The sequence below is a fragment of the Flavobacteriaceae bacterium HL-DH10 genome (assembly GCA_031826515.1).
GTDB lineage: Bacteria > Bacteroidota > Bacteroidia > Flavobacteriales > Flavobacteriaceae > Thalassobellus > Thalassobellus suaedae.
On the sequence record CP134536.1, the window covers coordinates 3342916 to 3573601 of the forward strand.

At 31.7% G+C, this 230686-nt stretch carries 188 protein-coding genes, 3 tRNA genes, 1 other RNA gene and 4 pseudogenes (1 of these 196 cut by a window edge); 110 read left to right on the forward strand and 86 right to left on the reverse strand.

The window, feature by feature from the left end:
- Both RHP49_14150 and RHP49_14155 read right to left on the reverse strand, forming a co-directional pair.
- On the reverse strand, window positions 1-474 hold the 5' portion of the coding sequence (locus RHP49_14150; protein WNH12028.1) for a ZIP family metal transporter. 201 nt of this gene lie to the left of the window's left edge; only the first 474 of its 675 coding nucleotides appear in the window; the start codon lies at window positions 472-474; its stop codon lies beyond the left edge, outside the window.
- A gap of 50 nt (window positions 475-524) precedes the next feature.
- Complete coding sequence (locus RHP49_14155; GenBank protein WNH12029.1) at window positions 525-1256, reverse strand: class I SAM-dependent methyltransferase; 732 nt, start codon at window positions 1254-1256, stop codon at window positions 525-527.
- 176 nt (window positions 1257-1432) lie between these two features.
- Between RHP49_14155 and RHP49_14160 the strand changes: the two genes are divergently transcribed.
- Window positions 1433-2596: a THUMP domain-containing protein gene (locus tag RHP49_14160; GenBank protein WNH12030.1), complete on the forward strand. Its 1164-nt coding sequence runs from the start codon at window positions 1433-1435 to the stop codon at window positions 2594-2596.
- Between the two features lie 216 nt (window positions 2597-2812).
- On the opposite strand, the gene RHP49_14165 is transcribed toward RHP49_14160, so the two are convergent.
- The 7 genes from RHP49_14165 to rlmD all read right to left on the reverse strand — a co-directional run bounded on the left by RHP49_14165 (window position 2813) and on the right by rlmD (window position 10055).
- Entirely contained in the window at window positions 2813-3325 is a 513-nt protein-coding gene (locus RHP49_14165) for a 3'-5' exonuclease (protein WNH12031.1), read from the reverse strand.
- Between the two features lie 185 nt (window positions 3326-3510).
- The gene (locus RHP49_14170; GenBank protein WNH12032.1) at window positions 3511-5355 is read right to left on the reverse strand and encodes a hypothetical protein; all 1845 of its coding nucleotides are present in this window, start codon (window positions 5353-5355) and stop codon (window positions 3511-3513) included.
- 231 nt (window positions 5356-5586) lie between these two features.
- Window positions 5587-6897, reverse strand: coding sequence for a type II toxin-antitoxin system HipA family toxin (locus RHP49_14175; GenBank protein ID WNH12033.1), 1311 nt, complete (start codon window positions 6895-6897; stop codon window positions 5587-5589).
- On the reverse strand, window positions 6891-7235 hold the full coding sequence (locus RHP49_14180) for a helix-turn-helix transcriptional regulator (protein ID WNH12034.1): 345 nt from the start codon (window positions 7233-7235) through the stop codon (window positions 6891-6893). Before RHP49_14180 ends, RHP49_14175 begins: the two co-directional genes overlap by 7 nt.
- A 168-nt stretch (window positions 7236-7403) precedes the next feature.
- Complete coding sequence (locus RHP49_14185; GenBank protein ID WNH12035.1) at window positions 7404-8135, reverse strand: DUF6048 family protein; 732 nt, start codon at window positions 8133-8135, stop codon at window positions 7404-7406.
- Complete coding sequence (locus RHP49_14190; protein ID WNH12036.1) at window positions 8101-8634, reverse strand: DUF6452 family protein; 534 nt, start codon at window positions 8632-8634, stop codon at window positions 8101-8103. The genes RHP49_14185 and RHP49_14190 overlap by 35 nt, the downstream gene beginning before the upstream one ends.
- A gap of 8 nt (window positions 8635-8642) precedes the next feature.
- Window positions 8643-10055 (reverse strand): 23S rRNA (uracil(1939)-C(5))-methyltransferase RlmD, encoded by a 1413-nt coding sequence (rlmD, locus tag RHP49_14195; protein WNH12037.1) that lies wholly within the window; start codon window positions 10053-10055, stop codon window positions 8643-8645.
- Between the two features lie 223 nt (window positions 10056-10278).
- Here rlmD and rocD point away from each other — a divergent pair, with 223 nt between their 5' ends.
- Window positions 10279-11523, forward strand: a complete 1245-nt coding sequence (gene rocD / locus RHP49_14200; GenBank protein WNH12038.1) for an ornithine--oxo-acid transaminase — start codon at window positions 10279-10281, stop codon at window positions 11521-11523.
- A 74-nt stretch (window positions 11524-11597) separates the two neighbouring features.
- On the opposite strand, the pseudogene RHP49_14205 reads toward rocD, so the two are convergent.
- A pseudogene (locus RHP49_14205) lies at window positions 11598-11898 on the reverse strand (CCC motif membrane protein).
- 43 nt (window positions 11899-11941) lie between these two features.
- The gene (locus RHP49_14210; GenBank protein ID WNH12039.1) at window positions 11942-12232 is read right to left on the reverse strand and encodes a DUF2752 domain-containing protein; all 291 of its coding nucleotides are present in this window, start codon (window positions 12230-12232) and stop codon (window positions 11942-11944) included.
- 156 nt (window positions 12233-12388) lie between these two features.
- Here RHP49_14210 and RHP49_14215 point away from each other — a divergent pair, with 156 nt between their 5' ends.
- Window positions 12389-12586 carry a hypothetical protein gene (locus RHP49_14215; GenBank protein ID WNH12040.1) on the forward strand — a complete coding sequence of 66 codons (198 nt, stop codon included), beginning with the start codon at window positions 12389-12391 and terminating at the stop codon, window positions 12584-12586.
- Between the two features lie 2 nt (window positions 12587-12588).
- Window positions 12589-13131 (forward strand): DNA mismatch repair protein MutS, encoded by a 543-nt coding sequence (locus RHP49_14220; GenBank protein ID WNH12041.1) that lies wholly within the window; start codon window positions 12589-12591, stop codon window positions 13129-13131.
- Window positions 13132-13140: 9 nt separating this feature from the next.
- Here RHP49_14220 and RHP49_14225 read toward each other — a convergent pair whose 3' ends face one another.
- Window positions 13141-14064 carry a hypothetical protein gene (locus tag RHP49_14225; GenBank protein WNH12042.1) on the reverse strand — a complete coding sequence of 308 codons (924 nt, stop codon included), beginning with the start codon at window positions 14062-14064 and terminating at the stop codon, window positions 13141-13143.
- A 101-nt stretch (window positions 14065-14165) separates the two neighbouring features.
- On the opposite strand from RHP49_14225, the gene RHP49_14230 reads away from it, so the two are divergent.
- Window positions 14166-15305 carry a cysteine desulfurase family protein gene (locus RHP49_14230; protein ID WNH12043.1) on the forward strand — a complete coding sequence of 380 codons (1140 nt, stop codon included), beginning with the start codon at window positions 14166-14168 and terminating at the stop codon, window positions 15303-15305.
- A gap of 3 nt (window positions 15306-15308) precedes the next feature.
- Here RHP49_14230 and RHP49_14235 read toward each other — a convergent pair whose 3' ends face one another.
- Both RHP49_14235 and RHP49_14240 read right to left on the reverse strand, forming a co-directional pair.
- Entirely contained in the window at window positions 15309-17771 is a 2463-nt protein-coding gene (locus RHP49_14235) for a TonB-dependent receptor plug domain-containing protein (protein ID WNH12044.1), read from the reverse strand.
- A 12-nt stretch (window positions 17772-17783) separates the two neighbouring features.
- Entirely contained in the window at window positions 17784-19472 is a 1689-nt protein-coding gene (locus tag RHP49_14240; GenBank protein ID WNH12045.1) for a M23 family metallopeptidase, read from the reverse strand.
- 176 nt (window positions 19473-19648) lie between these two features.
- Here RHP49_14240 and RHP49_14245 point away from each other — a divergent pair, with 176 nt between their 5' ends.
- From RHP49_14245 to rny, 4 genes are all read left to right on the forward strand, one after another.
- Window positions 19649-19939: a hypothetical protein gene (locus RHP49_14245; protein ID WNH12046.1), complete on the forward strand. Its 291-nt coding sequence runs from the start codon at window positions 19649-19651 to the stop codon at window positions 19937-19939.
- Between the two features lie 15 nt (window positions 19940-19954).
- The gene (locus RHP49_14250; protein WNH12047.1) at window positions 19955-20248 is read left to right on the forward strand and encodes a cell division protein ZapA; all 294 of its coding nucleotides are present in this window, start codon (window positions 19955-19957) and stop codon (window positions 20246-20248) included.
- Between the two features lie 57 nt (window positions 20249-20305).
- A non-coding RNA gene (ssrS, locus tag RHP49_14255) (6S RNA) lies at window positions 20306-20412 on the forward strand.
- A gap of 56 nt (window positions 20413-20468) precedes the next feature.
- Window positions 20469-22043: a ribonuclease Y gene (gene rny, locus RHP49_14260; GenBank protein ID WNH12048.1), complete on the forward strand. Its 1575-nt coding sequence runs from the start codon at window positions 20469-20471 to the stop codon at window positions 22041-22043.
- A gap of 147 nt (window positions 22044-22190) precedes the next feature.
- Here the strand turns inward: rny and xerD are convergent, their stop codons facing one another.
- Window positions 22191-23087: a site-specific tyrosine recombinase XerD gene (gene xerD / locus RHP49_14265; GenBank protein ID WNH12049.1), complete on the reverse strand. Its 897-nt coding sequence runs from the start codon at window positions 23085-23087 to the stop codon at window positions 22191-22193.
- A 174-nt stretch (window positions 23088-23261) separates the two neighbouring features.
- Between xerD and RHP49_14270 the strand changes: the two genes are divergently transcribed.
- The 3 genes from RHP49_14270 (at window position 23262) to RHP49_14280 (ending at window position 25218) form a co-directional block, all read left to right on the forward strand.
- A complete protein-coding gene (locus tag RHP49_14270; protein ID WNH12050.1) occupies window positions 23262-23882 on the forward strand; it encodes a porin family protein in 621 nt (206 codons plus the stop codon).
- 187 nt (window positions 23883-24069) lie between these two features.
- Window positions 24070-24495, forward strand: coding sequence for a type II 3-dehydroquinate dehydratase (gene aroQ, locus RHP49_14275; protein WNH12051.1), 426 nt, complete (start codon window positions 24070-24072; stop codon window positions 24493-24495).
- Window positions 24496-24729: 234 nt separating this feature from the next.
- Window positions 24730-25218: a hypothetical protein gene (locus RHP49_14280; protein ID WNH12052.1), complete on the forward strand. Its 489-nt coding sequence runs from the start codon at window positions 24730-24732 to the stop codon at window positions 25216-25218.
- A gap of 75 nt (window positions 25219-25293) precedes the next feature.
- On the opposite strand, the gene lpdA is transcribed toward RHP49_14280, so the two are convergent.
- On the reverse strand, window positions 25294-26670 hold the full coding sequence (gene lpdA, locus RHP49_14285; GenBank protein WNH12053.1) for a dihydrolipoyl dehydrogenase: 1377 nt from the start codon (window positions 26668-26670) through the stop codon (window positions 25294-25296).
- Window positions 26671-26775: 105 nt separating this feature from the next.
- Here lpdA and RHP49_14290 point away from each other — a divergent pair, with 105 nt between their 5' ends.
- Window positions 26776-28062, forward strand: a complete 1287-nt coding sequence (locus RHP49_14290) for an NAD(P)/FAD-dependent oxidoreductase (protein WNH12054.1) — start codon at window positions 26776-26778, stop codon at window positions 28060-28062.
- Window positions 28063-28160: 98 nt separating this feature from the next.
- Window positions 28161-29096, forward strand: coding sequence for a nuclear transport factor 2 family protein (locus tag RHP49_14295; protein WNH12055.1), 936 nt, complete (start codon window positions 28161-28163; stop codon window positions 29094-29096).
- Between the two features lie 54 nt (window positions 29097-29150).
- On the opposite strand, the gene RHP49_14300 is transcribed toward RHP49_14295, so the two are convergent.
- Complete coding sequence (locus RHP49_14300; protein ID WNH12056.1) at window positions 29151-29702, reverse strand: DUF1572 family protein; 552 nt, start codon at window positions 29700-29702, stop codon at window positions 29151-29153.
- 15 nt (window positions 29703-29717) lie between these two features.
- On the reverse strand, window positions 29718-30200 hold the full coding sequence (gene msrB / locus RHP49_14305) for a peptide-methionine (R)-S-oxide reductase MsrB (GenBank protein WNH12057.1): 483 nt from the start codon (window positions 30198-30200) through the stop codon (window positions 29718-29720).
- A 157-nt stretch (window positions 30201-30357) separates the two neighbouring features.
- Here msrB and RHP49_14310 point away from each other — a divergent pair, with 157 nt between their 5' ends.
- Both RHP49_14310 and RHP49_14315 read left to right on the forward strand, forming a co-directional pair.
- Complete coding sequence (locus tag RHP49_14310) at window positions 30358-31173, forward strand: M48 family metallopeptidase (GenBank protein ID WNH12058.1); 816 nt, start codon at window positions 30358-30360, stop codon at window positions 31171-31173.
- A 72-nt stretch (window positions 31174-31245) separates the two neighbouring features.
- Window positions 31246-32574 carry an MFS transporter gene (locus RHP49_14315; GenBank protein ID WNH12059.1) on the forward strand — a complete coding sequence of 443 codons (1329 nt, stop codon included), beginning with the start codon at window positions 31246-31248 and terminating at the stop codon, window positions 32572-32574.
- Window positions 32575-32624: 50 nt separating this feature from the next.
- Here the strand turns inward: RHP49_14315 and RHP49_14320 are convergent, their stop codons facing one another.
- The gene (locus RHP49_14320; protein WNH12060.1) at window positions 32625-33017 is read right to left on the reverse strand and encodes a hypothetical protein; all 393 of its coding nucleotides are present in this window, start codon (window positions 33015-33017) and stop codon (window positions 32625-32627) included.
- 33 nt (window positions 33018-33050) lie between these two features.
- Here RHP49_14320 and RHP49_14325 point away from each other — a divergent pair.
- Window positions 33051-33299 (forward strand): annotated as a pseudogene (locus RHP49_14325) (MFS transporter).
- A gap of 68 nt (window positions 33300-33367) precedes the next feature.
- Here RHP49_14325 and metE read toward each other — a convergent pair.
- Entirely contained in the window at window positions 33368-35662 is a 2295-nt protein-coding gene (gene metE / locus RHP49_14330) for a 5-methyltetrahydropteroyltriglutamate--homocysteine S-methyltransferase (protein WNH12061.1), read from the reverse strand.
- 132 nt (window positions 35663-35794) lie between these two features.
- Here metE and RHP49_14335 point away from each other — a divergent pair, with 132 nt between their 5' ends.
- Complete coding sequence (locus RHP49_14335) at window positions 35795-36280, forward strand: Lrp/AsnC family transcriptional regulator (GenBank protein ID WNH12062.1); 486 nt, start codon at window positions 35795-35797, stop codon at window positions 36278-36280.
- 70 nt (window positions 36281-36350) lie between these two features.
- Here RHP49_14335 and RHP49_14340 read toward each other — a convergent pair whose 3' ends face one another.
- Entirely contained in the window at window positions 36351-38900 is a 2550-nt protein-coding gene (locus RHP49_14340; protein ID WNH12063.1) for an ATP-dependent Clp protease ATP-binding subunit, read from the reverse strand.
- A gap of 263 nt (window positions 38901-39163) precedes the next feature.
- Between RHP49_14340 and gyrA the strand changes: the two genes are divergently transcribed.
- Window positions 39164-41710, forward strand: coding sequence for a DNA gyrase subunit A (gyrA, locus tag RHP49_14345; protein WNH12064.1), 2547 nt, complete (start codon window positions 39164-39166; stop codon window positions 41708-41710).
- A gap of 16 nt (window positions 41711-41726) precedes the next feature.
- Window positions 41727-42974, forward strand: coding sequence for a tetratricopeptide repeat protein (locus RHP49_14350; protein WNH12065.1), 1248 nt, complete (start codon window positions 41727-41729; stop codon window positions 42972-42974).
- Window positions 42975-43027: 53 nt separating this feature from the next.
- Here the strand turns inward: RHP49_14350 and RHP49_14355 are convergent, their stop codons facing one another.
- Both RHP49_14355 and RHP49_14360 read right to left on the reverse strand, forming a co-directional pair.
- Window positions 43028-43777 carry a C40 family peptidase gene (locus tag RHP49_14355; GenBank protein ID WNH12066.1) on the reverse strand — a complete coding sequence of 250 codons (750 nt, stop codon included), beginning with the start codon at window positions 43775-43777 and terminating at the stop codon, window positions 43028-43030.
- Window positions 43778-43786: 9 nt separating this feature from the next.
- Window positions 43787-44965 carry an acetyl-CoA C-acyltransferase gene (locus RHP49_14360; protein ID WNH12067.1) on the reverse strand — a complete coding sequence of 393 codons (1179 nt, stop codon included), beginning with the start codon at window positions 44963-44965 and terminating at the stop codon, window positions 43787-43789.
- Window positions 44966-45155: 190 nt separating this feature from the next.
- Between RHP49_14360 and RHP49_14365 the strand changes: the two genes are divergently transcribed.
- The 4 genes from RHP49_14365 (at window position 45156) to RHP49_14380 (ending at window position 47630) form a co-directional block, all read left to right on the forward strand.
- Window positions 45156-47204: an HDIG domain-containing protein gene (locus RHP49_14365; GenBank protein WNH12068.1), complete on the forward strand. Its 2049-nt coding sequence runs from the start codon at window positions 45156-45158 to the stop codon at window positions 47202-47204.
- A gap of 106 nt (window positions 47205-47310) precedes the next feature.
- A tRNA-Ser gene (locus tag RHP49_14370) sits at window positions 47311-47399 on the forward strand.
- Between the two features lie 53 nt (window positions 47400-47452).
- Window positions 47453-47527: transfer RNA gene (locus RHP49_14375), tRNA-Pro, on the forward strand.
- Window positions 47528-47556: 29 nt separating this feature from the next.
- A tRNA-Arg gene (locus RHP49_14380) sits at window positions 47557-47630 on the forward strand.
- Window positions 47631-47664: 34 nt separating this feature from the next.
- On the opposite strand, the gene RHP49_14385 is transcribed toward RHP49_14380, so the two are convergent.
- The 8 genes from RHP49_14385 to tsaD all read right to left on the reverse strand — a co-directional run bounded on the left by RHP49_14385 (window position 47665) and on the right by tsaD (window position 54090).
- Window positions 47665-48846, reverse strand: coding sequence for a class I SAM-dependent methyltransferase (locus tag RHP49_14385; GenBank protein ID WNH12069.1), 1182 nt, complete (start codon window positions 48844-48846; stop codon window positions 47665-47667).
- A 6-nt stretch (window positions 48847-48852) separates the two neighbouring features.
- A complete protein-coding gene (locus tag RHP49_14390) occupies window positions 48853-49941 on the reverse strand; it encodes an AI-2E family transporter (protein WNH12070.1) in 1089 nt (362 codons plus the stop codon).
- Window positions 49942-50085: 144 nt separating this feature from the next.
- Window positions 50086-50586 (reverse strand): TrmH family RNA methyltransferase, encoded by a 501-nt coding sequence (locus RHP49_14395; protein WNH12071.1) that lies wholly within the window; start codon window positions 50584-50586, stop codon window positions 50086-50088.
- Window positions 50587-50625: 39 nt separating this feature from the next.
- Complete coding sequence (locus RHP49_14400; protein ID WNH12072.1) at window positions 50626-50964, reverse strand: hypothetical protein; 339 nt, start codon at window positions 50962-50964, stop codon at window positions 50626-50628.
- Between the two features lie 8 nt (window positions 50965-50972).
- On the reverse strand, window positions 50973-51614 hold the full coding sequence (locus RHP49_14405) for a DUF4159 domain-containing protein (GenBank protein ID WNH12073.1): 642 nt from the start codon (window positions 51612-51614) through the stop codon (window positions 50973-50975).
- A 6-nt stretch (window positions 51615-51620) separates the two neighbouring features.
- Window positions 51621-52325 carry a 16S rRNA (uracil(1498)-N(3))-methyltransferase gene (locus RHP49_14410; GenBank protein WNH12074.1) on the reverse strand — a complete coding sequence of 235 codons (705 nt, stop codon included), beginning with the start codon at window positions 52323-52325 and terminating at the stop codon, window positions 51621-51623.
- A complete protein-coding gene (locus RHP49_14415) occupies window positions 52325-52963 on the reverse strand; it encodes a peptidylprolyl isomerase (GenBank protein WNH12075.1) in 639 nt (212 codons plus the stop codon). Before RHP49_14415 ends, RHP49_14410 begins: the two co-directional genes overlap by 1 nt.
- Window positions 52964-53067: 104 nt before the next feature.
- Window positions 53068-54090, reverse strand: coding sequence for a tRNA (adenosine(37)-N6)-threonylcarbamoyltransferase complex transferase subunit TsaD (tsaD, locus tag RHP49_14420; protein ID WNH12076.1), 1023 nt, complete (start codon window positions 54088-54090; stop codon window positions 53068-53070).
- Window positions 54091-54341: 251 nt separating this feature from the next.
- Here tsaD and RHP49_14425 point away from each other — a divergent pair, with 251 nt between their 5' ends.
- The 7 genes from RHP49_14425 to RHP49_14455 all read left to right on the forward strand — a co-directional run bounded on the left by RHP49_14425 (window position 54342) and on the right by RHP49_14455 (window position 65673).
- On the forward strand, window positions 54342-58697 hold the full coding sequence (locus tag RHP49_14425) for a translocation/assembly module TamB domain-containing protein (GenBank protein ID WNH12077.1): 4356 nt from the start codon (window positions 54342-54344) through the stop codon (window positions 58695-58697).
- 191 nt (window positions 58698-58888) lie between these two features.
- Window positions 58889-59875: a 6-phosphofructokinase gene (gene pfkA / locus RHP49_14430; GenBank protein ID WNH12078.1), complete on the forward strand. Its 987-nt coding sequence runs from the start codon at window positions 58889-58891 to the stop codon at window positions 59873-59875.
- A 17-nt stretch (window positions 59876-59892) separates the two neighbouring features.
- Complete coding sequence (gap, locus tag RHP49_14435) at window positions 59893-60894, forward strand: type I glyceraldehyde-3-phosphate dehydrogenase (protein WNH12079.1); 1002 nt, start codon at window positions 59893-59895, stop codon at window positions 60892-60894.
- A gap of 75 nt (window positions 60895-60969) precedes the next feature.
- Window positions 60970-61830, forward strand: coding sequence for an N-acetylglucosamine kinase (locus RHP49_14440; protein ID WNH12080.1), 861 nt, complete (start codon window positions 60970-60972; stop codon window positions 61828-61830).
- 202 nt (window positions 61831-62032) lie between these two features.
- Window positions 62033-63256 carry an ATP-binding cassette domain-containing protein gene (locus RHP49_14445; GenBank protein WNH12081.1) on the forward strand — a complete coding sequence of 408 codons (1224 nt, stop codon included), beginning with the start codon at window positions 62033-62035 and terminating at the stop codon, window positions 63254-63256.
- Window positions 63257-63411: 155 nt separating this feature from the next.
- On the forward strand, window positions 63412-65151 hold the full coding sequence (locus RHP49_14450; GenBank protein ID WNH12082.1) for an AAA family ATPase: 1740 nt from the start codon (window positions 63412-63414) through the stop codon (window positions 65149-65151).
- 144 nt (window positions 65152-65295) lie between these two features.
- Complete coding sequence (locus RHP49_14455) at window positions 65296-65673, forward strand: hypothetical protein (protein WNH12083.1); 378 nt, start codon at window positions 65296-65298, stop codon at window positions 65671-65673.
- Between the two features lie 73 nt (window positions 65674-65746).
- Here RHP49_14455 and RHP49_14460 read toward each other — a convergent pair whose 3' ends face one another.
- The 4 genes from RHP49_14460 to RHP49_14475 form a co-directional block, all read right to left on the reverse strand.
- Window positions 65747-66643 (reverse strand): transglutaminase family protein, encoded by an 897-nt coding sequence (locus tag RHP49_14460; GenBank protein ID WNH12084.1) that lies wholly within the window; start codon window positions 66641-66643, stop codon window positions 65747-65749.
- A 1-nt stretch (window position 66644) separates the two neighbouring features.
- On the reverse strand, window positions 66645-69200 hold the full coding sequence (locus RHP49_14465) for a circularly permuted type 2 ATP-grasp protein (protein ID WNH12085.1): 2556 nt from the start codon (window positions 69198-69200) through the stop codon (window positions 66645-66647).
- A 17-nt stretch (window positions 69201-69217) separates the two neighbouring features.
- On the reverse strand, window positions 69218-72547 hold the full coding sequence (locus RHP49_14470) for a transglutaminase family protein (GenBank protein WNH12086.1): 3330 nt from the start codon (window positions 72545-72547) through the stop codon (window positions 69218-69220).
- A 222-nt stretch (window positions 72548-72769) separates the two neighbouring features.
- Window positions 72770-73810, reverse strand: coding sequence for a GMP reductase (locus RHP49_14475; protein WNH12087.1), 1041 nt, complete (start codon window positions 73808-73810; stop codon window positions 72770-72772).
- Window positions 73811-73958: 148 nt separating this feature from the next.
- Here RHP49_14475 and RHP49_14480 point away from each other — a divergent pair, with 148 nt between their 5' ends.
- Window positions 73959-75380, forward strand: coding sequence for a response regulator (locus tag RHP49_14480; GenBank protein ID WNH12088.1), 1422 nt, complete (start codon window positions 73959-73961; stop codon window positions 75378-75380).
- 2 nt (window positions 75381-75382) lie between these two features.
- Here RHP49_14480 and RHP49_14485 read toward each other — a convergent pair whose 3' ends face one another.
- Window positions 75383-75763, reverse strand: coding sequence for a RidA family protein (locus RHP49_14485; protein WNH12089.1), 381 nt, complete (start codon window positions 75761-75763; stop codon window positions 75383-75385).
- A 111-nt stretch (window positions 75764-75874) separates the two neighbouring features.
- The gene (locus RHP49_14490; GenBank protein ID WNH12090.1) at window positions 75875-78634 is read right to left on the reverse strand and encodes a putative LPS assembly protein LptD; all 2760 of its coding nucleotides are present in this window, start codon (window positions 78632-78634) and stop codon (window positions 75875-75877) included.
- Between the two features lie 175 nt (window positions 78635-78809).
- On the opposite strand from RHP49_14490, the gene RHP49_14495 reads away from it, so the two are divergent.
- The 8 genes from RHP49_14495 to bshA all read left to right on the forward strand — a co-directional run bounded on the left by RHP49_14495 (window position 78810) and on the right by bshA (window position 88246).
- Window positions 78810-79919, forward strand: coding sequence for an N-acetylmuramoyl-L-alanine amidase (locus tag RHP49_14495; protein WNH12091.1), 1110 nt, complete (start codon window positions 78810-78812; stop codon window positions 79917-79919).
- A gap of 51 nt (window positions 79920-79970) precedes the next feature.
- Complete coding sequence (locus RHP49_14500; protein WNH12092.1) at window positions 79971-80903, forward strand: MlaD family protein; 933 nt, start codon at window positions 79971-79973, stop codon at window positions 80901-80903.
- A gap of 7 nt (window positions 80904-80910) precedes the next feature.
- Window positions 80911-82224 (forward strand): (Fe-S)-binding protein, encoded by a 1314-nt coding sequence (locus RHP49_14505; GenBank protein WNH12093.1) that lies wholly within the window; start codon window positions 80911-80913, stop codon window positions 82222-82224.
- 122 nt (window positions 82225-82346) lie between these two features.
- Window positions 82347-83141, forward strand: a complete 795-nt coding sequence (locus RHP49_14510) for a (Fe-S)-binding protein (GenBank protein ID WNH12094.1) — start codon at window positions 82347-82349, stop codon at window positions 83139-83141.
- Between the two features lie 51 nt (window positions 83142-83192).
- The gene (locus RHP49_14515; GenBank protein WNH12095.1) at window positions 83193-83681 is read left to right on the forward strand and encodes an ABC transporter ATPase; all 489 of its coding nucleotides are present in this window, start codon (window positions 83193-83195) and stop codon (window positions 83679-83681) included.
- Window positions 83682-83880: 199 nt separating this feature from the next.
- Window positions 83881-84060, forward strand: coding sequence for a hypothetical protein (locus RHP49_14520; protein ID WNH12096.1), 180 nt, complete (start codon window positions 83881-83883; stop codon window positions 84058-84060).
- Between the two features lie 125 nt (window positions 84061-84185).
- Window positions 84186-87104 carry a glycoside hydrolase family 3 N-terminal domain-containing protein gene (locus RHP49_14525; protein ID WNH12097.1) on the forward strand — a complete coding sequence of 973 codons (2919 nt, stop codon included), beginning with the start codon at window positions 84186-84188 and terminating at the stop codon, window positions 87102-87104.
- A gap of 5 nt (window positions 87105-87109) precedes the next feature.
- Complete coding sequence (bshA, locus tag RHP49_14530; protein WNH12098.1) at window positions 87110-88246, forward strand: N-acetyl-alpha-D-glucosaminyl L-malate synthase BshA; 1137 nt, start codon at window positions 87110-87112, stop codon at window positions 88244-88246.
- A 16-nt stretch (window positions 88247-88262) separates the two neighbouring features.
- Here the strand turns inward: bshA and RHP49_14535 are convergent, their stop codons facing one another.
- From RHP49_14535 to RHP49_14545, 3 genes are all read right to left on the reverse strand, one after another.
- A complete protein-coding gene (locus RHP49_14535) occupies window positions 88263-89531 on the reverse strand; it encodes a carboxypeptidase-like regulatory domain-containing protein (GenBank protein ID WNH12099.1) in 1269 nt (422 codons plus the stop codon).
- Between the two features lie 110 nt (window positions 89532-89641).
- Window positions 89642-91450, reverse strand: coding sequence for a cytochrome c peroxidase (locus RHP49_14540; protein ID WNH12100.1), 1809 nt, complete (start codon window positions 91448-91450; stop codon window positions 89642-89644).
- Window positions 91451-91456: 6 nt separating this feature from the next.
- Complete coding sequence (locus RHP49_14545; protein ID WNH12101.1) at window positions 91457-92986, reverse strand: phosphatase; 1530 nt, start codon at window positions 92984-92986, stop codon at window positions 91457-91459.
- Window positions 92987-93256: 270 nt separating this feature from the next.
- Here RHP49_14545 and bshC point away from each other — a divergent pair, with 270 nt between their 5' ends.
- The 5 genes from bshC (at window position 93257) to RHP49_14570 (ending at window position 100311) form a co-directional block, all read left to right on the forward strand.
- Window positions 93257-94861: a bacillithiol biosynthesis cysteine-adding enzyme BshC gene (bshC, locus tag RHP49_14550; protein WNH12102.1), complete on the forward strand. Its 1605-nt coding sequence runs from the start codon at window positions 93257-93259 to the stop codon at window positions 94859-94861.
- A gap of 3 nt (window positions 94862-94864) precedes the next feature.
- Complete coding sequence (locus tag RHP49_14555) at window positions 94865-96238, forward strand: aminotransferase class V-fold PLP-dependent enzyme (protein ID WNH12103.1); 1374 nt, start codon at window positions 94865-94867, stop codon at window positions 96236-96238.
- Between the two features lie 62 nt (window positions 96239-96300).
- Window positions 96301-97836, forward strand: coding sequence for a glutamine-hydrolyzing GMP synthase (gene guaA / locus RHP49_14560; protein WNH12104.1), 1536 nt, complete (start codon window positions 96301-96303; stop codon window positions 97834-97836).
- 306 nt (window positions 97837-98142) lie between these two features.
- On the forward strand, window positions 98143-100080 hold the full coding sequence (locus RHP49_14565; GenBank protein WNH12105.1) for a LysM peptidoglycan-binding domain-containing protein: 1938 nt from the start codon (window positions 98143-98145) through the stop codon (window positions 100078-100080).
- A 3-nt stretch (window positions 100081-100083) separates the two neighbouring features.
- Complete coding sequence (locus RHP49_14570; protein ID WNH12106.1) at window positions 100084-100311, forward strand: DUF3820 family protein; 228 nt, start codon at window positions 100084-100086, stop codon at window positions 100309-100311.
- On the opposite strand, the gene RHP49_14575 is transcribed toward RHP49_14570, so the two are convergent.
- Both RHP49_14575 and RHP49_14580 read right to left on the reverse strand, forming a co-directional pair.
- Window positions 100312-101097, reverse strand: a complete 786-nt coding sequence (locus RHP49_14575; protein ID WNH12107.1) for a DUF1796 family putative cysteine peptidase — start codon at window positions 101095-101097, stop codon at window positions 100312-100314.
- 162 nt (window positions 101098-101259) lie between these two features.
- Window positions 101260-101685 (reverse strand): HIT family protein, encoded by a 426-nt coding sequence (locus RHP49_14580; GenBank protein WNH12108.1) that lies wholly within the window; start codon window positions 101683-101685, stop codon window positions 101260-101262.
- A 253-nt stretch (window positions 101686-101938) separates the two neighbouring features.
- Between RHP49_14580 and RHP49_14585 the strand changes: the two genes are divergently transcribed.
- The 3 genes and pseudogenes from RHP49_14585 (at window position 101939) to RHP49_14595 (ending at window position 106397) form a co-directional block, all read left to right on the forward strand.
- On the forward strand, window positions 101939-103579 hold the full coding sequence (locus RHP49_14585) for a CTP synthase (protein WNH12109.1): 1641 nt from the start codon (window positions 101939-101941) through the stop codon (window positions 103577-103579).
- 92 nt (window positions 103580-103671) lie between these two features.
- A pseudogene (gene yidC, locus RHP49_14590) lies at window positions 103672-105563 on the forward strand (membrane protein insertase YidC).
- 132 nt (window positions 105564-105695) lie between these two features.
- Window positions 105696-106397 carry a toxin-antitoxin system YwqK family antitoxin gene (locus tag RHP49_14595; GenBank protein ID WNH12110.1) on the forward strand — a complete coding sequence of 234 codons (702 nt, stop codon included), beginning with the start codon at window positions 105696-105698 and terminating at the stop codon, window positions 106395-106397.
- Between the two features lie 106 nt (window positions 106398-106503).
- Here RHP49_14595 and RHP49_14600 read toward each other — a convergent pair whose 3' ends face one another.
- Window positions 106504-107880, reverse strand: a complete 1377-nt coding sequence (locus RHP49_14600; protein ID WNH12111.1) for a fasciclin domain-containing protein — start codon at window positions 107878-107880, stop codon at window positions 106504-106506.
- Window positions 107881-108064: 184 nt separating this feature from the next.
- Between RHP49_14600 and mnmA the strand changes: the two genes are divergently transcribed.
- From mnmA to RHP49_14635, 7 genes are all read left to right on the forward strand, one after another.
- Window positions 108065-109252, forward strand: a complete 1188-nt coding sequence (gene mnmA, locus RHP49_14605; protein ID WNH12112.1) for a tRNA 2-thiouridine(34) synthase MnmA — start codon at window positions 108065-108067, stop codon at window positions 109250-109252.
- A gap of 89 nt (window positions 109253-109341) precedes the next feature.
- The gene (locus RHP49_14610; protein WNH12113.1) at window positions 109342-110220 is read left to right on the forward strand and encodes a S8 family serine peptidase; all 879 of its coding nucleotides are present in this window, start codon (window positions 109342-109344) and stop codon (window positions 110218-110220) included.
- A complete protein-coding gene (locus RHP49_14615; protein ID WNH12114.1) occupies window positions 110207-110974 on the forward strand; it encodes a S8 family peptidase in 768 nt (255 codons plus the stop codon). The genes RHP49_14610 and RHP49_14615 overlap by 14 nt, the downstream gene beginning before the upstream one ends.
- Window positions 110975-111916, forward strand: a complete 942-nt coding sequence (locus RHP49_14620) for a nitronate monooxygenase (GenBank protein ID WNH12115.1) — start codon at window positions 110975-110977, stop codon at window positions 111914-111916.
- 287 nt (window positions 111917-112203) lie between these two features.
- Window positions 112204-113583: an MATE family efflux transporter gene (locus RHP49_14625; protein WNH12116.1), complete on the forward strand. Its 1380-nt coding sequence runs from the start codon at window positions 112204-112206 to the stop codon at window positions 113581-113583.
- A gap of 33 nt (window positions 113584-113616) precedes the next feature.
- Window positions 113617-113844: a hypothetical protein gene (locus tag RHP49_14630; protein ID WNH12117.1), complete on the forward strand. Its 228-nt coding sequence runs from the start codon at window positions 113617-113619 to the stop codon at window positions 113842-113844.
- Between the two features lie 176 nt (window positions 113845-114020).
- Window positions 114021-114590, forward strand: a complete 570-nt coding sequence (locus RHP49_14635) for a phosphatase PAP2 family protein (protein WNH12118.1) — start codon at window positions 114021-114023, stop codon at window positions 114588-114590.
- A 361-nt stretch (window positions 114591-114951) separates the two neighbouring features.
- Here the strand turns inward: RHP49_14635 and RHP49_14640 are convergent, their stop codons facing one another.
- Window positions 114952-115506, reverse strand: a complete 555-nt coding sequence (locus RHP49_14640) for a DUF2911 domain-containing protein (GenBank protein ID WNH12119.1) — start codon at window positions 115504-115506, stop codon at window positions 114952-114954.
- A 176-nt stretch (window positions 115507-115682) separates the two neighbouring features.
- Here RHP49_14640 and RHP49_14645 point away from each other — a divergent pair, with 176 nt between their 5' ends.
- The 3 genes from RHP49_14645 to RHP49_14655 are packed head-to-tail and all read left to right on the forward strand — an operon-like array spanning window position 115683 to window position 118243.
- A complete protein-coding gene (locus RHP49_14645; protein ID WNH12120.1) occupies window positions 115683-116231 on the forward strand; it encodes an RNA polymerase sigma factor in 549 nt (182 codons plus the stop codon).
- Window positions 116215-116793: a hypothetical protein gene (locus RHP49_14650; GenBank protein WNH12121.1), complete on the forward strand. Its 579-nt coding sequence runs from the start codon at window positions 116215-116217 to the stop codon at window positions 116791-116793. The genes RHP49_14645 and RHP49_14650 overlap by 17 nt, the downstream gene beginning before the upstream one ends.
- Window positions 116794-116803: 10 nt before the next feature.
- Window positions 116804-118243: a hypothetical protein gene (locus RHP49_14655; GenBank protein WNH12122.1), complete on the forward strand. Its 1440-nt coding sequence runs from the start codon at window positions 116804-116806 to the stop codon at window positions 118241-118243.
- 92 nt (window positions 118244-118335) lie between these two features.
- Here the strand turns inward: RHP49_14655 and RHP49_14660 are convergent, their stop codons facing one another.
- Window positions 118336-118830, reverse strand: coding sequence for a hypothetical protein (locus RHP49_14660; protein WNH12123.1), 495 nt, complete (start codon window positions 118828-118830; stop codon window positions 118336-118338).
- A gap of 148 nt (window positions 118831-118978) precedes the next feature.
- Between RHP49_14660 and RHP49_14665 the strand changes: the two genes are divergently transcribed.
- Entirely contained in the window at window positions 118979-121900 is a 2922-nt protein-coding gene (locus RHP49_14665) for an FAD-linked oxidase C-terminal domain-containing protein (protein ID WNH12124.1), read from the forward strand.
- 104 nt (window positions 121901-122004) lie between these two features.
- On the opposite strand, the gene RHP49_14670 is transcribed toward RHP49_14665, so the two are convergent.
- Window positions 122005-122844, reverse strand: a complete 840-nt coding sequence (locus RHP49_14670; protein ID WNH12125.1) for a UDP-2,3-diacylglucosamine diphosphatase — start codon at window positions 122842-122844, stop codon at window positions 122005-122007.
- 380 nt (window positions 122845-123224) lie between these two features.
- On the opposite strand from RHP49_14670, the gene aroC reads away from it, so the two are divergent.
- From aroC to RHP49_14685, 3 genes are all read left to right on the forward strand, one after another.
- Entirely contained in the window at window positions 123225-124286 is a 1062-nt protein-coding gene (gene aroC / locus RHP49_14675) for a chorismate synthase (GenBank protein WNH12126.1), read from the forward strand.
- Between the two features lie 481 nt (window positions 124287-124767).
- The gene (locus RHP49_14680) at window positions 124768-126093 is read left to right on the forward strand and encodes a dicarboxylate/amino acid:cation symporter (GenBank protein ID WNH12127.1); all 1326 of its coding nucleotides are present in this window, start codon (window positions 124768-124770) and stop codon (window positions 126091-126093) included.
- 6 nt (window positions 126094-126099) lie between these two features.
- A complete protein-coding gene (locus RHP49_14685) occupies window positions 126100-126921 on the forward strand; it encodes a sulfurtransferase (GenBank protein WNH12128.1) in 822 nt (273 codons plus the stop codon).
- 218 nt (window positions 126922-127139) lie between these two features.
- Here the strand turns inward: RHP49_14685 and RHP49_14690 are convergent, their stop codons facing one another.
- The 8 genes from RHP49_14690 to RHP49_14725 form a co-directional block, all read right to left on the reverse strand.
- On the reverse strand, window positions 127140-127436 hold the full coding sequence (locus tag RHP49_14690) for a hypothetical protein (GenBank protein WNH12129.1): 297 nt from the start codon (window positions 127434-127436) through the stop codon (window positions 127140-127142).
- The gene (locus RHP49_14695) at window positions 127417-128220 is read right to left on the reverse strand and encodes an AbiH family protein (GenBank protein WNH12130.1); all 804 of its coding nucleotides are present in this window, start codon (window positions 128218-128220) and stop codon (window positions 127417-127419) included. The genes RHP49_14690 and RHP49_14695 overlap by 20 nt, the downstream gene beginning before the upstream one ends.
- A gap of 196 nt (window positions 128221-128416) precedes the next feature.
- Entirely contained in the window at window positions 128417-130321 is a 1905-nt protein-coding gene (locus RHP49_14700; protein ID WNH12131.1) for a mucoidy inhibitor MuiA family protein, read from the reverse strand.
- Between the two features lie 235 nt (window positions 130322-130556).
- The gene (locus RHP49_14705; GenBank protein ID WNH12132.1) at window positions 130557-130988 is read right to left on the reverse strand and encodes a hypothetical protein; all 432 of its coding nucleotides are present in this window, start codon (window positions 130986-130988) and stop codon (window positions 130557-130559) included.
- An 86-nt stretch (window positions 130989-131074) separates the two neighbouring features.
- Window positions 131075-131494, reverse strand: coding sequence for a DCC1-like thiol-disulfide oxidoreductase family protein (locus tag RHP49_14710; GenBank protein WNH12133.1), 420 nt, complete (start codon window positions 131492-131494; stop codon window positions 131075-131077).
- Window positions 131495-131527: 33 nt separating this feature from the next.
- Window positions 131528-133696, reverse strand: a complete 2169-nt coding sequence (locus tag RHP49_14715) for a DNA mismatch repair protein MutS (GenBank protein ID WNH12134.1) — start codon at window positions 133694-133696, stop codon at window positions 131528-131530.
- A gap of 240 nt (window positions 133697-133936) precedes the next feature.
- Window positions 133937-134518: a tRNA-(ms[2]io[6]A)-hydroxylase gene (locus tag RHP49_14720; GenBank protein ID WNH12135.1), complete on the reverse strand. Its 582-nt coding sequence runs from the start codon at window positions 134516-134518 to the stop codon at window positions 133937-133939.
- Between the two features lie 64 nt (window positions 134519-134582).
- Window positions 134583-137120 (reverse strand): DUF559 domain-containing protein, encoded by a 2538-nt coding sequence (locus RHP49_14725; GenBank protein WNH12136.1) that lies wholly within the window; start codon window positions 137118-137120, stop codon window positions 134583-134585.
- Window positions 137121-137341: 221 nt separating this feature from the next.
- On the opposite strand from RHP49_14725, the gene RHP49_14730 reads away from it, so the two are divergent.
- Window positions 137342-139030: a histidinol-phosphatase HisJ family protein gene (locus tag RHP49_14730; protein WNH12137.1), complete on the forward strand. Its 1689-nt coding sequence runs from the start codon at window positions 137342-137344 to the stop codon at window positions 139028-139030.
- Window positions 139031-139158: 128 nt separating this feature from the next.
- Window positions 139159-141156 (forward strand): M1 family metallopeptidase, encoded by a 1998-nt coding sequence (locus tag RHP49_14735; GenBank protein ID WNH12138.1) that lies wholly within the window; start codon window positions 139159-139161, stop codon window positions 141154-141156.
- Window positions 141157-141322: 166 nt separating this feature from the next.
- Here RHP49_14735 and RHP49_14740 read toward each other — a convergent pair whose 3' ends face one another.
- On the reverse strand, window positions 141323-142318 hold the full coding sequence (locus RHP49_14740) for a PorP/SprF family type IX secretion system membrane protein (GenBank protein WNH12139.1): 996 nt from the start codon (window positions 142316-142318) through the stop codon (window positions 141323-141325).
- A 14-nt stretch (window positions 142319-142332) separates the two neighbouring features.
- A complete protein-coding gene (locus tag RHP49_14745; protein ID WNH12140.1) occupies window positions 142333-148236 on the reverse strand; it encodes a PKD domain-containing protein in 5904 nt (1967 codons plus the stop codon).
- Window positions 148237-148441: 205 nt separating this feature from the next.
- Here RHP49_14745 and RHP49_14750 point away from each other — a divergent pair, with 205 nt between their 5' ends.
- Window positions 148442-149344, forward strand: coding sequence for a patatin-like phospholipase family protein (locus RHP49_14750; GenBank protein WNH12141.1), 903 nt, complete (start codon window positions 148442-148444; stop codon window positions 149342-149344).
- Window positions 149345-149347: 3 nt separating this feature from the next.
- Window positions 149348-150259 carry a patatin-like phospholipase family protein gene (locus RHP49_14755; GenBank protein WNH12142.1) on the forward strand — a complete coding sequence of 304 codons (912 nt, stop codon included), beginning with the start codon at window positions 149348-149350 and terminating at the stop codon, window positions 150257-150259.
- Between the two features lies 1 nt (window position 150260).
- Here the strand turns inward: RHP49_14755 and RHP49_14760 are convergent, their stop codons facing one another.
- Window positions 150261-150782 carry a hypothetical protein gene (locus RHP49_14760; protein ID WNH12143.1) on the reverse strand — a complete coding sequence of 174 codons (522 nt, stop codon included), beginning with the start codon at window positions 150780-150782 and terminating at the stop codon, window positions 150261-150263.
- A gap of 99 nt (window positions 150783-150881) precedes the next feature.
- Window positions 150882-152429 (reverse strand): FMN-binding glutamate synthase family protein, encoded by a 1548-nt coding sequence (locus tag RHP49_14765; protein WNH12144.1) that lies wholly within the window; start codon window positions 152427-152429, stop codon window positions 150882-150884.
- A gap of 150 nt (window positions 152430-152579) precedes the next feature.
- Between RHP49_14765 and RHP49_14770 the strand changes: the two genes are divergently transcribed.
- On the forward strand, window positions 152580-154922 hold the full coding sequence (locus RHP49_14770; protein WNH12145.1) for a 3'-5' exonuclease: 2343 nt from the start codon (window positions 152580-152582) through the stop codon (window positions 154920-154922).
- A gap of 23 nt (window positions 154923-154945) precedes the next feature.
- A complete protein-coding gene (locus RHP49_14775; GenBank protein ID WNH12146.1) occupies window positions 154946-155566 on the forward strand; it encodes an L-threonylcarbamoyladenylate synthase in 621 nt (206 codons plus the stop codon).
- 323 nt (window positions 155567-155889) lie between these two features.
- Here the strand turns inward: RHP49_14775 and RHP49_14780 are convergent, their stop codons facing one another.
- From RHP49_14780 to RHP49_14795, 4 genes are all read right to left on the reverse strand, one after another.
- Window positions 155890-157239 (reverse strand): hypothetical protein, encoded by a 1350-nt coding sequence (locus RHP49_14780; GenBank protein WNH12147.1) that lies wholly within the window; start codon window positions 157237-157239, stop codon window positions 155890-155892.
- A 426-nt stretch (window positions 157240-157665) separates the two neighbouring features.
- Entirely contained in the window at window positions 157666-158505 is an 840-nt protein-coding gene (locus tag RHP49_14785) for an OmpA family protein (GenBank protein ID WNH12148.1), read from the reverse strand.
- Between the two features lie 93 nt (window positions 158506-158598).
- A complete protein-coding gene (locus RHP49_14790; GenBank protein WNH12149.1) occupies window positions 158599-159588 on the reverse strand; it encodes a glycosyltransferase family 2 protein in 990 nt (329 codons plus the stop codon).
- Window positions 159588-160031, reverse strand: coding sequence for a type I restriction enzyme HsdR N-terminal domain-containing protein (locus tag RHP49_14795; GenBank protein ID WNH14435.1), 444 nt, complete (start codon window positions 160029-160031; stop codon window positions 159588-159590). Before RHP49_14795 ends, RHP49_14790 begins: the two co-directional genes overlap by 1 nt.
- Before the next feature lie 106 nt (window positions 160032-160137).
- Here RHP49_14795 and holA point away from each other — a divergent pair, with 106 nt between their 5' ends.
- A complete protein-coding gene (gene holA / locus RHP49_14800) occupies window positions 160138-161142 on the forward strand; it encodes a DNA polymerase III subunit delta (protein ID WNH12150.1) in 1005 nt (334 codons plus the stop codon).
- A gap of 92 nt (window positions 161143-161234) precedes the next feature.
- Here holA and RHP49_14805 read toward each other — a convergent pair whose 3' ends face one another.
- Window positions 161235-162728 carry a YfcC family protein gene (locus RHP49_14805; protein WNH12151.1) on the reverse strand — a complete coding sequence of 498 codons (1494 nt, stop codon included), beginning with the start codon at window positions 162726-162728 and terminating at the stop codon, window positions 161235-161237.
- Window positions 162729-162790: 62 nt separating this feature from the next.
- On the opposite strand from RHP49_14805, the gene RHP49_14810 reads away from it, so the two are divergent.
- Complete coding sequence (locus RHP49_14810; protein WNH12152.1) at window positions 162791-163456, forward strand: uracil-DNA glycosylase; 666 nt, start codon at window positions 162791-162793, stop codon at window positions 163454-163456.
- Window positions 163457-163617: 161 nt separating this feature from the next.
- On the opposite strand, the gene RHP49_14815 is transcribed toward RHP49_14810, so the two are convergent.
- Both RHP49_14815 and RHP49_14820 read right to left on the reverse strand, forming a co-directional pair.
- Window positions 163618-163791, reverse strand: a complete 174-nt coding sequence (locus RHP49_14815) for a hypothetical protein (protein ID WNH12153.1) — start codon at window positions 163789-163791, stop codon at window positions 163618-163620.
- Between the two features lie 159 nt (window positions 163792-163950).
- Window positions 163951-165120, reverse strand: a complete 1170-nt coding sequence (locus RHP49_14820; protein ID WNH12154.1) for a C1 family peptidase — start codon at window positions 165118-165120, stop codon at window positions 163951-163953.
- A 119-nt stretch (window positions 165121-165239) separates the two neighbouring features.
- Here RHP49_14820 and RHP49_14825 point away from each other — a divergent pair, with 119 nt between their 5' ends.
- The 7 genes from RHP49_14825 (at window position 165240) to sppA (ending at window position 172716) form a co-directional block, all read left to right on the forward strand.
- Window positions 165240-166079 carry a 1,4-dihydroxy-2-naphthoyl-CoA synthase gene (locus tag RHP49_14825; GenBank protein ID WNH12155.1) on the forward strand — a complete coding sequence of 280 codons (840 nt, stop codon included), beginning with the start codon at window positions 165240-165242 and terminating at the stop codon, window positions 166077-166079.
- Window positions 166080-166173: 94 nt separating this feature from the next.
- On the forward strand, window positions 166174-167076 hold the full coding sequence (menA, locus tag RHP49_14830; protein ID WNH12156.1) for a 1,4-dihydroxy-2-naphthoate octaprenyltransferase: 903 nt from the start codon (window positions 166174-166176) through the stop codon (window positions 167074-167076).
- Between the two features lie 42 nt (window positions 167077-167118).
- Complete coding sequence (locus RHP49_14835) at window positions 167119-167796, forward strand: metal-dependent hydrolase (GenBank protein WNH12157.1); 678 nt, start codon at window positions 167119-167121, stop codon at window positions 167794-167796.
- Window positions 167797-168834 (forward strand): o-succinylbenzoate synthase, encoded by a 1038-nt coding sequence (locus RHP49_14840; protein ID WNH12158.1) that lies wholly within the window; start codon window positions 167797-167799, stop codon window positions 168832-168834. It begins immediately after the preceding gene.
- Window positions 168835-168837: 3 nt separating this feature from the next.
- Window positions 168838-169812 carry a CPBP family intramembrane glutamic endopeptidase gene (locus RHP49_14845; GenBank protein WNH12159.1) on the forward strand — a complete coding sequence of 325 codons (975 nt, stop codon included), beginning with the start codon at window positions 168838-168840 and terminating at the stop codon, window positions 169810-169812.
- A 12-nt stretch (window positions 169813-169824) separates the two neighbouring features.
- Window positions 169825-170901 carry an AMP-binding protein gene (locus tag RHP49_14850; GenBank protein ID WNH12160.1) on the forward strand — a complete coding sequence of 359 codons (1077 nt, stop codon included), beginning with the start codon at window positions 169825-169827 and terminating at the stop codon, window positions 170899-170901.
- Between the two features lie 51 nt (window positions 170902-170952).
- Complete coding sequence (gene sppA, locus RHP49_14855; GenBank protein ID WNH12161.1) at window positions 170953-172716, forward strand: signal peptide peptidase SppA; 1764 nt, start codon at window positions 170953-170955, stop codon at window positions 172714-172716.
- A 422-nt stretch (window positions 172717-173138) separates the two neighbouring features.
- Here sppA and RHP49_14860 read toward each other — a convergent pair whose 3' ends face one another.
- Window positions 173139-173561, reverse strand: a complete 423-nt coding sequence (locus RHP49_14860) for a DoxX family protein (protein ID WNH12162.1) — start codon at window positions 173559-173561, stop codon at window positions 173139-173141.
- 58 nt (window positions 173562-173619) lie between these two features.
- Window positions 173620-175248: a carboxyl transferase domain-containing protein gene (locus RHP49_14865; protein ID WNH12163.1), complete on the reverse strand. Its 1629-nt coding sequence runs from the start codon at window positions 175246-175248 to the stop codon at window positions 173620-173622.
- Between the two features lie 155 nt (window positions 175249-175403).
- Here RHP49_14865 and RHP49_14870 point away from each other — a divergent pair, with 155 nt between their 5' ends.
- From RHP49_14870 to RHP49_14880, 3 genes are read left to right on the forward strand one after another with little or no spacing between them, the layout of a single operon-like run.
- Window positions 175404-175949, forward strand: a complete 546-nt coding sequence (locus RHP49_14870) for an NAD(P)H-dependent oxidoreductase (protein WNH12164.1) — start codon at window positions 175404-175406, stop codon at window positions 175947-175949.
- A gap of 24 nt (window positions 175950-175973) precedes the next feature.
- Window positions 175974-176411, forward strand: a complete 438-nt coding sequence (locus tag RHP49_14875; GenBank protein ID WNH12165.1) for a MarR family transcriptional regulator — start codon at window positions 175974-175976, stop codon at window positions 176409-176411.
- 12 nt (window positions 176412-176423) lie between these two features.
- The gene (locus tag RHP49_14880; GenBank protein WNH12166.1) at window positions 176424-177146 is read left to right on the forward strand and encodes a pirin family protein; all 723 of its coding nucleotides are present in this window, start codon (window positions 176424-176426) and stop codon (window positions 177144-177146) included.
- A gap of 70 nt (window positions 177147-177216) precedes the next feature.
- Here the strand turns inward: RHP49_14880 and RHP49_14885 are convergent, their stop codons facing one another.
- Window positions 177217-178401, reverse strand: a complete 1185-nt coding sequence (locus RHP49_14885) for an MFS transporter (protein WNH12167.1) — start codon at window positions 178399-178401, stop codon at window positions 177217-177219.
- Between the two features lie 450 nt (window positions 178402-178851).
- On the opposite strand from RHP49_14885, the gene RHP49_14890 reads away from it, so the two are divergent.
- Together RHP49_14890 and ettA are read left to right on the forward strand one after the other, a co-directional pair.
- Window positions 178852-179034 carry a CAL67264 family membrane protein gene (locus RHP49_14890; protein WNH12168.1) on the forward strand — a complete coding sequence of 61 codons (183 nt, stop codon included), beginning with the start codon at window positions 178852-178854 and terminating at the stop codon, window positions 179032-179034.
- The gene (gene ettA, locus RHP49_14895; protein ID WNH12169.1) at window positions 179034-180725 is read left to right on the forward strand and encodes an energy-dependent translational throttle protein EttA; all 1692 of its coding nucleotides are present in this window, start codon (window positions 179034-179036) and stop codon (window positions 180723-180725) included. The genes RHP49_14890 and ettA overlap by 1 nt, the downstream gene beginning before the upstream one ends.
- 62 nt (window positions 180726-180787) lie before the next feature.
- Here the strand turns inward: ettA and RHP49_14900 are convergent, their stop codons facing one another.
- Complete coding sequence (locus RHP49_14900) at window positions 180788-181018, reverse strand: hypothetical protein (protein ID WNH12170.1); 231 nt, start codon at window positions 181016-181018, stop codon at window positions 180788-180790.
- A gap of 291 nt (window positions 181019-181309) precedes the next feature.
- Between RHP49_14900 and RHP49_14905 the strand changes: the two genes are divergently transcribed.
- The 8 genes from RHP49_14905 (at window position 181310) to RHP49_14940 (ending at window position 190714) form a co-directional block, all read left to right on the forward strand.
- Window positions 181310-182653, forward strand: coding sequence for a microtubule-binding protein (locus tag RHP49_14905; protein ID WNH12171.1), 1344 nt, complete (start codon window positions 181310-181312; stop codon window positions 182651-182653).
- Window positions 182654-182836: 183 nt separating this feature from the next.
- Window positions 182837-183916, forward strand: a complete 1080-nt coding sequence (locus tag RHP49_14910) for a hypothetical protein (GenBank protein WNH12172.1) — start codon at window positions 182837-182839, stop codon at window positions 183914-183916.
- Window positions 183917-183970: 54 nt separating this feature from the next.
- Window positions 183971-185929 carry an AAA family ATPase gene (locus tag RHP49_14915; GenBank protein ID WNH12173.1) on the forward strand — a complete coding sequence of 653 codons (1959 nt, stop codon included), beginning with the start codon at window positions 183971-183973 and terminating at the stop codon, window positions 185927-185929.
- 2 nt (window positions 185930-185931) lie between these two features.
- Window positions 185932-186207, forward strand: a complete 276-nt coding sequence (locus RHP49_14920; GenBank protein WNH12174.1) for a hypothetical protein — start codon at window positions 185932-185934, stop codon at window positions 186205-186207.
- A gap of 52 nt (window positions 186208-186259) precedes the next feature.
- A complete protein-coding gene (locus tag RHP49_14925; protein ID WNH12175.1) occupies window positions 186260-186847 on the forward strand; it encodes an NUDIX domain-containing protein in 588 nt (195 codons plus the stop codon).
- Between the two features lie 161 nt (window positions 186848-187008).
- Window positions 187009-188244, forward strand: a complete 1236-nt coding sequence (locus RHP49_14930) for a hypothetical protein (protein WNH12176.1) — start codon at window positions 187009-187011, stop codon at window positions 188242-188244.
- A 185-nt stretch (window positions 188245-188429) separates the two neighbouring features.
- Window positions 188430-188954, forward strand: coding sequence for a hypothetical protein (locus RHP49_14935; GenBank protein WNH12177.1), 525 nt, complete (start codon window positions 188430-188432; stop codon window positions 188952-188954).
- A gap of 68 nt (window positions 188955-189022) precedes the next feature.
- Complete coding sequence (locus tag RHP49_14940) at window positions 189023-190714, forward strand: hypothetical protein (protein ID WNH12178.1); 1692 nt, start codon at window positions 189023-189025, stop codon at window positions 190712-190714.
- A gap of 192 nt (window positions 190715-190906) precedes the next feature.
- Here the strand turns inward: RHP49_14940 and RHP49_14945 are convergent, their stop codons facing one another.
- Window positions 190907-191926 carry a formimidoylglutamase gene (locus tag RHP49_14945; protein ID WNH12179.1) on the reverse strand — a complete coding sequence of 340 codons (1020 nt, stop codon included), beginning with the start codon at window positions 191924-191926 and terminating at the stop codon, window positions 190907-190909.
- 108 nt (window positions 191927-192034) lie between these two features.
- Here RHP49_14945 and RHP49_14950 point away from each other — a divergent pair, with 108 nt between their 5' ends.
- Both RHP49_14950 and RHP49_14955 read left to right on the forward strand, forming a co-directional pair.
- Entirely contained in the window at window positions 192035-192919 is an 885-nt protein-coding gene (locus RHP49_14950; GenBank protein WNH12180.1) for a chromosome partitioning protein ParA, read from the forward strand.
- A gap of 294 nt (window positions 192920-193213) precedes the next feature.
- Window positions 193214-193798, forward strand: a complete 585-nt coding sequence (locus RHP49_14955; protein ID WNH12181.1) for a Crp/Fnr family transcriptional regulator — start codon at window positions 193214-193216, stop codon at window positions 193796-193798.
- 134 nt (window positions 193799-193932) lie between these two features.
- On the opposite strand, the gene fumC is transcribed toward RHP49_14955, so the two are convergent.
- A complete protein-coding gene (gene fumC / locus RHP49_14960) occupies window positions 193933-195330 on the reverse strand; it encodes a class II fumarate hydratase (GenBank protein WNH12182.1) in 1398 nt (465 codons plus the stop codon).
- 235 nt (window positions 195331-195565) lie between these two features.
- Here fumC and RHP49_14965 point away from each other — a divergent pair, with 235 nt between their 5' ends.
- Window positions 195566-195739 carry a hypothetical protein gene (locus RHP49_14965; GenBank protein ID WNH12183.1) on the forward strand — a complete coding sequence of 58 codons (174 nt, stop codon included), beginning with the start codon at window positions 195566-195568 and terminating at the stop codon, window positions 195737-195739.
- A gap of 74 nt (window positions 195740-195813) precedes the next feature.
- Here the strand turns inward: RHP49_14965 and RHP49_14970 are convergent, their stop codons facing one another.
- The 4 genes from RHP49_14970 to prfB all read right to left on the reverse strand — a co-directional run bounded on the left by RHP49_14970 (window position 195814) and on the right by prfB (window position 200560).
- Window positions 195814-198348, reverse strand: coding sequence for a TonB-dependent receptor (locus RHP49_14970; protein ID WNH12184.1), 2535 nt, complete (start codon window positions 198346-198348; stop codon window positions 195814-195816).
- Window positions 198349-198494: 146 nt separating this feature from the next.
- Window positions 198495-198836, reverse strand: a complete 342-nt coding sequence (arsC, locus tag RHP49_14975; protein ID WNH12185.1) for an arsenate reductase (glutaredoxin) — start codon at window positions 198834-198836, stop codon at window positions 198495-198497.
- On the reverse strand, window positions 198833-199453 hold the full coding sequence (locus RHP49_14980) for an HAD family phosphatase (GenBank protein ID WNH12186.1): 621 nt from the start codon (window positions 199451-199453) through the stop codon (window positions 198833-198835). The genes arsC and RHP49_14980 overlap by 4 nt, the downstream gene beginning before the upstream one ends.
- Window positions 199450-200560 (reverse strand): peptide chain release factor 2 gene (gene prfB / locus RHP49_14985; GenBank protein WNH12187.1). Its coding sequence is split into 2 segments (ribosomal slippage): window positions 199450-200496 and window positions 200498-200560, totalling 1110 coding nucleotides; the frame shifts between segments, so codons are not numbered across the junction. The genes RHP49_14980 and prfB overlap by 4 nt, the downstream gene beginning before the upstream one ends.
- 173 nt (window positions 200561-200733) lie before the next feature.
- Here prfB and RHP49_14990 point away from each other — a divergent pair.
- Entirely contained in the window at window positions 200734-201858 is a 1125-nt protein-coding gene (locus RHP49_14990; protein ID WNH12188.1) for an ATP-grasp domain-containing protein, read from the forward strand.
- Between the two features lie 183 nt (window positions 201859-202041).
- On the opposite strand, the gene RHP49_14995 is transcribed toward RHP49_14990, so the two are convergent.
- Window positions 202042-202707: a hypothetical protein gene (locus tag RHP49_14995; protein ID WNH12189.1), complete on the reverse strand. Its 666-nt coding sequence runs from the start codon at window positions 202705-202707 to the stop codon at window positions 202042-202044.
- A 142-nt stretch (window positions 202708-202849) separates the two neighbouring features.
- Here RHP49_14995 and RHP49_15000 point away from each other — a divergent pair, with 142 nt between their 5' ends.
- Complete coding sequence (locus RHP49_15000) at window positions 202850-203866, forward strand: GntG family PLP-dependent aldolase (protein WNH12190.1); 1017 nt, start codon at window positions 202850-202852, stop codon at window positions 203864-203866.
- Window positions 203867-203878: 12 nt separating this feature from the next.
- Here RHP49_15000 and RHP49_15005 read toward each other — a convergent pair.
- A pseudogene (locus tag RHP49_15005) lies at window positions 203879-204201 on the reverse strand (YbaB/EbfC family nucleoid-associated protein).
- A gap of 51 nt (window positions 204202-204252) precedes the next feature.
- Between RHP49_15005 and RHP49_15010 the strand changes: the two are divergent.
- The 3 genes from RHP49_15010 to RHP49_15020 all read left to right on the forward strand — a co-directional run bounded on the left by RHP49_15010 (window position 204253) and on the right by RHP49_15020 (window position 209038).
- Entirely contained in the window at window positions 204253-206391 is a 2139-nt protein-coding gene (locus tag RHP49_15010) for a S9 family peptidase (protein WNH12191.1), read from the forward strand.
- A gap of 82 nt (window positions 206392-206473) precedes the next feature.
- Window positions 206474-207511, forward strand: a complete 1038-nt coding sequence (locus RHP49_15015; GenBank protein ID WNH12192.1) for a cysteine synthase family protein — start codon at window positions 206474-206476, stop codon at window positions 207509-207511.
- A gap of 267 nt (window positions 207512-207778) precedes the next feature.
- The gene (locus RHP49_15020) at window positions 207779-209038 is read left to right on the forward strand and encodes an aminotransferase class I/II-fold pyridoxal phosphate-dependent enzyme (GenBank protein ID WNH12193.1); all 1260 of its coding nucleotides are present in this window, start codon (window positions 207779-207781) and stop codon (window positions 209036-209038) included.
- Between the two features lie 51 nt (window positions 209039-209089).
- Here RHP49_15020 and RHP49_15025 read toward each other — a convergent pair whose 3' ends face one another.
- A complete protein-coding gene (locus RHP49_15025; protein WNH12194.1) occupies window positions 209090-210211 on the reverse strand; it encodes a GNAT family N-acetyltransferase in 1122 nt (373 codons plus the stop codon).
- Between the two features lie 23 nt (window positions 210212-210234).
- Window positions 210235-211254 (reverse strand): transporter, encoded by a 1020-nt coding sequence (locus tag RHP49_15030; protein WNH12195.1) that lies wholly within the window; start codon window positions 211252-211254, stop codon window positions 210235-210237.
- A gap of 169 nt (window positions 211255-211423) precedes the next feature.
- Between RHP49_15030 and RHP49_15035 the strand changes: the two genes are divergently transcribed.
- From RHP49_15035 to RHP49_15050, 4 genes are all read left to right on the forward strand, one after another.
- Window positions 211424-211687 (forward strand): DUF4834 family protein, encoded by a 264-nt coding sequence (locus tag RHP49_15035; GenBank protein ID WNH12196.1) that lies wholly within the window; start codon window positions 211424-211426, stop codon window positions 211685-211687.
- Window positions 211688-211804: 117 nt separating this feature from the next.
- Window positions 211805-214243 (forward strand): YfhO family protein, encoded by a 2439-nt coding sequence (locus RHP49_15040; GenBank protein WNH12197.1) that lies wholly within the window; start codon window positions 211805-211807, stop codon window positions 214241-214243.
- 41 nt (window positions 214244-214284) lie between these two features.
- Complete coding sequence (locus tag RHP49_15045; protein WNH12198.1) at window positions 214285-215565, forward strand: glycosyl transferase family 1; 1281 nt, start codon at window positions 214285-214287, stop codon at window positions 215563-215565.
- Window positions 215565-217022, forward strand: coding sequence for a polysaccharide biosynthesis C-terminal domain-containing protein (locus RHP49_15050; protein ID WNH12199.1), 1458 nt, complete (start codon window positions 215565-215567; stop codon window positions 217020-217022). The genes RHP49_15045 and RHP49_15050 overlap by 1 nt, the downstream gene beginning before the upstream one ends.
- 81 nt (window positions 217023-217103) lie before the next feature.
- Here the strand turns inward: RHP49_15050 and RHP49_15055 are convergent, their stop codons facing one another.
- Complete coding sequence (locus RHP49_15055; protein WNH12200.1) at window positions 217104-218363, reverse strand: hypothetical protein; 1260 nt, start codon at window positions 218361-218363, stop codon at window positions 217104-217106.
- Window positions 218364-218654: 291 nt separating this feature from the next.
- Entirely contained in the window at window positions 218655-219329 is a 675-nt protein-coding gene (locus RHP49_15060) for a hypothetical protein (protein WNH12201.1), read from the reverse strand.
- Window positions 219330-219588: 259 nt separating this feature from the next.
- Between RHP49_15060 and RHP49_15065 the strand changes: the two genes are divergently transcribed.
- On the forward strand, window positions 219589-219768 hold the full coding sequence (locus tag RHP49_15065; GenBank protein ID WNH14436.1) for a DUF3667 domain-containing protein: 180 nt from the start codon (window positions 219589-219591) through the stop codon (window positions 219766-219768).
- A 112-nt stretch (window positions 219769-219880) separates the two neighbouring features.
- A complete protein-coding gene (locus RHP49_15070) occupies window positions 219881-220132 on the forward strand; it encodes a hypothetical protein (GenBank protein WNH12202.1) in 252 nt (83 codons plus the stop codon).
- Between the two features lie 204 nt (window positions 220133-220336).
- Here the strand turns inward: RHP49_15070 and uvrA are convergent, their stop codons facing one another.
- Window positions 220337-223120, reverse strand: coding sequence for an excinuclease ABC subunit UvrA (uvrA, locus tag RHP49_15075; GenBank protein ID WNH12203.1), 2784 nt, complete (start codon window positions 223118-223120; stop codon window positions 220337-220339).
- Window positions 223121-223354: 234 nt separating this feature from the next.
- Between uvrA and RHP49_15080 the strand changes: the two genes are divergently transcribed.
- Entirely contained in the window at window positions 223355-223939 is a 585-nt protein-coding gene (locus tag RHP49_15080; GenBank protein WNH12204.1) for a sigma-70 family RNA polymerase sigma factor, read from the forward strand.
- 57 nt (window positions 223940-223996) lie between these two features.
- A complete protein-coding gene (locus RHP49_15085) occupies window positions 223997-224140 on the forward strand; it encodes a hypothetical protein (protein WNH12205.1) in 144 nt (47 codons plus the stop codon).
- Between the two features lie 27 nt (window positions 224141-224167).
- Here RHP49_15085 and nth read toward each other — a convergent pair whose 3' ends face one another.
- Window positions 224168-224827, reverse strand: coding sequence for an endonuclease III (gene nth, locus RHP49_15090; protein WNH12206.1), 660 nt, complete (start codon window positions 224825-224827; stop codon window positions 224168-224170).
- A gap of 124 nt (window positions 224828-224951) precedes the next feature.
- On the opposite strand from nth, the gene bcp reads away from it, so the two are divergent.
- Window positions 224952-225404, forward strand: a complete 453-nt coding sequence (gene bcp / locus RHP49_15095; GenBank protein ID WNH12207.1) for a thioredoxin-dependent thiol peroxidase — start codon at window positions 224952-224954, stop codon at window positions 225402-225404.
- Window positions 225405-225455: 51 nt separating this feature from the next.
- On the opposite strand, the gene RHP49_15100 is transcribed toward bcp, so the two are convergent.
- Window positions 225456-226919, reverse strand: a complete 1464-nt coding sequence (locus RHP49_15100; protein WNH12208.1) for a TonB-dependent receptor — start codon at window positions 226917-226919, stop codon at window positions 225456-225458.
- A gap of 248 nt (window positions 226920-227167) precedes the next feature.
- Between RHP49_15100 and RHP49_15105 the strand changes: the two genes are divergently transcribed.
- Together RHP49_15105 and RHP49_15110 are read left to right on the forward strand one after the other, a co-directional pair.
- Window positions 227168-227929 carry an MBL fold metallo-hydrolase gene (locus RHP49_15105; protein WNH12209.1) on the forward strand — a complete coding sequence of 254 codons (762 nt, stop codon included), beginning with the start codon at window positions 227168-227170 and terminating at the stop codon, window positions 227927-227929.
- Between the two features lie 12 nt (window positions 227930-227941).
- Window positions 227942-228445 (forward strand): hydrolase, encoded by a 504-nt coding sequence (locus tag RHP49_15110; GenBank protein ID WNH12210.1) that lies wholly within the window; start codon window positions 227942-227944, stop codon window positions 228443-228445.
- Between the two features lie 3 nt (window positions 228446-228448).
- Here RHP49_15110 and RHP49_15115 read toward each other — a convergent pair whose 3' ends face one another.
- Complete coding sequence (locus tag RHP49_15115; protein WNH12211.1) at window positions 228449-228817, reverse strand: DNA topoisomerase IV; 369 nt, start codon at window positions 228815-228817, stop codon at window positions 228449-228451.
- Window positions 228818-228855: 38 nt separating this feature from the next.
- The gene (locus RHP49_15120) at window positions 228856-229233 is read right to left on the reverse strand and encodes a helix-turn-helix transcriptional regulator (GenBank protein WNH14437.1); all 378 of its coding nucleotides are present in this window, start codon (window positions 229231-229233) and stop codon (window positions 228856-228858) included.
- Between the two features lie 292 nt (window positions 229234-229525).
- Here RHP49_15120 and RHP49_15125 point away from each other — a divergent pair, with 292 nt between their 5' ends.
- Window positions 229526-230677 (forward strand): M14 family metallopeptidase, encoded by a 1152-nt coding sequence (locus RHP49_15125; protein ID WNH12212.1) that lies wholly within the window; start codon window positions 229526-229528, stop codon window positions 230675-230677.
- Window positions 230678-230686 lie beyond the last annotated feature (9 nt).

The following is a 230686-nucleotide window of genomic DNA, read 5'->3' on the forward strand; positions in this document are numbered from 1 at the left end:
AGCAAAAACTACTAAAAAGGCTGTAACTTGTAATTTGCTAAAATTCGACTGAAATAAAAACATACTTACTAAAGTAGCAATAGGCACTTTATGTACCAATACACCATAAACCATATCATTATGTTCATGTATTGGAAAGCCTTCTAAAAAACTATGAATACACAAACTAATAAACAATAGCCACGGAAAAGCCGTTTCGTTTTTGTGTATGTGTACATGGCCATGTTCGGCGCCTTTAGAGAATAACTCTAAAACTATTTGCAACATAATACCGCACATAATAAAAAGTCCGGTAAGTTTGGTGTCTAAGTGTTCGTAAACTTCGGGTAGTAATTCAAAAAGGGTTAAAGCCAGTAAAAAAGCACCACTAAAAGAGAGTAATAGCTTAGTATTCCAAGATTTTTTGTTATTAGTTACCGTTGCAATAACAACTCCTAAAATAACCGCTAGAATAGGGAAAATAAATTTATTCATTTAAAAAAATAAAGCCCACAAGTGTGAGTATAATTTATTGTAAATTATTACTATTTAAAAATCATGACTAATCTGTCGGATGTTTTGGTGTTAAACTTACGTAATTTATAATCGCCAAAAACATCCAATAAAAACACACCAGCTTTTTCAAAAAGCGCTTCAAAATCGGCTAAAGTAAAGGCTCTTACACGTTCCTGAAAATTATATAAAATCCCATCAACCGTAAAATTAATATCTTTTACAATATAACCGTTTTCTACATAACGCTTTAAATGAAATTCAATTCCATCAACCGTTTTAATCTCTTCAGGCACTAAGTTATCAATAACAAATTCGCTATTCATAAAATCAATCACCCCAAAACCAAATTCGTTAAGGTCTTCTTTTATAGCTTTAATCGTGCTTAGGTTGTCTTCATCTTTTTCAAAATACCCAAAACTAGTAAACAAATTAAAAACGGCATCAAACTTTTTGTGGTACGGATTACACATATTATGCACATCAAAATGCAACGAATGGTTTTCAAACTGCTTCGCGTAATCAATACTGTTTTCACTTAAGTCTACACCCGTAACATGGTAGCCTATTTTGTTTAAATATAAAGCATGTCGCCCTTTGCCACAAGCCAAATCTAAAATAGTACCACCTTCCGGAATATTTAAATAATCGGTAAGTGTGTCCATAAAAGCATGTGCTTCCGTATCGTCTCTATCTTTGTATAAAGTATGGTAAAATGGCGTATCAAACCACGAGGTAAACCATTTTTTAGTGTCTTTGGTCATAGTTGTTTTTTTGGGTTACCTTATGTTGTTTTTACAACATAAGGTCAGGCTTTCCGCTATATCTTTTTCTCGTACCTCAAAAAAGGATGCCGCATCAATCCTTAACCCGAATTATCAATAAACTTTAACGTTTGCCGCAAAATTACGTTATTTTTGCAAGGTATTTGATAAGAAAAATGGAAGAAAATTTTACAATGGTAGCCAAAACCCTTTTTGGCTTTGAAGAATTATTAGAAAAAGAACTCACCCAACTAGGGGCGCAACACATTAAAAAAGGTACGCGTAACGTCTCTTTTACAGGCGATAAAGGGTTTATGTATAAAGCTAATTTAGCGCTGCGTACCGCTGTTAAAATATTAAAACCGATACATAGCTTTACTGTAAATAGTGAAAAAGATTTGTATGATAAAATTTATGCTATGGATTGGTCACTGTATTTAAAAGAAACAGGAACCTTGGCTGTAGATGCGACTATTCATTCCGATTTGTTTTCACATTCGCTTTACATAGCACAAAAAACAAAAGATGCTATTGTAGATAAATTTAGAGATACCACGGGCGAACGCCCCAATGTCGATTTAAAATTTCCAGACCTTAAAATAAATGTGCATATCGATAGACGTCAATGTACTATTTCGCTAGATTCTTCTGGCGATTCCTTACACAAACGTGGTTATAAAACAGCTACTAATATTGCACCTATAAACGAAGTTTTGGCTGCAGGACTTATTATGTTATCGGGATGGGATGGACAAACCGATTTTATGGATCCCATGTGTGGTTCGGGAACCATGCTTATTGAAGCTGCCATGATAGCCTGTAATATACCCCCAAACCTCATGCGTAAAGAATTTGCTTTCGAACGTTGGAGCGATTGGGATGTCGATTTATTCGAGAAAATAGAAGAATCATTATTGGGGAAAACCCGCGATTTTCATCATAAAATTATTGGTTACGATAAAGCACCAAGTGCGGTGACCAAAGCTAAAGAAAATGTGAAAAATGCCCAATTAGAAGATTTTATAGAAGTAAAACACGAAGATTTCTTTAAAACTCAAAAAGGAGGCGACGAGAAACTACACATGGTGTTTAACCCACCATACGGTGAGCGTTTAAATATCGATATGGAAGAATTCTATAAAAGTATTGGCGATACCCTAAAACAGAATTACCCAGGTACCGATGCATGGTTTATTACATCTAATTTAGATGCTTTAAAACATGTAGGGTTACGACCTTCTAGAAAAATACATTTATTTAATGCAAAACTTGAATCGCGTTTAGTTAAATATGTTATGTATGAAGGGAGTAAGAAAGGCAAGTATATGGATAGAGACTAGATTTTTAAGAATCTTGATAGCTAAGGGGAAGTTATCTTAATAAAGTTAGCTACTAAGTTTAAAATAATCGATTTGTCATTTCGACGCAAGGAGAAATCACAGTCTCTGTGTTAAACATTTTTATGCGATTTCTCCTCGCGTCGAAATGACTAAGGAACGCAAAACAAGTCTAGTGTTAACTTTGACTATCAGTAAGTAATAATGTTTTTTATACCTCTAAAACAAAGGTAAACGCTCAAACTGAGCAATTAAAAACAACTTGCCACAGGCACGTGCATCAGACAACGCATCATGATGTTTCAAAGCAATATTGTGCACTTTACAGCACGCATCTAATTTTGCAGGTTTATAGCCTTTTTTGCGGTAAATTTTAAGTGTACATTCCCAACGGTCTTTCATAATTAAATCGGATTGCGGAATGTTATAATCCTTCATCGTTTTTAGTAAAACAGTTCTGTCAAAAGACTCGTTGTGGGCCACGGTAACAATGCCAGAAATTCGTTTTTTAATTTCAGGATATACAGCATTAAATTTCGGCGCAAACCTAGTGTCATCTTCTGTAATACCATGCACTTGTTGGTTGTGCCAATTATAGTCGTTGTTTGGTGGTTGTATTAACGCATGAAACTCGTCTATAATAACACCATCTTTAAACGTTACAATACCAACAGAGCAAATGTGATGTCCTTTTGCGGTTTCAAAATCTATTGCAGCGAAAGTGGTTGCCATGGTTTGGTTTTGGAAGTAAAGTTACTGTTTTATGTTTGGAAATGGAATTGAAAATTCCTGAGGAGGCAGGAATCTCATAAATAATTGTAACTTAGCTCATGCTTTTTTCTAGTTTCTCTATGTGATTTCTCCTCGCGTCGAAATGACTTTGGTGATGCTTTTATATTTATGAGTTTAGTATGATATTATTTACTTATTGCTTTTAATATTCTTTCTTCGTTAATTACAATATCTCTAAATAGTACATGTGGGAATTCTGAATATTTTGATGTTTTAAAAGCCTCAAAGATATTCGATAGAGTAGAAGCTGTAATTAAAGACAAGTTCATTTCTGTATCCATTTCACAATCTGTCACAAAATCATCACTAAATTCTGGTGCTATAAGTAAAATTTTTACAATTCTTAAATCGTTTTTTAATGCTAAATTTTGATAGGACTTTAATTGTCTTGAAACAGAACTAAATTTATTATAACCTCTTTCTTTACTCGTTTTACATTCTACAATAATAATTTCTTGATTACCTAAATTCAAAAGAATATCCATCATATCCTTTTTGGTATTTAGTTGATTTTTAAAGGTGTCATCAACATTAAAACCAAGTCCATTAAAAATCACACAAGTAAGTTCCTCAAACTTTAATCCTAATTCGCTTTCTTTTATTATGATTCCGTTTTCTTTAAGTAGGTTTAGATTTCTATATGCTACGTTTTCATAGTTTTCTAAATATAAGTTTTCGACATCTTTATAGTGCTCGAGAATATTTAAAATATCATCTCCTCTTTGTTTTACCCCGTTATCTTTAATGAATTTTGTTCTGTCGACTTTTGTTATTAAGTCTAAAATATCTCTTGGTTTTATATTGTAATCCAGTAGAAAGTCTGCTTTTAAAACAAATTCGTCTTGAAGTTCAAACTGTTCTTTTATCTGTTTATTTAATTTAGGTAAAGATGTATTCAATTCTGATAGAAGTTTATCAAAACCATCAACAGAAATGCCAACTTTTTCATCACGTTCTATATTATCAAAATAAGTAATTAAACTACTGATTTTATCATCTAATGTGCTTCCTTTTAGATTTTTAATATTAAGTCCTTTTTCGCAAAGTTCATTTAAAGTTTTTTTCTTTTCAGTTAAGGTGCTTCCTGCTTTATAGATATCTGACAATAATAAATCGGTAAACGAAATGCCTTCTTTAATTATTTCCTCAATTTTTTGGGAATAAGTCAGTTTTCTGTCAATATTGTGGTCTTTTGAGATTTGATTTATAATTGGTTCTCTCAAAAGTTTTAAAGTTCTACGATAGAATTTTTCTGCAATTTCTTTTTTGCGAATTTTTCGTAAAAGCCTAACCATTTCATCTGCAACATAAATTGTGTTTTCCTTTGTAGAATAAAATATTACACCAATATTTTTAAGCCCTTTTATAACATCTTGAATATCTAATTTTTTGATTGGTAATATGGAATAATTAATTAGTTTAATTTCTTCTTGCGAAAGTCCAAGCTGCTTAGAAAGTGTAAGAATTATTGAAAGTTCGTCAGGTGAGATTTTAGCTTCGCGATTGTTTTCTTCATCGTTATAATATGCTGTATCCAAGCATGATTTATAAATTTTGTAATCTCTTTTTCTTGTTTCACTTAATTCTGATTTTTCGTTCTCAAAATCTGTATTTAAGGCTTTTATTTTGTTTTTTAGTTGTTTTATTTCGGTTTCGTACAATCTTGAAAACCAATCTTGTTTCATTATGCAATTTCCATCGCGAATTATAATGTCTATTAAAATATCAAGTTGTGAAGTGATTTCTTGAAACTCACACTTTGTGTGTTCTAGAAATTCGTTTGAAGTTAAAGCGAAAATTTTACTTATATTTTGATTGTCAACCGATTTTAGTCCTTTATCAGAAGAGCTCAATATTTTGTTGATTTCTTTGCTGTTTTTCGGGTTTTTTGAAATGATATTGTCAATGATTTTTATAAACGAGTTTTTTTCTAATGATCCAAGTTTGTCTAATATCTTTTCTAATTTCATAGTTTTTTCTTGTTATGTTATTCCCTTGTGTTTAACGCGGTAATATGATTTCGTTAGAATGTATAAATTAAACGATATGCTAAGGTAGTTTTTTCTTATAATATTATCAGTAAGTATGTACGCTTATTGTTAATAGCTTATTGTTAATATTTTTGTTGTAAATAAGGTTTTGAGACGGCACCATAAGATTGCTTCATCATTCATGCCTCATTTCTCGCATTGATATGTATTTTACAGCAACAGCAAATTATTTGCAATATTATCTCGTAATTCAGGTTTTGCATTAACGTCTTCCGCGTAAGCGTTCCAATTAGAGACGACTTGATTTATTTCAGTAATAATGTTGTCTGCTTTTTTAATATTCATGCTTTTGGCTACCGATAATAAATCGTGACGTGTAAAATCTTTTCGTTTACCATTGATGCTTAAAGCGTGCTGACTTACCCAAAAGCTATCTGGTCTGTATGCATAGCAAATATCGTAAGCGGGAGCAAGCTCCCAAGGTTGACCTTGTTTTAGTCTGAAAGCGAAATTTTTGGTGTGGTCGTCACAATTCTTTGCAATAACGTTAAAAGCCATTCTTCGAAACATTTGCTCGGCCTGCGGATAGGGGAGTTTTAATATTCTCATGGTTTGAAAGAGTTGCTCGTAACTAAAGCTTTGCATGTCGTTAAAATCGAAATGCTGGATGGCACAAAAAGTTTGTATGTGGTGTTTTGTATCGTTTGCTTCTCTGTCAAAACGTTTGGTCATAAAGTGTGCGCGACCTTTTTCTTCTAGTAAAATAGAGTCCATCATATCAATACCGCAGTCTTTTGCCATATTATAATACGCCATTTCTATTCTGCCGTAGCCTTTACTTTTTCCAAATTGTGCATCACTTACACCGTCTAATTTTATAAGCCAATGTTCAAAACCTTTAGGTGCGTTTGTTTGTCCAGATCGTACTTGTCCTGTTTTTTTATTATAAGCAATAATGGCTTTTGGTCGAGCACCACCTGCAGAGGTTCCTATTTTTAGAATATCTAACATGGCTTGCTGTTCGTCTTTATTTATATTGGTTTCAAATCCTTCACGTTTACTAAGCATGCGTTGCGCGATTTCAACCAAACTGTGTATTTCTACTTTAAAGGTTCGTTTATTGGGTTTTAACTGTGTGGGTTCAAATTCTAAAGCTCCCATGCCGCGGGTACCTATAAAGCATAGTTGTTCAATAGGGTTCATGCTGTTTTCTGGACGTCCTTGTTGTGCTAACCAGCTATTTATAAGTTGATTTCCATATTTATCTGGTAACACATCGGCTAATAATCCTGGTAAGCCTTTAAACGTATCATAACCACCATTCCTTAACATGCGTAATTCGGGAAATGAAAATATTTGTGTTCCAGAGTGAATGGGCATTTTAATAGGCGCTAAATCGATATTTGTTGCTTTAAATTTGGGTTCGTATTCAAAACTGGCAATACCTGTGGTTTCATCCCAGGAAACAGCACCAACTATTTGATTCCATATTTTAACAAAGGCAGTTTTAGTGTTTACCATTCTGGTTCGGTTTGATTGTTTTTGTCCTTACTTCTGGCACGTTGCCGTTTTTGTTTTTCGAGTTTAGCCAGCTCTAACGGACTTATTTGAGTTTCTATTTTGAAGGTATCGAAAACATGAAGTAAATCGAGTGCGCGAAGTATTTGTATCAGCGAAGTTAATGAGATAGCTTCTCCGTTTTCAATTTGACTAATAGTCCAGCGGTTAACGCCCGCATGTTCTGCTATTTGTGCCTGGGTTTTATTTTGATTTAAGCGCTGTTGCTTAATATAGTTTCCTATAGTCTCAATGATGGATTTATCACTCATTGAAACCCAATTAATGTTAGTATTTACCATAATTAACATGTTTAAATACTTTTAATGTTAGTATTTACTTATGCAATTTACTAAAAATATTTTGAATCGAAATATGAAAGAATTGTTATTGATGGTAAAAACCGTCAATAATGCTTAAAAAAGTGATTAGTGTTTGTTTTTACTAACTTTATTTAGATGATGAAAAGATTATTTATCTTTTTTGTAAAGCGGAATGCGATACGAAAGGGTATAGCTGTAACCAACGCCTATACCACTGCTGTCAAACGTTTTGTTAAATCCAGGAATATATACATTTTGAAAGTTTTCTGGTTCTGTTTCGCTAGCTAAAACTTTGAGTTGTACATTAAGTCCGAGATATAAATTATTGAATAATTCAGCTTTCATACCTAGTATAAGTTCTACCCAAACAGCTGTTAAATCGTTAAACTCAATTAAATCACTTGAAGTGAACTGAGGTTCCCAATATTGGTTGGTATTATAAATATTATAGCTGTTAAGGTCTTGACTAAAGGAGCTCGCTCCTGCTCGAAACCCAGTATATATCATATTATCCATGTCTAACCAGTTTACATACATATTATAGTCAATACCTGCTTTAATATAGCTTCCTTTAGTAGTAATATCTAGATAATCGGTTATGGTATTTTTTTCTTCGGTACCAATTTCACCAGCAATGTATAAACGCTTTTTTAATCTGTAATCTGCAGCAATCTCAAAACCAGTATAGTCATCATCTACAAAAGTGCGTACTAATTTGCTAATATCTGCTCCAACCCGAAGTCCGTATTTTTCTTTAATTATAATAGAATCCGTTTCTGTACTAGCTATACTATCATTTTGTGCGGTTGCAGAAGCGCAAAAAAGAAGTAGAAGTACAAGGCTACTAATAAAATATGATATAATGTGCTTCTTCTTCATCTTCTACAGATTGGTTATCGTTTGTGGGTTGACTTGATTCTATCCAGTTATCGGTATCTGGTTCAATATTAAATGTTACATTTTTAAAAACGGTTTTGTAACCACAAGCACGAGATACATATACGTCTTCTCTGGTATAATTTATAGTTATGATATCTTGATTGCCTTCAGCATAATCGTCGCTAGGATCATCTGGTGTGCCATTATTATTTACTTTATAGTTGTTATGAAGTATGTATTGCGTAGTATCTTCATTCGTATTTAGAGGCAATACAATATTATTTGTAGATGTATATATGCCTAAGGCTTCCTCGTTATTAACTCCAATTATGAGTAAGTTGGTCGCATTTTTTTTGTTTTCTATATTTTCAGCATTATAAATATTAACAATTAAATTAGGTGTTGTTGGTGTGTTTTCCGGACAAATATCATCACGTTCGCAACTTATATAGGCGATTGTTGTTATTATAATGATGACAAGTAGGCTTATTTTTTTCATTAAAATTTTTATCGTTTTTCCAAAAGTACAACATTTTCCACATGGAATGTTTGCGGAAACATATCGACAGCTTGGGTTTTTGCTACTTTATATTGCGTATCCATTAAAGCTAAATCTCTGGCTTGCGTTGCGCTGTTACAACTTACGTAAACCACTTTTTTAGGGGCTATATTTAATATTTGTTGCACCACATCTTTATGCATGCCATCACGTGGAGGGTCGGTAATAATAACATCGGGCTCTCCGTGTGTGTTTATAAAATCGGCATTAAATACATTTTTCATATCGCCAACAAAGAATTCAACGTTATTAATGTTGTTTAATTGTGCATTTTCTTTGGCAGCTATGATAGCATCTGGTACAGCTTCAACACCAATAACTTTACTAGCTTGTTTTGCAACAAATTGTGCAATGGTTCCAGTACCTGTATATAAATCGTAAACGAGTTCGTTTCCTGTTAAACCTGCAAAATCACGCGTTATTTTATATAACTCAAAAGCTTGATCGGAGTTTGTTTGATAAAATGATTTGGCATTAATTTTAAATTTTAAGCCTTCCATTTCTTCAAATATGTGGTCGTTTCCTTTATAGCAAATAACTTCTTGATCGTAAATGGTATCGTTTGCTTTTCCGTTAATGACATATTGTAACGATGTTATTACAGGAAAAGTTTCAGCAATAAAATCTAATAGCAATTCACGCTTGGTTTGATCCTCTTTAAAAAACTGAAGCATCACCATAATATCGCCTGTACTTGAGGTGCGAATCATCATGGTACGTAATAACCCAGTTTGATTTCGCGTATTGAAAAATTCTAATTCATTTTCAATAGCAAATTGTTTTACAGCATTTCTTATCGCGTTTGATGGATCTGCTTGTAAGTGGCATTTATTTAAGTCTAAAATTTTATCCCACATACCAGGAATATGAAAACCTAAAGCATTTCTATCTCCTAAATCGTCATCAGATTGAATTTCTTCTAAGGTTAACCAACGGCTATCGCTAAATGAAAATTCCATTTTATTTCTGTAGAAATATTGATTAGCAGAACCTAAAATAGGTGTTACTTCAGGAAGTTCTATGTGTCCAATGCGGGTTAAGTTATTAGTAACTTCTTTTTGTTTGTAAAATAGCTGATGTTCGTATGCCATATCTTGCCATTTGCAACCACCACAAACTCCAAAATGCTCGCAAGCAGGTTGCGTTCTTTTATCAGAAAGTGTATGAAAAACTGTTGCCTTTCCTTCGTAATAGGCTTTTCGCTTTTTAAAAGTCTGTACATCGACTATATCACCAGGTACAGCGTTTGGTAAAAAAATTACTTTTCCGTCTGGTGCTTTGGCTATGGTTTTTCCTTTAGCTCCTGCATCAATGACTTCTACGTTTTCAAAAACTTGTTTTCTTGCTTTTCTTCTAGACATGCTGCAAAAGTAATGAAAGGAATTACGATTATCGAATATGATTTATGAATTTTTGATTCAATTTTTTAAAAGCAATAGCTTGTTTAAATATTTTTTGAAGCAACTAATATTTGTTAACTTGCAAGCCCTAGGGATGATTTCTCTCCCACGCTGCTTTTTCGGATCTTCGGAAGAATAAAGGTACAGAAGGAATGGTTATTTTATTAATTAAAAATAAATAAAAATGGCTGTTTTAGAAAAATTAGATTCTCAGCAATTAATTGAATTAGAAAACAAGTATGGAGCTCATAACTATCATCCACTTCCAGTGGTTTTAAACCGGGGAGAAGGTGTGTATGTTTGGGATGTAGATGGTAAGCAATATTATGATTTTTTATCGGCTTATTCTGCTGTAAATCAAGGGCATTGTCATCCAAAAATTGTTAATGCTATGGTGGAACAAGCACAAACATTAACATTAACCTCTAGAGCTTTTTATAATGATATACTTGGTAAATACGAGAAATTTGCTTGCGAGTTTTTTGGATTTGATAAGTTGTTACCTATGAATACAGGGGCAGAGGCTGTAGAAACCGCTTTGAAACTTTGTAGAAAATGGGCTTATGAAGTAAAAGGTATTGATGAAAATAAAGCTGAAATTATTGTTTGTGAAAACAATTTTCACGGACGAACAACAACCATTATTTCTTTTAGTAATGATCCTGTGGCTCGTAAAAATTTCGGCCCATTTACTAGCGGATTTATTAAAATTGAATACAATGATTTAGAAGCTTTAAAAGAAGCTTTAGAAAGCAATCCAAATGTATCAGGATTTTTAGTAGAGCCTATACAAGGGGAAGCGGGTGTTTATGTGCCAAGTGAAAATTATTTAGTAAAAGCCAAAGCACTTTGCGAACAATTTAATGTGTTGTTTATTGCAGATGAGGTACAGACTGGTATTGCTAGAACAGGAAAGTTATTAGCGGTAGATCATGAAAATGTAAAACCAGATATTTTAATACTTGGTAAAGCCATAAGTGGAGGAGTCTATCCTGTAAGTGCTGTTTTAGCAAATAATAACGTTATGCAAGTTATTAAACCAGGAAATCATGGTAGTACTTTTGGTGGTAATCCTGTTGCTGCAGCTGTTGCTATTGCGGCTTTAGAAGTTGTAAGAGATGAGAAGTTAGCAGAAAACGCCGAGTTACTTGGTGAGTTATTCAGAAGTGAATTAAATAGTTATATAGAAACAAGTAATATTGCTAAATTAGTTAGAGGCAAAGGGTTGCTTAATGCTATTGTTATTAATGATTCAGAAGATAGTGATACGGCTTGGAATATATGTTTAGCCTTGCGAGATAATGGTTTGTTAGCGAAACCAACGCATGGTAATATTATTCGATTTGCACCACCTTTAGTAATGACTAAAAAACAATTATTAGATTGTGTTAGTATTATTATAAATACATTGAAACAATTTGAAGAGTAGAATGTTTTCTTAGTATAGAATAACAAAGCGACCACTTGGTCGCTTTGTTTATTTATAAGTAATCGAAAATCGGATTATTGTCCAATAAATTCTCTCATTCTTTCTTGCAACAATTCTTGGTCTTGTAATGCTTCAAATCCAAACATCGCAATCATTGCAATAACAAATATGATGTATAATAGACTTAAAACAATGCCAATTATAGCTAATATTTTACCTGTTTTTACATTTTGGATTCCAGTATATAATTCTGGGTTTTCAGCATAAATTTGTGTCGCTTTTTTTAGCTAAAACGATAGCTACTATACCAAGTGCCAACCCTATAATACCATAGCAACAACAAGTAACTATTGATAATATTCCGAAAACTAAAATAAGTGTTGCATTAGGTAATTTTTGTTGTTACATATTTGTGTTATTAATTGATTAAAAATGTTTTTATTATAAAACTCCCTATTATTATAACAGCATTTAATACCGCCAAAATAAGAATTGTTTTATGACCATATTTATAATTTTTAAAAGTATTTAGGGCAATAAATCCAAATAGAAGTATTAAAGTATAAATAGCAGGGTACATATAAAATGCGTCAACAAACTCGCCTTTAATCACTAAAAGTCCAGATCGTTGCATGCCACACCCCATGCATTCTATTCCAAAAAATTTTTTATTTAAGCAAGGTAGCATGTATTCTTCTGGAGATTGCAATTGTAATAGTTATTAGTTTCAACAAATTTAAAAAATAAACATAAGTCAAAACCTACTATTGGTTTTTTATTTTAAACCATACCCTTCTTTAATTTACAGTTAGTTTATTTTGATTTATTTAGTTTAATTTAGCAGTCTAAATTATAAATATAACTCATGAAATATTTAAACTATTTATTAATAATTATTGGGGCATTTGTAGCCATGTATGGTAAAAGTGGTTTAGAACAAAATCAGTATGTTTTAATAGGTGGTATTGTTTTGCTTATGATTGGTGTTTATAGATTGTCAAAAACGATTCCAAGTAAAAATGATGAAGATGAAGATGCTGTTGATGATGGTAAAAATAATTAGTTATGGTTTTTAAAATAGGAGATCATGTGATGGTTTTAGATGAGAACATGTCTGGTGTGGTTAAGAACATTGTTGGAACTTCTATTTCTATAGAAACTGAAGATGGTTTCTTGTTGGATTTTAAAAGTGATGAACTTATAAAGGATACTTCAAAAAGTATTTTGAAGAAAGCGAGGATATCTAATACTGCTATTTCAGAAAAAGAGCAGCCAACTAGAAAGCAACAAAAACGTATAAAAGCTAAAGATAGGTTTGAACCTACTATGGAAGTAGATTTACATATTAATCAGTTGGTAAAATCATCAAGAGGCATGTCTAATCATGATATGTTAACCCTTCAATTAGATACAGCAAGACACAAGCTAGATTGGGCAATATCTAAACGTATTCAGAAAATTGTTTTTATTCACGGCGTAGGTGAAGGTGTTCTTAAAATTGAGTTAGAATATTTGTTTGGACGTTATAATAACATAAAATTTTATGATGCCAACTACCAAAAATATGGTTTAGGAGCTACCGAAGTTTATGTTTACCAAAATGTTTAATTGAGAATACTATTTGGTAATAGTTCTAGAGTATGTACCAAAATCAAGAAAATCGCTTTGTATAGTGCCTAGATCAAAATCTAATAACGTTATAGAAACTGTTATCGTTCTTTTGTAGGAGTTAGAAAGTAGCGATCCACTAGGAAATGAATCTTTAGCGTCTTTATCTAAATATCTAGCAATTTGAACTGGTAAAGTTTCATCAGTATCGTTAAGTAGATTGGAATCTCCATTTTCATCTTCATTTATGGTATTTACACCATCTCCATCATCGTCAACATCTAAATAATTAGGGATACCATCACCATCAGTATCTAAGGCGTCATCAATATTACCATCACCATTTTCATCTGGTTTTTCTAAAGATGTTTTTACATTGTCGTTATCATCATCTTCATCAAGATAATCAGGAATGCCATCACCATCAGTATCTTGCGCATCTGAAAAATCACCATCACCATTAGGGTCTTGATTTTCTAGTTCACTAGAAACACCATCACCATCATCATCAGTAAAAGTTGATAAAAAATTAACTTTAGCACCAGAAGCGGCATTATAATCATTTGTAATATTAGTTTCTGAACCTGGAATGTCCTGGCAAATTAAATCGCTAGGATCTCCGTCATAAGTTCTGTAGTTAAAAACAATACTAGAACCATTTACTACAAGTGTTTTTTCAGTATTAGCTACTGTTGGATTAAATATGTCACTATTATTTGCAAATGGAAATAATAGAATAAGCGATTCATATGGGTCTTTGTGTGTATCATATAAAACATAGTTATCTCCATTAACAAATTTGTCAATATTTCCTTCTCGACATAACTCTAAGGTTTTGTCAAAATCAAATTCAACTGTAATAATATCGCCATCATCACAAGTGTAAAAACTTAATAAACTTAAAGGAAGAAGGATATAAAATAACTTACGCATTTGTATTCGGGTTTTAGGCAAAAATAAAGGAATTGTTATTTATAACGTACTATATTAATAATAATTTTATTTCAAGTATTTTTGTGCTTTAAAACAAAGAGATGAATCAAGTGTATTTTGATAATGCTGCTACTACTCAGATACGAGATGAGGTGATTACTGCTATGACAGAAGTTATGAAAAATTACTATGGTAATGCTTCTTCTTCACATAGTTTTGGTAGGTCGTCAAAAGTTCTAATTGAAAAATCAAGAAAGCTTATTGCGAGTTGTTTAAATGTTTCGGCAGGTGAAATATTTTTTACTGGAGGTGGTACAGAAGCTGATAATTTAATATTAAATAGTGCTGTTAGAGATTTGGGTGTTCAACACATTATAATTTCAAAAATCGAGCATCATGCTGTTCTACATACTGTCGATCAATTGCAGAAGGAATATGATATAGATGTTAGCTATGTAAATTTAGATAAAAAAGGTGATGTAGATTATTTGCATTTGGAGACTTTGTTGCAAAAAGAAGAGAAAACATTGGTTAGCTTAATGCATATAAATAATGAAATAGGAAATGTATTAGATATAAAACGTGTTGGTGATTTGTGTCAAGCGAATAATGCTTTATTTCATAGCGATGCAGTGCAGTCTGTTGGGCATTATAAAATAGATTTACAAGAGGTGCAAGTTGATTTTTTAGCAGCATCAGCACATAAATTTCATGGGCCAAAAGGCGTTGGTTTTGCTTTTGTTAGAAAAAACACAGGTTTAAAACCTTTAATTTTTGGAGGCGAGCAGGAGCGTGGACTTCGTGCTGGTACAGAAAGTGTGCATAATATAGTTGGACTTGAAATTGCTTTGAAAATTGCCAATAATAATTTTGAAGAAGAAGAGGCGTACGTAAAAAGCATAAAACAATATTTTATAGATTCTGTAACTAAACATATTCCTGAAGCAACATTTAATGGGCAATCGGACGATTTAGAAAAGAGTAGTTATGCCTTGGTAAATATTTGTTTGCCTGTGCCTCCTAAGAAATCTGCAATGTTATTATTTCAATTAGATTTGAAAGGAATAGCATGTTCAAAAGGAAGTGCTTGTCAAAGCGGGAGCTCTCAAAACTCGCATGTATTAGCTGAAATCTTAACGGATGAAGATTTAGAAAAACCATCTGTCAGGTTTTCATTTAGTATTTATAATACTAAAGAAGAAGTTGATTATGTTATAAGAGTATTAAAGGAATTTATTTAATAATTAAAACTTCATAGTCGTTCTTATATTAAAAACACGAGGCGTTAAATAATTGGGTATGGCGTATTGACGTTTGCTATAAACATCTCTAACCCAAGTGTTGGTAATGGAGTTTTGTGCATCAAACATATTGAATATTTCAAATCCAAAGGATAGTGCTTTAAATGGTTTTTTCCAACCGCTTTTAAATTGTTTTTTATCATCTACAATTACAAACTGTAACCCTAAATCGGCTCTTTTGTAGTCTGGTAATCTGTTTTGATAGTCGTAAGGGTCCACATAGCTAGGAGAGCCTCCAGGTAGCCCTGTGTTATAAACCAAATTCAAATACATTTTCATGTTTGGAACACTAGGTACATAATCTTGAAATAAGGCCGCAAACTTTAAACGTTGATCTGTTGGTCTAGCGATATAACCTCTGTTGTCAATATTTTCTTCATTTTTTAAATACCCAAAACTAAACCAGGATTCTGTGCCTGGAACAAATTCGCCATTCAATCTCATATCTAAGCCATAGGCACGAGCTTCTGCATTATTATTGGCACTGTACCGAATACGAACATTTTCAAGTGTATATGGATTTACATCAGTTAAACCTTTATAATAAAGTTCGGTTGTTAGCTTAAATGGTCTATCCCACATTTTAAAACTGTAATCGTTTCCTAATACAATATGAAACGATTTTTGAGCTTTGACATTGGGTTGTACTATACCATTAGCATCACGTAATTCTCTGTAAAAAGGAGGTTGATAGTATAAGCCTGTTGAAATTCGAAACAGCATATCTTTTTCCCAATAAGGTTTTATTGTGAATTGTGCACGCGGACTAAAAACAGTTTGGTTTGATGACGCAATGCCATCGCCGGTAACAGACCAATTGTGTACTCTAACACCTGCATTATACCAAACATCACTTGTGCCTAAAGTTGATCGTTTACTCCATTGCGCGTAAGCTTGTAATCGGTTTATTTGGGTATTGTTTGTTGTACGAACATTATTAAACGCTTCTAAAGGACCGCTATATGGTGTGTACGGCTGCTCGTTTGTAAGGACTGTTTTTGGTGGTCTGATTGAAAATCCAGCCGAATCAATAACTTCCCATTCAACTAAGCGGTCGCGAATATCTTCATTAGTATATTTTACAGACCATTCAATACGGTTATCATCAATTTTTAAATGGCCTTTGTGCTCAATATTAGTTATAAGTGCATCTAAGTCGTTACGTCCATGATTTAATTGGCTGCCAACGCCTTCACTAAATTCAACTTCACCTAAATTTTCTTCACCAATATTAGTGTTTACTTCTCCAAGTCTGTATTGAGCTAAAATATCAAAATACTCTTCTTCTGTAGTGTGATATGTTGATGTAATTAAATCAAGCGATAAATTGTCATTAGCAAAATAGGAGCCTTTAAAAGCTCCAAATAAAGTTTGGTATTGGTCTTTTTCTTGTCCTTCGTAAAAAATAAGCAGTGCAATAGGTTCGCTAAGTGTTCCAAAATTGGTTTGTCTTGTTTGTGGCTGGTAATTATATTTATTGAAGGACGCATTTCCTAAAAAACTTAAATGAAATTTATTTGAAAATTTATACGTGAAATACCCTTGAGCATCAGCAAACGATGGGGTGAAATTGGTTTCTGTTTCTTTAGCATTAACCAGTAGGCTATTATCTCGGTAACGAACACCAACGATTCCTGAAAATTTTGAATCTTTACTTATGTTTTCTACAGAAAGACTACCTCCTAATAAACTTAAATCGGCATTGACTTCAAACTTATAAGGTGTTTTATAAGTGATATCTAAAACCGAAGATAACTTATCGCCATATTTAGCTTGAAATCCACCTGCTGAAAAGTCGACGTTTTGAACCAAATTTGTATTTACAAAACTCAATCCTTCTTGCTGACCCGAACGCACTAAAAACGGACGATACACTTCTATATCGTTTACATACACTAGATTTTCATCATAATTTCCCCCACGAACATTGTATTGTGTACTTAACTCATTATTGTTACTAACTCCGGGAAGTGTTAATAATAAGTTTTCAACACCTGCGTTAGCGCCAGGTATTTTTCTTATGGTTTCAGGCTTTAATGTAATAACGCCTTCAACATCTTTTCTTCGGTTGCTATTTACAATTACGGTTGCTATTTGCTCAATAGATGTACTCATTACTGGGTTGAACTCTATGGTTTCCCCATTTTTTAAATGAAAAGTGCTTATAATTTTTTTAAATGATATATGCGTGAATTCAACGGTGATATCCTGATTTGCCGGAATAGTAATAATGTAAAATCCATTGCTATTGGTTTTTGTGCCATCAGCTCCAGCTTTTATATTTATATTAGAAATCGGGAAGTTATCGGCATCTAAAATAATACCCTGGATGGTACCAGTTTGAGAATAACCTATATAAAATATTGATAAAAATAATACAGTGAAAAGTGAGAATTTTGTTTTCAAATGGTTTGTGCTTTATTTTCTGTAAAATAACGTTTCAAAAGTAGAATTATTTCCAACATTATCAGTAACAATTACCTTTAAATTATTCTTGGTGTCGGTTATAAGGCCATCATTAAAATCGTGAGTCAGTGTTTTTGTTTTGTAATCATATTCCATTAAAATCCATTTTCCATTAACAGTAGCCCTGTAATTAGAAATCCCCGAATCTTTATCGTCAATTTTAATTTTTAAATAGCGATACTTACTAAGCCATTGGCCATTCTTAAAATTAATAGGCAAAATAGTTGGTTTTATATTATCAGTAGCGAGTGTGTATGTTCCAAGTATTTTTGTGTTAGTTGTTAAAAGATTTCCTTTTCTTTTTGTATTAGAATAGATAGGGTATTTATTATAGCCTATTAAACGAGCGATATATAATTTTTGCTTGTCTTCATCATTATATTTACTAATATCAAAAGCTATATTAAAACTTTTTTTAGCTGCTATGGTGTTTTTATGAAGTGTTAAGGTGTCATTTTTTACTTCAAAATCTAAATAGAAATCATCATAAAAAGTGTCTTTATAAAAATTGACAGCAATATTTTCTTTTTTTAAGTTAACGGTTTGGTCCGTTTTTATAAAATATGGCGTTGTTTCTTTATGTTCTATAGTTTCAATAATGCTATTTTTTGTGCCTTTTATATTAATGGTAACCCAAGATTCATTGTTTTTATAATCGGCTACTCTAATTTTATAAACGGAATAAGTACTGTCTTCAATATTTAAGAACCCATTATTTAAAACAGGCTTAAGTAGGCTTAACGGATTATTCTTTTTAAATAATTTTTGGATACGTTGTTTTTTAGTGGTGTAAATTTCGTAATCAATTAATTGATTAATATGTTTTGTTTCATCAAAAGAAAATCTTTTAAAATCTATCTCAAAATTTTTGTTTCCATTTACTAAGGTTTGAATATTATAAACACCATTAGAATTTGCCGCTAGGTCTTGCCTGTCGTTTGTTTCAACTCCAAATCCAATATGCCCATAAGCTTCCATGTTTTTAATTACATAATTACCATTTTCAATAGGAATTAAGTTTAGTTTTTGTTTGGTGTTCGATTTGTTTACAAAAGAATTGGCATCAATAGGGTAAGCATAAATAGATTTAATAATTGGAGCTATATTATCTTCTACGTTAATTCCAAATAGCATGGGATTCATAGGGCGTTCAGCCTTGTCTCTAATCTCAAAGTGTAAATGTGGTCCGCCAGATCCTCCAGAGTTTCCGCTATACGCAATTAAGCTGTCTTTTGTAATAGGTAATGTTGCTGAAGAAGGAAATAATTCTATTTGATAGGATTCTTTTTCATATTGATGCTTTTTAATATAAGCTTCAATTTCAGGAGAAAATTTTTGTAAATGACCGTAAACACTTGTGTAACCATTAGGATGGGTTATATATAATGCTTTTCCATAGCCAAAATGAGATATTTTTATTCGGCTAACATAGCCATTTGCAATAGCTTTCACTTTTAAACCAACGCGTTGTTGTGTTTTTATATCTAATCCAGAATGAAAATGGTTAGAGCGTAATTCAGCAAATGTACCAGAAAGTATAAGCGGAACCTCTAATGGGCTGCTAAAGTAATCTTGTGGATAATTATTTTGAGCACCTAAAAGTGATGAGGAAATAAAAAGAACAAAAAGGATTAATCGCATAAGTAAGTATAAGTGCTAAAATATTAATTTGATATGAGAACGCAAAGAATAAAACAAAAATCAAGCCATTGTATTGAGTATGAGGAATAATACTTTAATTTGAAATTTTATGAAAAAACAATTGTAATTTATCTTTAGGTATGTTAACTTTGTGAGATAAGTATTGAAATTTGTAAATGAGTAATATTGAAGATATTGTAGATTCATTAGAAAACAAAATTAGCAAAGTATTACACAAACTAGAGCTTTTAAAGCAAGCTAATCTTAAATTAAGTGAAGAATTAGAAGTTTCAAAGAAAGAAATTCAGAACCAAAAATCGCATATAGCAACTTGGGAAGAAAAGTATGAAGCTCTAAAAATTGCAAATTCAATACTGGGTAGTGACGATAATAAAAGAGATACTAAGCTTAAAATAAATGCATTAATTAGAGATATAGATCATTGTATTGGTCAACTTTCTGAATAAGGCAACAAAAATTCAATGTCAGAAAAGCTTAAAATAAAGTTGTCTATAGGTAATAGGGTATATCCATTAACTATTGAAGCGAGTCAAGAAGAAGGACTCCGTAAAGCGGCCAAAAACATTGAAGTTATGATTAAACAATTTGAGCAAAGTTATTCTGTTCGAGATAAACAAGATGTATTAGCCATGTGTGCTTTACAATTTGCATCTCAAGTAGAGCAGAAGTCTATAGATAAAGAAAATGTAAATGAGCATGTTGAAGAAAAGCTAAATGCTTTAAATGATTTGTTACATTCTTATTTAGTCTCTTAATACGTTCTTTAAAATAAACTAAAAGTTACTGCCTACATTGGTTATTTTTTTTGATAAACTCAACGTTAATTCTTTAAAAAGGGTGAGTTTAAGTTGTAAAAGCAGGCTGCCTTGAGCAGATCCTTGATCAGCTTGTTAGCCCTAAACTTGTTTTTAAGGAGTTTATACAAAACTTTATACTGGTGTAGGCTTTTTTATATATACAAATCAACAAAACTCGATGGATAACTCAATTATATTTGCAGTAGGCGGTGTCATTTTAGGATTAATTATTGGCTTTATTATAGCTAAAACACTTGAAAAGAATAATGCTTCAAAACTTGTAAAAGAAGCAAAAAAAAATGCAGCTTTAGTACTTAAAGAAGCTAATAGCGAAGGTGAATCAATTAAAAAAGATAAGATACTTCAGGCTAAAGAAAAGTTTTTAGAACTTAAATCGGAACACGAAAAAGTGATTCTTTCTCGTGATAAAAAAATGGCTGAAGCCGAAAAGCGTACTCGTGATAAAGAATCACAAGTTTCTAGTGAACTTTCAAAAACAACGAGACTCAATCAAAGTTTAGATAGTAAAATTAAGGACTATGATCATAGAATTGATGTCCTTGAAAAGAAGCAAGAAGAGATAGATAAGCTTCATAAAAATCAAGTGCAACAGTTAGAGGTTATTTCAAGTCTTTCTGCAGAAGAAGCCAAAGAACAATTAGTAGAATCTTTAAAAGGTGAAGCTAAAAATGATGCGATGGCATTTATTCAAAGTGCTGCAGAAGAAGCTAAATTAACAGCAGAACAAGATGCTAAGAAAATTATTATTAATACGATTCAGCGTATAGGAACAGAAGAAGCGGTAGATAACTGTGTATCTGTTTTTAATATTGAATCGGATGATGTAAAAGGTCGTATTATAGGTCGTGAAGGACGAAATATTCGTGCTATTGAAGCGGCTACCGGTGTTGAGATTATTGTTGATGATACACCAGAAGCTATTATCTTGTCGTGTTTTGATTCTGTGCGTAGAGAAATTGCTCGTTTGTCATTACACAAATTAGTAACTGATGGTAGAATTCACCCTGCGAGAATTGAAGAGGTTGTTAAAAAGACTCAAAAACAAATAGAGCAGGAGATTATTGAAGTAGGTAAACGTACCGTTATAGATTTAGGAATTCATAATTTACATCCCGAACTTATAAAGATGGTTGGCCGCATGAAGTATCGTTCTTCTTACGGACAAAACTTATTACAACACTCACGTGAAGTAGCTAAACTTTGTGGCGTTATGGCAGCCGAATTAGGTTTAAATCCAAAATTAGCAAAACGAGCTGGTTTGTTACATGATATAGGAAAAGTACCAGATGCGGAAGCCGATATGGAAACACCTCACGCTATTTTAGGAATGCAGTGGGCTGAGAAATACGGTGAAAAAGATGAAGTATGTAATGCTATTGGAGCTCACCATGATGAAGTTGAAATGAAATTTTTAATTTCTCCAGTTATTCAAGTTTGTGATGCTATTTCTGGTGCACGTCCAGGAGCTCGTCGTCAAGTTTTAGATAGTTATATTCAACGTTTAAAAGACTTAGAAGATATTGCTTTTGGATTTACAGGCGTTAAAAAAGCATATGCTATTCAAGCGGGTAGAGAACTACGTGTTATTGTTGAAAGTGAAAAAGTAGACGACCAAAAAGCAGCCGATTTATCATTTAGTATATCTCAAAAAGTACAGACAGACATGACTTATCCAGGTCAGGTTAAAGTAACTGTTATTAGAGAGACAAGAGCAGTTAATATAGCTAAATAATTATTATTCCTGCTACAGGAGGAATCTCATAAATATAAAAATCCAGCGTCAGCTGGATTTTTTAGTTTTGCTAACTGCTAACTGCTAACTGCTAACTGCTAACTGCTAACTGCTAACTGCTAACTGCTAACTGCTAACTGCTAACTGTTATTTCCTAGGATGAAATTTTTCAACAACTTTAGTCAAATGACTTTTATCTAAATGCACGTATATTTCGGTTGTGGTAATGCTTTCATGTCCGAGCATGAGTTGAATAGAGCGTAAATCGGCATCGTTTTGTAATAAATGTGTAGCAAAGGAATGCCGGAAAGTGTGAGGAGAAATGCTCTTTTTTAGTCCGATTTTTTCTGCTAATTGTTTGATGATAGTAAAAATCATGGCTCTGGTTAATTGTTTGCCACGGCGGTTCAAAAATAAAGTATCTTCAAATCCAGCTTGAATATTTATATGATTGCGAATCTCAGTTCTATATATGTTTATGAATTTTTGAGTAATTTCAACAATAGGTACAAATCGTTGTTTATCTCCTTTTCCAGTGACTTTAATAAAACCTTCGTCAAAAAATAAATCAGATAGTTTTAAATTTATTAATTCGCTAACACGTAAACCACATCCATATAAGGTTTCAAGTATAGCACGATTACGTTCACCTTCAGGTTTACTTAAATCGATAGCGCAAATAAGGCTATCAATTTCTTCTTCAGATAGGGTATCTGGGAGTTTTCTACCTATTTTAGGAGATTCTATTAATTCTAAAGGATTTGATGCTCTGTAATCTTCGAAAACTAGATAGCTAAAAAAACTGCGTAATCCAGAAATTAAACGAGATTGAGAACGTGCATTTACATTTTTAGCGACTTCATAAATAAACTGCTGGATGATATCTGGTGTTATTTTAATAGGAGATATGCTCATGTTATTAATTTCTAAATAGGAAATTAATTTTTTTACATCGAGAGCATAATTCTCAATGGAATTTTTAGATAGTCCACGTTCTATCTTTAAATATAATTGATAGTCCTTAAGTGCATTTTGCCAATTCATGAAAGTAAAAGTAGGGTAAATTCAGATAACCTCTATAATATACATAAAGCATTTTTTGTATAAAAATGAATTGCCAATACTAAAAATGAAACTGATAATTATCATTTACTGCGTTCTAATTAAATGTTAAAATTGTATAGAGCATAATATTAACTAGTTAAAAACCATTTAATTATGAAAAAAATTATTCTTATTGCAATTTTGATTGTTTACAGTTTTACAGTCAGTGCACAAAATAAATTAGAAAACTCAACAGGTGTCATTTTTGGAGTTAAAGCAGGTGTGAACTTTGCAACTATAACAGGAGATGATACAGAAGATGTTGATACTCGAACTTCATTTCACGTAGGAGTTGTTGTGGAAATGGAGATTTTTGATAAATTTTCATTTCAACCAGAAATATTATACTCTTCACAAGGCGCTAAGGGTTCTTCTGATGGTATGGATATGGAAATCAAATATGACTATTTAAATATTCCTTTATTGGTTAAATATTATTTAGCGGAAGGTTTTAGTATAGAAGGAGGGCCACAAGTCGGAATTTTATTATCAGCAGATGGTAAAGCTTCAGGAATATCTGTTGATATAAAAGATATAACTAAAGATATTGATTTTAGTTTAGATCTTGGTTTAGGCTATATTCTTGAAAATGGTTTAAATTTTGCAGCTCGATATAATTTTGGAATTTCAAATATTAACGATAATAATGGGACAATAATGGGTACTGAATTCGATTTTGGAGATGTGAAAAATTATAATGGGGTATTCCAGCTATCAGTCGGATATATGTTTTAAATTAAATTGATATTTAAAATGGAAAGGGAAGCACTAAGTGTTTCCTTTTTTTAGTTATGGTCATTATCTTTATAGGGTATTTTGTTTTTTTAAATTTTTTAATTTAAAAATAATCAGACACCTATAACAGTTATCTTAAAGAATGTTAATTAGAACGTTTCATTGTGTTTTTTTATATATTTACACAATGAAAAAACTAATCATAATCAACGGCCCCAACCTAAATTTATTAGGAAAAAGAGAACCAAATATTTACGGAAGTTTATCTTTTACAGAGTTTTTAGATGAAGTAGTTGGAAAATACCCAGATGCAGATATAGATTATTTTCAATCTAATATAGAAGGAGAACTTATTGATAAGTTACATGAAGTAGGATTTAGTTATGATGGTATTATATTAAATGCTGCAGCTTATACGCATACTTCTATAGGTATTGGAGATGCTGTTAAAGCTATTGAAACCCCTGTTGTAGAGGTACATATTTCTAATACGTTTAATAGAGAAGAATTTAGACATCAATCATTTATTTCACCAAATGCTAAAGGTGTTATATTAGGTTTTGGTTTACAAAGTTATGAGTTGGCCATTCAAAGTTTTATATGCCGCACTTAGCCTCATCAAAAGGGAGGGAGTTTTACTCATGTGAAAATAAAGTGCGCTTAAAGTTATTTTAAATTATATATAAAAAATGCGATTCAAATATTTGAATCGCATTTTTTATAATTAAGATTTTTCACATAAAATTAACTTATTGTTTTGTTTAATTTATAATTTACTTGTGAGAATTTTAAGAAGACTTTCGTTTAGATTTGTTTTGTATTAATCAATAAAACGAAACCTATAGTGATGAATAAAATTACTTTTATACTTTTTTTTATAAGTTCTTGTATTGTTTTTTCACAAGAAAAAAGAGAAACAAACTCTTTTGGTGTAACTGACGATGTTAATATATTAAATACGTCACAGTTTTATAGAAATTATTTTTCTGAGTATCATTTGAATGAAAATTGGTTTTTTAGAATGGAAATGCTAGAAAGAAGTAATAATAACTTACTTGGAGGCTATACACTTATAGAGCACCCCTTATTGGTTAAATATAAAATTAGTAATAAATTTAGTGTTTTATTTGGTACTAAAGTAGACGTGTTAAAAACAGATGGCAAGATTGAAGATGTGTCTTTGTATTCTACTTTTGGTATTCAGTATGATGTTTCCAAAAGCACACTCTTAGAAGCTAGATTTAATTATAGATTATCAAATGGATCATCTATAATTCCAGATTATACTTTCGGAACTAAAACGTCATTTACAGTAGGTTCGAAAATTAAATTTTAAAAAATTATAATTTCATTTAAAAACAAAAAGTTCCGATAAAATCGGAACTTTTTTATATCTAAAATTTATAAGTATCTATAAATGTATCACTTCATCATAAGCATCAGCTACAGCTTCCATAACTGCTTCACTCATAGTTGGGTGAGGGTGCACTGTTTTTAATACTTCATGTCCTGTAGTTTCAAGTTTTCTGCCTAAAACAGCTTCAGCAATCATATCGGTTACACCAGCTCCAATCATGTGACAACCTAACCATTCGCCATATTTAGCATCAAAAATAACTTTTACAAAACCATCTTTATTTCCACCAGCACTCGCTTTACCAGAAGCAGAGAAAGGGAATTTACCAACTTTAATATCGATACCTTTTTCTTTAGCTTGTTTTTCAGTCAACCCTACAGAAGCAATTTCTGGAGAACAATACGTACAACCAGGAATATTGCCATAATCTAAAGCTTCTACATGTTGTCCAGCAAGTTTTTCAACACAAAGAATACCTTCAGCAGAAGCAACGTGAGCTAATGCTTGACCAGGAGTAACATCTCCAATAGCATAGTATCCAGGAATGTTTGTTTGGTAAAAATCGTTTACTAATATTTTATCTCTATCTACTACAATACCAACATCTTCTAATCCAATATTTTCGATGTTAGTTTTAATACCAACAGCAGAAAGGATAATGTCAGCTTCTAAAACTTCTTCTCCTTTACTTGTTTTTACGGTAGCTTTAACACCTTTTCCTGAAGTGTCAACTTTAGTAACTTCAGCAGAAGTCATTATTTTTATACCACTCTTTTTAAATGAGCGTTCTAATTGTTTTGATACGTCTTCATCTTCAACAGGTACCACGTTTGGTAAATATTCAACAATAGTAACTTCTGTTCCCATTGAATTGTAGAAATAAGCAAATTCAACACCAATAGCTCCAGAACCAACCACAATCATTTTTTTTGGTTGTTTAGGTAAGGTCATCGCTTCTCTATAACCAATTACTTTTTTACCATCTTGAGGTAAGTTTGGTAATTCGCGAGAACGTGCACCTGTAGCAATTATAATGTTATTAGCACTGTATTCTGTGCCGTCAACGTCAATTTTCTTGCCTGGTTTTAATTTTCCATAACCAGAAATAACGTCAATTTTATTTTTTTTCATTAAAAATTCAATACCCTTGCTCATACCATCGGCAACACCACGGCTACGTTTAACAACAGCATCAAAATCTTTGTCAAAATCTTTAACAGACAACCCATAATCACCTGCATGTTTTAAATATTCAAAAACTTGAGCAGATTTTAATAAGGCTTTTGTAGGGATACAACCCCAATTTAGACAAACTCCACCAAGACTTTCTTTTTCAACAATAGCAGTTTTAAAACCTAATTGTGAAGCTCTAATAGCTGTAACATATCCACCAGGTCCACTTCCAAGAACAATAATATCGTATTTACTCATGTGTTATTTTTTAGGCTACGAATTTACGAAATCGAATTTGAATAATAAATTTTAGAAACCTATAAATTTATATCTTTTACTACCTTTGTTTTGCAATATCATTATATGAATATATCAAGAACGAGTTTTCCTAGAGTTGTTATTATTGGTGGTGGTTTTTCAGGAATAGCACTAGCAAAAAAATTATCTAAACAAGAGGTTCAAGTTGTTTTATTAGATAAAAATAATTATCATAACTTTCAACCACTTCTTTATCAAGTGTCTACAGGTGGCTTAGAACCTGATTCTATTGCATATCCTATCAGGAAAATTCTTAAAGACTTTCCTAATTTTAGTTTTCGCTTAGCTGAAGTGAATGAAATTGATAGCGTAAATAACCTTGTTAAAACAGATATAGGGGAATTAAAATTCGATTATTTGGTCGTTGCTTCGGGTTCTAAAACAAATTATTTTGGAAATTCTGAAATTGAAAAGTATAGTATGGCAATGAAAACCATACCACAATCTTTAAATCTTAGAAGTTTAATACTTGAAAATTTTGAAGAAGCTTTGTTAACTTCCGATTTAAACGAACGCAATGCATTAATGAATTTTGTGATTGTAGGAGGCGGACCAACAGGCGTTGAACTTGCTGGTGCTTTGGCTGAAATTAAAAAAGGTATTTTACCAAAAGATTATCCCGATTTAGATACACGATTAGCTCAAATACATATTATACAATCAAGTGATTGTATTTTAAAAGGAATGAGTGATAAAGCTTCTGCTAAAGCTGAAGATTTTTTAGAGAAACTTGGAGTCAATATTTGGAAAAATGTTCGAGTTACTAATTATGATGGGAAAACGGTTACTACAAATACCGATTTAACTTTTGAAACAGCAACTTTAGTCTGGGCAGCTGGCGTAAAAGGAGCTACTATAAAAGGCTTAGAGGCAGAAGAGTTAATAACTAGAGGCAACAGGCTTTTAGTAAACGAATTTAATCAGGTTAAAGGATATAATCACATTTTTGCTATTGGTGATATTGCTTCAATGATAACTGATGAGTTTCCTAATGGATTTCCTATGATGGCACAACCTGCCATTCAACAAGGCAGTCAATTAGGTGACAATATTTTAAAACTGATAGAGCAGAAGCCTATGGTGCCTTTTGTTTATAAAGATAAAGGAGTGATGGCTACTATAGGTAGAAATAAAGCAGTAGTAGATTTGCCTAAATTTAAATTCCAAGGTGTTTTTGCTTGGTATGTTTGGATGTTTGTACACCTCTTTTTCTTAATTGGTTTTAGAAACCGAATGGTGGTTTTTATAAACTGGGTTTATAATTATGTTCGTTTTGATAGAGAAGCACGTTTAATTATTCGTCCGTTTAAAAAGAAATTAAATACAAAATAAAAGTGTTCTAGGTATTAAATAAAGAGTTATAAATCGTTGTTATTCAGTTATTTTGGTTAAATTTAAAGATATTAATTAACCATTAAAATTTTTTAACAATGAAAAAACATGTCATTATTGTCATGATGATGCTCTCTATCGTCATGTATTCCCAAAAGAAAAAAAATGGAAAAATTTACAGTGAACACCCTGCAATAGGAGTCGTTGAGGCTATGCAACAAGCTTTGATAAAGGGCGATACCATAGCGCTTTCGAATGCTTTACACGATGATTTCAAAGCATTTAATGGTATGAATGATAATCCAGATTCAAAAGGGGTTTCAAAAGAAGATATGTTAAGGCAATCTGCTTTTTGGGTAAACAATGCTTCTTATTTGAGTGTTAAAAGGTCAAAAGGCGCTTATCCAGACGCTTTAGAATATGATGAGAGCGGTGTTTGGGTTCAAACCTGGGACCAGCTAAAAGGCGTTCATAATAAAACAGGCGTAAAGTTAAATATGCCAATTCATAGACTATTTAAAGTTGATGATGATAACAAGATATTAACCATGATAACTTATGATGATGGGACGGTTTTTCAAACTTTAAGACAAGGGTTCTCTACAAGAACAAACGGCAAGCTTTATGACCAGCACGAAAACATTAATACGGTTCGTAAAATGGTTGCTGCATTAGAATATGGCGATGTAGAAAAAGCGTTTAGTCATGATTATTTTACAGAAGATGTAAGGTTTACTAATCTTGATATGAAGTCTGACGAATTTAATACTTTGGAAGATGAAAAGTCAAATTTTATAAAAATGTTGGAAAAATGGGATATTGAAGCTATCGATGTTCGAGGGTACCCTGATTATTTAGAATATGAAAGAGGTAACAGTAAATTAGTGCAGTCCTGGTGGAATTTTAGAGTAAAAAGGAAGTCTGATGACAAAAAAATAACTATTCCTGTAATGCTAGTTCATGGTTTTAATGATGATGGTAAGATTATTTATGAAACAGGTTACTATACAGCTGCTCAGATGATGAAGAAATAAAACAAATTGTAATTATAAAAAAAGGACTTCAAAAATATTTTTGAAGTCCTTTTTTTATAAATCATCAGTAAAATGACGTCTACCTTTTTCTTTGCTAAATTTGTTAGTATTATATTTCGAAGAATCTCCTTTCGGGATTGATAAGGATTCCCAATCTTTCCCCTTTAAAAGTTTTCCTAAAAATACCATTTGACCTATATGATAGGAATAATGTGCTAATTGTCGGTTAATGGCCTCGGTAACGGTGTGACTTTGGTTTCTAATGTAAATAATACGTTCTAAATCGACAGTTTCTAAAGGAGTAATAGCTTTAAATAAACACGACCAGCCACTTTCCCAGGAAGCGATAATTTCTTCTTTGGTATTATAGCTATTTATAAATTCATCATCACGGTTTCTCCATTCTTTTTCACCATCTTCATTTAAAAAGTTAGTCCACCTACTAAGCATATTGCCAACAATATGTTTTGCAATTATTGATATATTGTTTGAGTCTTCATCACTTTGCCATTGCATTTCTTCAAACGAAAGCTGAGCAAAAGTTTTATCGCCTAAACTTTTATAATATTCAAATTGTTTAATAATACTTCCTAAATAGCTATTCATTTAACAAAGATAATTTTATTTTTCTGGTATAAATCTTAAAGCAACCCCATTTATACAATGTCGTTTACCAGTTGTTTTTCTTGGCCCGTCATTAAAAACATGACCTAAATGTCCGCCACAAGTAGCACAGTGCTCTTCGGTTCTTGTATAGCCTAAATTATTTTCGGTAGAAAAATCAACATGTCCTTTAATTTCTCTATCAAAACTAGGCCAGCCACTGCCAGAATCAAATTTATGTTCACTTTTAAATAACGGTGTATTACAAGCTTTACAAACATAAACACCTTTTTCGTAGTTTTTATTTAAAGCACTAGAAAAAGCAGGCTCTGTTCCAGATTTTCTAAGCACATAATATTCCATTTCTGTTAATTGTGCTTTCCATTCGCTATCAGTTTTGTTGACTTTGTAGGTTTTTGTTTCTTTTTGATTTTGCTTTTGTGCAGAACTATTGCAGCTTAAAATAAAAAATGATATTACTAGAACTATTAATTTTTTCATTACAAGAGGTTTTTATATTCTGTCGAGAATATCTGTAAAACATAACGTTTTATTAAAAATGAATTTTTTATTTAGTGATCAATAAAAAAAATCTGTGTCTAAAAAATATTAAAGAGAACAATTATTGTATTTTTATAACTTAAATAAACAAATAACAATGAAAATTAAAAATATATTTATTCTATTAGGAGTTGCTGCTATAATGTTTTCTTGTGCAGAAAACCCGTTTACAGGAAAAAAAACAATGGCTTTAGTGCCTAATTCTCAGTTGTTTCCAACGGCTTTTGCACAATACGACCAGTTTTTAACAGATAATAAAGTTGTAATAGGGACTAAAGATGCTGCTATGGTTACTAGAGTAGGACAGCGTATTGCAGTAGCTGCTGAACGTTGGCTAAGTGCTAATGGACATCAAGGGTATTTAAAAGATTATAAATGGGAATATAATTTAGTTGATGATGAAACTGTAAATGCCTGGTGTATGCCAGGAGGTAAAATTGTTGTTTATACGGGTATTTTGCCCATAGCAAAAAGCGAGACAGGATTGGCAGCTATTATGGGGCATGAAGTAGCGCATGCACTTGCAAATCATGGGCAACAGCGTATGAGTGCAGGTATGGTGCAACAAGGATTAGCAGTTGCAGGAAATATTGCCATTAAGGATGAACAATCTAGAAATGCTTTTAATCAATATTATGGTATAGGATCTCAAGTTGGAGTTATGTTGCCTTTTAGTAGGAGTCATGAAACTGAAGCTGATAAAATCGGTTTATATTTAATGGCTATAGCTGGTTACAACCCTGCTGAAGCTGCTAACTTATGGAAACGTATGAAAGCTAATAGTGGAGGACAAGCACCGCCAGAAATATTAAGTACACACCCTTCAAATGATTCAAGAATTGCAAATCTTACAGCTTTGGCACCAAAAGCTAAAGAAGAGGCGGCTAAGTTTGGTGTAACAACATTTAGATAATAATATAATATTATTCAAATAGAAATATTTGTTTACTTTCGAAGCTGCTCATAAAAGAGCAGTTTTTTTATTATGGCAGTATTAGAAAAAGGAAGTAAAAAACTTCTTAATGCTTGGGCGTTTTACGATTGGGCAAATTCAGTTTATAGCTTGGTTATCGCATCTGCAATTTTTCCTATTTTTTATGGAGCACTTTTTAGGATTGCAGAAATAGAAAAAGTGACCGTTTTTGGAGGCGATATTGCAAGGGCACCATTAATAAGTTATACAACTTCTATGGCTTTTGTATTTATAGCTATAATAACACCATTAATTTCTGGTGTAGCTGATTATTTAGGGAATAAAAAAATGTTTATGAAGTTTTTCTGTTATTTAGGAGGGGTTTCATGTATAGGATTGTATTGGTTTTCTTTAGAGCATATTTATTTTAGTCTTGCGTGTTATTTTTTTGGATTAGTTGGGTTTTGGGTAAGTTTCGCAATTAATAATTCTTATTTGCCAGATGTAGCATTTCCAGAACAGCAAGATAGCATTAGTGCTAAAGGGTTTTCTTTAGGGTATGTAGGGAGTGTAATTCTTTTGTTATTTAATTTAGCAATGGTAATGAAGCCTGATTTTTTTGGAATTACTACAGATGTTGATGGTGTAGCAGAAATTAAGGCTATGAAATATTCTTTCGTTTCTGTTGGTGTATGGTGGATAGTTTTTAGTCAATACACTTTTTTTTATTTACCTAAAGGTATTAAGAAAGAGAATCCTAAAAAGCATATTATTCTTAATGGTTTTAAAGAGTTAAAATTAGTTTGGAATCAATTGGGAGAAAATGTAAAGCTAAAACGTTATTTAGGAGCCTTTTTTGTCTATAGCATGGCGGTACAAACAGTTATGCTAATAGCAACTTACTTTGGTGAAGAAGAAATAGATTGGGGAACAGATGCAGATCGTACAATGGGACTTATTGTTAGTATATTAGTTATTCAAGTCATTGCTATTATGGGTGCTATGGTTACTGCTAGAGTTTCTAGAGTTTTTGGAAATATAAAAACACTTATAGTTATAAATATATTTTGGGCAATTATTTGTGTGTATGCTTATTTTGTAATTACTCCTTTGGATTTTTATATAGCTGCTGGTTTAGTGGGAATTGTTATGGGAGGAATTCAGGCATTGTCAAGATCTACATATTCTAAGTTTTTACCAGAAACAACAGATACTGCTTCATTTTTTAGTTTTTATGATGTTGCTGAAAAAATAGGTATTGTAATTGGGACTTTTCTTTACGGTTTTGTAGCGCAAATTACCGGCAGCATGCGAAATGCGATTTTGTTTTTATTTGTTTTCTTTTTAGTGGGTATTGTTTTACTGTTGAGAGTGCCTAAGGAAGGTTTAGAACATAAGTAGAAAATATAACACTTTACGATTCTATTTAGTAAAAAAATATCGATTATAGTTTATGGGTTTTTTATATCTATATTATTCTGCTTAAGAATAGATTGCCCCCATTCTATGGCTTTATTAAGTTTTGTAAAGGACTCAAAAGGTTTGTTTAAGAATAATTTTTCTATATCAGCATTACTTAATGCTATGTTGTTTGTTGCAACTACGGCAAATCCTGCTAAATTTTCTATCAGTGATGTTTTTCTATATATAGCAGGATCGACTGCATAGGAGTTAACGCGATGCGTTATATATATAAATTTTTTAGTATTAAAATAAGTGATAGCAATATTCTCAAGGATTTTATTGTTTTCTGTAGTAATGGTTTCTCCTTCATTAATTTCGACTATCAAATAATTGTCGTAAATATAAAAAGTGCCTAATGGTAATGTTAAGGTTTTTCTCATAAGTCTAAGATAATAATTATTAATAAAAACTATCAGAATTTAAGATTAAAACGTTTTTTAAATGCCTTTTTTGTTTATAGTATGACCGTTCAAACGATTATGTTGGTAGCTATATATTTTGATGTTTCAGAAAAAATAAGGATTGTTATAGGTATGATTATTTATGGTATTATAGATCGAATTACTGGCATCATGCGAAATGCGATCTTCTTCTTATTTGTTTTCTTTTTAATGGATATTGTTTTACTGTTGAGAGTATCCAAAGAAACAAAGGAAGCCTAAACCCTGAGTAAAAATGAATCAGAATTTAGGCAGTTTTCAATTTAAATAATCACTTTAAGATGAGTTAATTATATTTCAAGTTTTCTTAAGTTCCTAGCTGCTTGCACTATATTTTCTAAAGCTTTTTTTGTTTCTGGCCAATCTCTGGTTTTTAAACCACAATCTGGGTTAACCCAAATATGCTCTACAGGTAAAACCTTTTTTGCTTTTAAAAGTAAATTCTCGATTTCTTCAAGAGAGGGTACACGTGGTGAATGGATATCGTAAACACCAGGACCTATTTCATTAGGGTATTCAAAATCCACAAAGGCATTAAGAAGCTCCATTTCAGAGCGTGAGGTTTCAATGGTAATCACGTCGGCATCCATGTTGGCAATACTCGCTATAATATCATTAAATTCGGAATAGCACATATGGGTATGAATTTGGGTATCGTCTTGTACACCACTTGCTGAAATTCTAAAGGCTTTTACTGCCCAGTTTAGATATTTGGTCCATTCTTCTTTTCTTAATGGCAATCCTTCTCTAATGGCTGGTTCATCAATTTGAACAACTTTTAAACCGTTTTTTTCAAGATCAACTACTTCATCTCTAATCGCTAGGGCTATTTGATTACATGTGGTTTCTCGAGGTTGATCGTTTCTAACAAAGGACCATTGAAGAATAGTAACAGGTCCAGTTAGCATGCCTTTTAAAGGTCGTTTTGTTAACGATTGTGCGTAGGTAGACCATTTAACCGTCATAGGGTTGTCTCGGGATACATCTCCAAATAAGATAGGGGGTTTTACACAACGGCTGCCGTAGCTTTGTACCCATCCGAAATCGCTAAATGCAAAACCATTAAGCTTTTCACCAAAGTATTCAACCATATCGTTACGTTCAAATTCGCCATGCACAATCACGTCTAAGCCAATGCTTTCTTGAAAGGAAATAGAGTATTTAATCTCTTTTGCAATTAGAATATCGTATTCTTCTTGTGATAAAAGCCCTTTTTTTAACTTTAACCGCCAACTTCTAACTTCTTTAGTTTGGGGGAACGACCCAATTGTAGTTGTAGGAAACAGGGGTAAATTGAGGGCTTGTTTTTGCTTAGACTGTCTTACGGTAAAGTTGTTTTTGCGATGACTATCTAATTCTTTAAGTCCAGAAACACGCTCCTTAACCACTTTATTGTGAATTAACTTAGAATTACTACGGTTAATATTGGCTAGTTTGTTTTCTTCATAAAGAGATAAGTAAGGTTCGTTTTCTGGTAAAGAGAGGTTTTTTAATGTGCTGATTTCCTCTAATTTTTGTTTGGCAAAAGCTAGCCATTGCTTGATTTCAGGTTGTAGATTAGTTTCTAAATCTAAATCGTATGGGGTGTGTAATAAAGAACATGAAGAAGAAATCCATAAATTATCAGAAGACACTTTTGTTAAAGCCTTCTCAATGGTTTTTAATGAAGCTTCAAAATCATTTTTCCAGATATTTCTTCCATCAACAAGACCTAAAGAAAGTTTAATGCTCGGGTTAAAATGCTCGGATTCTAAAATATCACTTAGTTGCATAGAACATCTTGTCAAATCTAAATGTAAGGTATCTATAGGCAATTGGAGTACGGTAGTTAAGTTCTTGTCGTAGCAATCGAAATAGTTAGCCAGATATATTTTTAACTTGGGAAACTTAGTGTTTATTGTTGTGTAAGTTAATTTAATGGCTTGACGCTCCTTGTCGGTAAGGTTTAATGCTAAGCAGGGTTCATCAAACTGTATGTATTCAACGTCTAAGTTGGTTAATTCTTGAATAATTTCAAGGTAAACAGGCAATAGTTTGTCTAAAAGATCTAATCTGTGGAACCCAGTTTCTTTTTCTTTTCCTAATAAAAGAAAGGTAACGGGACCAATTAAAACGGGTTTTGTTTTAATGCCTAATTCTAATGCTTCCTTATATTCATTAATGATTTTTTTAGAAAAGAATTTGAAAGTTTGTTCTTTTTCAAACTCTGGTACGATGTAATGATAGTTTGTGTCAAACCATTTGGTCATTTCCATAGCTGTTACATCAATGTTTTTGTTTTGTAAACCACGAGCCATAGAAAAGTACAACTCTAAAGCATTATTTTTGTTGATGTTTTTGTAGCGAACAGGAATACATCCTAGTGTTAAACAGGTGTCTAAAACTTGATCATAGAGCGAAAAATCATTTGATGGGATTAAATCGATGCCCAATTCGTTTTGCTGCAGCCAGTTTTGTCTTTTTATGTTAGCGGCTATTTTTAACAAGCTTTTCTCTTCAATTTTTCCTGACCAAAACGCTTCGCAGGCTTTTTTTAATTCTCGTTGAGCGCCAATTCTTGGATAACCTAAAATGGTAGTTTTCATAAATGTTTTTGTTTTTTATTCTGTTCAAAACTATATATATAGAATATAAAAACATAAAAACTATTATATTTTGGTTGTATTAACTACTTTTGAATGATAATTAAGATTATTAATCTTTTATCTGAATAAAAAATGAGTTTAATAGAAAATAATTCCCCAATCCAACTTGATGAGATTGATAATAGAATTTTAAAGTTGTTGCAAGCCAAGTCTAATCTAACCACAAAAGAATTGGCGGTTAAAGTTAATTTATCGACCACACCTGTTTTTGAACGTGTAAAAAAGTTGGAAAGAGCGGGGTACATAAAACGCTATATAGCCGTTTTGGATGCTGTAAAACTAAATAAAGGTTTGATGGTGTTTTGTAATGTTACCTTAAAGGAGCATACGCGGGATATAGGAAACCAGTTCGTGAAAGATATTTTGTCTTTAAAACAAGTGGTGGAGTGTTACAACATTTCAGGTGATTATGATTTCTTTCTAAAAATATTAGTGAGCGATATGAAAGAATATCAGAATTTTGTTTTAGACTATTTGGGGAATATAAAAAACATTGGAAGTACGCATAGTACCTTTGTAATGGGTGAGATTAAGAATTCGTACGCGGTTCCAATTTAATAAGGGGATTATGAGCATAAAAAAGCCCGAAATAACTTTCGGGCTTTTGATTAATATAAACTATCAGAATTTAAGACTCTGTTGGTTTTTCAGATTTATCAATGGTAATTTTTAATTCTTCAGATTCTTTATCTAAATCAATTTTTATATTATCGCCTTCTTGAAGATTGGATGCTACAATTTCTTCAGCTAAAGCATCTTCAACATATTTTTGAATGGCTCTTTTTAAAGGACGCGCTCCATACTGTTTGTCGAAACCTTTGTCGGCAATATAATCTTTAGCACTTTCTGTAATTGTTAAGTTGTAGCCTAAAAGTTTAATTCTAAGAAGAAGTTTTTCTAATTCGATATCGATAATTTTATTGATATCTTCTTTTTCTAATGCGTTAAACACAACAACGTCATCAATTCTATTTAAGAATTCAGGAGCAAACGATTTTTTTAGAGCATTTTCAATAATACTTCTAGTATTAGCGTCTTCTTGGGCTTTTTGTGAAGCAGTTCCAAAACCAATACCAGTACCAAAATCTTTAATTTTACGAGCTCCAATATTAGAAGTCATAATGATAATAGTATTTCTAAAATCTATTTTTCTACCTAAACTATCTGTTAAGTAACCGTCGTCTAGTACCTGTAAGAGCATGTTAAAAACATCTGGATGTGCTTTTTCAATTTCATCTAATAGAATGACAGCATAAGGTTTGCGTCTTACTTTTTCGGTAAGTTGTCCTCCTTCTTCGTATCCTACATATCCTGGAGGTGCGCCAATTAATCTAGAAATAGCGAATTTCTCCATGTATTCACTCATGTCTATTCGAACAAGTGAATCTTCACTATCAAATAACTCACGAGATAATACCTTAGCTAACTGTGTTTTACCTACACCTGTTTGTCCTAAAAATATAAATGATCCAATTGGCTTATTAGGATCTTTAAGTCCGGCACGATTACGCTGAATGGCTTTAACTACTTTAGCAACGGCTTCATCTTGACCAATTACTTTACCTTTTATAAGATTTGGAAGTTCAGCCAATTTATTAATTTCCGTTTGAGCAATTCTGTTTACTGGTACACCAGTCATCATAGAAACGACATCAGCAACATTATCTTCCGTTACTATTTCGCGATGTTGCTTCGTGTCTTCTTCCCATTTTTCTTGCGCAATGGCAAGTTCTTTTTCTATTCGTTTTTCATCATCTCTAAGCTTTGCAGCTTCTTCATATTTTTGTTTTTTAACAACCGAGTTTTTAGTTTCTTTAACCGTTTCAAGTTGTTTTTCTAATTCAATAATTTGTTTAGGCACTTCAATATTAGTAATATGAACCCGTGATCCTGCTTCATCTAAAGCATCAATAGCTTTATCTGGAAGAAAGCGTTCGGTCATATAACGATTTGTTAACTTTACACAGGCTTCAATAGCTTCAGGTGTGTAATCAACATTATGATGCTCTTCGTATTTTCCTTTTATATTATTAAGAATCTCTATTGTTTCTTCTACTGTTGTAGGTTCAACAATCACTTTTTGAAAACGACGTTCTAAAGCACCATCCTTTTCAATGTATTGTCTGTATTCATCTAAGGTTGTTGCACCAATACATTGTATTTCACCTCTAGCTAAAGCAGGTTTAAACATGTTTGAAGCATCTAAACTTCCTGTTGCTCCTCCAGCACCAACAATGGTATGAATTTCATCAATAAACAGAATAACATCGTCATTTTTTTCAAGCTCGTTCATTACGGCTTTCATACGCTCTTCAAATTGTCCACGATATTTGGTTCCAGCAACTAAACTTGCTAAATCTAAAGTAACTACGCGTTTATTAAAAAGGATTCTAGATACTTTTCTTTTTACAATTCTAAGCGCTAATCCTTCGGCAATAGCAGATTTACCAACACCTGGCTCTCCAATTAAAAGCGGATTGTTTTTCTTTCGCCTACTTAAAACTTGAGATACACGTTGTATTTCTTTTTCACGACCAACAACAGGGTCTAACTTACCTTCTTCAGCCATAGCTGTTAAATCACGTCCAAAATTATCTAAAACAGGTGTTTTAGACTTCTTATTAGTTTTACCTGCAGGCGCATTAAATATATTGTCTTTTGAAGCGTCTCCTTCAGTAGCCGCATCATCATCTTGAAAAGATTCTGCTTTGGGCTCTATATAGTTATTGTCGTTTGTGATCATAAATTTAAATTGTTCTTTAACATTATCGTAATCAACTTTTAGCTTATTTAAAAGCTTGGTAGTGGGGTCGTTTTCATTTCTTAAAATACAAAGCAGTAAATGCGCTGTATTTATTGATGTACTTTGAAATAATTTAGCTTCTAAAAAAGTTGTTTTTAAAGCCCGTTCTGCTTGTCTAGTAAGGTGTAAATTCTTTTTCTGATTAGAAGTTGTCGTTACATTAGGGTTTGCAGGACTTAGTATTTCTACTTTACGTCTTAAATGATTTAAATCAATATCTAGGGCATTTAATATACTAATAGCTTTGCCGTCTCCATCACGTAAAAGCCCTAGCATCAAATGCTCGGTACCAATAAAGTCATGACCTAATCGCAAAGCTTCTTCTTTGCTATAGGCAATTACATCTTTTACTCTTGGGGAAAAATTATCATCCATAATAGGGTTCCTTTCTGCATTAAAAATACTAAAACATTTTACTTAAGGCAAAAACTATACCTTAAATTAATGTGAAAGTTGCTAATTGACGAAAAAAACTTTAAAAAATCAAAATTTTACTAGGCATACTTATCAACGAAAAAGCATAGTTGAATTGTTAATAAAAAGTACCAAAAAAACAAACATTTGTCATCTATTCTCACTCATGAAATTAGTATATTAGCACGTTTTGAAATATTGATAAAAACTTAATTAAATTATATATGGCAGAAGGAGAAAAATTGATCCCTATTAATATTGAAGATGAGATGAAATCGGCTTACATTGATTATTCAATGTCGGTCATTGTGTCACGTGCTTTACCAGATGTAAGAGATGGTTTAAAACCTGTTCACAGACGTGTACTTTATGGTATGCACGAACTAGGTGTTAGAGCAAATACGGCGCATAAAAAGTCGGCAAGAATAGTTGGAGAGGTTTTAGGTAAGTATCACCCTCACGGCGATACATCGGTATATGATGCTATGGTGCGTATGGCTCAAGAATGGAGTTTACGTTATATGTTGGTTGATGGACAAGGGAACTTTGGTTCAATAGATGGAGATAGTCCAGCAGCAATGCGTTATACTGAAGCACGTATGCGTAAAATATCTGAAGACATGTTGGCAGATATTGATAAAGAAACTGTAGATCATAAATTAAATTTTGATGATACTTTACAAGAACCAACTGTTTTACCAACTCGTATTCCTGGACTTTTAGTTAATGGAGCCTCAGGTATTGCAGTAGGTATGGCAACTAATATGCCTCCTCATAATTTAACAGAGGTTGTTAATGGAACCATTGCCTATATAGAAAATAATGATATTGAAATTGATGAGTTAATAACACATGTTAAAGCTCCAGATTTTCCAACAGGAGGAACTATTTATGGTTATGATGGTGTAAAGGAAGCTTTTCATACTGGTAGAGGACGTATTGTTATGCGTGCAAAAGCCAATATAGAAGAGGTTAATGGACGCGAGTGTATTATCGTTGATGAGATTCCATACCAAGTTAATAAAGCAGATATGATTAAGAAAACTGCTGATTTGGTTAATGAAAAAAAGATGGATGGTATTGCTACCATTCGTGATGAATCTGATAGAAATGGTATGCGTATAGTGTACGTTTTAAAGCGCGATGCTATTCCAAATATCGTGTTAAATAAATTATATAAATACACGGCGTTACAATCCTCATTTAGTGTGAATAACATCGCATTGGTTAATGGACGACCGCAGTTGTTAAACTTAAAAGAATTAATACATTATTTTGTTGAGCATAGACATGAAGTTGTTGTAAGAAGAACAACTTACGAATTGCGTAAAGCGGAAGAACGTGCTCATATTTTAGAAGGATTAATTATTGCTTCAGATAATATAGATGAAGTTATTAAAATAATTAGAGCTTCTTCAAATGCTGATGAAGCTAGAAATAATTTAATTGAACGTTTTAAGCTATCTGAAATACAAGCAAAAGCTATAGTTGAGATGCGTCTGCGTCAATTAACAGGCTTAGAGCAAGATAAATTGCGTTCTGAGTATGATGAGATCATGAAAACCATTATCGACTTAAAAGATATCTTAGACAGGAAGGATCGTCGTATGGATATTATTAAAGGCGAATTAGAAGTCGTTAGAGAAAAGTATGGTGATGAGCGTCGTTCAATTATTGAGTATGCTGGTGGAGATTTAAGTATTGAAGATATGATTCCTGATGAAAAAGTGGTTATTACTATTTCACATGCGGGTTACATTAAACGTACTTCACTTACAGAATATAAAACACAAAACAGAGGAGGTGTTGGACAAAAAGCATCAACAACTCGTAATGAAGATTTCCTAGAGCATTTATTTGTTGGTACAAACCATCAGTATATGTTGTTCTTTACTCAAAAAGGAAAATGTTTCTGGATGCGTGTTTATGAAATTCCAGAAGGTAGTAAAACATCAAAAGGAAGAGCTATTCAAAACCTTATAAATATTGAACAAGATGATAAAGTGATGGCTTTCATTTGTACTCAAGATTTAAAAGATGAAGCGTATATTAATAGTCATTATGTAATCATGGCGACTAAAAAAGGTCAGGTTAAGAAAACATCACTTGAACAATATTCTCGCCCAAGAACAAATGGTATTAACGCCATTACAATTAAAGATGATGATGTTTTATTAGAAGCTAAGTTAACCACTGGAGAAAGTCAAGTGATGTTAGCATTAAAATCTGGTAAAGCTATTCGTTTTGAAGAAGCTAAAACACGACCTATGGGACGTAGTGCTTCAGGAGTAAGAGGTATTCGTTTACAAGATGAGGAAACTGATGAAGTTGTTGGAATGATTGCTGTTGATGATATGGAAAGCGATGTGCTTGTGGTTTCTGAAAACGGTTATGGAAAACGTTCTAGCTTAGAGGATTATAGAATTACTAATCGTGGAGGAAAAGGAGTGAAAACCATTTCTATTACTGAAAAAACTGGAAATCTAGTATCTATTAAAAATGTTACTGACGAAGACGATTTAATGATAATTAATAAGTCAGGAATTGCTATACGTATGGCGGTTCAAGATTTAAGAGTTATGGGTAGAGCAACACAAGGTGTTAAATTAATAAACCTTAAAGGTAATGATTCTATAGCAGCGGTTGCAAAAGTAATGCATGATGAAGATGAAGTTGAAGCCGTTGAACCTATTGAGAACACTGGAGATGTAGAAGGTGGCACAACTCTTGATAATAATCAAGAAGAAGAAGATATTAACACTGAAAATTAAATTAAATATTATTAAAATGAAAAAACAAATTATTATAGCTTTAGCATTTTCAATAAGTGCATTTTCATTTGCGCAAAAAAAAGAATTGAAGGCGGTTGAAAAAGCTATTAAAGGAAGCAACTATGCAGAAGCTAAAGCAGCTTTAAAACAAGCTGAAGGCTTAATGTCTGAAATGGACGAGAAAAGTAAGACAAAGTATTATTATTTATTGGGGCAAGCTCTTTATGCAGGCGGTGCAGGATCAATGGAGGATGTAGATGGTGCCTTAGAAAGCTTAGAAAAAGCAAAAGGAGCTTATGGTTCAGAGATTGCTACTTTAAAGCAAGAGATGGTAAATGGAATGTTGACTAAGGGGAATGAGTCTTATGAGAAAAAAGAATACTCTTTAGCGTCTAAGTATTTTGAAAAATCATATAGATTAAGTCAAAAAGATACTTTATTTCTTTATTATGCAGCAGCAACAGCTGTTAATGTTCAAGAATTTGATAGAGCTTTAGGTTTATATGAAGAATTAAAAAACTTAGGTTATACAGGTGTTAAAAAAGAATATTTTGCAACAAATAATGAAACTGGAGAAGAAGAAGTTTTAGAAAAATCAACACGAGATCTTTATGTTAAAGCAAAAAGTCATATTAATCCAGGAGAACGTTTAACAGAGTCTAAAAAACCAGAAATTGTTAAAAATGTAGCACTTATTTATGTTAGTCAAGGTAATAATGAAAAAGCTATTGAAGCAATGAAAGCTGCAAGAGCAGAAAGTCCTGATGATATTAACTTAATTCTTAGTGAAGCGAATGTTCATTATAAAATGGGAAATATGGATGAGTTTAAAAAGCTTTTAGAAAAAGCGACTCAAATGGATCCTGGAAATGCAGAGCTTCAGTATAACTTAGGTGTTGTATCTGCCGAAGCTAATCATATAGAAGAGGCTAAAGGATACTATGAAAAAACTATCGAATTAGATCCTAATTATATTAACGCATACATAAATTTATCTGCTCTAGTATTAGCCGGAGAGGAGCCTCTTATTAAAGAGATGAATGGTTTAGGAACTTCAAAAGCAGATGATAAAAGATATGATGAGTTAAGAGATCAGCGTCAAAATATTTATAGAGAAGCAATTCCTTATTTAGCAAAAGCGATAGAAATTGATGCTAAAAACCTTAGTGCGTCAAAAACATTGATGAATATTTATAGCATCTTAGGAGAAACAGATAAATATAAGAGTCTTAAAGAGACCGTTGATGCTTTAGAAGCAAACTAATCTTTATTTCTTATTTGTAGATATAAAAAAAAGCCGCAATTAGCGGCTTTTTTTTATATCACTTTTTTAATAACACGTAATTTATGTGTGTGCATTTTTTTATCTACATTGTATATGCCTGAGTGGTCTAATCTGTCAATTCTAACTTTGCCATGAGCATGTATTATGTAGTTGTCTTTCATGATAATGCCAACATGGGTTATAACACCTTCGTTATTATCAAAAAAAGCTAAATCTCCAGGTTCACTTTCTTCAATAAAACTTAAGGCTTCTCCTTGAGTAGCTTGTTGTGACGCATCACGTAATAGTTTATAGCCATTAAGTTTATATACCATTTGTGTAAAACCAGAACAATCAATTCCGAAAGGCGTTTTCCCACCCCATAAATAAGGCGCGTTTAAATATAAAAAAGCTGATTGTATTATATTTTCTTTTGGCGCTTTTCCTTCAACAATATTACCATCATGTGAATGGTTTAAAATAGATAAAGCATTTAGTGTAGACCCTAATACAATAGGGTGTAATTGCTGGTTAGTGTCTTGTATAAATTCAACTAAATCAATACAAAGTTTCGGAGTTTCTTTATGTAAATATTTGTATTGTTCTTCTGTAGTTTCTAAGTATTGTTTATTATCTATCCAGCCTTCATAAGAATCGAAAGCAAGTCTTATTTTACTCCAATTTTTACGTTGTTCTAAAATTTTAAAAATGTCGCCATATAACACTTGAGATACAAGTTCACTGGTGTCAGTGGCTTCTTTTCTAAGAGGAACAATGCTTAAATTACAAATACCGTACTGCATTAAATAAGCTTAATTACGTTCTATAACAATTGCTGATGCACCACCTCCGCCATTACAAATAGCAGCTGCACCAATTTTACCATTATTCTGATCTAAAACATTTAATAAAGTAATTAAAATTCTAACACCAGAACAACCTAGTGGATGTCCTAATGATACGGCTCCTCCATTAACATTTACATTAGTGTCATTTAAGCCAAGAATTTTCATGTTAGCTAGACCAACCACTGAAAACGCCTCGTTAAATTCAAAAAAATCAACATCTTCTATCTTTATTCCTGCTTTATCTAACGCTTTGGGTAATGCTTTGGAAGGAGCAGTTGTAAACCATTCTGGTTCATGAGCAGCATCCGCATAACTTTTAATAGTGGCTAAAATCTGTAATCCTAACTCATTAGCTTTCTCTTTACTCATTAATATCATGGCACCTGCACCATCATTAATTGTTGAGGCATTAGCAGCGGTTACCGTGCCATCTTTTGTGAAAGCAGGTCGTAATTGCGGAATTTTATCCATCTTCACATTTGTGAACTCTTCATCTTTTGCAACTATAATAGGTTCTCCTCGTCTTTGAGGAACTTCAACAGGTACAACTTCATTATCAAATTTTCCGGCTTCCCATGCTTCAGAAGACCTCGTATATGATTGTATGGCGTAAGCATCTTGGTCTTCGCGAGAAAACTCATATTCATTAGCACATGCATCAGCACAAACTCCCATAGCATTTTGGTCGTAAGCATCAACTAGTCCATCTTTTTGCATGCCATCAATTAAAGTTGTTGGTCCAAATTTAGTGCCTGTTCTCGCATATAAATAATGCGGAATTAAACTCATATTCTCCATACCTCCAGCAACTATAATGTTAGCATCGCCTAAAGCTATGGCTTGAGCTGCTTGCATAACAGCTTTCATGCCGGAAGCACATACTTTATTTATAGTGGTACAAGGAACCGTATTAGGTATTCCTGCATATATAGCTGCTTGTCTTGCTGGCGCTTGTCCTGTACCAGCTTGAACTACATTGCCCATTATTACTTCTTCAACTAATTCTGGTTTTAAATTTATTCTATCAAGCGCTCCTTTTATAGCTACTGCACCTAGTCTTGGAGCTGAAATAGTAGACAAGTTACCCATAAAACTACCAATTGGAGTTCTTGCAGCAGCAACGATAACAACTTCTTTATTCATAATTAAACCAATTCGTTTAGTAAAGCGAAAATAATGATTTTTTAATAGAAATTTGAAAGATTCACCCATTATAAAAAATGGTTGGAGCTTATAATTTTATTACATTTGAAATTAGTATTATGAATAATAGTGTGTAAACATTTGTGATTGAAAACGAGTTTGGTAATACTTAAGAAATAAAAACATGTAGATGAAAGACTTTATAAACAACCTATATAGAAATCATTCTTTAATTTATAAAGGACTTTTGTTTGTGAGTACCACTATTTTAATAGTGTATTTGTTTCCAAAAAGCGGAAAATTCAAGTATAACTTTGAGAAAGGAAAGCCTTGGCAGTCTGAAAATTTATATGCTCCCTTTGATTTTGCGATAAAAAAAACAGCAGAGGAAATTAGTGCTGAAAAAAAGGTTATCACAGATAACTCAGTTTTATATTTTAATGTTGATGAGACTGTTGTAGAAAAGGTTAGGGAGGCGTATAAAAATGAATTTAGAGAAGTATTTCATGATTCCATTTTTAAAAAAGAATTGCCTAAAATATATGATCTAGGTGAGCTTATAATTAATGAATTATATGCTTTTGGCGTTTTAAATGAAAATTATGATGTCTCTGAAGAGAGTTCGGTTGTTATTTTAGATGGTCGAGTTGAAAAACAAAAGACCGTTTTTTCTAATTTAATAAAACAGGATGCTGTTAAAGAAACTATTGATAAACTATTAATTGATAATAATTTAGAAAACTTAAAAACAGATTTTGTTTCTTTATTTTTTGATTTAGTAGAACCTAATTTAATATTTGATAAATCATTCACAGAAAGAGCTTTAAAAGAGGAGCTTGACAAGATTTCTTATGCAAGAGGAAGTATAGAAAAGGGGACTTTAATTGTGTCAAAAGGAGAAGTTGTTGAGGGTGATAAGTTTCAAAAATTAAACTCGCTTAAGTCCGAATACGAATCTCAAGTTTGGAGTAAATCCAATTATATTTGGGTTTTATTTGCTTATACATTATTAGTAGCATTAGCATTATTAATGTTATTGCTTTTTTTAAGAAAATATAGAGTTACCGTATTTGAAAATAATACAAAAGTTACTTTTATATTTTTCAATATATTTTTAATGATATTAATTACAACCTTAGTAATTAATTATAATGCTAAATATATTTATGTAGTGCCTATTTGTATCCTGCCATTAGTTTTTAAAGCCTTTTTCGACGCGAGATTAGGTTTGTTTGCTCATGTCATTACAGTGTTGCTATTAGGTTTTATAGTGCCTAATAGTTATGAGTATATGTTTCTTCAAATTATTGCAGGTATTGTAACAATATTAACGGTTTCAGAGCTTTATAAACGCGCTAATTTGTTTATTTCAGTAGGTCAGATAACTTTGATATATATAGTCGCTTATTTTGCCTTTTTTGTAATTCATGAAGGTACTATTGAAACTATAAAATGGGAGACGTTTATTTGGTTTGTTTTGTGCGGATTGGCAACGTTGTTTGTCCAACCATTAATTTATATTTATGAAAAGCTTTTCGGTTTAGTGTCTGATGTATCACTTTTAGAATTGTCAGATACCAATTCAAAATTACTAAAAGAACTTTCTAATAAAGCACCAGGAACATTTCATCATTCATTAAATGTGGCTAATCTTGCAGAATCGTCAGCAAATGAGATAGGTGCAAATGCGATGTTGGTTAGGGTAGGAGCATTATATCATGATATTGGTAAAATGAAAAATCCAACTTATTTTACAGAGAATCAATCAACAGGTATTAATCCGCATGATGAATTATCTTCAAAAGAAAGCGCAAGAATTATTACAGATCATGTTATTAATGGTATTGAAATAGCTAAAAAGCATAATTTACCCGATAGGGTTATTGATTTTATTAGAACACATCATGGCACAAGTGTCGTTTATTATTTTTACATGAAAGAGAAAAATGATTATGAAGACGTAGATAAACTTGAATTTAGTTACCCTGGACCAAAACCCTTTAGTAAAGAGACCGCTATTTTAATGATGTGTGATAGTATTGAAGCGGCTTCAAAGAGTTTAAAAGAACCAACATCTACTAAAATTGATGCATTTGTAGAAAATATTATAGATAAGCAAATAGAAGAAGGTCAGTTTTTAAATGCTAATATAACATTTAAAGAAATCCAGTCTATAAAAAAAGTTTTAAAGCATAAGTTGGCTAATATCTATCACTTACGTATAGAATATCCAGAATAATAAAAAAAGTCAAAAAAAAGTAAAAAAAATGTTTGTGTCATACAGGAGTAAAAGTTACATTTGCATCCGCATTTAAGACAAAGTGCGTAGTTCATTAAAAATTAACGGAGAGGTGCCTGAGTGGCCGAAAGGAGCGGTTTGCTAAATCGTCGTAGGTGGAAACACTTACCCAGGGTTCGAATCCCTGTCTCTCCGCAAGTTTAAAAGTAGAATTGAATTCCCAATATTATGTTCATTCTATTTCAATTCGGGGTGTAGCGTAGCCCGGTTATCGCGCCGCGTTTGGGACGCGGAGGTCGCAGGTTCGAATCCTGCCACCCCGACACTGTTTTCGTAGAAACATAAAAACTACGGGCTCTTAGCTCAGCTGGATAGAGCACCTCCCTTCTAAGGAGGCGGTCGAAGGTTCGAATCCTTCAGGGCTCACTTAAAGCTTCACAGAAATGTGAGGCTTTTTTGTTTAATATAGTTTTGTGGTAATGATAACAATCTTTTCATTGTCAATATTTGTAGTGAAAAAGATAAAGGAATCTCCACCATCTTTAATATTGAATTTTTTGCGAATTTGCTGAACAGTTTCAGGAAAATTTCTGGTTGTGATATTCGCTTTAGTTATGTTTAGTTTTTTTAACGCTTTTTTGTTGTAGTTTATAATGTTTTCAATTTTAAAAGCTCTGCCGGGGAAATCTATTTCTGTTTTATTGGTATATAAATGAGAGTGTTTATGAAGCTTAAAAACATCTAATTGCTTTGTAATGGAATGAAATCCACCAGCTTTTAAAATAGCGCTATTGGGTTCGTATAAATAAGCAAGCGGTTGGTTATATATAGAATCTATCAATTTTTCGTTTTCTAACGAAAAATTAAAATAGTCATTTTGGTCTTTTTTGATGTTTACCGTTTCAATAGAAATATCTCCTTCAAAACCATCTTCTAAAACCCAAAGTAATTCTTTAACCTCATTATTTATAGCTACTACGTGTATAGTTTTAACATGTGTTAATTCGCTAATACCAACCGATAAATCGAGTAGGGGCGATGTTTTAATTAGAATGTTTTTAGAGTGTTTGAAAAGTATTTCTAAATGTTGTGGCACATTAGGTAAACAATCGTTTAAAAAGAAGACTTTTCCTTTGCTATCATGTCGCCTTGAAGGGTCTATGTAAATCCAATCAAAATTTTGATTAGTACTTTTTAAATAGTCAATACCATCGGCATGAATGGTTTTAATATTATTAGCTTCTAGTTGTTTATAATTATGATTAACAATATTAGAAAGACTTTCATTTATTTCGCAATGTTCAACCGTTTTAAAGCGTTTTGAAAAGAAAAAGCAGTCGACTCCAAAACCACCTGTTAAGTCTATTATTGAATCTCCTTTAATTAAATCGGATTTGTATTTGGCAGAAACTTCAGAGGACGTTTGTTCAATATTTAATTTATTAGGGTAATATATGTTTTTGCAATGAAACCAAGTTGGTAATTTCTTTTCGCAACGTTTTTTCGCTTCAATTTGTTCAATAATAGCTTTGGTTTCAACCGAATAAAAATTCGTGCCTTTTAATAGTACCGATGAAATGTCTGAATTTAAGTTCTTTTTAATAAAGTCCTGTATTTCAGTATTTAAAATTAATGTGTTCAAGTGAAACTATAAGTTTTTGGTAAGTTTTTTAACAATTTTGTTCTCAGATAAAAATTCTTTTAAAATAACTTTTATAGAGGTATAGACAGGTATAGCAAGAATAAGTCCGATAATACCAAATAAAATACCCGTTATTAATATTACTAGAAAAATTTCTAAAGGATGCGATTTTACGCTTTTAGAAAATATGATGGGTTGGCTACCAAAATTATCAACCAGTTGTCCAATCATAAATACAACAAATACCCAGAGTGTTTTTGGTAAAATAACATGACTAAAACTATCGCCAAGGTTACTGGTCATTGTAAGTGTAAGCATTAAAAAGGCTCCAATTAACGGACCAACATAAGGTACCAGATTTAGCAATGCACACAAAAAAGCGATTACAATGGGGTTTTCTACACCAATTATAAGTAAGCCAATGGTGTAAATAATAAAAAGGATGAGTATTTGAAAAATTAAGCCGACAAAATATCTTGATAATAAGTCTTTAATTTTTTCTGAAGAGTTTTTCCAACGAGATTCTTTATTATCGGGTATAAAAGTCATAATACCACTTTCAAAGAGTCTGCTGTCTTTTAAAAAGAAAAAGGATATAAAAAGTACCGAAAACAACCCAATACTAAAGCTTCCAAGTCCACTAATAATCGAGTTTAAAAAGTCTGGAATTAATGAATAATCTATTTTAGCTAAGAGATTCGATTCTTTTAAAGACTGTTCAATATCAATTTGATGAATATTAAAATATTCAATAATTTTAATATATAAATTTTCAATATTACTTTGTAATTCATTAATATTTAACAGCGATAAATTATGACCTTGCTTTACCACTAAAGGAATAAATAAACCTACTAAGCCAAAGAATATACCTAGTAAGATAACCATGGTAACAATTACTGCAATGGTGTTTTTAAATTTCAATCTGCGTTCTAAAAAAAGCACAATGGGTCTGCCAATTAATGATATAACAGCAGCAATAGCAATATAGCCTATAACCGACTGTATTTGATATAAAAAGTAAAGCAATAAGGCAATGCCTAAAATAATACTGACTGCTCTTAAAATACCGTTTGAAATTGATTTAGAATTCATTTAGTAAATATAATAATTTGTCTGTAATGAGGCTAAATAAGTTGTAGGGTCATTTCGAACTGAAGAAAGCCATATAGTATAAAAATTAAATTGGGTTTGTTATGATTGTTGAGGAGCTTCAATCGTTACTTATTTCTGCATGACTTAAAGGAATTGCTTTGTTATTTCATATAAAGCAATGTTGGTAGCTTGAACCACATTCATACTGCTATTTTGTCCAAACATATCAATATGAATTATGGTATCTGAAATGTTTAGAATGCTTTCTGATACACCAAAATTTTCATCACCAATAACTAACGCTATCGGTTTTTCTGTTGAAAACTGAACCGTATGTATAGGTTTGCTTTCACTTGTTATTTCTAAAGAAATGATTTGATAACCCTTAGTTTTTAAATCATTAATAACTTTTGAAGCTGATTCGTTTATTTCATAATTAACCACTTTTTCAGTAGCTCTGGAGGTTTTTGTGATTTTTCGTCCAATAGTTATTTGTTCACCACAAAGAATAAGTTTTTCAATGCCAAAGGCATCGGCAATTCTAAATAAACTACCAATATTGGGAGCATTAGTAACGTTGTCGCAAACTAATGTTATTGGAAATTTACGTTTGTTAAAGTTTGTATTGTAATGTGTGAGTTGCAAGTTAGGTTTATGCGTTTATTTGTTTGTCTCGTAAAATTACTAATCTCTAATCAATACTTTATTAAAATTACTAGCTTTCTTGTTTTCACTCATCCATATAGCAATAGGGACTGTGCCGCTTAAAGTAGTAAGGAATCCTAAATCCCAAAATAAAACCGAAAATAAAATTGCAGCAATAACACCCGCAATTATTATAAAATTATTAGGTTCTGCATGTAATCTATTTATATGTCTTTTAGTATGGTTTCCACAATGTTTACACCTTTCATTTATTTCAATACCAATTTCGCATTTTAAATCATATCTATTATTAGATTTAACTTTAATTGAATTTGTTTTTTTACAAGATTGAGAACTACAATAATAATAAAGCGTCATAATTATTTTTAATTTTCAAAAACATACTTAATAATGTTAGCTCCCATATTTAAAGCTTTTTCTCTAACATTTTCAGGGTCGTTATGCACTTCGGAATCTTCCCATCCATCACCTAAATCACTTTCAAAAGTAAATAGTAAAACAAGTCTGTTTTCATTGAAAACTCCAAAAGCTTGTGGGCGCTTGCCATCGTGTTCATGAATTTTAGGTAAGCCATTCGGGAATTTATATACTATGTTGAAAATGGCGTGATTTGCTGGTAATTCTACTAAATCTTTATTTGGAAATACTTTTTTTAGTTCTTTGGTGATATAAGGCTTTAAACCATAATTATCATCAATATGTAAAAATCCACCCGAAATCAGGTAATTACGAAGGTTTTCGGCATCAGTTTCACTAAAAAAAACATTACCATGGCCAGTCATGTGAATAAACGGAAATTGAAAAATATCGCTACTTCCTGTTTCGACGGTTTCAGGTTTTGTACTTATTTTAGTATCAATATTTTCATTGCAAAACCTAATTAAATTTTTTAAAGATGTTGGGTTTGCGTACCAATCGCCACCACCTTGATATTTTAATAGGGCTATTTCTTGAGAAAAACCACCAATAGATATAAGTGAAAAAATAAAAATAAAAAATAACTTCATATAAAATTATTCGTTTATAAATGCAGCGCTATGGCACGCTACAATAGCAGCCGTTTCTGTGCGTAATCTAGTGTCTCCCAAAGTTACAGGAATAAAGTTGTTTTTGAGTGCTAATTCTATTTCTTTAACAGAAAAATCACCTTCTGGTCCAATCAAAATAGTGATATCTGTTTTAGGTTTTAGTTCGTTTTTTAACGATTTTCTATGGGTTTCTTCACAATGCGCAATAAATAAATCGCCATTAAAATCCTGTTTTATAAAGTCTTTAAAAGCAATAGCGTCATTAAGTTTTGGCATGTAACAGCTTAAAGATTGCTTTGTTGCCGATTGCAAGATTTTTTCAAAACGTTCTGTTTTGATTATTTTACGTTCGCTATGATCGCAAATAATAGGCGTGATGCTATCAATGCCAATTTCGGTAGCTTTTTCTAAAAACCATTCGTAGCGGTCGTTCATTTTTGTGGGTGCTACGGCAAGGTGTAAATTATAATCTCGTTTAGGTTGTAATGATTTAGAAACAATGGTAACCATGCATTTTTTTATATCTGGAACAGTTACTTCGGCATTAAATAACCACCCTTTTCCATTTGTAATATGCAAGGTGTCTCCAATGGTTTTACGTAACACTTTTACAATATGTCTGCTTTCTTCTTTATCAAAAGTAAATTGAGAAGTGCTTTCGGTTATGTTTGGATTGTAAAAAAGTTGCATTAATTTACCTGTTCTATGATTTTTAAAACTTCAATTTCAGAAATTTCTTTTGGTTCGTATGTTTTTAAAATGACGTAATACCATTTTTTAGATGGAATATCTATCGTAAAAATATCATGTATTTCATGGGAGTCTTTTATTATACTATTTTCAAAGTCAGGGTGCATATCTCCTTTTAAAAACCACCCAGAATCACCGCCTTTATTAGCGTTGTCATCCATTGAGTATTGTTTTGCTAAGAAATCAAAAGAGGCTCCATTTTTAAATTTATTAATAATTAAGTTTCTTAAATTAGTGATTTTTTCAAGTTTGTATTTGGTGCCATCTAAATAAATATAAGACACTCTATAATAGATTTTTTTTGTTTTATCGGCTATTTTATAATAGGTTTTTTCAAATTCATTTTCACTTATTTTTGTGCCACCAACATGCATTTTAAAAAGTTCTTTTGTTAGTCGTGTTTTATGTTTTTCTTCATTAAAAGTAATTAATTTATTCTTTTTAGAATTTTTAGTTTCTAAATAGCTTTTAATTTGTTCTGGAGTTTCAATGGTTTCTAATTCTTTTTCTGTGGTATTTTGAGCTTTTAAAATGGCTGAGCAGCTAATAAATAATAAAATAAGTAATTGTTTAAACATAAAGTAGGTTTTGAATTTGGTTTTAAATTTAATGGGATTACGGTAATATGCAGATATTAGAAAAATAAGTTTTAAGAAACGGGTGTTTATAACTTCGTTTGATGTTAAATTTTTAACCTAGCAGAAGCCATCACATCTTGCTCAGCAAAATCATTTTCTAAATATTTTAAATAACCAACAATGGCAATCATAGCAGCATTATCGGTAGTGAATTCAAATTTAGGAACATAGGTGGTCCATCCAAATTTTTGTTCGCCATCTTTCAATGCTTGTCTAATACCTGAATTTGCAGAAACACCACCACCAATTGCAATATGATTAATACCTGTTTGTTTTGAAGCTAGTTTTAGTTTATCTATTAAAATCCCAATAATTGTATACTGTATAGACGCACAAATATCATTCAGGTGGTCTTCAATAAAATTAGGATTTGCTTTTACTTCACGTTGAATAAAATAAAGAATAGCCGTTTTTAATCCAGAAAAGCTAAAGTTTAAACCATCTACTTTAGGTTTCGTAAATTGAAAAGCTTTTGGGTTTCCTAATTTGGCACGTCTATCAATTTCGGGACCTGCAGGGTAACCTAAGCCTAAAATTTTTCCACTTTTATCGAAAGCTTCACCAACGGCATCATCAATGGTTTCGCCAATGACTTCCATATTAAAATAGCTTACAACTTTCACAATTTGTGTGTGACCTCCAGAAATAGTCATCGCTAAAAAAGGAAATGGAGGTTTTTCAAAACCTTCTTCATCTATAAAATGGGCTAAAATATGCCCTTGCATGTGGTTTACATCTATTAACGGAATGTTTAATCCGTAAGCCAGTGATTTTGCAAAAGATGTTCCAACCAATAAAGATCCCATTAAACCTGGACCTCGTGTAAATGCAATGGCATGTAACTCTTCTTTAGTAATATTTGCTTTTTTAAGTGCTTGGTGTACTACAGGAACAATGTTTTGTTGATGCGCCCTAGAAGCTAATTCTGGTACAACACCACCAAACTCTTCATGTATTTTTTGATTAGCTACAACATTGCTTAAAATTTTACCGTTGTGTATTACAGAAGCGGCTGTGTCGTCGCATGACGACTCAATTCCTAGTATATAAATATTTTGTGAACCCATTAATGAAAATTAGGCATAATAATTGTTAATTTTGAAAACGAAAGAACATCTATTAATGCTCTTTATCTGTAATTACAAAACTACTCATTTATTTTTGTAATGAAATATAAATAGTTTAAGTAGTTTGCCTTAGATAAAAGTTTTTAAAATATGCAATTACTAAGGAAACCTAGTTTATTCTTAATAAAATTATAACTTTAGAAAGTATCAAAAAAATCTTAAAAATAGCATCAAAAATAGTAGGCATTTTATTGCTGCTTTTCATCATTTTGGTGTTGGTGCTTTCTATTCCTTTTGTTCAAACAAGTTTGGGGAATTATGCTACTAAGCGTCTTAACGATGAGTTTAAAACCAATATAAATATCGATAAAGTGAGCTTGCAATTTAACGGCGATGTAGAACTTAAAAATATTTATATAGAAGATTATAAGCAGGATACACTTATAAATATAGCCGAATTAAATACATCGATAATAAATGTTTCTAATTTAATAAATGGCAAATTAACTTTTGGTGATATTGATATTATAGATTTAGTTTTTAATATAAAAACCTATAAAGACTCAAGAGAAACTAATTTAGATGTTTTTGTTAATCGATTTGAAGATGATAATCCTAGAACAGGAAAGAGTAGTTTTCTGCTATCATCTAGCGATGTCTCTATTTATAATGGAATATTTAGGCTTTTAGATGAAAATAGAGAAACAACCAAGCTATTAGAATTTAAAAATTTAAATATTAATGCTACCAATTTTTTAATTAATGGTAGCGATGTAAGTACGCGAATAAATACGTTAGCTTTTAAAGATAGTAGAGGGTTGGTTATGAAAAATTTAATGACTAATTTTTCATATACACCTTCAGGTATGACGTTTGATAATCTGGAAATAAAAACGCCAAAGTCAGTTTTAAAAGGTGATTTAAGCTTTTTTTATAAGCGAGAAGATTTACAGTTTTTTACAGATAAGGTTATAGTTGCAGCTAATTTTAAAGACTCTAGTGTTCAATTAGATGAATTGAATACGTTTTATAATGAGTTTGGAATCAACCAAAAAGCAAATTTTAGTGCTAATCTATCAGGAGCTTTAAATGATTTGCGAGTAAATAGTTTAAAGTTAAATACAAGTAGAAATACAAAGGTTTACGGTAATATTAATTTTAAAAATTTATTTAACAAAGAAGAAAATAATTTTTATATGAATGGCGATTTTAATAATCTAACCTCTACATATAAAGATTTAACAGCGTTGTTGCCAAATGTTTTAGGTGAAGCGATACCTACATCATTTGATAGGTTAGGACGGTTTACTATTAAAGGGAATTCGCAAGTAACATCATCAAAAGTTATTGCAGATATTGAAATTGATACCGATTTAGGTTTTGTTATTTCCAATCTAGAAATAGATAAAATAAATGATATAGATAATGCCAAGTATGAGGGTAAAGTTATATTTGAAAAGTTTGATTTTGGTACCTTTTTAAATGCTCCAGATGTAGGGCTTGCATCTTTAAATTTTGATGTGAAAGGAAACGGCTTTTTAACAGAGAATATTAATACTCAGGTTAAAGGCGATGTGTTTGAAATAGAGTTTAATAATTATAATTACAAGCGTATTAAAGTTGCAGGAAATGTGCGTAACAACATATTTGATGGCAATTTAACTACAAATGATACAAATTTAAAGTTGAATTTTAATGGCTTGGTAGATTTTTCAGAACAAGTAAATAAATATGATTTTGAAGCCCAAGTTGATTATGCCAATTTAAATGTACTAAACTTTGTTAAAAAAGATAGTATTTCTGTTTTAAAGAGTATTGTTAAAATGAATATGAATGCCAGCAGCTATGATGATGCTTATGGTAAAATTTCATTCAGAAAAACATCTTATAAAAATGAAAATGATACATACTACTTCAATGAATTTGATATTTCTTCAAGGTTTAGTGAAGGTTTAAGGTTTATAGAAATTAATTCTCCAGACATTATAGAAGGCGATTTAAAAGGACGATTTCGTTTTAAAGATTTAAAGAAACTTTTTGAAAATTCATTAGGGCATATTTATACAAATTATGTACCTCACGAGGTTGAAACTAATCAAAGTTTCGATTTTAATTTCAAAATATATAATAAAATTATTGAAGTTATTTACCCAGAAATTCAATTAGGGAAAAATACATTTATCCGTGGTAGAGTAGAGAGCGATGAGACAAAGTTTAGACTTACATTTAAATCTCCAGAAATTAAGTTAGCAAACAATTTTGCTAATAATATAGAACTCCAAGTAGATAATAGTAATCCGCTTTTTAACACCTATGTAGAAATAGATAGTTTAAATACTAAATATTATGATGTTTCCAAGTTTAATTTAATAAATGTAACCGTAAATGACACCTTATTTATAAGGACTGAGTTTAATGGGGGTAAACTTAATAATGATAGTTTTAATTTGAGTTTTTATCATACCATTAATGAAGATAATGAATCTGTAATAGGTTTTAAAAAATCGGATGTTACAATAAAAGATAATAAGTGGTATATTAATGAAGATAAAGATAGATTTAATAAGGTATCTTTCGATAAAGCATTAACCTCATTCAAAATAGATGGTTTTAAAGTAAATCATAACAACGAAGAAATTAAGCTTTCTGGGTTTATAAAGGATTCCACTCAAAAGGATTTAAAACTTAATTTTAAAAATGTAGATCTTGCTAAAATAACGCCAGATATAGATAGTTTATCCTTAGCAGGAAATGTTAATGGTAAATTAAATATATTACAGCAAAACGGAAGTTATTTACCTAATTCTACTATTGTTATTAACGATTTGGAAGTGAATAATTTCCCGTTAGGTTCGTTTGATGCTACAATAACTGGTAATAAAACACTAACTAATTATAATGTAAATGCTAATATAAAAAACGATGCTTTAAAATCCTTTACGGCCAAAGGAGATATTAGTATTATTGGTAAGCAAGCGAATATTGATGTCGATTTAGAATTTAACGAGTTTAATTTATATCCATTAAACCCTTTGTTAGAGGATGTGTTATCAAATATTAGGGGTGTTATTACAGGGGAAGTTAACGTAATAGGGAGTCTTAAGCGTCCAGAAATGAACGGAGATCTTATTTTGAATAAATCGGGACTAGGAATCCCGTATTTAAATGTAGATTATGATTTTGCAGATAACGCCTCAGTAACACTTAAAAATCAAAGTTTTATATTTAATAAAATACAATTAACAGATACTAAGTATAAATCTAAGGGAGAATTAAAAGGGGCATTAAGTCATATAAACTTTTCTAATTGGAGTTTAGGATTAGATTTAAATACACCAAGACTATTGGTTTTAGATACTAAAGAAGCAGAAGACGCCTTATATTATGGGACTGGTTTTATTGGTGGTAGAGCTAGTATTTTTGGACCCACAGATCAATTAGTAATCAGTGTCGCAGGAGAGACAAAAGCAGGTACAGTTTTTAAAATACCTTTAAATGATGCAGAATCTTTTGGAGATAATACGTTTATTAACTTTCTTACCAAGGAGCAGAAAGAAGCTAGAGAAAATGGGACTGATTTTGTAATAAATGAAATAAGAGGTTTAGAATTAGATTTTGATTTAGACGTAACAGAAGATGCCGAAGTAGAAATTATTATAGACAAAAGTACAGGACATTCTTTAAAAGGTCGTGGTGTTGGAGGATTGTTAGTAGAAATAAACACGAATGGAAAATTTAATATGTGGGGCGATTTTTCTGTTTTTGAAGGCGTTTATAATTTTGCCTATGGCGGATTGGTTCAAAAGGAATTTATAGTACAACCAGGTGGTACAATTGCTTGGGAAGGAGATCCGTTAAAGGCACAAATAGATATGTTAGCTATTTTAAAAGAACAAACGAATCCATCACCATTATTAGATAACCCAATAAACAGAAGTATTTCTGTAGAATTAAATATAGCTTTAACAGGCGATTTAGAACAGCCTAACCCTGAGTTTAGTTTTGAGTTTCCTAATGTGAATTCAACCATAAAATCAGAGCTTCAATATCGCCTTGAGTCACCTGATGACAGACAAAACCAAGCACTTTATTTATTATCTACGGGGTCTTTTTCAAGAGGATTAAATGAATTAAATTTTTCTGGTACCATTGCAGATAGACTTAATGGTATCATAAATGGGATTTTTACAAATGGTGATGGGAAATTTAATGTTGGTATTAACTATGAAGCCGGACAAAACAGACCCGATTATCAAACAGATGATAGGGTTGGTGTAACCTTGCAAACCCGAATAAGTGACCGTGTAATTATAAATGGAAAAGTAGGTGTGCCTGTAAGTGGTGCCAGTGAAACAGTTGTTGCTGGTGATGTTGAAATAGATTTCTTATTAAATGAAGAAGGAACATTAACTGCAAAAGTTTTTAATAGAGAAAATAGCATAAGAAATTTTGGTGAGGCTATAGGGTATACGCAAGGTGTTGGACTTTCATATAATGTAGATTTCGATACTTTTAAAGAATTACTTCAAAGGTTTTTTAAAAAATCTAAAAAAAGAAGTCATTATTCAAGAAAAAAATACAGAAGAAAACGAAAGTGCCTTACCTGAATTTATAACTTTAAAAACAACATCAGAAAAATAATTCATTATTTTGAACCTTAATTTTATATCAATTCTTCAATAATTCATTTTTTTTATTAACTAAAACGTTATAGTTTTGCATGTCATATTAAAATATCATAATTGCTATCGTTTTATAGTTTTTGTTTAGTAATTTTACCTCAAAATTTAGAAACTTAATGCCAAAAACAATAAAAAAACTTGCTGTTTTAACATCTGGAGGAGATTCTCCAGGAATGAATGCAGCCATAAGATCTGTAGTTAGAGCATGTGCATATCATAATGTTGAATGTATTGCTGTTTACAGAGGATATGAAGGCCTAATGGAAGGGGATTTTAAAGCTATGGATGCTCGTAGTGTAAGGGGTATTATTAATAAAGGTGGTACGATTTTAAAATCTGCACGCTCTAAAGCTTTTAGAACTAAAGAAGGCAGACAACAAGCCTTTGAAAAACTAGTAGCGGCAGAAATAGACGGATTAGTAGTTATTGGTGGTGATGGAACTTTTACCGGAGCCATGATTTTTAATCAAGAATTTGATTTTCCAGTGATGGGAATCCCTGGTACTATTGATAATGATATTGTAGGAACCTCTCATACACTTGGCTTTGATACTGCTTTAAATACGGTAGTAGATGCTATTGATAAAATACGTGATACTGCAAGTTCACATAATAGACTATTTTTTATCGAAGTAATGGGACGCGATGTTGGACATATTGCTCTTAACGTAGGTATTGCTGGTGGTGCTGAAGAAATTCTAATTCCAGAAGAAGATTTAGGTTTAGATAGACTTGTAGATTCTTTAAATAGAAGTAGAAAATCGGGTAAATCATCGAGTATAGTGGTGGTTGCTGAAGGTGATAAAATAGGTAAAAATATTTTTGAACTTAAAGATTATGTGGATGAAAACATGGAAGGCTATGATGTTAGAGTGTCTGTACTTGGGCACATGCAACGTGGTGGTGCACCGTCATGCTTTGATCGTGTTTTAGCCAGTAGAATGGGTGTAAAGGCAGTCGAGTCTTTATTAGAAGGTAAAACCACTTATATGGTTGGACTTATAAATAACAAAATGGAACTAACACCCTTAGATAGTGCTATCAAAGGAAAAACAAAAATAAACTTAGAATTATTGCGTGTCTCAGATATTATGAGCACTTAACATTTATAAACAAGAATATGTCAAAATTAAAAATTGGAATTAACGGATTTGGAAGAATAGGTAGAATTGCTTTTAGAGTAGCAGCTTCTAGACCAGATATTGAAGTAGTTGGAATTAACGATTTGTTAGATGTTGATCATTTAGCTTATTTATTAAAATATGATTCTGTTCACGGACAATTTGATGGAACCATTTCTACAAATAATGGTAACTTAGTAGTTAACGGAAATGAAATTAGAATTACAGCAGAACGTAACCCAGAAGATTTAAAATGGGATGCTGTTGGAGCTGATGTTGTTTTAGATTGTACAGGTATCTTTACAACTTTAGAAGGTGCTCAAAAACACATTACTGCTGGCGCTAAAAAAGTAGCAATTTCTGCACCATCTGCTGATGCACCTATGTTTGTTATGGGGGTTAACCATAAAGATATTACTGCTGCTGATACTATTGTATCTAATGCATCTTGTACAACTAACTGTTTAGCACCACTTGCAAAAGTAATTCACGATAAATTTGGTATTGTTGAAGGATTAATGACTACAGTTCACGCTGCAACTGCAACTCAATTTACAGTTGATGGACCATCAAGAAAAGATTATAGATTAGGTCGTGCATCTTTAAACAACATCGTTCCTGCTTCAACTGGAGCAGCTAAAGCTGTTGGAAAAGTAATTCCTGAATTAAACGGAAAATTAACTGGTATGGCTTTTAGAGTTCCTACTGTTGATGTATCTGTTGTAGATTTAACATGTCGTTTAGAAAAAAGCGCATCTTGGGATGAAGTTAAAGCTGCTTTAAAAGAAGCTTCTGAAGGTGAGTTAAAAGGTATTTTAGGATACACTGAAGAAGGTGTTGTATCTCAAGATTTTGTATCTGAGCCTAAAACAAGTACGTTTGATGTTAACGCAAGTATGGCATTAAATGACAACTTTGTAAAATTAGTATCTTGGTATGATAATGAGTTTGGTTATTCAACTAAATTAATTGATTTAGCTCAACATATCGGTTCTATCTAATATATTATTAATTTAAAACTCCACAAAAAGTACATTAAACTGTATGTTTGTGGGGTTTTTTTTATTTTCAAGCTTATGATTTTAATTGTTGATAGTGGTTCTACAAAATCTGATTGGATCGCCGTAGATAATAATGGAAACCAATTATTAGAAAAAATGCGCACAAAGGGACTTAACCCTGCCATTTTAACGGAAAAGAAACTTCATAAAATAATTAAAAGTGACGAGCATTTAAAGAGTAATAGAAAGATTGTTTCTCACGTCTTTTTTTATGGTGCAGGTTGTGGTACAGAAAAACCTAGAGAGCTATTAAAAGAGGTGTTACAAGAAATATTTGTTAATGCTCATGTAGAAGTTAACGAAGATACTTTGGCTGCTGTGTATTCAACAATTAATCATCCAAAGGAAGCTGCTGTTGTTTGTATTTTAGGAACAGGCTCTAATTGTAGCTATTATGATGGCGAAGTGTTACATCAACGTGTAAACTCTTTAGGCTATACACTTATGGATGACGCTTCTGGTAACTATTACGGTAAGCAACTTATTAGAGATTATTATTTCAATATGATGCCAGAAGATGTGAAAATAGCTTTTGGAAGTAAGTTTAATATGGAACCTGATTATATAAAGTATAATTTATATAAACAACCCAATCCTAATGCTTATTTAGCAAATTTTGCTGAATTTATGTTTTTGCATAAGGATTCAGAATATACTATCGAACTTATAAAAAAGGGTATTCGTTTATTTGCAAATACTATGATTTTTCAATACAAAGAAGAATTAAAAAATGTTCCTGTACATTTTGCAGGCTCTATAGCTTATTTTGCTCAAGATGAAATTAAACAAGTTGCAGAAGAAATGGGCTTTACTGTCGGTAATTTTGAACGTAGACCTATTGAAGGTTTAGTAGGGTTTCATACAAAAGACCTATAATAACTTTAGATTAATAAAAAGAAAAAAACCTTTAAGCATGAAATATGTTTAAAGGTTTTTTTCTTTACTTCCTTCCGTAATCTTGCTATACAACTCAAAAGAGTCTTCAACAGAGTACAAAATGATTAATTTTCGCTTCAATCAAAAAAGTTTGAACGAGTTCTTTTGTAAATTTGAGTCTAAATAAAAAGTTTAAAAATTTTTGGAGACACATATAGCCATTTACATTTCTAATAACGACGATAAGCATAAACTTCTTGAAAGCATTCAAACAAAAGCTCTAGTAGGCAATTTAACAAATTTGAAAGGCGCACTGTTTTCAGAAATAGCTTTAAATAAATTTATTTTAGAGGAAACGCGTCACGGACATTTTGATGTAACCACACAGACTAAAAACAGTTTAAAAAATTCGTCTCAAGGCGAGCGAAAAAAGGCCTTATTAAACCATATTATAGCGAAAAATCCAGAATACATTATTGTTGACAATGTTTTTGACAGTCTGGATGTAAACGCTCAACAAACCATTCAAAACACTTTAGAACATTTAAGTAAGTCTACATTAATTATCCAGATTACCAATAGAAAACGCGATCTTTTACCGTTTATAAATACTATCTATCACTGGAAAGAAGGGAAACTGGAATTGCTTAACACAATGGATGTTTCTAAGCAAAAAAAGATATTTATAGAAGATTTACCACCACCATACAATCCTATTGATACTAACGTAGAAAACTTAGTAAAGCTTAACAATGTAACAGTAACTTATGGCGAACGTGTTATAGTCAATGCTATTTGTTGGGAAATTAAACCAGGAGAGTTCTGGCAATTAATTGGTCCTAACGGATCGGGTAAAAGCACATTGATAACGCTTATAACTGGCGATAACCCCAAAGGGTATTTACAAGACATGGTGTTGTTTGGGATGCAAAAGGGGAGTGGCGAAAGTGTTTGGGAAATAAAAAGAAACATCGGTTATTTTTCTTCCGAAATGTTACGAGGTTTTATGCGTTCAGATTCTATTGAAAATATGATTATTTCTGGATTTCTGGATTCTATAGGATTGTATAAATTTCCGTCGGACAGACAAATTTTAATAGCGCATCAATGGTTACGCATTTTAAATATGTATGAAATAAAAGATAAGAGTTTTCAGTTTTTATCTGACGGGCATAAACGCTTGGTATTAATTGCAAGAGCCATGGTAAAACAACCGCCATTACTTATTTTAGACGAACCTACTAACGGACTAGATGATGCTGATGCCGAAATATTCGCAGAATTGGTCAATAAAATAGCCACCGAAAGCACCACAGCCATTTTGTATGTATCCCACAGAAACGAAGAAAAGCTTCTTAAGCCAGATTTTATTTATGAGTTAGAACCAGAACAAACGGGTTCTGTTGGAAAGTTAATAACTGTTTAATGTTTTTTTGTAATAAAAAACGTGGTTTATTGTAAAGTTTTATCTTTACAGTATAACAGTAACAAAAACTTACTATATCCTGACTTATTTAGGGGATATGAGTAATAAAAGTTACTATATAACAAGTTAGCCACCATTTGACAATCAACCTAGATATGGAAATAAATTTTCAAGGAAAATACAAATCAATTACAAGCTTTAATTGGACTGAAATTCCAAATTTTGTAGTTATAACTGGTCCTAATGGAACAGGTAAATCTCAATTACTAGATTTAATACATAACACGATTATCAATAAAAATAGAACTACTGAAAGAGTTTCAATAATTGGAAAATCTATAAAACCTAATGAAGTAACCTTTCTTAAAGGCGAATGGCAATTACAAAATACCTCTCACGTAAATCTCTCCAACATTCAGCAACAAATGGATGCTCATTATAATAATTTTAAAGGAGGTAATTATCGTCAAATTCAACCTAATCAGATACATATTTTTTCAGCTTGTCAAGAAATTATACGGAAAACAGGCAAACAATTTAATCAAATATCAAAAGAAGAATTCTATGAAAATTTTCCAGAAATATTAATTGAACAAGAAAGTCAATTAAGTCAAAAAATTGGAGAGGTCTTTTATAATTACCGCTTATCAGAAATAGAACTATTAGCAAACAAAAAAAAAGAAGAAAATATTAAGCTTGAGATTGGAGAAAAACCTTGGGTTGTTCTTCGTGAAATAATTAGAGAATCTAAACTCCCTTTTGAAATTAATGACCCTTCAACAAATGGCTTTAGAGATGGCTTTCAATTAAAACTTACCCATCAAATTTTAAATGAGGAAGTTAATTTTAATGACTTATCTTCAGGAGAAAAAGTACTAATTTCTCTAGTCTTTTATTTGTACAATTCCCAAGAGAAAAAGCTTTTTCCAAAATTACTATTACTTGATGAGCCTGATGCTCACTTACACCCTTCAATGTCACAGCAGTTTTTAAACGTTGTTAAGAATGTTTTAGTAGATAAGTTTGGAGTTCAGGTTATTATGACTACTCACTCTCCTTCAACAGTTATGCTTGCTCCAAATGATTCTGTTTTTGAAATGTCCAGAGTTGAACCAAGAATAGCCAAATCTCCATCTAAAAATCATTCAGTTTCTTTATTAACAGCAGGATTGGTTTATGTTGGAGAAGGAACTAAATATTTTTTAGTCGAAGATAGCGATGATGTTTCGTTTTATTCTTTTGTTTATAATCAATTAACCTTGGAAAATATAATTAATGCAGATATTCCCTTGGTGTTTATTTCTGCTTCTACTAAAGACAAATCAGGGGGAAAAGATGCTGTACAAAATTGGGTTACAAAACTTCAAGAGTCTGGAATAGTAAACATTATTCACGGTCTAATTGATGCTGATAGTGGAAACATAACATCTGATGGTGTATATAAAATAGATAGATATAGTATTGAAAATTACTTGACTGACCCAATAATTGTATATGCAGCTCTTATAGATAAAGAAGTGAATCCTATAATTGATGATGTTAACTTTTCTGTTGGAGAAGAATACAAACTTAAATCCTTATCAGCAGAAATTTTGCAAAAAGTTGCAGATTCAATTATTTCAGACATAGAGCCTGATTTGGTCAATATTTTTACTGATTTTAATCAAAATACAGAGACAGAAAGAATTGAAATTGAGTATTCCAATGGAATTAAATTGAGTTATCCGAAATGGTTATTTACAAGGCGCGGTAAAACAATTTTGAATGAGGCTTATAATAGGAAATATACTAGTCGAGTGATAAATTTCACGACATTATTTAAAGCATTAAGAAAACTAAATTTGTTTCCTAAAGACCTAATTGACAAATTGAATGAAATAAAAAACGGTTGCTAACATTGTATAAAAATAATGCTTAAGTTTAATCCTAAATCAAAAGGTTAGTGCGTATTTGGTCACTCTGATTTTCCTTCGGAAAATCCTCGGACACAAAACCGCACTATTCTTATACGAGACATAAATCATAAAATTGGATAAGAAATGAGTCAATCAGCAAAAAGTGTTTTCATTTATGCTATCTATTTGTCGCTTATTGGATTAATGCTATTATTTGTACCTAATGTGTTACTTAACTTATTTGGTATCGAACCTACTAGTGAAGTTTGGATTAGATTTGAGGGGATTTTATTAATGGCAACTGCCATCTTCTATTTCATTGGTGCCAAATATGAGCTTATTTTGATTTTGAAGACAACTGCTTTTATTCGATTTACAGTAATTGTTTTCTTTACTGCATTTGTGATGCTAGAATTAGTATCTTCTAGAATAATAATAATCTCTGTAATAGACTTTTTAGGAGGTGCTTGGACCTATTTAATGTTAAAAAAAGAAGGACATTTTGCCCGAAATAAAAAATAAACTATCCTGACATTGAAATGAAAAAATAATTGCTAATCCAACATGCGTATTATAACAAATAGAAAAGTATTTTTTAAATATCAGTGGCAGGTCTAATATCTACTGCCACATGCATTTTGTTTTTACCGGTACTGTAAATAACGCCTTTAAGTGGTGGTACATCGTAATAATCGCGTCCGTAAGACACGGTAATATGTTGGTTTTTTGGTATTTGGTTGTTGGTAGGGTCGAAGTCAACCCATCCAAAGCTTGGTATGTATAATGAAAACCATGCATGAGACGCATCGGTGCCCACTAATTTTTCTTTTCCAGGAGGCGGTAAGGTTTCAATATAACCACTTACATATCTGGCAGGCAACCCAACCGAACGCACACAGGCAATAGCAATTTGAGCAAAATCTTGACACACACCTTTTTTATCTTGTATAACATCATGTATGGGTGTGGCAACATTGGTCACTTGGGTATTAAACTCAAATTCGGTATAAATACGTTGCATAAGCTCGTATGCAGCTTCAAAAATAGAACGTTCTGGTTTAAACGATACTTCGGCATAGGCTCTAATTTCTGGTGTAATTTTAGCCACTAGAATAGATTCTAAAATAAATTGCTTGATATCTAATAATTCTGGGTCAGCTTTTTTTAAACTTTCTAATGCTTCGTTTAAAGTAAGGCTTTTACCTGTTTCAGAATCGTTTATATTAGGTTCTAAAGTGTAGTCTCTTTCAATTTTACTAAAAGCAGTTACTTCTAGTTTTTTATGATGTTGTTGTATAGAAAACCGTGTCACAGTATTACCAAAAAAGTCTAATTTCTCTGAAAATTCGGTAGGTGTAGGGCTTATTTCTAAACGGTAGTCTAAAACCTTTTGTCCAAGCATATGCTTAGGCTTTAAAGTGGCTATGTTGTGACAAAATGTAACGCCACTTTCATAATTATAACTTGTTGTATGTGATATTTGAAAGGTCATTTTACGAAAGTGGGAAATTTTGATTTACCAATTGTTTTTGTTGATAAGCGTGATTGAAATACGTATCGGAAACCGCTAAAGAGGTTTCGTGTAATAAGTCACTTAATTCTGCTAATACATCATCAAGATTTTGTCTTAAAGTTCTATCATGATTCAATTCTAAAAGCGAAATGACATTTAAATTTTGAATTTTAGTATTGGCCTCAGAAATATGTTTTTTACATATAGAAATACTTTCAGAGTTTTCAGAATTTGGTAATCGGTCTATATCTTTTTGTATACGTCTAATTTGATAAGTTAAAGATTTTGCATACTCTTTATCTAGTAAAATTAAATTAATAACATTTTCTATATTTAAGTAAGACCGGTAACTGTATCTATAAATATTTAGACTTTCATGACTTGTAAGTAAGGATTCTAAAATGTCGTATTGTACCTGTTCATCTAGGTTAAAAACAAGTAAAGAACGGCATTTAGCAACGTTCATCATGGCTTGTTCAGATTGTAAACCAATAAAATACAGTAACAATCCTTGGCTTACTAAAATGCTTTCTTCAATAAGTCCCATAAAGGCAATTAAACGCGTAATAATGCGGTCTAGTAATTTTGAAAGATCGGCGATAGTGTATTTGTCGTCTTCTATAAATTTTCGCCATTGCTTTTTTATGCCATCAAAAACACGCCACATATCTTTAGACCATAAGCTTCGTAAGGAATAATAAGCATTGTTAAAGCTTGATAAGGTTTGAGCAAAGCTTCCAGGTCTGTTTTCGTCCATTATTAAAGAAATAATTTCTTTAAGCGGATTTTTTAGAACGTCTTCGGAACCTTTTCCAACAAAACCAGGAAATGTTGAAGTAATATGTGTTATTGATTGATATAGAAAAACTAAACTTTCGGATTCATTACGTTCATTATATTCTACATTATTCATTCTATTAAGCACCATGCGTAAATACCTAGCAGTAACAAGAGCTCTACCTAAATAGCGTCCCGACCAATATAAATTTTCGGCGGTATTACTAGGTAAATCATTGATATCTGAAATGGAAATTCTACAAGAACTATCCCATGAATAATTTTGAATATTGGTTTGTGTATCGTCTGAAACCACCCAAAAATCCTTACTTATACCACCACGTTGATTAGATACAAATAAGTTTTCGCGTTCGGCAGCAACACGTACTAATCCACCAGGCATTACACTATAACTGTCATTTTTAGCGATAGCAAAGGTTCTGCACATAATTTTTCTAGGCTCTAAAATATCTTCTACAAGATTTGGTGCCGTAGAAAATGATATTTTTTCTTGAGCTACAAATTGGTAAGGCGCTAAGAGAATTTCTTTTTTTAATGCGTTTAATGCTTTTTTATCTAGAAATTCACAGAAAAAAATGTTTTCTCTATTCGATCGATCGATACGTTTAACTACTAATTCTTTTAAATGGTTTAGTACATAATCACGTTCTTTCTTTTGTCCGCACCACCAAGAGGCTATTTGAGGCAATATTAAATCTTCTTTAAAGAAATATTTGCAAATAACATTCATAAAAGGAATGAGTCCAGAATTTTCTAAAATACCACTTCCTACAGGGTTTACTATGGCTACTTTTTGTTCTCTAACAACATCTAATAAGCCAGCAACACCCAAATAAGAATCTTCTCGAAGTTCTAACGGATCCATAAAAACATCATCTACACGTCTTAAAATCACATCAACTTGTTTAAGTTGTTTTAAGGTTTTCATCCAGAGTTTACCATTTCTAACCACTAAATCGTTGCCCGTAACTAATGGATATCCTAAAAACGATGCCATATAAGCATGTTCAAAATAGGTTTCATTATGCGGTCCTGGTGTTAAAATAACAATGTTAGGATTCTCTTTATTTTGTGGAGCCGCTTCAATAAGCATTTGATTAAACTCATAAAAAAACTGAGAGGGTTGCTTCACATTAATATCTTGAAAAATATTAGGCACCACTCTACTTAAGGAGTATCTGTTTTCTAAAGCATAGCCCATACCAGAAGGGGCTTGCGTTCTATCGCTTACAACCCACATCCGACCATCTGGTCCTCTAGCTAAATCTGCCGAATAAATCAGTAGATTTTTAGACGTTTTATATTGAATTTGATCACATTGCCTTAAAAATCCGCGATGTGCAAAAATAACTTCTTGTGGAATGATACCGTTTTTTATAAGCTCACGCTTACCGTAAATATCTTTTAAAATTAAGTTTATTAATTCGGCCCGTTGGGTAATGCCTTTTTCTATAGTTTTCCATTCATCTTGGTGTACAAGAAATGGCACAATGTTTAGATTCCAGGTACGTTGCATCCCTTTGGGGTCGTTATAAACATTATATGTAACCCCATTTTCGTCCATTAACCAATTAATTTCGTCTTGCTTAGCTAATAAATTTTCTTTTCCAATTTGGGTAAGATTACTAAGTAACTTTTCCCAATTGGAATTAATAGACATATCAGATTTCAATACTTCATCATACTTTTTGGCATTAGAAAAATAATTTCGAAATAATATATTACGATCTATAATCATGTATTAATAAAGGTATGCTATTTTTTTCTTAAATCGAGTGTATATGGGAATTCAAAATTTATTGGAAGTTCTTTATAACTGAACTTTTTAGAACTACCTTGTTTTTTTACTGTTTTTGAACCCGAATTATCTTGATTTATTATTTCTTTTTCTGCAATATCACCTTGGGTATGACCAAATTCCCAAAAACGATTGATTCTTCTTGATTCTGCTTCAAAACTGTTTATTGGATAGCTTTCGTATGATCGTCCACCTGGATGAGCAACATAATAAGTACAGCCGCCAATAGAGCGCTTATTCCATGTATCAATTATATCGAACACTAAAGGGGTGTCTGGCTCAATCGTTGGATGTAAAGAAGAATATGGATTCCAAGCTTTATATCGCACTCCTGCAACATATTCACCTTTAACTCCTGTATTATTTAATTGTACTTTAACCCCATTACAGGTTAGTACAAAACGTTCTTCAATAAAATGATTCACCTTTACTTGTATACGTTCTACAGAAGAATCTACATATCTGGCAGTACCACCACCTGTCATTTCTTCTCCTAAAACATTCCAAGGTTCTATGGCAGCCCGTAATTCTAAATGGATGTTGTTAATTTCAACCATACCATGGAGCGGGAATCTAAATTCAAAGAACGGATTAAACCAATCTTCTTTAAACGGATAACCTGCTCGATTTAGTTGGTCTACAATATCTTTAATATCTTCTCTTACATAATGTTCTATTAAAAATTTATCATGTAATTCTGTGCCCCAACGAACCAAATCATGCTCGTAAGGTTTGTTCCAGAACCATGCTACCAACGTTCTAACTAAAAGATTTTGCATCAAACTCATTTGTGGATGCGGAGGCATATCAAACGCACGAAGTTCTAAAATACCTAACCTTCCTGAGGATGAATCTGGAGAGTATAATTTATCGATACAGAATTCAGCACGATGTGTATTTCCTGTTAAATCTGTTAATAAATGACGAAATAATCGATCGGTTAACCAAAAAGGCACTTCGCCATTTTTAGGAATTTGACTGAAAGCAATTTCTAGTTCGTATAGGTTTTCCATACGAGCTTCGTCAATTCTAGGTGCTTGACTGGTAGCTCCAATAAACGCTCCAGAAAACAAATAAGAAAGTCCCGGATGATGTTGCCAAAAGGTAAGCAAACTTCTTAATAGGCTAGGTCTACGAAGTAGCGGACTATCGGCAGGGGTTAAGCCTCCTAGTGTTACGTGGTTTCCTCCACCTGTACCTGTATGTTTTCCGTCTAGCATGAATTTCTCTGTTCCTAGACGTGATTTTTTAGCGTGTTCGTATAAAGTTAACGTATTATGCGTAAGCTCTTCCCAGTTTTTTGCTGGATGTACATTAATTTCAATAACACCCGGGTCTGGTGTTATTTTCATAGACTCCAACCTATGGTCTTTAGGTGGATCATAACCTTCTAAAACAATGGGGATATTAAGTTCTTTAGCAGTAGCTTCAATTGAAGCGATTAAGTCTAAAAATATTTCAGCAGAATCTAAAGGTGGTAAAAACAAGTATAGTTTCCCATCTCTAATTTCTGAACATAATGCAGTTCGTATGAAAAACATATTTTGGCTTTCTTTAGGACCATTCGTTTCAATGTCTTCATAGCGTGTTTTAGCTACTTTTTTAAAGCTAGGTAGCCTTCCTTTTGTTGAAAAATTATCAGGATCGTATTTTGGAAACTCTCCATGTTCTGGTTTTTTAATCAAGGAATCTAGAGGTAATCGTAAACCAATAGGGGAGTTCCCTGGAATTAAAAACAAATGATTTCTTCTAAAACTCCAGTCGCAGGTATACCAAGTGCCCATAGAGTTGTTTAATGGTAAAACATAACCAACCGTTTTAGATTTGCCATCATTTAAAATCTCCTTTAACTTATTTTTTACTAATAAGGCACCATCATCTTTTGTTGGGTCAATGTCTACGGGTAATTTACCTTCTTCCCACATAAAATAAAAGGCATCTTCATAGGTGGGAACTAAATGTTTGTCGGAAATGCCTAAATACTTTGTTAGTGTTTCTAAGAATTTTTTATCGGCATCTTCTGGAATCTCAGTGTTTTCAGAGAATAAAGAGAATAGGTTTTTATTATGCCAAATGTTTCTACCATCTTTTCTCCAGCATATTTCAATAGACCAACGTGGTAAAGGCTCTCCTGGATACCATTTACCTTGAGCTTGATGTAGAATACCTCCTTTACCAAATTCATCATACAATCTAGTTGACAAATCTTTAGCCAAGGCTCTTTTGTGTGGACCGTCGGCATCGGTATTCCATTCGGGAGCCTCCATATCGTCAATAGAAACAAAGGTTGGCTCTCCACCCATGGTAAGACGGACATCGCCTTTTTCTAGTTGTTTTTCAACTTTAAAACCTAGTTTATATATAGCATTCCATTGTTCCTCTGTATACGGTTTTGTAACTCTTGGTGATTCGAAAATTCGTTTTACAGAATTCTCAAATTCGAATTCTGTTTCACAAACATCTGTGGCACCAGAAACAGGTGCTGCACTTTCAAATGAAGGTGTGCAGGCTAGAGGAATATGACCTTCGCCAGCTAATAAACCAGACGTGGCATCAAAACCTATCCATCCAGCACCAGGCAAATATACTTCTGCCCAAGCATGTAAATCGGTGAAATCTTCTTCAGGACCAGAAGGACCGTCTAAAGACTTTTCATCAGATTTTAATTGTACTAAATAACCAGATACGAAACGAGCTCCAAATCCTAAATGGCGTAATGTTTGAACAAATAACCAAGCATAGTCTCTACAAGAACCGTTTTTTTGACCTAAGGTTTCTTCGCAAGTCTGCACCCCAGGATCCATTCTAATGTTATAATTTAAATATTCATATATTTTTCTATTGATATCTATTAAAAAGTAAATGGTTTTTCTAGGCGTATAATCAATAGTTTTAATAAAATCCTCTAACAACGTACCTTTATCGGTAATTTCAAGATAGGGTAATAATTCTTTTTTAGTGGTTTCTTTGTATGTAAACGGATATTCTTCAGCATATTCTTCAACAAAAAAATCAAAAGGATTAATGGTTTTTAAATCGGCTATAATTTCAACATCAATAGATAATTCTGTTGTTTTTTCAGGAAAAATTAATCGTGCCAAATAATTTCCGAAAGGATCCTGTTGCCAATTAAAAAATTGATTCTCTGGCGTAATTTTAATTGAATAAGCTTCAATAGGTGTTCTACTGTGTGGTGCAGGTCGTAATCTAAATATATGTGGTGAAAGTGATACAGGTCTATCGTATTTGTATGTTGTTTTATGAGAAATTACAATTTTTAACGCCATAAATTGTGTGATTTAGATTAAATTGAGCAAAATATATTAACATAAAAATAAACTAATTTTATGTTTTAAAGCTTTTTAACTTTAAAAGAGAATACTCTGTTTAAAATATTTACAAGATTTTAAATATTGCTTGTGTAAAATGATGATTTAATGATTTTAGGCTTATGAATTTTAATATTAACAAAAGCATTCTTGTTAGAACAAATCACATTTACGAGTATACTATTTGCTGTATACTCTATTTTCTTGCTCATTAACTCTAATAAAAGTTGTCCGCTTGGTAAGTTCCTTTAAACGAGCTGCACCAACATAGGTACATGTACTTCTTAATCCGCCTAAAATATCTTGTAGTGTATTTTCAACAGAGCCTTTGTATGGAACTTCAACGGTTTTACCTTCGCTAGCTCTATAATCGGCAACGCCACCAACATGTTTTTCCATAGCTGTAGACGAGCTCATACCATAAAATTTACGATAAGAATTTCCATTACGTTCTATAATTTCACCACCACTTTCATCATGTCCGGCAAGCATACCACCAAGCATAACAAAATCTGCACCTGCACCAAAAGCCTTCGCTATATCGCCAGGAGATGAGCAACCACCATCACTAATTATTTGTCCGCCTAAACCATGAGCTGCATCAGCACATTCTATGATGGCAGAGAGTTGCGGATAGCCAACACCCGTTTTCACCCGAGTCGTACAAACTGATCCTGGTCCAATACCGACTTTAACAATATCGGCACCAGAAAGAAGAAGTTCTTCTACCATTTCACCAGTAACAACATTCCCTGCAATGATAACTTTGTCAGGATAAAGTTCTCGTGTTTGTTTTACAAAGTTTGAAAAATGTTCAGAATAGCCATTGGCTACATCAATACATATAAATTTTAATTGAGGATTTGCAGTAATTATGGCTGCTAGTTTTATAGAATCTTGCTCACTTATACCAGTGCTTACTGCAATATAATTTAAGGTGTTTTCAGAGGAATTAGAAATAAATTCAGTCCATTCATTTTCTGAATAATGTTTGTGTATGGCTGTAAATAGATTTTTTTCAGATAAGGCTTTAGCTATTTCAAAAGTGCCAACAGTATCCATATTTGCTGCCATAATTGGAATGCCAGACCAAGTTAACGGACTATGTAGAAATTTGAAATCACGTTCTAAACTAACCTCCGATCTGCTTTTTAATGTAGACCGTTTAGGTCGAATCATTACATCCTTAAATCCTAATTTTATATCGTATTCTATTCGCATATGTATTTTAGGTTATCTTTATTTTAGTAATATGACATTTGAATTTGAAAATTAATAAATTTCAAATAACTATTGCCTATAAATACATATAATAGTTTTGTTAATTAGAATATTTATAAATAAGTTTGTTTTAAACCTAATCAAATAAATGAAATTTCTCCCAGAGTCCATTAAATCTATAAAAAAAAGAAGACTCTTATCCATACTTCTTTTTATGTCAATAGCTAGTATTCTTTTATTAGGATATAGTTTTATTGAAAATATAATTGATCTGGAAATCATTGTACTGTTTCTATTTATTATCGTTATCGGACAAGTTTTAACGTTACAATATTTTTTTAAAAATCAAATAAAAAATGATTACATAGTTTCTAGTCTGAATAATCAAATAGAGGATCTTGAACAAAGTGTTAATAAAGCTAATGAATTAGCCGATCATAAATCTATTTATTTGGCTAATATGAGTTATGAAATACGTACGCCACTTAATACGGTTTTAGGAATGTTAAAAATGTTGAAACAAACCGAATTAGGAGATGATCAAAAAGCACAAGTTGAAATTGCTGAATATTCTTCAAGGCATTTATTGCAACTAGTAAATATGGTTACAGATAATGCAGATGTTGATTCTGGTAATTTTAAATTGAATTTATTAGCGATGGATTTAAAATCTAGTCTATCCTATATTTTTAAAGTTTTTGAATACCAAGCATGGGAAAAGGGATTAGAATTTGAATATAAATTTTTATTTGAAGAAAAGAATAGTAAGTTTTCACTTTTAGGAGATAGTGTGAGAATTCAACAGGTTATCATTAATTTAATTAATAACGCGATTAAGTTTACAAACTCTGGAAAAATATCAATTATTATAGATCAAACAGTTGGTATAGATAATGATCAAATTGTAACCTTTTATATTAAAGATACAGGCGTTGGTATGCATGTTAACGAAGTAAAACACTTTTTAAATACCTCTACAGCTCTCAATCCATATGTAATTAAAGATTATAAAGGCGGCGGTTTGGGATTGTCTATTTCTCGTCAACTTGTTAGTTTAATGGGAGGCGAATTAAAACTTGAAAGTAAAGAAAATGAAGGGTCTACATTTTATTTTAGTTTACAACTAAAAAAGACACTTAATGTAAAAACAGAGGATGAAGCATTTGTTCCAATATTGCAAGAAAAGTTTAGTGTTTTAGTAGCTGAAGACAATAGAATGAATCAAAAAGTGATTAAGTTTTTATTAGAAAAACAAGGAGCCGATTGTACGCTTGTGAAAAATGGTTTTGAAGCTGTAGAGCTATATAAAATCTTAGATTTCGATATGATATTTATGGATATTTATATGCCAGATATGGATGGTTATCAAGCAACAAAAGCGATTAAGGATACTGAAAAATACAGAGTGACTAATACGCCTATAATTGCGGTGTCTGCCAGTGCTTTTGAGGAAGATATTGCCAATGCAAAACGTGCTGGAATTGATGAGTTTTTAGCAAAACCAATAGAGCTTGATAAGCTTAAAGAATTATTGGTTAAATATGCCGATAAAAAAGATGCTTCTGCTTAAAATTATTTTACAGCAATCATACTTATTTCTACATTCACATCTTTAGGTAATCTGGCTACCTGTACTGTTTCACGAGCTGGTGCTGTAGCGTCGTTAAAATAGCTTCCGTAAACATCATTAATTTTTGAAAAGTCATCCATATTACTAATAAAAATAGATGATTTAATCACGTTTTCAAAAGTCATATCTGCTGCTTCTAAAACGGCTTTTAAGTTATTCATAACTTGTGCTGTTTCAGATTTTATATCGTCTAAAACTAATACACCTGTTTCTGGGTTAAAAGCTATTTGTCCAGAGGTGTATAAGGTGTTTCCGCTAAGTACAGCTTGATTATAAGGTCCAATAGGAGCGGGAGCTTTTGGTGTTGTAATAATTTTTTTCATGTGTTTATAATAATTGTTTTTTATTAGTCACATATAACATTAATTTAATCATTTCCTAGAATATGTATAATTTAGGTATGAATGTATCATGATGTATCCTTTTATTAACTCTTAAAGTTGAATATCTGGTTGTCTGCGCTTCTCGTATTTTAAGTCTTGCAAAATACTAGATTTTATACCAATAAAGAAATTCCAAGACGCTCGTGTGCTAAATGGTATCCAGCTAAAATTCATACGCCAACTCATTAAATCACGTTCAAAACGCAATTGGGTATAGGTAAACCCTGCATTTTTTAAATCGTATCCAGAAGAAGCGCCTATTTTCCATTTTTCTCCTAAACTAATATCTCCAGAAAACATAAGTGAATGAGAAGATATTTCATTTTGCCGTCTGGAGTTCGAGTAGTTTACGGCATAGGCAACACGTAAACTCCAAGGCACCTGATAATTATAAAATTCACTTGGGGTTTCATTTTCATCATTTTTATCATTAATTTGCTGATTTGCAAAATCTTCGCCTACTCCAAACATATCATCACCACGACCACCGCTCCGTAAGTTTTCTTGAATACCACTTTCTGTTGAGTCTTTTTTATCCTTTTTGCCTCCTTTTTTACTAGAAAAAGAATAGCTTGTTGTTAGGTTGGCACTTGTTAATCTAAAGAGGCTACCTCCATTTTCAATATTAAACTTATCAATTTTATTATTGTTGTTGTCTAATGCGTATGGATCTAAAGTGGCACCAAAATTAATGCTCATTTTGTTATTTAGAATTTGGGTACTACCACTCATTCTAACAGGACTCCATTGAAGCGAATCCCCTGCAACGTTATAAGCTGTAGAAAAGTTTAAATTGTTTAAAAGTATCATCTTTTTAGCTTCTGTAGCGGTACTATCTTTATCTCGAACTTTAGCTTCTATATTGTTTGAAACAGACATACCAATGGAACTTGAGAAGTTTTTTCCTGGAACACCAAAAACACCTTGTTCAAAACGGGAGTAATCTACATCATTTGTAGTTAGTCCATCGGCACTAACAACTTCATAAGTGTCATAATATTTATCAAAAGCAGGATTAATATTGTAACTAATTGAAGGACGAATAACATGTCTTATTGCCTTTATCTTTCGATCTTCACCTTCTTTTTCGAAGTTAAACATACCGTAAACGGTAGTTCCTAAACTCGTGCTAAAATTATACGTTCTATAGGAATCAAAACCATTTATAGTTTCAGTAACAGCTTTTCTTTCTATAGGGTCAAATGTTTTGTTGATAGTTTTAAACGTCCAAACTTCATTAAAATTAGTGCTTGCGCTTAAACTAAAATATTTAAACACTTTAAAATTGGTGCTTAATGGTATGGTATGTTGAAAACCAGTTTTTGCATCATCAAACATTTCTTTTTTAAAGAAAAGTGAATCGGTAGTTTGTATTCTGTTTTCTCCTCTTATGTTATACTGTAAGTTTATATTTTGTATAATCCCTTTCTTAGAACCAGTTTTTGATGCAAATGGATACATCCTGCCTACACTTCCTTGAAAAGTAGGGAGTGTCATGTTTATTTGCTGTGTGTTGGTGTTTTGTGAATGAGTAGCGGTAAGGCTAAAATTAACCTGAGGTTCGCCTTGAAAAGTTTTTGAATATGAAACTGATGATGATAAGGTGTTATTTAAAAAAGCACCCGAATTTATTTGATTAATGGAGTTTCTATAATATTTACTACTCCCTAAGTTAACAGAAGCAGAAAAACGAGAGTTTGGATTTGCTTTAGAATCTTGACTATGAGACCACCGTAAATTGTAAATCGTGTTTTTTGCATAATTAGGAAAACCTCGCTCGCTTGTTATTAAGCTTTCATATCTAAAACCCAAATTACCTCTGAATTTATAGCGTTTTGTATAAGTGCTTTCTGTTCGCAGTCCGTAACTTCCATTTGTGTAGTAGTCTCCAACAACAGCTAAATCTACATGGTCATTTATGGCAAAATAATAACCACCATTTTGTAAAAAGAAACCACGTTCGTTTTGTTCTCCAAAACTAGGCATTAAAATACCTGAGGTGTGTTTTTCAGATTGCGGAAAAAAGCTAAAAGGTAGCCAAATAGGCGTTGGTATATCATAAATATACAATCCAGCTGGACCTGTTATAATTTTTTTACCAGGAACAATTTTAGCTTTAAGAAGTCTGATGTAGTATTCTGGATCTTCTTGGTCTTCGGCAGTTGTATATTTTGCGTTTCTTAAAAAATAAACAGAATCATTTTCTTTTTTTGTAATAGAAGCTATAACGTGTCCTTCACCTTGCTCGGTTTTAGAATTATAGATAAGTGCTTTTTTAGTTTCCGTATTAAAAATTATTGAATCTGGTTCTACAACATTATTTCCTTGGGTAAATACAGGTTTTTGTGTGTAACCTTCAGTCGAATCAATAATCCCTTTAGCATAAACGGTGTTTTTAGTATAATCAATAATTATACTTCCCGCTGTAATGTTCATGTCACCATAATCTATTATGGCTTCATTGTATAAAAATAATTTCTGCTTTTTTCTGTTAAACTTTGTAGTGTCTTTGGCGTGATAATCTACAATATACTCTAAAAGATCTTTTTTAGGTTTTATAGAGTCTGTTTGAGTAGAATCTTGACTTTTCTCAGAAATAAGAGGGGCGATAAGGCTATCTGAAGTTTTTAGAATAACAGTCTCCTTAAGGCTAGGTTTTATAGGTTCCTTTGGTTCTGGGATATCTTGGGCGAAGCTTAACGTGTTAATAAACACTGTAAAACTTAATGCAAAAAGTATTTTAAAGTTGTTTGTATGCAACGCTTTTAAATGTATTTTTGTAAAAGTATGGCTCGGTTTTTGAAAAGCCAAAATTACATATATTTTTCTGTGATTGATTTATTATTCAGTTAAAAATTTAAAATTAAAATAAACCGAGTTTTTTGGTCGTTAAAACACTAATACTTCATCAGTTTTATAATTTCAAGCAAAGTAAAATTATATTTGATGTTGCATAATTTCGATTAAACACAATATTTATACCAAGATGAAAACGAATACAGTATTACTTTTCGTATCCTTTATAATAGTATTAACATTTTCTTCATTTGTAAATGAGGCTGGTGATGTTACCAGAGATAAATTTGTTGTTGTTTTAGATGCGGGTCACGGTGGAAGAGACCCAGGAAATCTTGGGAACGGTTACAAAGAAAAAGATATTGCTTTGAAGATTGTTTTGGCTATAGGTAAGGAACTTGAGAAAAATTCTAACATAAAAGTTGTTTATACGCGTAAGACAGACGTTTTTATAGAACTCTATGAAAGACCTAAAATAGCAAATAAAGTTAATGCAGACTTGTTTGTTTCTATTCATTGTGATTCTCATCATACATCAGCTTATGGAGCTGGCACTTTTGTTATGGCTATAAAAAAGATGTCACAAAACCTTAGTGTTGCTAAAAAAGAGAATGCCGTTATTTTACTTGAAGATAATTACGAAGAAAAATATGGTGGGTTCGACCCTAATTCTCCAGAATCTTTAATTGGTTCATCTTTAATTGTAGAAGAATATTTAGATCAAAGTATAATGGCAGCAAGTCTTATACAAAAGAATTTAGTTACTAATTTAAAGCGTAAAGATAGAAATGTAAAGCAAGATGTTTTTTGGGTACTCCATGCTACATTTATGCCAAGTGTTTTAGTTGAGACAGGTTTTTTAACTAATAAAAAAGAAGGTGCTTATTTAAATTCTAATAAAGGTCAAATAGAAATAGCTAAGCAAATTGCAGATGGGGTTTTTAAATATAAAAAAACAGTAGAGAGCAATATAGGTGGTTTTGTTTATGAAGATAATCATGAAGAGTCTAATATTGAGCCTGAACGCATTTTTAACGACATTACATTCAAAATTCAAATAGCAGCCAGTTCAAAAAAACTAGAAACTGAATCGTATAATTTCAAAGGTTTGAGCAATATATCTAGAGTTAAAGAAGGAAGCTTATATAAGTATTTTTATGGAAGTACTTCAAATTATAATGAAACAAAAAAATTAGCTGATGATGCTAAAAATAAAGGCTATGCTACTTGCTTTATTGTTGCTTTTAAAGATGATAAAAAAGTATCACTAACCGATGCTTTAAAAACAACTAGTAATTAAGCAAGTTCTTTTTAAATTTATTTTAAATTTGTACATCTAAAAACACATAGTTTGAAAATATCAAAAGAAGTTAAAGTTGCTTTATTAGTTATTTCGGGAATAATCCTTTTTATTTTTGGATTTAATTATTTAAAAGGTAGAAATTTATTAGAATCAACCAATGTTTATTATACAGAGTTTGATTATAATGCATTATCTAAGTCATCAATTGTAACTGTTAAAGGTAATTCGGTAGGTAAAATTCAAGACATAGAATACGATTATAAAACAGGTAAAACGCGTGTTACTTTTTTTGTAAATGAAGCATTGAAGTTTTCAAAAAACAGTATTGTTAGAATGTATGAAACGGGTTTAATGGGTGGTAACGGACTTGCATTAATTATTCGTAACGACGGCGAACCAGCAAAGCCAGGAGACATGTTAAAATCTACGGTTGAAGTAGGGCTTATATCAAGTCTTTCAAAAAACTTCTCTGGATTAAGTACCGATTTAAATGCGACCTTAAAATCTACAGATACACTTATGACAAGTTTAAATGAATTTGTTACAGATGAATCTGATAGTGGATTAAAACAAATGGTTTCAGAATTAAATGAAACTTTAAAATCGTTTAAAAACACGTCGAATTCTATTAATGGGTTTATTTCGAGTAACGATGGAAATATTACTGCTATTCTAGAAAAATTTAAAACATCAAGTGAAAACTTAGCCGCTTTAACATCAGAATTAAAAGCAGCCAATGTTGGTAATACAGTTGCATCTTTAAACAAAACATTAGATAACTTAAATAATGTACTCACTAAAATAGATAATGGCGATGGTTCTTTAGGAAAACTACTAAAAGATGAAGCTTTATATAACAATATAGAAGGCGCTACCAAAGAAATGGAAGAACTGCTTAGAGATATAAAATTACACCCGAAACGCTATTTTAGAATTTTATCTAAAAAAGAAATTCCTTACCAAGACGAAGAAACTAATTAATAACTAAATGGATTATTTGCCAAACATTATTTTTGCAATTATACTAATTCTAGGAATTGGATATTTTGCTAAAAATGTAAAGTCGCTCATTCGTAACATTAAGTTAGGGCAAGATGTAGATGTAAGTGATCATAAATCGCAACGTTGGAAAAACATGGCGATGATTGCGCTTGGACAAAGTAAAATGGTACGTCGTCCCATTGCAGGATTCTTGCACGTTGTAGTTTATGTAGGTTTTATAATTATAAATATTGAAGTTTTAGAAATAATTATAGATGGTTTATTTGGCACGCACAGAATTGGTTTAAAAATATTACCAGAATCTGTTTACGGATTTTTAATTGGTTCTTTCGAAATATTAGCCGTTTTAGTATTTGTTTCTGTTACTCTTTTTTGGATTCGTAGAAATGTTATAAAGCTAAAACGCTTTTGGAAAAGTGAAATGACCAGTTGGCCAAAAAACGATGCAAATTTTATTTTGTACTTCGAAATGGTTTTAATGACCTTGTTTTTGGTCATGAATGCTACAGATGTTCATTTTCAACACCTAAATTCAGGAAATGTAATCAGTCAATTTATAGCACCTTGGTTTGGTAATTTATCAGAAGGTGTACTTCATTTAATAGAACGAACAGCATGGTGGTGGCATATAATAGGTATTTTGATTTTTTTAAATTACCTGTATTTTTCAAAACACCTTCATATACTATTGGCATTTCCAAATACTTATTATGGTAAGATAGCTCCAAAAGGTCAGCTTAATAATTTAGAAGCAGTTACCAAAGAAGTGAAAATGATGATGGATCCAAATATTGATCCATTTGCAGCACCAGCCGAAGGAGCCGAAGCAGAAATACCTGCGAAATTTGGAGCCAGCGATGTACAAGACCTAAGCTGGGTACAATTACTTAATGCTTATACCTGTACCGAGTGCGGACGTTGTACAAGCGAATGTCCAGCAAATTTAACAGGTAAAAAGCTATCGCCACGAAAAATAATGATGGATACCCGCGATCGTTTAGAGGAAGTAGGTAAAAACATCGATGCTAATAAAGGCGAGTTTAAAGATGATAATAAGCAATTATTAGGCGATTATATTACCACCGAAGAACTTTGGGCATGTACAACCTGTAATGCATGTACAGAAGCCTGCCCTGTTAGTATTGATCCTTTATCTATTATTTTAGAAATGCGCCGTTATTTGGTTATGGAACAAAGTGCAGCACCAACAGAGTTAAACAACATGATGTCTAACATAGAAAACAATGGCGCACCTTGGCCATATAATCAAATGGACAGATTAAACTGGAAAGACGAATAATTAAATAATTAGGGCGTTACCCATAAAGGGTCGGGCTTTCGCAAGTCGCTCTCAAAAAAAGAGGAGCTCCAACAATTGCTTAATCCCTAACGCACAGTACAACAATTTAATATATTAAGAACATGAGCGAAGCTTTAAAAGTGCCAACCATGGCAGAATGTATGGCAGAAGGCAGACAACCAGAAATTTTATTTTGGGTCGGTTCAGCGGGAAGTTACGACGATAGAGCTAAAAAAATAACAAGAGCTTTTGTGAAAATACTAAACAACGCTAATGTAGATTTTGCCGTTTTAGGAACCGAAGAAAGTTGTACTGGTGATGTTGCTAAACGTGCAGGAAACGAGTTTTTGTTTCAAATGCAAGCCGTTACAAATATAGAAGTTTTAAATGCTTACGGTGTGAAGCGTATAGTTACTGCGTGTCCACACTCTTATAATACACTTAAAAATGAGTATCCACAATTAGGTGGAAATTATCAAGTACAACATCATACACAGTTTATTGAAGAATTAATTAATGCAGGTCGCTTAATTATAGAAAAAGAAAATAGTTTTAAAGGTAAACGTATCACATTTCACGATCCCTGTTATTTAGGGCGTGGAAACAGTGTTTACGAAGCTCCAAGAGCATTGTTAAAAGCAATGCATGTAGAATTGGTTGAAATGAAGCGTAATAAAAAAACGGCATTATGTTGTGGTGCTGGTGGCGCTCAAATGTTTAAAGAACCAGAAAAAGGAGATAAAGATATTAATGTTTTAAGAACCGAAGATGCTCTAGAAACAAAACCAAGTGTAATCGCTACAGGTTGTCCGTATTGCAACACCATGATGACCGATGGTGTAAAATTTAAAGAAAAAGAAGCAGAAGTAACCGTTTTAGATGTTGCTGAATTAATTGCTAATGCTCAAAATTTATAGTTTTTGTCTTTTCTTTAAAGGCAGGAATCCACTTTTATACAATTTATTAAAATGTTAGTAGACTTTAATACATTACCAGAAGAATCTCGTGTTTGGATATACCAAGCAAACCGTTCGCTTACCGAACAAGAAATTGAAGAAATACAAGGTAAAATAGAACTTTTTATTGAAAACTGGACGGCTCATGGAGGCGATTTAGAAGCTGGTTATTTAATTAAATATAAGCGATTTATAGTAATTGCGTTAAATCAAGATTTGAATAAAGCAACAGGTTGTTCTATTGATGCTTCAGTACATTTTATTCAGCAGTTAGAGAAAGAATACAATATAGATTTAATGGACAAAATGAATGTATCTTATAAACAAGGAGAATTCATTGCTTATAAAACACTTACCGATTTTAGAAAGATGGCAAAACAAAAAGCCATTTCAAAAAACACCATTGTATTTAATAATTTAGTAAATAATATTGCCGAATTTAAAGAAAACTGGGAAGTACCTGCAAGTGATAGCTGGCATAGTCGGTTTTTAGCTAAATAGTTGTTGATTCTTCTGTATTAGAAAGTCATAGAATAAAACTTGCGTTTCCTGTTTCATATTTAAATGCTTGTAGAAAAAGTAACATTTACCCTTCTTCTTATTTTTATAATAAGTATTTCTGTATTCTCTCAACAACATATGAAAAACATGTTTTAGAAACCACAGATCTACTAATGAGTTTTATACTTCAGATTATAATTTGTCTGAGTTTAATGCCAATCAATACGGATTTGGTGTAGGTTATACAGATATTTTTGCTAAAATGCATATTGCGAAGTTTGGTTTAAAAAGTATCGATTTAAAATACATTAACTACAAAAGAAATACAGGTTTAACGGCTGGTATTATTTCGGCGGGATTTAAGTTTGAAATGGATTAAATTTGTTTACAACCTTATTATAAATCTATCTTAAAGTCTTTTAATCTTCTTTTTAAAAGTATTATTTTGGCATGATTATTAATGTTGTAATGAATACTAATAATAGGCTTAACTAATACTTTTTTATGCGTCATAATTTATATATACTTTTTTCTTTTTTTATAACTCTTACTGTAGTTGCTCAAAAAACAGAGAATCCACTAAAAACCGTTGATGCAGAGTCTCAGAAAAAGTGGGTGGATAGTGTTTATGCCTCTATGACTTTACCAGAAAAGGTGGGGCAATTGTATATGGTACAGGTTATGTCTAATCAAGATAATGCTACCAAAAATAAGATTATTAAACTCATAAACACGCATCATATTGGCGGTATTATTTATTCAAATGGCGGTCCTGTTAAACAAGCTAAATTAAATAATGAATTACAAACGCTTTCTAAAATCCCTTTATTAATAGGAATGGATGCAGAATGGGGTTTAAGTATGCGTTTAGATTCTACTTATGCTTTTCCTTGGAACATGACATTAGGTGCTATAAAAGATAATAAACTTATAGAAGAAACAGGAAGACAAATAGGGGAGCATTGTAAACGTTTAGGCGTTCATTTTAATTTTGCTCCAGTGGTTGATATTAATACCAATCCGTTAAACCCAATTATAGGAAATCGTTCTTTTGGAGAAGACCGTGATAACGTTACCGAAAAAGCATTAGCTTTTATGAAAGGGATGCAAAGTGCTGGTGTGTTAGCTAATGCCAAACATTTTCCTGGTCATGGTGATACCGATCAAGACTCTCATAAAACATTACCAACCATTAATTTCAACGAAAAACGTATAGATTCTATAGAATTATATCCTTATAAAAAATTGATTAAAGAAGGACTTTCTAGTGTGATGGTCGCGCATTTAAATGTACCTAGTTTAGAACCACGAGAAGGCTATCCATCATCCTTGTCAAAGCATATTGTGACGGATATTTTAAAAGATTCACTAGGGTTTCAAGGCCTTATATTTACTGATGCACTTGACATGAAAGGAGCAGCCGATTTTAATGAAACTGGTGCAATTGATTTGGCTGCCTTTAAAGCAGGTAATGATGTTATGTTAATGTCTAAAGATGTTGCTGTTGGAGTTACTAAAATTATTGAAGCTTATAATAAAGGCGATATCACAGAAGCACGTTTGTCGCATTCGGTTAAAAAAGTACTTCAAGCAAAATATAAAGCGGGATTATATAATTACGAACCTATTGGTATTCATAATTTGGTTAAAGATTTAAACAGACTAAAAGATGATATGCTATATGAAGAGTTATTAGAAAATGCTATTACTGTTGTAAAAAATGATAGAGATTTAGTGCCATTTCGTCAATTAGAGACAAAAACTATGGCCTATGTTAAAATGGGAGACGACGATGGATCTGTATTTTTTAATGAACTAAAAAAATACATGAAAGTTCATGAAATTAAAGCAGATAATTTAGACGATTTAATGGGGCGTTTACAAACATATAATACGGTTGTAATTGGTTTACATAAATCGAATGCGAGTCCTTGGAAAGGTTATAAGTTTACAGAAAAAGAGCTTGTATGGTTATATGAAATAGCAAGAACGCATACTGTAGTTTTGGATGTTTTTGCAAAACCTTATGCTTTAATGGATTTAAAAACTATTGAGAATATTGAAAGTATTGTTGTTAGTTATCAAAACAGTAAAATAGCTCAAGAGAAATCGGCGCAACTTATTTTTGGTGCTTTGGCTTCAAAAGGGCATTTACCAGTATCAGCTGGGGCTAATTTTAATGTAGGCGATGGCATTGATAGTTACTCCATAAAACGGTTGGGGTATACCATACCAGAACGTGTGGGGATGAATTCGGAAAAATTAAATAAAATAGATTCTATTGCTCTAATGGCTGTTAATAGAAAAATGACACCAGGTATTCAGCTTTTAGTGGCTAGAGAAGGCAAAGTTATTTATAATAAGAGTTTTGGAAAACATACCTATAAAGGAAAAGAGCAGGTGTTATTTGATGATATATACGATGTGGCCTCTTTAACTAAAATACTAGCAACCTTACCACTTTTAATGGAATTAGAAGAACAAGGTATTGTTTCTTTAGACGATAAGTTGTCTGAAATTTTACCTGATTACAAAGGGTCTAATAAAGAAAGTATCACTATAAAACGCATGCTATCTCATTATGCAAGATTGAGACCATGGGAGCCTTTTTATTATCATACTTTAGATAGTGTAACGAAGCTTCCAAGTGAAAAATATTATAGAAGTGAACGCAGTGATGAGTTTAATATAGAAGTCTCTAAAAACTTGTATTTACGTTCAGATTATCAGGACTCTATACAGAAAATAATTAAAGATTCAGACCTTTTAGAAACCTTAAGATATCGTTATAGCGATTTTCCTTATTATATTTTAAAGAAATTTATTGAGAAACATTACGACAAAACACTTGATGAATTAGTGCAAGGGCATATTTATCAATCTTTAGGAGCTAATCATACCATGTATAATCCATATAGACGCATAAGTAATAAAAAAATTGTGCCAACGGAAGTTGATGATTATTATAGAAATCAAGAAGTTCATGGTTATGTTCATGATATGGGAGCTGCTATGCAAAATGGTGTAGGTGGCCATGCAGGCGTTTTTAGTAATGCTAATGATGTTGCTAAAATCATGCAAATGTATTTACAAAAAGGGATTTATGGTGGTAAACGGTATTTTAGATCGGAAACTATTGATAAATTTAATACGTGTTATTTTTGTGAAGATAATAATAGAAGAGGAGTTGGGTTTGATAAGCCTCAATTAAGTGATGAAGGCCCTACTTGTGGATGTGTATCTATGACTAGTTTTGGGCATTCTGGTTTTACAGGGACTTATGCTTGGGCAGATCCAGAAGCAGATATTATTTATGTGTTTTTAGCAAATAGAACCTATCCAAAGGCAGGAAACAATTTATTGTTAAAAAAAAATATTAGAACAGAAATACAACGCTTAATTTATGAAGCGATTGAAGATTAATAATTATGAAGATAGGTATTGTTTGTTATCCAACATTTGGAGGTAGTGGCGTTGTTGCTACAGAATTAGGCTTAGAGCTTTCTAAGCGTGGTCATGAAGTCCATTTTATCACCTACAACCAACCTGTAAGGTTGGAGTTGTTAAGTAATAATGTACATTATCATGAAGTAAATGTACCTGAATATCCTTTATTTCATTATCAACCTTATGAGTTAGCTTTATCAAGTAAATTGGTAGATATGGTGAAATTGCATAAAATTGAAATCTTGCATGTACATTATGCTATACCTCATGCTTATGCAGCGTATATGGCAAAAATGATGTTGCAAGAAGAAGGTGTTCATATTCCTATAGTCACAACATTACATGGTACAGATATTACTTTAGTAGGAAGTCATCCGTTTTACAAACCAGCAGTTACTTTTAGTATTAATAAATCGGATGCAGTTACTACGGTTTCACAAAGTTTAAAAGAGGATACCATACGTTTGTTCGATATAAAAAATGATATCTCTGTTGTACCTAATTTTATAGATTTAGATAAATATAATCATCATTTTACAGATTGTCAACGTGCTATGATGGCGAATGATGATGAAAAAATTATTACACACATTAGTAATTTAAGACCTGTAAAACGAGCGCAAGATGTTATTTCTATTTTTTATAACATTCAAAAAGTAATGCCAGCAAAATTGATGTTGGTAGGTGAGGGACCAGATAGAGAACAAATAGAAATTCGTTGTCAAGAATTGGGTATTTTAGATAAAGTAATTTTCTTTGGAAGAAGTAACGAAATTGATAAAATTCTTTGCTTTAGTGATTTGTTTTTATTGCCTTCTGAAACCGAAAGTTTCGGTTTAGCGGCATTAGAAGCTATGGCATCTGGTGTACCCGTTATATCAAGTAATACAGGAGGTATTCCCGAAGTTAATATTCATGGTGTTTCGGGATTTTTAAGTCCTGTTGGTGATATAGAAGATATGACTAAAAACGCCTTGTATATTTTAAGTGATTCAGAGCGTTTAAGCACTTTTAAAAAGTGTGCTAGAAAAGAAGCTTTAAAATACGATTTGCATAAAATAGTACCACAATACGAAGCCATTTATGAAGATACTTTAGCTAAATGCCTCGTATTGTAGTTTTTTGTTTTATAATTTAAGAGCGCTTCAGCTGCTTTTGGATTTTTTTAATTGCAGATTCAATTGATTTTTCAGGCTCAATTATATTATATTCTCCCCAAAATTCTGGATCAGAAAAACCAGAAGTTTCGTCTGTTAAAATAGTAGTAGGCCGAATAATGTTTTCTCTTGTTTTTGCAAATTTAGTATTACTAATTTCCCAATCTGTTATAGCCATTTCACTATTTAAAGTATATATACTGTTAAAAAGTTTGCCTTTCCAATTTACTTTAAGAGTTAGTGAAATATTACTGTAAGCATAATGCCATTTATCATTTTGAATTCTGTAGTTAACTTTATACGAAGCTTCAATAGGATATACATCTACTTTTCTAGGTTTCTTTCTAACAAATATTTGACTAGAAAGCTCTTTGTTTTCAACATTTAAATTATAAACAGCATTAGTAAGTGCTTTGGTTTTAGCATCAATGTAAAGTTTACCATAATACATGGGCTCTGTTATGTTTTTATTCTGTTTAAAGTTTATAACGTATACGAGCTTTTTATTAATGCTTGTGGGTGCTCCAAAACTAAAATCGTAAAGTTCTATATCTTCTTTTGTAAAAATAAATTCTGGATATTTTACTATGTCGGCGTATAAATTGCTAAAAGGACCTCCTTGTAATTTTAAAGCTAAAGTATCTAGTTTAGTATAATCTGTGTTTTTTCTAGCTTTTATAAGTTCTATATGGTCTTTTCTTAAGTTATTATAAGGTTGTTTGTGTATTTTTACGACAGCTTCAGATAACGAGGCATTTTTTCGTCTCTTTTTTATGGTCTCTCTATAAAAAGCAGTCATTAGTGTATTGTTATTATTGTAAAGGGTGCTTTTCTTACTTAATGTTTCAATAACTAAGTCTTTAGCATTTGGTGGTAGTGCTAAAATGCTAACTTCATTTAATTCAGTAATAGCAGGAATTAATGCTATTTTGATTTTATTATTTATTTTAGAAATTTTAATTTCTTTTTTCACGTAGCCTAAATATGAAACAATTAAGGTGCCATCCAAAAATTCTTGAGGTACTTTTAGGATAAATTCACCATCATTATTTGTAACCGTACTAATGTTTGTATCATTTATTACTAAATCAGAGAACACTAAAGGTTTTTTAGATAACTCATCGATTACAGTGCCTTTAATTTCAGAAAAATGAGATGTTTCTTGTCCGTTAATAAAATTTGTACCGCATAATAAAAGCATACAAACCATGAGAGATGTCAGTAAAATATTATAATTAATTTTCATGATTTCTAGATTTTAGAGATTTGAATATAATATACAAAAAAAGCCTCATAGGTAAGGCTTTTTAAGTTAAAATTAACTATAAATGGTTGCTTTTTAGGTGTTTGAGTGTGCTATTTTGTGTTTGTGTAAACCTCATCCGTTAAGGTTTTCATAAAAGCTATGATGCTTGTTTGTTCTTCTTCAGATAAATCTAAATTATCGAATGGCAGGGTTTGATGGGGTAAATCGAAACCTAAGCCTACACCACCACCATCATTATAAAAATCTATAACTTCTTCTAAAGTAGTATATGCTCCATTATGCATGTAAGGCGCTGTTTTTTCTATATTACGAATTGTTGGAGTTTTAAAAGCCCCTTTTCTTGCTTTAGTATTAAATAGGTAATAACCACCTAAATCATCATCGAGCATTTTATTTTCTTTAGTTTCTGGAACTCCAATTATTTCTAATTCGGTAGTATTAAAATTAGGTGGAACAGTTCCGTTAAATAATGGAGGGAAATGACACGTGGCACATGCTGCTTTTCCCATAAATAAATTAAAGCCTGTTTTCTCTTTAACGGAAAGAGAACTTTTTTTATCATTTATATTATTATCAAACTTTGAATTGAATGGATTTAAACTTCTTACATAAGACGCTATAGCGTGTCTAATATTAAATTCAAATCTAGCATTATTATATAAAGAGTCTAATAACTTATTATATTCAGGATTATTTTTAATGCGATTAGCAATAGAATCCATAGGTAAATTGAACTCATTATGATTATTAGCTACACCTACAATTTGTCCTTCTAAACTTCCCGAACGCGCATCCATAAAATATAATTGTTGATATGCCGAATAGGGTAGTGTTGGCGAGTTTCGAGTTTGCCTATTATCAAATACAGCTTTACCATCGGTAAAGGCTTTATCTTTAATATGGCAACTAACACAAGCAAGATCATTATTTTTAGAAAGCATTTTATCATTAAACAACTTTTTACCTAAGAATTCTTTTTGCTTTAAATTAATGGTATCACTTTTAAAATCAGTAAAATAATTTAGATTTAAAGCATCTGGACTAAAAAGAGAAGTCATAGTATTAGATAATGCCATTTCAAACGGGAAATTTACATTCCAATCTTTTTGAACTTCAACTAATAATTTTAATTGAGCATCTGTATTTGTTTTAATAAACGCATATCTGTCAAAACTATCAAAATCATGATTTAAATGATTTATTGATGTTTGAAAAGCCTTTTTTAAATCAGTATAAACTCGTTTTGATTTAAATTGGTCTTGAAATATATCAAGCAGGTTAATTAATGTTTTGTAAGTGTACTGGCATTCAAGTAATGATTGTCCTAAAACAGGAGAGTCAAAACCCGTTATTCCAGTAGTTGCTATTCTAACTATTTGGTTTCTTATTAACCAAATAATATGGTGATTTTTAAAGTTGATACGTGTGTTTTTTCGAATCAATTTTAACCTGCTTTTTGTAATTGAAACGATTTCATGAATTTTTAAAGGGTCTGTTTTTGGGGCAAAAAGTAACTCTTCAATGACTTGAAAACCAAAAGGGGTTCTAATTTTTATGTCAGTAGGATCTTCTTCTTGAATTTGTAAAAAGTTAGGCGCATTTAACGATTTATAATTATTTTGATCTGTAAAAGCTAAAATAGGTTCAATTGTTTTAAAGTGTTCTCTAGCCTTTTTATAAAAATCAATGTTGTTTTTTATATTTTTTGAAGCCGATAAAGAATCAAGATAGTTAATACAAATGTCTAACTCTTTGGTGTATAAACTTTCAATTCTTTTGTTTGTTGAGGTTGCTTGTGTTTTTGTTAATTCTTTTTTGCAGGCTATACTTGTTATAAGCAAAAGACATATACCTATAGTATATGTCTTTGCTCTTATTAAAAATAAGATGTTATTCATGGTGTTTTATCTATCTAAACCAGTGATTACGTGTAAAACAGATCCTTCTTTTGCTGCATTATTTGCAGAATTTGCTTTTGGGTCTGTAAACGCAATGTTTTCCCATCCGTGGTTTTGTGTAATTAATAAGAAGGTGTTTTTTCCGTTGTTAACTACATCTGTAATATCAGTCATTCCTGTAATTTCCCAGTTTCTACTTGTTGTCCCATATCCTTGAGTTGCAGCATTATCTTGATCACATTCTAAAACGGTTTTAACATCTCCAGTAGCTAAATTGTATTGGTACATTTTAGCATAACCAGTAATATTTGGGTTTAAAGAAGCATATCCGTTAGGATCTTCTTGAATATAAGCATAATTTTCTGTGACTACAATATTATCTGGAGAGTGGAAACCATCTGCTTTACCACCTGCTTTATCAGCATCTAATACACAGGTGATTTTTGCAGTACCTGTTGGATCTGTATCGTTTAATACCACTTTGTAAACGCGACCTAAAAGAGAGCCTTTTCCAACTAGGCCAGATTTATTACGACCTGTAACACAAAAATAGATTTCTCTTTGGTTTGCGGCAGAACCTCTTCTCCAATCAATATCCTCTAATCTAGAGAATCCCATTACGTTTTTAGCTTTAGCTTCAGCATCTAATAAGCTAATTTCAGTTTCTTCTAATTCAACAAAATCAGCATCATATTCAATGCCTTCAGCCATGTCCATTTCAAAATTTACACCAGCAGAAGTTACTCTTAAACCATATAATTTACCATTGCTTAAATCCCCTCTATTTCCAACATACATTCCTAATTGACCAGAAGGAACAGAATTGTCAGAATGATCATCACCAATAAAAACAACGGTTTTGTTTGAATAAGCATCTTTACCAATTGGCACTGCATTTTCTGTAGACCATTGTCCCAATGCTGGCAGCATGGTAGCAGAACTTGCATTATCAGCAGATTTGTATGGGTTAGTCGCAAACACACCTTTTGAAGCGCCACCCCATTCTCCTCCAGAAAGATATAATGGTCCAAAACCATGTTCACTTGGAGTAATTAATGTGCCAGAACATTGTGCCGTATATGCTGTGGCAAATGCATTTACAATATACTCTCCGTGTATAGGTTGTAAGTTTTCATTTAATCTAATTCTAGCTATTGAGTAATCATTCTCAATGTTGTTTATTAATGTGAAAGTGCCATCAGCTTCAGCCAATAAACCATTACCATCAGCCATAGATCCGTAAACGAAATCTGGAGTGCCTTCAATAACATCTTCAGAAGATAAAATAGGACTTACAGAAATAGAAGAAAAATCAGGATTAATTTTTAATAAAAGCGGAGTTTTAGAAGCTGTTAAAGAAGGGAATTCAGCTGGAGCAAAGTCTTTTCCATCAACTCCATCTTTCCCATCAACTCCATCTTTTCCGTTAACACCATTCACACCATCTTTTCCATCTTCAATGTCACAACTAACAAGGATGATAATAGGTGAAGTTAAAACAAAAAGTAATAGAAATAATTTAAGTAATTTTTTCATAATAAAATTATAATTTTTGATTAGTTAATTTTTTTCAAAACTATAATTTGATTTAAAGACCGTTGTTATGTAATTAAGATGCTTTTATTAACTTAGAGTCATCCTAAGGTTAATAAGATTAAGCTAAGGTTAATATAAAAGGGGTGTTTTTAATTTGATGTTAGTTAGGGATTACTATTTATTGTTTTAGTTGTATAAATTGAATTCTTAACGAATTTTTTAGATTTCAAAAATTAGAATAGCTGTATATTTACAGGATTATTATAAAACATGCAGTTAAAATATATTCCATTTTCTAAAACAGGTTATTTTTCATCACTAATATGTAACTATTTAGATGAAAATCCTCAATTGAAACCGTTTTACAATCATTTTCCTAATCTTGATAATTTTAAATTTCAGATAGAAGAAAAGCAAGTGTCATTTCAATTAGAATCACGAACTGTTTTAGTTGAATGTTTAAAAAAACAATACCAGAATATTGATACTTCTAAGTTAGCACTTCAAAATATTGAACGTTTACAATTAGAAAACACATTTACTATAACAACTGGGCATCAACTAAATTTATTTACAGGACCGCTTTATTTTTTATATAAGATTGTATCAACAATAAACTTAACTAATGACTTAAAACAAAAGTACCCAGAATCTAATTTTGTGCCTATTTACTGGATGGCAACAGAAGATCATGATTTTGAAGAAATAAATTATTTCAATTTTAAAGGAAAGAAAGTCCATTGGAATAAAGCGTCAAGTGGAGCGGTTGGAGAATTATCTACAGAAGGATTAGAAGATGTTTTTAATTTATTATCCAAAGAATTAGGGACAACCAAAAACGCAAATTATTTAAAAACACTGTTTGAAAATGCTTATGTAAAGAATCAAAATTTAGCAGATGCCACCCGTTTTTTAGCTAATGAATTATTTAAAGATTACGGACTAGTAATTATTGATGCTAATGATAAAGATTTAAAAAAGCAATTTATTCCTTTTATAGAAGATGAATTGCTAAATCAAACATCTTTTAATAACGTATCTGAAACGATTCAAAAAATTAATGAATTACCAAATCAACCTTATGGTATTCAGGTAAACCCACGAGAAATAAATTTATTTTATTTAAAAGAAAATTTAAGAGAACGTATCGTTTTTGAAGATGGTGTTTATAAAGTACTTAATACAGATATTGTTTGGAGCAAGAGAGACATACTAAGCCACCTTTATGAGATGCCAGAAAGGTTTTCTCCTAATGTGATTATGCGTCCTTTGTATCAAGAAGTTATTTTACCAAACCTATGTTATATTGGAGGTGGTGGTGAAATAGCGTATTGGTTTCAATTAAAGCAGTTTTTTAATAAAGTGAATGTGCCATTTCCAGTATTGCTTTTAAGAAATTCGGTTTTAATTCAATCAGAGAGTCAATCTAAAAAACTTCAAAAATTAAATATTCTTGATGAAGATGTTTTTTTAAAACGTGATGCTTTTATTAATAAGAAAGTTAGAGATATATCAAATATAGATATAGATTTTTCAGAACAAAAAGATTATTTAGTACAACAATTTCAAAGTTTATATAAACTAGCGGAACAAACGGATGAATCATTTATAGGAGCAGTAAAAGCGCAAGAAGTAAAGCAGTTGAAAGGATTGGATAATCTTGAAAAACGCTTGTTAAAGGCACAAAAAAGAAAACTTTCAGATCAGGTTTTAAGAATGACAGAACTTCAAAATGAGTTATTCCCAAATCAAAGTTTACAAGAGCGTAATACTAATTTTTCGGAATTTTATTTGGAATATGGCAATCAATTAATTCCAAAACTTATAGAAAACCTAGAGCCTTTAAAAAGTGAATTTATCATAATAAGATTATAATCAATGCACAAAATAGATATTGAATTAGTAGAAATGACCATGGATGTCATGAAATATGCTATTAATAGAATTTCTGAAACGAATCCTAAAATAGGAAAACCAAAAAAAGAAGAAGAGCTTAGAGCTTTAGTAGGAGAGACTATAACCGAAAAAGGCATTGGTGGTGAGTTTGCCTTTAATTTATGGAAAGAACATTTAATGAAAGCTAATGTGCCTATAGATCACCCTAGACATCTTGCTTTTGTACCTGCTTCTCCAACAAGAGCATCTATTATGTTCGATTTGGTAACTTCAGTATCTAGTATTCATGGCGCGTATTGGATGGAAGGAGCAGGAGGTATTTTTTGTGAAAATGAAGCCATGAAGTGGATTGTGTCTTTAACAGGAATGCCAGAAGGTGCTTTTGGAGTGTTTACTAGTGGAGGAACGGCTGCAAACCTTTCTGCAATTGTTACAGCAAGAGAGTATTGGAGAAGTTTAGATGAACAAAATAAAGTTGAAAAAGGATTGATTATCACCTCTATTGGGGCGCATTCTTCTGTTAAATCCATGGCAAAAGTTGTAGATGCAGATGTGCTGTTTGTTGAAACAGAAGATAAAATGTATGCAGATGCTTTGCAAAGTAAAATAGATGGATTAACTCCTAACCAACGTAAACGTTTATTTGCAGTTGTGGGAACTGGAGGAACTACCAATGCAGGTATTATAGACGATTTAGATGGTATTGCAACAATTTGTGAAAAAGAAAGTTTATGGTTTCATATTGATGCTGCTTATGGAGGCGGTGCATTGGCGGCCGATTCTGTAAGACATTTATTTAATGGTGTTGAAAAAGCAGATAGCATCACTATAGATCCTCATAAATGGATGTTTTCACCTTATGATTGTGGTGCCGTTATTTATAAACAACCAGAATTAGCAAAAAAGGCACATGCTCAAGAAGGGGCTTATTTAGATATTTTTAAAGATGAAGGCGCACATGGATTTAATCCAACCGATTATCAAATACAATTAACCCGTCGTGTTAGAGGTTTGCCTCTCTGGTTTTCATTAGCCATGCATGGTACCGATAGATATAAAGAAGCTGTAGAGCGTGGTCTTGAATTAGCTCAAATTGCAGGCAGGTTGATTGAAGAAAATCCGAATGTTGAATTAGTAAGAACCCCTAGTTTATCTTGTGTTTTATATAGAAGAATAGGTTGGAAGCCTGAGGATTACACGCATTGGACTTATGAGAATCATAAAAAAGGTTTTGCTTTAGTAACACCAACTAAATGGAAAAATGGTGATACTTTTGAAACAGTATCTCGTTTTTGTTTTATTAATCCAGACACCACCGAAAAAGACATTGAAATGATTTTAGATTCTATGAAATAAAAATTATCAAAAAAATAATGAGTCCAAATTCGTCAATATAAAATCAATTACTATTTTTGCGCATGCAACATGACAAGGTATTAATTTTAGACTTCGGATCGCAATACACACAACTTATTGCCCGTAGAGTTAGAGAACTCAACATATATTCCGAAATACACCCATTTAATAAAATTCCAACCAATATAGAAAGCTATAAAGCTGTTATACTTTCTGGTAGTCCAAACTCTGTAAGAGGGGAAGACGCGTTACATCCAGATTTATCTGAAATTCGTGGAAAAAAACCAATACTTGCAGTGTGTTACGGCGCACAATATTTAGCCCACTTTTCTGGAGGTAATGTAGCGCCATCAAATACACGAGAGTATGGTCGTGCTAATTTGTCATTTATAAAAAGTAATGAGCCTTTCTTTACTAATATAAATGAAGGAAGCCAAGTTTGGATGAGTCATAGCGATACTATTAAAGAATTACCAACCAATGGTGTATTAGTAGCAAGTACCAATGATGTTGAAAATGCAGCTTATAAAATAGAAGGCGAGACAACTTATGCTATTCAGTTTCATCCAGAAGTTTATCATTCAACTGATGGAAAACAATTATTAGAAAACTTTTTAGTAAAAATAGCAGGTTTACATCAAGATTGGACACCAGATTCATTTGTTGAAGAAACGGTAGCCGCTATTCAAGAAAAAGTAGGAGATGATAAAGTTGTTTTAGGGTTATCGGGAGGTGTAGATTCTACAGTAGCAGCAGTACTTCTAAATAAAGCTATTGGCAAAAATTTATATTGCATTTTCGTTAATAACGGATTACTTCGTAAAAACGAATTTCAAAGTGTATTGAATCAATATGAAGGTATGGGGCTTAACGTAAAAGGCGTTGATGCTTCTGGCCGTTTTTTAGAGGCTTTAAAAGGTATTGAAGATCCTGAGAAAAAACGTAAAGCCATTGGTAATGCATTTATTGAAGTTTTTGATGATGAAGCCCATAAGTTAGAAGATGTTAAATGGTTAGCTCAAGGCACTATTTATCCAGATGTTATTGAGAGTGTTTCTGCAACAGGAGGCCCTTCGGCAACTATTAAAAGTCATCATAATGTTGGTGGATTACCTGATTTTATGAAACTTAAAATTGTAGAGCCACTTCGTGCTATTTTTAAAGATGAAGTAAGACGTGTTGGTGCAACTTTAGGAATCGACCCAGAACTTTTAGGTCGTCATCCATTTCCAGGACCAGGATTAGGAATTCGTATTTTAGGAGATATTACTGCCGAAAAAGTAACCATGCTTCAAGAAGTTGATGCTATTTTTATTAACGGATTAAAAGAATGGGGACTGTACGATAAAGTATGGCAAGCAGGCGCTATGTTACTACCTGTTAACAGTGTTGGTGTTATGGGCGATGAGCGTACTTATGAAAAATGCGTTGCACTTAGAGCTGTAGAAAGTACAGATGGAATGACTGCTGATTGGGTAAACTTACCTTATGAGTTTCTTCAAAAAACATCAAACGATATAATAAATAAAGTAAAAGGCGTTAATAGAGTAGTTTACGATATTAGTTCTAAGCCACCAGCAACTATTGAGTGGGAATAAACAATCGTGACTTTTTAATCTGTTCTGAGTCTTATAAAGTATAGTACTTCAATTACTTTTATTGAAAGTGTTTGAGCGTTCAAGTATTTATAAAATATATTTATTATATATAAGTTGACTTATTTTTACAAAATGAACGTATATAAATAAGTCAACTTAAAATATTTGGATGACTGTTCGTTTTGTCTTTTGTTTTTTTGGCACGCTATATGTATTTATATAGTATAAAAAATAAAAGGATACGTTCATCCTGTGTGCGCAGTCGAAAAGACTGCTATCTCTAACGCAATAAAAAAAAACAATTAGATGATTAAATTTTTTTCCGTTTTATGTTTAGTACTGTTATTTAGTTTTAATACAGTAAATGCACAAAACTTTAGCACCCATCAAGTTAAAAAAGGAGAAACCATAGAAGGTATAGCGAAACGTTATTATGTAACGCCTTTCGATATTTATAGTCTAAATCCAGATGCAAAGAAAGGATTAAAACCAAATACCGTTTTAATAATCCCTATTTCTAAAGCAAATAAGCCGAAAGTTAGTATTGTAAAAGAATTACAGGGCTTTAAAAATCATAGAACTAAAAAGAAAGAGACATTATATAGTTTGTCTAAATTATATAATGTAAGTGAAGATGATATAAAAAAATATAATAAGTTTTTATATGCAAATCCACTAAGAAAAGGTGATAAACTTCAAATTCCTAGATTCAAAACTACTGAAGTTGTAGAAGAAAACACAGCCACTAAAACATATATAGTATTGCCTAAAGAAGGCAAATGGCGAATTGCCTACAAGTTTGGAATAACTCTGGAAGAACTTGAATTATTAAATCCAGAAATGGGTGATGTGTTAAAAGAAGGACAGGAAATTAACGTTCCAAATCTTGATGATACTGAAGAAAAAGTAGTGGACGAACAATATAGTTATTACAAAGTATTACCCAAAGAAGGTTTTTATAGGCTAAAGCTTAAATTAGGTTTAGAGCAGTCTCAGTTAGAAGCCTTAAATCCAGATTTGAAAGAAACAGGATTGAAAAAAGGGATGATTTTAAAAATACCATATTCTAACTTAGCAAATGGCATTATTGAAGTAGATTCTAGTAGAATTAATTTAGCAGATAGTATTGCAGATTTCAGTTCTAAACATATTGCTGTAATGTTACCTTTTAGATTGAGTCGTGTTGATTTCGATTCAGTAGCCGATACTAAACGTAGTATTAAAAACGACCCTTATTTAAATGCATCATTAGATTTTCATTCAGGTGTATTAATAGCCATTGATTCGTTAAAAAAATTAGGTATTTCTCTAAAAGTTGATGTGTATGATACTAAAAGGCAAGAAAGTGAGGTGGCTAGAATCATCGCGGACAATAATTTTGAAGATGTAAATGCTGTTATAGGACCTTTAACGTCTCTTAGTTTTGATAAGGCAGCTTCAGAATTACGTCAATATCATGTGCCGATAATATCTCCTATAGGAACAAATTTAAAATTGTATGATAATGTATTTCAATCTAGACCTTCTGATGATTTATTAAAAAGTAAGATTATAAATTATGTAAGAACAGATACCTTAGTTAAACATATTATAGCTATTTCAGATACTAAAAATCGAGAAGTGGCTAATAGCATTAAACGTGAATTTAATTTTGCTTCTTTAATAGAATCTAGAAAGGATAAGGAAACTGGAAAGGATGCGTATTATGTATCTGTTGATGATATAAAAGATGTATTAAAACCTGGGGCGAATATTGTGTTTTTAGAAACCGAAAATTCTGGTTTTGTATCTAATGTTACCAGTGTTTTGGCTTCTTTAATTCAAGAGGAAAATAAAGAAGAAAATTTAGAAGCTATCGATATTATTTTGGTTACTACCAATAAAAATGCAGCATTTGAAGGTGATGAGGTTTCAAACGAACATTTATCAAAACTTCAATTTCATTTTGCGAGTAGTACAAAAGCTTATAATGAAACTGATAACAATACTTTTGTAAAAAACTACAGCCGTTTATATGATATCACACCTAATAAATGGGCGGTAAAAGGTTTCGATTTAACAATGGATGTTGTATTGCGCTTGGTGTCTTCCGAAGATTTATATGCTTCTGTAAACAATGCACAACTAACAGAGTATGTTGAAAATAAGTTTGCTTACAAAAAGAAACTCTATGGAGGGTATTATAACGATACTGTTTATTTAGTAAAATATGACGATTTAGCTATTGTTGAGGTTAAACAATAGGCTATGATTCCAGACAAACAATTCCTTATAACTTTGGCACATACTAAAATGCCTTTTGGTAAGTACAAAGACCGTTATCTAATAGATTTACCTGAGTATTATGTGGTTTGGTATAATCAAAAAGGGTTTCCAAAAGGAAAGTTAGGCGATATGCTTAAACAGGTTTACGAGCTTAAATTAAATGGTTTAGAAGAGTTGATTAGGAATATTAAAAAGCAGTATCCTAAATAATTATTTAATAGGTCTATTGTTTAAACCTTGAAAAATAATTTTCGCAATAGTATCGTCAATTCTATCTCTATATTTTGTGCCAGAACAAGATCCTTGAGATGTAAAATCTACCCATAGCATGGTGTCATCCATATAACTTAAATTGATGCTGGGTTTGTTTTCGGTAATCTGACTTAAAAACAGAAATTTAGAATTAGGATTTGTCTTTTTAACATATGAAACTAAGGGGTTAAAACTTTCTAACGATTGATGAATTGGTTTTTCTATTTCCATATCAAATCCGTTACTCCAATCTAATCTCTTTTCTGGTTCATTTATTACTGTGATAACAAATACACTATGTTCTTGGTTTTCTAAAACAAGTCTCAGTCTATTCACAGCTCTAACATAGTAGTTATAATCTTCATCAGATGTTAGAGGACTTCTATGATTAAACATCCTTGAATGATAAAAGCGGTGTCCTGCTTTTTTTTTATTTACTTGAAAAATTTGGTCTTTATCTAGAAATGATTTAAAATCATCTTTTATCGCATGTAAAATAATTTCGGGAGAAGAAAATATCCAATCAAACGGGTAAGAAGCATTTTTATTAGATGTTTTTTTTAAATATGTAGAGGTATTACAGTTTTCTCCAAATGATATGTTTTCATGTATTTCATTACCTAACCAAACATTAATTTTATTGCTTATCGTACTAGCTTCAATCAATAAATCCTGATCTATTAGTGTTAGAGGCTTTCTTTTAAGTTTGTTTATAGACCGAATAGCTTTTTTAAATAATTTCAAAAGGTTATTTGTTTTATTAAATGCAATATAAATAATTTTTGAAGTTTGTGAACATATTAAATTCACTTGTGTCCTTCATTGGAAATTCAGAAGGAGTTAAATCTGATATAATAAATAGACATGAAACCTATAAAACAATTTCATGTTAAGTCTAAGCTATTATTATAGTTTCGATTTTATTTTTTCAATAATTTCGAAATATTCAGCATCTGAAAGCATACTTTTTTGGGGATTCATTTCAAAAACACCACCAAATTTATATCCGTCTTTATATTTTGGTACAATGTGCATGTGTAAATGTGATAGCGTATCTGAATAAGCGCCGTAGTTAACCTTTGTTGGGTTAAAAGCTTCGGTAATAGCTTTTCCTACAGTTGCTACATCTTTCATAAAAGCATTGCGCTCCTCATTACTTAATTCATGAAATTCAACACCATGATTATTATAAACTACATTGCAGCGACCAAAATAGGATTGTTCTTTAAATAAAAACAGTTGAGATACTTTTAAGTCACATATTTTAATCATTAAACTATGTAATGTGTCATTGTTTTGACAATATAAACATTCGGAAATAGGTGTTGACATAATAATATTTTTTTCTTTAGAGAATTTATTAATTGCTTATTCTGCTGGTATAACGTATAATAGCTCAATACAGAGGCTTTGATTAACCAAAACTGAAAGCTAAACTAAAGTAGTGAATTAAATTAAAAGACAAACTAATAAACTGCTAATATTCTTACGTTTCTATTGTTAAAAACTAACGATAAATAACTAAAAACTTATTCGGGAATAACTGTTTTAATTTTGTAAATTTGCCTGCGTTTATAAGCGCAACATGACACATACAGCAAAATATATATTTGTAACCGGTGGGGTTACATCTTCATTAGGAAAAGGTATTATAGCAGCATCTCTAGCTAAGCTATTACAAGCTCAAGGATATAGAGTTACCATTCAAAAATTAGATCCATACATAAATGTAGATCCAGGAACATTAAATCCTTACGAACACGGAGAGTGTTATGTAACAGAAGATGGTGCTGAAACTGATTTAGATTTAGGGCATTACGAACGTTTTTTAAACGTGCCTACCAGTCAAGCTAATAATGTAACCACAGGTCGTATTTACCAAAGTGTAATTGAAAAAGAACGACGTGGAGAGTTTTTAGGAAAGACTGTACAAGTAGTACCTCATATTACAGACGAAATTAAAGAACGTATTCAAATTTTAGGTAAATCTGGTGATTATGATATCATTATTACCGAAATAGGAGGAACAGTTGGTGATATAGAATCTTTGCCATACATAGAAGCTGTTCGACAATTGCGTTGGGATTTAGGAGAAGATAATGGGATCGTTATTCACTTAACATTAGTACCTTATTTATCTGCTGCTGGAGAACTAAAAACCAAACCAACTCAACATAGTGTTAAAACACTTATGGAGAGTGGTGTGCAAGCCGATATTTTAGTGTGTAGAACAGAACACAATTTACCAAAAGATTTACGTAAAAAACTAGCTTTATTTTGCAATGTTAAGGAAGAAGCTGTTATACAATCTATTGATGCATCCACTATATATGATGTGCCAAATTTAATGTTAGAAGAAGGTTTAGATAAAGTAGTTCTTAAAAAATTAGCTTTAAATAGTTCGTTACCAGATATTTCTAGATGGAATAAATTTGTTCACCGTTATAAAAATCCAAAAACTACTGTTACTATTGGATTAATTGGTAAATATGTAGAATTACAAGATTCTTATAAATCTATTTTAGAAGCTTTTATTCATGCAGGGGCAGAGAATGAAGTTAAAGTTGAGATTGAATCTGTACATTCCGAATATTTGAATGATGATAATATTAAGCTAAAACTTGGGCATTTAGATGCTGTTTTAGTGGCTCCTGGTTTTGGAGAACGTGGTATAGAAGGAAAGATAACTGCTGTTAAATTTGTGCGTGAAAACAATATTCCGTTTTTAGGAATTTGTTTAGGAATGCAAATGGCAGTTATAGAGTTTGCTAGAAATGTTTTAAAAATTGAAGATGCAAATTCTACTGAAATGGATGAAAATACAAGTAATCCAGTGATTGATTTGATGGAAGACCAAAAAACAATTACAGACAAAGGAGGTACGATGCGTTTAGGAGCCTGGGATTGTGATTTAAAAATAGGAAGTGTTGTTCGCGATATTTATAAAGCTGAAAGTATTAAAGAACGCCATAGACACCGTTACGAGTTTAATGGTAATTATAAAGAGCAAATGGAAGCGGCAGGCTTATTAGCTACAGGTTTAAATCCGGATACAGGATTAGTAGAAATTGTAGAAATTCCTGAGCATCCTTGGTTTGTAGGTGTACAATATCACCCTGAATATAAAAGTACGGTGGCCAATCCACATCCATTATTTGTAGCCTTTGTTAAGGCCGCATTAACTTATAAAAAGAAGCATGCAAATGTCAGAATGTCACAAAATTAAAATTGGACACATTTTTGACTAAACACATCATTATATATATTTAAAGGACCTGTTAGGTTTATAAGACTTAACAGGTCTAAAATTTGAAATACATGGAAGAAAAGAAATTAGACATTAATTCTATAATAGGTTTTGTACTTATTTTCGGAATTTTAGCTTACATGCTTTGGCAAAATCAGCCAACACCAGAAGAACTTGAAGCTCAAGAAAAAGCGAAACAAGAGCAGGTAGAGGCAGAGCAAAAGAATAAAGCACAAGAGCAAACAAAAGTTGTAACCACCGATGATTTTTTAGTCGGTTCTAATGTAGATTCTCTTCAACAAATTAAATTAAAAAATAAATTAGGTGCTTTTGCTTATTCAGCAATGCATTCTTCTAATGAAGAAACCGTAGTTGAAAGTGATTTATTGGCTTTAAAGTTCAGTAATAAAGGGGGTATCTTTCGGAAGTAAAGCTAAAACAGTTTGTAAATTACGATTCTGTTCCTATTTATTTAATAAAAGATAATAATGCATCTTTCAATATTAATTTTGGTACGACAAATAGCCGAATTTTAAATACTAAAGATTTGCCTTTTATTCCATCTGTTACTAAAACTGGTGATGTTACTGTGGTTTCTATGAAGCTAAAAGCATCAGAAAGTAAGTATTTAGAATATCGCTATGAGTTAAAAGAAGGTGATTATATGATGGATTTTACCATCCGCTCTCAAGGTTTAGGCGATGTAATAAACGCGTCTCAAGCTATTAATTTAGACTGGAATCTTAAAGGATATCGTCATGCAAAAAGTATTTCTTATGAAAATAGATATACGGATATACATTATGCTTACGAAGCAGAAAAAGACGATTACACAGGAGCCAGAGATGCCGATGAGGATATAGAAGATGTGTCTTGGATTGGGTTTAAACAACATTTCTTTTCTTCAGTATTATTAACAGATACACCTTTTAAAAAGGCAAATATAAAAGCAGAGAATTTAGTAGAAGATGAAGATATCGATACGCTTTATACTAAAAATTTCTCAGCATCTATTCCATTAGAATTACAAGGTGGAGAAATTAACCAAACCATGGATTGGTATTATGGGCCTAATGAGTACAAAACATTAAATGCTTATAATAGAAATTTAGATGAAATAGTGCCTTTTGGTTGGGGTATTTTTGGTTTTATTAACCGATACTTATTTATGCCTTTTTTCGCATTTTTAGGCGGATTTTTACCTTACGGAATAGCCATTATAGTTATGACTATTTCTATAAAATTATTAATGTCCTTTGTACAATATAAACAGTTCTTGTCGCAAGCAAAATTGAAAATTCTAAAACCAGAATTAGATGCTATTCGCGAAAAGCACAAAGACAATAAAATGAAAGCGCAACAAGAAACTATGGCGTTGCAAACTAAGGCAGGAGCAAGTCCTATGGCTGGGTGTTTACCAGCTTTAATACAGTTACCTGTGTTTTATGCGCTATTTCAGTTTTTCCCATCGGCATTTGATTTAAGACAGAAAAGTTTCTTATGGGCAGAAGATTTATCATCGTATGACACCATAGCTAACTTACCATTTAAAATTCCTTTTTATGGCGATCATGTGAGTTTATTTCCGTTATTAGCATCTATAGCAATTTTCTTCTATATGCGTTTAACAACGGGGCAAAACATGCAAGCACAACCGCAACAAGAGGGGATGCCAGATATGGGTAAAATGATGAAGTATATGATGTACTTTTCACCAATAATGATGTTGTTTTTCTTTAATAACTATGCTTCTGGATTAAGTTTGTATTACTTTATATCTAACTTAATTAGTATTGGAATTATCTTGGTTATTAAGAATTATATTCTTGATGAAGATAAAATTCATGCTCAAATTCAAGAGAAAAAGAAGCAGCCTAAAAAGCAGAATAAGTTTCAAAAGAAAATGGCAGATATGATGGAGCAGGCAGAACAACAAAAACAAGCACAGAAAAAACGTAAATAATTACGGTTGTAAATTTTTAAAAAAGCTGTCATTAATATTAAATGGCAGCTTTTTTGTTATATGCAATTTGAAAATAATAATTTCGTTTATAATTTGTAGTTATAGACCATAATCTGTTTTAATTTAAATGATATGAAATATATAGTGTTGAGTTTTGTTTTGTTGTTCAGTACCATTATGACTGCTCAAAGTATCAATCAATTTGATGCCAATGGAAAACGTGATGGTATTTGGAGAAAAACGTTTGAAAACACCAAAATATTAAGATATGAGGGTGCTTTTCTACACGGAAAAGAAGTAGGGCTATTTAAGTTTTACAAAAACATAAATGGTAAAGCTGTTTTAGCAGCTACAAGGGAATTTAATGAGGCTAATTCTATGGCTACTGCTAAGTTTTATACTTCTAAGGGTAAGCTTATTAGTGAAGGTCAAATGGATGGTAAAACCTATATTGGTACTTGGAAATATTATCAAAAAAACTCTAATGCCTTATTAATTTTAGAACACTATGATGATTTAGGAAGGCTTGAAGGAGAACGTTTGGTGTACTATGAAAACGGACAAATAGCAGAGAAACAGTTTTATAAAGAAGGTAAGCTAGAAGGTGCATCTTTTTTGTATTCTGAAGATAAAGTAACTTTAAAAGCATTTTTTTATGTGAATGGTGAGTTACACGGAATGTCAAAATATTATAGTCCTGATGGAGTATTGTTAGCAGAAGGTAAGTATAAAAGAGGGAAAAAAGATGGCATTTGGAAATTCTATGAAAACGGCGTTTTAAAAGAAGAAAAAGATTTCTCTTACAGCCCTAAATTCATAAAAAAAGATAATTAATAAAAAAGGCTCCTTGAATTATTAGGGAGCCCTTTTTCTTGTAGACAATTTAAAAAAAGAATTAATAATTGTCTACAATTAACAAAAACCAAACAAACTAAATTTATTAATTGGCAGGTAATAAAACTTTATCTATTACATGCACTACACCATTAGTAGCTAAAACATTTAGTAGGGAAGCTACTAATCCTGCTGGTGGATTTGTTCCTGCAGCATCTTGAACAGTTAAATTACCTAAGCTTATTGTAACATTTTGACCATTTAACATTGGTACTGCACCATCAGATAAGTCAGTTGAAAATACATATGCATTAGGTTCAACGACATGATGAGTTAATATACCAGCAACAGCTGTTGGATCTGTCTCATTAATTACAGATTCGGTTAAACCAGCAGCTATAAAGGCAGCATCAGTTGGGGCGAATACTGTATATGGACCATCACCAGCAAAGAAATCACCTAAACTTGCTCTTGCTAAAGCTGTTGCTAATAACGAGAATTCAGCAGGATTACCACTCGCAAAACTTGCTACTATTTCGTTTATCGTATTTGTTGGGGGTATTAAAGTTCTGTCAATTACATGTACAACACCGTTAGATCCAGTAATATCTGTAGCGATAACTGTTGAAGTACCATTAATTGAAACGTCTCCACCAGCATTGGTTAAGTATATATTTCCGCCTAAAGTTGCTACTTCTGCAGCAGAACCAGATGTTGTTGGCAGCATAGAAGCCATAATGGTTCCATCAATAACGTGGTAGGCTAAAACAGCATCAGCACCATTTACATCAGTAATTCCTGCAGCTTCAAATGCTGCATTTGTTGGAGCAAATAAAGTTAAGCCATTTCCTCCAGGACCATTGCCTAAAAGCAAACTCAAGATATCAGTATTAGCGTTTTGAACGGCAGCTATAAGTGTAGAAAAGTTTTTATTAAAATAAGCAGGAGCAACTATAGTTCCAACAATTGGTAGGATTGATGGCGGAACCATAACACTATCAATAATATGAGCAACGCCATTTGTTGCTAAGGCATCAACAGCAATTACTTGTGCATTCGCAATAGTAACGCCGCTACTGTTTGCAACTACAACAGCTTCTTCTCCGTTTGCCATAGTTATTGTACTACTTGTTACAGCACTTGATTCAAGAGCTGCAGTTGCATAAACATGATATTGTAATACGTTTTTAAGTACATCTTCTGGAATATCATTTATATCTGTTTGTCCTATCGCCGTTAAAAGTTTTTGAAATGCATCATTGTTTGGTGCGAAAACGGTAAAACTATTATCGCTGCTAAGTAAAGTTACTAAATCAGGATACTTTGTAAGTGCGGTTACTAAACTTGATAATTGAGGAGTTGCTTGTGCTAATTCTACAATGTTATTTGTTGGTACAAATGCGATAACATCATCGTCATCACTGCATGAAGTGAACATAATTAATCCTAAGAAAAGGATTGATAATTTTTTTAAAATTTTCATAGTATTATTATTTAGTTTTATTATTGTTTAACAAAAATACAAAATAATTAAACAAAAACCTTATTAATGTTTAAGTTTTTTTTAAAATAATTAAACAATAGTATAATGTTTAAAACCTGATAACCCTTCATTATAATGTATAAACAAATCAATTATATGTATCTTTGCATCCAAATTTTTTATAATGAAACGAGTTATTATTGGACTTTCAGGAGGTGTAGATTCTAGTGTTGCAGCTTATTTGTTACAGCAGCAAGGTTATGAAGTTATAGGTTTATTTATGAAAAATTGGCATGATGATTCTGTAACCATTTCTAACGAATGCCCATGGTTAGATGATAGTAACGATGCTATGTTGGTGGCAGAAAAACTAGGAATACCTTTTCAAACTGTTGATTTAAGCGAACAATATAAGGAACGCATAGTTGATTATATGTTTAATGAATATGAAAAGGGTAGAACACCTAATCCAGATGTGCTTTGCAATAGGGAGATAAAATTTGATGTCTTTATGAAAATAGCCTTAGAGCTTGGAGCAGATTATGTTGCTACAGGTCATTATTGTAGAAAAGGAACTATTGAAAAAGACGGGAATGAAATATATCAATTATTAGCTGGTGTCGATGACAATAAAGATCAATCGTATTTTTTATGTCAATTGTCTCAAGATCAATTAGCAAAATCTTTATTTCCCATCGGAGAATTAACGAAGCCCGAAGTGCGAGAAATTGCGATGGAATTAGATTTAGTAACTGCCGAAAAGAAAGATTCTCAAGGGCTTTGCTTTATAGGTAAGGTGAAATTACCAGATTTTCTTCAACAGCAACTAAAGCCAAAAGAAGGTATTATTGTTGAAATCCCTAGTAATCAAGGTGTTTTTAATCAAGAAACACCTCAATTTCATTCTAAAGAGGAAGAGTTGGAATATTTATCTCGTAAAATTGATTACAAAGTTGATTTAGGTAAAGTAGTTGGGAAACATCAAGGTGCTCATTATTTTACAAAAGGTCAGCGAAAAGGTTTAGCTGTAGGGGGTACCGTAGAACCATTATTTGTAATTGATACCGATGTAAAAGAAAATGTTATTTATACAGGGCAGGGAAAAAATCATCCAGGGTTGTATAAAAAAGTGTTGTTTATAACCAATAAAGAGTTACATTGGGTTCGTCCAGATTTAGCTTTAAAAACCGGTGAAACCATGCAGGTTATGGCAAGAATTCGGTATAGACAATCTTTAGAAGAAGCCATTTTGCATAAAGTTGAAAGTGGTTTATATATTGAATTTAAAAATTTTCAATCCGCTATAACCGAAGGTCAATTTGCTGCTTGGTATTTAGATGATGAATTAGTAGGTTCTGGCGTAATTTCATAGCTTGCACGAAATTAATATGTGATAAAAATCATAGTTTTCAATTTGCATTCTTACAAACTTTGTAAAAGTATTTAAAATCAATATAGAATATGTTAGTAAATAGAAGTCTTAAATCAGAATTATTAAGTTTATTAGTGTTAGTCTTTTTCACAATAACCTTTAGTCATGCCCAACAAGATGCTTGGGTTTACATAACAGATAAACAAGATGTGGCGAATTCTATTGCTAATCCTATTTCTATTTTATCTCAAAAAGCAATTGATAGAAAAGCAGCACATGGTGTGGTTATTGATGAACGGGATGTTCCTGTAAATGAATCATATATAGCTCAACTTAAAAGTGCTACTGGAATTACTGTAATGGCAAAATCAAAATGGTTTAATGCTGTTCATGTAAGAGGAACAGTAACAGATATTAATGCGCTTTCAAGTTTAAGTTTTGTAAGTTCTATTGATTTTGCAGACAAGACTATGAATACGTCTAAGCAGACTCTAGAAAAAAAAGAATCGAAGTTTCAAGAAACCTTCACAGCGTTTAATTATGGGGATACAGCTAACCAAATTAAAATGTTTAATGGAGACCAATTACATCTTTTAGATTATACAGGAACTGGTATGACTGTGGCAGTTTTAGACGGAGGTTTTCCTAATGTAAACACGATGACTTCTTTTCAGAGATTAAGAGATGCAGGACATATTCTAGATGATTACGATTTTGTAAATCGAGATGACGATGTGTATACCAATACTGCTAGTGATCATGGCACATGGGTGTTAAGTACCATGGCAGGATATATAGAAAATGAATATGTAGGTACAGCACCAGACGCATCATATTATTTGTTTATAACTGAAGATGGTAAAAAAGAAAATCCAGTGGAAGAAAGTTATTGGGTAGAGGCAGCTGAACGGGCAGATAGTTTAGGCGTAGATGTGATAAACACCTCTTTAGGATATGGGGGGGTATGATAATACCAATTATAAATATGATGCTACTGATTATGATGGGAATACAATTTATATAACAAAGGCTGCTAATATTGCTTTTGAGAAAGGTATGCTATTAGTTATCGCAGCAGGAAATAAAGGGAAAACAGGTGTATATGCTCCTGCTGATTCACCAAATGTTTTATCAATTGGTGCAGTAGATGCTTCAGGAAGTTATGTTGACTTTAGTTCGGTAGGTAGTGCCATTCAACCTACTCAAAAACCCGATGTTGTTGCCCAAGGATTAAAGAGTTATGTTATTGATCGAAATGATGTCATCATAGGAACACTTGAAGGTACTTCGCTTAGTACACCTATAATAGCAGGAGGTATTACATGTTTGTGGCAGGCTTTACCAAATAAAACTAATGCAGAAATTATGCAGTTAGTTCGAGAATCTGCTTCTCAATATAACAGTCCAGATTACTTTTTAGGATATGGTATCCCAGATTTGCAATTAGCACTTAATAGAACATTATCTGTTAAAGATATTGAAGGATATGAAGTTTTAAAAGTATATCCAAACCCAACCACGGGAAGTGTTTATTTTAAATTCCCTTATAATGAACATGAGGTATTTGTTACTATCTATAATGTTTTTGGAAAGCAAGTTCTAAGTGCTGAAGTAACTAATGTTAATAATCAAATCGATTTATCTTCATTATCTAAAGGTGTTTATATTTCAAAAATAGAATCCAAGAATATATCTAAAACAATAAAGCTTGTTAAAAAGTAAATGATTAATAAAATCACAGAACTATTTAATATAAAATACCCCATAATTCAAGCAGGAATGGTTTGGAATAGCGGTTGGAGACTAGCTTCAGCTGCAAGTAATTCTGGAATATTAGGTTTACTAGGAGCAGGTTCTATGTATCCTGAAGTTTTGAGAACTCATATCCAAAAATGCAAAAAAGCGACCAATAAGCCTTTTGGCGTTAATGTACCCATGTTATACCCTAATGTTCAAGAAATCATGGACATTATTATTGAAGAAGGAGTGAAAATTGTTTTCACTTCAGCTGGAAATCCAAAAACTTGGACGTCTTGGTTACAAGAACGAGGCGTTACTGTTGTACATGTTGTGAGTAGTGTGAAATTTGCATTAAAAGCTCAAGAAGCTGGAGTAGATGCTATAGTAGCAGAAGGTTTTGAAGCTGGCGGTCATAATGGACGAGATGAAACAACAACGTTAGCACTTATTCCTATGGTTAGGGAACAAATTACAATTCCTTTAATAGCTGCTGGAGGTATTGCTACAGGAAAAGCGATGTTAGCTTGTATGGTTTTAGGTGCTGATGGTGTTCAAATAGGGAGCCGGTTTGTGGCTAGTAATGAAAGTTCTGCACATGATGATTTTAAACAAGTTGTTATTGATGCAAAAGAAGGAGATACACAGTTAACTCTAAAAGAGTTAGCGCCTGTGCGTTTAATTAAAAATAAATTTTACAATGATGTTCAGCAACTTTATAAAGAAGGTGCTACAATTGAACAGCTTAAAGAACTTTTGGGACGTGCACGTGCAAAAAAAGGTATGTTTGAGGGGGATCTAGTAGAGGGGGAATTAGAAATTGGTCAAATTTCAGGGTTAATTCACGATATAAAACCTGTTGCTCAAATTGTTGATGATATAATAAAAGAGTTTGAAGAGGCTAAAACAAGGGTATGTTTATTGTAAAAAGTTATATATAAATCAGTAAATATTAAACAAGAAAGGAGGGAAATATTTTTCCTCCTTTCTTGTATAGAAACGATAAACTTTAATATTCTAAATCCCTTTTATATAAAAGTAAAATGTTTCTACATTTTTAAAAAAAACATGCTTTATGTTTGTCAAATGTATGAAAATCAGTTTTTTAATTTTTAAAATTCAGTTTTAAGTTATTAACAAATTTCATAATTACATTAAAATTAAAAGCCCTTTTTAAATTATAAAAAGCAAAGTTTTAAAGTTACTTTTGCAAAATGCAAATAACAGATTACACCAAAGAATTTAAGTACAATTGGAAACTAGCCGCACCAGTCATGTTGGGAATGTTGGGACATACCTTTGTTAGTTTTGTTGATAATATTATGGTTGGTCAATTAGGGACAGCCGAACTTGCGGCAGTGTCTTTGGGTAATAGCTTTATGTTTATTGCGATGTCTTTAGGGATTGGTTTTTCTACAGCGATAACACCACTAATAGCAGAAGCAGATGCGGCTCAAAATTTTCTTAAAGGTAAATCGTTTTTCAAACACGGTTTGTTTTTATGTACTGTTTTAGGTGTGTTATTGTTTTTATTAGTGTTTTTTGCTAAGCCTATAATGTATTTAATGAAGCAGCCTGAAGAGGTTGTTGAATTGGCTATTCCTTATTTAGATTTGGTAGCTTTTTCGTTAATTCCTTTAATTGTTTTTCAAGGTTTTAAGCAGTTTAGCGATGGCTTGTCTATGACACGATATCCTATGTATGCTACTATTTTAGGAAACATTATAAATATAGTTTTAAATTATCTATTAATTTTTGGAAAGTTTGGGTTTCCTGAATTAGGTATTGTAGGAGCTGCTTATGGAACCTTAGCATCAAGAGTTATAATGGTTTGGTATTTATGGTTTTTGTTACAAAGTAAAGAAAAATCGAAAGCTTATGTTACTAATATTAAATTTTTTGATTTAAATAAATTTAAGCTCAAAAAGCTGCTTAATTTAGGTGCGCCTAGCGCAATGCAAATGTTTTTTGAAGTAGCCATTTTTACAGCTGCTATATGGTTAAGCGGTTTGCTTGGTAAAAACCCACAAGCTGCAAATCAAATAGCTTTAAACTTATCGTCTATGACCTTTATGGTGGCTATGGGATTAAGTGTGGCATCAATGGTTAGAGTTGGAAATCAAAAAGGATTAAAAAATTATGTTGAGTTGAGGCGTATAGCCTTTTCTATTTTTCTTTTAGGTGTAATATTGGCGACTTGTTTTGCTGTTTTGTTTTTTGTTTTTCATGATTATTTACCAAAAATATATGTAGATTTTGATGATGCTGAAAATTTAGCTGACAATACAGAAGTGATAAGTATTGCGTCTAAATTGTTAATTGCAGCAGCTATTTTTCAAATTAGCGATAGTATACAAGTATTAGTTCTAGGGGCTTTACGGGGATTACAAGATGTTAAAATACCAACTGTGATAACTTTTATTTCTTATTGGCTTATTGGTTTTCCAATAAGTTGGTATTTGGGAAAAGAAGATGCTTACGGAAGTTTTGGTATTTGGTTAGGATTACTATCTGGTTTAACAACTGCCGCTATTTTATTGTATATTCGATTTAATTATTTGACTAAAAAGTTAATTTTGTCGAATATAAAATAACACAGACTAAAAAGTTAATAATAAATACTAAAAATGACACTTCCAAAATTTATATTAGGTGATAATACCGAATTTCCAAATGCAATTTTTGTTATACATACCGAATTTCCTAGATTTATTATAAATCTTGAAGACGATGAAGTTGAATGGTTTGAAGATTTTGATGATGAAGACCAAAAAGAGCTTGAAATAGAAACTGAAAATGCTATAAAATTAGCTACAGATTTTTACGACAATGAAATAGCTAAATATGATGCATAAATTGCGTTAGGGATTATTCATTGGTTAATATTTTAAATTAATGAAATCATGAATGCTTTGCATTTGTAGTGGAAATCCTTTTTTGAGAAACGATAAAAAAGATTAAAATGGAAAGCCCGCCCATCCTGTACCGATAGCTATCTAGACAGGGTGGGAAAGCCAAAAATAAATTATATATGATAGATGAGCTTTTAAAATACGATACTGAACTATTTTTATTTTTAAATAATTTAGGGTCTGAAACTTGGGATGGATTATGGTTAGCAATCACAGCAAAGTTAACATTTGTACCTTTATATGCTGTTTTATTATTTTTATTATATAAAAAATTCGGATTGAAATCATTACTTATTTTTGTTGTGGTTATTGCGTTAATGATTACGTTTACCGACCAGATTACAAATGTTTTTAAGCGTGGTTTTCAGCGACCGAGACCTTGTGGTGAAACCGATTTAATAAATCAGATGCGGTTTATTGCTGTCCGCTGTGGTAAGTATGGTTTCTTTTCGGGGCATTCGTCTAATTCTATGGCAGCAGCTGTTTTTGCAGGTTTAATGCTAAAACCTTACTATAAAAACTTAATATTTATTTTATTATTCTGGAGTGCTATTGTGGCTTATAGTAGAATTTATGTTGGTGTACACTATCCGTTAGATATTTTCTGTGGCCTAACTTTTGGAGCTATTTCTGGTTTTCTATTTTATAAATTGGGGACTTATTTAATAAAAAGATTTGTAAATAATTAAGCGATTACGTTTAGTGTCTTTTCAAGTATTGAAATAGTAATAGGTAACTAAAAATTCTCCATCAATTTGAATTTGAAATCTAAGTTCGTCTTTTTTTTTGATGCTTTGTGTTAGGCATATTAAAGATGAATGCAGGAACATGATAATTATTCGGAATAAGCATTAAATAAATAACATATGGAGTTGAGAAAAAGGAGATAGTTCCTAAATCCAATAAAAAAAGTATTTATTATATTGAGAACAGACGTGTCTATTTTTATGAAAATCCCAAATTAAAAAATTAATCGTACTAATAAAATAGTGTTATAAAGATTAAAATAAATGTTAGTCTAGTTCTAAATAATCGATACAGATTAATAAATTATTTTAGTGGCACGGACACTTTTACGTCATCCCAAGCCATTGTTAAAAACAATTTATCAGTAGAATTATCAAATGCAATTGTGAATTGTTCAACAGTGTGGTCTAGCTTTTCAACAGGTACATCAATGCTTAAAACATCATAATTAGGATCCCACATGGGTTTCATTTCAGAATCTACACCCCAGGAATACTGCTTAGAATTAAAAATAACGGTCCAAACAGAGTCTTTAGGAACAGTCCATAATGTGTATTTTCCAGTAGCTAATCGTATGCCTGCGACTTCTAAAGGTTTATTGGTTTCAAAAGTAGTCGCTTCATTAGCACCAGTACGCCAAACTTGATTAAAAGGTACTAAAGCTCCAAATATGTCTCGTTCTTTTTTAGAAGGTCTATTGTAAAACACTTTTAGTTTTAAATCATTCAACTCAAATTTTACAGTGTCTTTAGGACTTAATCTATTTTCAAAAATATTTTCAACAAAGGTGGAATATAAAAATAAACCAAGTGCAATAATTGATAAAATGATTAAAAGGCGTTTTAAAAAGGTATTCATAAAAAGAGTTTAATTAAGGTATAAAGATACTTTAAAATGTAATAATTAATAAAATTGAAACGTAGATTTCTTTAGTTTTGTTATGAGCCGCTAAAAAAATATTTTTTTTTGCAACACTACACTTTTTTTGTCGTCTTTAATAATGAACTAACTTATAACCAAAAGTATAAACGAGTATGTTTCAAGTTGACATTATTGAAAAATGTAAACAAAACAATCGAAAAGCACAAGTGCAGTTATACAACCAGTACTGCGACGGTATGTATGTTGTTGCAAAACGGTTTTTAAAAAATACTCATGATGCAGAAGATGTGGTGCAAGAAGCCTTTATAAAGGCTTTTACAAAACTACATCAATACAAAGCAGAAGTAACTTTTGGAGCTTGGTTAAAACGTATTGTTGTTAATAAAAGTATCGATTTTTTAAAATCTAAAAAACAGCTTATTGAGCTGGAAGAGGTGCACCTTAAAGTAATTGATATTGAAAGTGATGACAAATGGTTAGTAGATGATGCTATTACAATTAATGAAGCGAAAAGTGCTATTGATAAATTACCAGAAAAATATCAATATGTAGTAATGCTTTATTTGATTGAAGGGTATGATCATCAAGAAATTTCAGAAATATTAAATATTTCTGAAGTCGCATCACGAACTCAATTGTCTAGGGGAAAAACAAAACTTCAAGAACTCTTAAAACTTAAAAAAAATGGCACAAGATATTAGAGATTTATTTAAAGATGATAAGGTAGCGTTTGAAACTATGCCAGAAAATCATCAAGACCGATTTCTAAAAAAATTAGATGAAGTTTTGCCAGTTGAACCTAAAAAGCATCATTTTAATTGGTTAGGGATAGCTGCTAGTGTTATCTTGTTTTTAGGACTGGGTTTTGGAGTGTATAGTTATTTTCAACCCAATATAGAAAACTCTTCAGTAGTAGTATCTACTCAAGCTATTAAAACAAAAACACTTGGTGATGTGTCTCCCGGGTTAAAAAAAGTTGAAGATTATTATTTAGCGAGTATAAATTTAGAGTTGTCTAAAATGAAATATACACCAGAAACCAAAGATGTTTTTGATGGGTATTTGCTGCAGTTAAGAGAGTTAGATGAAGAGTATAAGCGGTTGTCGCTTGAATTAACAGAGTCTGGTCCAACAGAGTTAACCATTAATGCGTTAATCGATAACTTAAAATTTCGTTTAAATCTTCTGTATCGTTTGCGATCACAATTAAAAGAATTTAATACTTCTGAAACTCATGTCGACGAAGTAGAACTAATGAGTTAAAAATCAAAAAATGAACAAATCAATTATAAAAGTCAAATTATTTATTTTAAGTTTTCTTATTGTAGGAAGTGTTTTTGCACAACAAAAGTTAACTAAAATATCACAAACAATTAAGGTTAATAAAGATGTAACTATCGACTTAAACACGAGTCATACTAATATTATTTTCGATACTTGGAATAAAGGAACTATTGAAATTGAAGCATATATAGAAGGTGAAGATTTAAGTAATGAAGAATTTGAAAGTGCTTTAAAAAAATGGGATGTAGATATTGACGCTTCTTTTGATAGTGTATCAATTTCAACAAAGTCTGATACTCATCATGTATGGCATTACAATTATACTCATGAAAATAATGATGTTGTACATGCTGTTTTAGATGAATTAAAATTTGTAATGGCAGATTTACCTGAGATGCCAGAAATGCCTGAGCTTCCTGAAATGCCAGAAATGCCCAAGTTACCAGAATTGCCTGAAGGTGTTAATGATGTTCAATTTGATTATGAGGCTTATCAAAAAGATGGAGAGAAATATTTGGAAAAGTATACTCAAAAATTTGAATCTACTTTTGGCAAGGACTATGCTAAAAAAATGGAAGCTTGGGGAGAAAAATTCGGAGAAGGATGGGGTGAAAAATATGCAGCACAAATGGAAGTCTGGGGAGAACGCTTTGCAGCACAAATGGAAAAGCGAGCTGAAAGAATTGAAAATGAAGTTCAGAGAGCAGATAAACAACGAGAGCTTGTAGAGAAAAGGAGAGAGCGTGTAGAAGTTGCACGCCAAGAACATGAAAAAGAAAGAGAAAAACTAGAAAGTAAACGTCGTGTTTTAGTTGAGAAAATGGTTAACCGTGAATCAGGTAATTCTAAAGTAAAAAAAACAATTAGAATCAAAATGCCTAAAGGTGCTAAGTTAAAAGTAAATGTGCGCCATGGCGAACTAGAGTTTACTTCTAATATAGATGATTTAAAAGCAGACTTATCATATACAAAATTTTCAGCATATAGCATTAATGGTAGTTCTACTTCCATTAATGCTTCATATTCACCAATTCATGTAAATCATTGGAATTTAGGTGAATTAAATTTAAAGTATGTTGAAGATGTTGATTTAGATCATGTAAATAACTTAATTTTAACCTCTAATTCATCAAACATTACTGTTGGAAACTTATTTGGTAATGCTATTATTGATGGGAGTATAGGTGATTTAAAGATTTTAAAAATTGACGATGTATTTACTAATCTAAATATTATCATTCAAAATAGTGATGTTGTTATTGCACTCCCAAAAGTTGATTATAATTTGCAATATAAAGGAACGCGTTCCCATTTTTATCACCCTAAAAAGGTTTCAAAGGAAAATGTGTCTTCATTTTCTAATAATATTTTAGATAGCAATAAAACAATTATTATAAATGCTAAGTATAGTAATGTAGAATTGAAATAATGTTTTCTGTTCGCTAATCCTTGAATTTATTTCAAATAAAAAAAACGCCTAAAAGGCGCTTTTCTATTTTTAAAAATATGTTTTTATTAGGTTTAGAACATATAACGAATACCTAATGCAATATCAAAATCTAAATCATCATTACCATAATAATCACCTCCAAAACCTATTTCTGGTCTAAAATCAAGAGATAATTGCAAAGGAATATTAAAATTATATTCAACACCAATATCTCCAGCGGCAAAAACAAATGTTTCGCTATCATCAATACCATCAGGAACTTTATCAAAGCTATAAGAAGCTAAACCTCCACCTACACCAGCGTACCAGTTGAAGTTGCCTTCTAAAACCCATACCCATTGGTATAAACCAGCAAGTTTAAAACCATCAAAATTATTCCCAGATCTAATACCTAAATCTAGCTCTAACCGGTTGTTTTCGCCTAATGCTTTCTGGTATGAAATTTCAGCGCCAAAGCCATCACTATCCCCTAATCGCAATCCAATAGCATTGTTAGCGATATCCTGAGCGCTTGATGTAAATGCGAAACCAATTAAAGCAATCGATAATAAAAGTAATTTTTTCATAAATTTTAAAGTTTTAAATTAATAGTATATACGGTCAATTTGTTAAAAAAGACCATTTTTTTGTTCGGTGAATTATTTTACAAAAATAACGCCAAAAATGTAATTATATTTAACATCTCGTTAGTTTTGTAAACTTATTTATCAATATATGTCATTAAGCCCACAGTTACAGGAGTTAAGAAGAAAAATATCTGGAGAATTATTTTTCGATGATTTAATTAAAGCTCTATATGCTACTGATGCTTCCGTTTATAGAATGTTGCCACTAGCTGTCGCTTATCCAAAAGATAAAGACGATATAAAGCAACTAATTGAATTTGCTAAAACTTATAAAACCTCATTAATACCAAGAACAGCAGGGACATCGCTTGCTGGACAATGTGTTGGGAAAGGTATTGTAGTTGATGTTTCTAAATATTTTACAGAAATTATTGAATTTAATGAGGAAGCGCAAACCATAACGGTACAACCAGGAGTGGTTAGAGATGCTTTAAATAATTATTTGAAACCTTATGGATTGTTTTTCGGCCCCAATACATCTACATCTAATAGGTGTATGATTGGTGGTATGGTTGGGAATAATTCGTCTGGAACAACGTCTATTCAATACGGCGTTACACGAGATAAAGTTTTAGAAATGCATACCATTTTAAGTGATGGGAGCGAAGTTGTATTTGAGGAGTTGTCATCAGAAGCATTTCAACAAAAAACAAAAGAAGTCTCGTTAGAAGGTCGAATTTATAAAACCATTTATTCAGAATTAGCTTCAGAGTCGGTTCAAAATCAAATTACAGATAATTTTCCAAAGCCAGAAATACATAGAAGAAACACAGGTTATGCAATTGATGAATTAATAAAAACTGACGTATTTTCTGAAACTACTGAAGCTTTTAATATGTGTAAACTGCTTTCTGGTAGCGAAGGGACTTTAGCGTTTACAACACAAATTACTTTAAAATTAGATATGTTGCCACCACAAGAATCTATTATGGTAGCAGCACATTTTAGTAGTATTGAAAGTTGTTTGAATGCGGTTGAATTAACTATGAAACACGATTTGTACAATTGTGAAATGATGGATAAAACCATTTTAGATTGTACAAAGCATAATAAAACACAACAAGAAAATAGAAGTTTTATTGAAGGTGATCCGCAAGCTATTTTAATGTGCGAAGTACGTGCAAAAACAAAACAAGACGTTAGTGTTTTAGCAGATAAATTAGAAAAAGCTATTGAAGATTCTGGATTAAGTTATGCATATCCTAAATTGATAGGAAATGATGTAAATAAAGCCAATAATTTAAGAAGTGCAGGTTTAGGTTTACTTGGTAATATGATTGGCGATAAAAAGTCAGCTGCCTGTATAGAAGATACTGCGGTAGCTTTATCAGATTTGGCGAATTACATTTCGGAGTTTTCGAAGTTAATGAAAGCTTATAAGCAAGATGCTATTTATTATGCACATGCTGGTGCTGGCGAATTGCATTTACGACCTATTTTAAATCTAAAAAAGTCTGAAGATGTTGTTTTGTTTAGAAAAATAACAACCGATGTGGCGCATTTAGTGAAAAAATATAACGGGTCTATGAGTGGTGAGCATGGTGATGGTATTGTACGTGCCGAATTCATTCCGTTAATGATTGGGGAAGCAAATTATGAAATCCTGAAGCGTATAAAAACCGTTTTTGATGCCGATAACATTTTTAATCCTGGAAAAATTGTTGATGCATTCCCGATGGATAAATCCTTACGCTATGAAACAGATCGAGTAGAACCAGAAATAAAAACACTTCTTGATTTTTCGGCATCACAAGGTATTTTAAGAGAAACTGAAAAATGCAATGGTTCTGGCGATTGTAGAAAATTACCAGAGTTTGGTGGTACCATGTGTCCTAGTTACCGTGCTACTAGAAATGAAAAAGATACCACGCGAGCACGAGCTAATGCTTTGCGCGAATTTTTAACAAATTCTGATAAAGAAAATAAGTTTAACCATAAAGAATTAAAAACGGTTTTCGATTTATGTTTGAGTTGTAAAGCTTGTGCAAGTGAATGCCCAAGTAGCGTAGATGTGGCGAGTTTAAAAGCTGAATTTTTGTATCAATATCAAAAAGAAAACGGCGTGTCTTTACGTACTAAATTGTTTGCTTATAATAATAAATTAAATGATTTTGGAAGTCAGTTTCCTAAGCTTACAAACTTTGTGTTTTCTAATAAAATAACGTCTTCCATTTTAAAGAAATCATTATCTATAGCTAAAGAAAGAAGCTTGCCTTTATTATCAAATAAAAGTTTAAGTAAGCAATTTCAATCAATTGAAAATAAGGTAGATGTAAAAAATAAAATAAAAACAATTTACTTTTTTAATGATGAGTTTTTAAATCATTTAGACGCTTCTATTGGTATGGATGCTATTCAACTTTTAATAGCTTTGAATTATGATGTAAAACTGATTAAACATGCCGAATCTGGTCGTGCTTTTTTGTCTAAAGGATTATTAGAACAGGCTAAAGAATGTGCAGATAAAAATGTTGCTATTTTTAAAAATGAAGTTTCACAAGCAACCCCTTTAATAGGTATAGAACCTTCTGCTATTTTAACGTTTAGAGATGAATATATAAAGCTGGCAGACGATAAAAATTCCGCGAAAGCGATTGCGGAAAACACGTTTTTAATTGAAGAGTTTATTCAACAAGAAATTAAACAAGGAAATATAAAGCCTGAACAATTTACTTTAGAAGCTAAAACCATTATGTTTCATGGACATTGTCATCAAAAATCGATGAGTAATCAACTCTCAAGTTTTGCTGTGTTGAATTTACCTAAAAATTACAAAGTGACTATTATTCCTAGTGGTTGTTGTGGTATGGCAGGAAGTTTTGGTTATGAAAAAGAACATTATGAAGTCAGTATGAATGTTGGGGAACAAACCTTGTTTCCAGCCGTTAGAAATGCTTCAAAAGAGACTCTTATTTCAGCAAATGGAACCAGTTGCAGGCATCAAATCAAGGACGGAACTAATAGGGAAGCAAAACACCCAATTACTATTTTAAAAGAAGCTCTTGTTTAGTTGATTGTATTTAGTTAGCAGTAATCAGTAGGTAGGATTGGTTGTCATATCGAAATGAGGAACGATTGAGATATCACATTATTTAAATGTAAAATAGTTTATGTTTACTTAGAATGCTTGTCAACTATAGTTATAGCAGCTATTAAATCTTTAATATTCATATTGTTATAATCTTCATCAACAGCAAAAGGAGCTAGTTTGTCATTATTATAATTGTATATTTTCCAACGTTTAAATTGGTATTCTAAGGCTGTGAAGTTTTCTACCCAATCACCAGAGTTTAAGTACATGGTTTTTCCATGTTTGTTTTCAATATATTCCATTTTTGGTTGGTGTATATGTCCGCACACCACATAGTCATAACCGTTTTCAATCGCTAAGTCCGCGATTACTTTTTCATAATCATTTACATATTTAATAGCGCCTTTTACACCATTTTTAACTTTTTTAGATAAGGAATAACGCTCTTTACCTCGTTTTTCTAAATACCAGTTAAATGCACGATTAATTAAGGTTAGTAAATCGTAGCCATAACCACCAAGTTTGGCTAACCATTTGGCGTTTTGTATAGAAACATCAAAAACATCACCATGAAAAAACCATCCTTTTTTACCATCTAAATCTAAAATCATTTTATCTACAATAGAAATATTGCCAATCGTTGTATTGCTGAATTTGCGAAGCATTTCATCATGATTTCCTGTAATGTAAATGATTTCAACTCCATCAGCAGCCATGTCCATGATTTTCTTAATAACTTTTAAATGAGACTTAGGGAAGTAGCGTTTACTGAATTGCCAAACATCAATAAAATCACCATTTAAAATGAGTTTTTTAGGCTCGATACTGTTTAAATACGTCAGTAAATGTTTTGCGTGACAGCCGTATGTTCCGAGATGAACATCCGATATGACTGCGATTTCTATTTTTCTTTTAATCTTCAATAGTTAGAAGTCTTTTGTTATTACAAATAACATATTTTAGTATTATGTAATCATTATGACATAATTATTTATATATCAGTATATTGTTAAGTAATTGTTATGCATGGTTATAGCGGAATTTATAAAGCTAAATACGATTTCATTTCCTTATTTCTAGGAATAGCATTATTCGAAAAAAATATCCATTGAAATTGTCATTTCCGAGAAACCGGTAGGTTCATGAATACTTTACTATAAAATTTAAACAATGAATAATGCGGGAATCTAAATAAAGCTTTAAGTAAATTTTATTCTTAATAATTTCAAAAAATAGTATTATAGCCGTGTATTTAGGGTAGGTGAATTCGAAAAAAGCTTTATTTTAGCCAAAAATTGTAATTATGGCTGGTAATTCCTTCGGAAAACTATTTAATTTAACAACTTATGGTGAATCTCACGGACCTGCTTTAGGAGGCGTTATAGATGGTTGTCCATCTGGAATCGTGTTAGATTTAGATGAAATTCAAAATGAATTAAATCGAAGAAAACCAGGGCAATCTGCTATCGTTACACAACGTAAAGAACCCGATACGGTTAAGTTTCATTCTGGCATTTTTGAAGGCGTAACTACAGGAACTTCTATTGGATTTGTTATAGAAAACACCAATCAAAAATCTCACGATTATTCACATATAAAAGATAGTTACAGACCAAGTCATGCCGATTATACGTACGATAAAAAATATGGTGTAAGAGATTATCGTGGTGGTGGACGTAGTTCTGCGCGTGAAACCGCATGTCGTGTCGTTGCTGGTGCTATCGCTAAACAAATGCTTAAAGGTATTGAAATTACAGCCTATGTTTCTGGTGTTGGTACCATGAAATTAGATAAGCCTTATAACGAATTAGATCTTACAAAAGTAGAATCAAATATTGTGCGTTGTCCAGATCAAGATATGGCTGCAAACATGGAGACTTATATAAAAGAGGTGCGCGGTAAAGGTGATACTGTTGGTGGTATTGTTAGTTGTGTTATTAAAAATGTACCTGTTGGATTAGGTGAACCAGTTTTCGATAAATTACATGCCGAATTAGGTAAAGCGATGTTATCAATAAATGCCGTAAAAGGTTTTGAATATGGTAGCGGATTTCATGGAAGCACCATGTACGGAAGCGATCATAACGATTCGTTTAATAACGACGGTACAACAAAAACCAATTTCTCAGGTGGTATTCAAGGCGGTATAAGCAATGGTATGGATATCTATTTCAATGTGGCTTTTAAACCTGTAGCAACGCTTATTCAAAAATACGAAACCATAGATAAGGCAGGAAATACTGTAGAAATGCAAGGAAAAGGACGTCACGATCCATGTGTGGTGCCACGTGCCGTGCCTATTGTAGAAGCTATGGCAGCCTTAGTTATTGCAGATTTTTACTTAATAAACAAGCTTTATAATTAACTGTTCTTTAGAGGCTATTCCCCTTTTTTCACTCTATCTTTTTAAACCGTCATTACAAGGAGTGAGGGATGTGGTAATCTGTTGAACATTATTTCTATTCATTGATAGTTCTTTTTAAGTTTTAAAAGGAGCAGTTTATCCTGAGTACAGTTGATGGGCATCAACTGGGATTAAGCTATTTGCTATTTTTTCATTTCTGTGAACGCGGGAGTCTACAAGATCAAAAATAATGTAAGTTAAGCGTGTAATGGTCTATTTATTAGTTATTTACTAAATATATAAGACTAAGGGCGATATGCGTTAAATCAGCAGTTTTGTCATTTCTGCAAAAGCAGGAATCCATTTTTTAAAACCATTGAAATTTGTTTTGTCTCTATGAGTATACTATTAAGTAAAGGAAAAACATCAAAAATACTTATCTTGCTTTCGTAATTTAAAAACGAATTAATTCCTCTCCTTTGGAGAGGTTAGGAGAGACTCTATGAAAAAACTAGCACTACATTGGAAGATTATTATAGGAATGATTCTCGGAATCATTTTTGGATTTATTATGAATACCGTTGATGGCGGAAAAGGTTTTGTATCCGATTGGATTTCGCCTTTTGGTACCATTTTCATCAATCTTCTTAAGCTTATTGCGGTTCCCTTAATTTTAGCCTCTTTAATAAAGGGGATATCCGATTTAAAAGATATTTCCAAAATAAAGTCTATGGGTTTGCGTACTATAGGTATTTATATTGCAACTACATTAGTGGCAATTATTATTGGTTTAACTATTGTAAACACATTGAAGCCAGGCGATGGCATGCCTCAAGATACTATCGAAAAAATCAAGCTAAAATACGCAAATGATGCTGGTGTTATGGATAAGTTAACCAAGGCATCTGCTCAAAAAGAGGCAGGACCTTTACAAGCTTTAGTTGATATTTTTCCTAGTAATATTTTTAAATCCTTTGCCGAGGCGTCAATGCTTCAAGTTATCTTTTTTGCATTATTTGTTGGTGTTTGCTTATTGCTAATAGGAGAAAAGAAAGCAAAGCCATTGGTTAATTTCTTTGATTCACTTAATGAAGTTGTCATGAAAATGGTCGATTTAATTATGCTTTTTGCTCCGTATGCTGTATTTGCATTGCTTGCTAATGTCATCATTGCTTTTGATGATGTAGAGATATTAATTAAATTACTTTATTACGCATTTTGTGTGGTAGGTGGTTTAATTATCATGATAGGTTTCTATCTTCTTTTAATTAGTGTGTACACTAAAAAATCACCTATGTGGTTTTTAAAACAAATAAGTCCAGCGCAACTTTTGGCATTTTCAACTAGTAGTAGTGCGGCGACTTTACCTGTAACTATGGAGCGTGTTGAAGAGCATTTAGGGGTAGACAAAGAAGTTTCTGGTTTTGTATTACCCGTTGGTGCTACCGTAAATATGGATGGCACTAGTTTGTATCAAGGTATTGCAGCAGTGTTTATTATGCAGGTTATTTGGCCCGAAGGTTTAACGTTTACAAATCAATTAGTCATTGTTGCTACGGCATTATTAGCCTCTATTGGAAGTGCGGCTGTGCCAAGTGCAGGTATGGTGATGCTGGTTATTGTATTAGAATCTATTGGATTTCCAGCCGAATTATTACCAATAGGTTTAGCGCTTATTTTTGCGGTAGATAGACCTTTAGATATGTGTAGAACCGTTGTAAATGTAACAGGAGATGCCACAGTGTCTATGTTAGTAGCTAAGTCGTTAGGGAAATTACATGAGCCCAAACCAAAAGAATGGGATGATAATTATGAAGCTGTAAAATAGTTTTTTATGAATTCTAATATAAATATTGAATCGCCAATAGTTTCAGTTGCATGGCTGCATTCGAATATGCATGCTAAAAATTTAGTTATTTTAGATGGCACGATTAATAAAGTATTTGATGCTTCAACAAAACAAATACCTAAGGCGCGCCTTTTTGATATAAAGAAGAAGTTCAGCGATGTGTCGAATCCGTTTCCCAGTGCATTTCCTTCTGCTGAACAATTTCAGAAATCGGCAAGAGAGTTGGGGATTAATTCAGATTCTGCTATTGTGGTTTACGATGACAAAGGCATTTATTCTAGTGCTCGTGTTTGGTGGATGTTTAAAGCTTTTGGGTATACTAACGTTGCTGTTTTAAATGGCGGATTTCCAGCGTGGTTAAAAGCGGATTATGCAACCGAGTCAATGAAACTTTATGAAGGAGCGGAAGGTGATTTTGTTGTAAATCATAAGCCTGAAACCATGAAATTTTTTGAGGATGTTAAAACAGCTTCAAAAAACAACACACATACCATTATTGATGCGCGTTCAGCTGGACGATTTAACTGTGCCGAGCCAGAACCACGTGAAGGTTTACGTATGGGAACCATACCGAACTCTGTTAATTTACCTTTTACCAATTTGTTAGAAGATGGTGTGTTAAAACCTAAAGAAGACTTAGTAAAAGCTTTTCGAGAGCTTGCTACTAAAGATGATCCTATTATTTTTTCTTGTGGCTCTGGTATTACGGCTTGTGTTTTAGCATTGGGAGCTGCCATCGCAGGGTATAAAAATATTTCTGTTTATGATGGTTCTTGGACTGAGTGGGGGAGTTTGGTTGGAGAATAGGTTTTCTAAAAAATGTGGTTAAAAAAGTAAGTGTACTGTCTTAATGTTTTATGTGATGTCTCAATCGTACCTCATTTCGACATGACTTACGCGTGTTAATTATAATTTCTAAGTCATTTCGAACGTAGAGAGAAATCACATAATTAGTTAGTTATTAAAGGTAATAGTTGAACTATTTTCTTAAACCAGTTAGAAATGGCACTTGTTACTAACGAGCGCTAGTGGGGTTGTGGCATTGGTCTAGATAATTCTAATGGAACTAGTTTTTTTCTAAGCATTGTTTTATCCTTAAAATGTCTCGATATCTCGTAAGTTTTATCTGTGAAATCGTTCATTTCTTCACTCACTTGGTAGTAAAAAATCTTAATTGATTTACATTTTTCGTGTTCAAAAATTTGATTCAGCATTGTTCTATCGGAAATTCCACAAGAATGTCCGTAGATATAAACTTGAAAATCGTTAGATTCTATAAACCTAGTTAAGTCATAGAAATTTTTAGTTTTGTAGGTATTCAAATGATTTGATGTGTTTGAAAAGTTCGTTGTTTTTTTCATCTTCAAATTCCAAATATTTTTTGTCAAATTCATCACCAAACCCAAAGATTGGCTTTCCATATTCTCCAGATAAATTTCCGTGAATGTAATTGAATTTTGATGGAATATGTCTTTGACAAATCTTAAAGTAATCTTCAAATGTTTTAGTATAATTAAAATTTAGAAAGTATAAATTATTAGGTAGTTTATCTTCTGTAAGATTAATAGTTACTATTTCGTGTTTTTTTATTTCTTCACGAAAACTATCAGCCAAAGGATTTTTTATTGAAGTATTATTGAATTGGCTTTCTTGTTTTGATAGATATTCAATTAATTTTAGTTTTAGATATTCTAACTGTTCATTAACTTTTTTGATTGCTTCGACTTCTTTAGGTCCTTTGTAACCGTGTTTTGTAGCTAGTAATACATTGAAAAATTCTATCTCAATATCAACCCATTTCAAAATTGAAGTTTTTGAATAGACTTTGCTTAATAAAAGTGAATTGAATTTAAAGTTTATATCTCTAGACTTATTTAACTTGTCTGCTACGTCATAAACTGTCTCATTTGTGACTGGTTTTGGTTTTGGGTCGTAATAACTGAAGTCGTCTTTAAAGTTGATTTCTAATAAAATATCAGAATAATAACCATTGTCAAAGAATGAATTAACTGCACTACAAAAATAGTCAGATATAAAGTCATTAAAACTGGTTTTTATATCGTGAGCAAGGTCAAATCCGTTTCCAATTAGTATTAGTCTGTTCATTCTTCGTATTAAGTACAGCGATTAAGATAAGAATCCGTTTCAATGATTTAAATCAACCTATAAGCTAATTTAAAGTTTTAAAACCTATAAAATCGACATGTAATACAATATTTACGCACAAAGTTTTTAACAATTACAGTTTATTGTAAAAATAAAACCTCTAAGCGTTTTAGAACTTAGAGGTTTCTTTCTTAGTCTACAAATTAACCCGTTTGTATTTGGGGTATTTCAACGTATATGATATTTTGTATGTGTTAGATTCATTAGGGTTAAGCTGTAATTTCCATTCTAATAAGCCTTTTTTTGAATCGTATTCGGCAGTGCCAATTTCAACATCATCTACTTTAATATCTTTGTCCTGACTTACGGGAACTCTATCTACCAAGATTAAACTTATAGAAGATTGTTTGTTGTTTTTTAATTCAATTTCATAAGTTTTGTTTACTATTTTATTGCTTCCTGTAAAGTTGTTCTTCTTAAAATTATTGATGGTGTTTCGTTTTACAACCACATTAGGATCAACTCCTAAAGAAATGGTTAAGCTATCTGTTGTGGCTTGTGGATTAATATTGGTTTTGCCTGAATAACTACCTTCAAAGTAAATGTTGGCCTCTCCAGGTAATAGATTATATTGTTCCCAATCGCCCATTTTAGCAGTTAAAAATACATTTTCATTAATTATAGGTGCTGTAAAATAAGAGAAACTAGCAGGAATTAAATATTTGTCGATTTCGATAACCGTAATATCTCCGTTTGTTTGAATCGTGTATGGTTTTTTTATTTCGAATCTTTGGTTGGTAATGCCTTCTTCAATAATATCGCCATTGGAGGTTTGGTTTTCTTCTTGCTTTTGATAGTTGTTAGATTTTGATTCCATATTTATGCTTGAAACACTTCCTGTTGTATTTCTTTTGTCTTGTGTTCCGTAGCCAACTACTACAACTTCTTCAAGCATCGAAACATCTTCTTGTATACTAAGATTTGTAATGCTAGAATGAATTGGGAGACTTTCAGTTTTGTACCCTAAATAAGAATAAACAAGTTCTTTGCCGCCGTTGGTTCGTATAGAATATTTGCCGTCAAAATCTGTTGTAACGCCATTACTAGTGCCTTTTATTAAAATGTTAACTCCAGGTATTGGAGACCCTGACTCATCGGTTACAATACCGCTTACTGTTTGAATAAACGGATTGTACTTATAATTATAGTTTTTAGTTGCTCTGGTACTATTGTATGTACTATATCTACTTATAAAATTCAAGTATTTCGGATTTACTTCTGGTTTTTCGTTATTCGTGTTGGGGTCGTTTGTAGATAGAATTAGCTTTACATTATTCCAATCGCTTCCTGTGCTTTGGTATACATGGGCTTTATATGCAAGTTGTAGTGGTGCATTAATTTTATCTGCTTTAATATCGTATATCGGAAACCAACCTGCATTATCTACATTATACTTTATTATTAAGTTTAGTTGACTTACTTGATTTGAATTTAGCTTTACTGTAATCTCGCCAGTTTGTACTTTATCATCAACATTAAACTCTATAAGTTGCTTTTGTATTTCTGTAATTTGTTCGTTAAATTCTAGTTTCTTTTTTGATGATGCATGGATAAGGTTTTTAATTTTAGTAATGCGTTTTCTGTAATAATCGGCAAATTGTTGTAGCTTTTCTAGAGTAACAGCTTGATTTTCGTTTCCTATATGTCTGTTGTCATGAATAACCTTTAGCTCTTCTTCGTAACCTGAAATTAAATCGTTTTCAAATTGAATGTTGTCGTTTAATAGTGTTATTTGGCTTTGTAACGCTTCAATATCTTCCGATTTATTTTGTTTAGATAAATAGTTGATTCCGTAATTTATTGATAAAACGGAAGCCGATTTTAATCCTGATATTTGAATGCTGCTTTCTTGAATATTAGGCGAAAGTTTATCAAATTTAAATGTCGTCGTCCCAATGGGAAGTGAAATTTTTGCAGTTCTAGTAATTTGAGCGCCATTAACATATACAGTAACTTCATTAATAGACGTTGCTGTCGGTTTTTGATTTGTAGAGAAACTAAATGTTGTTACAAATAGAAATAAGAATAATAGATTTTTCATGATAGATGGTTTTAATTTTTAATAAAACTATCTTATCAATACAAAATGAAAAATTTATAATGCGTAAAGCATGCTGTTTTAAGCGTGAAATAGTCGTTAGAGTTAGTTTAGGTTTTGTGATTATATAATTTATGAGATGTCTCAATCGCACCTCATTTCGACAAGACTTACGCGAGTGAGTCATAATTTATAAATCATTTCGAATGTGGATTAAAATCACATAATCAACTAGTTTTTAGAGGTAAATAGTGATTATGTTATCTTCTACTTTAAATGCTTTATTGTCTATTGATACATTTATGAGGTCGCCATAATCACAACATTCGTTAGTTTTTGGGGCTGATGTATTGTATGAAATAGTTGCAATTATTTCTGAATCTATTTGAATTTCTAACGCGTCTTCTGTATTGTGCTTTATAACGAATAATAATCCATTAGCTTCGTTTATTGTGAATTCAACAGGGTTTTCTAAAGCATCTCGTATTTCAATGTTTTCTTCTTTAATATTATTTTGAATGATATAATTTTCTTTAGAGGTGTCATCAACCAAATTTATTACAACCATTGGAGCAGCACAAAGTACCGTAGAGCAATCTGGTATGTTCTCATCAGATTTGCAATTAATAAATAATGTGATAAATAGGAGGTAGGCTAATTTATTTTTCATGTTTTTTACGGTTTCTTTTAAGATGTAAATACTTAAAAATGGTTGCGTGTTTGTTTGAAAATTCTTAAAAAATACCTAAAAAACAATTACTCCAAAAACTTACTCTTCAATTCAGGTGTAGGAATCATACAAGCCTCTTTTTTGCCATACCATTTATAACGATTTTTTGCAATATAATCGTAAACCCAATTTCTAATAAAAGTAGGAATGATGAAAAACACGCCCATTAAATTGTTTGGGAAACCTAAATGGGAAGCTATTTTTAAAGCCGCTGTAGATTTATAATTAATACCTTTTTCTGGAGTATATAATAAAATTGAATCTATTTTGTTAGTGTTTATGTTGTGTACTTTAATAATTTCTTGTCCAACTTCGCTCTGTAAAGCGGTAAACATAAACAGGTTTTTTTTGTCATGTTTAATAACATACTGTACACTGCTGTTACAGAGGTTACAAACACCATCAAATAGAATTAGTTTTTTGTCTTTGGGTAACACGAAATTCATATTGTAAAGATATGGCTTAAGGAATTAATAGTCTTACTTCTTCATAGCCTCAACTAACTCTAGTTGGTCAATACTTACATTAGTCGTAAACATGCCATAATTAACAACAGCTTTGTTTTTTTCAATTTTATCAATAGTACCAATAGCTCTGCCGTCTTCCATTCTAACACGGTCTCCAATTCTAATTATAGCTTTGGGTTTAGGTTGTTCAATAGCTTTTTTCTTGGCCTCTTTTTTCTTTACTCTAATGACTTCAACTTTCTTTTCAACCTCCTGTTTAACTTGAGTTTCTTTAGCTTTAATTGCTTTTTTCGCTTTCGTGGAAACTTTTTTGCGTTTTGAGTTTTCAATTTGAACCAATTTAAATAATTCACCCATTAACTCACGTTTCTGTTTGTTTTCGAAGTATTTTTCGGCTATATCATTTACTTTTTGTCCTAAGTAAATTAAGCGTTGATTACTGTCATATAATTCTTGATAGCTTTCAAGTTTCTTTTGAATTCTAGTATTGATTTCTTCAAGCTTATCGGCTTCTTCTCCTTTTTTCTTTTCGTTTTGCCTTAAAGATTGTCCTGTTTTTTCAAGTTTAGAGCGTTCTTTTTGAAGTTTAGCAATGGTAGCATCAAAACGCACTTTACTGCGTTCAATTTTCTTCTTTGCTCGGTTTATTAAACTGTATGGGATGCCATTTTTTTGTGCGACTTCAAAAGTAAAGCTACTTCCGGCTTGACCAATAACAAGTTTGAATAACGGTTCTAAAGTACGTTCGTCAAACAGCATATTAGCATTAAGCATATTTGGTAGCTCATTGGCTAATATTTTTAAATTGGAGTAGTGTGTGGTAATAATACCGTAAGCTTCACGATGGTAAAATTCCTCTAAAAACGTTTCTGCCAAAGCACCGCCAAGTTCAGGGTCACTTCCTGTTCCGAATTCATCAATTAAAAAAAGTGTGTTTTTATTACATTTCTTTAAAAAATAATTCATCTGTTTTAAGCGGTAGCTGTAAGTGCTTAAATGATTTTCTATAGATTGATTATCTCCAATATCACTTAAAATTCTATCAAACAAACAAACTTTGCTGCGTTCATGCACCGGAATAAGCATCCCACTTTGAAGCATAGTTTGTAATAACCCAACGGTTTTTAGGGTAATACTCTTTCCGCCAGCATTAGGTCCGGAAATAACTATAATTCGACTATCTTCTTTTAATTCTATAGTTTGTGGAAAGGTGGTTTCTTTCTTTTCTAAATTGTTTAAATACAGTAAAGGATGGTAGGCATCGCGTAATAAGAAGTTTCTATTTTCTGATACTTCAGGAAGTATGGCGTTCATAGAACGGGCATATTTCGCTTTCGCGGAAATCACATCAATATCTATTAAAAAGTCTTGATATTTTTCTAGTAATGGTAAAAACGGACGAATAAAATTAGTGACTTCTTTTAAAATTCGGTTAATTTCTTCGGTTTCCTCAAATTCTAAATTATTAAGCTCTCTAGAGTGTTGAAGTGTAGTTTCTGGTTCTATATAAACAATGCTCCCTGTTTTGCTACTACCCATAATAGAGCCTTTTACCTTACGTCGGTACATAGCTTTAACAGCGAGTACACGTTTGTTTTCTACTACAGATTCGCGAATATCATCTAAATATTCTAAACTGTGGTATTGGTTTAATGCGCTTGAAAAACTGGCGTTAATTTTACCTTTTACTTGGTTTATAGACTGACGTATATCGAAAAGTAGGTTTGAGGCATTGTCTTTAATATCTCCAAAACGATCGACTATACTGTCAATCTTTTCAATAATTATTTTAGTGACTTCTATATGAAATGCACGGTCGTTAAGTGCAGGGTAGTATTCTTTAAACTTTTTTAAATAACTAACGACCTCGTTTGCTGTTAAAGAAATAGAGACTATTTTTTTTAAGCTATGAACTTCTAAATAGGTGTTTTCAATGCGTAATAATTTTAATTCTTTAGCAATTGTGTCAAAACCGTGATTAGGAATTCTGTTATCGTTGTAAAAAGATGATAAATATTCGTTAGTGAGTTTTAAAGCAAAAAGCAACTCTTCCTTAGTGTTGTAAGGTGAAATTTTTAAAGCCTTTTCATTTCCAAGAGGTGTTACACAATGGTCACTTACTTGTTGTAAAACAGTTGGAAATTCTAAATCTTGTAATGTTTTTTCGTGAATGTGTATCATTCTTTTGTTTGAAATCTAAAATAGGAATCGCAAAGTTACATATTCTCTTTGAGATGTGTTGAGGCTGTTAAAGACTTATTAGTAAATAGTTAATTAACAGTTTTGAAAATTTGTTTAACAAAATGCTAACATCTGTGTATTAGATAAGTATGTATATTGAACGCATAAATAAAAACCATCAATCAAACTATTATCAGTTGTTTTTAATTAAGTTCAATCAATGTTATTGGTTGAACTTTTTTATCCATGAATGGTTTCAGATTTTCCGTAATTTTGAATCACTTCAGCTTCAAAATCAATAAGTTCTTGCCAGCGTCTGTCTACATCAACTTCTTTTCCATATTTTCTAGCAAAACCTATAAAAGTTGTGTAATGCCCTGCTTCGCTTATCATCAAATCATGATAGAATTTAGAAAGTTCAGGGTCGTTTATTTCTTTAGATAAAAGTTTGAAACGTTCGCAACTTCTAGCTTCAATCATAGCAGAAAATAACAGCCTGTCAACCATACATTGCACTCTGTTTCCGCCTTTGTTCATGAATTTGTAAAGCTCATTTACATAACTGTCTTTGCGCTCTCTACCTAGCTTGTAGCCCCGTGCTTTAATAATATCATGTACCATTTGAAAATGTTCTAGTTCTTCTTTGGCAAGTGCTAGCAAATCGGTCACTAAATCAGTATGCTCAGAGTTTAGTGTAATAATAGTAATGGCGTTGGTTGCTGCTTTTTGTTCACACCATGCGTGATCGGTCAAAATTTCTTCAATATTCGATTCTACAATATTTACCCAACGCGGGTCGGTTGCTAATTTTAATCCAAGCATGTTTTAATGAATAGTTTGTTGAACAAATGTAATTATAATTTAAAAACTAAAAACAGAAATCATATTAACTAATATAATTCCAGATATTTTTATACTTTCCTAATGATATGTATGTGTTAAGTATAGCTTCATTTTCTTTTGAAGTCAAGCTAGGGTCGTTATGGAGTGTTTTTTTTGCATAATGTCTAGCACTTTGTAAAATGTCGTTATCTTTAATAATATCGGCTATTTTTAAATTTAAAACCCCACTTTGTTGCGTTCCCATGATATCTCCAGGACCTCGTAAACGTAAATCAACTTCGGCAATTTCAAAACCATCATTGGTTCTAACCATAGTTTCTAATCGTGTTTTACTGTCGCTACTTAGTTTGTGGCTAGTCATTAAAATGCAATAGCTTTGTTCGGCACCACGACCTACGCGTCCACGTAATTGATGTAGTTGCGATAATCCAAAGCGTTCGGCACTTTCAATAATCATCACCGAAGCATTTGGCACATTGACGCCAACTTCAATAACCGTAGTGGCTACCATAATTTGAGTTTCCCCTTTGATAAAGCGTTGCATTTCAAACTCTTTATCTGCAGGTTTCATTTTTCCGTGCACAATAGAAATTTGATATTCGGGCATAGGGAAGTCTCTGGAGATACTTTCATAACCATCCATTAAATCTTTATAATCCATGGCAGAGCTTTCTTGAATTAACGGATAAACAATATAAATTTGCCGTCCTTTTGAAATTTCATCACGAATAAATTTAAAAACATTTAGGCGATTATTATCGTATCTGTGAACCGTTTTTATGGACTTTCTTCCTGGTGGTAATTCATCAATTATCGAGATGTCTAAATCACCATAAACAGACATGGCTAAGGTTCTCGGAATTGGTGTTGCAGTCATAACTAAAACATGAGGTGGAATGTGAGCCCCACTAATCTCCCCAGAGGGAAGACTTTCCAAGTAGTTCGTAATATAGCGTAAAACATTATCAATATCACCAATGACTTGTTCGTTAGTAAAGCGTATAACTTTAAAACCAATTTCGTTTAGTATTTGCGTTCGTAAAGCATCTGCCTCTTTTTGTTCTATAGTGTTATGATAACCACCGTCAATTTCAATTATTACATTCTTTTCTAGATTAACAAAGTCAGCTATAAATTCATCAATAATATGTTGTCTTCTAAATTTAAAACCTAGCTTTTTATTCTTTAGACATTCCCATAAAATAGATTCAGATTGTGTGCTGTTTTTTTTGTTTTCAACCTGAAGTTCTTTTAATAATTTATAGGTTGATGGACGCGCAGTCATATATTTTTTGCGAATAGATTTTGCTTCCTCCCAATGGGAGGATTGAGGAGGGCCTTTCTTCCATAATTTACTTCTTTGTGCGACTCCAAATCGGTGTTGTTCATCTATAATTGCAAGCCCTAAATTTTTAAATTTCACTTTGTCTTCAAGAAGAGCATGAGTGCCAATTAGTATTTGTAATTCGCCATTTTCTAAGGCTTCGTGAATTTTTTTTCTTTTTGAAGTTTTTGTTGAACCTGTGAGTATTTCTATTCTGATATTTAGGTTTTTAGACAATTCAAGTAACCCGTTATAGTGCTGGACTGACAAAATTTCAGTCGGCGCCATTAAACAGGCTTGAAAACCGTTGTCAAGTGCTATGAGCATTGACATGAACGCAACTATGGTCTTTCCAGAGCCAACATCACCTTGTAAAAGCCGATTCATTTGCGCATTGCTTCCTAAATCGGCTCGAATTTCTTTTAAAACACGCTTCTGGGCATTGGTTAATTCGAAGGGTAAATAGGTTGAAAAAAAGGTGTTAAAATAGCTGTCTACTTTTTCAAAAGGAAAGCCTTTAATTTTTGATTTATGAATCAGATTTTTTAAAATTAATTGCAATTGAATATAAAATAATTCTTCAAATTTTAACCTGAATTGAGCCCGAGAAAGCAGCTCTAAATTCTTCGGAAAATGAATATTTAGAAGTGCTTCTTTTTTGCTAATTAATTTTAATTCTGAAAGTAAATTATCAGATAATGTTTCAACAAATTTACCTTGGCTTTCAATAAACAATTGTTGCATGATTTTACTCATTACCCGATTGCTGATTCCTTTGTTTGATAATTTTTCCGTAGAAGGGTAAATGGGTTGCATACCAACTCTCAGATTTTTTTCATGATCTGCTAAAAGTTCTAAATCTGGATGTGGCATGTTAAATTTTCCGCTAAACCAATTGGTTTTTCCAAAGGCAACGTATGGCGTATTAATTTTTAAGTTTTCCTTAATCCATTTTTGTCCGCGAAACCAAACCAGTTCCATGGTGCCTGTGTCATCTTGAAAGGTTGCTACTAAACGTTTGCCTCGTTTTTGAGCAACTTCTTTAAACGCTGTTATTTTGCCTATAATTTGTACATCGGCATTGTTACGTTGTAACTGATTGATTTTGTAATAACGTGTACGGTCTATATATCTGTTTGGAAATAAATTTAATAAATCTTGATAGGTGTGAATGCCTAACTCCTTACGAAGTAAATCGGCTCTATTAGGGCCAACACCTTTTAAATAATCTATGGGGGTTTGAAGGTTAACAGACATAAAAGCGAATTTAAGCAATTCAATTAAAATTTTAATATTTAAAAGAAGCCATTAGTTTTTTGTTTTGTTGAATTCATAATATCGGCTTTGATTTTGGGTGTTTTTAATGCAATAAAAGATTTCTTTTTAAAAAATATTGAAAACAATCATTTTTTAGTGAATAATTCTATTTCAATGGTTAAATTTGATTTTTTAAAATCATAATTAAAGCATACTGATTGATGAGAAAGCTCAACGAATTTATTTGGGAAACACATGGTATTCATGCAGGTACAGAACAAGATCATGTAAAGCATGGTATTGATAGGTTAGAAGATATTGTTGATAAGGCTATTGAAGCTGGTAACCCAAGTATTACGTTTATAATTCACTCACCTAGATTAACGAGTTTTCGTTATATAGCAGAACGAGATACTAATGTTAAGTTTATTAGAGGTAATAAATCCTATTTAAATTACCCGAAACGTATTGCTAATCTTCGTGAAAAATACGACGGACAAATTAATATAAAATATGGCGTTGAGTTAGAATGGATGGGACCCGATTTAGGCTTGCAATGGAGTCGATCTAAAATATTTCAGGCAGAAGATGCCGATTATGTGATTGGTTCAGTGCATTTTGCTCCTGAAGGTTTGCCGTATGATGGTTCTAAAGAGGAAGCACTAGAATTGTTGAAAATACGTGGTAGTTTAGAAGCGTATTGGGATGGCTATTTCAATGAAATGATTCAGATGATTGAATGTTTTGGAGATATGATTCAAATTATTGGACATATAGATTTACCAAAATTGAATGTGGATATGCCAGAAGCCTTGGTTAATTTTGAAACGAGTGCACATCCTTTGGCAAATAAATTTAGAACGCTTCTAGAACTTATTGCAGATAGAAATCTGTCTTTAGATGTGAATATGGCTGGTAAGTTTAAAGGGGTTGGTGTGTATCCTGTTCAGAGTGTTTTAAGAAGGGCTAATGAACTTCAAATTCCTGTATGTGTTGGTACCGATACGCATCATGTGCGCTATTACGGATTAAACTATAAAGAAAGTTTAGAATATATTCAGGAAGCTGGTTATGAAAGTTATGTGAGTTATTCAAAATTAATTCCAGAAAACCGAACCATTTTTGACGACCATGAATTAAAAGTAAAATACACGGTTTTAAATAAGGGTATTGAGCTTTTGAACCAGCGATTAGATAGTGACCAACGAAGAGTTATTCCAGATTTTTCTTTTGGAGGTGATTTTTCAGAATTTGTAGATATTTATAAAAACTCAACAGGAATGGGTGATTATAATGCGATTAGAATTAGAAAATGGGGTAAATCTATTACAGTTACTAATGAAATTCCTAAACTGACTACTAAAATAGTAAATGGGTTGTTTTCTGAGCATTTAGATCAGCCAGGTGTTATTTCTTCACTTTTTAATACGTTGGCTTCAGAAGGGATTAATGTTGAAACTGCAAGGTTAAAATCTAATAATGATGGAACAGCGATGGCTTTTTTGTCAATTGATGGCGGAAATGAAAATGTTAAAAGTGCTATAGAGTTTATAAATGGTACAGATGCGGGTCTTTTTAACAATTTAATCTATAAAGAACATGCCGAATTGCCAAATTATTATGGGGAAGGTGTTTATTTATTGGAAATGGATGGTGTTAAATTAAATTTAACATTGAGCGAAAAAGTGATTTTAACGAAGCATCATAATGCGCCTGGAGTACTGTTGATATTATTGTCTGCGTTAGCTTCAAAGCATATTAATATTATAGATTTACGATTAGGGAAATTGAACGACACAGGGTATTCTGCTATAGCTATAGATGGGGATAGTAATGTGATTAAAAATTTATTATCTAAGTTAGGCGATCAATATTATGAAGCGAACTTAATTGAGTTTCATAGTATGTAGTGTCTTGTATTTTGGTTTGAAGTTTGCTATATTAACCATATGAAACTTCCATAACAAGAGTTTGATGTCTAAGGTGATGCCTATTATGGAAGCTACATGTGACCAATAAAAAGTAAATAGTATAGCACATGAAATTTAAGCAAACACTTTTCTTTTTATTTGTAACGTTTTTGGGATTCTCCCAGCAAACAGAGTACGTTGATTTTAAAACGGCAAAAGCAGATATTGTTTTTGGTGATTTAACCCAAAAAGAAGTATCTGGAATAATTTCTTATGAATTTGAAGTTCTAAAAGATGTTGATTCCGTTTTTGTTGATGCTAATAATTTTGATGAAATCAGGTATAGGTTAGATGGGCAATTTGAAGATAGCCTATATAATGGAAAACAACTTATTATAAAACACCCTTTTATAGCTAACAGTAAGTATAAAGTTGAAGTTGTCTGGAAAACTAGACCTAAAAAAGCATTGTACTTTATTGATTGGCTTAACACTTCGGCAAACTCAGGGCAAGTTTGGACTCAAGGACAAGGGAAATACACCAGTAACTGGTTACCATCTATAGATGATATGAATGACAAAATCGAATTTGATTTAAATATCACATTCGATAAAGATTATGACGCTATTGCAAATGGAAAATTAACAAATAAGCAAACAAATGATTCGACAATAACTTGGAGTTACGACATGCAAGCACCAATGTCAAGCTATTTAGTCGCTTTAGTAATTGGGCAATACGGTAAAAAAGTAGAATACTCTAAAAGTGGTATTCCTTTAGAAATGTATTATTATCCAGACGATTCATTAAAATTTGAACCCACATACCGCTACACCAAGCAAATGTTTGATTTTCTTGAAGAAGAAATTGGTGTTCCATATCCGTGGCAAAACTATAAGATGGTACCTGTTAAAGACTTTTTGTATGCAGGGATGGAAAACACAAGTCTTAATATTTATTCAGATGCATCTGTAATTGATTCCATAGCCTTTATTGATAGAAATTTTGTGAATATAAATGCTCACGAGCTTGCGCATCAATGGTTTGGTGATTTGGTAACCGAAACTTCTGGAACGCATCATTGGTTGCAAGAAGGTTTCGCGACGTATTATGCGCTTTTAGCAGAACGTAACATATATGGAAATGATTATTACTATTGGCAACTTTATGAATATGCTCAAGAGTTATTAGAGCAAGATAAGGTAGGTGGAAGTACTTCGCTTTTAAATCCGAAATCTAGTAGTACAACTTTTTATAAAAAAGGAGCTTGGGTATTGCATATGTTACGAGAGCGTATAGGAGATGAAGCTTTTAAAAAGGGTGTTAAGAATTATTTGTTAAATCATCAATTTAAAAATGTTGAAACTAATGATTTTATTAGTGAAGTAGAGAAGGCGAGTGGTGAAAGTTTAGATGACTTTGTTAAATATTGGTTAGAAAATGAAGACTATCTTTATGAAGATTGTATTGAGTCATTAAAGCAGCATTCAAAAGAAATATCGAGAATGTTCGAATTAGATCAAGAATTAATGTTTTCCTCTCATTCGCTTGAATATAGTGTAACTAGGTATTGGGATAAGGCTACTAGTTCGAAAATAAAGGCACATTTGTTTTCTAAAGCTGAAATTAATATTATGCATGATAGTGTTTTTAGGAAAGCATTAAACTCAAATGACATCAAGGTTCGTCAAGTCATTGCAAAATCATTAAACAAAATTCCATCAGAATTAAAAACAGATTACGAATCACTTTTAAATGATAAATCTTACGTAACTATTGAAGTGGCTTTGTTTAATTTATGGAATAATTTTCCCGAAGACAGAAACAAATATCTAAACAAAACAAAAGGGATTTACGGGTTTAATGATAAAAATATACACATACTGTGGCTTACTTTAGCATTATTGACTGATGATTTTGAACCAGAGAACCAAGCAATTTATTTTAAAGAATTAACTGATTATACAAGTCCTAAATACGATTATTCCATTAGGCAAAATGCATTCCAATATTTGTTATGGATAAGCTCTTGTGCAGAGAATTGTGAAGAAAATTTAAAGCAAGCAACAACACATCATTACTGGCAGTTTTCAAAATACGCAAAAGAGATGTTGAAAAACAGATAATTAACTGGTTATGTGTTTTTAGATATAAGGTTAAATTGATTGTCAGTTCGAGTGGTTTTCAATAGAAAATCGTATTGCGAATAGGTTTAAAAGCTAAAGATTTGATTCTAGATATAACTTTTATTTAAAATGACAGGTTTTATTTAAACTACATAATTGAGCATAATTACTTTCTTCGTTCCGTATTCGATGGGTTTCTACAAATTAAGCAATCTGCTAAATAGGTGATGGAAAGTTCGTAAACACCATTGGTTCTGCCAATATTAGTTGTATTCATATCGTATGAAAACCCAAAACGTAATTGTTCGAATTCTAAGCCTACAAAAGCATTTATAGATGTTAGTAAATGACTATTAGTGTCGTTTTTAGCAGGATTTGTAACAGCTGTAGCGCCTAACATTAATTTTTCTAACTTTATAGTAGTACCAATATCTAGTCTATTAAAATCACCTTGTTGCATATAATTAGCAGAGATAAGCATATCGTTTTTATCAAAATAAGGAAATTTATAATTGGCATGTAGTGAATAAAAAATATCTAAGGGTACATTACCATTTTCTACAAATGAAATATTGGGTTTGTTTAAATGTTTAATGGTAGCGCCTAACCACAAATCGGTGTCGTTTCGAGTGTTTTTTTTATCGAAAACAAAGCCAGCAGTAAAGTCTAGAAAAGCAATATTTCTATTAGCATTTAAAGCATAGGGGTCTGATGTGTTTGAACTTATGGTTCCGTTGTTAATATTTATTTGGTCTGATAAAACTAAACCTCTAAAATTAAATGATTTTGTGCCAAAACCGACTTCAATAGCAGGTCTAAAAAACCAATCGTTTGCAAGTTTCACATGATATGAATAGTTTATGTTTCCTTGTAAATGGTTGTAATTGGTGTTGTTTTCGTGCTGATTTAAAATACTAACACCTATACCTCCAATATTTTCAACCCATGTATTAAAAAAAACATATTCAGTATCTACTCTTAAATTTAGACTAGGCCATTGTGTTCTGTGAATTAAACCTAAATATGTAGCATCTTCAAAACCAGAAAAACCAGGATTTATAGTTTCTGGTACTTGAAAATATTGTGTAAAAATAGGGTCTTGAGCGTTTATTTTTAAACAAAAGCAGCTTATAATGATTAGAATTGATATTTTAATTTTCATGTAGTAGATTGCTTTTATTTAATTGATACAAAGGCACCTTCTTTAGTTATGGTTTCTCCATAGAAGGTTTTGGCGGTTAGTGTAAAGTAGTAATTGCCATTTTCGGCATTTGTACCGTTTGTGGTTCCATCCCAACCTTTTAAATTTTCACCCGTTTCAGAATAAATTAAGCTTCCCCAAGTGTTATAAATATTAAGAGTCATATTACTTAATGCAATAGATTCTGGAACGAAATAATCATTTAAGCCATCATTATTAGGAGTGAAGGCATTTGGGGTTATTAGGCTATATCCCTTTTCAATATTAAGCGTAATATCATGTGTGTAAATACAGCCAAAAGGATATGTGACAGTTTGAGTAACAACATAATTACCTTCGCTAACATAGGTATGGATAGGGCTTTCTTCACTTGAGAAATTGCCATCACCAAAATCCCAAGATATAGAAATATAATCCCCAATGGATGTATTTATAAACTGAATAGGGTCTGATTTTGAGTAAAAGCCATAAGTGTTAAATATAGAAGCGTTTATATTGAAAGTGGCATCTCCTAATACAGGTACGTTTACATTTAAGGAATAGTTAGTACTGCATCCATAACTATCCACAACGTCTAAAATAACTAACCCATTTTGCGTGGTGTTCATAAATTGATTATTATTTCCAGAAATAGTTCCACTAGACCAACTTAATTGATATGGGGGAACACCACCACTTATTTTAGCTTCAAACGTTTGGTTAACATACCGTGTTTCGCAATCAAATTCTGTTACAGTTTCAACATTAGCGGTTAATGGTTCAAATCTATTGATAGTCCAGCTTTCAGAAATCTTACAATTATTAGCATCTGTAATAGTTACAGAGTAATCTCCTGGAGGAATATTGGTTAAATCTTCAGTAGTATCTCCATTAGACCAGGAATAGCTATGTGGTAACGTACCGCCAGTAACAATAAGGTTAATAGCACCGCTATTAGCATCCTCACAATCTAAAGCATCTATTGTGTTTGCAGACAAGGATAAAGCATCAGGTTCAGTAATAGTAAATGTTTCGGTTATTTCACAAGGTGTGCCATCGGTAATCGTAACGGTGTATATGCCAGGGCTAATATTATTTCGCTCTATCCCAGCAGTAGCATCGTCATCCCAAACAAGGTTGATAGGATCAATACCGCCTTCTAAATTTAGTATAATACGCGCATCATTTTCGCCAAAGCAAGATACTTGAGTAATATCTGGTGTTATTCTGAATAAAGGTGCTTCATCAATAACAATTACAGCTTGCTTTTCACAATTTGTATCATCAGTTACAGTAATGATATAAGTTCCTGCCGATAGATTGTTTTGAATCATTCCTGAACCTAAATTACTCCATGCGATAGCGTAAGATGGATTTCCGCCAGTAATTGAATTAATTGTAATAGAGGCATTGTTGTCTCCATAACATTCAATTTCAGTAGATGTATAATCTATTATAATTTCATCGGTTTGATTTAAAACGACTTCAAGTGTATCTGTACAATTCGATTTGTCGGTAACTATTAAATTGTAAGTTCCAGCAATTAAACCAGATAAATTTTGAAGACTACTTGTAAAACCGTTTGGTCCTGTCCAAGAATATGAATAATCAAAGACACCTGGATTTATTTCAATTGGTCTACCGCCAACGGTATTAATGTTAATTTCTCCTGTAGCATCTCCAAAACAAATAATATCTGTTTGATTGATTAAGCTAGTATCTAATAACAGTGGTTCAATAATTTCAAAACTTTTAACAATTGGACTGCAATTATTAGCGTCAATGACAGTAACTTCATAATCTCCTGGAGCAAGATTCGTTAAATCTTCAGATTTATTATAAGGATTACCGTTTAGTGTCCAATTATAAGTGTATGGCATTGTTCCTCCAGAAATATCAATACCAATGCTACCGTTATTAGCGCCAAAACAAGATATAGTTTCAGGGTCAAAATCAATATTGCTAAATACTAATTCGTCAGGTTCGGTTATTGTAAATGTGTTTTTATATGGGCAACCGCCATCATCGGTGATTGTTATTTCATAATTACCAGGTTCTAAATTAGAAATATCTTCATTACTGTTAGTATAACCATTTGGCCTTGTCCATGAAATTTGATACGGATTTCCTGTAGTAAATGGAACGCCACCAGTAATAGATATTTCAATAGAACCAGTATTCGATAAATAGCAACTACTATGTGTTATGTTTTCTATTACACTAATAGAAGGATTAACGGTTATTGTAATTGAGAAATCAGTGCCTGTACAAATACCTGAAACAGGAGTAACGGTATAGGATACTGTGGCTGGATTTGTAGTGGTGTTTGTTAAAGTTTGACTAATACTGGTTTGTGGCGTTGTTTCGCTTGAAGCACCAGTTATTGTTCCTGAAGGATTGATTACAGGGTTTGTCAAAATGTATGTTGTACCAGCTGGTGCAACATCACCATTTGAAGCATTGGGAGGAATATCAAATGTGATGCCACTACAAATAGTTTCTGTTTTAGTACTGATGTTAGGTGTTTGATTTACTGTGTTTTCAGCAACTTGCGAGGTGATTTCGGTACAACCACCAGATGAAAATGTAATGACGGCATAATAATATACAGTACCAACAGTTCCCGAAGGCGGTGTGTAATTTGTATTTACAGCACCTGTTATTGCGGTTCCAGTAAAATTGTCATTTACAGCATTAGAATACCATTGATACTTTGGTGTGCCAACGCCATTTGAATAAGATACTGAAAGCGTATTGAATGTTTCGCCTAAGCAAATAGTCTCTGAAATAGGTTGCATAGTAAATGAAGGAGCGGCATTAATATTAACTTTTGAAGTATTACTAATTATACTACAACCTGCACCTGGTTGGGTTATTTCAACATAGTAATAAAGTGTTCCTATGGCAATTGTTGGTGGTGTAAAAATATTATTTGTTTCATTTGGGATTAGTGTACCGCCAGAATTTGTATTTGTAGAATTGCTGTACCATTGATAATTATAAATAGTGCCTAAACCTCCAGAAGCGATTACCTCTAAATCTTGAGGCGTAATGCCTTGACAAAGCGTTTGTGTTGTTAATGGTTGTGTTGTAATTGTGGGATCGTCTACAACTATTATTTCTGCTACATCACTAATTACATCTACACAACCGCTTCCGTTTGGTGAGATTACAACATAGTAATAATAACTACCAGAAGTGTTAAAAGTAGGAGGCGTGTAGTCTATATTATTAGCTCCAGTTATAGCAGTTCCTCCGGTATACGTATTAGTAGTATTGCTATACCATTGGTAAGACATAATACCTGTACCACCAGAATGTGTTACAGAAAGCACAGATGGAATATCGCCACCATTACAAATAGTTTGTGATGGTATAGGATTTGTGTCAATTTGAATACCGTCAACAATTTCAATTCTAGCTGTGTTGGTTGTAATTTCGTTACAACCTACTCCAGATGTAAAAGATACAATGCAATAATAAAAAGTAACACCAACAGGTGTGTTTGGAGGTATATACGTTGAAGCTGTTTCATTAGTAATTAATGTGCCAGTTGAATTATCATCAACAATATTACTGTACCATTGGTAACTTGGTGTTCCTGGACCATTAACGGTAACAGACAATGGAGTTATTGCGCCATTGACACAAATGGTTTCAGGTTGTGGTTGACTTGTAAATGATGGAGCAGGATCTACTGTGATTATAAGGTTTACGCTAGTTCCATCACAACCTCCTACAGATGGTGTGATAGTATAGGTAACATCTTCTGAAGTTGTATTAGAATTAAAAATAGTTTGCACAGGAATTGTATCGGTATTTCCCGAAGCATCAAAACCAGTAACTCCTGAGGGCGCAGTAGCTGTCCATGAGTAAGTTGTATTTGTGATGTCTGAGGTTAAAATTACTTCAGCAGTATCCGTTCCTGAGCAAATGGTTTGTGTTAAATTGGTATTTGTGATATTTGGAATAGGATTTACTATAAAATCTTCAGTATCTGTAGCCGTTCCGCAACTATTTGTTATGCTAAATGATACTTGATAACTACCAGGTGTAGCATAAGTTATTGTTCCAGGATCTAAAGTAGTTGCTGTTGCTGGATTTCCTCCAGGGAAACTCCAACTATATGTTAAAGTTTCTGAATTAGGTGCGCAAGAAGCTATAGTAGCAACAGGATTTATAGAAACAGAACCACAAGTGTCAGGAATGGCATTAATTGTTGCTGTTGGAGGTTGCTTAACTTCTATGGTTTGAGAGACACTATTAGTGCCACAAGAGTTGGTAGTAATTAAAGTTACTGTATAAGTGCCAGCAGTAACAAAATTTATTGAAGGAGATGCAGAATTTTCATCTGTGCTATTTGTGAAGCTCCAGGTTTCAGGACTTGTTCCGCAAAAATTAGAAATGTAAGTTACTTGCCAAAGGTGGGTTTCGCCACCACAACTGTCGGTTAAGTCAGTTGTGTTTGTTGTTTGTACTGCAAGTGGAGCGCACCCGCTATTGGTGTCTAATGTAAACGTTGGTATTAATTCTGGTTCAATACAAATGGTTTTGGTTATACTATCACTCCCGCATCTATTTCCTGTTTTTAGTGTAACAGTATAAGTGCCTGCTGTTGTAAAATTCAGGCAAAGGTCATCACTACCAGATAACCATGAGTTGCCGTCTGCTAATCCAAAATCATTTCCTAAAGAGCCTTGACTTATATTATATCCTGAATTTGGTAAAACTTCCCATATGATATTCGGACTTGTATCACATACGCTTCCGCTTCCAAGGTTTTCTTCACCAATAGACATGTTGCTAAAACAAGTATTGGTATTTGTACAACTAGTATCTGGACTTGAAAACTCAGCTTCTGGAGAGATTGAAACATAAATGGGAACTACACCAACGGATGATGAGCTGCAAGGGTTTGATGCCACTATATTAGCAGAAAAGGAGTTTTCGTAAGAATTACTGCCATCGGAGCTAGTAGTATTACACGAAGATGAAGAAAAAGTATGTGTAATATCTGATGGTGGAGGATGATTAAATACTTGAGGAGTTGAACCATCATTAAACGTTACAGTATAAGTAGTTCCTGGAGGATTGTTTTCTGTTCCAGTAATGGGAAATGTAAGTGAACGTGAATTACAGATGTCAGTATTTCCAGGGTTGCCTAATGATACAGCTGGATTGGAACCAACAAATACGGTATAGTTCGTTGTGGTATTACATCCATTACTGCCTTCAATTGTATAAATAAGGTTATATATACCAACTGCGTAGCTATGTGTAGTTGTACTCCAATTCGATTGAATAAAATTTGTTGTACCGTCTCCCCAATTAATGGAATAATTTGTGTTTAATGAAGAAGGGGTAGTAGATGTATTTGTGAAAGTAAAAGTTGATGTTGTATTACTACATTGTTTGAAAACTGGTCTTCCTTCAAAAGTAGTTCCAGAACCAGTCCCGCCTAAACTACCATCAGGAGAATTAATTATAGTTATTGTAGCATTTCCTGATACATTTTCAATGTCATTTTTATCATCTTCCACAGATATTAAATTATAGGTAAATATATCAGCAATGCTAGTATTTACCGTTATTGAAACAGATGCATTATTTTCAGAAGTACTTATGGTTTGGTCGTCCCCTCCATTTATGTTATAGGTAAAAGTATAAGGCGCATCGCCGCCAGAGCCAGTAAATGTTATTTTTGGAGCTGGATTTTCATCTTTACAAACTTGTGTTGTACCAGAAATTGTTGCTGTAGGTGGTGGGGCATTATCTAAATTTAATATAGAATAACTTCGCGTTTTTGTGTGCTCTTTTTTAGTGTCAATTTTATTTAAGGCAAAAATTGAAACACTAATTATAAAAAAAGATAATATGGTAAGAAAAGAAACCTTCCTCATGTAGTGTAATTATATTAATAGTTGTCACTAAAATATATATTCTTTTTAAGGCAAGAGCATTCTAAAACGATTTAAATTCTTAAATTTATGTAAAACACCAAGTATTGGGGTTAAAAGGTAATAATAATGAATAACCTTATTAAGTCTTTTAATTTTTTCATGTTCTATGGCTAGTTGATTATATTTACAAATAAAAACTTTTGGTTTGAAAGCATTAGTAATTTCAGGAGGTGGTAGTAAAGGTGCTTTTGCAGGTGGCGTTGCTCAATATCTTATAGAGGATTTGAAACGGCAATATCAATTATTTATTGGTACTTCTACAGGTAGTTTGCTCGTGTCTCATTTAGCCTTAAATAAAATTGATAAAATAAAATCGGTTTACACCAATGTTTCTAATGAAAGTATTTTTAATGTTTGTCCTTTTGTAATTAAGAAAAGGCATGGTACTCAAAATATCGGCATTAGGCATTTAGCTGTTGTTTTAAATTTTATTAGAGGAAGTAAGACCTTTGGAGAAAGTTATAATTTAAGAAGCTTGATTAAAAAAACATTGTTAGAAGAGGAGTTTTTAGAATTAAAAAATTCCGACTTAGATATTGTTGTTACTGTTTCTAATATATCGCTTAATCAAGTTGAGTATAAATCCATAAAAGACTTTAGCTACAAGGCGTTTATTGATTGGATTTGGGTGTCTTGTAATTACACACCATTTATGTCTCTAGTTAAAATAAACGGCTGTGAATATGCAGATGGCGGCATGGGTAACATGGTGCCTATTGAGGAGGCTATTAAGCGAGGAGCTACAGAGGTTGATGTGATTATTTTACAAACCGAAGTTAGTCAATTAAATAGAATGTCTTCTAGAAATCCCTTTTCATTAATTACCAATATTTTTGCATTTATGTTAGATAGAATAGAGTCTCAAAATATCAAAATTGGTAAATTCGTTGCATCACACCATGATACTATTATTAACTTTTATTATGCGCCTACTATCTTAACAACTAATTCATTGATATTTGATAAAGAGAAAATGACAGAATGGTGGCAGGGTGGTTTTAATTTTGCTAAATTTAAAAATCAAGAAATTAGTCAATTAGAAGATTAGTCTATGAAAGCATTAGTAATTTCAGGAGGTGGTAGTAAAGGAGCATATGCAGGGGGTGTTGCCCAATATTTAATGCAAGAAAAAGGTAATGATTACGATATGTTTTTAGGAACCTCTACTGGGAGCTTACTTGTACCACATTTGGCGGCTGGAAAGATTGATAAAATTCAGCAGGTATTTACAAATGTCAATCAGTACAATATATTTAGTGTCAATCCTTTTGTGATACGTAAAAAAGGAGATCGGGAGTATGTGTCAATAGATTTTTTAAATTCACTTTGGCAATTTATTAAAATGAAGCGCACTTTTGGAGAAAGTAAAGCGCTAAGACGTTACATAAAAAAACATTTTACAATTGAAGAGTATAATTTAATAAAAACGACAAAGCATGATGTTGTCGTTACAGTTTCTAATTTGTCAAAGAACAGAGTAGAGTATAAGTCAATTAAAGACTTTAGCTATGATGAGTTTTGCGATTGGATTTGGATTTCATGTAATTACATTCCTTTTATGTCTTTGGTTAAGAAGAATGAATTTGAATATGCTGATGGTGGATTAGGCTGTGTGGTGCCAATTCGTGAAGCTATATTAAGAGGTGCAACAGAAATTGATGCCATCGTTTTAGAATCTGAAACTATGGAGTATAATAAGGTTTTGGGAAAGAACCCATTTTCATTAATGATTAATTTGTTTGGGCATTTATTAGATCAAGTTGAAAGAAACGATATTACTATAGGAAAGCTAGCGGCTAAAAATAATAATGTAAAACTTAATTTATACTACACACCATCAAAACTTACAGAAAACTCTTTGATTTTTAATAAAAAACTAATGACTTCTTGGTGGGAACAAGGCTATAATAATGCTAGAAAAAAATATGAGCAAGCAAGATTTAACGAACTTAAAATAGATTAAGTTACCACATCTCAGAAACCTCGTCTTTTATAAAAGATAAAGCGGCATCACTAGGTGAGTGTCGTTCCATCATTTCTGTTAAAACAACTTCTCTAAGTTTATTCGCAGTATCTGTTTTATCAGATAAACTTGCTTTTCTAATTAATTGAATCGTAGCATTTTTAGCAGTAGTTATGATGTTCCAGCATCTTTCGCTAACATAGATTTGTTGCGATAAATTATGTTCGAATTCCTGTTCAATACTTTGTGTAAGTAAGTTAACATAATCCTCTTTATTTGAAGATATTGGTTGTATTCTAATAAGTAGTTTTGAAGGAGATAAGCGTTCTAAAAATAAGGCCATGCGTTCATAGGCTTGTAGACGTAAGGGCATAGCATTTACTTGCATATCTTTTTTTAATAAAAAACGTCTTCTGCCATCTTCATTTTTGGTATGTTCTTTAAAAAAATAATAGGCTATAATTCCTGTTATTAATGAAGGAATTGCAAAAAGAAAGAGGTCAATTATTCTTTGGGTATCCATAATAGGTATAATTTGGTTAAGTAAGTGTCTCTAAAAAAGCTGTTTTTTATTAAGATTTTCATTTAATAATTGATGTATACTGCAAACTGCGACGGTCAACTAATTTTTACCTCCCAAATATAAACAATCTTTTAAGTTTTGCATAGATTTAAAAGGGACTACTGTTTTTTCATACATGTAAGTTCTATTTAATTCTTTAGAGAGGTTATGGTCGTCTACATTAATTTCAATATCACTCATTTTAAACTGACACGGATGTTCATAACCAGCAGCATGCGTAATTTCTATAAGCTCTTTTCTAAATGTTTTAAAGTATTGTGCTAAGCGTTCCGATTTTAATGTAGGATCAATGCCATTTTGCAGCCATTTGCTTTGCGTGGCAACACCACTAGGGCAACAGTTTGTGTGACATATTTGAGCTTGGATACAGCCAATACTCATCATGGCTTCGCGGGCTACATTAACACAATCTGCTCCCATAGCAAAGGCCATTGCTGCTTTGGCAGGAAAACCAAGTTTACTACTGCCAATAAACACGATGCGTTCAGATAATCCTTTGTTTTTAAATAATCTATATAAATCGCTAAACCCATAAACCCAAGGCAAACTTACATGATCTGCAAAACTTGGTGGTGCAGCTCCAGTTCCGCCTTCGCCACCATCAACGGTTATAAAATCGGGACCGCTATTGGTTTTAAGCATAATATCTGCTAGTTCTTCCCATTGGTCAAGTTTACCAATAGCAGCTTTAATGCCAACGGGTAATCCCGTTGCTTTAGCTATTTCTTCAATAAAATAAACCATTTCAGAAACGTTTGAAAATGCTGAATGATTAGGAGGTGATAATACATCTTTGCCAATTTCAACACCTCTAATTTCGGCAATTTCTTTAGTTATTTTTGCTGCAGGTAATACACCGCCTTTTCCAGGTTTAGCACCTTGAGACAACTTCACTTCTATGGCTTTTATAAACGGGTTTTCTTCAACTAATTTTATTAATTTATCCATTGAAAAACCACCGTCTTTAGCGCGAACTCCAAAATACCCCGTCCCCATATGAAAAATAACATCGCCACCATGGCTGTGATAAGGCGATAATCCGCCTTCGCCTGTATTGTGGTAAGCACCAGCCAATTTAACACCTTTGTTTAAAGACTCTATGGCTTTTGCAGAAAGTGATCCAAAGCTCATGGCCGATACATTAATAATAGAAGCTGGTCTAAATGGCTTTTTACGTTTATTAAATTCACCCATAACTTTGGCACAGGGTAAAAATGTTTTATCAATTTTATTTGGATGATTTTCAGGTAGTTTATAAGGTATCATGGCATTATTTATAAACACATGTTGATGCGCATAAATATCTCTATCGGTTCCAAAACCCTCATAATTGTTTTCTTTTTTAGCTGAAGCGTAAATCCAACTTCGTTCTATGCGGTTAAAAGGCAATTCTTCTCTATTGTTTGCTACAAAATATTGGCGCATTTCAGGTCCAATACTTTCTAGCCAGTAACGTAAATGTCCAACTATGGGATAATTATGACTAATAGTGTGTGATTTTTGAAAAAAGACATCACGCAAACCTACAACAGCTAAAGCGATTAAAACCCAACCCCACCAAGTAATATTTGATAAAAAATCGAACATAAAATTCTTGAATTTTTAAAATTGAATGCTAAAGATATTTAAATTTTAGTAAAGCTAAAGCTATAAGTTAATTGTTTATAATTATTAATAATTACATGTCGTTAAACGCAATACAATGGTTATTTTTATCCTTTAAAAATTGAAATTAGTTTGGAGGAATATTTAAGTCAGTTAAACGAAGCGCAATTGGAGCCTACTTTGCAAAAAGACGGCCCTATGATTATTATTGCGGGTGCAGGATCGGGTAAAACACGTGTGTTAACATATAGAATTGCCTATTTAATGAGTCAGGGTGTTGATGCGTTTAACATATTATCATTAACATTTACCAATAAAGCAGCACGCGAAATGAAAGAGCGTATTGCGAAAATAGTTGGAACAAGCGAAGCCAAAAATCTGTGGATGGGTACATTTCACTCGGTATTTGCTAAAATTTTACGTTTTGAAGGCCATCATTTAGGGTTTCCTAGTAATTTTACTATTTATGATACTCAAGATTCTCAAAAACTTATGGGGTCTATCATTAAAGAACTGGGCTTGGATAAGGATATTTACAAAACCAAGCAGGTATATAGTAGAATTTCGTCTTATAAAAACAGTTTAATTACTGTAAAAGCATATATGAATAACCCTGAATTGAAAGAGGCAGACGCGATGACACGTCGTCCTAGAATGGGAGAGATTTATGCAGAATATGTAGACCGTTGTTTTAAGGCGGGTGCTATGGACTTTGATGATTTGTTATTAAGAACGAATGAATTGCTTACCCGTTTCCCTAGTGTTTTAGCTCAATATCAAGATCGATTTAGATATATTTTAGTCGATGAGTATCAAGATACAAACCACAGTCAGTATTTAATTGTTCGCGCTTTAGCCGATCGTTTTCAAAATATTTGTGTAGTAGGAGATGATGCGCAGAGTATTTATGCTTTCCGTGGCGCCAATATTAATAATATCTTAAATTTCCAGAAAGATTATGACGATGTGAAGCTTTTTAGATTAGAACAAAATTACCGTTCTACTAAAAACATTGTAGGTGCAGCAAATTCTGTTATAGAACATAATAAAACCAAGTTAGATAAAGTGGTTTGGACTGCTAATGAAGAAGGTCCGAAAGTAAAAATACACCGTTCTTTAACTGATGGAGATGAAGGTAGATATGTAGCAAGCACTATTTGGGATGCTAAAATGCAAAATCAATTGAGTAATAGCGAGTTTGCTATTTTATATCGTACCAATGCACAATCACGTGCTATGGAAGATGCTTTAAGAAAACGAGATATTCCTTATAGAATTTATGGTGGTTTAAGTTTTTATCAGAGAAAGGAAATTAAAGATGTTATTTCTTATTTGCGATTAATTTTAAATCCAGCAGATGAAGAAGCTTTAAAACGGGTTATAAATTATCCGGCAAGAGGTATAGGGCAAACCACAATTGACAGGTTAGTAGTTGCAGCAAATGGTTACAAAAGAACGATTTTTGAAGTCCTTAAGAATATAGATAAAGTAGATATTAACATTAATAGTGGAGCTAAAAATAAACTAAAAGATTTTGTTACTTTAATTGAAAGTTTTCAGGTAATGAACCAAACGGCAACTGCGTTTGAATTAGCAGAGCATGTTGTTAAAGCCACTGGTTTATTACGAGAAATTAATAAAGAAGGCACTCCAGAAGGCGTTACACGATTAGAAAACGTTGAAGAAATGCTTAATGGTATTAAAGATTTTGTTGAAGGTCAACAAGAAATAGCCGATACCACAGGTAATTTAGCTGAGTTTTTAGAAGATGTTGCTTTAGCAACAGATTTAGATAACGAAAAAGGAGATGAAGATGCTGTGGCATTAATGACCATTCACTTAGCAAAAGGTTTGGAGTTTAATCATGTATTTGTAGTTGGTTTAGAAGAAGATTTGTTTCCTAGTGCTATGAGTATGAATACACGTAGTGAGCTTGAAGAAGAGCGTCGTTTATTTTATGTCGCTTTAACTAGAGCTGAAAACCAAGCGTATTTAACGTATGCCTTATCGCGTTATCGTTGGGGTAAATTGGTAGATTCTGAGCCTAGCCGTTTTATTGAAGAAATAGACGAGCAGTTTGTAGACAATGTAACACCAAAACTTGAAAGACGCATAAACCCGATGTTGTCTGCCGATATTTTTGGAGATGTAGAACCTAATAAAATTAGATATAAACCAGCAAAACAAGCGGTTTTAAAAAAGCCTACGAAATCTATTAAGCAAGAGCAAACGAAGTTTCAAGTAACCACACCTAAAAATTTAAAACGTGTTAGTGCTACAGATGAAAGTAATAACTCAAATTTATTTGATGATACACTAACTGTTGGGAATCTTGTAAAACATATTCGTTTTGGAACTGGTGAAGTTTTAAAGATAGAAGGCAAAGGAGCCGATATTAAAGCCGAAATCAGTTTTCAGCATGGTGGCGTAAAGAAATTACTGTTGCGTTTTGCTAAGTTGGAAGTTATTGGGTAAATTAGTTAGAAGTTAGAAGAACTATGGCTGAATTTATAAGAATATATGAAGAAAATCCCAATCCGAAAGAGATTGATAAGGTGGTGGCTGTTCTAAAACGCGGTGGCTTAATTATTTATCCAACCGATACCGTTTATGGTTTAGGTTGTGATATTACTAATTTAAAAGCTTTAGAGCGTGTTGCAAGAATTAAGCAAGTAAAGCTTGAAAAAGCTAATTTCTCATTTATTTGTCATGATTTAAGTCATTTAAGTGATTATGTAAAGCAAATAGATACGTCTACTTTTAAAATATTAAAACGCGCACTTCCTGGGCCTTATACATTTATTCTTCCAGGTTCTAAATCGTTGCCCAATCCGTTTAAAAAGAAAAAGACGGTAGGTATTCGTGTGCCATCAAATAATATAGCTTTGGAGATTGTGAAAAAGTTAGGGAACCCTATAATATCAACATCTATACGTGATGAAGATGAGGTTTTAGAATATACAACAGACCCAGAACTTATTCTTGAAAAATGGGATAACCTAGTCGATTTAGTTATTGATGGTGGTTATGGCGATAATGAAGCGTCTACCGTTATTGATTTGTCTGAAGAGGAGCCTATTATTGTTAGAGAAGGTAAGGGGAGTTTGGAGATTTTTTAAATTCCTGCGCAGGCAGGAATCTTAATAATTTTAATTTTTTTTGGGCGTTACCCCGAAAAAGGTGGCGGGCTTTTATTCGTTAGTTATTATTCTAAATTATTGAACTCATGAATGTAAATATTTCACTGCAATCCCTAACACGTTTGTTTTACTAGCTTGAAGTTGTTTTGTTTTTGAGAGTGTTCGTTTAACGGTTAGTATAAGAATAGTGCTGTTTTGTGTCCGAGGATTTTCCGAAGGAAAATCAGAGTGACCAAATGCGCTCTAACTTTTGATTTTGTATTAAAATACGTATTATTTTTATACAGTGTTAACAGTAGGCTTTATTCTATCTTTTTAAACCAAGGAACAAATTCTTCTAATTTACTTATCCGATTGTAATATTTATCTGAATAACCTAATATTCCCAATAAGGCTATTTCAATATACCATGTGCACAGTTGTAAAGCTTCATACTTAGCGATTAACGATATAGATCTTAGTTTTTTTCTTTTTTCTTCTTGGGAATGTACTATCGCATTTCGTATTTGAACAACAGCATCACATGCATCAAGTATTTGATTGTCACTATCCACAAATTCTTGTAAATTTTTGAACTCCTTAGGCACAGAATAATCAAGATTTAATTGAGATAAAAGTAATCTGATTTTATTTGATGCATTTAAATTTTCAGAGTCTTTGCCTAAAATTATTTTTTTATTTTCGATTACCCACCAATTGTACAATAATTCTAAAGCTGTTTGCGAAATAATAATGGCACCTTCTACAAAGCCTGAGTTTTTATTAGCCTCAACATACCAATGAACTACAGATGTTAAGAAATCTTTATTTTCTTTATCCTTCCAAAGATTACTGAAATTTACCCAGATATCTTCTATTCCAATAATTGAAAAATCTTGTGGCCATGAAGGATAATATTTAAATATGTCAACATGATGATAACTATAATTAGTCCAAATCGCTTTGTTCTCAAAATATCCAGTTGCAAATAAAGCACAAACTCTGGTACCATTTAGAAAAGTCATAAATGTATCTAGGCAATGAAAAACATCATTTAATTCTTCGAATGTTATTGTTTTTTTCTTACTCGTTATTTCTCCATTGTATAGAATGTGATAACCTCCGTTTTCTTTTAATTCGTCTCTTAGCGTTCCATAGGTTATTGATTTATCAATTAAAATATTGTATTTTTCATTTTCGAGTTTTATTCTATTTCTTCCGCTATATTTACTTTTTTGAGAAATCTTTTTTACTGAATCACCAAAAAAGTTTCTTAAGTTAGGTATACAAAAAGTGATTTTTTCTACTGAAATTGTTTTATCACCCAATACAGATTGGTGAGGTGAAATACCTTTAATTTTTAAGTCACCATTGTTACTTATAGTAGTATTCGTTATAAGTCCTTCTCCAAACTCAAGTTCATTGACTATTATAGTAAAAGATTCTGCTGAATCTATAATTTCCGTTATTTCAAGATTTTTTGACGTTAAAATTCCTGAGAAATAAACACTTGGACTAGGAAACCAACAAAAGTATATCCTACCTTCTACTTTAATATTAATATTATTATGCAAAAGAAGATATTCACCTTTATGAATATCAATCATTGAGTTAGCGTTTGCCATTTTAATTTCACTTTCAATGATGTTAGGCAGAGTATCGTATAATTTCAAATTTTAGTTAGTTTTCAATTTTAGTTCGGTTTTCAGCTTACTGCTAACGACTTGATATGAAATCGTTTTAATGTTTAATATCCAATGTTAAACGAAGTTAGCTGTTTTTTCTGATAAAGTAAAGTGATAAGTAGAATCGATATTATAAAATATTATAATAAAGTAACAACCTGGTTACTAAGCCCGCGTTAAGGATAGTAGCGGCATCCTCATGATTAAAAACACTTCTAACTTTGGAGTGGATTCCTGCCTGCGCAGGAATGACAAAAACGAAAGCTACAGCCTTTCGACTTCACTAAATATAAACTTCAAGCCTGATCTTTTCCTGAACTTAATTCAAGATAAAAGGGGAGCGCATAAATTTTATGCATAAAAAAAAGCCCAACTTTACAGTTGAGCTTTTAAGACTTTATATTGAAAATCTAACTAGTTTCCAGCTGAAAGATTTTTCATTTCTTTTTCAACCATATCGTAGAATTGGTCAATTTTAGGTAATACAACAATACGAGTACGTCTGTTTTTAGCTCTGTTCTCTGCAGTATCATTATCTACTAATGGTACGTAAGAACTACGACCAGCAGCAATTAATTGTCCTGGGTTAACATCTAAATCTTGTAATACTCTAATGATAGATGTAGAACGTTTAACACTTAAATCCCAGTTGTCTAATAAAATATCTCCTTTCTTGTAAGGTACGCTATCTGTGTGACCTTCAACCATACATTCGAAATCTGGTTTGCTGTTAACAACCTTAGCTACTTTAGCTAATATTTCTTTAGCTCTTGAAGTTACATTGTAGCTTCCGCTTTTAAATAATAATTTATCAGCAATAGAGATAAATACAACACCTTTTTCTACATTTATTTCGATATCTGGATCGTTGATACCTACTTCGCGTTTTAAGCTAGTAACTACAGCAAGTGTAATACTATCTTTTTTAGTTAAAGCATCTTGTAAACGTGTAATCTTTAACTCTTTTTCTTTAATGCTTTCTAATGTTTTTTCAACATTAGATGCACCTTTAGATGATAAAACTGTTAAGTTATCATTGTATTTTTTTAAATCGGATACTTGGCCTTCTAAAAGTGATACTTTAGCTGTAGCTGAAGCTCTGTCTTCTAAACACGAGTTTAATTTTACAGTTGCAGAATTAAGTAAATCTTGAGTTTCTTTTTGTTTTGCTTGAAGATCTGTGTAAAGCTTTTTTGATACACAAGAACTTAATAATATCATTGCAGATACGCTAAGTAATAAAACTTTTTTCATAATTATTATCGAATTAACTTTTAATGTTTAATGTAACAAAAATATACAAAAATTAGCCGTTTTTAACATTTTAACAAAACTTTTACTAACTATTTATAAACTTTTGTAATTGTCCTTTTTATTTAGGAAATAATCAAGGACTATAGAGGTTCTTTGGTAGTATTCTACTTTGTTTTTTGTAAGTTTTCTTTGCTTTAATAAATATTTTAGATGGCAATAGAAACTAGCATGTGCTTTTAGGATGGCTAATGTATGTTTAAATTTAAAGTTAATTAGATATTTTACGCCTGCAATACCATCTAAAATGAGTCTGACAAAAATTTTGGAAAATAAATTGCCTTTAGCATTTTTTGTAAGGGTATAAAGGCTATTTCTAAAGTTTAAGTATGTTTTTTTAGGGTTTGTATTATTCAAAGTAGCACCACCAACATGATGAACTGTAGATTGACCAGCATATTTTATAGAATAGTCAGAGTTTTTTGCTCGCCAGCAAAGGTCTATTTCTTCCATATGCGCAAAAAAACACTCGTCGAACCCATTTAATTCATGAAACACATGGCTTCTGATAAAAAGACACGCCCCAGATGCCCAAAATATTTCGCAGGTATCATTGTATTGGCCTAAATCTTTTTCAATAGTATCAAAAATTCTACCTCTGCAATATGGGTAACCGTATTTGTCAATAAATCCACCAGCAGCACCAGCATATTCAAAATAGGCTTTGTTTTTAAAATCTAATATTTTAGGTTGAATAATAGCTGTGTTTGCATCTCTTTTAAATGTCGCTTCAATGGGAGGCAACCAACCTTTAGTAACTTCTACATCGCTATTTAAAAGACAAAAAACATCTGCTTTTATGTATTTTAAAGCATCATTATACCCTTTGGCATAACCGCCATTTTCTTTATTCTGAATAATTTTTACAGCAGGAAAGGTTGTTTTCAAATAGGTGATAGAATCGTCGGTAGAGGCATTATCGGCAATATAAATATCAGCTTCTTCAGAAAACTCAATAACCGATGGTAAAAACTGTTCTAATAGTTTTTTTCCGTTCCAATTTAATATGACGATGGCAAATTGCATTATTTATAATCTGGAATATCTTTTAAAAACTGATACCGTTCATTTTCAAAATCCATTTGGCAATAATAATGATTTAATCCGTTAGTAACCATTAAATAGCTAGCATTTAGGGTTAAATTATATTGTGCAATTTGATCGAATGTGGTTTGGTCTACACTAATTTTAGTCGATTTACATTCTACAATAATATGAATGCTACCATCTGTATTAAAAACAACAATATCGTATCGTTTTTTTAATGCGTTAATAGTGAGTTCTTTCTCAACATTTATTAATGATTTTGGGTAACCTTTTTCTTTTATTAAATATAAAACACAGTGTTGTCGCACCCATTCCTCTGGTTGTAGAATCACAAACTTTTTACGAATAGGATCAAAAATAGAAACTTTATTTTCGCTATTTTTGAATCGAAATGAAAACTTAGGGAAGTTTAATGCTTGCATCAATGCACACTTATTTTTTTTCAAAGTTAAACTACAAAAACCAAAAACCAAACAGCAAGCTAAAAATGTTGGTATTTGGAATTTATAATTAGAAATTTTTATTGATTTGGACGAAGTAAAACAATTAGTTACTGATATAAAACAAGGAAAATTGAAGCCTATTTATTTTTTAATGGGTGAAGAACCTTATTATATTGATAAGATTTCAGATTATATTGAGGCTAGTGTTTTGTCGGAAGAGGAGCGTGGGTTTAACCAAATGGTGTTGTATGGACGCGATGTTACTATTGATGATATTGTAGAAAATGCAAAGCGTTATCCTATGATGGCAGAATATCAGGTTGTTATTGTTAAAGAAGCTCAAGATTTATCGCGTACTATTGAAAAACTGGTTTCTTATGCGCAAAACCCGCAACCTACAACGATTCTCGTTTTTAATTATAAATACAAGAAAATTGACAAACGTAAAAGTTTATATAAAACACTTAAAAAAACAGGTGTTGTTTATGAGAGTAAAAAACTTTACGAAAATCAGGTAGCCGATTGGATTCGTCGGGTTTTATCACCTAAAAGTTATACCATTTCGCCTAAAGCAGCACAAATGCTTGTAGAATTTTTAGGAACCGATTTAAGTAAGATTAATAATGAATTAGAAAAGCTTCAAATTGTTTTACCACAAGGTAGCCAAATTACACCAGAAGTTATTGAAGAAAACATAGGCATTAGCAAAGACTTTAATAATTTTGAATTACGTAAAGCTATTGGGGAGCGAAATACGATTAAAGCCTATCAAATTGTTAATTATTTTGCTAATAACCCCAAGGATAATCCAATGGTGGTAACCGTATCTTTATTGTTTAATTTCTTTTCGCAACTTCTTCATTTTCATGGGTTAAAGGATAAGTCGCCTAGAAATGTTGCTTCTGCATTAAAAGTGAATCCGTATTTTGTAAATGAATATATAACAGCTGCTAGAAATTTCCCGATGCGAAAGGTGAGTATGGTCGTTTCAACGCTCAGAGAATTTGACGTAAAAAGTAAAGGCGTAGGCTCTAATGCTGTTCCTCAGGGTGATTTGTTGAAAGAATTACTTGTTAGAATCCTTAGTTAACCTGTTGCATATTTTAAGTTATAACTTAAATTTCATGTCAGTTCTGCCCATTTTTAATAGAAAACCGTATCGAGAACAAGTTATTTGTCTCTTTATAAATATACAGATACAGTAAGTACAAGCATGGTGAATACTAAAAGTATAATAACCAAAGGCATTACAAACTTCAGCCATTTATCGTAGCCTACTTTTACAATAGCTAGTGATGCTAATATTAACCCTGTAGGATTTATAAAAGCAAATAAACCCATACCGTATTGATAGGCGTTAACAACAAATTCTCTACCAATACCTACACCATCGGCTAATGGAGACATAATAGGCATTGTTAACACAGCCATTCCAGAAGATGATGGAATAAAAAAGGACAAACCGCCATAAATATAAAGCATCACATTTATAAACAAACCTTTATTCATTCCGTTTGTAGCATTACTTGCATAGTAAAGCATCGTGTCGCTTATTTGTCCATTATCCATTAAAACGGTTATACCACGAGCAATTCCTATAATTATAGCTACACCTAATAAATCACTAGCACCTTTAATAAAAGTTTCAACAAAGGTATATTCATTTATTTTGGCTATAAACCCAATAATGATAGAACCCACTAAAAATACAGCTGTCATTTCTATAAACCACCAATCTAGCTGGGATACGCCATAAACCATTATTATAAAGCACATAATAAAGATGAAAAGTATAAGGCGTAAGCGTGAAGTTAATATAATTAATGAATTGGTATTGCTACCAAACATACGTTCTATATCGTTTTTTTGATCAAAAATAACAGATTTTGAAGGATCTTTTTTTACGCGTTGTGCATATCTAATTATGTAGATGATACAAATAAGTGTTCCCAGAATAAGCATAACAAACCGCCCTGTTAAACCTGTTGTCCAATTGATACCAGCAGCATCTGATGCTATAATAGCACTAAACGGATTTGTTGTGGAGCACATTGTGCCAATTGAAGACCCTATATAAATACTAGCTAAAGCTACCATGGCATCATATTTTGCAGCAAGAAATATAGGAATAAGAATGGGGTAGAAGGCTATAGTCTCTTCAGCTAATCCAAAAGTCGTTCCGCCAATGGCAATTAGTAATGTTACTAGAATAATTAGTAAATACTCTTTTCCTTTTAAAGCGGTGGCTAGCCATGAAATTCCAGCATCAAATGCGCCTGTGTAATTCATAATGCCAATAAGACCTCCAATAAATAACACTAAAAAAATAATATCTGCTCCTTCTATGATTCCTTTTATTGGTGATTGTATGAATGCGAATACTCCTTGTGGTGTGTTATCAACTTCTTTGTAAGTATTAGGGATGCTAATAGGTTTCCAAATATCACCATTGGTGAATTTTTCTAAAGGAATTTTAATGTTTAAACTATCTAAAGTATTTTGTGTAGCAACTAAAGTTGTTGATGTTCCTAAGCTAGTTTTGGTAAACGTATTTGCTTCTTTATTATAAGACAAGGAATCGAATTTTCCAGAAGGGATAATCCATGTTAAGATGGCGACTAACCCTGCGATTATAATTAATATAGTTTGAGCTGTTGGAAATTTTATTTTTTTCAATCGGAAAATATTTTATTAGGATTAAAGATAGTATTATTTTAGTTTGATTTTAATTTTTAAGAATGAATTTAGAGATCCACTCAAGTTGGAAGCATCGTTTACAAAACGAATTTGATAAACCTTATTTTAAAGATTTATTAAGTTTTGTTACAGATGAGTATCATAGCCATCAATGCTTTCCGCCTGAAAACGAAATATTTAATGCGTTTAATTTCTGTTCTTTTAATGATGTTAAAGTTGTTATTATAGGGCAAGATCCATATCATGATATTGGTCAAGCCAATGGACTTTGTTTTTCAGTAAGTGAGAATGTAAAGCATCCACCATCTTTAATTAATATTTTTAAAGAGATTGAAACAGATATAGGTAATCCGTATCCTGAAAGTGGCGATTTAACGCATTGGTCTAAACAAGGTGTCTTATTATTAAATGCTACATTAACTGTAAGAGCACATCAAGCAGGAAGTCATCAAAAAAAAGGCTGGGAGCAGTTTACAGATGCAATTATTAAAGTTGTTAGTGAGAAAAAGGAAAATATAGTATTCTTACTTTGGGGAGGTTTTGCTAAGAAAAAAGAAAAATTAATAGATAAAGACAAGCATTATATTTTAACTAGCGGACATCCTTCTCCATTAAGTGCAAATAGAGGGTATTGGTTTGGAAATAAGTGTTTTAGTAAAACTAATTTGATTCTAAAAAAAATAGATAAGAAATTGATATCTTGGTAATTGTACTTTTTATTTTATTCTCAAATATGCGTTAAAATAATAGGTAAGCAATTATAAAATATAAGTATTGCAGTCACATTCTAATCTATATATAATATGATAGATACATGATACAAAATCATGTATGCGTTTACTTTTTTATTGTGTTTTTTTGAATAAAATTAGCTACCAGTAGGGGCTAAATGATGTTCTTCTTCAAAATTTAATTGTGTTCTAAGTACAACAGGTTTTCTGTCAATTTTTACTCTTTTTTCTGTTTTGTTGCAACTAAACATTAGAAGTAAAAAATTAATTGCTACCAGAATTGAAATTGAAATAGTAATTGTTAATAGCATAGGTTTTGGGATTTGTGTCGGCAAATTACTTAAAAAAACGATTAAAAGCAATTTTTAAATCGAAAAAAAAACATATTACAACAAAAATACTAAAAAAAAGACTACAGAACAATAAGTAGTTGTACTTATTTAAATTTATGCTAAATGCTTAAACTAAGCTTACAGTTTTTGTGATTTTAATAAAATATTGTGAGTTTTTTTATTGAGTACATCTTTATGTATAGTAATTGAAATAGCTTTAAGTCTAAAATATGCCTTACTTATATAAATGAAACCTCCATTTCCTATTCTATCACTAGCTGATCCCCAAGAATTTTTCACTTTGTAATATAATTTTCCATATTGATCTTTTACAATACCTGTTATATGCATTAAATGGTCATCGGTAGTATTATAATTTTCAAACTCTTCTTGTCTGTATTTTTGGGTTATGTTATTTTCTTTAACTACATATGTTAAAGCTTTTTTATTATCGTCTATATTTTTAGGAATTACTGCCACTCCATATTTTTGAGAAAACGTTTTTTCAGATACATCTATATCTAATGCTATAGTGTAGCCTTTGTTTATAGCATTGTCAGTTATTTCAGTTAATTCATTTAAAGGGATGTTGTAATAGGCGCCATTTGAAAAATTATCAGGAATATTTAAAATAAATTTAGAATAAAAAGGAGTTTGAGTAAATGATGTTAAAGTGATATACTCATCTGGATTAAACTTTGTCATTTCTAAAAATGATTTTGGACTATACACATTACCATTATAATTGAAAGTATCAGGCGTTTTTCCTATATAAATATTTAAAATAGAATCTATTGATTGTTTCCAATTTGGGTATTTAGAATTTTTTCCATTTTTAATGTAGGCATCCAAAACCACTTTTAAGGCAGGAACTATTTTTGAGTGATTATATAAATTTTCATTATTTACAAAACCATTGTAAACACTTTCGGGAACTAATCCGTATTTTTTTATAGAGTTAGTAACATCATGAGCTAAACCACCTTCACTAAACTGAGTTTTTCCCTGTCTCATTATATAATTCCATGCTTTATCTTCATATGTTTTTCTAACATTAAACATTTCAGAAATATCAATATCTTGTTTTGAGTTTTTATAAATTTCAGATTCAATAAAAGAAGAAGTGGAAAAGCTCCAGCATGTACCAGTGTTTCCTTGGTTTTTAACTGGAGAAGTATTTAATTCTATTACCGGCGTGAATATATAAGGTTGCTCTGCGGCAATAGTTAATTTTTTGGTTGCAGTTTCTTGCGAGAAAGAAAAAAGTATCGTTAATAAAAATGCAAATAAAAAAGTATATTTTTTCATAATGTAGAACTTAAAAGAATATTGAATATTTATAGAAAAGCTAGCTTTTAAGGGCTTAAATTTTAAATTAAACATAGCTATTAATAAAATAAAATTTATTTTTGACTAAAATAAACAAAATGGACCAAGTAAACTGGGTAACAGTTAAAGAATATGAAGACATTACATATAAAAAATGTGATGGTGTTGCAAGAATAGCATTTAACAGACCTAATGTGCGTAATGCCTTTAGACCAAAAACAACAAGTGAGCTTTATGATGCATTTTATAATGCCAATGAAGATGTCAATATAGGTGTTGTTTTATTATCTGCTGAAGGACCTTCGACTAAAGATGGTGTGTATTCTTTTTGCAGTGGAGGAGACCAAAAGGCAAGAGGGAAACAAGGCTATGTTGGAGAAGATGGGTATCATCGATTGAATATTTTGGAAGTACAACGTTTAATACGTTTTATGCCGAAGGCAGTTATTGCTGTAGTACCCGGTTGGGCAGTAGGAGGCGGACATAGTTTACATGTAGTTTGCGATTTGACTTTAGCGAGTAAAGAACATGCTATTTTTAAACAAACAGATGCCGATGTTACTAGTTTTGATGGCGGCTACGGATCGGCATATTTAGCCAAAATGGTTGGACAAAAAAAGGCACGTGAAATATTTTTCTTAGGAAGAAATTATTCTGCACAGGAAGCATTTGATATGGGCATGGTTAATGCCGTTATTCCTCATGATGAATTAGAAAGTACAGCTTACCAATGGGCTCAAGAAATATTAGCAAAATCGCCAACCTCTATTAAGATGCTTAAATTCGCTATGAATTTAACCGATGATGGTATGGTAGGACAGCAAGTATTTGCTGGAGAAGCAACTCGATTAGCGTATATGACTGATGAAGCTGTTGAAGGTAGAAATGCTTTTCTAGAGAAGCGTAAACCTAATTTTGTAAAAAAATGGATTCCATAATGTAAAACATCTAAATACTAAATTTTGATACTCAATAAAATAATCAAAATAGATGTCTACATGTAATCAATTAAAAACAACAGATATAAACTAAATGAAAAATATTTTTCTTTGGATTTCAGCTATGCGCTTAAGAACATTGCCTTTGTCTATTTCAGGTATTATTCTTGCTTCTTGTTTTGCTGAGTATAATGGATTATTTAATTTAAAAGTTTGTGGCTTAGCTATTTTAACCACATTAAGTTTTCAAATACTATCTAACCTTGCAAATGATTATGGAGATGGTTTAAAGGGTACAGATAATGAAGATAGAATAGGGCCAAAGCGTGCCATTCAATCAGGTGCTATATCACCAGACGATATGTTTAATGCTATTAAAATAAATGTTTTAATCTGCATCGGATTATCCACTGCATTAATTTTTAGTGCTTTTGGTGTAAAACATTTGTTGTTAACGATTATATTTTTCCTGTTAGGAGCTTTTTCTGTTATTGCAGCCATTCGTTATACAGTTGGAAATAATGCGTATGGTTATAAAGCTTTAGGCGATGTTTTTGTTTTTATATTTTTCGGATTAGTAAGTATAATAGGTTGTTATGTCCTTTATGCTAAAAAAATAGATCATGTGGTTTTTTTACCAGCTATAACTGTTGGATTACTAAGTACAGCTGTATTAAACCTTAATAATATGAGAGATATAGCTTCAGATACTAAAGCAAATAAAATTACTTTGGTAGTAAAGTTAGGTAGCAAAAAAGCTAAATTGTATCATAAAACATTAATTATTTTAGCTATTGTGCTTTCTAGTTTATTTGGAATATTGTACTATACATCTCCTTATAATTTAATTTTTGTAATTGCTTATGTTCCTTTATTAATTCATTTAAAAACCGTGCATAGTAATACAGAGTCTAAGTTATTAGATCCTGAATTAAAGAAATTAGCACTAACAACAGTTTTATTAGCTGTTTTAATGGGTACTGGTCATTTATTATAGTTTTTTTGTATATTATATTTTAATCTTTTAATTTCCAATGTTATGAAAATTACTTTTTATGGTCATGCTAGTTTAGGCATTAAAATAGATGATGTTAATATTCTTGTAGATCCTTTTATTTCTGGAAACCCAAAAGCTTCAAACATTAATATAGATTCACTTGAAGCCGACTATATTTTAGTAACACATGCGCATCAAGATCATATTTTAGATGTTGAAGCAATTGCAAAACGAACGAATGCAGTTATTATTTCTAATTATGAAATTGTTACACATTATGGTAGTTTAGGGCTTGAAGGACACCCAATGAATCATGGAGGTACTTGGGATTTTGATTTCGGAACAGTTAAATATGTAAATGCTATTCACACATCATCTTTTCCTGATGGTACATATGGTGGACAACCAGGGGGCTTTGTTATTGAAGGTGAACATAAAAATATTTATATAGCAGGAGATACGGCTTTAACTTTTGACATGAAGCTGATTCCTATGCAAACAAAGCTAGATTTAGCTATTTTACCTATCGGCGATAATTTTACTATGGGAATTGATGATGCTATATTAGCTAGTGATTTTATTGAATGCGATAAAATTTTAGGTTACCATTACGATACTTTTGGATATATTGAAATAGACCATAAAGTCGCAAAAAGAAAATTCTTCGAAAAAAATAAAGATTTAATGCTTTTAGAAATAGGAGAATCTATAGAATTGTAAATGATAAAAGCTTACCATAAAAAATACATTCTCAATTTTAAACAAGCTAGCGGAACATCTCGTGGTGTTTTAAAAACAAAAGAAACGTGGTTTCTTCTTCTCGATTTTAATGGAAAAAAGGGTATAGGCGAATGTGGCTTGTTTAGAGGCTTGTCTGTTGATGATAGACCAGATTACGAAGAAAAGCTAAAATGGACTTGTCAAAATATTAATTTAGGCCTGGAGGTTTTATTAGGTGAATTAATGGAATTCCCAAGTATTCAATTTGGATTAGAAATGGCTTTTAAATCTTTAGAAAGTCAAAATCAATTTGAATTATTTCCTTCGAAATTTACAGATGGAGAAGATTCAATTCCTATCAATGGGCTTATTTGGATGGGTACTGAAGTTTTTATGAAACAACAAATTGTTGAAAAAATTGAAGCAGGTTTTACATGTATTAAAATGAAAATAGGTTCGATAGATTTTCAAACTGAAATTGATCTTATTAAATCGATTAGAAATGAATTCACCTCAAAAGATATTGAATTACGTGTAGATGCTAATGGTGCTTTTTTACCTTCTGAAGCTTTAGAAAAATTAAAAATATTATCTGAATTCGATTTGCATTCTATTGAACAGCCTATAAAACAAGGTCAAATAGAAGCTATGGCAAACTTATGCGAAAAAACACCTTTACCAATCGCTTTAGATGAAGAATTAATAGGCGTTTTTTTTGTAACTAATAAAGAATCATTATTACAAAACATAAGACCACAATATATTATTTTAAAACCCAGTTTAATTGGTGGTTTTAAAGGAAGTAATGAGTGGATAGACATAGCCGAAAAAAATAAAATAGGCTGGTGGATTACAAGTGCTTTAGAAAGTAATGTGGGGCTTAATGCCATTGCACAATATACTTATATAAAACAGCATGATGTACCACAAGGACTTGGTACTGGGAGCTTATTTACTAATAATTTTAAAAGCCCTTTGCAAGTAAAAAAAGGTACATTGCAATACAATAAAAAAAGTGATTGGAAATTTAATTTATAAAGTATGTATATAGCTCAGGCATTTAAAGGCTTGCACGAATGGTGGCGTTATTTAATTGGTTTAGTCATTATATTTTTTTCTTGGCAACTTATTGGAATGATTCCTTTAGGGGTTGGTATAGCTATTAAAGTTATTGGTACTGGTATGGTACCAACTACTATTCCACAAATGAGTGACATTTTGGGGAGTAATTTATTTTTATTTTTAATGTTACTTTCTTTTGCTTTCGGACTGCTTGGTGTGTTTCTGTCTTCAAAAGTAATTCACAAACAATCTATAACAAGTTTAACAACTTCAAGAAAAAAGATAGATTGGAAGCGGTTTTGGTTCATGTTTATAACATGGGGTATTATATCAAGTAGCTTTGTGTTAATTGAATATTATTTGAGTCCAGATAATTATCAAGTAAACTTTAATTTGCAGCCATTTTTAATACTTTGTGTTATAGCGATTGTTTTAATACCATTACAAACAAGTTTTGAAGAATATTTTTTCAGAGGGTATTTAATGCAAGGAATTGGATCTGTATTTAGAAATAAATGGGCGCCTCTTTTAATTACTTCAGTAGGCTTTGGTTTAATGCATATCATGAATCCTGAAGTTGAAAAGTTAGGCTCTGTTATTATGATTTATTATATAGGTACAGGGTTGTTTTTAGGAATCATGACTTTAATGGATGAGGGTTTAGAGCTTTCACTGGGATTTCATGCGGCAAACAATTTATTTACAGCACTTTTAGTAACAGCAGATTGGACGGCGTTTCAAACTCATTCTATTTTAAAAGATATGTCTGATCCATCAGAAATGGGGATTTCTGAAATTTTTGTTCCCGTTTTTGTTATTTTTCCAATTTTACTATTTATTCTTTCCAAAATATATAAATGGAGCAATTGGAAGGATAAATTATTCGGAAAAGTAGTTGAACCATCAAAAGAAAACTATAAATTTATTGACGAAATAGGGAGCGATTTCCAGTAATAAATTATATTTATGATACCAAATTACACTAATGTACATTTAAAATTTAAGCTAGATAATTTAAGTTATAAATATGAAGACCTTATAGAGGTTGCTTATAGTTATGTAAAAGAGGGATTGCCTTATCAACAAGAATTAGGTAATTTTTTGCTCGATTGGCTAGATAATCATGAATATGTAGTAGTAAAAACTTCAGGGTCTACAGGAAAACCTAAAAAAATAAAAATCAAAAAACAAGCTATGGTAAATTCAGCTATAGCTACGGGCGATTTTTTTAAATTAAAACCAGGAGATAAAGTATTGCACTGTTTGCCATCAAATTTTATTGCTGGTAAAATGATGATTGTTAGAGCCATTGTTTTAGGCCTAGAATTAGATATGGTGCAACCATTAGCGCTTCCTCCAATCGATTATGAAAAGGATTATGCTTTTTGTGCGTTCACGCCCATGCAACTTAAAAACTTTGCTAAATATTTGAAGAGTATTAAAACGGTTATTGTTGGAGGCGGACAAGTATCTGAGGCCATTATAGAATCTATAAAAGACAAAAAACCTCATATTTATGAAACTTACGGAATGACCGAAACCGTATCTCATATCGCAGTAAAAAAGTTGAATAATTTTGATGATTCTGAGTTTGAATATAATTCAAGTTTTAACACATTGCCAGATGTTACGATTTCAACCGATGAAAGAGGTTGTTTAGTCATTAATGCGCCATATCTTTCTGACGAAAAAATCGTTACTAATGATTTAGTGAAAATTTATTCTGATACTAGTTTTGAATGGTTAGGACGCTATGATAATGTTATCAATTCTGGAGGTATTAAATTATATCCAGAACAAATAGAAAGAAAACTTAGGAGTAAAATAAAAGAACAGTTTTTTATCACATCAATACCTGATGACACATTAGGGAACAAGTTGATACTAGTTTTAGAGAGTAAATCAAATAATTTAGATACTTCAATATTTGATGACTTAGAAAAATATGAAAAACCAAAAGAAGTATTGGTTATTGATAAATTTATCGAAACTTCTTCAAGAAAGATTCATAGAAAAAAAACGTTGAAAGCTATAAATTTTTAAATAAAATTGTAACGCCGTATCCTTTTTCAATACAAATAGAGAAAAGTATTTATGAATTTCATTAAACGTGTATTATCAACCGTTACAGGAATCTTTTTGTTTCTAATTATCTGTTGTTTAGGGTTAATTGTTTTAGGAGTCTTATTTGGTTCAAATTCAGAAGATCTTGTTCAAGTTAAGAATAATTCTGTTTTAGAATTAAAGTTAGATTTTTCAATAAAAGATTATGCAGGTAAAACGGTTTTCGAAGCGTATCCGTTTTTAAATCATGATGAAAAAAATGGTCTTTTTAATATTATTGATGCTATAAATTACGCAGCTGTAGATGATAAAATTAAAGGCATTTCAATAGATAATAATTTTATTGATGCGGGTATTTCTCAAACAAAAGCATTAAGAAAAGCTTTGATGAATTTTAAAGAATCTGGTAAGTTTATTGTGGCTTACGCCGATATTTATACCCAAAAGGATTACTATTTAAGTTCGGTTGCCGATACTGTTTTTATGAATCCTGCCGGTATGATGGAATTCAAAGGCTTGTCTTCAGAGCAGTTATACTTTAAAAATTTTCAGGAAAAAACCGGATTAAAAATGGAAGTGGTGCGCTTCGGAAAGTATAAAAGTGCCGTTGAGCCTTTCCTTGAAAACGAAATGAGTGAAGCCAACAGGGAGCAGGTAGAAGTGTTTTTGAATTCTATCTGGTCTGAAATTAAATCTGAAATTTCAGAAAGTAGAGGGATTTCAACAGAACAATTAAATATCATTGCCGATAGTTTGTTGGCGCGTAACGCAACGTTGGCTCAGCAAGCCAAATTAATAGATAAGATAGCTTACCATGATGAATATCTTGCAGGCTTGAAAAAGGCGACGGGTACAGAGCCTTCCAAAAAGCAGGAAATGGTATCGATTTTTGATTATGCTGAGTATGCTGCTACAAATATGTTAACGGATTACAGCAAAAATAAAATAGCCGTGATTTATGCTGAAGGAGAAATTATTTACGGAGAAGGCGATGAAGGTGCTGTTGGTCAAGGTGTCATGACAAAATCGCTTCAGGAAGCCAGAAATAACGATAAAATTAAAGCTGTCGTATTACGTATAAATTCACCTGGAGGAAGCGCTTTAGCGAGCGAGTTAATTTGGCGTGAAATAGAATTGACAAAAAAGATAAAGCCAGTTATTGTATCTATGGGTAATGTGGCAGCATCTGGTGGATATTATATAGCTTGTAATGCCGACAAAATTGTTGCTGAACCAACAACCATTACCGGAAGTATTGGTGTGTTTGGAATGTTACCAAACGGAAATGCTTTAGCCACTAATATGGGTATTAACGCTGAGCAGGTATCTACTAATAAAAATTCGGTGACTTACAGTTTCTTTGAACCTTTAAATGATGCGCAACATGATTTTATTAAAGAAGAAATTATAAGTATTTACGAATTGTTTACAGGTCGTGTTGCTGAAGGTCGTGGTATGGAGCAAGATGCCGTTAAGGAAATTGCTCAGGGTCGTGTTTGGACAGGATCAGACGCCTTAAAAATTGGATTGGTAGATGAGTTGGGTGGATTGGATTTAGCGCTTAAATATGCAGCTGAAGCGGCAGGAATTTCTGAATATAATATTAAAGAGTTTCCAATATATAAGAGAGATTTAGACAAAATTTTAAGACAATTTGGATTAGCTGAAGCTAAAGAAGATATTATGAAAGATGAGTTAGGTGAAGAGGCATATAACTTGTTAAAGCAAGTAAAAACTACGACACAACGTAAGGGTATTCAGTTATTATTACCTTATAATGTAGATATTAAATAAGTGTTTTTATGACATCGAGAATAGATGAAGATAATTTCGACATAAAATTAAAAGAGCATTATAAACTTTATGTACTATTGAAAGATTAAATCATTTTCGAAAAGGAATTAAGAAGTAGGGGAGTCAGGTATTACTCAAATATTAACGAACAGCCATCAATTGATGGAGGGATTAGGTATTTTTTTCTTGATTCAGATATGAAAACCGTAGGCCTAGTGTTGATAGAAACAGGAATTGTTGCAACAACGGAATCTCTAATGATTACTGATTTTAGTTTTCAAAGGAATATCAGTAAAATGTTGATTTTAGTAATGGGTGTATTTTTTGGACTAATAATTCTTGTTGTAATAATTGGAAAAATAATAGGTTGAAAAAGATAAAAACATAATAAAAAAAAGAGCGACCATTTGGTCGCTCTTTTTTTATTGTTGCATTTTAAAGTAATAATCTAAAGAGTGTTTTCCCGAACCGTAGAACAGGAAAAATATACACACTACAAACGTAATAAGTGCAAGAATTAAATTTCCGGAATGCATTTCTCCAACAAAATTAATGAGTATAGCACCTATTAAAATAGGTAATTGTCCAATAATTGCCCAGCGGGTAAGTAAACCAAAAGCAATCAGCATGCCACCTATAAAATGAGCAGGTGCCACATAGTGTATGGTAACCATACCTCCAGCCCAGTTTTGCATAGGTTTAAAAAGTTCAACTAGCATCATACTGTCAGATATAAAACTAATGCCTTTAATAAATAGAAAGACTCCAAGGGCAACACGTAATATATCCAAAGGCAAATAAGTATGCGCGTTGGCCCACTTATTAAGTGTTTTTATTGTATCCATAATTAAAAGTTGTTTATTTTCAATCAATAAGATACAAAAAATAAAGCACAAAAGCCAATTATACTTGTATCACTCCAAGGTTAAAAGGTTTCTCAATAGGAGCGTGGTTAGCAGCTTCAATGCCCATACTTATCCACGTTCTGGTATCTAATGGGTCAATAATTGCATCAGTCCAAATTCTAGCAGCGGCGTAATACGGCGATACTTGATTATCGTATCTGTTTTTAATTTTATTATATAATTCAGCTTCTTTTTCAGGTGTAATTTCTTCACCATTTTTTAATAAAGAAGCTTTTTCAATTTGTAATAATACTTTAGCGGCAGAGTTTCCGCTCATAACAGCAAGTTCTGCACTTGGCCAAGCAACAATCAACCTTGGGTCGTATGCTTTTCCACACATAGCATAATTACCTGCTCCATAGCTATTTCCAATAATGATTGTAAATTTTGGCACTACCGAATTACTAACCGCATTCACCATTTTAGCGCCATCTTTAATAATGCCACCATGTTCGCTTTTACTGCCTACCATAAAGCCCGTTACATCTTGTAAAAACACTAACGGAATTTTCTTTTGGTTGCAATTGGCAATAAACCGAGTGGCTTTATCGGCGCTATCATTATAAATTACACCACCAAATTGCATTTCGCCTTTTTTTGTTTTTACGAGTTTACGTTGGTTAGCTACAATACCAACTGCCCAACCATCAATTCTAGCGTAACAGGTAATAATGGTTTGTCCGTAACCTGCTTTATATTCATCATATTCAGAGTTATCAACTAAACGTTTAATAATCTCATACATATCATATTGGTCTGCTCTAGACTTTGGAATAATGCCGTAAATATCTTGTGGGTTTTCTAAAGGTTTTTTAGCATCCGTTCTATTAAAACCGGCTTTATCGTAATCGCCTATTTTATCAATAATATTCTTAATAGTATCTAAAGCATCTTTATCATCTTTAGCTTTATAATCTGTAACTCCAGAAATCTCACAATGTGTAGTTGCGCCTCCTAAAGTTTCATTATCAATAGTTTCACCAATAGCAGCTTTTACTAGGTAACTCCCTGCTAAGAAAATACTTCCTGTTTTGTCAACAATTAAAGCTTCATCGCTCATAATAGGGAGGTAGGCACCTCCAGCAACACAGCTCCCCATAACAGCAGCTATTTGAGTAATTCCCATACTACTCATAATGGCGTTGTTTCTAAATATACGTCCGAAATGTTCTTTATCTGGGAAAATCTCATCTTGCAATGGTAAATACACGCCCGCAGAATCTACCAAGTAAATAATTGGGAGTTTATTTTCAATAGCGATTTCTTGAGCTCTTAAATTCTTTTTCCCAGTAATAGGAAACCATGCACCTGCTTTAACGGTGGCATCGTTTGCTACCACAATACATTGTTTCCCTTTTATATAGCCAATTTTTATAACCACACCACCCGAAGGGCAACCACCATGTTCTTTATACATATCGCCACCTGCAAAAGCAGCAACTTCTATAGATTTTGCTTTTGCATCTAACAGATAATCAATACGCTCCCTAGCGGTCATTTTTCCTTTACTATGTAACTTTTCAATACGGCTTTTTCCGCCACCTAAACTCACTTTTGCTAGTCTCTTATTAAGTTCAGAAATAAAAAGCTTATTATGATCTTCATTCTTATTGAAGTTGATGTCCATGTAATAATAGTTTGTGGCTAAAATACAAAAGTTTCAAATTAAACTTAATGCTAATGTTAATATTGTATTAAAATATATTCCTTAGAAATAGTTTCCTTGGAAACTAAAATTATTTATTGTATCTTTGATAAAGAATTAAGATATAAAATATAGTTATGAAAAAAATAATAGCCTTTGCGGGAAGTAATAGTAAGCAATCCATTAACAAACAGTTAGTAACCTACGCAGCAAGTCTGGTGGAAGGGGCTGATGTAAACGTATTGGATTTAAATGATTTCGAATTACCGTTATATGGAATAGATTATGAAAACGAACATGGTATTCCTGAAAACGCCTATAAATTTATAGAGTTTATTAAAAATTCGGATGGTATTCTATTGTCATTAGCTGAGCATAACGGTGCGTATACAACAGTATTTAAAAACTTGTTTGACTGGATGTCTAGAATTGAAGGTAAAACATTTTTCGATAAACCAATGTTGTTAATGGCGACGTCACCAGGAGGTCGAGGAGGTGCATCAGTGTTAGATTTAGCAAAGAGTAGATTTCCATGGCATGATGCAGACATTATAGAGATATTTTCTTTACCATTTTTTGATGACAACTTTTCTAATGGTAAAATAGTAAACAAAGATTTAGATGATCAATTGAAAAATGCTGTTCAACAATTTCAAACAAAGTTTGAGGTAGAAACGATTTAGTTTAAGATATAATTCAATTAGGTTATGGGCGATTTAGCGAAAGAGATCAACTCGAAGTTTGCCACCAATAAACAAAAGGCATTGGTGAATATTATGTATACCGGGAATTGGATTTCGAGTTGTCAAAATGAGTTTTTCAAATCTTATAGTATTTCACCACAACAGTATAATATTCTTCGGATTTTAAGAGGCGCTGGTGAACCTTTAAATGTGCAGGTGATTAAAGACCGTATGATTGAACGTGCGCCTAATGCAACAAGATTGATGGATAAGCTATGTGCTAAAGAATTTATAGAACGTTTGCCATGTACACATGACAGACGCGTGGTTAAAATAGCTATAACCGAAAAGGGACTGAAACTTTTAGATTCAGTACCAGACGATTTTAATAAACATTTAATTAAGAATCTTACTGAGGAGGAAGCAGAGCTATTAAGTAATCTGTTAGATAAGATGAGATAAAAAGAAAGAAAAATGAAAACAATAGTTCACAAATCAGATAGTAGGGGTTTTGCAAACCACGGATGGTTACAGGCGAATCATTCCTTTAGTTTTGCCAGTTATCACAATCCTGAAAAAGTGCATTTTGGTGCGTTACGCGTATTGAATGATGATATGATTGCCCCAAAGATGGGGTTTGGTACGCATCCACATGATAATATGGAAATCATTACTATTCCGTTAAAAGGTGTGTTGAAACATCGAGATTCTATGCATAACGAATGGCAGGCGGTATTACCAGGAGAAGTTCAGGTGATGTCAGCAGGAACAGGGGTGCAGCATTCAGAAATTAACGGATCTGCCGAAGAACATTTAGGCTTATTTCAAATATGGGTATTCCCAGATAAACAAAATGTAGCACCACGTTACGGTCAAAAAGTGTTTGACGCTGAAGAAAGAAAAAACAAGCTTCAAACTCTCGTAACTTCAATAGATGAAGATCACGAAGGCAGTTTGAAAATTCATCAGGATGCGGTATTGTCCCGAATTGATTTAGATAAAGGTCAAACCTTTAATTATAAACTAAAAAGTGATAAGCATGGTGTTTATGTGATGAATATATTTGGAGAGTTTCTTGTGGATGAAAAGACATTAGAAACCAGAGACGCAATAGGTGTTTCTGAAACTTCCGATTTCAATATTGAAACAAAAGAAGACTCCAGTATTTTATTTATAGAAGTACCTATGGAATTTTAAAAGTGTTTATTAATAGCAAAAAGCCCGGCCATTTTGGTCGGGCTTTTTTTATGAAATATGCATAACTACCCTATGAATAGCATGCTTCTAAGGCTTTTTTTCGTTTGGTTTGTTTTTGGCGTAATGCCATAATTATTAATGCAATAAAAATTCCTGTCCCCGCCATAACAGCACCAACCCAGTCGGCTGCCGTATAGCCAAAGCCCATAGCAATTGGTAGCCCTGCAAAATAAGCACCAGAAGCATTTCCTATATTAAAGGCACTTTGGTTAAGTGATGAACCTAAGGTTTCAGAACCTTTTGAAGCGTTAATAATCGCCACTTGAATAGGAGTGGAGATACAAAAGGTGATAGTACCTATTAAGAAGGTCATAACTAAAACAAGAGTTTTATCATGAGCTAAATAAGTGTTAAGAGCCAAGGCACTAACCATAAGAACTAAAGTGATGATAATGGCTTGCATAGGTCCGAATTTCTCCGACATTTTTGCTCCTATAAAATTACCAATAACCATACCTAATCCTGCAAGAATCATGGCTAGAGAAATCATTTCGTCTGGGTGTCCGGCAACTTCGGTAATTAACGGCGCGATATAGCTATACCAGGCGAAGAATCCTCCTGTTCCAATAGTGGTTAATAGAATGATCAACCAAAGTTCTAGACGTTTAAATATTTTAAACTCACTAACGAAACTGTTTTCTGAGGATTGTTTTAACACTGGCATCCATAGTTTTACACTAGTAACTGCTAATATTCCAACGACACCTACCATTAAGAATGAGATGTTCCAGTTAAAATGTTTTCCTAAATAAGTACCTAACGGTACACCTAAAAGGTTGGCAATCGTTAAACCACTAAACATAATAGCTATACCCTGAGCTTCTTTTCCTGATTTCGATAATTTCCCAGCAACTACTGCTCCAATTCCAAAAAAGGCGCCATGTGGTAAACCAGATAAAAATCTTAAAATTAAGAACGAGGTATAACCTGTAGCAAAAGCAGATAGCGTGTTAAACACCGTAAACCAAAGCATTAAACCTAATAGCACTTTGTTTGCTGGCCATTTGCTGCCTAAACCCGTTAGTAAAGGCGCCCCAATAACCACACCAAGTGCGTAGGCCGATATAAAATGTCCCGCCTGCGGGATACTAATAGAAAAAGCAGAGGCAACATCGGGTAAAATACCCATGATGACAAACTCTGTAAGCCCGATTCCAAATCCGCCAATGGCTAAAGACAGTAAGGATTTATTCATAAAAATAATGGTTTTATAATTTGTTTCAGGTGAAAACCAAATGACAAAAGTAGTAGTAATTACCAGTGTTGTGACATTATAAATGGTGAATAAAATGTTAATTAAGAAGTTTTGAATATAATTCCTAATTTATTCATTTTAATTAATTATTTTCCTAGGAAAATTAATTAATCTACAACAAAATAGTTTCCAGGGAAAAAATGTAATATGATAGACTTTTTGCTTTAATAATGAATTAGAAAAAATAGACGGGATATAGATATAAGTTAACATAGAAATAATATTATTTTATATGTTTTCCATTTCCTGTTAAAAGTGCGATATTTGTCCTTTAAATTTTGCGCAAAGGGTTGAAGCGGCATTTTTTTAAATTATGTATTAAAAGATGTCATGTATAACCTAACCTTGTTGAGAAACAAGGATGCGCCCTAAGACTAAAATAAATTAATTATGGCAATGAATAAAAATACCGTGTTATCATGGGCAACTTGGATTATGATTTTTGTAGGTTTAAGTTTAATCGCACTTGGTGCCTTTAGGTATGATGATGTAGCAGGCTGGGGTTTTGCTGCTGTAGGAGTAGGTTTTTTTGCTAATGCATGGGTATTTAACGCATTAAAAGGTAGAGTATAATGAGTGATGATAAGAAAGTGATTTTTTCAATGTCTGGTTTAACCAAGACATTTCAAGGTGCAAATACACCTGTTTTAAAAAATATTTATCTGAGTTTCTTTTATGGAGCTAAAATTGGAATTTTAGGTCTTAATGGTTCTGGAAAATCGACTTTGCTTAAAATTATAGCAGGAGTTGATAAGAATTTTCAAGGTGATGTTACTTTTCTACAAGACTATTCGGTTGGGTATTTAGAGCAAGAGCCTAAACTTGATGATGATAAAACGGTTATCGAGGTTGTAAGAGAAGGAGCAGCTGAAACGGTTGCAATTCTTGATGAATACAATAAAATAAACGACATGTTTGGTTTAGAAGAGGTGTATTCTGATGCTGATAAGATGGAAAAACTGATGAACCGTCAAGCAGAACTTCAAGATCAAATAGATGCCGCTGGTGCTTGGGAATTAGATACGAAACTAGAAATAGCCATGGATGCACTTCGTACGCCAGATGGTGATAAAAAAATAGGCGTATTATCTGGTGGTGAAAAACGTAGAGTGGCTTTATGTCGTTTGCTTTTACAAGAACCCGATGTGTTGTTGCTCGATGAACCTACCAACCACTTAGATGCAGAATCTGTACATTGGTTAGAGCACCATTTAGCGCAGTATAAAGGTACTGTAATAGCGGTAACTCACGATAGATACTTTTTAGATAATGTTGCAGGTTGGATTTTAGAACTAGATAGAGGAGAAGGTATTCCTTGGAAAGGAAACTATTCGTCTTGGTTAGATCAAAAATCTAAGCGAATGGCTCAAGAAAGCAAAACAGCTTCTAAACGTCAAAAAACATTAGAACGCGAGTTAGAATGGGTACGTCAAGGAGCTAAAGGGCGTCAAACCAAACAAAAGGCACGTTTAAATAGTTACGATAGGTTAATGAGTCAAGATCAAAAACAACTTGACGAAAAACTTGAGATATACATTCCTAATGGACCTCGTTTAGGAACTAATGTTATTGATACTATAGGTGTTGCAAAAGGCTATGATGACAAATTACTTTATGATGACTTAAATTTTAGCTTACCTCAAGCGGGAATAGTTGGTGTTATTGGACCAAATGGCGCAGGTAAAACGACTATTTTCAGAATGATAATGGGTGAAGAAACTCCAGATAAAGGTGAGTTTAAAGTTGGTGAAACAGCTAAATTAGCCTATGTAGATCAAAAACATTCAAATATAGATCCAGAGAAAACCATTTGGCAAAACTTTAGTGATGAGCAAGAATTGATTTTAATGGGCGGAAAAGAAGTTAATTCTCGTGCCTATTTAAGTCGTTTTAACTTTTCTGGAGGCGAACAAAATAAAAAGGTGAAATTGCTTTCAGGTGGAGAACGTAATCGTCTGCATTTAGCAATGACTTTAAAAGAAGAAGGCAATGTGTTACTTTTAGATGAACCTACAAATGACCTTGATGTGAACACATTACGTGCATTAGAGGAAGGTTTAGAAAACTTTGCTGGTTGTGCTGTAGTAATATCGCATGATAGATGGTTTTTAGATAGAATTTGTACACATATTTTAGCCTTTGAAGGTGATTCTCAAGTGTATTTCTTTGAAGGTTCTTTTTCTGATTATGAAGAAAACAAAAAGAAACGTCTTGGTGGAGATTTAATGCCAAAACGAATTAAATATAAGAAGTTGGTTCGATAATATATTTCAAATTTGGACACAAAAAAAGCCTGCATTTGCAGGCTTTTTTTTGTTCATATATTTTAATTACCGCCATACATATGGCCATCAGTAAAATCTTTGTATTCTTCTTTTTCTTTTGCCATTTTTTCGCTTATTTCTTCAAGACGTTTGTTTTCTTTTTTTAATTTATAAGATTTTCTAATTCCTAAAACCAAAATAATAGCAAAAAAGGCAGTTACTATACTTAACATAGTTACAATAGTAGCTTGATCGATTAGTAATATAGATAAAGGGTAAGCAGTAAATAGCATAATTAATGCATTAATAGGATTAATAACTAATCAAATATAGCATATTTTAATCATTGCACAATCAATAAGAAAATTATTATGTCTTACTTTAATCACATCATTATCTTACAATAAATCAAAGTATTTAATTAAATTGTAACATTTCAACAGATTGATATACCAATAGATTAAACATTAGTAGTTGAAGAATTATTATTTAAAAAGTAAATATTTATTTACTTTTAGAAATGATATTTTTTAACGAAATTGCTTACCATAAAATAAGTTCAACTTTAAATAACGCGTATCAACATGTCCGATGATTTTGATTTATTAGAAACCTCTTCAAATGAAAAAACCGAAAAAGTAGATGTTAATTGGGGCAAAGCCATAGACACTATGAAATCTAAATTGTCTCAAGAAGACGATCCTGAAGTCCGCCAAAAAATATTGAATGCTACTTTAGATGATGTAGTACATATGGCAGAAAAGGATAGAACTTCACTTTTAGATGCTATTAAAGATTTAACCGATTATCAAGATGAAGTCGGTATTATGTTTGAGAAATTCTCATCACTTAATGCTACAGAGCAAAAAGTAATAGATGATGCTCAAAAAGCTTTAGAACGTGCTAGAATAGAGTTGGAAGATGCTGAAGAAAAACCAGATACTTGGTGGAATAACCTTTGGGGACGTAAAAGTAAAATAAAAAAAGAGCAAGAAGAATATAAAGTTGCTGAGAAAGTACGAGCAGGAGCCGATAATAAAGCAAAAGCCATGTTTCAAGAACGTATTGAAAGTGCCGATGTGCAAACGCTTTTAAGTGAATTGTCGTATAAGAGTCAAGCGGCTGTTACACGATTAAAAAATCGTGAAGTAGAGATAAAAGAAGTAGAAGAAAAATTAAAAGATGCTATTGTTGAAGCTTCTAAAAATCACACAAAAGCTTTAGAAAAGAAGAAAGAAGTTGAAGCGAAGCTTGAAGAACAATATGCGTTATTAAAACAAGCACGCCAAGAGTTAGAAGATATTGCAGATAAACAATCTACCGAATATTCTGAAGCCATTGGTAAAATGACCGCTTTAGAGCAAAAAGTAGAAGAGCTTGAAGGTCTTAAAAATGCTTATACAACTTTGGCTGCTAGTAAAGATAGCTTTGTACACAAGCACAATTTAACTATTAAAGTGTTAACGTCTTTACGTAGCAACTTACAAACACATCGTGCTAAGTTAAAAAGTGATACCGAAGAACGCTTGAAATATTACGATGGTTATGTTGTGGCTTTAAAAGCCAGAACCGATCAAGAATTTGCCGCCATTCTAGAGCATTTAGGAGTTAAAACCGACGAGCATATTGGGGAAACCTTAGCATCTATGCATACAGCTAGTGCTAAAGCACGTCAAGATATGATGGATAATATTCCTGTTCACGAAAAAGTGATGCAAGGTGTTTATAGTAGTTATGCTGAAGCTTTACAAGAAATTCGTGCAAAAGATGGAGCAATTCAAAAGAATTTTGCTGAGCGTTATGGCATCGATATGAAAGAAATTTTTGAAGATTACTATAAAGCAGATGGAAATGTACCTTCTGGAGATGATGGTGAGCCTGCAGGAAAACCAAAACCTGAAGCTAATGACGAAGATTTATTGTCTTAAAATAATAGTAAATAAAACGTTAAGTTTAATAGTATTTCTGTTTTGCGTTAAGGATTGAGGCATTTGTTGAAGCTCCTCGAAGAGAGCGACTGCCGAAAGCCTGACCTGAAAGGTAACGCCCAAATTAATTAAAGATAAAAACATTAGTGTATTCGTGGCTAAACAGCATACTGGATACTGCAAATGAATACTGAATACATGTCCATAAACAGCATTGTAACACCTTTAGATTCTGCCATACTCGATTCCAAAGAGCATTATGTTTTTTATCATGAAATGATAGATTTTGCTTTTAAAGAATTGATTGTTACTGTACAAAGAGAACAACTTTGTAACGGGCAAGAAGTGTTATTATTTAAACAATATTGCGATTTGCTTTTGTATTCTATTGAAGCCATGCGTATTAAATATATGTATGATGAAGAGGATAATATGAAAGTTGATTTAACCGAATCTGGATTTCCTAATTATTTAGAATTTAGATACTTATTTAACGATTTAGAATTGCGTGATGAGTATTTAGGTAAATTGACGCCCATTGCGACATTAAAAGAAGAATTTTTAGAAACTTTAATGCATAAAAAACAGCCTATTAAAAAAAGTAAGTTGTTTCAAGCGTCTTCTATTGTGTATTATTCTTCGGTAAAAAAGGAATATATATTTAACCGATTTGTTCAGGGTAAAATTTTGAATGCACCAAAAGATTCTGATGCAGATTTTATGACAAGTTGGAGTTTTTATGATGTATCGCATAACCGACCATTTATTTGTTTTATGTATTTTAATTATGACGGAAATCGTATAAATGATTATAAAGATGAAATTTATGAAGTCTTAAAAACCACGTCTGATAGAGAAATGAGTTTAGATACCATGGCTTATACAATTGATAAACGATTGCCAAAAGTATCACCCAAATTCATAAAGCGAATTGATTTAGGTCCCATGCATAATGTGTTTGCTAAAGATGAAAATGTAATAACACATGCTATTTTGCAAAGTATTGGAAAAAAAGAAATTCAGTTAGAGTCGTATGCCATTTCCTTAAGAATAGATGAGGTAAAGTCGGGGAGTGAATTTAAAGAAGGCAGTTTTTTTAATAAGCAAACCCTTCAGAAATGGGACGATGTGTTTAAGCAAAAATATGTGTTTGCTCCGCATAGAATTATACAATTATTATATAATAAAACACCAGAGATTATGAATGGGTTAGCAAAAGGGCCTATTGAAATTGCAGGATTAAAAATAGATTTAAAGAGGTGAAACAGTAGCAGTAGTCATTACTGTAAACTGCAAACTTAATACTGAAGACTAATAATGGAACACAACTCAACATTCCCAATAAAATTAAGCGAACTTGATATGCTTCGTGATGAAGCAGCGTCTTATTTAAAAAGCATACAATGGGAGCAAGGATCTCGTGCTAAGAATAAAGATAAGGACGCTAAAAACGAATCTATTTTATTGTATTTATCACGTGCTAATAATGGTAGTTCTACTGAAGTAACATCGGTTTCAAAAACCATTTTGGCTTTAAAAAAGCGCTTATTACCAGATTCGGTGGCCATTCCTATTTATTTAAATCAGACGCTTTATGCCGTTCAGGAAGGTATTACTTTAGGTATTTGGATAAAAGATAGTTATTATGATGCTTCAGGATTATCCGGTTTAAACGAAAATAAATCCGCATTAGATACCAACGGAAAGCGCGAGTTTGAAAGTAAAATGCATACAGCGACAGCCTTTATGTTATTTGCAGCTTCGTATAAAATTTTAAACGATTTAAAACCACATGCATCAGATGATTTATCTGTAATGAAGCAAAAATTTGCAGGCATTCCAGAGGTATCATTAATGACGCCTTTAAAAGGGTTGTCATGTAGTTTGTTTTATTATGATAAATATTTAGGGCACCCAGAAATTGTAAAGTCTGATAAAGATGTTATTGATTTTACGGTGGTTTATTTTGAAGCTTTAATAGATGAAATTCAGTTACGTAAAAGTTCTTTAGAATATACAACCAGTATTGAAGACAGAACTTATAAACTTGAAAAGTCTGAGTTTGCAATATCAGGTTGGAATAACGTATTTTCCGGTTCGGCTAAAAGCATAGAATTTAATAAAATTAAGTTTGAGCAAATTGTAGGTAATCGAGATGCAAAGCATTTTGCACGGCGTTTAACCGAACGTATGTTGAGTTACGATTTTACAGCAAAAAAAAATCCCTTTCAAGAGCTTGGTGGTTTTATGCCTGTATTTATGGGTTATGGCATTCCAGGAACAGGAAAAAGTATGCTTATTGCTGCTATTGCAACCAGATTGAAAGAGCATTGTGATACATTAGATATTCCGTTTTTGTTTCATCCCATGCCAGATACTTTAATAAGTACGTTTCAAGGTGGTTCTGCCGAAAAAATGGTGGAGTGGATGAAACCTTTACAAGATCCTACCAAACTTATTTTTGCGCCAATTGATGATGCCGAAAATAATTTGCAAGAACGTACTGCCCAAGGTGTTTCGGCTGGTGTTAAAGAAGTTATAGGTGTGTTTTTAAGATATACAGAAGGTGCTTATGCCGTAAATTACGGTAATAGTTCTATCGGTTTATTTACCAATCTTCCAGAAATGTTAGATAAGGCAGTCATTTCTCGTGTGCAAGGACGTTTTAAAATTGATGGCGCACGAACAGAACATGATTTTTTAGACCAAGATCATTTATGGTGGCGTAAACTAGATGAAACGATGCCTGATTTTGTAAACATGCAAGGACCAGAAAACTATGCTTATTTACAAGATCAAGGTTTGGCTAAAAACATGGGTGAAATCTTAAATGTGAGTAATAAACCAAGCGAAGAACGTGTTCATGATATTTATGATCGGGTAGAAAAACAGTTTAAATCGAATCAGCATTTGTTTTATGCCAACTTATATAAGGAGATGCAAAAGGCGTTTCCATTCTTTTCATCACGCGATGTTAGAAATATTCAAAGCACGGTGTCATTACGTTTAACAGATTTTGATTTGGAAGAAGATTGGTTTGAAAACCCAGAAATATATTTCAAACAAGATTATGATAAGAAGTTTAATATGCTTCAAGAATTGATGCGTGCTAATATGAAAGGATTGAATTTTTCTGAAATTCGTCGTCAAGAAGTGGTGCGTTATTTAGATAATGTGGCTACAATATCAGATACCGATTTTAAACGAAAAGTAGATGCAAGAGTCAATCAATTAAATATAGAAACTGAAGCAAGACAAACGTTTGAAAGACGATAATAATGATGTCTAAATTTAAATATTCATTAACCGTTTTAAATTCTTCTGTAATTACAGGATATTTGTTTTTACTGGTATATGGTATTATGAAATGGGATGAAGTGTCAAAAGGAGATGGTTATGGTATTGTTGCCTTAGCTTTGGTTTTCGCATTAATTTCATCAGCCTTATTCATAGATTTTATTCTTCAATTAATTTTTCGAAAAAAGATAATTTTGAATATCATAGGCACTTTATTTATTCCAATTTATTTATACATCATTATTTTAAATTCTTGAAAAGAAAAAAAGTATTACACATTAAAAACTGATAAAAGGAAAATAATAGAATATGAGTGATAATCGCATTAAAAATATTGAAAGTACTTTACTTTCAGACAATTATTATATACTTAAAAAGTTACGTTTTGATTATTTAATGCGTAATGGTAAATGGGTAAACCAGATGCGAGAAGTGTATGATAGAGGTGATGGTGCGGGTATTTTGCTTTACAATAAAGAAAAGCAAACTGTTATTTTAACGAAACAGTTTAGAATGCCAACCTATCAAAATGATAATGAAAATGGTTTTTTAGTTGAAATTGCTGCTGGAATGTTAGATAAAGATAATCCAGAAGCCTGTATTATTAGAGAAACGGAAGAAGAGGTTGGATATCGATTAAAAGAAGTTAAAAAAGTATATGAAGCTTATTCATCACCAGGAGTTATGACAGAAAAAATGCATTTTTTTGTTGGTGAATACACCGATGATATGAAGGTTAGTGATGGAGGCGGATTAGATACCGAACACGAAGATATTGAAGTATTAGAACTCCCTTTTGAAAAAGCGGTTACAATGCTTAATAATGGAGATATTCAAGATACTAGAACCATTGTGTTGTTGCAATATGCGATGATTCATAAGTTGCTAGGAGATTAATTATTTCTCAGAGAAACATGGAGTTTTCGCAGAGTTTCTCAGAGAGAAAATTTAGAAAAATAGATTTAGTGAAATTAAATGAGCTGTAAAGAAAATCACAGAAAATATATAACCATAGTGAAACTTTGTGTTTCTCTGTGAATCTCAGTGTTACAATAGAAATGGACAAACTAAAAGCATCCAATTTATACAGAAGTGAACTTATTCCTGTAAGCGGAAAACTTGTTGAACGTTATAACAAGTGCTTAGTGAAACTCGGTTTTACAGAAACAAAACTACAATCGTTTTCTATTGATGGAATAGGTTGGAGTCCTGAAATTGCTAAAGAAAAGGAAGAACCTCATTATTTAAATAATGGAGAAGCAAATCCTTGTGGAATTATTATTTCACCATTACAAAAAGGGAAACCTGTGTATTTACCTTTTCATACGTTTGATAGAGATATCATGAAATTTGTTTTTAAAGTTCATGAAGAAAAGATAAAAGATATTACACGCGATTGTGCTATCTGTCTGGATTTCGATCAAGGTATTGATGCTTTTTACGAGCCTTTAGATGTTTTAAAGTATAATAAGGTTACAATTCATTTCCATTTAATAAATGATTTAGTCAATATTCAAAAGGAGCAATTAGAACTGATTGATATTTTTAATAGAAATAATAATTTTATTGATGAAACGATACATGAGCAATTATTAAATTCTGCGAAAGCATATGGCGATTTACGTCATAGAGATTTAGAATTGCATGAACTTCAGTACACTACTGATTCTTTTTATACTAGAGGCTTTGGAGGTGTTTATGTGTTGCGAGACTTTATAACACCTATCGTTGTTTTCGAAGATGAAACATGGTATAAGGAAGCTATAAAAAACACCAATTATGATGTGTTGATTTATCATATTGAGCAACCAGAACTCATGGATAAATTACGCGACCACGTTATTATTGAGTATGATTTAGAAACTGTTGTTAAGACAAATAGATACGATCGCATCAAGAAATTTGAAATGTCTCTATATTTGAAAAAGACACAACACCCTATAAAAGACATTCTAAACGATCCTATTTTGTATAAAAGTTACTTAAATAAATTAGATATAGAATCGCGTAAAAAGGTAATGAGTGTAGAACGTTATCTTGAAAAAATAGAGACAAGTAATGAATTTAAAATAGCCGATATAGTCGATTTAAAACTTTTTCAAGCCTTGCATCAGCCACATTCATCGTTAGAAGCTAAGCATCAAGATTTAATATGGATGTTATTAGTTAACATATCATCAAAAGATGTATTGTTCTGGTATTGGTATCATAAAGAAGCATTTTATAACAGTTTTAAAACATGGGACGAATCTTTAAAAGATTGGGCTATTGAAACCATTAGTAACAATATTTAAAATTTATAGACTAACTTAATATAAAGTAATTAATAAATTCCTTCCCTTTTTAAGGGAAAGTGGATTTAATTTGATAAAAGAATTAAAGACGGAAGGGTTTAATAACCACCTCGTCTTCCGATTTTAAGAAATCGAAAGCCACTCCTCCATAAAAAAGGAGGAGAATAAATAAAATAGACAAGCTTATGGGACTAGAATTAGTGATTTTTATTGTAGCCATATTATTTGGAATCTTTTTATACTGGAGAGAATCTAATGGTAATGGTGCATATCGATTTTTGAATAAATTAGTTAATAGTAAGGAACTACAAATGACAGCTGACAACCCAAAAGGTTTTGTTTTTAAACAAGCCTTTTTACCCAGACTAGTTTTTGTTGTAAGTTTTGTTTTAGTCTTTGCTTTGATTTTAGAATTTTTAACACCAGTTTCTGTATTCGGAAGTTATAATGGTATTTCGGCATTTTCTTCATTTGCCGTTGGAACACTTATAGGTACTTATATTGCTAATTTTGTAATTAGGTCTTCTAAAGTTATTGAAGAAAAAAGTGATTCTTTAGAAGATATAGTACACGATACTATAGAAAAAGGAAAAGATTTTATTGAGGATTTAAAAACTAAAGACGCAGAAGTGATTGAAGAACCAAAAGAAGCCCCAAAGAAGGAAGAAAAGAGTGCCAGAGAACGGTTGAAAGATAAAGGGCTTTTGTAAAGTCTACAGTGGCAGTCAACAGTATTCAGTTTAAAATATTAGTGAATTCTTGGTAAAAAAAGTATAAAATGATTAAAAACTATTGGAATAAAGGAAAAAAACAAAAAAGAATAACAGTCATTGTTTTGTTGATTTTGCTTATCGTATTATTTGTAATGCGAGACGATTATCAACCTGGTTTGTTATTTGTTAGAAAGTTTGTTTTTATCATTCTATTAAGTGGAACGGTGTTGTTTTTTGGTTTACGAAAATTTAGAAAATCATCTAATACAGGTAGTAGACTAGGTGTTCTTGCATTATTGGCGGTTTTTTTCGGAATTCTATATGCTGTAGGATGGCACTTTAAAATGTACGATTATATGAAAACATATAACGTTTTTAATAATTTGAATAAGGTTGAAATAAACGAATTACCATTAACACAAAACGAACGTATCCAGCCATTACGTAATGTGTTTTCTATGGCAAATGAAAGTGTAGGCGAAACCAAAGACGTATCGTTACCTCACTTGGTGAGAATTGAAAATGAAAATAAATGGACTATGGCCATTCAACCTACCGAGAAATACATGTGGCAAGGTATGACCGATAATACCGAAGAGGTTTTTGCAGTATCTAGTACCACACCTTTTCCAAGATTTTCTAGTGAAAATAGAATCCCAGTAACTTTTTCTATAGGTGAATCTTTAAAGTTTAGTCGGAATACATATAATGCCGTAGTACAGCGTTTTAATCCTTGGATGTTATTTAATTACGAACCGAGTGATACCTTTTACATGAAGAATGATACAGGACAGTGGGTAGAAGTTGTTAGCTTAATTAAATGGAAAGGTTTTTTGTTTCCATATCCTACTTTTGGTGGTGTTATGGTGATAGAAAACGGAGAACATGATTTTAACGATTATCTAGAACGTATTTTAATTGGTATGGGAACTTTCATTAGTCCTGAAGAGATGAAAAATCATCCGTATTTAACGCGTCAGAATACCTTGTCTGAAAAAGTATCACGATTGCAAGCCGAATCGTTAAAATTTATTGGAGGATTTTCAGATCCGTTGCCTTGGAATATGGAAACAGCGGTTAAAATCCCGAATTTACCAGACGACCAAAACCAACAACCTTTTGTAACAGATTTTGATTTTTCAGACACTAATACAGATGCTTATAGTGGTCTATATCATTGGTTCGGATTAGAACCAGTAGGTGATGAGCGTACCAGTTTAACCTATAGTGTTTTTATACCTTCAGATGGTACAGATAAATTATATTATTACGATCATGCCTCGAAAAAACAAGGGTATGCAGGAGTTTCGGCAATGCCTTTAAAAGTAATTGAATCACGTAAAGAATTTGACTGGAGTGTTAACAAGCCTGTTGAGTTTAGGCCTTATATAAAAAATATAGCAGGACGAAAACGTATGTTCTTTTTAGGTACTATTTCGGCAATTCGTGAAGGTTCAGATAATTTTGATGGGTCTGCAACACCAGATTTAGCACTTATTGATAGTGAATATCGCGATGTGGTTTGGATTGATGTAAAGCACCCAAGTCAATGGGATAAAACGGTTTACGACCAACTTAATGAGGCTTGGCGTTCTAGTGAAGGAATTGGTTATTATTTTGTTGAAGAAACAAAAGAAATTGATTTACCTGAAACTTTAAAAGATTCTGTTAGCATAATGCCTGTTATAGATGAAAAAATAGAAACCATTGACCGTTTACAAAAACAGATTGATTCTTTGAAGGCTAGTGGGAATTAGTAAACTTGAATAATTTCGACGACAGGAGAAATCTCATCAATACTCATCAATCATTTGTAATGTGATATCTCACTTTGTTCGACATGACAATACCATTAAAACACCAACTCTATCATGATATTGCAACGTTCTGCATAAAAAAGGGAGTGTAACCAACTCTATTTGTAAAACGTTTTTTCAAAAGGAATAATACTAATTGTCCTGTGCTTTAATAAAATCGGTGATTAAATAAGTAATCAATTTTCCAACCTGAGTTTTTGTTTTTTTTGTTGGAGCTGCTTCACAAATATGTAAATAGCTAGCATTTTTATGTTTTGCAAAATAGTTTACAAATGTTCGGGTTTTATTTACGCTGAATCCGCTAGGAGTCATGGCGCTACTTGGTACATTCTGTATAGCATCACAATCTATTTCAATACCAAAAGGTTTTTCTTCAATATGTTTTAAAGCGCGTTCCATTTCTGCTTTAAATTTTAATTCCTTTCTAATTTCAATAGCTTCAAAGGTATTGTATTTAATAAATTTAAATTTTTTTAAAGATTGCAGTAATGTATCAGCTGTGTAGTTTTCATGTAAACCGAACACAAAGTACTTTTCTAAAAACCCTTCCGCGTAAGCGTAACTAAAACCATTACCACTATGGCGCCCTTCTTCAGGTCTAAAATCTGAATGCGCATCAAAATTAATCACATTTATAGGCTTACTTAAAGCTAAAGATGTTCCCTTAATATTTCCGTAGGCATTGTTATGTCCACCACCAATAATAATGGGTTTTTTACCAGCTAAAACAATTTGATGAATAATATGAGACACATAAGAATCAATTTTAGAAACTATTTTCTTAGCTTTTTCTATATCTTTTTTTTTCGACTGGTTTAGTGTTGAGATTTCAGATAACTCGGTAGAGAAATTTAAATGCCCTAATATTAAAACCTTGTTAGCCTTAGTAAATTGGTTACTTTGAATGTTCAATAAAACTTTAAGAGTAGCCTCCCAAGCATTTGAAGTTCCTGTTTTTCCGTAATTAGCGAATACACCAACATCTTCAGGAAAACCAATTATTACATGTGTAACATCCAAATTATTAAGTTGTTCGTATATATTGGAAATGCTGGTTAATATTTTAACATGTTCGCCAAATTTGGATTCACCAGAGCGTTTGTTTAATAGTTTATTTCGAGTAGTGTTATTAAATAAAACCAGTTTATCCATAAGAGTAAATAAATTTTGAAGACTAAAAATACGTTATTATTTATTTAAAGCATTATAAAAAAACAAGTATTATAGATTAAATAACATTAGAATTAAAAACAAGTAATTATGGAAAACAACACAAGTGGTAAAGGCCTTAAAATAGCTTTGGGAGTAGCTTTAGTTTTATTTTTAGGAACAGCATTTTATACAATGAATTTGTATAAAAAAAGTAATGATACACAAAAGCAATTAACAGAAGAAAAACAATTAGTAATGAACGATTTAAACGCTATGGCTAAGCAATATGATGATGCTATTAGCGAGAATACAGTTACTAATGCTAATTTAGTTGAAGCTAGAGAACGAATTCAAGGATTAATTGACTCTTTAAAAATTTCTGAAACAAATGTAAAGAGCTTATGGAGATATAAAAAGAAATACCAGTCTTTACAACAAGAAATGGATGTTTTATTGGCTCAAAACGATTCATTAAGAGTAGAGAACTCATATTTAGCTACATCTTTAGACAGTACACGTGTTCGTTTAGAAGAGCGTAATATGTTTACAGATTCTCTACTAGTCCAAAATACAGCTTTAGCCGAAGTTGTTGAAAATGCATCCTTATTAAATACTGTAGGATTAAAAGGATTTGGCGTTATAGAAAGAACTTCTGGGAAATTAATCCCTACTGAAAGAGCAAGTCGTACAGATAAAATTAGAGTTTGTTTTACTGTCGCTAAAAACACTTTAGTACAAGAAGGAGAGCAAGAGTTATATGTTCAAGTAATAGATCCTAAAAACAATACTTTGGGATTAAACGAACAAGTACAGTTTGATGAAAAAACATTAAACTATAGTATTATTAGTAAGTTTAATTATGAAAATTCAAGTCTTAATATTTGTGAGTTCGTAGCATCAAAAGGAAATAGCGATTTTGCAAAAGGACGCTATATAGTAAATGTATTTAATGAAAAAGATTTAGTTTCAACGTCTGAATTTACTTTGAAATAAGAACGTTTATATTACTTAAAGGGAAAGCCTCAAGTTATTAACTTGAGGCTTTTTTATATATAGTTTATCAGGTAATTTATACGGAATTATCAAAAGCAATACTTAGTAAGACATGTTAACAAATTTATTAGCAAATAATAGACAAATTAATAAAAGTTGAGATAGAAGATGTAATTTTGATTTTACAGAAGTATTTTTGTTAATGAAATTAGAAGATGTTTCCGATTTAGTTTTTGACACTAAAATAACTCTTGTTAAAAAAGTATTTAATATGTCCATTAGCCAATAAATAGAATGAAAATAAATTTTGATTATCTGAATTCTATTTCGAAGATTTCTGAGGAAACTTTTGAAGAACTTCAAAGCATCTCTAAATTAAAAAGAATTCCTGCAGGAACCCAAATAATAAAGTTAGATGAAATGACATCTAAAATTTATATGCTAGTTTATGGGGTAATTAGATGTTATATTTCTACAGAGTCAGGAAAAGAATTTAATAAAAGTTTTTATTTACCAACAAGTTTTGTTGGCTCTTTAACAGCTTTAAGAGAAAAGAAGCCTTCTTTTTTTACTTTCGAGACACTTACAGACTGTAAAGTTTATGAAGTAGATTATTATGAGTTAATGAAGCTATGTGAAAGTAATTTAGTGCTTAAAGGTCTTCATAACAATATTTTAGGGATGTTGTATACTCAATACGAAAAGCGTTTAGTGGAGTTAATTTCAATGGATGCTACAAAGCGTTATTTAGAATTAAGAAAGGAAAATCCTAATATAGATGAGTTAATTTCTCAATATCATATTGCTTCTTTTTTAGGAATAACAGCGGTACAATTAAGTAGAATTAGAAAAAAAATAGGTGTTATTAACATTTGTTAATAACACCAAGCTGGTTAAATGATATATTTGTCTTGATCTCCTTTTTAATATAAATACAAAGGATTGATAGCTAACCAACCAAAAAAACAGGTAAATTATTTACCTGTTTTTTTATATGTTGTATTTAAGAACGTTTATTTTAAACTTCCTACCATATTTTCTGGTTTAACCCAGGCATCATAATCTTCTGCCGTAACGTAACCTAAATTAATAGCTTCTTCTTTTAAGGTTGTTCCATTTTTATGAGCAGTATTTGCAATTTCAGCAGCTTTATAGTAGCCTATTTTAGTGTTTAAAGCAGTAACAAGCATTAGTGAGTTATTTAATAGCTTTGTTATAACTTCTTGATTAGGTTCTATTCCAATAGCGCAATTTTCATCAAAACTAACGCAAGCATTTCCAATCAATTCAGCAGATTGTAAAACGTTTGCTGCCATAACTGGTTTAAATACATTTAACTCATAATGACCTTGTAAGCCTCCAACAGAAATAGCAACATCATTTCCTAGAACTTGTGCGCAAACCATAGTTAAAGCCTCACATTGTGTTGGGTTAACTTTTCCTGGCATAATAGAACTACCTGGTTCGTTAGCTGGAATAATAATTTCACCAATACCACTTCTTGGTCCAGACGCCATCATTCTAATATCATTAGCTATTTTATTTAAAGACACAGCAAGTTGTTTTAAAGCACCATGTGTTTCTACTAAAGCATCATGTGCAGCAAGTGCTTCAAATTTATTAGGAGCAGTAATAAATGGTAAACCTGTAAATTCAGCAATATATTCTGCAACACGTTTACTGTAGCCTTTTGGTGTATTTAGTCCAGTACCAACTGCAGTTCCTCCTAATGCTAATTCACTTAAATGAGGTAAAGTGTTTTCTAGTGCTTTTAGTCCATGATCTAATTGAGCAACATATCCTGAAAGTTCTTGTCCTAACGTTAAAGGTGTTGCATCCATTAAGTGTGTACGACCTATTTTAACTACTTCTTTGAAGTCTTCAGATTTTTTCTTTAATGTATTTCGTAATTGCTTTACGCCTGGGACGGTTATTTCTACTATTTTTTTATAAGCAGCAATGTGCATGCCAGTAGGGAAGGTGTCATTAGATGATTGTGATTTGTTAACATCATCATTTGGTTGAATAGCTTTTTCTCCTTCACCAATAATTTTTCCTGCTAATTGTTGCGCTCTATTAGCTACAACTTCATTCACATTCATATTACTTTGAGTACCAGAACCTGTTTGCCAAATAACTAAAGGAAATTGGTCGTCATGCTTACCTTCTAATATTTCATTACAAACAGCAGCTATTAAGTCGCGTTTTTCAATTGGTAAAACACCTAATTCACAATTAGTATAGGCAGCTGCTTTTTTTAAATAAGCAAATCCATAAATTATTTCAAGAGGCATAGACGCAGAAGGGCCTATTTTAAAGTTGTTTCTAGAGCGTTCTGTTTGTGCTCCCCAAAGTTTATCGGCAGGTACTTTTACCTCACCCATGGTGTCTTTTTCTATTCTAAAACTCATCTTAGTAATGATTAAATTTGAAGATGTAAAGTTAATTGATTTATGCTTTTTATTAGTATGATAAGTGTCAGTTTTTTATAAGTTTTTTTAATTGACTGATTATTGATTTGATACCATGTTTATAAGTAGAATTTAACATTAGTTAAAAACTCTGTTAATAAATTTAATTTTGATATTGTATAACAAATACCTTTGCATTATCTTTGCTTCAGATTTTTAATAGACACATACAACTATGTTTGATTTTGACCAATATTTAGGCTTTTTAGCATTTTTAACCATATTAACAATAGGATTTTGGTTAATGATATTTTTATTAACCTTTGTAATTCCTTATTGGATAGGAGGTTCTTTAATTGAAAGATTAAAAGAAATTAGAGAAGAAAAGAAGGCTAAGCGTCAAGCATAATTAAGATATAATTAATAAAAACAAAAAAGGAAGCTAATTTTAGCTTCCTTTTTTGTTTTTGAATATTTTGATTTTTAACCTTCAAAATCCATATCATCACCATTTCCACCTTGGTTATTTCTACGTTCGTTACGCTTTTTTTGTTGGTTAAAACGATATCTAAACGATAGGTTTATTTGACGTTGTCTCCATTGGTTTTCACTATATCTTGAAAAGAACTCTGTAGTTGTTAACGATTTTCGTTTTCTTGAATTTAATAAGTCTCTAACATTTAATGAGATTGTGGCATTATCATTAAAAATCTCTTTACTAAAAGCTAAATCTAAAGAAAAGATGCCTTCGGTTTCGCTTTGTGCATTTTGTCTTGCACCTCTATAAAATGCATTTGTTTGCCAATCTATTTTTGATGGTAAAGAAACTTTGCTACTAAAACGAGCAAACCAACTAGTGTTTTTAGCTCCATAATCTACATCATTAAACTCTCCTTCAGTTTTAAACTGGAAAAAGTTAAAACTTGTGTTTAATCTTAGCCATTTTTCAGGGTTGTAAAGCATACCAAATTCTGCTCCTGTTCTTTTATTTGTAGATAAGTTTACTGGAATAGTTCTAATAATATCAATGCCATCAGATGTTTGTTCACCTGTGTTTTCTTGTACATATTCAAAAGAATTTGTTTCATGTTGATAATAAACAGAAGTTGTTAAAGTTAATTTGTCCCATCGTTTTAAATAGCCTAAATCGAAAGCACTAGCAAAAGCAGGATTTAAATTCGGGTTTCCTTGAAATATATTAGTTCGACTTGAACGAGAGGGAAAGGGGTTAATAAACCAACCACGTGGTCTATTAATTCGTCTGTTATACCCTAAAGTGATACTTTCTTCTGAATCTTCCACACTACCTGATAAATTATATATAAGGTTTAGAGTAGGGAATAGACCCAAGTAGTTTTTATTGAAATCTGTATCAATAGGAAAACCGAATGAATCTTCAAGTTCAGCATCACTTAGTGTAGAATTTATTTTACCTTTTAATTGTGTATTTTCTAATCGTAATCCTAATAGAAAAGAGAATTCACCAAATTTTGTTCCGTATTGTGTATAAACCGCATTAACATTTTCAGTATAATCAAAAATATTAGAAATGGTATCATTAACAAAAAAGGTATTAGTATTTATATCTTCTTGTTCTAATGTATAATCTTTTATGCTGTTTTCAAAGTTACCTCTATATCCAGCTTCAAACCTAGTGTTTTTCCCAATAGGAAGAACATAGTCTACTTGAAATAAAGATTCTTTTTCGTCTTCTATTTCATTTACTTTTTCTATTTGGAAAGGTTCAGGATTACTTTGATTTGTGACTAAATAATCTTCATTAATATATGTGAATTGTTCTTCTGAACCTTTTTCAAATTGAACATCAGCTGTTAGTTGATGCCCATCGTTATTAAATTTTGTAATATAATTTAATGCAAACTGATAGTTATTACCATCTTCATTTTGTTTTTCAGTTCGTAAAGTTTGTTCAACAATACTACCATTATTAAAACGGTCACTATTATTTAGAGCTGTATCTCTATCTTCTCCATATCTGTAAAAAACACTACCAGTTAATGATGTTTTTTTAGATAGAAAGTACTCCATGCCAAAACTAGCATTATAATTTCTATTAAGGCGTTCTACCTCTGCATCTTCTCGTATTCTCTCATATTCTGGAGCTGTAGAAACATTGTTTATTATTTTATCAAAGTATTCTGTGTCGTTAAAACTATTTCTAGGCGAGTTAAAGTATCTAAACCCAAAGTTTGAAAACAGATTAAATTTTTCTGTTCTATAATTTATATTTGTAGAAACACCAATATTATCAGGGTTACCTGCGGTTAAATTTAATGATCCATTAAATCCTAAAGTTTCCTTTTGCCTAAGAATAATATTTAAAATTCCTGCTGTACCTTCAGCGCCGTATCTTGCAGAAGGGGATGTGATAACTTCTACGCGTTCAATAGCTTCAGCTGGTAACTGACTTAAAACATTGGTATCTCCAAAACCAGCCATAGCAGACGGTTTGCCATTAATTAAAATCCTAACGTTTTCATTTCCGCGTAGACTAATACTTCCTTCAATATCAACAGAAACGGAAGGTACATTATTAAGAGCATCACTTACCGTTCCACCTGCAGTAGTAAGATCTTTACCTATGTTATATATCTTTTTATCAAGTTTAATTTCAACAGTGGTACGTTCGGCAACAACTTGAACAGCTTCTAATGATTCAAAATCAATTTTTAATGATATAACTCCCAAATCTAAATCTTGAGTAATATTTTTGTTCGTTAATTTTGCTGTTTTATATGATATATATTCAATATTAATATTGTAAATACCTTTAGCTACTTTAAGGTTGAATTCACCATTAACATCTGTAATAACACCATCTATAATTTTATTTTCGACTTGGCTATAAAAAGAAACAGTAGCATATTCTAAAGGTTCTTTTGTTTCTGCATCGATAACTTTGCCTCTAACGGTAATGTTTTTGTCTGATTCAGCTTTTACGAGATTAGAAGTTAGGGATAATAAAATAAATAGAATACTGGTTGTTAGGTTTTTCATTGAATTTTTTTCTATTAGACTATAATAGCAGCGGGTGGTTTAATGTTTTAGTCGTTAAATATTTGTTAAATAAAAAAACATAGTAACCGTTGGCAAAATGATATTTAGTACTTGAAAGACAGATACGTTTTATAATAGCTAATAAGCTATAAAATTTCTAATATTAATTCTGGAGGTCTACCAATTACAGCTTTGTTTCCATTTATAACTATTGGGCGCTCAATAAGTTTTGGGTTTTTAACCATAGCTTCAATAATTTCAGAATCAGTTAAAGTTTTACCTTTAAAATCACTTTTCCATATAGCTTCATTTTTTCTTACTAAATCAATTGGTTTAATACCTAAAAGCGCAACAATGTCTTTTAAAGTTTCAGTAGAAAGATTCTCATCTAAATATTTGATAACTTCAAAAGGTTTTCCTGATTTAGTTAGTATTTCTAAACCTTGTCTAGATTTAGAACAGCGTGGATTATGATATATTTTTGTCATTTTATAAAAATGTTATATGTTGTTAATTCGTTCTGAAGTTGTTCTGGGTTCTTAAAATGAATGCCTTTAATTTTAAGTGTATTGGCAGCTTTAATATTTCTTATATTGTCATCAATAAAAAGGGCTTTTTCTGGATTTATATTGAACCTGTTAAGTGTAATCTCATAAATTTCTTTAAAAGGTTTTCTTGTTTTTTCATTACCTGAAACAACAATACCTTGAAACCAAGTTAAAAATTCAAAATGCTTTTGTGCAATAGGAAAGGTTTCGCTACTCCAATTTGTTAGTGCGATTACTTTGTAATTATTAGAATTTATAAGTGCTTCTAAAATTTTAACCGTTCCACTAATTTCGCCTCTAAGCATGTGCTCCCATTCTCCATAATACATTTTAATGTATTTTTTGTATTCAGGAAATTGTGAAACCAAATCATTAGTCGCTTGTTTTGTAGGATACCCTGCATCTTGATTTTCATTCCATTGCATCGTACAAATATTCTCTAAAAACCATTTCATTTTTTCTTTATCACCATTAAAAGCATCAAGAAAAACGTATTCGGGGTTCCAATCAATTAAAACACCACCTAAGTCGAAAATTATGGTGTCTATTTTAGTCATAATTGTCCGTCGTCCTCAACTTTTTGTCCCATCATCATTAAATAGGCTTTTAAAAAGCCGTCAATTTGACCATCCATAACACCATCAACATTACTTGTTTCATGAGCCGTTCTTACATCTTTAACCAATTTATAGGGTTGCATGACATAATTACGGATTTGACTTCCCCATTCAATTTTCATTTTACCGGCTTCAATATCTTCACGTTGTGCTAATTGTTTTTGAAGTTCTATTTCATATAATTGAGATTTAAGCATTTGCATAGCTCTAGACCTGTTATCGTGTTGCGAACGTGTTTCTGAACACTGAATTTGAATGCCAGTAGGTTTATGCACCAATTGCACTTTGGTTTCGACTTTATTTACATTTTGTCCACCAGCACCACTAGAACGCGCTGTTGTAATTTCAATATCGGCAGGGTTAATTTCTATTTCTATGGTATCATCAACTAGCGGATAGACATAAACAGAAGCAAAACTAGTATGACGCTTAGCATTACTATCAAAAGGAGAAATACGCACCAAGCGATGCACACCATTTTCACCTTTTAACCAACCAAAAGCAAAATCGCCTTCAATTTCTAAAGTCACCGTTTTTATACCAGCAACATCACCTTCTTGAAAGTTTAGTTCTTTTACTTTAAAACCGCTTTTTTCAGCATACATTAAATACATACGCATAAGCATGCTTGCCCAATCGCAACTTTCTGTACCACCAGCACCAGCTGTTATTTGTAAAACGGCACTTAAGCTATCGCCCTCTTCAGAAAGCATGTTTTTAAACTCTATATCTTCAAGAAGTGTTACGATACTTTGGTATTGTTGTTCAACTTCTTCGGCAGTAGATTCTCCTTCTTTGTAAAATTCATATAAAACTTCAAGGTCTTCAATACGTGTTTTGGCTGCATTGTAGTCTTCAACCCATTTCTTTTTTACACGAAGTGATTTCATTATAATTTCTGCAGCTTTAGAGTCATTCCAGAAATTAGGATCGAAGGTTTGTTCTTCTTCGTTTTGTATTTCAATACGTTTTTTATCTATGTCAAAGATAGTGCCTAAGTTTGTCAAGGCGGGTGTTGAGATCTTTAATTTGATCGGATGTTATCATTTGTAGAATTTGTTTTGGACAAAAATAGAATTTATTGGGCAAAGATTTAGTGATTGCATTTGTTTTTATTTGTAGTTAATAGATAATTACTTCTACTGATAAGGAAAGTTTTTTTTTATTAAATAATTTTCCCATATTTAAATATCAATAATCTTTAATAAATACGAGCTAGAATGAATGTTGGTGAAAAAAAAATTTCTGTTTTAGTGCTAAAAGGACATATCAATTTATTACCTTTTATTGTAAATTGTTTATCCCAAGTTAAAAGTGTTGATATATATGTAATTTCAAATAATAAAAACGAAGGGGTAGGCAGATCAAAAAAAATTAAAAATATATCGTATTATCCAAATACTATTGATGACATAGAATGGGTTTCAAATTTGAATAAAGAACTTGAGAAGTTTGAAATTGATTTAATACTTCCAATAGATGAGTATGGTATATCTACTTTAATAAAATATAAAGATTTATTGCATCAAAGTGATAAGTTAGTTTTATTACCTGAATTGGATGCTTTTTATTTGGCAAATAACAAAGGTCGCTTATCAAAGCACTTAGATTTATTTAATATACCAGCACCAAAAAGTGTTTTATATAATAAAAATGAAATATGCAAAGAGCCTCCTATCGAATTCCCTATACTAATGAAACCTTTGGAAGGTTTAGGTGGAGGAAAGGGTATTAATTTGTTTAATGATGAAGCTTCATTAAAAAGTTTTTTTTTATCAAACAAAGTTGATTATCCTTATTTAATTCAAAATTATATAAAAGGGTATGATATAGATTGTAGTGTGTTGTGTAAAAATGGCGATATTTTGGCATTTACTATACAAAAAGGAACTTTAGCAGGAGACAGTGAGTTTGTACCAAATATTGGATTAGATTTTTTATTTGAGGAAGATTTGTATAATGTTGTCGAAAAATTAATGAATTCTCTTAACTGGTCTGGGGTAGCACATATAGATATGCGTTATGATGAGAGTGATAAAAAGTTTAAAGTAATAGAAATAAACCCAAGGTATTGGGAAACAACGGAGGGTTCTGAAATTGCAGGTGTGAATTTTCCATATTTACATTGCTTAACGAGTTTAAATTTAAGTTTTGAATTGCCAAAATATAAACATGTCAAATATTTAAATTTAAAAGGGTTGAGTAAAACAATACGAACTAATGGATTATTTTTATTTCGATTAAATTTTATTTTTAATAATACACCAGTAAAATATTATTTGAAGGATCCATTACCTCTTCTTTTTATCATTTATTATAAAATTAAAAATATGTTTAGGGGTTAATTTGTTTTATAATGAAACTTGTTTTTATTTTAATGAAAAGAGAATCAAACCAATTATCTATTTTAATTCCAGAAACAAATAGTAATTTTTTACCTTTTTTAATAAACTGTTTGTTTGAAGTAAAAGGGAGTAAATATTTTTATATTATTTATTCTAAGTTTAGAAGGATGTTAAATATTTAGATTATTTTAATTTAGTTAAGATAGTTTGATAAGCAGTTATAGAAAAGAACAGCATCCAATTTATTATTCCTATAAATTTAAATCCATCTTCTATAAAATATTCTAAACCGCTACTTTCAAATATTAAATCTATTAATACAGATAAACCTAGAAAACCAACGGCTAGTGCTAAAAAAACATAGACACTATCTAAAATAATTTTATAAAACTTAATTATATACCAAAGCAATAACATGGCATATATAGCAAATGTTATTGGTTGTACTATTTTAAAACTTTCAAATGAATAAAAGATATAGTCATGGAACATAAAAAAATCATCTATTAAAAGTATGCTAGTAAATAATCCTGAACTAAGAAAAAAAAGGCTTTTTTTTGTATCATTAACTTTAAATAAGATAATTCCAGAAAAATAACAAATAGATGCCGTGAAACACCATAATAGGATGCCTATATTAGATAAAAAACCAATGAATGGATGAGACTTAAAAATTAACGCAGGGTCTCCAGTAAGTTTCTCAAAAGGGATATTAAATTTTTTGTTTATATAAAAAACACCACATAATAAAAAGGCAACTAAAATATAAATGGCAACTATAAAATGCGGTATTTTATCTTTATTTAGTTTTTGTTTGATTTTAATTATTTCAGAAATAATAATATTCATTTTTTATTAGCTATTTTAAATTTATTTGTAATAAAATTTACACCAAAATAGTTTAAATATAGTACTAATATATTTTTTTTGGTTAAATAGCATTGATAAACGTCAAACAGAAAAAAAGAGTGATAAATTTAATAAAGAATATATGATTATAGACCTTAGAAGCGATACTGTAACCAAACCAACAAAATATATGTTGGAAGCCATGATGCAAGCTAAAGTTGGCGATGATGTGTTTAGAGAGGACGAAACAGTTAATGAGCTAGAAACACGAGTTGCAAAAATGTTTGGTAAAGATCAAGCTTTGTTTTTTCCTAGTGGTACTATGGCTAATCAAACAGCTTTAAAGCTTCATACAAATCCTGGAGATCAGGTTATTTGCGATAAATATGCTCATATTTATAATTATGAATCTGGTGGTGCATCATTTAATAGTGGGGTTTCTTGTAAGTTAATTGATGGTAGTAAAGGCATGTTTACAGCAAAACAAGTTGAAGAAGCTATAAATCCAGATACTTATTATTATAGCAAAACAAGTTTAGTAGAAATTGAAAACACTACGAATAAAGGAGGAGGAGCATGTTGGGGTTTTAATGAAATAAAAAAGATGAGAACCGTTTGCGATGAAAATAATTTAGGTTTTCATTTAGATGGCGCCCGTTTATGGAATGCTTTAGTTGAGAAGAAAGAAACTACAGAACAATACGGAGAAGTTTTTGACACCATTTCAGTCTGTTTAAGTAAAGGTTTAGGTTGTCCAATAGGCTCTATTTTGGTTGGCGATTCTAAAATTATGCAAAATGCCATTAGAATTCGAAAAATATTTGGTGGTAATATGCGACAAGTAGGCTATTTAGCTGCAGCTGGACTTTATGCTTTAGATAATAATATTGAAAGGTTAAAAATTGATCATCAAAAAGCAAAAGAGATAGGTGTGGAGTTGAGTAAACTCTCAATGATTAAAACAGTAGAACCTATTGAAACGAATATTGTAATTTTTGAATTGCATAATGATGTTAATGAAAACCATTTTTTTCAAAAATTAGCCGATAAAAATATTCATATTATAAGCATGGGTAGTGGTAAATTACGCATGGTAACACATTTAGATTATACAAATGAGATGCATGATAAATTATTAGAAAATCTTATAAACATGTAGTCTAATAAAATATTATTTAAACATATCCATCCCTGGAATATTCGGCATACCATCTTTAGCAGCGGCAGCTAGTTCAGCTTCATTTATTTGTGTTGCTTTTGCAATGGCTTTATTTAAAGTTAAAATAAGATAATCTTCTAGTTGTTCTTTATCTTCAAGTAATTCATCATCAATAGTAATAGATTTAATTGTTCTATTAGCTGTTAATGTTATTTTAAGCTTATTGTCATTACTAGCTTCATCAATTAAAACAGTATCTAACCTTTTTTTAGTGTCTTCAACTTTTTTTGGGCTTCTTTTAATTTACCCATCATGCCCATCATATCTCCAAACATAAATTCTAGTTTTTTGTGTTACGTGCAAATTTATTGTAATTTATATGAAAAATGAAAAACATCACCCTTGTTTTATTGTTAAGTTCTATTTTTGCTGTTTCCTGTAAAAAAGATATTAAAATGGATAGCGATACAAGTACTACTAAAATTCCTGTAGCTAAAAAAATAGCAAAGAAATTAGAGAAGCATAATGATATAAGAATTGATAACTATTATTGGTTAAATGATAAAGATAATCCTGAAGTTATTGAGTATTTAAATGCCGAAAACGAGTACACCAAAAAAGTGATGAAGCACACAGAGGCTTTTCAAAAGGATTTATTTGAAGAGATGAAAGGTAGAATCAAAGAAAATGATACTACTGTACCTTATAAATTAAATGGTTATTGGTACTTAACACGTTATGAAACAGGAAAAGATTACCCTATTTATATACGTAAAAAAGAAACATTAGAAGCTCCTGAAGAAATTCTATTTGATTGCAACGACATGGCTAAAGACCATGCTTATTTTAATTTAGGAGGCATTTCTATAAGTCCGGATAATAAATTAGCAGCATTTTCTACAGATGTTGTTAGTAGAAGGCAGTATATAATTCAAATTAAAGACTTAACTACAGGTGAAGTCTATAGCGATAAAATTTTAAACACCACAGGAAGTGCTACTTGGGCAAATGATAATAAAACATTGTTTTATACAATGAAAGACGAAGTAACACTACGATCACATAAAATATTTAAACATAAGCTACATACTGATACCAAAGAAGATATCGAAGTTTATTATGAAGCAGATGAGACATTTAATACTTTTGTTTATAAAACAAAATCTAAGAAATATATTGTTATTGGATCTTCTAGTACTTTGTCATCAGAGTATCAAATTATAAATGCTGATACTCCTAATGATGAATTTAAAATGTTTCAAAAAAGAACTAAAGACCTAGAATATAGTATAGCGCATTATAATGATAGTTTTTATATAATAGCTAATAATGATGATGCAACTAATTTTAAGTTGTTAAAAACGAATGAGCAAACAACCGAGAAAGAATATTGGAAAGAAGTGCTTCCTCATAGAAAAGACGTCTTATTAGAAGATATTGAAATTTTTAAAGATTATTTGGTTGTTAATGAACGTGAAAACGGACTGAATAATTTGCGAATTATAAGTTGGGATGGTAATGAAGACTATTATTTGCCTTTTAACTCTGAAACGTATACAGCTTATATTGGTAATAATCCTGATTTTAATAGTGATGTATTACGTTATGGATTTAACTCGTTAACTTCTCCAAGTTCAGTTATAGATTATAATTTCAAGACTAAAAAAAGTGAAATAAAAAAAGAACAAGAAGTACTGGGAGGTGAATTTAATAAAGAGAATTATGAATCTAAGCGTATTTGGGCAACAGCAAGAGATGGTGTAAAAGTTCCAATATCATTAGTTTATAAAAAAGGGATTAAGTTAGATGGTACAAATCCACTTTTACAATATGCATACGGTTCTTATGGATCAACAACAGATCCATCATTTTCAACGATACGTTTAAGCTTATTAGATAGAGGTTTTATATATGCCATTTCGCATATTAGAGGAGGTGAGTATTTAGGAAGAGATTGGTATGAAAACGGAAAATTATTAACAAAAATAAATACGTTTACCGATTTTATAGATTGTTCAAAATTCTTAATAGAACAAAATTACACATCCAATAAACATTTATATGCTTATGGAGGCTCTGCAGGAGGTTTGCTTATGGGGGCTATTATTAATATGAATCCCGAATTGTATCATGGTGTTTTAGCAGCGGTTCCATTTGTTGATGTGGTAACTACAATGCTTGATGATACCATTCCGCTTACAACAGGGGAGTATGACGAGTGGGGAAACCCTAATGAAGTAGTATATTATAACTACATGAAATCATATTCTCCATATGATAATGTAGAAGCTAAATCTTATCCAAATATGCTGGTAACAACAGGTTTGCATGATTCACAAGTGCAGTATTGGGAGCCCGCTAAGTGGGTTGCTAAGCTTCGTGAATTAAAAACTGATAAAAATAAATTATTGCTTCATATTGACATGGAATCTGGTCATGGTGGGGCTTCAGGACGTTTCGAAAGCCTTAAAGAAGTGGCCTTAGAATATGCTTTTTTATTAGATTTAGAAGGAATTCATGGGTAATAAAAAAAAAAGTTTTATTTTTGTCAGGTTTTAGGTTACAAATAATTTTAATAATATTACTGTAGCTTATAAAAAGCATTTTATGGAAGAAAATCCAAGAGTAGTCAATAGTGTGTTAGATCTTATAGGAAATACACCTCTTATAAAATTAAATAATATAACTAAAAACTTAAAAGGTAATTATTTTAGTAAAGTAGAAGCTTTTAACCCTGGACATTCGTGTAAGGATAGAATAGCCCTTTATATTATAGAACAAGCAGAAGAACAAGGTATTTTAAAACCTGGAGATACTATTATAGAAACTACCTCTGGTAATACTGGTTTTAGTTTAGCCATGATAAGTATTATTAAAGGATATGACTGTGTACTAGCTGTAAGTTCTAAATCTTCACCAGACAAGATAGACATGCTTAAAACAATGGGCGCCAAAGTTTATGTTTGTCCTGCTCATGTTAGTGCAGATGATCCCAGATCATACTATGAAGTTGCTAAAAGATTACATAGTGAAATGAAAGGTTCTATTTATATAAATCAATATTTTAATCAATTAAATGTTGATGCTTATTACAAATCTACTGGACCTGAAATTTGGAAACAAACTGAAGGTAAAATAACTCATTTAGTTGCATGTAGCGGTACAGGAGGAACTATATCTGGAACAGCAAAATATTTAAAAGAGCAAAACCCTAATATTAAAGTTATAGGAGTTGATGCTTATGGTTCGGTTCTTAAAAAATACCATGAAACCAGAGAGTTTGATAAAAAAGAAATTTATCCATACAGAATTGAAGGTTTAGGGAAGAATTTAATTCCTACAGCAACCAATTTTGATGTTATTGACGAGTTTATTAAAGTTACTGACGAAGAAAGTGCGCATACAGCTAGAGAACTAGCTAGAACAGAAGGACTTTTTGTTGGTTATACATCTGGTGCAGCAATGCAAGCTATAAAACAATTAAACGAGCAAGGAGAGTTTAATGAAGAAGATAATATTGTTGTTATTTTCCCAGATCATGGTTCTCGTTATATGAGCAAGGTTTATAGTGATAAATGGATGAATGAACAAGGCTTTTTTGATAGTAAAAATGAAGTTTCTGAAAGCATACAATATATAAAATAGTGTGTATAGATACTAGGTGTTCAAAGTGATAATATTTGAGATAACAATAAAATGTTATCTCTTTTTTTATTTTATCAATAATTGAATGCTAAAAATTATGTTCAAACAATATAAATATTTAATTTTGCATGAACTAACCAAGAATAAAAAGCTTTCATGAAACTTGCTTAAACATATAAAAATATGTTTTTGTTTTTTCTTAAAAATGCAATCACTCTTTGGTAGTTATGTCTTAAATTTTAATAGCAAGCAATAAGATTATAATACATGAAGGATTTATTTGAAAAGATTTATAAAGATAAAGGTCCATTAGGAAAATGGGCATCTCAAGCTGAAGGGTATTTTGTATTTCCAAAATTAGAAGGAGAGATTTCTAATAGGATGAAATTTCAAGGAAAAGATGTAATCACCTGGAGTATTAATGACTATTTAGGTTTAGCGAATCATCCAGAAGTGCGTAAAGTTGATGCTGAGGCAGCAGCACAGTATGGTTCTGCATATCCTATGGGAGCAAGAATGATGTCAGGTCATACAGATCTGCACGAAACACTTCAAAACGAATTAGCGGCTTTTGTTAACAAAGAAGCAGCGTATCTTTTGAATTTTGGTTACCAAGGTATGGTTTCAACAATTGATGCTTTGGTTGCAAAAGATGATATTATTGTATATGACGTTGATGCACATGCATGTATTATTGATGGTGTGCGTTTGCATATGGGTAAGCGTTTTACTTATAAACATAATGATGTTGTAAGTTTAGAGAAAAACTTAGAAAGAGCCACTAAAATGGCTGAACAAACTGGAGGAGGTATTTTAGTTATTTCTGAAGGTGTGTTTGGTATGCGTGGTGAACAAGGTCGTTTAAAAGAGATAGTTGAACTTAAGAAAAAGTTTAATTTCAGACTATTTGTTGATGATGCTCACGGTTTCGGTACACTTGGTGCTACTGGAGCAGGTACAGGAGAGGAGCAAGGTGTACAAGATGATATTGATGTGTATTTTGCGACGTTTGCAAAATCTATGGCAGGCACAGGAGCTTTTATTGCGGCAGATCAAGAAATTATTGATTACTTAAAATATAATTTACGTTCTCAAATGTTTGCAAAATCTTTGCAAATGCAATTGGTTGTTGGTGCTTTAAAGCGATTAGATATGCTTAGAACAATGCCAGAGCTTAAAAACAAACTTTGGGAAAATGTAAATGCATTACAATCTGGATTAAAAGAACGTGGTTTTGATATTGGAACAACACAAAGTTGTGTAACTCCAGTGTATTTAAAAGGAAGTATTCCTGAAGCTATGGCTTTAGTTAGAGATTTACGTGAGAATTACGGAATATTCTGTTCTATAGTCGTTTATCCTGTAATACCTAAAGGATTAATTTTACTAAGATTAATACCTACTGCAACACATACATTAGAAGATGTTTCTGAAACTTTAGCAGCTTTTGAGGCTATAAGAGATAGATTAGAAAACGGAACTTACAAACGTTTATCTGCAGCTGTAATGGCAGCTATGGGTGAGTAGTAATAGTTTTATATAAAAACTAAAAATCCGATTCTATGAATCGGATTTTTTTTATGTAATATCTTTTCTAAATGTTTTTCGCCTCTTGTAAACCTCAGGCTGAAAATGTTTCCATATTTGGTGAATGGCTATATTATCTTCTAATTCTGGAGTTCTAAAACAGGTTTCAATGCCTTTTTCTTTAAAGGTTTCATAGTATTCATTAAAAATAACAGCATGTACACCTTTGTTTTGATAATCTGGGTGAATACCAATTAGGTAGAAAATCACGTCTTTACTGTGTTTCTTTGCATGCATAATATGTCTGAAACCAAAAGGAAATAATTTGCCGTTTATCTTTTTTAATGCTTTAGAAAAAGCAGGCATAACAATAGCAAAGCCAATCATTTTGTCATCTTTATCGACTACGAACTTGATGTATTCTGGATTTACAAAACTTATGAATTTCTTTTTAAAATATTCTTTCTGAACATCGTTAATGGCTACAAAGGATGATAGAGATGCATAACTATCGTTAAATAAATCGAACATTTTATCAGCATAAGGCATAACCTCTTCTGTTTTTGTAAGTTTAAGTGCTTTAAGTTGATAGCGTCTTTTAATAAGTTCTTGTGCCTTATAAAAAAATTCTGGTTTTACATTTTTAAAAGGAAACTTGCTTTCTGAATATGATTTTTCAATTTTAAAACTAGCTGCTTCATAGTGTTTAACGTAGTACGGGTAATTGTACCAAGTAACCATAGGTGCTATACTTTCAAAGCCTTCGGTCATTACGCCAACTTTATCTAAATTAGAAAAACCTACAGGGCCTTCAATGAATTCTAAGTTTTTGTCCTTACCAATTTCAATCACTTTATTTAGTAAAGTTTTAGAAACCTCAAGGTCATCAATAAAGTCAAACCAACCAAAACGCATTTTTTTTAAATTCTGACCTTTAATTTCAAGCCAATTTGTAATAGCTGCAATGCGTCCTACTATTTCATTGTTTTTGTAAGCGAGGAATAATCTAACTTCAGCATCATTGAAAACGGGGTTTTCTTTTTTGTCGAAGGTTTTAATTTCCTGACTAATAATAGGAGGTACCCAATATTCTGAATCTTTATATAGTTTGAAAGGGAATTTAACAAATGCCTTTAAATCTTTTTTTGAATGGACTTCTTTTAGTGTAATCATATTGAATTTATGAACTTTGACTATTAATTGCTGCCAAAATCGGTGTCATCTCGTTTTTGTTTTTTTATAGGATTATCTGTATCGTTTTTCTTCTTTTTCTTCTTCTTGCCATTATTACGATTCAATCTTCTTTCTCTTTCATCTTGAGCAGATGTACCATTATCAATTTCTTTGTCTTTATGAAAGTCTAACCTGTAAGACATTCCGAAATTTACGCCAAAAACAGAAGGCGTGTCTTTTGTGTTAAATGTTAAAGCTGTGTCTAGTTGGAAATCTTTACCCCATAAATAGGCGCCTCCAAATCTAAAAAGATTATCAGCATAAAAATCACTTTTGATACCTTGTGTTTCACCAAAAATAACCCATTTAGGATTGAATGAATGGGTTAATGTTAAAATGTATTGAAAATCGGATTGGTCAGTACCTATTCTATCTTTGATTAAGTTCATAACAAATACCCATCCACCAGCAAAATTATTTTGTGTTGCAATCATGATTTTTGGGCTAAAACCTTCTATTCCTGAAGCAGTATAAGGATTGTCTTTTGTGTCAAAATTAGCGCCAGCATAAACTGATATTGCGGGGATTAGTTCACTCCATTTAAAACTATGGTTTGCTTTCCAACTGTATAAATTTGGCTTATCGTTTTCTGAGTTTTTATAAGGGTCATATACTAAATATTTGGCTCCAATACTTAAAAATTTAAAATTTGCACGTTTATCTTCGGCAGATAAATTTGAACTATAAGTTTTTTTATCATTTTGAAAAGTACCTTCTATATTTAACTCTAATTCTTCCCAGATTAATCCGTATCGAGCCGCAAAATCTACACCTAAGCCAGAAACCTCATACGGGATTGCTGGTGTTCTTTTTTCTTTTATCATGTATGGGCCAACTTCAAGTTGAGCAACATTGGTGCCAACAGAAAAGGCGCTTCGAGATACGCCAGGTCTATTAGAGTTTATAACATCTGTATATTGACTAAAACCTTGAGTTGTAATTAAACTTAGCAGAACAAATAAGGTCGATTTTACTGGGGTCATATTTAAAAATTTAGATTTATTTATTAATAAATTGATTTCGTGTTTTTATTAATAGGATTTTTAAAGGGTTCTCAAATATAGATATTTTATACTTTTTTTATCATTTTTCAATGTTTTTTAAACGTATAGAATTGTATTTTTGTTTAAAATTTAATAAAAAGTTTTAATTATGGGTTTAATAAGAACCATACTTATAATTGTAGTAGTCTATTATGTTATAAAAGTGCTTTCAAGAATTTTTGCGCCTTTTATGTTAAAGTATGCAGCAAAAAAAGCAGAGGAGCGTTTTGGAGGTCAATTTGGACAATATAAAAATCAACGCCAGCAAGAAACTTCAAAAAAAGAAGGTGACATAACCATAGATAAAATGCCTAACATCAAAACTTCAAATAAAGATGTTGGTGATTATGTGGATTACGAAGAAGTTGAATAGAGGTGTTTTTATTTGGATTGAATCGTAAAAACTGATTATTTCAATATATTATTTCAATTTATATAATTCTTAAAAAAATATTCATATTTTCACGTTCGTTGTTTTTAAAACATTTTCATGCAATTTTCAATTAAAAGAATACTTCCTCACATCCTAATTCTTATAGGTTTTGTTGTTTTATCATTAGCTTATTTTAATCCTGTTTTACAAGGAAAACAATTATTTCAAAGCGATATCATGCAATATATTGGCATGAGTAAACAGCAAATAGATTTTAAAGCACAAACAGGTGAAGAAACATATTGGACTAATGGGGCTTTTGCTGGTATGCCAACTTATCAATTAGGTGCAAAATACCCTCACAATTATATAAAGAAACTGGATTTAGCATTACGCTTTTTACCAAGACCAGCGGATTATTTGTTTTTATATCTGCTCGGATTTTATATTCTTTTGCTGGTTTTAAAAGTAGATTTTAAACTCGCAGCTTTAGGCGCAATTGCATTTGGGTTTTCAACATATCTCATTATTATTTTAGGTGTTGGTCATAATAGTAAAGCGCATGCTATTGCATATATGCCATTGGTTTTAAGTGGTATATTGCTGACTTTTCAAAAGCAATATATAAAAGGGTTCTTGCTTACAGTAGTTGGTATGGGGTTAGAGTTGGTGGCAAATCATTTTCAAATGACCTATTATCTCATGCTATTGGTATTGGTTTTAGGAATCGTTTATTTGATTGATGCTTACAAAAAGAAAGTCTTACCTCATTATTTTAAGTCAATTGGTGTTTTGGTTGTTGCAGTCATACTTTCAATAGCTTTAAATGCGACTAATATTTTGGCGACTCAAGAATATGTAAAAGAAAGTACGCGTGGTAAAAGTGAGCTTACTATTAATGTAGATGGTTCGCTTAAAGAAGTGACTTCTGGTTTAGATAAAGATTACATTACTCAGTTTAGTTATGGAATTTGGGAAACTTTCAACTTGTTTATACCTCGTTTTATGGGCGGTGGTAATGGCGAAGATGTTGGTAAAGACTCTGCAACCTATGATGCTTTTAGAAAACTAGGAGCAACCACTACACAAGCTGCAGAACAAGCTAAACATGCACCCATGTATTGGGGAGATCAGCCTATTGTAGAAGCGCCTGCTTATGTTGGTGCGGTTATTTTATTCTTATTTATATTAGCCTTGTTTTTGGTTAAAGGGCGTTTAAAATGGTGGCTTGTTGGTGGGACAATCATGTCGTTATTGTTATCTTATGGAAAGAATTTAGGGTTTTTAACCGATTTCTTTATTGATTACGTGCCACTTTATAACAAATTTAGAGCGGTGAGTTCTATTCAGGTTATTCTGGAATTGTGTATTCCTGCTTTAGCTATATTCGGACTTGTAAGATTGTTTAATGATTTTGAAAAGAAAGAAGAAAAATTTAAAGCTTTAAAATACACCACAGCTATTACGGCAGGGCTTGCGATTGTTTTTTTGCTATTTAAGTCTTCACTATTTGATTTTGCAGGTATTAACGATGACTATTATCGTCAAAGCTACGGACAACCATTTGTTGATGCTTTAATTAAAGATAGAAAAGCACTCTATGCAAGTGATACCATAAGAACATTAGTTTTGGTATTGCTCTCGGCGGGTGTTATTTTTATGTTTTTGAGAGAGAAACTAAAAGAGCATTGGGTTATTGTTGCTTTTACGGTTCTTTTATTGTTTGATTTAATTGGTGTTGATAGGCGTTATGTAAATAATGATGATTTTATATCGGCTATTCAAGTAAATAAACCATTTCAAGCTAATGAAGCAGATAAAGAGATTTTAAAAGATACAAGCTATTACAGGGTTTACGATTTGGTTTCAGGACGTTCAAAACCATCGTATTTTCATAATTCACTAAATGGGTATAATGCGGCCGAATTAAAGCGTTATCGGGAAGTTTTTGATTGGTATATTTCAAGAAACAATATCAATGTGCTAAATATGTTTAATACTAAATATATTATTGCTCAAGATAAGGATGGTTCTGTGTTTACCTATAATAATGATTCTAATAATGGTGCAGCTTGGTTTATTAAAGAGTTAAAAGAAGTTAAATCTGCAAACGAGGAAATTAAACAGTTAGATAGTTTAGATAATAAAAACATTGCGGTTTACGTAAAACCAGAGATTGGTTTAGTTGAGTCGCTTTCTAATACATATACTTTAGATTCTTTAGAGTCTATTAAAATAGTAAAACATCAACCTAATTATTTAAAGTATGAATCGAATAATTCAAATGATGGATTTGCAGTCTTTTCCGAAGTGTATTACGGGAATGGTTGGAAAACCTTTATAGATGGTAATGAAACTTCGCATATACGTGTAAATTATACGTTAAGAGGCATGTTGATTCCAAAAGGAAAGCATACTATCGAGTTTAAGTTTGACCCTAATGTTGTTAAAACAGGAAGTGCTATTGCGTTGGCAAGCTCATTAATTTTTGGATTGTTGTTCTTAGGCGGATTGTTTTATGAGTTTAAAAATAGTGGGAGAAAATCTCGTGATTGAAACTTGAATTAAAAAGATTTCCTCCTTCGAGGGAATATAAGATGGATAAAAAAAAAGTACTCATTATTACTTATTATTGGCCACCAGCAGGAGGTCCAGGAGTACAGCGTTGGCTGAAATTTGTAAAATATTTGCCAGAATTTAATATTCAGCCTATTGTTTATACTCCAGAAAATCCTAACTACCCTATTATTGACGAGAGTTTAATAGATGAAGTTTCAAATGAGGTTGTTGTTTTAAAACAACCTATTAAAGAGCCTTATAGACTAGCAGGAGTGTTTTCAAAAAAATCATCAAAAACCATTAGTAAGGGTATTATTCCAGAACAAAAGAAGCAAAGTGTTGTTGAAAAAATAATGCTTTACATTCGCGGTAATTATTTTATACCAGATGCTCGTAAAAGCTGGGTAAAACCTTCGGTTGATTTTCTTTCAGAATATATTTCAAAGGAAAACATAGAAACCATTATTACTACAGGTCCGCCACATAGTATACATCTTATAGGTATACAATTAAAAGAAAAACAAGGAGTGAAGTGGATAGCAGATTTTAGAGATCCTTGGACAACCATAGGTTATCACAAACAATTAAAGCTTACTGAGGTTTCAAAACTAAAACATAAAGCATTAGAATCACAGGTTTTAAATTCTGCAAATCAAATAGTAGTTACGAGTTTTGTAACAAAAACTGAATTTCAGCAAATAACAAAAAAACCGATAGCAGTTATTACAAATGGATATGATACTGAAAAAGTAGGGAGCGTAGAGCTTGATTCTAAATTTTCGATATCTCATATTGGGTCACTTTTATCAAAAAGAAACCCTGAAATGTTATGGAAAGTTTTATCGGAATTGATTAAAGAGTATAAAGATTTTGCACAGGATTTTCAGCTTACTTTTGTAGGGGCAGTTAGTGAAAATGTACTAAACTCAATTGAAAAATACGGTTTAAGTGATTATGTAAATAATATAGGTTATGTTTCACATTTAGAATCTATTAAATTTCAAAAAAAATCACAATTATTATTGTTGATAGAAATAGATTCTGAAGATACGAAGTGCATTATTCCTGGAAAGTTGTTTGAGTATATTGTATCTAATAGACCTATTTTAGCTATGGGACCTAAAAACTCTGATGTTGAAAAAATTATTAAAGAAACCAATACAGGGAACTACTTTAATTATGATGATTATGACTCATTAAAAAAAATTATCTTAGAGCATTATAAAGCGTTTCAAAATAAGACTTTGCAAACCCATCCCATAGGATTGCAAAAATATCATAGAAAAGCATTAACAGAATCTTTATCTAAGTTAATATAATGGGTGTTGTAGCTTCACAATCTTTTAAAAACATAATATCTACTTATTTAGGTTTTGGTATTGGAGCCATTAATACCTTGTTTTTATATATTAATTTTCTTGGAGACGATTATTACGGTATGGTTGGCTTTATGCTTTCTTTGGCATATGTTATGATGCCTTTAATGGCATTTGGTGTCAATAACACCTTAGTAAAATTTTATTCTTCATTTAAAACACGTGTATCGTTAAATAGTTTTTTAACACTCATGTTGTTTTTGCCCATGTTTATTATAATTCCTCTAAGTTTTATAGGATATGTTTGTCATCAAAACATTGGGGATTATTTGTCTACAGAAAATACTATTATTAAAGGTTATTTATGGCATACCATTGTTATTGCAATTGCTTTGGCTTATTTTGAAGTGTTTTTTGCATGGGCAAAAGTGCAGATGCAAACGGTATTTGGGAATTTCATGAAAGAAGTGTTTCATAGGGTAGGAACCATGTTTTTATTATTTATGCTGCATTTTAAGGTTTTAAATGTCGAGCAATTCATGATTGGTTTAGTAGGTGTCTATATATTGAGAATGCTAGTTATGAAAATTTACGCATACAGTATTAAATTCCCTGTTATTACGTTTAAAAAGATTAATAATTTAAGTAGTATTTTAAAATATTCCTTTTTAATAATCATTGCAGGTTCTGTTGCAACGATTTTTTTAGATGTAGATAAAGTGATGTTAGGAAAGTATATTCCAATAAACAATATTGCATATTACAATGTTGCTGTTTTTATTTCGGCTGTTATAGCAGTTCCTCAGCGCTCTATGCATCAAATATTAATGCCGTTAACGGCTAAATACTTAAACGAAAAAGATTTTGAAGCTTTAGATGATCTATATAAAAGGAGTTCGCTAAATCTGTTCATTGTTGGCGGTTTTATTTTTTTATTGATTATTTTAAATATAAATCAATTATATCTTTTTATTTCTGAAGATTATAGCGTTGGCTTATTTGTGGTATTATTAATTAGTCTTGCTAAGCTCTATGATTCACTACTAGGGAGTAATATTGCCATTTTATTTTATAGTGATTATTATAGAGTCGTATTGCTTTTAGGTGTTGTTTTAGTAGTATTAATGATAAGCTTAAATGTGGTTTTTATTCCATTATATGGTATCAATGGAGCAGCTATAGCAACATTCATTGCTATTTTTACTTATAATTCTATTAAGCTTTTTTTTGTTTATAAATTCTTTAAAATCCTCCCTTTTTCATTAAATACTTTAAAAATAGGGGTGTTAATATTTGTAAGTGCTGTGTTGTTTTATTTTTGGGAGTTTCCATTTCATCCTATTATTAATATTGGTTTAAAAACATTGTTAATTACTGTTGTTTATACATTTGTAATAATAAGGTTCAATTTTTCTGATGATATTTCAGCACTTATAAAAAAAGTATTAAAGCTTAAATAATTTTGTAAAAACAGAAAACCCTACGGTGTTGCTTTGAGGCAAACTTACCGAAGGGCTTTCTTAACTAACCAACCAAAATTGTTATGATCTTCTACGAGTTGTTGTCGATCTTGTATTGTTTCTAGAATTATTTCTACTCTGTGTTACTTTTGGTCTACTTTGTGTAGATTTTGTTAAAGTACGTTGCGCCGTTGTTCTAGGTTTGCTTTGTGCTGTTCTAGTAGCTACACGTTGTGTATTTCTAGTGTTATTATTACTTCTATTATATGTACGAGTATTTGAACTTTTTGGTTTTTGTGTAACCGTATTATTTTTATTTCGAGTAACCGTTCTTGTACTGCTGCTATTGGTATTAGGTCTTGTATTTCGAGTAACGGTCTCTTTCGTTCTTTTATTATTATACACTTGAGAATTGCTTCTAGAAGGTGTTCTTGTACTTGTTGTATTTAATCTTCTAGTGTTATTACCATTATTGATTCTAGTATTATTATTTGCTGTAGCATTGTTATAACGTCTTGTAGTTTCTTTATTGCCACTTGTGTTTATTCTATTGTTTCTACTAGCATTGTTATCATAACGTCTGGTGCTTTTGTTTTGTACAATGGTACGTTTAGAATTAGCGTTTCTGTTTATTTTAGTTACATTTCTAGAGCTTCTGTTTACGGTAGCGTAATTTCTGTTTCTATACACATTGTTTCCGCGTCTTGTAGCAATTGCAGTTCTAGGTCTGTAGTTGTTGTAAAATGGTCTGTTATAAGTGTAGCGAACAGGGTTGTAATATTGTCTGTATGGTCTGTTATAAACCACACAGTAATCATAGGCAGGAATACTGTAAAATCTATGCCAAGGTCTGTAAATATAACCTCTGTTAAAAACATTGATGTAACCAGAACAGTGTGAAAAAGCATTATATCTATTGTAATGTACGTACAATCCACCAACACGATTTATGTAACCATAGTTGTTATAGTTAATATTTACGTTACCTACTTGATTTACACGTCCGTAATAATCATAATAGATAGGTGTGTTTTCTATTTGAATAATTGCCCCAAACTCATCATATTGTACATAGGCATTATAATCGTATCCAGAATTAAAACTAATATTTACATTAGGAGAACCTATTGCTACATTTAAGCGCGTATTGCCTCTTAAAATATTAAAATCGAATTGACCATCTCTAAATACTGAAAACTCAATACCATCTTCTACAAAAATGAAAGAGTTACCATAACCTCTATTGTAAATAGTTGAAGTGTTTTCTGAGGTGTTAGTTGCTGCTGTAACAGTAAATCCTGTAAAAAATATAGCTGTTATTATAAATAGTATCTTTTTCATAATTGAAAGTTTTAATTGTTCTACGGTTTTGTAATTACAAACAGTGTGCCAAAAAAATATTGTAACACTTAAGTATTTGAAAATCAATAAAAAATGGTTTTAGTTTTTTTAGACTAGATTAGGTTGTATTTATTTTGAATGAAAAAAAACTGATTTTGTTTAATATTAAATGTTAAGTCTTAAAAAAAATTCATAATAAGTTGTTTTAAACGAACTATAAAATTAGCCCTCAAAACTTATAAATTTTGAGGGCTAATTTTTTAACTAATAAATAACTAATTCAAAAAAATATTATTTGTTTTTCTTTTGCTTTTTCACTTTTCCATTTTGTTTAAAATAATAGCTGTCTTTATTGTCATGCTCATAATAATTATTGTTATCCCAATTGTTGTTTTGGTGTGTATTATTATTAGAGTAGCCAGTATTACAACTTGTGTTAAAAGGGTTTACTTGTCCGCGTATGTTTATAATTTCTCCCCATCGGTTGTAGTTTACATGCAAACCACCAACTTGGGTTAATGTATTGTTCCGACCACGGTTATAATTCATAAAAACGTTGCCTGCTCGTGTGATTTTACCATAGCGGTCGTAATTTAAAAATACGTTACCAATGCGTCTTACTTTACCATTTCTATCTCGTATTATGTTTACACCTCTGTTGTAATTAGAAGTATATTGAATACTCGTGTTACGGCTGCTATAGGTTCTGTTTACAGAGCTTCTCTTAGAATCCGATTTATAATAAATATTATTTTGATTGTTGTTAATATTTGTATTAAAATCGAAACTACCATCAGGGAATATTAAAAATTCTACACCACGTTCCACAAAGGTTATAGGCTCTGCATTCCTATAATGTTTTGTTTTATTTAAATTATTTGTGATGTTATTGATAGTTAGTGTTTTTGCTGATGCAGTTGTTAATCCTACTAACAAACCTGCAAATAAAAGTACTGTTCTCTTCATAATTATAGGATTTATAATTTTGCCTACTCTTTTAGCTTTTCGGCTTACGCTTTATTTTTATTGCTTTTTCAATTTGCGTGCCAAAAATTTAAATAATTGATTGTAAGCATGATAAGAATGTGTTGAATTACTTCATCTTTAAGATTTTTATGAAAACTAAATAATTTTATGGCAAAATCCATTGAAACTTGTGAGAATTGCGAGCAGCGATTTAAAATGGGATTACCCTTTTGTTCGCATTGCAGACCAAAAGTAAATGATGAGTGAACACTCGGGGTTTTGTTTTATTCCTCTATTAATAAAACCTGGTTACTTAACAGCAAAATTTATTGAAGGGAAACGTTTGTTGTATTTACATCCAGCTAAAATGTATTTATTCATTGTAGTAGTGTTTTTCTTTTTCTTTTATTCAACGCGATCAATTTCAAAGTATAAATAGTCAACTTGCAAAAACATACCTCAAGAAAAAGTTTTAGATACCATAAGTAATTTGCGTCATAGAGACTCTTTACAAGCTGGCAGTGTGTTTAGAGTCTAAAAAGAAGGTTTAGTTGATTAGAGCGTCTTTAAACAAAAACAAGTTAGCAACCGATTTATTTCAGGCAAAAAATGATTCTTTAGTTAATGCTGAGAATTATAATAAAAGTGATATAGTAAGTTTTGATTTTAATGAAAAGAAAATAGATTCATTAATTGCTTTAGGTGTAACAGATTATGAACTATATAAAGTGATGGGAATGAGTGAAGATTCTAATTGGCTTACCAAACATTTATATGCCCAGGTATTAAAGTTTTATAAATGAAGACAGGTTTATATTATATCTATTAAATATGCAAAATTAACTTTATGTATATTAACTCATAAAAGCTTAATCCGATATTTAAATTCAGTACATGGTTTATTTCATGCTGAAACAACTTGAAATATATTGGTTTTTTAATTTTATCGTCAAGAAAAACGGTTAAATCATATTTAACTTTAATATATAAATATGCTAAATTATTTATTAAAGTTTCTCTTTTAAATATTTACCAATTTCGGAAGTTTTAATTTTAATAATTTCTTCGGGAGTTCCTTTGGCAACCAAATCCCCACCTGTTTCACCACCTTTAGGACCTAAATCGATGATGTAATCGGCACATTTAATAAGTTCTATATTATGTTCTACAACTATAATAGAATGACCGTTTTCAATCAAAGCATTAAACGATTTTAATAATTTTTGAATATCATGAAAATGCAAACCAGTTGTAGGTTCGTCAAAAATGAAAAGGGCTTTCGCTTTGTTATTTCCTTTACCTAAAAATGAAGCTAGTTTAATACGTTGTGCTTCACCACCAGAAAGGGTAGAAGAGCTTTGTCCTAAAGTTACATAGCCTAAACCAACATCTTGTAATGGTTGTAGTTTGTTTTTAATTTTAGTTTGCTCTGTTGTTTCAAAAAAAGTAATGGCATCGTCAATAGTTAAATTTAAAATATCATCAATATTTTTGTTAGCAAACATAACCTCAAGGACTTCTTTTTTAAATCGTTTCCCTTTACAGGTTTCACATTCTAAATGCACATCTGCCATGAATTGCATTTCAATAGTTACTTCACCTTCACCTTTGCAAGTTTCACAACGTCCGCCATCTACGTTAAAAGAAAAATGTTTGGCTTGGTAATTTCTAATGGTGCTTAACTTTTGTTTTGAAAATAAAGCACGAATATCATCATAAGCTTTAATGTAAGTAACGGGGTTAGACCGTGATGACCGTCCAATAGGGTTTTGGTCAACAAATTCAATTTGTTGTATGTTACTGTAATTTCCTTCTATAGAAGTAAATTGTCCTGGTTTATCTCCAAAATCGGTTAGTTTTTTCTGTAAAGCAGGAAAAAGAATTTTTTTAACCAACGTACTTTTTCCGCTACCAGAAACCCCAGTAATTACGGTGAGCATTCCTAAAGGAAAGCGTACATCAATATTTTTTAAATTGTTTTCACGAGCACCTTTTATATCAACGTAATATTTGGATTCACGGCGTTTTTTAGGAACTTCAATTTTTAAAGTTTCATTTAAGTACTGAGCTGTTAACGAATTTGAAGCAAGTATATTAGCGTAAGTGCCTTTAGCAACCACATGACCACCAAGAGTACCTGCTTCTGGACCAATATCAATAATATTATCGGCTGCTTTCATAATATCTTCGTCATGTTCAACAACAATTACCGTATTTCCTAAATCACGTAATTGTTTTAAAACAAGTATAAGACGTTCGGTATCTTTTGGGTGAAGTCCAATACTAGGTTCATCTAAAACATACATAGATCCAACAAGGCTACTGCCTAGAGAGGTTGCTAAGTTAATACGTTGACTTTCGCCACCAGATAAGGTATTTGATCTTCTATTAAGTGTTAAATAATCGAGTCCAACATTAGCAAGAAAAGATAGTCGGTTATTTATTTCTTTTAATAATCTGTTGGCTATTTGTGTGTCGTAATCGTTTAGTTTTAATTGCTTGAAGAAACTTGTAAGTTTGTTTAAAGGCATTTCAACCAAATCTGTTATTGAATGCCCTGCTATTTTAACATAATTAGCTTCTTCGCGTAAACGTTTGCCGTTACAAGTTTTACATTTTGTTTTTCCGCGGTAGCGCGACAGCATCACACGATTTTGGATTTTATAAGCTTTAGATTCTAATGCGGTAAAAAAGGAATTTAGACCTTCAAAATATTGATTTCCATTCCAGATAAGTTGTTTTTGCTCATCAGTTAATTCAAAGTAAGGCTTATGAATTGGGAAATCAAATTTATGAGAATTGTTAACCAATTGATCTTTATACCAACTCATACTTTCACCGCGCCAAGGAAAAATGGCGTTTTCATAAACAGAAAGGCCTGTGTTTGGAATTACTAAATCGTCATCAATGCCAACTATATCACCATAACCTTCACATTTAGGACAAGCCCCATATGGATTGTTAAAACTAAACAAATGTACATTGGGTTCTAAAAACGTCATGCCATCTAGTTCAAATTTGTTACTAAAATACCGTTGTTTGTTGTCTGAAAGTGTTTTTATAAAGCATTCACCTTTCCCTTCAAAAAAAGCGGTTTGTATAGCGTCAGCTAAACGATTAAAAAAATCGTCTTCATTTTTAATAATAATTCTATCTACAACTAAAAGGATGGTATCTTTTTTGTTTATAGTGTTAACTTCATCAATTCTAACAATGTTATTATTTATTTTAATTCTTGCGTAACCTTGTTGGTTTAAAGCTTTTAATTTGTCTTCTATTTCACGTCCTTCTTCTAAATGAATAGGAGCGAGGAGGAGTAATTTTTCTCTTTCAGGGAATGTTTTTAAATAATCTAAAACATCGGTAACGGTGTCTTTTTTTATTTCGTTACCTGAAACTGGAGAATAAGTTTTTCCTATCCTAGCAAATAATAATTTTAAATAATCGTAAATTTCGGTAGTGGTGCCAACAGTAGAACGCGGATTGGTAGAATTAACTTTTTGCTCAATAGCAATAGCTGGAGCTATACCTTTTATATAATCTACTTTGGGTTTATTGAGGCGTCCTAAAAATTGACGCGCATAACTAGATAAACTTTCAACATAGCGTCTTTGTCCTTCGGCATACAATGTGTCAAAGGCTAGGCTAGACTTTCCAGATCCAGAAAGTCCTGTAATTACTACTAGTTTATTTCTTGGAATAACAACATCAATATTTTTTAAATTGTGCAGTTTTGCCCCTTTAATGATAATATTTTCTTTTGGATTAACTTCTGAAATACTAGTGTTCATAGACTTTTAAAAGGAATAATTAAGCAAAGATACTATAAGTAAATCAGCTTAAAAAATGTGATTTAATACAAAATATTGTTAAAAAAATTAAAGAAATTTTGTTTTTTAGGAATGATTGTTGTTATATTTGACTTGTTAATCAAATTAAAACACATTGCCTATAGTATAATATTACTTTTAAACACGTAACCCCAAAGCAAAGGAGCTCTCTTCTGCGCGCTAAAAGTAATTATTATGCAAAAAGAAGTTATTCAAGATGCTGTCTTAGTTAGCAACTACATTAAAGGCGATGAAAGTGCTTTAGAAATTCTTATAAAAAGGCACAAACAAAAAATTTATAGTTTTATTTATTCAAAAGTATATGACAGAGATGTTGCTGAAGACATTTTTCAGGACGCTTTTATAAAAGTTATTCGAACATTAAAGCGAGGTGCTTATAATGAAGAAGGTAAGTTTTTACCTTGGGTAATGCGTATATCACATAACTTGGTTATTGACTTTTTTAGAAAAAATAATAGAATGCCAAAATTTGATAATGCAGGTGATTTTAATATTTTTTCTGTTTTAAGTGATACGAGTTTGAATGCGGAAAAGAGCATCATTAAAGAACAGGTTGAAAATGATGTAAGGCGTTTGGTAGATGAACTTCCGGAAGATCAGCGTGAAGTTTTATTAATGCGTATTTATAATGATATGAGTTTTAAAGAAATATCAGATAGGACAGGTGTTAGCATAAATACAGCGTTAGGGCGTATGCGATATGCATTAATTAATTTAAGAAAGATAATTGATAAGCACAATATTGTTTTGACAAATTAATACAATAAAGTAAAGATTAATGCGTTTTTATTTTGATTTAATTTTTAAAATATAAAAATGGCAAAACTTTACTCTAAAAAATCTATTGAAATCAATGATCTAAAACCGAAAGAAGAAACGGTTGATTTTCTTCTAAAATATTCTAAGGCTTTAAGTGTTATAAGTTATAATAAATTGAAGTTTGAAGCGCTTCTAAACTAAGTTTTCAAAAAGTCCTAATATTAGTCGTTAGGACTTTTTTAATTTATAATAGTCGTCAATTACAGATTGTCTTCCAATGGTGTTGGTAATGGTATCTTTTTCAAGATTCCATCCTCTCGCAGGCGAATACTCTCGACCGTACCATATAATTTGAAGATGTAAGTCGTTCCATAATTCTTTTGGGAATAATCTTTTGGCATCTTTTTCCGTTTGTGTTACATTTTTACCATTACTTAAATTCCAACGGTACATTAGCCTATGGATATGAGTGTCTACAGGAAATGCAGGAACTCCAAACGCTTGAGAAATAACAACACTAGCGGTTTTGTGACCGACAGCGGGAAGTTCTTCTAAGGCCTCAAAGCTTTCAGGGACTTTACCTTGATGTTTTTCAATTAATATTTTCGATAAGCCATAAATACCTTTGCTTTTCATTGGCGAAAGTCCGCAAGGTTTTATAATGTCTTTTATTTCTTCAACTGAAAGTTTAACCATATCGTATGGATTGTCTGCTTCTGCAAAAAGTAATGGTGTGATTTGATTTACACGAACGTCTGTGCATTGTGCAGAAAGTAAAACAGCAACTAAAAGTGTGTAAGGGTCTTTATGATCTAAAGGTATCGGTATGGTTGGGTAAAATTCTTTTAATGTTTTTATAACGAAATTAACCTTCTCTTTTTTAGTCATAAGTTGTATTTTTGATAAAAATCAAATTTAAGACTATGAAATGAACATAACTAATATTTTGAAACTTATCAAAGTATGTATTATGTAAATTGCATATGACCAATTATTAAAACAGAAAACGCATATGAAAACATTAAAACAAGGCGATATAGTACCTGATTTTTCAGTAAATGATGAACAAGGAAACTTGATTTCGTTAAGTGATTTTAAAGGAAAAAAGATAATTGTGTTCTTTTATCCAAAGGCAAATACTCCAGGTTGTACTGCAGAAGCTTGTAATTTACGCGACAATTATGAAGTTTTAAAAGCTCAAGGTTATGTGCTTTTAGGAGTGAGTGCAGATTCTGAAAAAAAGCAAGCTAATTTCAAGAGTAAATATGAGTTTCCTTTTCCGCTTTTAGCTGATGAAGATAAAACTGTTATTAATGCTTTTGGTGTCTGGGGGCCAAAAAAGTTCATGGGAAAAGAATATGAAGGTGTTCATAGAATGACTTTTATAATTGATGAAAATGGAGTTGTTGAACGTGTTATTGAAAAAGTAAACACCAAAGATCATGCAGCTCAAATTTTAGAATAAAAAAAACGTCCATTTAAAAATGGACGTTTTTTGCTTTATTTTATGAGTATATTATCGCATCCTACCTTTTAAGGTTAAAGGTTTTCTTGTATAACCAAATAAGCGGTAATCTTTAATTAAATCGGCAGTTCCTTCAGGTACCATAGCTTCCCATCCATTTTCTCCTTCAGTAATCATTCTTAATATTTCACGAGAAAATATATTCATAATGCTTTCATCATAGTCTTTTATATCAATAACTTTTCCATTGTATTTAAAGAATTTATATAATTCTTTCATACGTGGATAAACTTTTAGGTTTTCACTAGTGATTAATTCTCCCGTTTCTGCATCACGCATAGGGTATAGGTACACTTTTAAATCTTTAAAGAATAATTTACCAAAAGCTTCTAGTATACCACCACTTATATGGCGATAGTATTTTTCATCAAAAATATCTACTAAGTTGCTAACGCCCATGGCTAATCCCATTCTAGCTTTAGTGTAGTTTGAAAAATATTCAACCACTTTAAAGTATTCCTGGAAATTAGATATCATTACAGATTGTCCAAGCGAGCATAATAAATCAGCTCTATCTATAAAATCTTGCTCGTCAATTTCACCCTCAGCTCTTAAGTTAGAAAGTGTTATTTCAAAAACAACAACCGTTTTGTCTTTGTCTACTTTGTTTTCTTTTATAAACATATCATATGACTTCTCATACATAGCCATGTTTACCTTAGTTACAGGTCTGAAACTACCACGGAGTGCTAATATATTTTTTTTATAAAAAACTTTTGCAGGTAAAACATTTGTGCCATCGGGTCCAAACATTACAGCATCTGTCATACCATTTTTAACAAGCTGCAGACTCATTAAGCGATTGTCTACATTTTTAAATACGGGACCAGAAAAATTAATGGTGTCAATCTCCAATTGATCTTTATCTAAATGATCGTATAGGTAACGTAATAATTTTTTAGGCTCGTTATATTTATAAAAAGCACCATAAATTAGATTTGTACCTAAAACACCAAGTGTTTCTTGTTGTAAACGCGCATCGGTTTCTTTAAAGCGTAAGTGTAAAATAATTTCATTATAATCGCCATTTGCTTCAACTTGGTATTTTATACCAACCCATCCATGTCCTTTAAATTGTTTAGCAAAATCAATGGTAGCTACCGTATTAGCATAAGTAAAAAATATTTTATTTGGATTGTTTTTTCGTGTAAGCCTATTTTCCATGAGGTTCATTTCATGAATAAGCATTTTTCTTAAACGAGCTTCTGTTACATAACGCCCATCATCTTCTGCTCCATAAATAGCATCACTAAAGTCTTTGTCGTATGCCGACATAGCTTTAGCTATGGTTCCAGAAGCACCACCGGCTCTAAAGAAATGTCTGCAAGTTTCTTGACCTGCTCCAATTTCCGCAAAGGTTCCGTAAATATTTTCGTTTAAATTTATACGAAGTGCTTTCGATTTTAATGAAGGAATATCGTTAAATTCTTTATCACCTTTAATGCTAATTTCCATGCTGTTTTGGGTTAGAAATGTGTAAAACAAAGGTATCAAATAATAAAACCAAAAAAAAAAATAACATTAATTTTGTTGCGTAGAATACATACTTTTACTTTGAGAGTGTTTTGTGTTTAATATTTTAAGATTTCATTAAAAAAGCATAATGTAAATTATGAATTACAAAGTAATTTGTTATAAAATTCTCTTTATTTGTTGGATTTTTAGGTTAAAAACACGTATTTACTAATAATAAATTAAATTTTTTGAAAATAACATTTCTTGGTACTGGTACATCTCAAGGTATTCCTATAATTGGAAGCTCACATCCTGTTTGTTTAAGTGAAAATTCTAAAGATAAACGCTTGCGTGTTTCTGTTTTAGTGGAGTGGGATAACTATACATATGTTATAGATTGTGGCCCCGATTTTAGATATCAAATGTTACGCGCTGGTTGTAAGAAAATTGATGGCATTATTTTTACTCATGAGCATTCTGATCACGTTATGGGTTTTGATGATATTAGACCGTTCTATTTCAGGCAAGGCGATATTCCTATCTATGCTCACAAACGGGTTTTAAAATCTTTGCGCAAAAGGTTTGATTATGTTTTTGAAACTGAAAACAAATATCCGGGAGCACCTACGGTTGTTACAAACCGTATAAAAAATAAGCCATTTCAATTAAATAATATGGAAGTTATTCCTATAAATGTAAAGCATGCCGAGTTGCAGGTTTTTGGATTTAGGTTTAATGATTTTGCCTATTTAACAGATGTGAAATCTGTTAAAGATAAGGAAATTGAGAAAATCAAAAACGTTAAAGTGTTAGTTGTTAATGCGCTTCGTATAGAACCCCACCGTTCGCATTTTAATTTAGAAGAAGCCTTGCAGTTTATTAGTAAGGTAAATCCAGAAAAAGCTTATCTAACACATATTAGTCATTTATTAGGTTTTCATGCCGAAGTAGAAAAAACATTACCAAAAAATGTATTTTTGGCTTTTGATGGTTTACAAATTAATTTATAAAGTATAATTAAGATGAAAAAGAAAATATTCATGTATTTGTTTGTGTTTTCAATATTGCTTGTATTGTTTCAATATGTTAATGCAAAAAGAGTGTTTGAGGGTATGGATCGTAAATTAGAAGGATATAAAAATTTATCAGAAAAGTATAAAGATTCAGTGCTTGTATTACAAAATGATATTGCAGATTTGTCTCATTTTAGTCTAGAAAACAATGAAGATGCTATTAGTTATTTTGAAAACGATGGGTATAATGTTAGTCAATTAATTCCGATAATTAAGGATGCGCTTTATGAATTAAATACGGTTAAAGAGGAAGAACATCCAGTAGTTCCTTATGCTTCAAGTGAAGGCAGAAAAATGCTGATTAATACAGTGAAATTACTAAACCATAAATGGATTATAGCAGATTTTTCAGATGGCGAGTTTTGGGGAGAAGTGTTGTTGCGATATTACGTTAATGAAGATAAAACGGTTGATTTTGAGCTCTCAGAATCGTTCTTATACCCTTTACAATAACAGTTATTTAATTTTGTAAGCTACTCCTTTTTGTTTTTTTGTTTCACCTACATAAGAATATTCGTAGGTGTAAGATGAATCTGTTGTGGTTAATATTTTTAAATGAATATCTTTACGTTCAGCCATATTTTTAGGCTTTATGGTTTTAAAAACAACCTCGCAATCATTTATCCATCGTAGTTCTGATGAGTCTTTTTTGGTGTTGTAAATCTCTACTTGTATATCGTTATCTCTCTTAAATTTAGATTTAAATAATTCACCATTTATTGTAACTTCACTATAGAATTCACCTGTTTTATAATCACTGCAATTACGAGTGGTTTCGTAGCAACTTGTTAGAAGAATTAATGGGAGTATATATAGAAATCTCATAACTTTTATTTGAATAACAAATCTAGTAAAGAAATTTATCAATTCTGGAAATTTTCAAAACTTCCATCAGAATAAAATATTATAATCCGTTCTATAGATTTAGAATTATTATGATTTTTTGTTTCAGATGTTTTTTGTTTATCAAATAAAGAAGGAGGCAAGTTGTCTTTTTTTAATTCGGTATTTTGTAAAGCAGGAAAAGTTCCTTTACCATTTAATAGCCAATACAATTCAACTTCAGGAAAAGTAGAAAGGATTTTCAAAATAAATTCTAAACTGGGTTTGTTTCTGCTTGACAAAATATGAGAAATACTAGAGCGCTGTACACCTATTTTTTCGGCAAAAGACGAAGCCGATTCTCCATAGTAATCTATTACTTTTTGAAGTCGTTTAGTAAATTCTTCGCTGTTTATCATTGTAAACTCTGATGTAGGGTTAAATGTTTTACAAATGTAACAATATAACATCATATAACAATTAAAAACAGAGCATAATGTATAAATTCAATAAATTAAAGATTTAAATAATATGTTTTAATTTGTTGAAACACATTTAGTTATGTTTGTTATTTGTTTTGTATAAAAATGAAGCTTGTAAACCTGTTAGGCACTCAACCAAGCTGTATACTTATGTAAACTTATTTGTGTATTTTTATTGTTTACAAATGTAAAATAGTATTTGTTTACATTTGTATCTTAAATTATTTTGATGAAAGTAGAAGATATTAAATCCCTTTTTTTAGATTATAAAGAGACAAGTCTTTATGGGCGCTATATAACTAATAACCACATAAGTTCTTTGTTAAAAGAGATAGGTGTAAAAGCATCAGTAGAGGTTATAGGTAAATCTGTTTTAAACGATTCTATTTATGGATTGAAAATTGGAAACGGAAACAAACGTATATTAATGTGGTCTCAAATGCATGGAAATGAATCGACCACTACAAAGGCAATATTTGATTTGTTAAATACCTTACTAAATGAAAAATCTGATGTAGAATATATTTTGGAGGCTTGTACTTTATATATTATACCTATTTTAAACCCTGATGGAGCTAAAGCTTATACGCGTATTAACGCTAATAAAGTTGATTTAAATAGAGATGCACAAGATTTGTCTCAACCAGAGAGTAAAGTTCTTAGAGATGCTTTTAAACGCTTTAAACCTCATTTTTGCTATAATTTGCATGGTCAACGAACTATTTTTAGTGCAGGAACATCAAACAAGCCTGCAACAGTATCGTTTTTAGCACCTGCTCAAGATAAAGAATGTGCCATAACACCTAATAGAAAAATAGCTATGGAAGTAATTGGAGTTATGAATACTGCTTTGCAAAAGGTAATTCCTAAGCAAGTGGGAGTTTATGATGATGCTTTTAATTTAAATTGTGTTGGTGATACATTTCAGAGTGAAAATGTACCAACTATTTTGTTTGAAGCAGGGCATTATTATAATGATTATAATCGAGAACAAACACGTGAGTATATATATGTTTCGCTTTTAGAATCTCTCGATTATATTTCTAAAAATGTGATTGAAGGAAATAATTATGAATGCTATCTGCAAATCCCAGAGAATGATAAATGTTTTTATGACATTATAATAAGAAATGCCAAGAATGGTACTAATGGAGAAATTGTAGATATTGGCATCCTTTATCAAGAAAAACTAGTAAATGGTGTTGTAAATTTTATTCCAAAAATTGAAAAAATCGAAAAATTAAGTGGTTTTTATGGGCATAAAGAATTTGATGCCAATGAATTAGGGGTCTTTGATGAAGATGATTTACTTGTGAAAGCTGGTTACGAAAACGTTTTCGTAATATTGAATAATGAAAAAATCTCATTATTAGTAAAATAAACTACACAT

What these genes read in the sequence shown, in the direction of transcription:
- RHP49_14155 (WNH12029.1), bottom strand. Translation starts at nt 1,256, where the DNA reads ATGACCAAAGACACTAAAAAATGGTTTACCTCGTGGTTTGATACGCCA.
- RHP49_14160 (WNH12030.1), top strand. Translation starts at nt 1,433, where the DNA reads ATGGAAGAAAATTTTACAATGGTAGCCAAAACCCTTTTTGGCTTTGAA.
- RHP49_14165 (WNH12031.1), bottom strand. Translation starts at nt 3,325, where the DNA reads ATGGCAACCACTTTCGCTGCAATAGATTTTGAAACCGCAAAAGGACAT.
- RHP49_14170 (WNH12032.1), bottom strand. Translation starts at nt 5,355, where the DNA reads ATGAAATTAGAAAAGATATTAGACAAACTTGGATCATTAGAAAAAAAC.
- RHP49_14175 (WNH12033.1), bottom strand. Translation starts at nt 6,897, where the DNA reads ATGGTAAACACTAAAACTGCCTTTGTTAAAATATGGAATCAAATAGTT.
- RHP49_14180 (WNH12034.1), bottom strand. Translation starts at nt 7,235, where the DNA reads ATGGTAAATACTAACATTAATTGGGTTTCAATGAGTGATAAATCCATC.
- RHP49_14185 (WNH12035.1), bottom strand. Translation starts at nt 8,135, where the DNA reads ATGAAGAAGAAGCACATTATATCATATTTTATTAGTAGCCTTGTACTT.
- RHP49_14190 (WNH12036.1), bottom strand. Translation starts at nt 8,634, where the DNA reads ATGAAAAAAATAAGCCTACTTGTCATCATTATAATAACAACAATCGCC.
- rlmD (WNH12037.1), bottom strand. Translation starts at nt 10,055, where the DNA reads ATGTCTAGAAGAAAAGCAAGAAAACAAGTTTTTGAAAACGTAGAAGTC.
- rocD (WNH12038.1), top strand. Translation starts at nt 10,279, where the DNA reads ATGGCTGTTTTAGAAAAATTAGATTCTCAGCAATTAATTGAATTAGAA.
- RHP49_14215 (WNH12040.1), top strand. Translation starts at nt 12,389, where the DNA reads ATGAAATATTTAAACTATTTATTAATAATTATTGGGGCATTTGTAGCC.
- RHP49_14220 (WNH12041.1), top strand. Translation starts at nt 12,589, where the DNA reads ATGGTTTTTAAAATAGGAGATCATGTGATGGTTTTAGATGAGAACATG.
- RHP49_14225 (WNH12042.1), bottom strand. Translation starts at nt 14,064, where the DNA reads ATGCGTAAGTTATTTTATATCCTTCTTCCTTTAAGTTTATTAAGTTTT.
- RHP49_14230 (WNH12043.1), top strand. Translation starts at nt 14,166, where the DNA reads ATGAATCAAGTGTATTTTGATAATGCTGCTACTACTCAGATACGAGAT.
- RHP49_14240 (WNH12045.1), bottom strand. Translation starts at nt 19,472, where the DNA reads ATGCGATTAATCCTTTTTGTTCTTTTTATTTCCTCATCACTTTTAGGT.
- RHP49_14245 (WNH12046.1), top strand. Translation starts at nt 19,649, where the DNA reads ATGAGTAATATTGAAGATATTGTAGATTCATTAGAAAACAAAATTAGC.
- RHP49_14250 (WNH12047.1), top strand. Translation starts at nt 19,955, where the DNA reads ATGTCAGAAAAGCTTAAAATAAAGTTGTCTATAGGTAATAGGGTATAT.
- rny (WNH12048.1), top strand. Translation starts at nt 20,469, where the DNA reads ATGGATAACTCAATTATATTTGCAGTAGGCGGTGTCATTTTAGGATTA.
- xerD (WNH12049.1), bottom strand. Translation starts at nt 23,087, where the DNA reads ATGAATTGGCAAAATGCACTTAAGGACTATCAATTATATTTAAAGATA.
- RHP49_14270 (WNH12050.1), top strand. Translation starts at nt 23,262, where the DNA reads ATGAAAAAAATTATTCTTATTGCAATTTTGATTGTTTACAGTTTTACA.
- aroQ (WNH12051.1), top strand. Translation starts at nt 24,070, where the DNA reads ATGAAAAAACTAATCATAATCAACGGCCCCAACCTAAATTTATTAGGA.
- RHP49_14280 (WNH12052.1), top strand. Translation starts at nt 24,730, where the DNA reads ATGAATAAAATTACTTTTATACTTTTTTTTATAAGTTCTTGTATTGTT.
- lpdA (WNH12053.1), bottom strand. Translation starts at nt 26,670, where the DNA reads ATGAGTAAATACGATATTATTGTTCTTGGAAGTGGACCTGGTGGATAT.
- RHP49_14290 (WNH12054.1), top strand. Translation starts at nt 26,776, where the DNA reads ATGAATATATCAAGAACGAGTTTTCCTAGAGTTGTTATTATTGGTGGT.
- RHP49_14295 (WNH12055.1), top strand. Translation starts at nt 28,161, where the DNA reads ATGAAAAAACATGTCATTATTGTCATGATGATGCTCTCTATCGTCATG.
- RHP49_14300 (WNH12056.1), bottom strand. Translation starts at nt 29,702, where the DNA reads ATGAATAGCTATTTAGGAAGTATTATTAAACAATTTGAATATTATAAA.
- msrB (WNH12057.1), bottom strand. Translation starts at nt 30,200, where the DNA reads ATGAAAAAATTAATAGTTCTAGTAATATCATTTTTTATTTTAAGCTGC.
- RHP49_14310 (WNH12058.1), top strand. Translation starts at nt 30,358, where the DNA reads ATGAAAATTAAAAATATATTTATTCTATTAGGAGTTGCTGCTATAATG.
- RHP49_14315 (WNH12059.1), top strand. Translation starts at nt 31,246, where the DNA reads ATGGCAGTATTAGAAAAAGGAAGTAAAAAACTTCTTAATGCTTGGGCG.
- RHP49_14320 (WNH12060.1), bottom strand. Translation starts at nt 33,017, where the DNA reads ATGAGAAAAACCTTAACATTACCATTAGGCACTTTTTATATTTACGAC.
- metE (WNH12061.1), bottom strand. Translation starts at nt 35,662, where the DNA reads ATGAAAACTACCATTTTAGGTTATCCAAGAATTGGCGCTCAACGAGAA.
- RHP49_14335 (WNH12062.1), top strand. Translation starts at nt 35,795, where the DNA reads ATGAGTTTAATAGAAAATAATTCCCCAATCCAACTTGATGAGATTGAT.
- RHP49_14340 (WNH12063.1), bottom strand. Translation starts at nt 38,900, where the DNA reads ATGGATGATAATTTTTCCCCAAGAGTAAAAGATGTAATTGCCTATAGC.
- gyrA (WNH12064.1), top strand. Translation starts at nt 39,164, where the DNA reads ATGGCAGAAGGAGAAAAATTGATCCCTATTAATATTGAAGATGAGATG.
- RHP49_14350 (WNH12065.1), top strand. Translation starts at nt 41,727, where the DNA reads ATGAAAAAACAAATTATTATAGCTTTAGCATTTTCAATAAGTGCATTT.
- RHP49_14355 (WNH12066.1), bottom strand. Translation starts at nt 43,777, where the DNA reads ATGCAGTACGGTATTTGTAATTTAAGCATTGTTCCTCTTAGAAAAGAA.
- RHP49_14360 (WNH12067.1), bottom strand. Translation starts at nt 44,965, where the DNA reads ATGAATAAAGAAGTTGTTATCGTTGCTGCTGCAAGAACTCCAATTGGT.
- RHP49_14365 (WNH12068.1), top strand. Translation starts at nt 45,156, where the DNA reads ATGAAAGACTTTATAAACAACCTATATAGAAATCATTCTTTAATTTAT.
- RHP49_14390 (WNH12070.1), bottom strand. Translation starts at nt 49,941, where the DNA reads ATGAATTCTAAATCAATTTCAAACGGTATTTTAAGAGCAGTCAGTATT.
- RHP49_14400 (WNH12072.1), bottom strand. Translation starts at nt 50,964, where the DNA reads ATGACGCTTTATTATTATTGTAGTTCTCAATCTTGTAAAAAAACAAAT.
- RHP49_14405 (WNH12073.1), bottom strand. Translation starts at nt 51,614, where the DNA reads ATGAAGTTATTTTTTATTTTTATTTTTTCACTTATATCTATTGGTGGT.
- RHP49_14410 (WNH12074.1), bottom strand. Translation starts at nt 52,325, where the DNA reads ATGCAACTTTTTTACAATCCAAACATAACCGAAAGCACTTCTCAATTT.
- RHP49_14415 (WNH12075.1), bottom strand. Translation starts at nt 52,963, where the DNA reads ATGTTTAAACAATTACTTATTTTATTATTTATTAGCTGCTCAGCCATT.
- tsaD (WNH12076.1), bottom strand. Translation starts at nt 54,090, where the DNA reads ATGGGTTCACAAAATATTTATATACTAGGAATTGAGTCGTCATGCGAC.
- pfkA (WNH12078.1), top strand. Translation starts at nt 58,889, where the DNA reads ATGCCAAAAACAATAAAAAAACTTGCTGTTTTAACATCTGGAGGAGAT.
- gap (WNH12079.1), top strand. Translation starts at nt 59,893, where the DNA reads ATGTCAAAATTAAAAATTGGAATTAACGGATTTGGAAGAATAGGTAGA.
- RHP49_14440 (WNH12080.1), top strand. Translation starts at nt 60,970, where the DNA reads ATGATTTTAATTGTTGATAGTGGTTCTACAAAATCTGATTGGATCGCC.
- RHP49_14450 (WNH12082.1), top strand. Translation starts at nt 63,412, where the DNA reads ATGGAAATAAATTTTCAAGGAAAATACAAATCAATTACAAGCTTTAAT.
- RHP49_14455 (WNH12083.1), top strand. Translation starts at nt 65,296, where the DNA reads ATGAGTCAATCAGCAAAAAGTGTTTTCATTTATGCTATCTATTTGTCG.
- RHP49_14460 (WNH12084.1), bottom strand. Translation starts at nt 66,643, where the DNA reads ATGACCTTTCAAATATCACATACAACAAGTTATAATTATGAAAGTGGC.
- RHP49_14465 (WNH12085.1), bottom strand. Translation starts at nt 69,200, where the DNA reads ATGATTATAGATCGTAATATATTATTTCGAAATTATTTTTCTAATGCC.
- RHP49_14470 (WNH12086.1), bottom strand. Translation starts at nt 72,547, where the DNA reads ATGGCGTTAAAAATTGTAATTTCTCATAAAACAACATACAAATACGAT.
- RHP49_14475 (WNH12087.1), bottom strand. Translation starts at nt 73,810, where the DNA reads ATGCGAATAGAATACGATATAAAATTAGGATTTAAGGATGTAATGATT.
- RHP49_14480 (WNH12088.1), top strand. Translation starts at nt 73,959, where the DNA reads ATGAAATTTCTCCCAGAGTCCATTAAATCTATAAAAAAAAGAAGACTC.
- RHP49_14485 (WNH12089.1), bottom strand. Translation starts at nt 75,763, where the DNA reads ATGAAAAAAATTATTACAACACCAAAAGCTCCCGCTCCTATTGGACCT.
- RHP49_14495 (WNH12091.1), top strand. Translation starts at nt 78,810, where the DNA reads ATGAAAACGAATACAGTATTACTTTTCGTATCCTTTATAATAGTATTA.
- RHP49_14505 (WNH12093.1), top strand. Translation starts at nt 80,911, where the DNA reads ATGGATTATTTGCCAAACATTATTTTTGCAATTATACTAATTCTAGGA.
- RHP49_14510 (WNH12094.1), top strand. Translation starts at nt 82,347, where the DNA reads ATGAGCGAAGCTTTAAAAGTGCCAACCATGGCAGAATGTATGGCAGAA.
- RHP49_14515 (WNH12095.1), top strand. Translation starts at nt 83,193, where the DNA reads ATGTTAGTAGACTTTAATACATTACCAGAAGAATCTCGTGTTTGGATA.
- RHP49_14525 (WNH12097.1), top strand. Translation starts at nt 84,186, where the DNA reads ATGCGTCATAATTTATATATACTTTTTTCTTTTTTTATAACTCTTACT.
- bshA (WNH12098.1), top strand. Translation starts at nt 87,110, where the DNA reads ATGAAGATAGGTATTGTTTGTTATCCAACATTTGGAGGTAGTGGCGTT.
- RHP49_14535 (WNH12099.1), bottom strand. Translation starts at nt 89,531, where the DNA reads ATGAAAATTAATTATAATATTTTACTGACATCTCTCATGGTTTGTATG.
- RHP49_14540 (WNH12100.1), bottom strand. Translation starts at nt 91,450, where the DNA reads ATGAATAACATCTTATTTTTAATAAGAGCAAAGACATATACTATAGGT.
- RHP49_14545 (WNH12101.1), bottom strand. Translation starts at nt 92,986, where the DNA reads ATGAAAAAATTACTTAAATTATTTCTATTACTTTTTGTTTTAACTTCA.
- bshC (WNH12102.1), top strand. Translation starts at nt 93,257, where the DNA reads ATGCAGTTAAAATATATTCCATTTTCTAAAACAGGTTATTTTTCATCA.
- RHP49_14555 (WNH12103.1), top strand. Translation starts at nt 94,865, where the DNA reads ATGCACAAAATAGATATTGAATTAGTAGAAATGACCATGGATGTCATG.
- guaA (WNH12104.1), top strand. Translation starts at nt 96,301, where the DNA reads ATGCAACATGACAAGGTATTAATTTTAGACTTCGGATCGCAATACACA.
- RHP49_14565 (WNH12105.1), top strand. Translation starts at nt 98,143, where the DNA reads ATGATTAAATTTTTTTCCGTTTTATGTTTAGTACTGTTATTTAGTTTT.
- RHP49_14570 (WNH12106.1), top strand. Translation starts at nt 100,084, where the DNA reads ATGATTCCAGACAAACAATTCCTTATAACTTTGGCACATACTAAAATG.
- RHP49_14580 (WNH12108.1), bottom strand. Translation starts at nt 101,685, where the DNA reads ATGTCAACACCTATTTCCGAATGTTTATATTGTCAAAACAATGACACA.
- RHP49_14585 (WNH12109.1), top strand. Translation starts at nt 101,939, where the DNA reads ATGACACATACAGCAAAATATATATTTGTAACCGGTGGGGTTACATCT.
- RHP49_14595 (WNH12110.1), top strand. Translation starts at nt 105,696, where the DNA reads ATGAAATATATAGTGTTGAGTTTTGTTTTGTTGTTCAGTACCATTATG.
- RHP49_14600 (WNH12111.1), bottom strand. Translation starts at nt 107,880, where the DNA reads ATGAAAATTTTAAAAAAATTATCAATCCTTTTCTTAGGATTAATTATG.
- mnmA (WNH12112.1), top strand. Translation starts at nt 108,065, where the DNA reads ATGAAACGAGTTATTATTGGACTTTCAGGAGGTGTAGATTCTAGTGTT.
- RHP49_14610 (WNH12113.1), top strand. Translation starts at nt 109,342, where the DNA reads ATGTTAGTAAATAGAAGTCTTAAATCAGAATTATTAAGTTTATTAGTG.
- RHP49_14615 (WNH12114.1), top strand. Translation starts at nt 110,207, where the DNA reads ATGGGGGGGTATGATAATACCAATTATAAATATGATGCTACTGATTAT.
- RHP49_14620 (WNH12115.1), top strand. Translation starts at nt 110,975, where the DNA reads ATGATTAATAAAATCACAGAACTATTTAATATAAAATACCCCATAATT.
- RHP49_14625 (WNH12116.1), top strand. Translation starts at nt 112,204, where the DNA reads ATGCAAATAACAGATTACACCAAAGAATTTAAGTACAATTGGAAACTA.
- RHP49_14630 (WNH12117.1), top strand. Translation starts at nt 113,617, where the DNA reads ATGACACTTCCAAAATTTATATTAGGTGATAATACCGAATTTCCAAAT.
- RHP49_14635 (WNH12118.1), top strand. Translation starts at nt 114,021, where the DNA reads ATGATAGATGAGCTTTTAAAATACGATACTGAACTATTTTTATTTTTA.
- RHP49_14640 (WNH12119.1), bottom strand. Translation starts at nt 115,506, where the DNA reads ATGAATACCTTTTTAAAACGCCTTTTAATCATTTTATCAATTATTGCA.
- RHP49_14645 (WNH12120.1), top strand. Translation starts at nt 115,683, where the DNA reads ATGTTTCAAGTTGACATTATTGAAAAATGTAAACAAAACAATCGAAAA.
- RHP49_14650 (WNH12121.1), top strand. Translation starts at nt 116,215, where the DNA reads ATGGCACAAGATATTAGAGATTTATTTAAAGATGATAAGGTAGCGTTT.
- RHP49_14655 (WNH12122.1), top strand. Translation starts at nt 116,804, where the DNA reads ATGAACAAATCAATTATAAAAGTCAAATTATTTATTTTAAGTTTTCTT.
- RHP49_14660 (WNH12123.1), bottom strand. Translation starts at nt 118,830, where the DNA reads ATGAAAAAATTACTTTTATTATCGATTGCTTTAATTGGTTTCGCATTT.
- RHP49_14665 (WNH12124.1), top strand. Translation starts at nt 118,979, where the DNA reads ATGTCATTAAGCCCACAGTTACAGGAGTTAAGAAGAAAAATATCTGGA.
- aroC (WNH12126.1), top strand. Translation starts at nt 123,225, where the DNA reads ATGGCTGGTAATTCCTTCGGAAAACTATTTAATTTAACAACTTATGGT.
- RHP49_14680 (WNH12127.1), top strand. Translation starts at nt 124,768, where the DNA reads ATGAAAAAACTAGCACTACATTGGAAGATTATTATAGGAATGATTCTC.
- RHP49_14685 (WNH12128.1), top strand. Translation starts at nt 126,100, where the DNA reads ATGAATTCTAATATAAATATTGAATCGCCAATAGTTTCAGTTGCATGG.
- RHP49_14695 (WNH12130.1), bottom strand. Translation starts at nt 128,220, where the DNA reads ATGAACAGACTAATACTAATTGGAAACGGATTTGACCTTGCTCACGAT.
- RHP49_14700 (WNH12131.1), bottom strand. Translation starts at nt 130,321, where the DNA reads ATGAAAAATCTATTATTCTTATTTCTATTTGTAACAACATTTAGTTTC.
- RHP49_14705 (WNH12132.1), bottom strand. Translation starts at nt 130,988, where the DNA reads ATGAAAAATAAATTAGCCTACCTCCTATTTATCACATTATTTATTAAT.
- RHP49_14710 (WNH12133.1), bottom strand. Translation starts at nt 131,494, where the DNA reads ATGAATTTCGTGTTACCCAAAGACAAAAAACTAATTCTATTTGATGGT.
- RHP49_14715 (WNH12134.1), bottom strand. Translation starts at nt 133,696, where the DNA reads ATGATACACATTCACGAAAAAACATTACAAGATTTAGAATTTCCAACT.
- RHP49_14720 (WNH12135.1), bottom strand. Translation starts at nt 134,518, where the DNA reads ATGCTTGGATTAAAATTAGCAACCGACCCGCGTTGGGTAAATATTGTA.
- RHP49_14725 (WNH12136.1), bottom strand. Translation starts at nt 137,120, where the DNA reads ATGTCTGTTAACCTTCAAACCCCCATAGATTATTTAAAAGGTGTTGGC.
- RHP49_14730 (WNH12137.1), top strand. Translation starts at nt 137,342, where the DNA reads ATGAGAAAGCTCAACGAATTTATTTGGGAAACACATGGTATTCATGCA.
- RHP49_14735 (WNH12138.1), top strand. Translation starts at nt 139,159, where the DNA reads ATGAAATTTAAGCAAACACTTTTCTTTTTATTTGTAACGTTTTTGGGA.
- RHP49_14740 (WNH12139.1), bottom strand. Translation starts at nt 142,318, where the DNA reads ATGAAAATTAAAATATCAATTCTAATCATTATAAGCTGCTTTTGTTTA.
- RHP49_14745 (WNH12140.1), bottom strand. Translation starts at nt 148,236, where the DNA reads ATGAGGAAGGTTTCTTTTCTTACCATATTATCTTTTTTTATAATTAGT.
- RHP49_14755 (WNH12142.1), top strand. Translation starts at nt 149,348, where the DNA reads ATGAAAGCATTAGTAATTTCAGGAGGTGGTAGTAAAGGAGCATATGCA.
- RHP49_14760 (WNH12143.1), bottom strand. Translation starts at nt 150,782, where the DNA reads ATGGATACCCAAAGAATAATTGACCTCTTTCTTTTTGCAATTCCTTCA.
- RHP49_14765 (WNH12144.1), bottom strand. Translation starts at nt 152,429, where the DNA reads ATGTTCGATTTTTTATCAAATATTACTTGGTGGGGTTGGGTTTTAATC.
- RHP49_14775 (WNH12146.1), top strand. Translation starts at nt 154,946, where the DNA reads ATGGCTGAATTTATAAGAATATATGAAGAAAATCCCAATCCGAAAGAG.
- RHP49_14785 (WNH12148.1), bottom strand. Translation starts at nt 158,505, where the DNA reads ATGAAAAAAGTTTTATTACTTAGCGTATCTGCAATGATATTATTAAGT.
- RHP49_14790 (WNH12149.1), bottom strand. Translation starts at nt 159,588, where the DNA reads ATGCAATTTGCCATCGTCATATTAAATTGGAACGGAAAAAAACTATTA.
- RHP49_14795 (WNH14435.1), bottom strand. Translation starts at nt 160,031, where the DNA reads ATGCAAGCATTAAACTTCCCTAAGTTTTCATTTCGATTCAAAAATAGC.
- RHP49_14810 (WNH12152.1), top strand. Translation starts at nt 162,791, where the DNA reads ATGAATTTAGAGATCCACTCAAGTTGGAAGCATCGTTTACAAAACGAA.
- RHP49_14815 (WNH12153.1), bottom strand. Translation starts at nt 163,791, where the DNA reads ATGCTATTAACAATTACTATTTCAATTTCAATTCTGGTAGCAATTAAT.
- RHP49_14820 (WNH12154.1), bottom strand. Translation starts at nt 165,120, where the DNA reads ATGAAAAAATATACTTTTTTATTTGCATTTTTATTAACGATACTTTTT.
- RHP49_14825 (WNH12155.1), top strand. Translation starts at nt 165,240, where the DNA reads ATGGACCAAGTAAACTGGGTAACAGTTAAAGAATATGAAGACATTACA.
- menA (WNH12156.1), top strand. Translation starts at nt 166,174, where the DNA reads ATGAAAAATATTTTTCTTTGGATTTCAGCTATGCGCTTAAGAACATTG.
- RHP49_14835 (WNH12157.1), top strand. Translation starts at nt 167,119, where the DNA reads ATGAAAATTACTTTTTATGGTCATGCTAGTTTAGGCATTAAAATAGAT.
- RHP49_14840 (WNH12158.1), top strand. Translation starts at nt 167,797, where the DNA reads ATGATAAAAGCTTACCATAAAAAATACATTCTCAATTTTAAACAAGCT.
- RHP49_14845 (WNH12159.1), top strand. Translation starts at nt 168,838, where the DNA reads ATGTATATAGCTCAGGCATTTAAAGGCTTGCACGAATGGTGGCGTTAT.
- RHP49_14850 (WNH12160.1), top strand. Translation starts at nt 169,825, where the DNA reads ATGATACCAAATTACACTAATGTACATTTAAAATTTAAGCTAGATAAT.
- sppA (WNH12161.1), top strand. Translation starts at nt 170,953, where the DNA reads ATGAATTTCATTAAACGTGTATTATCAACCGTTACAGGAATCTTTTTG.
- RHP49_14860 (WNH12162.1), bottom strand. Translation starts at nt 173,561, where the DNA reads ATGGATACAATAAAAACACTTAATAAGTGGGCCAACGCGCATACTTAT.
- RHP49_14865 (WNH12163.1), bottom strand. Translation starts at nt 175,248, where the DNA reads ATGGACATCAACTTCAATAAGAATGAAGATCATAATAAGCTTTTTATT.
- RHP49_14870 (WNH12164.1), top strand. Translation starts at nt 175,404, where the DNA reads ATGAAAAAAATAATAGCCTTTGCGGGAAGTAATAGTAAGCAATCCATT.
- RHP49_14875 (WNH12165.1), top strand. Translation starts at nt 175,974, where the DNA reads ATGGGCGATTTAGCGAAAGAGATCAACTCGAAGTTTGCCACCAATAAA.
- RHP49_14880 (WNH12166.1), top strand. Translation starts at nt 176,424, where the DNA reads ATGAAAACAATAGTTCACAAATCAGATAGTAGGGGTTTTGCAAACCAC.
- RHP49_14885 (WNH12167.1), bottom strand. Translation starts at nt 178,401, where the DNA reads ATGAATAAATCCTTACTGTCTTTAGCCATTGGCGGATTTGGAATCGGG.
- RHP49_14890 (WNH12168.1), top strand. Translation starts at nt 178,852, where the DNA reads ATGGCAATGAATAAAAATACCGTGTTATCATGGGCAACTTGGATTATG.
- ettA (WNH12169.1), top strand. Translation starts at nt 179,034, where the DNA reads ATGAGTGATGATAAGAAAGTGATTTTTTCAATGTCTGGTTTAACCAAG.
- RHP49_14900 (WNH12170.1), bottom strand. Translation starts at nt 181,018, where the DNA reads ATGCTATTTACTGCTTACCCTTTATCTATATTACTAATCGATCAAGCT.
- RHP49_14905 (WNH12171.1), top strand. Translation starts at nt 181,310, where the DNA reads ATGTCCGATGATTTTGATTTATTAGAAACCTCTTCAAATGAAAAAACC.
- RHP49_14910 (WNH12172.1), top strand. Translation starts at nt 182,837, where the DNA reads ATGAATACTGAATACATGTCCATAAACAGCATTGTAACACCTTTAGAT.
- RHP49_14915 (WNH12173.1), top strand. Translation starts at nt 183,971, where the DNA reads ATGGAACACAACTCAACATTCCCAATAAAATTAAGCGAACTTGATATG.
- RHP49_14920 (WNH12174.1), top strand. Translation starts at nt 185,932, where the DNA reads ATGATGTCTAAATTTAAATATTCATTAACCGTTTTAAATTCTTCTGTA.
- RHP49_14925 (WNH12175.1), top strand. Translation starts at nt 186,260, where the DNA reads ATGAGTGATAATCGCATTAAAAATATTGAAAGTACTTTACTTTCAGAC.
- RHP49_14930 (WNH12176.1), top strand. Translation starts at nt 187,009, where the DNA reads ATGGACAAACTAAAAGCATCCAATTTATACAGAAGTGAACTTATTCCT.
- RHP49_14935 (WNH12177.1), top strand. Translation starts at nt 188,430, where the DNA reads ATGGGACTAGAATTAGTGATTTTTATTGTAGCCATATTATTTGGAATC.
- RHP49_14940 (WNH12178.1), top strand. Translation starts at nt 189,023, where the DNA reads ATGATTAAAAACTATTGGAATAAAGGAAAAAAACAAAAAAGAATAACA.
- RHP49_14945 (WNH12179.1), bottom strand. Translation starts at nt 191,926, where the DNA reads ATGGATAAACTGGTTTTATTTAATAACACTACTCGAAATAAACTATTA.
- RHP49_14950 (WNH12180.1), top strand. Translation starts at nt 192,035, where the DNA reads ATGGAAAACAACACAAGTGGTAAAGGCCTTAAAATAGCTTTGGGAGTA.
- RHP49_14955 (WNH12181.1), top strand. Translation starts at nt 193,214, where the DNA reads ATGAAAATAAATTTTGATTATCTGAATTCTATTTCGAAGATTTCTGAG.
- fumC (WNH12182.1), bottom strand. Translation starts at nt 195,330, where the DNA reads ATGAGTTTTAGAATAGAAAAAGACACCATGGGTGAGGTAAAAGTACCT.
- RHP49_14965 (WNH12183.1), top strand. Translation starts at nt 195,566, where the DNA reads ATGTTTGATTTTGACCAATATTTAGGCTTTTTAGCATTTTTAACCATA.
- RHP49_14970 (WNH12184.1), bottom strand. Translation starts at nt 198,348, where the DNA reads ATGAAAAACCTAACAACCAGTATTCTATTTATTTTATTATCCCTAACT.
- arsC (WNH12185.1), bottom strand. Translation starts at nt 198,836, where the DNA reads ATGACAAAAATATATCATAATCCACGCTGTTCTAAATCTAGACAAGGT.
- RHP49_14980 (WNH12186.1), bottom strand. Translation starts at nt 199,453, where the DNA reads ATGACTAAAATAGACACCATAATTTTCGACTTAGGTGGTGTTTTAATT.
- RHP49_14990 (WNH12188.1), top strand. Translation starts at nt 200,734, where the DNA reads ATGAATGTTGGTGAAAAAAAAATTTCTGTTTTAGTGCTAAAAGGACAT.
- RHP49_14995 (WNH12189.1), bottom strand. Translation starts at nt 202,707, where the DNA reads ATGAATATTATTATTTCTGAAATAATTAAAATCAAACAAAAACTAAAT.
- RHP49_15000 (WNH12190.1), top strand. Translation starts at nt 202,850, where the DNA reads ATGATTATAGACCTTAGAAGCGATACTGTAACCAAACCAACAAAATAT.
- RHP49_15010 (WNH12191.1), top strand. Translation starts at nt 204,253, where the DNA reads ATGAAAAACATCACCCTTGTTTTATTGTTAAGTTCTATTTTTGCTGTT.
- RHP49_15015 (WNH12192.1), top strand. Translation starts at nt 206,474, where the DNA reads ATGGAAGAAAATCCAAGAGTAGTCAATAGTGTGTTAGATCTTATAGGA.
- RHP49_15020 (WNH12193.1), top strand. Translation starts at nt 207,779, where the DNA reads ATGAAGGATTTATTTGAAAAGATTTATAAAGATAAAGGTCCATTAGGA.
- RHP49_15025 (WNH12194.1), bottom strand. Translation starts at nt 210,211, where the DNA reads ATGATTACACTAAAAGAAGTCCATTCAAAAAAAGATTTAAAGGCATTT.
- RHP49_15030 (WNH12195.1), bottom strand. Translation starts at nt 211,254, where the DNA reads ATGACCCCAGTAAAATCGACCTTATTTGTTCTGCTAAGTTTAATTACA.
- RHP49_15035 (WNH12196.1), top strand. Translation starts at nt 211,424, where the DNA reads ATGGGTTTAATAAGAACCATACTTATAATTGTAGTAGTCTATTATGTT.
- RHP49_15040 (WNH12197.1), top strand. Translation starts at nt 211,805, where the DNA reads ATGCAATTTTCAATTAAAAGAATACTTCCTCACATCCTAATTCTTATA.
- RHP49_15045 (WNH12198.1), top strand. Translation starts at nt 214,285, where the DNA reads ATGGATAAAAAAAAAGTACTCATTATTACTTATTATTGGCCACCAGCA.
- RHP49_15050 (WNH12199.1), top strand. Translation starts at nt 215,565, where the DNA reads ATGGGTGTTGTAGCTTCACAATCTTTTAAAAACATAATATCTACTTAT.
- RHP49_15055 (WNH12200.1), bottom strand. Translation starts at nt 218,363, where the DNA reads ATGAAAAAGATACTATTTATAATAACAGCTATATTTTTTACAGGATTT.
- RHP49_15060 (WNH12201.1), bottom strand. Translation starts at nt 219,329, where the DNA reads ATGAAGAGAACAGTACTTTTATTTGCAGGTTTGTTAGTAGGATTAACA.
- RHP49_15065 (WNH14436.1), top strand. Translation starts at nt 219,589, where the DNA reads ATGAGTGAACACTCGGGGTTTTGTTTTATTCCTCTATTAATAAAACCT.
- uvrA (WNH12203.1), bottom strand. Translation starts at nt 223,120, where the DNA reads ATGAACACTAGTATTTCAGAAGTTAATCCAAAAGAAAATATTATCATT.
- RHP49_15080 (WNH12204.1), top strand. Translation starts at nt 223,355, where the DNA reads ATGCAAAAAGAAGTTATTCAAGATGCTGTCTTAGTTAGCAACTACATT.
- RHP49_15085 (WNH12205.1), top strand. Translation starts at nt 223,997, where the DNA reads ATGGCAAAACTTTACTCTAAAAAATCTATTGAAATCAATGATCTAAAA.
- nth (WNH12206.1), bottom strand. Translation starts at nt 224,827, where the DNA reads ATGACTAAAAAAGAGAAGGTTAATTTCGTTATAAAAACATTAAAAGAA.
- bcp (WNH12207.1), top strand. Translation starts at nt 224,952, where the DNA reads ATGAAAACATTAAAACAAGGCGATATAGTACCTGATTTTTCAGTAAAT.
- RHP49_15100 (WNH12208.1), bottom strand. Translation starts at nt 226,919, where the DNA reads ATGGAAATTAGCATTAAAGGTGATAAAGAATTTAACGATATTCCTTCA.
- RHP49_15110 (WNH12210.1), top strand. Translation starts at nt 227,942, where the DNA reads ATGAAAAAGAAAATATTCATGTATTTGTTTGTGTTTTCAATATTGCTT.
- RHP49_15115 (WNH12211.1), bottom strand. Translation starts at nt 228,817, where the DNA reads ATGAGATTTCTATATATACTCCCATTAATTCTTCTAACAAGTTGCTAC.
- RHP49_15120 (WNH14437.1), bottom strand. Translation starts at nt 229,233, where the DNA reads ATGATAAACAGCGAAGAATTTACTAAACGACTTCAAAAAGTAATAGAT.
- RHP49_15125 (WNH12212.1), top strand. Translation starts at nt 229,526, where the DNA reads ATGAAAGTAGAAGATATTAAATCCCTTTTTTTAGATTATAAAGAGACA.